We start from the raw sequence: 228019 nt of genomic DNA on the forward strand, positions 1-228019 counted from the left end.
GTCCTCACCGGGCACGACCTGCTCGACCGCAGGGTGCGGGGGGTCGCCACCACCGACCTGCCCGACCCCTCCCGCTTCGTCAAGCCGGGGGAGCTGGTGCTCACCGAGCTGACCTGGCACACCGGCGCCGACTCCGCCAAGGAGTTCGTGGACCGTCTCGGCGACGTGGCCGCGCTCGTCTGCGGCACCGCGCTGAAGGTGCCCCCGACCGACCTCATCGACGTGTGCGCCCACGCGGGGCTGCCGCTGCTGACACTGCCGGTGGACGTGCCGTTCAGCCGGCTGACCGAGCACGTGCTGCGCGCGCTCATCGCCGAGCTGGGCTCCAACCCCCGCAGGCCGTACGGCGGGCGCAGGCGCCTGGCCAGCACCCTCGTGGACGGCGGCAGCCTCACCAAGCTCGTGGACACGGTCGCGGGCGAGCTCGACGTGCCCTGCTGGGTGATGTCGGCGACGGGCAGGGTGATCGTCGGCTCGCAGCCGCTCAACGAGGACTCCAGGGCGCGGCTGGCCCACACCTTCCTCACCGCCCGCTTCCTGCCCGGCATGGTCGACGGCCTGTCGGTCTTCCCGATCAGCAAGGGGGTGCCGCACAGGATCGCCAACTGGTTCCTCGCCTACAGGGGCGAGGACGTGCAGGGCGACAGCGAGGACGTCATCGTCGAGCTGGCCGCCCTCGTGGCGCTGGAGCGCTCGCGCATGGAGGCGGCCCATCGGATCGAGCGCCGCGTCCTGGACCAGCTGTTGCAGCTGCTGGAGTCGGGCGACGCGGATCTGCCCGGGCTGGTCTCGCGCCTGCACACGCTGCACGTCGAGACCGAGCACGGACTCCTCGTGGTGGCGCTGACGGCGGGCGGCTCCGAGGTGAGCGTCGCGGTCCTGGACGAACTTCTGCGCCCCCTGGCGCCGGGCATCGTGACGGCCTCGCACGCACCGGGCTCCTGGGGCTCTGCGGGCACGGGCGCTTCGGGCCCGGGCTCGCCGGGCACGCGCGGTCCGGGTACGTCCGGCTCCGGCGTGACCGGCTCGGGTGCGGCGGGCTCGGGTGTCGCGGCTTCCGGTTACGCGGGTTCGGCGGGGGAAGCGGTGGCGCTGGTTCCGCTGGCAGGAAACAGCGCGGCCGAACTGGCCGAGCACCTCGTGAGGGGCGCCCGCATCCTGGAGGCGGGGCTCGGCGAGGAACGTATCTCGCTCGGCGTCAGCAGCGTGACGACCGGTCCCGCAGGGCTGAACGGCCTGATCGAGGAGGCCAGGCACGCCCGCTCCCTCGCCTCGCTCGGCACCGGCAAGGTCAGCGTCGTGACCGGCGACGACGTCAGCTCCCACCGCACGCTGCTGGCGGCCATCCCCGACCCCCTGCGCCGCTCGTTCAGATCGAGGCTGCTGGGACGGCTGGAGGCGTACGACGCGACGAACCAGACCGAGCTGCTGGAGACGCTGGAGACGTTCCTGGAGGAGTCGGGGTCGTGGGCCGCGACGGCCGACCGGCTGCACGTGCACGTGAACACCCTGCGGTACCGGCTGAAGCGAATCGAGGAACTGACGGGACGGTCCCTGAACTCGTGGGACGAGCGAGTGGACTTCCTGCTGGCGCTCCGCATGCGCTGACCCGCATCTCTGAGGAGCGGACGGCTCAGAGCCGCTGATGTAGCTGGCGTCTACGAAGATGCCATCCACATGAAGGTGGGCGCTGGGCGGCCTCACCGGGAGACGCTCGGGGTGAGGCCGCAGGGGAGCGCAGCGAGCGGAGCCGCGGTACCGGAGGCGCGGCTCTCAGCTGATTACTGCTTGGCGTAGGTCTCGAGTTCGGCCAGGTAGGCGTCCTTGAGGTGGCGCGGCAGCCAGGTGATCTCGAAGGCGTTGCGCTGCACCTGCAGCAGCTCCTCCCTGGAGAGCTCCAGAGCCTCCAGGTTCTCCTGCACGTACCCCGGGAAGTACGCGGGGTCGTCGGAGTTGATCGTCACCCGCACCCCCAGATCGAGCAGCTTGCGGATGCCCTCGGCCTTCATCGAGTCCGTGACGTAGGAGTTGGAGATCGGGCAGCAGGTCAGCCCGATGCCCTTGTCGAGGATCTGCTGCACCAGCGAAGGGTCCTCCAGGATGTTCACCCCGTGGTCGATCCTGTTGACCTGGATGTCCTCGACGCACTGGCGGATGTGCTCGACGGAGTTCTCCTGGTCGACGTCGCAGTGCATGGTCAGCAGGTAGCCCTCCTGCCTGGCCCGCTCGTAGACGGCGGCGAACTTCGCGGGAGGGTTGCCCTTCTCGTCGGAGTCGAGGCCGACGCCGACGATCCACTCCTTGTACGGCAGCGACTCCAGCAGCGTCGCCATCGCGTACTCGGCCTGGAAGTCTCGCAGGAAGCACATGATGAGCTGCGCGCGCACGCCGAGCTGCGCGTGGGCGTCCATGAGCGCCCTGCGCAGGCCGCGGATCACCACGTCGAACGGCACGCCGCGGGAGGTGTGCGCCTGCGGGTCGAAGAAGATCTCGGCGTAGCGGACGTTCTGCGAGGCGGCCTTGCGCAGGTAGGCCATGGCCAGGTCGTAGAAGTCGGGCTCGGTGCGCAGCACCCGCATGCCCTCGTAGTAGACGCCGAGGAAGGACGGCAGGTCGTCGAAGGCGTAGGCGGCGCGCATCTCCTCGACTGTCGCGTACGGCAGCGCGATGCCGTTGCGCTGGGCCAGCTCGAACTTGAGCTCAGGCTCGAGGGTCCCCTCGATGTGCAGGTGGAGCTCGCACTTGGGCAGCCCTGCGATGAAGTCCTTCATGATCAGGCCTCCGTGAGGATCGGGTCGATGACCTCCAACCGCACGCAGTCGACCAGACCGAGGTCGGTGACGGCGTAGTCGGGGATCGCGGTGATGGACAGGAAGAACAGGTACATCAGCGGCGCGGGCAGCGTGCAGCCGAGCGAGCGGGCCACCTCGTCGAGCCGCTCCTCCAGAACGGCCATCTCTGCGGCGGGCAGGTCGGAGACGATGCCGGCGACGGGCAGCGGCAGCGACTCGACGACGGCGCCGTCCACCACGATGACCTGGCCGCCGCCCATGGCCGAGACGGCGTTGACCGCCAGCGCCATGTCGGAGCGGGAGGCGCCCACGCAGATGATGTTGTTGTCGTCGGGCGCGGCGCTGGTGGCGATGGCGCCCTTCCTCAGCCCCATCCCGCTGACCATGGCGACCGGCATGTTGCCCGTCTTGCCGTACCTCTCGACCACGGTGACCAGGAGCGCGTCGTCGGTGACGGACGGTTCGACGATCCCGTCGACGACGGGAAGGCGCACGTCGCGCCTCTTGCGGACGAAGACCTGCTCGGTGAAGTTCAGGGTGAGGACGGTGACCTCGTCGGCGTCCGAGCGGAGCGCGAGGTCGTCGGCGGTGATCTCCCGGACGGGGAAGGGGCGCACCTCACCCCTGGCGGGCGGTACGGCCGGCGTGACCATGGCGCCGTCGCGCGCCACCAGACGCCCTCCCGCGACGACCTCGCGAACGATGAAATCGTTCAACGAGTCAACGATCAGGACGTCGGCGAATCGGCCGGGCGCGATGCTGCCGACCAGGTCGTCGATGCGGTACATCTCGGCGCAGTTGACGGTGGCCATCTGGATGGCGGTGACGGGGTCGACGCCCGCCTTGATCGCCATCCGCACCAGCTTGTCCATGTGCCCGCCCGCCAGCACGTCGGCGGCGTGGACGTCGTCGGTGCAGAAGGCCACCCTGCGGGCGCCGACCTTGGCCACGACCTGGATGTTCTCCTGCAGGAAGTGCGCGACGGACGACTCGCGGATGATCGCGTAGATGCCCTGGCGCAGCTTCTCGAGCATCTCCTCGTGGGAGTAGGACTCGTGGTCGAGCCTGATGCCGGCGGCGGCCAGGCCGGCGATGCGGCGGGCGTCCGACAGGGGAGCGCAGCCGAAGATCGGCAGCCGCCTGCGGTGGGCCAGCTCCAGCGCCTCCATCACGGCGGGATCGCCGTGCTCGACCATCTCCTGGACGGTCTCCCAGATGCCCACGCACTCGGGCCACTCGTGGGCGACGCGGTGCTCGTCGGGGCCGAAGGTGTGGCCGACGGTCGACTGCGGCACGGTGTAGGGGGCCTTCGCGGGGGCGCCCCACCAGATGCGCATGCTGGTCGCCGCCGCCTCGTCCAGCGCCTGACGTACGCCGGGAAGGCCCTCGGCCACGAGGATCTGGTCCAGGCCGGAGACCACGCTGGTGGTGCCGAAGGGGACGGCCAGGTTGGCGAAGCTGGTGACGGACAGCTTGCTGCACTCGATGTGCAGGTGGCCGTCGATGAGGCCGGGCACGAGGTAGCCGCCGCGCGCGTCGATGATCCGCGTGGAGGGGCCACGCTCCAGGGAGGGGCCCACCGCCGCGATCCTGTCGCCGCTGATGCCGATCTCGGCCGGGTAGGTCTCGCCGGTCAGGACGTTGACCATTACCCCGTTCGCGATGATCGTGTCGGCGGGCCTGCGGCCGTAGGCCACATCGAGCAGGTCATGCATGGGCGAGCTCCTTGACGGGGACCGCGCGGCGGTCCAGGGCGGCGTAGACGACACCGGCGACGACGAAGCCGGCGAAGATGCTGAAGTCCGAGCCTCCGGTGGCGCTGGACAGCCAGCCGACGTAGACGCTGGAGTTGAGCCAGAGCCCCGCGGCGAGCATGCCGACCGCCTGGGCGATCAGGCCCGCCCAGCGGATCTGGCCAGGCCCGCTCTCGTCGAACAGCGAGGCGGCGTCGTAGACGCCCTTGCGGCGCAGCCAGTCGGTGACGTAGATGCCCGCCCAGGGGGCCAGCCAGACGACGACCAGCCCGAGGAAGGCGTTGAGCATCGTGTTGAACGAGTCGGAGGTGATGGCGACGAACGTGATGATCACGCAGAAGATCAGGTCGAGGACGACCGCGGCCCACCGCTTGATCCTGATGCCCGCGGCCTGCAGGTTCAGCCCCGAGGAGTACAGGTCGGTGGTGTTGGCGGCGAAGAGCGTGACCACCGTCAGCAGCAGGTACGGCACGACGAACCACGACGGCAGCGCCCCCGGCAGGCCGGAGATCGGGTCGCTGGCGTTGGTCACGACGGTGGCGACCGCCGCGCCGAGGATCATCAGCAGCAGGTACGGCACGAAGCCGCCCAGGAACGCGTAGCCGAACACGGCCTTCCTGGAGGAGTCGACGGGCAGGTAGCGCGAGTAGTCGCCGCCGAGGGGCGCCCACGACAGGCCGCCGCCCGACATCACCAGCATGACCGCCAGAGTGAACGTCGAGAAGTCCGCCGAGCCGCCCGCCGTGAGGTTCGCCTTGGGCGCGACCAGGATCGCCATGACGACGAACATCGCCACGAACACCCAGGTGAGGTACTTCTGCGCCTTCATCACCGCGGCGTGGCCGATCAGCGGCAGAATGAGCTGGATGACCGCGGCGATCAGCACGATCGCCACCTTCAGCCCGAGTCCCTCGCCCTCCACGCCCGCCTGCTTCAGCAGCGTGAGCCCGGCCAGGGTGATCATCACCATGCCGCCGGCCTCGAAGCCGACCATGTTCAGCCAGCCGAAGAAGCCGAGCACGCGGGCGCCCTTGTTGCCGTAGGCGGCGCGGGAGATCGCCATGGTCGAGGTGCCGTGCTGCATGCCCTGGATGCTGCTGAACCCGACCAGGGGGAAGGCCAGCAGGTTGCCGATCACGATGGCGGCCACGGCCCTGCCAGAAGCTCAGCCCCATGGCGACCACGATCGTGCCGTAGACCACCGTGAAGACCGTGGTGGTCGTTCCGGCCCAGAGGAAGAGCAGGTCGCGCGGGCGGCCGTACCGCTCGCTCGCAGGAACCAGCTCGATCCCGCGTTGCTCCATGGGGTCCCCTCACTGTCACGGAATATCCGGGTTCAGTGAACCAGAGGGGGCTGACCAGGACGTTTATTCGCGCATACGAGAGCGCGACGCCGGTTTGTATCCGCCTACAAGGTGATCGCCAAGCCGACGGCGAACAGCAGGCCGTAGGCCATCTGCAGCTTTCCCGTCGCCTGGAGCACGCCGATCAGCGCGGGGCCCGTGGCGCCCGCCAGCACGGTCCTGATCGGGCCGATCGCCAGCGGGGCGGCGAGCACGGTCAGCGCGGTGAACGGCGTGAGAGGGATCAGCAGCAGCGCGATCAGGAAGGGCAGGGTGAGGCAGGCGGTGTAGAGCGTGCGGGTGCGCGTCGCGCCGAGCACCACGGCCAGCGTGCGCTTGCCCGCGGGGCCGTCGGTGACGACGTCGCGCAGGTTGTTGACGACCAGCATGGAGCACGACAGCAGGCCGATCGGCACCGAGGCGGCCAGCGCCGTCCAGGACAGCTGCTCGGTCTGCACGTAGGCGGTGCCGACCACGGGGACGACGCCGAAGAAGACGAAGACCGCCAGCTCGCCGAGCGCGCGGTAGCCGTACGGGCTCTTGCCGCCGGTGTAGAACCAGGCGGCGGCGATGGCCGCCGCGCCGACCAGCAGGATCCACCAGGCCCTGGTGGCGATCACCAGGGTCAGGCCGAGGATCGCGGCGGCGGCGAAGCTGCCGAGCGCGGCGGCGAGCACCTCGCGCGGCGCGGCCGCCCCCGAGCCGACCAGGCGCATCGGGCCGACGCGCTGGTCGTCGGTGCCGCGGATGCCGTCGCTGTAGTCGTTGGCGTAGTTGACGCCGATCTGCAGCAGCAGCGCCACGAGCAGCGCCACCACGGCCCGCCACCAGATCGGGGAGCCCTCGCCGATGGCCAGCCCTGTGCCGACCATGACGGGCACGATCGCGTTGGGCAGCGTGCGCGGGCGCGCGCCTGCCACCCACTGGTTCAGTGAAGCCATCAGCTGATGTCCGTCGTCAGCCTGACCATCCGGATCGGACGGCCCATGTCGAGCACGCGTTCGGCCATGTCCTCGCCCCATCCGGCTGACTCGAGGAAGCCGAGCACGGCGTAGTTCTCGGCGAACACCCAGGTCACGATCTGGCGGAAGCCGTCTTCGCGCAGGTAGTCGACGGTGGCGTTGAGCAGGCGGCTGCCGTGCCCGCGCCGGACGAAGTCGGGGTCGACCAGCAGCGTCAGCATCTCGGCCGTCACCGTGGGGTCGAGGTCGGGATCCTCGGCGGGGGCGTGCGAGGCCAGCCCGACCACGCGCTCACCGCCGCGCGGCGTCGCCGTGACGTTGACGCCGCCCTGACCGAGCGCGGGGAAGCCCTCGGTGTCGAGGATGGTCTCCACCGCCACCAGCACCCGGTGCATGCGCGTGGGAGGCGCGACGATCGCCTCGTCCCACTGGCGCAGCCACATCTTCTCGGCCGCGGGGCCGGTCATCTGCTCAAGGGGCCCCTCGGGGAGGAACTCCCTGTAGCCGTAGCGCCAGGCGCGGACCTGAGTGTTCGCAACCTGGAGCACATCCTCGCGCCGGGCCGCCCGGACGCCTACGTCTGCCATCTCGGCCCGCTCCTTCGCCTGCCGTTGTGCCCGCGACCGGAGGATCTCGGGGGCACGTGTTACACCGTATCGGTGATTCGGGGCTCGCGATGACGCCTGGCTCGATAACGAAGGGTCTTCGTCCCGGTTTCCCGCGCGGGACGTGGGCCTGCTCAGGTGGCGGGCGCTTCGCTGAGACCAGCGTACGCCTCGGCCAGCCGCCGTACGCCCTCGGTCAGTTCGGCCAGATGCGTGGCGGCGCTGTGCGTGACGCGGACGCGCGGCCCCGGCGGCTCCGCGGGGTAGTAGATCCGTCCGGGGCTCACCTGGACGCCGTTCCTGCGCGCCCCTTCGACCAGCGCGGCCTCGTCGACGTGCGGCGGCAGCCGTACCCACAGGTGCAGGCCGCCGCGCGGGACCAGGTGCGGCTCGGCCTCCGGCAGCAGGGAGAGCATCGCGGCGGCCAGCGCGTCGCGCCGCGTGGTCAGCTCGGCGTGGACGGAGGACAGGTGGCGCGGCCACGACGGCGAGCCGACGAACTCCAGTGCGGTCTCCTGCAGAGGCCTGGCCACGAAGAACGACTCCACCAGCTGGCTGGCCCTCAGCCGGTGCGCGGCGGGGCCGCGGGCGATCACGGCGGCCAGGCGCAGGCTGGGGGCGAGGATCTTGGTGAGGGAGCTGATGTGGACGACCGTGCCGTACCGGTCGAGCGCCACCATCGACACGGGCGCGTGGGCGGTGAGGAAGCGGGCGTAGTCGTCCTCGACCACGAACGCGTTGTTGGCCCTGGCGACCTGGAGCACCTGCCGCCTGCGCTCGGTGGACAGGGTGGCGCCCGTGGGGTTGTGCAGCGTGGGCTGGCAGTAGAAGACCCGCGCGCCCGTCACGGCGAAGGCCTCGGCCAGCAGGTCGGGCAGCACGCCGTCGCGGTCCATCGGCACGGCTGTCGCGCGCAGGCCGGCCGCCTTGGCCGCCGCCAGCGCCCCCGGATAGGTCGGCGTCTCGACCAGCACATGTGTGCCCGGCGCGGCCAGCGCGCGGAAGGCGTGACTGAGCGCGGCCTGGCCACCGCTGACGATCAGCGCGTCGGCCGCCGTCACGTCGCCTCCCGCCTGCCTGGCGAACCATCCCCGAAGCTCCTTGAGGCCGGTCAGCGGCGGCAGCGCCCACGCGTCCGCCCGCTTGACGGCCCGCGAGGCCGCCGCGGACAGCTGCCTGTCGGGACGCATGGCCGGGTTGAGGTAGCCGCCGGTCAACGGGACGACGTCGTCGGGCGGCGCGGTGAGCAGCGCGGTCACGCCCGAGTCGTCGACCACGCGGTCGCCCAGCGCGACGGTCTGCCACGAGAGGTCGCTCATCTCGCCTACCGAGGGCGCCGCAGGGGCGACGAAGGCGCCGCTGCCCGGCCTGGTGACCACCCTGCCCTCGGCGGCGAGCTGCCCGATCGCCCTCGACACCGTGACGGGGCTGACCCCGTGGCGGCGCATGAGCTCCCTGCTGGAGGGCAACCGGTCGCCCGGTCGCTTCGCCGCTATCTCCTGACGCAGCGTCGCGGCAAGCTGGACGATACTGCTATCGTCTTTCATGAGAGACAAGAATAGCGCTATCGCAAACGGTGGAGTAGCGGTTCCCCTTATGGCCAGGAGCGACGAGCTGAAGGGCACCGCCCTCGCCTTCGCCGGCGTGCTGGCCTTCTCCGGCTCCTTTCCCGCCACCGTCTTCGCGATGCGCGGGTTCGACCCATGGCTGGTGGCCATCGGCCGCGCCCTGCTGGCCGGGATCGTGGCGCTGGTCTGCCTCCGTGCGGCGAGGGTGCCGCTCCTGCCGCCGCGGTCGCAGTGGGGCTCCTACGCGCTCATCTCTCTCGGCGTGGTCTTCGGCTTCCCCGTCTTCAGCGGCCTGGCCCTGCACCTGGGGGCGAGCACGGCCCATTCGGCGGTCGTGATCGGCCTGCTGCCCGCCGCCACGGCGGCCTTCGCCGTCCTGCGGGCGGGCGAGCGTCCGCGGCCGCTGTTCTGGGTCGCCTGTACGGCGGGAGCCGTCGCGATCACCGTCTTCACCGTCTCGCAGGGCGGCGGCGGCCTCTCCCTGGCCGACATGCTGCTGGTGGCCGCCCTGCTGTCGGCGGCGCTCGGCTACACCGAGGGCGGCCGGCTGGCGCGTTCGACGCCGGGCTGGCACGTCATCTCCTACGCCCTGGTGCTGTCGCTTCCCGTGACGCTTCCCGTCTCGGTGGCGCTGGCCGCCGTCACCCCCATCACGCTCACCGCGGCCTCGGTCGGCGGTTTCCTCTACGTCGGCCTCGTGTCGATGTTCCTCGGATTCATCCCCTGGTACGCGGGCCTCGCGCGGGGCGGCATCGCCCGCGCCGGACAGACCCAGCTCGTCCAGCCGCTGCTCACGCTGGTCTGGGCGTGGCTGTTGCTCGGCGAGAGGTACGGCCTGGCCACCGTGCTCGGCGCGCTCGCCGTCCTGGTCTGTGTGGCCGTGACGCAGCGGAGCCGTTCGTAGTCCTTGAAAGACGTGACACCTCAGCGCAGGATAGGGGCAGGAGGTGTCACAACCATGGCCGACCTCACGATCCCCGAAGGCGGATTCTGGCCAGCGCCCGAGATCCCCCAGCCGAACATCTATCCGATGGAATGGCGGGTCGAGACCGAGAAGCTGGCGGCGATCTACGAAAAGTCCAAGCGCATGGTCTGGAACCCGGCCGACCTGCCGTGGGACGGGCTCTCCCCCGACGACTTCACGGTCGAGCAGCGTCTGGGGATCATGTACTGGTTCGCCGTCCTGGCCAACTTCGACGCCTCAGGGCCCGCGGTGTTCGCTCGGGCGACCATCCAGGCCTTCGAGAAGCACGAGGAGGATCCCGTCCGCAAGTGCTTCTTCTCGATCACCAGGGACGAGATGAACCACGAGGAGTGCTGCCAGCGGACGATCGCCAAGCTGTGGCCCGGCGGTCCTCTCGACTGGACTCCCGTCACCGACCTGGAGAAGGCGGCGCACAACAACATCGGGTGGCTCTACCACAACGGCGGGCGCTACTGGACGGGCTACAGCTCGGCGGTCGGGAAGTACTCGCTGCCCGTGCTCTTCACCTCGTTCATGATGGGTGAGATGGCGGCGTCCACCCTGTTCAGGGGCATGTCGTCGGGCACCAGGCACCCGGTGTTCAGCGAGATGTTCCAGCGCATCGGCCGCGACGAGTCCCGGCATCTCCAGATCTGCATGACGATCCTGGAGAACGAGTGGCCCGGGCTCACCGACGACGTCCGCTCGCTCATCACCCGGCAGCTGCGGGCAGGGTTCGTGTTCCTGTCGATGATCCTCTGGGAGCCGCCCGAGGGCTTCTGGGAGCTTCCGCCGTACTTCCTGGACAACCACCGGGTCCTCATGGACCACGCCAGGGAGGCCGGGCTCGGGGTGCTGTCGTACGAGGAGCAGGCGGAGAACTGGCGGGTGGCGATGGCGAGGATCCGCGCGATCGTCGAGCGGTGGGGGATCGAGTTCCCCGCCATTCCCGAACTCGACATCGAGGGCGTCCACGTCGACTTCCTCGACCCCGAGGAGATCATCCCGGTCTTCTGACCCTTGCGGAGGTCCGCGGGCCGCCGCCTCCAGCAGGCCCCGGCTTGTGAGGGCGGCGGCGCCTGGCCGTAGCCTGCTGGTCATGTGGGGAAGGATCGACGGACTCAGGGTCCTGGGGCTCGGCACGCCTGGCGGGCTGCGCGCCGAGTTGAACGACCTCGTGCTGTCCGGCGCCAAGACCGGCACGGCGGGGCTGCTCGAGCACGACTACCGGGCGGAGGACGAGGAACTGGAGCGAGCCGGCGAACGGCTCGCCCTGGTAGACGACGACCAGCCGATCGCGGTGATCGAGGTGACGGCGGTCGAGGTGGTGCCGTTCGGCGAGGTGACGTGGGAGTTCGCGGACTCGGAGGGGGAGGGGTACCGCTCGGTGGAACACTGGGCGGACTCCCACCGCCGCTTCTGGAACAGCCTGGGACACACCGTCGACCCCGCCACAGAGATCGTCTGCGTGTCCTTCCGCCTGGTCGAACCTGAGGTCCTCTCGGACGCGGCCCAGGTGAGCAGGTCCTGAGCCGGTTGGGCCGCTCGGCACATCACCCCGCATCGAACGCCCACCGAAGCCGACCGCCGCCGAGCTCGCGCGCCGCCCTGGCGCCGGGGCGTCCCGAGCCGGCGGAGACGGTCAGCTGAACGCCTGGATCAGCTGCATGTGGGGGAAGGTGACCTGGACGGCGCGGGAGTTGGCGTCCTTCAGGAACGCGACGAACGCAGGGTCGTGGAAGGCCGTGCCTGCGGTCATGTCCTTGACCGCGTTCGTGCCGGGAGCGGTGATCCGGTGCCGGGCATACCAGGGGTCGATGACGTAGCACTGGGGACCCCATGAATCGACGTCATCGGGCGTTCCCGCGCGGTTGACCACGATGAAGGCGTGGCCGCCCTGATCGCCCTCGTACTTGAACAGCTCGACGACCGAGCCCGGATCAAGAAGGTTGTGGTTGCGAGCGAGGTGGCCGAGGGCCGCACAGGCGAACATCGTGCAGACGCCACTGGAGAAATTCTTGATCGACTCGTCGCCGCGCTTGAGATAGTCGATCTTCAGCTGAGTGCGGAGTTGCTCGAACACCTGGGCGGTCAGAGCGCTCCACTCCTGCTCTTTGTCGAGCAGACCGCTGTGTTTGGCCGCGGCGGCGAAAGCGATCTTCTCGTTGCGGCCGGCATTCGCGAACGTCTTGGCGTCCGCGATGACCTGCGGCACCTTCGGATCCAGATCCGGCCGGGCGCTGAAGGCGGCTGTCGGTCCCTCCGCGAGCGAGTGGAACGGGTTCCAGACTCTGGCACTTCTCAGAGAGGTGCTCTGTAACGACTGGTTGATGGCGGTCATCGCGGTGAGCTTGGACATCCATGTCTCCTCGTGTCGGGCCCCCGGATGGTCTCACCTCAGGAACGTTCCATCCACCCCTTTCGACCCTTCACATGGGGGCGTTCGGCTCACATGGGGGCGTTCGGCGACGAACACCGATACCGGCTGATCACGTCTGGTTGTGACCAGAGGGGCAAGCGCCGTCTCCAGGTCCTGGGCCAGATGTACTCCTGTCCCGGGTCTGGAGTACCGAAGACGCCGCGCTGCAGGAGTCCGGTACCAGCGAGAGATCGTTCCTGCCGTCGATGAACCGAAGCGTGGGTGTCAGCAGGCTGAGATACATGTCCGACATCCTCGATCGCCTGCACCGGATGTTCTTCCGAGTCGTGTCGCTGCTTCCCACCTCCGTTCAGGGTCGCTTCCTCCGCCACTACTTCGAGTGGGTTCATCACTTACCTGACCCGTGGCGGTATGACACCGAGCCATATGAGATCGACAAGTACGAGATGACGTTGCGGCACGTGCCCCACCGTGCCTACCGCAGAGTCCTGGACGTGGGATGCAGCGAAGGGGCATTCACTCGCCGGCTGGCCCGTGCATACCCGAGCGCGGAGTGCTGGGGCGTGGACGTCTCGGATCGGGCGGTCACCAGGGCGGCGGCGAAGGCGGCTGGGGCGGCGAGATTCATGGCGCTCGACTTCCTCAACGAGGACCCCGACGGCACCTTTGATCTGGTCATCTGTGCCGAGACGCTGTATTACGTGGGCCGCGACGAACGGCTGCGCCTGGCTTACGGGCGACTTCGCTCGTTCATGGTGCCGGGCGCGGTCCTGGTTCTCGTGCACGAATGGCCCGAGGCGCGCCGCCTCTACCGGCACCTCGACGACACACCGTTCTTCCGCCGAGTAAGCGAGCACCCGTACGAGCACCCGGTGCGCTCGTACGCCGTCACGGTGTACGAACGCGTGGAACCCGCCTCGCGTGATCGTGCCGCGCTTCTGCGGGCGCGCACCGATCCCATGACCCGCCTCGACACGGGGGCTCCGGCCCCTGGGCTCGAAGGACGGCATGGCCCCGCCTTCCCGGCGATGACGCAGGGCAGGAGACGGGATCACTCTCGCTCACGTATGCGGCCCTTTCGGACGCTGCTGCTGGCCGCCGTGCTCGCCACGGGAACGGCCGCCGCCGGCCGGCCAGTGGTGGATGAGCTGCCCCTTCCCTCTGCCTTCGATGCCGACGCACTCCAGGACCGCTACGAACTCCACGCGTGGTCGGGGCGACAGTTCCTGGCATGGAGCCGCAGGGGCGACGGCCAGGCGATCGAGGTCGTAGGGGATCTCGCCAACGCGCGGACAGTCATCGTCTATGTGCCGGGCTCGGGGCAGAGCCTGGCCTCCTTCGACGACTCCGCGGAAAGCCCCGGGCGAGCGGCCCGCGCGCTCTATGACGAGGCCGCCGGGCTGGGGCCGGGGACGGCGGTGATCGGCTGGCTGGGCTACGACCCGCCGGACCTCGTCAACCTTGAGATCGCCACCATCTGGCCGGCCGACAGAGGCGCCCGGAGGCTGAGGTCCTTCCTCTCCATGCTGCCGCGACACGTGCGGATCAGTCTGGTCTGCCACAGCTATGGCTCGGTGGTCTGCGCTCGTGCCGTCGCGGGATCGCCGGTCCACGATCTCATCGTCACCGGCAGCCCAGGCCTGGGTGTCCGAAGGGTATCGGACCTGCACACCTCGGCGCGGATCTGGGCGGCGCTCGGCGGCGGCGACGACGTGTTCCGCTCCGGCCTGCTGATCGGGCCGTTCGGGTTCGGCACCGATCCCGTGAGCGCCGAGTTCGGCGCGCGAGTCCTCGATGGCGGCGATGCCCGGCATCACACCTACCTCAGGCCCGGCACCCGGACCCTGACGGAGATCACTCACATCGCGGTGAGGGGGCGGGAGCGTGCGGCGTGAGCGGCGAATCGACGTGCTGCTCGCCACGTCCGTCACGGTCGGCATCCTCGGACAATGGCTAGCCACCTCGTACGTCGTCACGGACGATCTCCACGTGGCGAGCCTGCTCACGGCCGTGCCGGAGTTGGCGCCCGCCACCTGGCTGCTGCAGACCCTGCCCGTGTTCTTCTTCACGAGCGGATATGCCCATGGTGGAGAGGGGTCCTCGGCAGCGCTGCGGCTGCGCCCGATGCTGACCTTCCTGCTCGCCTGGGGAGCGGGCCTGGCGGTCCTGTCGGTCAACGGATTCTCCCTCGCCGCCATCCGCGAGATCCTCGGCCCCGTGCTCCAGCCGCTGTGGTTCCTGGTGCCCTACCTGCTGCTCACCGCGGTCGCTCCATGGCTACGTCGGGCGGTGCTTCGATACGGCTGGGGGACGGCCCTCGTCCCCGGAATCTCTGTGGCTCTTGTCGACCTTGCCCGTTTCGCCTGGCCCGAGCTGGGGTGGTTGGGCTCCGTCAACGCGATCTCGGCCTGGGCGGTGCCGTTCCTGCTTGGCCTGGCATGGAGGCAGGGCAGCATCAGCGGAGCGTGGTTGCTCAGCGGAGGCGGGATGCTCGCGGCGATGCTGATCGCCCTCGGCCACTACCCCGTCGACATGGTGGATGTGCCTGGCGCGCCGGTGTCGAACATCGCGCCACCGACCGCGGCTCTCCTCGCTTTCGGATGCGCGCAGTGCGGGCTCGCGGCACTGGCGGGCGATCGGCTCGGCCGCTGGGCCGAAGACCGCCGGATCGCGGTCCTGATCAGCGACGCGGCCTTCCCGCTCTACCTCTGGCATCCAACGGCGCTTGCTATCATCTCGCTGGCCACGGTCCAGTTCGGTCCGGTCGCAGGGCTCACCAGCCCGCCGACCAGCACGACCTGGCTGACGCTGCGGTTCGCCTGGATGCCCCTCTGCGTGACGACGCTGATCGGATTGCTGGCGCTGGCACGGCCGCGTGTGCCGAAGCCCCATGCGGGTCACAGCAGCCTGTAAGGCGTGGCCCTCGGATCAGTGCCCTGACTCCGCCACCGGCCAGGACCCAAGCTTGTCGGGGTTGCGTACCGCCCAGATGCGCATGATCCGGTCGCCTGCGACGTCGATCGCCGCCACCGTCATGGTGACGCCGTTGTGCTGGGCCACCAGACCGGGCCGGCCGTTGACCGTACGCTCCAGGAGCGTCAGGCCGGGTGCTCGCTCGGCAAGGGCGAGGATGTAGCGGGCCACCTGCTCGCCGCCTTCGACGGGGTGGAGCGCGGCGCTGACCAGACCGCCGCCATCGGCGATCATCGTGGCGTCGGGGTCGAGGAGGCCGACGAGGGCGGCGATGTCCTTGGCCTCCCACGCCTGCTTGAAGTCCCTGACGAGGCCGGCGTGCCGGGCTGCGGGAGCCGACGGAGTCTGCGACGCGCGAACGCGGCGGCGGGCCGTGAAGGCCAGCTGGCGACATGCCACCGGGGTACGTCCGACGATCTCGGCCACTTCGGCGAAGGAGTACCGGAAGACGTCGTGCAGGATGAACGCCACACGCTCGGCCGGGGTCATCGACTCGAGCACGACCAGGAACGCCATGTTGATCGACTCGTCGAGCGTGACCCGGTCGGCCGGGTCGACCGTGCCTGCGCCCTGCCCGTTGACCCACTCCGTGTGATCGGGCAGCGGCTCCGGGACCCATTCGCCCACGTAGCTCTCGCGCCGGGCCCGTGCCGAGCCGAGCAGGTCAAGGCAGATGCGGCCGGCGACCCTCGTCAGCCAGGCGCCGGGGGATTCGATGGCCTCCTGCTGCCGGCGGGACATGGCGTACCAGCGGGCGTAGGTCTCCTGGACGACATCCTCAGCCTCGGCCAGGGAGCCGAGGAGCCGGTAGGCGACATTGATCAGCTGACGCCGCTCGCTCATGATCACGCTCAGGCCCGGATCGAGCCGACCGTCTCCCGGTTCGGATGGGGTGGTCATCGTTTCGCCGATTCCCTAGGTCGCATCGGGTCCTCACCAGATCGACGAAAGGTGAGGTCGGCGCGTCGCCTAACATTTCCGGCACCTGTTTCGTCGGACTACTGAGACACCCGGATCACCAGGCCTCAGACACCGCTGACAGGGAGAAGGAAAACCCGCCATGCCCACGCACACGACGACGAAGCGAGGCCTCCTCATGGTCTTGCAGGTCGCCATCACCCTACAAACCGTGGCCGTCTTCGTCCAAGCGATCACCGCTGGGCTGCTGTTGTCCACCCCCGGCGGTGGGGCGCTGCACAGTGCCGGATCGTACACCGTGTTCATCGTGACCCTGCTACACCTGATCGTCGCGATCCTGGTGTGGCGGCCGGGCGGCGGCTCACCCAGGCCCATCCGGTACGCCGCCGGCTTCTTCGCGCTCACCTCGGCACAGGTGGCGCTGGGCCTCGCGCACATGACGGCCCTGCACGTCCCCGTGGGCGTCCTGATGTTCGGCCTGAGCGTTTCCCAACTCGTCCGGATCTGGACCGGCCGCCGCGCTCACGGGGCCGCCGCACCATCGACGGTCGGTCAAGGGGCCGACCGCGGCACTCTCGACGAGTCAACACCGGCAGGTCAGATCTGACCGCCAGGCACATGGCGGCCCGGGGAGCGCCCGGACGACGACCCGGCGCGCCCTGCGCGTGCTTCGCGAGGAGGGCCTGATCTCCACCGCTCCCCGGATCGGCGCCTTTGTCGGCGAGCCCGGCCAGGTGCCGCGCGGACCGGATGATCATCATTGATCTGCAGGTAGATGGGTGCCACCATCAAGGCCGAGCGTGGTCTACGCATGTGCGGGCGATGAGACTAGCGGGGAGGAGAAGGGGGCCACCTGTCCTTGGCGGAGACGTAGGTGCCGCGGTAGGGAACGGTGAACGCCCATCCCTGTTCCCTGAGGTGCGCCACCGCCTGGCGGGCTGTGACCTTGGCGACGCCGTACTCCTTCATCAGCGCCTTCTCGCTCGGGATGGGCCGGTTCGGGGCGATCTCGCCTCGGCGGATCCTGGCGGCGATCTCCTCGGCGATCTTCTGGTAGAGCGGGGTCTTACGCGGTGCGCGGGGAATTCCAGGCTCGCCGACGAAGGTGCCCTCGCCCTGGATCGTGTAGGCCACACCCTGCTCCCGCAGCTCCCTGGCGACCCGCCGTGCGGTGGTGCGGGCGATCTGGTATTCGGCCTGGAGTTCTGCCTCACTGGGCACGGGCTCGCCAGGCTTGAGCGCGCCGCTGAGGATGCGCTCGCGAAGGCGTTCCGTGATCTGCCGGTAGAGCGGTATAGGGCCGTCTCGGTCGAGCATGGACGTAGCCTAGGCGTCGCGATACAAGCAGTCGAGTGGCTTCAGGCCTGGGGCCACGACTCCTTGGGCGAGACGAAGCTGCCGCGAGCCGGCACGGTGTAGATCCAGCCTTGCTCCCGCAACAGCGCCATGGCCCGCCGTACGGTCTCCCTGGCCACCTCATACTCCTGGACAAGGGTGGACTCACCCGGAATCGGGCGGCGCGGCTGAAGCTGTCCCGTCCTGATCCGTTGCTCGATGTCGCCCGCGATCTGCCGGAACAGCGGGGTCTTGCGCGGGCTGCGCGGCGCTTCTCCGGGATTGCCGACGAAGGTGCCCTCGCCCTGGACCGTGTAGATCAGCCCCTCCTCGCGAAGGACGTGGATGGCCCGACGGGCCGTAGTCCTCGCGACGCCGAACTCCTTCTGGATGTCGGCCTCGCTCGGCACGGGATGGCCGGCCGTGAGGCCGTCGATCCGCTGCCTCATGATCTCGGCGATCTGTAGGTAGAGGTGGGTGTCTCCGTGGTAGTCGAGCACATACGAAAGCTAGGCGAACGGATACTAGGTACCGCATAACGCTTCGTCTATAAAGGCAGATCTTTGCGTCTCACTAGACGTGGAGATACGACCAGACGTATTGTCCGAGTGTGAATCGCAGCGATCGCGAGCTGACGCAGGACACGTGCATCAGCCAGCACGTCTCCCCATTGCTCGACACGTATGTGCCGATCGACTGGGCGATCGCGACCCCCAGGGCGGATCGAGTGCGAGTGCGGGCGCATACGTGCGAGCGCCTGCCGGTGGCGTACGAGTTGTGCCAGGCGGCCGGGCTCATGTTCATCCGGCGCACGAGTCGAGGGGAAGGGGCGACGGTGGTGCACGAGTCCCCGTGGCAGCGGGTGTGCGAGGTGGAGGAGCTGTGGCGGCGCCTCCTGGAAGGGATGGCGCGGTGATCGCGATACGAAGACTCGCGGGCTGGCGCGCCCTCCTTCGGTGGGGGCAGACGCGCTGGAAGGCGTCCACCGCCGCACGCGTGGCGCGGCACCGGTCGGGGGCGCAGACGTGGGGGTGGTGGGTGCCGTTGGTCGGGCAGTTTCACGAACGCGGCGCCCACCGCGAACCCTGATACGTGCCCTGGGCCCAGTGGCCTTTCGGGCGGGCGCTTGGCGGCCGCTCGGCTCAGGGCGCTTCGACCTCCGCAGGCATGCTCCATCCCGGCCTGCCCGCGGAGCCGTTCCTCCGGCGGGCAGGGCCCGGTCCGCCGGAGGAACGGGGAGATGTGGAGACTCCGCTCTGCGCAGCGCGGAAGGCTTCGCTGGATAGACGGGGTCACTCCTCCGGGTGGAGCTGAGACCCGTCTAGAAAATGGGCGCCTGGCGGGCCTCCGAGTGACTGGGGAAGGGAGTCGGAGGTTCGCCGGGCGTCCTCTCTGTGCACGTGGTGCCGGTCGTCTCTGGGCTTTTGAAGGCCCCCGCGGCCTCCAGCGGGGGGATCCCCTTTCCCCTGGGCTGGAGTGGCGGCCCCGCTCTTCCAACGCGGAGCGGGGTCGTCTGCTGTGCACCGAGTGGCTTCTCGGCGTCAGGGGCCTGCCGGATGTGACGGATCGGCTGAGGGGTGCGGGATGCGGCGCCAGGCGGTGTCGGTGACGATCACGTGGTCGAGGAAGCGCAGGCCGACCGTTTCGGCGGCCTCGGACAGGCGGTGGGTGGTGGCGAGGTCGGCTTCGCTCGGGTCGAGGGAGCCGCTGGGGTGGTTGTGCGCGACGCCGAACGCCGCGCCGCCCGAGGTGAGCACCGTGGTGATGATCTCGCGGATCGGGGCCGGGGTGTGGTCGGCGCCGCCCTCCGTCATCAGGGCCCGGCGCAGAACGGCGCCGCGAGGGTCGCAGACGATGACGACGAGGCGTTCGCGGGGGTGTCCGCGCAGGAACGGGGCGGCCTGGGCGGCCAGCTCGCTCGATGAGGTGATCCGCGCGCGGGCGGGGCCCTCCTGCGCCCGCCGTACGAGGTGGAAGGCGGCGGCGACGCGGGCGGCCTTCGCGGGACCGACGCCGCGGACGGCGAGCAGGCGGTGAGCGTCGGAGCGGGCCAGCTCGCCCAGGTCGCCGCAGTGCTCGATGAGCTGGGCGGCCAGGTCGACGGCGTCGCTCCCCCTGGTGCCCTGGCCCAGGAGGAGGGCGAGGAGCTCCCTGTCGGCCAGCGCTCCCGCACCGCTGGTGAGCAGGCGCTCGCGTGGGCGGTCGGCGGTGGGCAGGTCCTTGACTCGCAATCGACACCTCCGGATCGGCACCTTGCCGGTTGTATCAACGGGCACCGACAAATCCGGGGCGGACGGGGAGCCCGCGCGAGATGGCGAGGAGCCCATCCGCCGGGACGGCGAGGGCCGGTCCATGGCCAGGCGTGAGGCAAGGGGCGACGAGTCGCGCCGGAGCCCTGGAAGGGGCTGGAGCCGCTGGAGTGGAGAGTGGGTGGTGCGGCCGGGCGGCGCGAGGGTGGAGTGGGTGGTGCGGCCGGGCGGCGCGGGGGTGGGGCGCCGCCCGGGCGGAGTTCGGGGACGAGGTTCCAGACGAGCAGGCGGGCCGGTCAGAGATGGACGGCCATGCTGTAGACGATTTCGAAGCGGTCGCCTGGAACCACGATGTCGCTCGTCTCCACAGGACGTTCGCCTGCCCAGTGGGTTCGTTTGAGGTGCAGCACGTGCACCCCCGCCGGCAGATCGAGCGCGTCGATCTCGGAGGGGCGGGGCACGCGGGTGTGCACGCTCTCCACGATCTCGGTCACCTTGATCCCGTAGGAGGCCAGGCGCCCGATGAGGCTGCGGCGCTCCTCGTCGGAGTGCGGAGCGAACTCCAGCGGCTCGTAGGAGGTGGCGAGCTGGAGGGGCTTGCCGTCGGCGCGGAAGACGTAGTGGGTCCTGGTGAGGGTGGTCGACTCCTCCACGCGCAGGCGCTGGGCGATGTCGGCCGTGGCCTCCACGGGTTCGCTGTGCCAGTCCCAGGTCACGCGCCGGCCCTGGCTCTGCAGGTCGGCGGCGAAGGGGGCCTGGTGGTCGTGGAAGCGCCATCTGTGCAAAGGAGCGAGGTCGGGGCGCTCCCTGACGTAGTGTCCCGACCCCACCCGGCCGAAGATGAGCCCTTCGCCTGCCAGTACGCGCAGCGCGTGGCGGGCGGCGGTCTCGCCGACCTGGTACTTGCGGGTCAGCTGCGCCCGTGAGGGGATGGGCGCGCCGGGGGGAAGGGTGCCGTCGTTGATCTGCCGCCGAATGTCTTCGACGACGCGCAGGTAGACCGGATCGGAACTTGCCACTAGTCCATCCCTGGGGTTGCTGTGAGGCGTTGCCCCATGTTGCCGTATTCGGCAGGTAACCCACCGTCATCGACGGGAGATGGAGTTCCAACTTTGGATGGCCGTAAAAATATTCCGAGAACTCTGTAACGCGAGCGTAAGGGGCTGCGATTCTCCGGTAGAGGTCGTCGATGTGTGTACCCCCGAGCACATATCGGCGGCCTCTTCCATGTCTCGCGTCAGTCGTGACGCTCTGCGACCGAAGGCGCGCTCCAGGTGAGCGGCGCGCGTGCCCGCCGTACGGCAGGCGCACATAGCCGCGAAAGCGGCGTGATAAGGGCCTGGAAATGGCGTTATGGGGGTGGCGGGGTTCGGGAGGTGAGGGAATCCGGGTAGCGTTCGCACTATGGGATCGCCCACTCGAACCTCCGAAGCCCCCTTCGGGCGCATGCTGACCGCCATGGTCACGCCGTTCACCGACGACGGCGCCGTCGATTACGACAACGCGCGCAGGCTCGCCGCCTACCTGGTGGACGAGCAGCGCAATGACGGTCTGATCGTGAGCGGCACGACGGGGGAGTCCCCGACCACCAGTGACGCGGAGAAAGAGCGTCTGCTGCGGGTCGTGGTGGAGGCGGTCGGCGACAGGGCCACCGTCGTCGCGGGTGTGGGGACGAACGACACCCATCACAGCATCGAACTGGCCAGGCAGGCCGCGCGCGCGGGCGCGCACGGGCTGCTCGTGGTGACGCCGTACTACAACAAGCCCCCGCAGGAGGGCCTCTACCGGCACTTCGCGGCTGTGGCCGGCGTGACGGGGCTGCCCGTCATGCTCTATGACATTCCCGGCAGGAGCGGCGTGCCGATCCAGACCGAGACGCTGCTCAGGCTTGCCCAGCACGACACGATCGTGGCGGTGAAGGACGCCAAGGGCGACCTGTTCGCCGCCTCCCTGGTGATGACGGCGACCGACCTGGTCTTCTACTCGGGTGACGACGTGCTCAACCTGCCGTGGCTTTCGGTGGGCGCGGCGGGGTTCGTCAGCGTGGTCGGGCACGTGGTCGGCGCCGAGCTTGCCAGAATGATCGAGCTGCACAGGGCGGGCGACGTCGCGCAGGCGACCGCCCTGCACCGGCAGCTGCTGCCCGTGGTCGACGGGGTCATGAACCGCGCGGGTGGCGCGATCATGACGAAGGCGGCGCTGAAGCTGATGGGCCGGTCGGTCGGCCCGATGCGGCCCTCCGCTGGTGGAGGCCACCGAAGGACAGATCGCCGAGCTGCGGGCGTGCCTCGTGGCCGGTGGAGTGAAGTTGGCTGACTGAATGACAACGGGGAGGAACGGAGATATTGAGAACACGATCTGACCGGCATGGGGGCGCCGCATGAGCCATCCGCATCCGGAACTCGGCCCCCCGCCGCGCCTGCCCGACGGCGGGCTGCGCATCGTGGCGCTCGGCGGCCTGGGCGAGATCGGCAGGAACATGGCGGTCTTCGAGTACGAAGGCCGGCTGCTGATCGTCGACTGCGGGGTGCTGTTCCCCGACCCCGAGCAGCCCGGTGTCGACCTGATCCTGCCCGACTTCGAGTACATCAGGGGCAGGCTCGACGACGTCGAGGCGCTGATCCTGACGCACGGCCACGAGGACCACATCGGCGCCGTGCCGTACCTCCTGCGTGAGCGGCGCGACATCCCGCTCGTCGGGTCGAGACTGACGCTGGCCTTCATCGAGGCCAAGCTCACCGAGCACCGCATCCAGCCGGAGAAGCGGCACGTCGTCGAGGGGGAGCGGCACCACTTCGGGCCGTTCGAGTGCGAGTTCTTCGCGGTCAACCACTCGATCCCCGACGCGCTCGCGGTCGCGATCAGGACCCCTGCGGGCATCGTCCTGCACACCGGCGACTTCAAGATGGACCAGCTGCCCAGCGACGGCCGGCTGACCGACCTCGGCGGGTTCGCCAGGCTCGGCTCCGAGGGCGTCGACCTGCTGATGTCCGACTCGACCAACGCCGAGGTGGCGGGGTTCGTCACCTCCGAGCGGGAGATCGGTCCCGTCGTCGACGAGGTGATCCGCACCTCGTCCAAGCGCGTGATCGTGGCGAGCTTCGCCTCCCACGTGCACCGCGTGCAGCAGGTGATCGACGCCGCGGAGAAGCACGGCCGCAAGGTCGCGCTGGTCGGCAGGTCGATGGTGCGCAACATGGGGGTCGCTCGCGACCTCGGCTACCTGCGCATCCCGAACGGCCTGGTCGTCGACTCGCGTGACATCGAGGAGTGGCCGCCGGAGGACGTGGTGCTGATCTGCACCGGTTCGCAGGGCGAGCCGATGGCCGCGCTGTCGCGCATGGCCAACCGCGACCACGCGATCCGCATCGCGCCGGGCGACACGGTGCTGCTGGCCTCCTCGCTGGTGCCCGGCAACGAGACCGCGGTCAACAAGGTCATCAACGGGCTGACCAGGTGGGGCGCGCGCGTCATCCACAAGGGCAACGCGAAGGTGCACGTGTCGGGGCACGCGGCGGCCGGCGAGCTGCTGTACGTCCTGAACCTCACCAGGCCGTCGAACTTCATGCCGGTGCACGGCGAGTGGCGCCACCTGCGGGCGCACGCCAAGCTGGCCTCTATGACCGGCGTGCCCGACGACCACATCGTGATCGCCGAGGACGGCGTCGTGGTGGACCTGGTCGACGGCGTCGCGAAGATCACCGGTGCGGTGCAGGCCGGGTACGTCTACGTCGACGGCATCTCGGTCGGCGAGATCACCGACACCTCGCTGAAGGACCGGCGCATACTCGGTGACGAGGGGTTCGTCTCGGTCGTCGTGGTGGTCGACTCCAACACCGGCAAGCTCACCGCGGGGCCCGAGATCCACGCGCGCGGGTCGGGAATAGACCCCGAGCGCTTCGACGAGATCATCCCGGTGATCGAGAAGGCGATCGAGCAGAACGCCGCCGACGGCGTGGTGGACATGCAGCAGATCCGCCGCGTGGTCCGCAGGACGGTGGGGCGCTGGGTGAGCGACACCTACCGCCGCCGTCCGATGATCATCCCGGTGATCGTGGAGGTCTGACCCAGGCCTTGCGTAGACCCCAGCCCGCAGTCCGGGGCTGGGGTCTTTCCCGTCGGGACGGCGTGCCCCGCGTGCGTGGTCAGACGTCTCGTCCGCGGATGAGGAGGAGGCCGGAGCCCAGCGGCACCGCCGCGTACAGCACCAGCGCCACCGCCGCCGCGAACGGGGACAGCAGGGCGCCGTAGACCGAGGACGTGAGGTCCTCGCCGGTGATCTCGCGGGGCAGCGCGCCGAGCATCACCGAGCCGAGCCGCTCGCTCCACGGCTCCGGCAGGTTCCCGACGATCATCGGGATGACGTAGACCAGCCCGACCAGGATCGCGATGGCCCCCGCCGCCGAGCGCAGCACCGCGCCGAGGCCCAGGCCGAGCAGCGCGTACACCGCGACGGTGAGGCTGGAGGTGACGAGTGTCGGCAGCCTGTCGGCGAAGCCGGCCACGGGATAGCGGCTCTCCAGCATCCACCAGGAGACGGCGTACGTGGCGAACACCACGACGGGTCCGACGACCAGGCCCAGGCCGCCCACGACCACGGACTTGGCCGCCAGCACCGGCCGGCGCCCTGGCACCAGGGCGAAGCTCGTCCTGATGAGGCCGGTGGCGTACTCGGAGGTGATCGCCAGCACGCCCATGATCCCCATGGCCAGCTGGGGCACGATCAGCACCACCTCCTCCAGTTCGGCGATCCTGGCGCCGGCGCGCATCGAGGCGGGGGCGCTGTCGTACATGGCGATCGCCGACATGGCCACCGCCACCGCGAGCAGGATCGCGCCGAGGGAGATCGCCAGGATGAGATGGTTGGAGCGGATCGAGCGGATCTTCAGCCATTCGGCGGCCAGCACGTTCACGCGTCCCTCCTCTCGAAGACCAGGAAGGCCGCGACCAGCGCCACGAGCGCGTACCCGGCCAGGACGGCGACCGCGGCGGCAGGGGGCAGCAGGCCGTCCAGCCGGGTGGAGATCCGCTCGCCCGCGATCTGCGGCACCAGGTTCGGCAGCATCCAGGCGCCCACCCTCACGTTCCACGGCTGCGGCAGGTAGGGAGCGATGCCCGGCAGGACGAACAGCAGTCCCACGACCGAGCCGACGGCCGCGGCGGTCGAGCGGGTGACCACGCCGAGGCCCAGTCCGACCAGCGCGAGGACGGTCACAGACAGCACCGAGCCGAGCAGCAGCGGCAGGTCGTCGCCGAAGGAGCCCGCGTTGTAGCCGACCGCGCGGTCACCGGCGATGAGGTGGCTGACGGCGTGGGTGATGAAGATCACGGCGAGCGCGGGCAACGTCGTGGCGGCCGCCACGACCGTCGCCTTCGCCGCCAGCAGCGCCCTGCGGCGCGGCACGGCGGTGAGGCTCGGGCGGATGGTGCCCGTGCCGTACTCCGCGGTGACGGCCAGCACGCCGACCAGGGCCAGGCTGATCTGGACGAGCGGCAGAAACCCCTCCTCGGGCGCGGCGGCCCTGATGGAGCCGCGCGCGTCGGCCAGCGTGCCGACGTAGAAGCTCCAGACCGCGCCCAGGACGATCACGAGCGCGGCGGCACCGATCGCGTAGCGGGTGGAGGAGACCGAGCGCAGCTTCAGCCACTCCGAGGCGATCACCGGGCCGCTCCGTACTCGACGCTGCCCGCGGTCAGGGCGAGGTAGGCCGACTCCAGGGAGTCGTAGCGCTCGGTGAGGTCCTTCACCGAGGTCTCGACGATCAGCCGGCCTCTGCCGACGATGACGATCCTGTCGGCGGTCAGCGCCATCTCGCTCATCAGGTGGCTGGACAGCAGGACGGTCCTGCCCTCGGCGGCCAGCGACCGCATCAGGTCGCGGATCCACCGCACGCCGTCGGGGTCGAGCCCGTTGACGGGCTCGTCGAACAGCAGCACGCCGGGGTCGCCCAGCAGCGCGGCGGCGATGCCGAGACGCTGCTTCATGCCGAGGGAGAAGCCGCCCGCCTTCTTGCGCGCCACCCCGGCCAGCCCGACCTGCTCGAGCACCTCGGCGACGCGCACGGGGTCGATGCCGTTGCTGCGAGCCATCCAGAGCAGGTGGTTGTAGGCCGAGCGGGTGGGATGAAGGGCGTTGGCGTCGAGGAGCGCGCCCACCTCGTGCAGGGGCCTGCCGAGCGTCGCGTAGCGGCGGCCGTTCACCAGCGCCTCGCCCGAGGTCGGGGTGTCGAGGCCGAGGATCAGCCGCATCGTGGTGGACTTGCCCGCGCCGTTCGGGCCGAGGAAGCCGGTGACGTGACCCGGCTGCACGGTGAACGACAGGTCGTCCACGGCGCGGGCCCTCCCGTAGCGTTTGGTCAGCTGTTTCACTTCGATCACCCCTTCACGGTCGGGGAAGGCGGGCGCCCCGCACATCGGACCCCGGTATGACGTGGACTGTCGGCGCCGCCGGATAGCGTTCGGGTCGTGGACTTCACCAGGCGGCTCACCCGCGGCCAGCTCATCGGCCTCGACTGCCTGGCCGGATGGGCCATCGCCATGGTCGGCCTGACCTCCGCGGCCACCGCGCAGGCGCCGGTCTGGGCCAAGCTCGCCCTCGCCTTCGGCCTGGGCCCCCCGCTGGCGGTGCGCAGGCTGTGGCCGGTGAGCGTCTTCGGCCTCGTCCTGGCGGTGTCGATGGTCGCGAGCGTCTCCGGCGTGGTGAGCATGGCCTACCTGTCGCCCACCTACGCGCTCTACGTCGTGGCGCTGGAGCGGCCCGGCAGGGTGCCCACCAACATGGTCGCGATCGCGACCGTGGTCATGGCGGTGTCGCTGGCCGTGGCGGGAGCGCCGGCCGGCTGGGCGCGCGGCGTCGGCGACGTCCTGCTCGGGCTGGCCGCCATGGGCGGGGCGTGGACGGTCGGGCGGGCCGTCCGCGAGAGAAGGCTCTACGCGGCGCGCGCCGTCGAGCGGCTGGTCACCGAGGAGCGGCTGCGCATCGCCCGCGAGCTGCACGACGTCGTCGCGCACAGCATGGGGCTCATCGCGGTCAAGGCGGGCGTGGCCAACCACGTGATGCGCAGCAGGCCGGAGGAGGCGCACGACGCGCTGAAGGTGATCGAGAGCGCCAGCCGCGACGCGCTGACCGAGATGCGCCACCTGCTCGGCGTGCTGCGCACCGAGCCGCCCGACCTGCGTCCCGTGCCCGAGCTGGCGGAGCTGGCCGAGCGGACCAGGCTGGCGGGGGTGGCGGTCGAGCTGAGGGCCACCGGGGTGGACGACCTGCCCGAGGGCGTACGGCTGGCGGTGCACAGGATCGTGCAGGAGGCGCTCACGAACGTCGTCAAGCACGCCGCCCCCGCCCCCTGCAGGGTGACGGTGAAGGCCGACGGCGGGCAGGCGTTCGTCGAGGTGGTCGACGAAGGGCCTGGGCGGCGCACGCTGCCCGCCATGGTGGAAGGTCACGGGGTGATCGGGATGAGGGAGAGGGTCATGATGTACGGCGGCACGTTCTCGGCGGGGCCGGGCCCGTCGGGGGGCTTCAGGGTGGCGGCGACCCTGCCCTATCCATGATCCGCGTCCTCATCGCCGACGACCAGGTGCTACTGCGCGGCAGCTTCAGGGTGCTGGTCGACAGCGAGCCCGATCTGAGCGTGGTCGGCGAGGCGGGCACCGGCGCGCGGGCGGTGGAGCTCGCGCTCGCCACGCGCCCCGACGTGGTGCTGATGGACGTCAGGATGCCGGAGATGGACGGCATCGAGGCCACGCGCAGGATCGGCGACGTGGCCAGGGTCCTGATCGTGACCATGTTCGACCTCGACGCCTACGTCTACTCGGCGCTGCGGGCGGGCGCGTCGGGGTTCCTGCTCAAGGACACCCCTCCCGCCGACCTGCTGGCGGCGATCAGGCTCGTGGCCAGAGGGGAGGCGCTGCTCGCGCCCACGGTCACGCGCAGGCTGATCGAGGAGTTCGCGCGGCCTGCCGTACGGGGGTTGGAGGGCATCACCGACAGGGAGCGCGAGGTCCTCACGTTGATCGCGCGCGGCCTGTCGAACACCGAGATCACCGAGCGCCTGCACCTCAGCATGGCGACGGTCAAGACGCACATCGGCCGCCTGCTGACCAAGCTCGACGCCCGCGACAGGGCCCAGCTGGTGATCGCGGCGTACGAGAGCGGGCTCGTTGTACGGTCGGGGGCATGAAGGTCATTTTCCGGAAATATGGCGGTTCCCTCCACTGGCACCACCCCGCCAGACTGCTGGGCGAGGACGCGCACGGCGTGTGGGTGGGTTGCGAGGCGGGCACGACGGGCGCCAAGGGCGACGGGCCGCCGGTGGTGTGGGAGCGCGCGTTCGTGATGCTCTTCCCGCGCGACGAGTGGTGGGTGGCGCTGTTCAACGACGAGGGCCACAAGATCGACGTCTACGTCGACGTCACCACCGTGCCCGAGTGGCGGGACGGGGAGGTCACGATGGTCGACCTCGACCTCGACGTGGTGCGCACGAAGGAGGGGCGGGTCTTCGTCGACGACGAGGACGAGTTCGCCGAGCACCAGGTGCTGCTGGGCTATCCGCCCGAGGTGATCGCCCAGGCCGAGGCGGCGACGCGCGGGCTGGTCAAAGCGGTGACCGACCGCGTGCCGCCCTTCGACGGCACCCATCTGCCGTATCTCTCCCAGGTCCGCTGACACGCCGCCGTGACCTCGCCCCGAAGGGCTCTCAAGGGCGCGGCCTTCGGGGAAGTCGTCGGGATCTCAGGACCGGACGGCGCGCAACGCCCTGGCCAGCGTGTCCAGGCGGGCCGGTGAGGCGAGGCCGACGTGGTAGAGGTGCAGCTCGTCGGCTCCCGCCTTCGCGTAGGCGGTGAACGACTCGGCGAGCTGGGCCTCGTCGGCGGGCTTGGGCGGCAGGAACAGCACGTAGGCCCCCAGGCGCCCGCCTGGGGAGGAGAGCGCGGACAGCCTCGTGAGGTTCGAGGCGGCCTCCTCCTGGGTGCCCCAGCACATGCCCACCAGCCCGTCGAGCGAGGGGTCGGCGTCGGGCAGGGTGGCGAAGGGGCCGGCCGCCCACGGGTCGGGGCTGGCGTGCGTCCTGATCGGCAGGCCGGGGGACAGCGCCCTGGCGGCCGCGACCAGCCTCGCGCGCAGCGAGCTCGCCAGCCTGCCCCGATGCTCCCGCACGGCCCCTGCAGGCTCCCCGAGCGCCTCCTCCACCGAGCCGGCCTCCACAGGCCCCCGCCCCGCTCCCGGGCCCGGGGCCCCGATGGTGTCGGCGGGGCCGTCGACGGCGGTGCGGACTCTCGCGCGCAGCTCGTCGGCGTCGGGGTAGCCGGGCAGGCAGGCCGTACAGAAGCAGAGAGAGAGCAGGGCCGAGTGGACGGAGGTCCAGTCGGCGCCGCCCGTCTTCTCGTGGACGCTCTGGTGAGCGAACCCCATCGGCCCGCACGCCTCCAGGATCAGCCCGTCGGGCGCGCCCACCGAGACGATCTCCCTGACCAGCCGCTCGCAGTACTCGGCGACGTCCTCGTGGGAGGGGCACAGAGCGTACGGGTAGGCGTCGCCGAAGGCGTTGCGGACCACCACGTCGGGGTGGGCGGCGCCGAGGTGGCTGCTGTGGGTGAGGATCGTCCAGGCGTGGACGGGCAGGCCGACGGCGCGCAGGGCGTCGCGCGCCTGCAGGAACGCGTCGGGGGAGGTCCAGGTGGGGTTCGGGGGGACGAGCCTGCCCCATGCCGACGGCCGTACGGGCAGGTAGAAGGCGGAGTAGGGCACGTCGAGCACGCGGTGCGCGGGGTGGAGGGGGGTGGCGGCGCGGGTGGAGTGGTAGGAGGCGGCCAGCGCGACCGCGTCCACCCCGAGCGCGGCGATCCTGCCGGGCGCGGCCGGGTCGCCGACGACGTCCCAGGGGTAGACGTAAGCGATGTTCATGGAGGCCGATTCTCCAGGGATCGTGGGGCGCGCTCTCGACGAGCGACCCGCGGCGGACGGTGGGCGCCTCCGGTGGGGGAAGGCCGATCTCCGTGGAGCCGGTTCCGGAGCGGGGCGGAGGCGACTCCGGGGGTGCCACGGCGGGACGGCACCCCCTGGAGTCACCAGCGTGGCCGGGTGTTGGTGAAGGAGGGGTTGAACCTGCGCATGTACGAGGTGTCGTCACGCGCCGTGAACCCGCACGTGAGGTACTGCTCGTGCATCACCGCCAGCGCGTCGCGGTCCAGTTCGACGCCGAGCCCCGGTCCCTTCGGCACCGGCACCGCGCCGTCCACGAAGCGCAGCGCGCCGGGCGCGACCACGTCCTGACCGTCCTGCCAGGGGGTGTGGGTGTCGCAGGCGGTGGCGACGTTCGGCACGGCGGCGGCCAGGTGGGTCATGGCGGCCAGGCTGATGCCGAGGTGGGAGTTGGAGTGCATCGACAGCGAGATCCCGAACGTCTCGCACAACCGCGCCAGCTGCACCGAGCGCTCCAGCCCGCCCCAGTAGTGGTGGTCGGACAGCAGCACCCCGATCGCCCCCTGCCTGATGGCGGGCGGCAGGTGCTCGAAGGTCACCACGCACATGTTTGTGGCCAGCGGCATCGGCGCCCGAGCCGCGACCGCCGCCATGTCCTCGATGCCCGCCGTGGGGTCCTCGAGGTACTCCAGCGTTCCCTCCAGCGCCCGCGCCACCTCGAGCGAGGTCTCGACCGACCAGACGGCGTTGGGGTCCAGGCGCAGCGGGTGCGAGGGGAAGGCCTCGCGCAGCGCCAGGATGGCGTCGACCTCCTGCGAGGGTTCGAAGACACCGCCCTTGAGCTTGATGGAGCGGAAGCCGTACTCCTCGATGAGCAGGCGGGCCTGCGCCACGATCCCTTCGGGATCGAGCGCCGCGCCGAACCTGTCGTCGGCCTCGCCCGGGTGCCCCGCCCACTTGTAGAACAGATAGGCGCTGTACGGCACGGCCTCGCGCACCGCGCCGCCGAGCAGGTCGCTGACGGGACGGCCGAGCGCCTTGCCGCGGATGTCCAGGCAGGCCACCTCGAACGGGGAGTAGACCCGGTCGACGCTCTTCTCCTTGGTGGCCGCGCCCGTCAGGCCGTGCAGGTCGGACACCACGTCGCCGACCAGGGCCGCGACGCGGGAGTAGATCTCGTTCTGCGCGTGGACGTCGAGCCCGATCAGCGCCTTCGCCGCCGTGCGCACCTTCTCCAGGTGGGCCAGGTCGCCGTAGGTCTCGCCGAGCCCGGACAGGCCCTCGTCGGTGACGACCTCGACGATGGTGCGCAGCGCCCACGGTTCGTGGACTCCGGCGGCATTGAGCAGGGGAGGGTCGCGGAACGCGACGGGGGTGACAGTGATCTCTCTAATGTTCATATATGTGAACGACCGCCAGAATTGTGGACGACTGTCGGTAACTGTAAGAATCGGGCGCAGTGAGTGTCAATAGCAGGCTAAAGTGAAGTGTGATATTGCACAGGGGTGAAGCGATGATCCACGCATACGACCCGCGCACCGGCGAGAGCTTCGGCGAGCCGATCGCCGAGAGCACCGACGCGGAGGTCGACGCGGCCGTCGAGGCGGCCCACGCGGCGGCTCCCGCCTGGCGTGCGGCAGCCAGGCCCGAGGTGCTGGAGGCGATCGCCTCCGCGCTGGAGGCCAACGTCGAGGAGCTCTGGACGGTCGCCGACAGGGAGACCGCGCTCGGCGAGACCAGGCTGCGCGGCGAGGTGGCCCGCGCGGCCAGCCAGTTCAGGCTGTTCGCCGAGGTCCTCAGGGACGGCGGCCACCTGGAGGCGGTCATCTCCCGCCAGGCGGACGTGCGCCGCATGAACCATCCGCTGCCCGGCGTCGTAGGCGTCTTCTCGGCCTCGAACTTCCCCTTCGCCTTCTCCGTCGCGGGCGGCGACACCGCGTCGGCGCTGGCGGCCGGCTGTCCTGTCGTCGTCAAGGCGCACCCGGCCCACCCGCTGACCTCCGAGCTGTCGGCCGGCGTGATCAGGTCCGCGCTGCCCGACCCCGCGCTGCTCGGCCTGGTCCACGGGCTCGCCGCAGGCAAGCGCCTGGTGCAGCATCCCGACGTGGTCGCGGTGGGTTTCACCGGGTCGATCCCCGGTGGCAAGGCGATCCAGGCGCTCATCGACGAGCGTCCTGAGCCGATCCCGTTCTTCGGTGAGCTGGGCAGCGTGAACCCGGTCGTCGTGCTGCCCTCGGCGGCGCGCGAAGGGCTCGCCTCCGGCTTCGCCGCCTCGCTCACGCTCGGCACGGGCCAGTTCTGCACCAACCCCGGGCTGGTGTTCGTGCCGGACGACGCCGACCTGGTGGCCTCACTGGGTACGGCGGTGGCCGGCAGCAGCGGTTCGGCCATGCTCAGCGAGCGGATCAGGCAGGGCTACCTCGACGGCGTCGAGCGCCTGGCCAAGCTCACCCTGCTGGCCGAGGGCGCGCAGGGCGAGGCGGCGTGGGCCGTCGCGCCGCGCGTCTTCACGATCGACCTCGCGGCCTTCGCCGAGGGGCTGCCCGCGATCGCCGAGGAGTGCTTCGGGCCCTCGTCGATCGTGGTGACCTACGGGGACGCCGCAGAGCTCCCCTCGGTGCTGGAGCGCCTGGAGGGCTCGCTCACGGCCACCGTCCACGCCACCGACGTCGACGAGGCGCGTCCCGTCGCCGAGGCGCTGGCGCGCAGGGCGGGCCGGCTGATCTGGAACGGCTGGCCGACGGGGGTCGCGGTGTGCTGGGCGATGCACCACGGCGGACCGTGGCCGGCCAGCACGGCCCCCGCGCACACCTCGGTGGGCGCGATGGCGATCAGGCGCTGGGTGCGGCCGACGGCCTACCAGGGCTGGCCGTCGGAGCTGCTGCCGCCGGAACTGCGCGACGACAACCCCCTGGGCGTGCCGCAGCGCGTCGACGGCTGAACCGGCCGACAGAGCCGGCCGACAGAGCCGGCCGGCAGAACCGGCGACACGGACGAAGGGGCCCGCGCGGGAGAGCCACCAGGCCCTCCCGCGCGGGCCCCGCTGGTCCGGTGGGCCGGATCGCCGGCTACCCGGCCAGCTCCAGGCCTGTGGCGATGATGCGTTCCAACGCGGCCACGTGCTCGGGCGTCGCGTCCACCAGCGGGGCGCGCACGCTGCCCGCGTCGAGCCCGCGCAGCCGTACGCCCGCCTTCACCAGCGACACCGCGTAACCCGGCACGAGGTCGCGCAGCTCGACCAGCGGCAGGTAGAACGAGGTCAGCAGCCGCTGGACCAGCACCTCGTCCCCGCCCGTCACCGCCTTGTAGAAGGCGAGCGCGATCTCGGGGGCGAAGGCGAACACCGCGCTGGAGTACAGGGGCACGCCGAGTCCCCTGTAGGCGGGGACCGTCAGCTCGGCCGTGGGCAGGCCGTTGAAGAAGGTGAAGTCGCGATCGGTCGCCTCCCGTACGCGCAGGATGATCCGCTGGAGCAGGTCGAAGTCGCCGAGGCCGTCCTTGAAGCCGATGACGCTGGGCAGTTCGGTCAGCGCGACGGCGGCCGTCGGGGTGAACCTGGCCGTGCCCCGCTGGTAGACGATGATCGGCAGGTCGGTGACGGCGGCGACCTGCCGTACGTAGTCGACCAGGCCCGTCGCGGGGGCTGTCACCAGGTAGGGCGGCATCAGCAGCAGGCCGTCGGCGCCGGCCTCGGCGGCGGCCCTCGCGCACGACTGCGCGAACGGGAGCGACCCGCCCGCGCCCGACAGGACTGGCGCATGACCGGAGGCGGCTGCGACCGAGGTGGAGACCACGGTGGCGTACTCGTCCAGGCTCAGAGCGTTGAACTCACCGGTGCCGCAGGCGGCGAACACCCCTCCGGCCCCCGCGGCGACCCCCTTGGCGACATGCGCGGCCAACGCCTGGCCGTTCACGGACCCGTCAGTATCGAAGGGGGTCACCGGGAAGAAGAGAACACCATCAAGACGCATTTTTCCTCCAGAAATGCGCCGGATGATGATTTATCGGATGCCCTCCCGGCGCAGAGTGGCAGCGAACTTGCGGGTATGCCTGATGACGGCCTCGGCGATCCGCTCGATCTCTTCCTGAGGCAGCCCCGCGGGCATCGAGCAGCTGATGGCGTCGGTGGCGGGGATGCGGTAGTCCACGGCCACGGCCACGCAGGCGACGCCGGGGGTGCCCTGCTCGCGCTCGAGCGCGTAGCCTCGGGCGCGCACCTGGTCCAGCTCGTCGGTGAACTTGGTCAGGTCGGTGATCGACTGCTCGGTGAGCGCGGGCAGCGGATCCGGCAGCAGCGCCGCCACCTCGTCGTCGGTCAGCTGCGCCAGCAGCGCCTGGCCGAGCGCCGTGACACTGGCAGGAAGTCTGCGGCCCACCCTGGAGATCGCGTGCCTGTCGCGGGACTCCCTCGTCGCCAGGTAGAGCACGTGCCCGTCGTCGCGGCGGGCGAAGTGCACCGTGTGCCCGATCTCCTCGCGCAGGTCCTCCAGCGCGTCGTGCGCCAGCGGCAGCGCCGGGTCCTTGTCGAGGTAGGCGGTGCCCGTCAGCAGCGCGTGCGGCCCGATCCCGTAGGCCGAACTGCCCGTGTCGGCCTCGATCCACTTCAGCTCGACCAGCGTGCGCATCAGCGCGTGCAGGCTGCTGCGGGGGAAGCCGGTGCGCTTCTGAAGCTCCGACAGCGTCAGGCGTTCCGGTGAGGCGGCCAACGCCTCGAGGATCCGGACCGTCCGCTCCGCTGACTTGACCATCGAGGGCTCCATGGGTGCCAGAATAATGGATGCCATCCATATACATGGACATCTAACCCTTGATAGCGCCGCTGGTGAGACCCCGCATGAACTGCCGCTGGAAGGCCAGGAAGGCGATCACCGACGGCAGCAGCGCCAGGAGCGAGGCGGCCAGCAGGATGCCGATGCCCACCTCCTCGTCCGAACGCAGCGAGCGCAGCGCGATGGGAAGTGTCCAGTGGCTCGACTCGTTGGCCACGATCAACGGCAGAAGGTACTGGTCCCAGATCATGGTGAATCCGAAGACACCGATCACGCCGAGCGCGGGCTTGCACAGCGGCAGGATGATCGTGAAGAAGGTGCGCAGCTCGCCCGCGCCGTCGATGCGCGCCGCCTCCTCCAGCTCGACCGGCACCTCCTTCATGAACTCGGTCATGACGAGGATGGAGAAGCCCCACGCGCCGACCGGCAGGATCATGCCCGCGTAGCTGTTGATCAGATTGGCGTGGATGAGCGGCATGTCGGCGAGCACCAGGGAGAGCGGGATCGCGATGATCTCCTCGGGCAGCATCATCGTGGCCAGCATGATCAGCATGACGAACGTCATGCCCCTGAACTTCTTGCGGGCCAGCGAGTAGGCGGCGAAGACGCTCACGATCATCTGCAGCGCCAGACCGAACCCGACGACCACGAAGGAGTTGAACAGGTAGAGGTAGACGTTCTTGTCGGCGGCCTGGGTGAAGTTCTCCAGGGTGAACTCGTCGGGCCACAGCGAGAAGCTGGTCGGGTCGAGCGTCTTGCTGAACGCGCTGACCAGCAGCCCGACCAGCGGTCCCGTGAAGACCAGCACCATCACCGAATAGACGAGAACCTTCCCCGTCGTCGCCAGCGGACCCTTCTTCGCCTCCAGGCCGAGCGCGCTGTCGAATCTCATGACGCCTGCCTTCTGCGCATCAGCTGGACCGAGACCGTGAGCACGAGCGTGGCGACGAACAGCACGATGCCGCCCGCCGCCGCGATGCCCAGCTCGCTCCGCTGGAAGCCGAGCTTGTAGATGAGGGTCATGAGCACCTCGGACGAGCCGTTGGGCCCTCCGTTGGTGAGCACGTAGACCTCGACGAACACCCGAAGGCCCCTGATGGCCGCCAGCGTGAACAGGATCCAGAAGACCGGCCGCAGCGCGGGCAGCGTGATGTGCCGCAGCCTGGACCAGGTGCTCGCCCCGTCCACCGCCGCCGCCTCGTACAGGGTCCTGTCGATCCCGACCAGCCCCGCCAGGAAGATCATCATGTCGTACGGCGTGCCGCGCCAGATGCTCATCCCCATGATCGACCAGAGCGAGGTGTCCTCGCTGGCCAGGAAGGGCTGGGGCTCGATCGCCACCCAGCCGAGGATGGAGTTGAGCAGGCCGGTGTCGCCGGGGTGGTACATGATCCGCCACACCTCGGCCACCGCCGCCATGGTCGTGACCACGGGCAGGAAGGCGGCCGTCCTGACGAACCACAGGTAGCGGGCGGGGCCCTCGATCAGCAGGGCGAGCGCGAGGCCGAGAACGAGCGAGCCGACCGTCGTGCCCACCGCCAGCAGCACGCTGTGCCAGACGGCGCTGACGAACGCGTCGTCCGACATGATCGTGGCGTAGTTGTCCAGCCCCACCCACTCGTCGCCGAGGAACGGCTGGACCTTGAAGAAGCTCATCCTCAGGCCCTCGAACATGGGGATGAACTTGAAGTACAGGAAGAGGATCAGCGCGGGGGCCAGGAAGAGCCACGCGACGGCGGTGCCGCGCCACCGCCCCCTGCCGGGGCGGCGACGCGGTTCCGTCCGCTGAGACGGCCGCTCGAGGGTGGTGGTCACGATGCCTTCTGCGCCTGCAGTTCCGCGGTCAGCTTGGTGGCCAGGCCGTCCATGCCCGCCTTGACGTCGGCGCCGCAGTCGGCCCACACGGCGTTGATGGCGTCGGCCGTGGTCTGCCTGATGGGCGCCCAGTTCGGCACGGGCGAGCTGTAGACGGCGTCGGCGTAGGCCTCCTGGAAGACCTTCCACCGCGCGTCCGACCGCTCGGCCGCCATGTCCACGCCCTTGTGGACGGGCAGGCGCACGATCGCGCCCGGCGCGTCCTTGTTCATACCGATCCGCTGGCCCTCGGGGGAGACGGCGAACTCGGCGAACTTCTGCTGACCCTCCTCGTTGGCCGATCCGGCCATGAGGTAGACGTTCTCGCCCTCGCCGAGGGTGCCCGGACCGCCGGAGGGGCCCTTGGGCACCTTGACGACCTCGATCTTGTCGGTGCCGATGCTCTTGACGAACCTGGCCAGCACGTAGGGCCCGACCAGGTAGATGCCGCCCTGGCCCTTCTCGAAGACCTCGTGGGTGACGGTCGTGTCGTTGCTGACCGCGCCGGGGTTGACGGTCTTGGCGACGCAGAACTGGTCCTGCAGCCACTTGACCGCCTCGACGGTCTTGGGGTCGGAGACCGCGGGGGTGAACTTGCCGCCGCCCGCGTCGGTGAGGAAGTTGCCGCCGTTGGCGTAGATCAGCGAGGAGGCGTACCAGGACGCGTAGCCGCGCTTGGTGCCCGCAGGGGCGACGAAGCCGAAGGTGTCCTTCTGCCCGTTGCCGTCGGGGTCGTCCTCGGTGAAGGCCTTGGCCAGCTTGCCGAGATCGTCCCAGGTCTGCGGGGGCTCCAGGCCGACCTTCTCCCTCCAGTCCTTCCTGATGATCAGGGCGAAGGCCTGGGCGGAGAACGGCGCCGCGTAGTGCTTGCCGTCGCCGGCCGCCGCTGCCTGCCATGCGCGGTCGGCCAGCTGGTCGCCGCCCTTGAGCTTGGCCTTGTCGACCGGGCGCAGCCAGCCCTGCGACTGCATGTTGCCCAGCTGCGCGGTGTCGTTGATGACGATGTCAGGCAGGTTCTTCTGCGCCGCCTGCTGCTGCAGTTTGGTCTCGAAGTCGTCGAAGAGCGCGACGACCTTGGTCTTCACTCCGCTGGCCTTGGTGAAGGCGTCGGCCAGCTTCACGGCGGTCTTGGCCGAGTCGGAGTCGGGAGCCTGCCGGATCCAGATCTCCAGGGCGTCGTCGCCCGAACCCCCACCGGAGCCGCAGCCGGCCAGGGTGACGGCGAGCGCCGTGACAATCGCGGCCCCGAGCAGATGACGTGGCATCAGACCGCCTCCTGTTCACATATGTGGACATGTTTCGCGGATGTGTTTCGCGTTCATGTGAACGTAACGAGTGGCCTGGATCACGTCAATATTCCATGGATGTGAATTCACGTCATATGCGTGTACAACAGTCCCCATGCGAATCCTTGTCACCGGCGCCGCCGGCAAAGTCGGCACCCTGCTCCGCCCGCGGCTCGCCAGGGAGGGACGGATCGTCCGCCTGTCCGACGTGGTCCCGCTGGAGGCGGGCCCCGGCGAGGAGGTCGTGGTCGCCGACCTCGCCGACGCCGACGCCGTGGCCGCCGCCATGAAGGGCGTCGACGCCGTGATCCACCTGGGCGGGCAGAGCCGGGAGCACCCCTGGGCCGACATCGTGCGGGCCAACATGGACGGCACGTACGTGCTCATGGAGGCCGCCCGCCAGGAGGGTGTCGGCCACGTCGTCCTCATGGGCAGCCATCACGCGGCGGGCTTCCACACCCGCCCCGCCGACGGCTCGGAGCTGCCCGACTACGCCTTCCCCAGGCCCGACACCCTGTACGGCGTGAGCAAGGTCGTGATGGAGGCGCTGGGCAGCCTGTACCACGACAGGTTCGGCATGAACGTGACGGTGGTCAGGCTCGGCACCTGCAACGAGGGCTCGGCCGACACCAGGGGCCTGTCCACCTGGATCTCACCCGACGACTGCGCCCGCCTGATGGAGGCGGCGCTGACGGCGACCGGCTACCACGTGGTGTGGGGGGTGTCGGACAACACCCGGCGCTGGTGGTCGCTGGAGGAGGCCAAGGCGATCGGCTACGAGTCGCTGGACGACTCGGAGGCGCACGCGGGGCCGATCCTCGCCGAGCAGGGCGAGCCCGATCTGACCGAGCCGCTGCACCATCGGGCCGGCGGGGTGTTCACCCTGAACGAGCTCGGCGGCCGGTGGTGACGGCGAGGGGCCGGTGATCGCGACGATCACCGGCCCTTCGGCTTCAGCCGCCGTCAGCCCGGCGCGGGCAGATCCAGCGCGGCGGGGCCGGCGTGCTCCAGCACCGTGCGCTTGACCAGGTTGGCGTTGACCAGCGGGCGGTAGGCGTAGACCTCGGCGGGGGCCCAGCCCACGTCAGTGGTGAACTCCAGCGCGGTCCACGCGGGCGGGGCGCTCCCCGCCGCGGCGGCCTTGGCCAGCTCGGCCGCCTTGGCCGCCTCGAACTTGCGCCTGGCCACGGCGACCACGTCGACGGGGCGGCCGTTGAACCAGGAACGCCTGTCGAAGAACCGGTGCGCGTTCCAGTTCTGGACCACGATGTCCTGCGGCCCGTCGTACTCGAAGGCGTTGTGCTCGGAGTAGACCCTGGACTCGATGCCCAGGCCGAGGTAGTGGCTCGGACCGCCGAGGTCGTTGCTGACCAGGGGCTGCTCTCCGGTCATCGAGCCCCTGTAGTAGTTGTTGAAGACGTGCACGGCGCCGTAGCGGACGCGTGGCGAGCGCTGCGAGACGCCGTCGAAGAGGTTGCCGTAGTAGGTGACGCGCAGCTTGCCGCGATCCCTGTCGCCTCTGCCGTCGCCGGAGCCGACCAGCATGTTCTTGTCGTGGTTGACGAAGCGGTTGTAGGAGACGGTGATGAGGTCGGAGCCGTCCTCGATGTCGAGCAGGCCGTCGTGGCGGTTGACCGGCTTGCCGTTGGGGCCGGTAGGAGCGTCCCTGTCGAGGCGCTGCCCATCGGTGAAGGCGCAGTGGTCGATCCAGATCCTGGAGCCCGTGACGATCCCGAACGCCTTGAAGCGGGCGTTCCACGAGCCGCTCTCCCCGTCACCGGGGTCCCAGCTGGTGAAGTGATCGATGGGCGACTCCAGCTCGAGGCCGCGCACGATGATGTTCGAGCCGGTGTTGACCGAGAGGAAGACGCCCTCGAGGCGGGCGTCGGCGCCGATGCCGAGCAGCGTGGTGTCGCTCGGCACGGTGAGCTGGATCTGCCGCTTCTGGTTGTTCGAGCCGGTCTGCCTGAGCCTGCGCATCTGGCCGCACCACGCGTGGGCCTGGTCGCTCCACACCTTGCCGCCGACGAAGCATGCCAGGTACTTGCCGAGGTCGTAGCCCGGCGCGTAGTCCTGCTCGCCGAGCAGGACGCCGTCGTCGGTCTGGTTGCCGTAGATCGTCCCGCGTACGTGGATCGTCTTGGGCCCGCCGGTGGCCAGGGCGTCCTTGAGCTCCTTGCGGGTGGTGACGACGTGGACAGGGCCGCCCGCGCCGCCGGTGGCGTGCTCGCCCCACCCGATGGGGCGGTCCGGATCGGGCAGCGGCGGGACGGCGTGCGCGGGTGGCGCCACGGCCAGCGCGCAGGCGAGTGCGGTGATCAGAGTGAGGGTGCGGCGCACGGTACTCCTTGAGAGGTCGGTGAGCCCGTACGGCTCTGGCGTCGCGGTGCCGTACGGGGGAAGGAGGAGGGTCAGCCGCTCACGCGACCCCGCCCGCCAGCTCTGCGGCGGCCGCCCTGTCGAGCCGACCGTCCGCCACGACGGTGACCACGCGCCTGCTCAGCGTGTGCGCGACCTCAAGAGGTCGCTCCCATGCCAGCGCGGGGCCCACGCCGGGATACTCCGACACCCTGACGAACCACGGGTCGGGAGGGCCGCACTGAACGAAGACCAGGCTCCACGCGTCGGACGCCATGGCCAGCCACCGCGTCACGCTTCCGTGGACGTCGCTCTCGCCCTCGCCCTCGGCGGTGAACACCTCCAGGCGCGTGGAGGCCGCAGGCGCCCGCCAGAAGAACCCGCCGTATCCCGCGCCCGGCCTTCCCTTGCACGCCGAGCTCCTGATCTCCAACGGCTCGGCCACCGTGAGCGTGAAGGAGAAGTCCAGCGCCCACGCCTGCCCATGGGGGCGCGCCAGCACGGTTCTCTGCTCGCGCGCGACGGCCGCGCCGTCGGGCCCGAGCCAGGTCAGCGCCTCCCTGAACCCCTGCTCGAGCTCCTCGAAGACGTCGTGCCGCTGGTGGCCGTGGTCGTCGAGCCAGGTGGGCCCGCTGCCCTCGACGAAGGTCCTTCCGCCCCAGAAGTTCACGCCGCCGACGTCCGCGACGGCCAGGCTGACACCGAGGTGGTGGACGTGGTCGGCGGGGCGGAACTCGCTCACCTCCACGCCCCCGAGCGTCCGCACCGGATGCAGGTAGGGCCGGGGGGAGTCGGTGACGGGCAGCGCGGGCCTCCAGACGTACGAGGCCACGGGGGTCGTGCCGGCCCGCAGCTCCCGCCTGCCCGCCCACGGCGCGCCCAGCTCGGAGAACAGGGCCAGCCGCTCGGCGCTCAGGTCGGTCAGCTCCCTGACGCCTTCGACCTCGCGGCGGCCTGGGTGGATCCTCTGGTGCTCCTCCGCGATCGGCAGCGGGTCGGGCGCGAGCCGCACCGCCTCGAGGAACTCCATGAACGCCCCCGTCCTGGCCAGCGGAGCCAGGAGCTCGGCGCCGGTCGTGACGTGCTCGACCAGGTTCTCCAGCAGGTCCGCGCGCGGGTGGACGGCGCCGTCGAGCTCGTCGGTGGTGTAGACGAGCCGGGCCGTGCCGCCGGTGCCGTGCACGACCAGGTAGGGCTCGGTGCGCCCGGTGGCGCACAGCGTCACCGCCACCGTGATCACCCGGCCGTCGGCGAGCCTGATCCTGGCGGCTGAGGTGTCGTCCGCCTCGATCGGGTTGGCGTGGAAGAGCTCGAGCTCCACCGAGGCGACGGAGCCGAGCTCCTCGGCCCCCGCGGCCGCCAGCGCGGTGGCGGTCGCATGGGCGAAGGGGTTGGTGAGCGCGCCGTCCACCACGTCCTGGCCGTTCAGGCGGCGACGGCCGGACCACGGCGAGCGGGTGAAGTAGTCGGAGGGGCGCTCCCACGCCCCCGCCACCCCGATGCCGTGGATGTCGCCGAGCTCGCCGGAGGCGATGAGCTCGCGCAGCGCGGGCACGGCCGAGGAGCCGAGGCTCTGGAAGCCGACCTGGCAGCCGAGCCCGCTCTCCCGCTGGGCCGAGACGATCCGTTCGAAATCGGCGAGCGAGGCGGCGGGAGGCTTCTCCAGCAGGACGTGCGAGCCGGCCCGCAGGGCGGTGACGGCGAGGTCCGCGTGGGTGTTGATGGGCGTGCACAGGATCGTGATCTCGGCGCCCGTGCCCTTGACCAGCGCGGCGAGGTCGCCGGGGCCCGCCTGCTCCGGAGCGCCCAGACCGTGCAGCGTGGCGGCCTCCACGGGACGCACGTCGCAGATCCCCGCCAGCTCGACCAGGCCGCGCGCCGTGAGCCTGCGCAGGTTGTCCAGGTGCGAGCGGCCGTGGCCGTACGCGCCCGCGAGCACCACCCTCGTCACGCCGCCCATGTCAGCCCCAGCCCGGGGCGCCCTGCCGACCGCAGCGCGGCGCCCTCGATCACCACGGGGTACGGCTCGGCGAGCAGGCCGAGGTCGGCCAGCGACGCGTCCTCGACCAGCTCCACCATCGCGGGATGGTGCAACGTGAGGGCCAGCTGCCCCGACAGCTCCGTGAGCAGGTGCGGATGGACGGGGACGCCGAAGGTGCGGGCCAGCTCCGCGATCCGCAGGAACGGGGTGATTCCGCCGACCCTGACCACGTTGGGCTGGACCACGTCGCACGCGCCCGCGGTCAGCAGGTCGCGGAAGCCGTAGGTGGTGTAGACGTTCTCGCCCACCGCCACGGGGACATCGATGCGGCGGCGCAGCTCCACGTGGGCGGCGAGGTCGTCGGCCTGCAGCGGCTCCTCGATCCAGTGCAGGTCGTACGGCTCGAGCGCGGCGATCGCGCGCCTGGCCCTGTGCAGGTCCCAGCGCTGGTTGGCGTCGATCATCAGGAGCGTGCCAGGACCGACGATCTCGCGCACCGTCGCGACCCGCTCGACGTCCTCCGCCAGGTCGGGCCTGCCCACCTTGACCTTGACGGCGGGCAGGCCCGCCGCCGCCCAGCGCTTGGCCTGCCCGGCCAGCTCGTCGAGCGAGTAGTGCAGGTTGACGCCGCTGCCGTAGACGGGAACGCTCTCGCGGCGCGGTCCGAGCACGTTCACGAGAGAGTCCTGCCCGCAGCGCAGGTCCCAGAGCGCCAGGTCGATCCCCGCCAGAGCGATCGTGGTGATCCCTCCTGCCCCCGCCTCTCTCAGGTGCCGCCACAGCCGGTCCCAGACCAACTCGGGGTGGGCGGGCAGTCCGATCAGCGCCTCGCGGACGTCATGGTCGAGCAGGGCCCGCACGGCGTGCGCGCCGATCTGCGGCGTCCAGGAGAACCCGGTGCCCTTGCGCCCGTCGGCCAGCGTGATCTTGCAGACGATCACATGGTTGTGCCGCACGTCCTCGCCCCACGGACGGCGCAGCGGCACCGACCTGAGCGTGGTCCTCAGGTCGGTGATCATGCCGATACCAGCCTGAGGCCGGTGCCGATCAGCTCGTCGAGCTCGCGCACGTGCTGGGGGGTGAGGTCGGTCAGCGGCGCCCTGACCGGGCCGACGTCCAGGCCCCGCAGCCGAAGCCCCGCCTTGACCAGGGAGACCGCGTAGCCGGGAACCCTGCTGCGCAGCTCGACCAGCGGCGCGTAGAACTCCTCCAGCAGCCGGTCGTGGCCGTTGAAGTAGGCGACGGCGATCTCGGGGGCGAAGGCGAACACCGCCGAGGAGTAGAGCTCGATGCCGAGAGCGCGGTAGGCGGGCATGGTCAGCTCGGCGGTCGGCAGGCCGTTGAAGAAGGTGAAGCCGGGGCCGATCTCCCTGCGCACCGCCAGCACGGTGCGCTGCAGCCTGTCGACGTCGCCCAGGCCGTCCTTGAGCCCGATCACGCCGGGGACGCGGGCCAGCTCCACCACCGTCTCGGGGTCGAGCACCACCGAGCCGCGCTGGTAGATGATCACCGGCAGCTCGGCGGCCACCGCGCGCACGTAGGCGGTGAACCCCGCTCCGGTGCCCTGAGCCAGGTAGGGCGGCATGAGGAGCAGTCCGTCCGCGCCGGCCGCGCGCGCGGCGCGCGCCTGCTCCAGCGCCGCGCCGAGCGGCCCGCCCGCCCCTGCCAGCACCGGCACCCTGCCCTGGACGGTGTCGGTCGCCACCGCTACGGCACGGGCGTGCTCGTCCTGCGACAGGGCGGAGAACTCTCCCGTGCCGCAGGCCACGAAGACAGCGCCGGGGTCGTTGGCCAGGCCCTTGCCGATGTGCTCGGCGAGCACGTCCTCCGCCAGCGCGCCTTCGGCGTCGAAAGGCGTCACGGGGAAGAACAGGACGCCGCTGAGATCCATGTCAGATGCTCCCTTGAGAGAGTTCGGTGCGCCAGCTGCGCTTGGCCTGCCAGCCGAGGAGTCGTTCGGCCTTGGCGGAGGAGAAGGCGGGGGCGCAGCCGGTGAGAGCGGAGGCGAACTCCGCAGTGGAGGGGATGACCTTCGGCAGCAGCTCGGCCAGCGGCTCGCGGGCGAGGGCGTCCGCTGCGCCGGCGAAGAACACCTCGCCGTTGGGCAGGTCGGGCAGCCGGTCGAGGAGGGTGATCACCAGGTCGGCCGCGTCCCGCGCGTCGATGTAGTTGAACAGCGAGACGCCGGCGATGTCGGGCCTGTCCAGCCGCTCGGCCACGGTGTGGCCCGACTGGGTGGGTGCGCCTTCCCACTCCTCGGGGGCGATCACGAAACAGGGCCTGACGGCGGCCAGGCGCGTGGCGGCCGTGCGGGCGAAGGAGCGCATGGTCTCCTCGGCCACCAGTTTGGAGAGGCTGTAGGCGTTCCACGGCCTGGCCGGATGGGCCTCGTCGATGGGCAGGTAGTCGGGCGCCCAGCCGTTCGGCGAACCGTACCCGATGACGGTCGGGCTGCTGGCCACGATCACCTTGCCCACGCCGAGGGCCACCGCGGCGTCGCACACGTTGAAGGCCAGCTGCGTGTTGGTGCGGAAGGTCACCACGTCGCTCCGGCTGAACGGGGTGGCGATCGCGGCCAGGTGGACGACGGCGTCCGGGCGGAAGCGCGCGATCACCTCGTACGCCTCGCCCAGATCCGTCAGGTCGGCGGGTAGCTCGGCGGCGGCGTCGGCGGGGGTGCCCTGCGCCCTGTCCACGCCGATCACCTCGTGGCCTGCGGCGGCCAACGCGGACACGACGCTGCGCCCGAGGCGCCCCGCGCTCCCGGTGACAAGAGTTCTGCTCACGGGTTGTCTTTCCCTTCTGGCAGCCCCGAGCGCGCTCAGGACTGCAACCAGTTGCATGAAACACTGTCGGTGCCAGCCGGAAACGTCAAGAGCGCAATTTGATGCAGCCCGTTGACCTGGGTTCTTCGATGCCATTCGGGTCCCCGCCCGGCCGCAACCGGTCGCAGGATCGGAGGTATCTGGCCTGGTGAGGGTGCAACCGCTTGCGTTAGGGTGCGGCCGAGGGCTGGAGGCGTCATGGCGGTGACGATCAGGGATGTGGCGCGGGCGTCGGGGGTGCATGTCTCGACGGTGTCGCGGACGTTCTCGGCTCCGCATCTGGTGAACGCGGAGACGCGTACGCGGGTGTTGGCGGTGGCTGAGGGGTTGGGGTATCGGCCTAATCGTGCGGCGCGGGCGTTGACGACGGGGCGGACGCATAATTTGGGGTTGATTGTGGCGGATATCGCGAATCCGTTTTTTCCGCCGTTGATCAAGGCTGCTCAGGCTCAGGCGCGGGAGCGGGATTATCACGTGTTCGTGGCGGACACCGATGAGGATCCGTTGTTGGAGCAGGAGTTGATCGAGACGTTGTGCAAGCAGGTGGATGGGGTGTTGTTGTGTAGTCCGCGGTTGTCGAATCGGGTGATCGAGCGGTTGCGGGCGCAGGTGCCTTTTGTGGTGGTGAATCGTCGGTTGAAGGGTTTGACGACGGTGTTGATGGATGTGGGGCAGGGTGCGGGGGTGGCGGTGGAGCATGTGGCGGGGTTGGGTCATCGCAGGATGGCGCTGCTGACGGGGCCGGCGGGGTCGTGGACCAGCGGAGAGATACGCCAGGCGGCCACCGACAGGACCGCCGAGCTGGGCGTGGAACTGACGGTGATCGGGCCGAACGAGCCGACCGAGCACGGCGGACTGGCCGCCGCCCAGGCGGTGGCGGCCTCGGGTGTGACGGCGGTGCTGTGCTACAACGACCTGGTCGCGCTGGGCCTGATCGAGGGGTTGAGGGAGCGCGGGGTGGACGTCCCCGGTGACGTGAGCGTCATCGGCGTGGACGACAGCCTGCCAGGCAGGCTGAGCAGGCCGAAGCTGACCACGATCACGATGCCCACCGCCGCCGCGGGCCGCATGGCCGTCGACCTGCTGCTCGCCACCATCGCGGGCCCCGCCGCCGGCGCGCCTCCGCGCACCACCGTCAGGCTGGAGACCGGCCTGCTGATCAGAGAATCGACTCAGAGAGTGAGTTCATCGTGATATTTGGGACCACGCCCGCGGGCGACACCGTGGACCGGCACGTCCTGTCGAACGGCAGGATGCGCGCGGCGGTCCTGACCCTCGGCGCGATCGTCCAGTCGATCGAGCTGCCCGACGGCGGCGACGTCGTCCTCGGCCTGCCCACCGTGGCCGACTACCTCGAGCGCAGCCGTTACTTCGGCGCCGTGGTCGGCAGGTACGGCAACCGCATCGCCAACGGCCGCTTCACCCTCGACGGTGTCACGTACCAGCTGCCGCTCAACAACAACGGCCACAGCCTCCACGGCGGGGAGCGCGGCTTCGACAAGCGCCTCTGGCACGCCGACCCTGACGGCGAGCGGGCCGTCAGGCTGACCTACGTCAGCAAGGACGGCGAGGAGGGCTACCCGGGCACGCTCACCACCTCGGTCACCTACACGCTCACCGACGAGGACGAACTGCGCATCGACTACCACGCGACCACGGACGCGCCCACGGTGCTCAACCTGACCAACCACTCCTACTTCACCCTCGGCCGCCCCGCCGACGTGCGCGGGCACATCGTCACGATCGAGGCCGACCACTACCTCGACGTCGACGAGGGCAAGATCCCCCTCCCCGGCCCTCCCGCGCCCGTGCAGGGCACGCCGTACGACTTCACCGTCCCGACGCGCGTGGGCGACAGGCTGGACGGCTGCTACGACCACTGCTACGTCCTGCGGCCGGGAGGCGTGGTGCGCGTGGAGGAGCCGGTCAGCGGCAGGGCGATGGAGGTGACGACCACCGAACCTGGCGTGCAGTTCTACACCGGCCACATGCTGGACGGCGTCGCGACGCCGTACGACAGGTTCGCGGGTCTCTGCCTGGAGACGCAGCGCTTCCCCGACGCGCCCAACCGTCCCGACTTCCCCTCCGCGGTGCTGAGGCCGGGCGAGGAGCACCGCTCGACCACGGCCTACCGCTTCACCTGGTGAGCTAGCCCCGCTCGACCTCGGGAACCGTGACGCGCCCGACTCTCGCGTCACGGTTCCCTCCGTGCTGCTTCCACTGCAACCGCTTGTAGCAACCGGGTCATATTTTCAAGATTGTTGGACCGCCGACATCTGACGGAAACGCGCTGACCTGCCTCGATCGTCGTAGCGATATATCGGTAACAGTGGGGTAACGCCTGCAAAGGGTTGACGTAACTTTCCTCGGCGCTATAGGAAAGCGCCATCCATTCACGTCACATCGGGAGGTCCCGTGATGACGACTGAGTCAAAAAATGTCCGGGCTCGATCCATGCAGGGGCCCCGCCGTGGTTGATTCGCTGTCGTTGAAGTCCGCGGTCGCGACCGAGCCCCACGCTCCCAAGGGCAGGCGCAGGCGTACCGGCGTCAACCGCTCCCGTCGCGAGGCGCTGACGGCCTACGTCTTCCTGGCGCCGTGGTTCGTGGGCCTGTTCCTGATCACCATCGGTCCCATCGCCGCGTCGCTCTACCTGTCCTTCACCGACTACAGCCTCCTCGACGAGGCGAAATGGGTCGGGCTGGACAACTACACGACGATGTTCGAGCAGGACCCCAGGTTCTGGACGTCGCTGAAGGTGACCACGATCTACGTGGTCGTCTCGGTGCCCCTCCAGCTGGGCTTCGCCCTCGGGCTGGCGCTGCTGCTGGACCGCGGACTGCGGGGCCTGTCGTTCTACCGCTCGATCTACTACCTGCCCTCGCTGCTGGGCGGCAGCGTCGCGATCGCGATCCTGTGGCGGAAGATCTTCGGCGCCGACGGCCTGGTGAACTCGGTGCTCGGCCTCTTCGGCATCCAGGGCACCAGCTACGTCAACAACCCCGACACCGCACTGGGCACGCTGATCCTCCTGCACGTCTGGACGTTCGGCGCCCCGATGGTCATCTTCCTGGCCGGTCTGCGGCAGATCCCGCGCAGCTACTACGAGGCCGCGGCCGTGGACGGCGCGACCACGCTCAGGCAGTTCAAGACGATCACCCTGCCGTTGCTGACGCCGATCATCTTCTTCAACCTCGTGCTCGAGGTGATCAAGTCGTTCCAGTCGTTCACGCAGTCGTTCATCGTGAGCAACGGCTCGGGTGGTCCCAACGACTCGACGCTCTTCTACACGCTCTACCTCTACGTCAACGGGTTCAAGGAGTACGAGATGGGCTACGCCTCGGCGCTGGCCTGGGTGCTCGTCCTCATCATCGCCGGTCTGACCGGGGTCAACTTCCTCGCGTCCAAGTATTGGGTCTTCTATGGCGACAGCAAGTAGGCGGCTGCCGGTCCTCTACCGGCGCCGCGTCACCAGGGGTGCCAAGCACCTGCTGCTCATCGGCTTCGGCCTGATCATGCTCTACCCGCTGCTGTGGATGATCTCCAGCGCGCTCAAGCCGGAGGAGCTGATCTTCAGGGAGCCCGGACTGATCCCGAGCGAGATCACCCTCGAGAACTTCATCGAGGGCTGGACGGCGCTGGCCCACCCGTTCGGCTACTACATGTGGAACTCGGCCATCGTCACAGGGCTGTCGATCGTCGGCAACCTGGCCGCCTGCTCGATGGCCGCCTACGCCTTCGCCAGGCTGAACTTCCCGATGAAGAAGTTCTGGTTCGCGATCATGCTGGGCTCGATCATGCTGCCCCTGCACGTGGTGATCGTCCCGCAGTACATCATGTTCTCCAAGCTCGACATGATCAACACGGTGTGGCCGCTGATCCTGCCGAAGTTCCTGGCCCACGACTCCTTTTTCATCTTCCTGATGGTCCAGTTCATCAGGACGCTGCCGCGCGAGCTCGACGAGGCGGCCTCGATCGACGGAGCCGGATACTGGCGCACGTTCTTCCGCGTCATCCTGCCGCTCTGCACCCCCGCGCTCGCCACCACGGCGATCTTCACCTTCATCTGGACGTGGAACGACTTCCTGAGCCAGCTGCTCTATCTCAACAACCCCGACAACTTCACCGTTCCCGTGGCGCTGCGCACCTTCCTGGACTCCAGCGGTGAGTCGTCATGGGGGCCGATGTTCGCCATGTCGATCATCGCGCTCGGCCCGATCTTCGGCTTCTTCCTGGCCGGCCAGAAGTACCTGATCCGTGGTGTGGCCACCACGGGTCTCAAGTAGTCCTCTTCACCCCCTGCGAACGATCAAGAGGAAGGACGGAGAGATGCGCTCTCTCAAGACCACGGCTCTGCTCGCGGCGGCCGCGATGGCACTGGCGGCCTGCGGCGGAGGCGGCAGCGGCGGCGACGCCTCCGGCGACAAGGTCAAGCTGCGCTTCTCCTACTGGGGCAGCGACTCCAGGCAGAAGCTCACCGAGCAGGTCATCGCCGCGTTCGAGAAGAAGAACCCGACCATCGACGTGGTCGGGGAGTTCTCGGACTGGCCCAGCTACTACGAGTCGCTGGCCACCAAGGTGGCCGCCAACGACGCCCCCGACGTGATGACCATCGAGATCCGCGGCCTGGCCGAGTACGCGGGCCGCGGCGCGCTCTCCGATCTCACCGGCAAGGTCAACACCGCCGACCTCGACCCTCAGGTGCTGGCCTCGGGCAGCGTCGACGGCAAGCAGTACGCCATCCCCACCGGCGTCAACGTCTTCTCGATGCTGGCCAACAAGGCGACCATCGAGAAGGCGGGCCAGAAGCTCCCCGACGACAAGACCTGGACGTGGGACGAGTTCGTCAGCCTCTCCCAGAAGATCACCGCGGGGGGAGACGGCTCGGTCTACGGCGCCGAGTACAACTTCAACCCCGCCTACCTGACCATCTTCGCCGCGCAGCGCGGCGAGAAGTTCTACGACAACGGCAAGATCGGCATCACGCCCGACACGCTCAAGGCGTGGTGGGCGACCTTCACCAAGCTCATCGAGACCAAGGGGTCGCCCGACGCGGCGAAGATGGGTGAGATCGCCGCGGCGGGCCAGGAGCAGTCGCTGATCGCCACCAACAAGGGCGCCTTCGGCATGTGGTGGAGCAACCAGCTCGGCGCGATGGCCAAGTCGTCGGGGCAGGAGCTGACCCTGCTGCGCCTGCCGAAGCTGCCCGACGCGACGAACGCCGGCATGTTCCTGCAGCCCGCCATGCACTGGACCGCCTCCAGCAAGAGCGAGCACGCGGCCGAGGCGCACAAGTTCATCGACTTCCTGATCAACGACCCCGAGGCGGGCGGCCTGCTGCTGAGCGACCGCGGACTGCCGATCAACTCGAAGGTCCTCGAGGCGATCAAGAGCAAGCTGCCCCCCGCCGACCAGCAGACGCTGACCTTCCTCGACTCGGTCAAGAGCGAGCTGTCCCCTGTGGTCGTGCCGCCCAAGGGCGGCTCGAAGATGGAGGACATCCTGAAGCGCTACTCCGAGGCCGTGACGTCGGGCCAGCAGAGCCCCGACGAGGCCGCCACCAAGCTGCTCGAAGAGGCCAACGCGGCCCTGGCGGGCTGACGATCACCTTCACCGCCGTACGGCTCGCTCGAGCCGTACGGCACACCCATCGGGGAGACAGATGAGATACGGCATCGCAGGACTCGGGCACCGCGCCCAGATGTACGTCGGCGCGCTGACGGGAGACTGGAGCGACACCGGCGAGATCGTCGCCTTCTGCGACACCAACCAGACCAGGATGGACTACTACAACGAGCTCGTGGGACGGCCGGTGCCGTGCTTCGGGCCCGATGACTTCGCCGCGATGCTGGAGCTGTGCGACGCGGTGATCATCACCACCGTGGACGCCACGCACGCCGCCTACGTCTGCGCGGCGCTGGACGCCGGCAAGCACGTGATCGTGGAGAAGCCGCTCACCACCGACGCCGCAGGCTGCGCGGCGATCGCCGCCGCCGCCGAGCGGAGCACGGCCTCCCTGATCGTCACCTTCAACTACCGCTACTCGCCGCGCAACTCCGCGGTGCGGCGCCTGCTCATGGACGGCGCGATCGGCGAGGTCACCTCCGTCCACTTCGAGTGGGCGCTGGACACCATCCACGGCGCCGACTACTTCCGCCGCTGGCACCGCGACAAGGCCATCTCGGGCGGCCTGCTGGTGCACAAGTCCACCCACCACTTCGACCTGGTGAACTGGTGGCTGGCCGCCGCCGCGCGCAGCGTGTACGCCCAGGGCGAGCTGCGCTTCTACGGGGCGCAGAACGCCAAGGCCAGAGGCATGACGGCCAGGCCCGAGCGCGCTCATGGCGCGCCCGAGCTCGGCAGCGACCCCTTCCTGCTCGACCTGTCCGCCGACCCGAGGCTCAAGCGGCTCTACCTGGACGCCGAGCACGAGGACGGCTACCTGCGCGACAGGGACGTCTTCAGCGAGGGCATCACGATCGAGGACAACATGGCGGTCCTGGTGCGCTACGACAGCGGCGCGATGCTCACCTACTCGCTGAACGCCCACGCGCCGCACGAGGGCTACCGCGTCGTGTTCAACGGCACAGGAGGCAGGATCGAGCTGGAGGTGTGCGAGCGGTCGTGGACCTCCCCGCACGCCGCGATCGACCCGAGCGCCTCGTCGAAGGAGCACGCGGCGGACTCGTGGGAGCGGCTCACGCTGCACCGGCACTGGCAGCAGCCCGGCGAGATCCCGATCGAGCAGGGCGAGGGCGGGCACGGCGGCGGCGACAGGCTCCTGCTGAACGACCTCTTCCGAGGGGCGGGCGACGACCCCCTCGCCCGGCAGGCCGGCTACGTCGACGGGATCCGCAGCGTCCTGGTGGGCGCGGCGGCCAACGAGTCGATCCGCTCGGGCAGGGCGGTCCTGCTGGCCGAGGGCGGCACGCGCATGGCTGACAGCTGAGCCGTGCCCGGCCCTCTCGACTCGAGTCGCCTGCGACACCTCGGCGACTTCTCCGGGCTCGCCGAGATCGCCATGACGCAACGGCAGCTGTTCCCCCCACCGGCCCCTGACCTGCGCGACAGGGCGCGCGACGCGCTGGGCGTGCTCGCTCTGACCGCCGCGCACGTGCGCACCGAGCGAACCTGGACGGCGGGCGAGCTGTCGGGGGAGGAGGTCTCGTGGGAGGTCGGATTCGGTCCGAGGACACACGCCTACGTGCTGCGCCCGAGGCGCGCCGCGGACGGCGTGCTGCCCGGCGTCGTCGCGCTGCACTGCCACGCGGGGATGAAGTGGGCGGGCAAGGAGAAGATCGCCGACGGCCCCGAGGGTCCCTCACCCGAGGTCGCCAGGCTGAGAGCCACGCTCTACGACGGCAGGGCATGGGCGGCGGAGCTGGCCCTGCGCGGGTTCACGGTGCTGGTGCCCGACGTGCTCGGCTGGGGCAGCCGCAGGTTCCCCGCCGCCGACATGCCGGACGGCGTGCCGGACGACCTGGACGCGCCGCTCAGCGAGGCCGACCGTTACGACGTGGCGGCCGCCCGCCACGAGCACGTGCTGGCCAAGTACTGCACCGTGCTGGGCACCTCGTACGCGGGCGTCGTCGCGGGGGAGGACCTCGCCGCGGCGGCCTACCTGCGCTCGCGTCCCGACGTCGGTGCCGTCGGCTGCGCGGGCCTGTCGGGCGGCGGGCTGCGGGCCGCGCTGCTCGGAGCCTTCGACCCCGACGTCGAGGCGGTGGCGGTGGTGGCCATGATCTCCTCCTACCGCGACCTGCTCGACGGCTTCGTGGCCCGCCACACCTGGATGTTGTACCCGCCGGGGCTGTCCCGGCTGTGCGATCTTCCTGACCTGGTCGCGAGCGGCGCTCCGAGGCCGTTGCTCGTCTGGTACGGCGAGCGCGACGAGATCCTGCCGCTGAGCGGGATGCGGCGGGCACATGCGATGATCGCGGCACACTATCGGCGGGCTCCGGCCGGCTACACAGGGGTCTTCGCCGACGCGGGGCACAGCTTCGGCCTCGTCGCGCAGGAGCGGGTCTTCGGCTGGCTCGCCCGCCATTTGAAAGCAGACGGAGGTACGGCGTGGCGGTGACGATCAGGGATGTGGCGCGGGCGTCGGGGGTGCATGTCTCGACGGTGTCGCGGACGTTCTCGGCTCCGCATCTGGTGAACGCGGAGACGCGTACGCGGGTGTTGGCGGTGGCTGAGGGGTTGGGGTATCGGCCTAATCGTGCGGCGCGGGCGTTGACGACGGGGCGGACGCATAATTTGGGGTTGATTGTGGCGGATATCGCGAATCCGTTTTTTCCGCCGTTGATCAAGGCTGCTCAGGCTCAGGCGCGGGAGCGGGATTATCACGTGTTCGTGGCGGACACCGATGAGGATCCGTTGTTGGAGCAGGAGTTGATCGAGACGTTGTGCAAGCAGGTGGATGGGGTGTTGTTGTGTAGTCCGCGGTTGTCGAATCGGGTGATCGAGCGGTTGCGGGCGCAGGTGCCTTTTGTGGTGGTGAATCGTCGGTTGAAGGGTTTGACGACGGTGTTGATGGATGTGGGGCAGGGTGCTGGGGTGGCGGTGGAGCATGTGGCGGGGTTGGGTCATCGCAGGATGGCGCTGCTGACAGGCCCGCAGTCCTCCTGGACCAGCGAGGAGATGCTGGCCGCCGCCACGCTCGCCGCCCGCGAGCGCGACATCGAGCTGGTGGTGATGGGGCCGAACGAGCCGACCGAGCAGGGCGGCCTGGCCGCCGCGCGGGCGGTGGCGGCCTCGGGTGTGACGGCGGTGCTGTGCTACAACGACCTGGTCGCGCTGGGCCTGATCGAGGGGTTGAGGGAGCGCGGGGTGGACGTCCCCGGTGACGTGAGCGTCATCGGCGTGGACGACAGCCTGCCCGGCAGGCTCAACAGGCCGAAGCTCACGACGATCACGATGCCCACCGCCGCCGCGGGCCGCATGGCCGTCGATCTGCTCCTGGCCGCTGTCAACGCGGGTGACGCGGGCACGCCCACGCTCGCCAGGCTGGAGACCCACCTGGTCGTACGCGAGTCGACCGCAGCGCCCGCCCGTGACGGAGGACGCTCCATCCTGACCCCGACATAAGGGATATCGGCGAGCCTCCACGCCATCGCCCCCGTCTCCGACGTACCTTTGGCATCATGGCCACCCGTACGCCGAAAAGCGCATCGAAGGGGCCGGCGAAGCGGTCGACCTCGTCACGCTCGACTCCGGCCAAGCGGACGACCGCCCAGTCCTCCGCGAGACCCAAGGCGAAGACGACGGCGTCGGCCCGCAGACCCCCCGCCACCCACCAGGACCCGATCAGCTGGGTCTTCACCATGATCGGCAAGCTGATCGTGGGGCTGTGGATGCTGGTGGCCAACGGCATAGGAGGAGCCGCCAGAGCCCTGGGCAACCAGGCGCGCGAACTCGACCCCGTGCACAGACGCGACGGCGTGGGGCTGGCGGTGCTGGCCGGCGCCATCGTGCTGGCCGCCATGACCTGGCGACAGTCCAGGGGCGCGGTCTCCGAAGTCGTCAACGCCGTCGCGCACGGCGTGTTCGGCTCGCTGGCGTGGGCGATCCCGCTGCTGCTCGGCCTGCTGGCCTGGCGCTTCCTGCGCCATCCCGACCAGAACGCCGACACCGGCCGCATGGTGATCGGCTGGGGCGCGCTGCTGACCGGCGTGCTCGGGGTCATCCACGTGGTCAACGACGTGCCGTACCCGGCGGGTGACTCCACTGACGGCATGGACAAGGTGTCGGCCGCCGGTGGCATGGTCGGCTTCATCGTCTCGGCCCCGCCCGCCAGCATCCTGCCCGCGTGGGTGACGATCCCGCTGCTGCTGCTCCTGTCGGGATTCGGCGTGCTCGTGATCACCGCGACGCCCGTGCACAGGATTCCCGAGCGGCTGGGCGAGCTGCGGCACATGCTGTTCGAGAAGAGCGGCACGCCCAAGCAGGGCGAGCAGGTCAGGAAGCGGGTCAGGAGCAAGAAGCCCGACCTGCCCGACGGCGTGAAGCCGTACGACACACCGGTGATCGCCGAGAAGGACAAGCACTCTCCCGAGATCGTGCCCGGCCTGGTGGACGACGAGCCGCAGGAGGCCCCCGAGCCGCCGAAGCCGGTCGTGGCCGCGGCGCCCGAGCCGACTCCCGCGCCGCGCAAGGTCGAGCAGCTGGTGCTGTCGCCGCAGGCGGGGCCGTACATCCTGCCCGACCTGCAGTCGCTGAGCGCCGGCAGCGCGCCCAAGCAGGAGACCAAGGCGAACAAGACGGTGGTCAACGCGCTGACCAGCGTGCTGGAGCAGTTCACCATCGACGCGCAGGTGATCGGCTTCACCAGAGGGCCGACCGTCACGCGCTACGAGATCGAGCTCGGCCCCGCCGTGAAGGTGGAGAAGGTCACCGCGCTCACCAAGAACATCGCCTACGCGGTCAAGTCGGCCGACGTGCGCATCCTCTCCCCGATCCCCGGCAAGTCGGCGATCGGGGTCGAGATCCCGAACGCGGACAAGGACCTGGTGGCGCTCGGCGACGTGCTGCGCTCGCAGGTCGCGCAGGCCGACCACCACCCGATGATCGTCGGGCTCGGCAAGGACGTCGAGGGCCGCACCATCGTGGCGAACCTGGCCAAGATGCCGCACCTGCTCATCGCGGGCGCGACGGGCGCGGGCAAGTCCGTCTGCGTCAACGGCCTGATCACCTCGATCCTGCTGCGCGCCACGCCCGACGAGGTGCGCATGGTGCTGGTCGACCCCAAGCGCGTGGAGCTGTCGGTCTACGAGGGCATCCCCCACCTGATCACCCCGATCATCACCAACCCGAAGAAGGCCGCCGAGGCCCTCGAGTGGGTGGTGGGGGAGATGGACCGCCGCTACGACGACCTGGCCGCCAGCGGCTTCAGGCACGTGGACGAGTTCAACAAGGCGGTGCGCGCGGGCAAGCTGGTGCCGCCGCCCGGCAGCGAGCGGGTCTACCAGCCCTACCCCTACCTGCTGGTGATCGTCGACGAGCTGTCCGACCTCATGATGGTCGCCCCCCGCGACGTGGAGGACTCCATCGTCCGCATCACCCAGCTGGCCCGCGCGGCCGGCATCCACCTGGTGATCGCCACCCAGCGGCCCTCGGTGGACGTGGTCACCGGTCTGATCAAGGCCAACGTCCCCTCCCGCCTGGCCTTCGCCGTCTCCAGCCTCACCGACTCGCGGGTCATCCTCGACCAGCCCGGCGCCGACAAGCTGATCGGCCAGGGCGACGCGCTGTTCCTGCCGATGGGCGCCAGCAAGCCGATCCGCCTGCAGAACGCCTTCGTCTCCGAGAAGGAGATCGCCGGGATCGTCGCGCACTGCAAGCAGCAGATGCAGGCCGAGTACCGCGACGACGTGGCGGCGGTCGCGGTCAAGAAGGAGATCGACGAGGAGATCGGCGACGACCTCGACGTGCTCATCCAGGCCGCCGAGCTGATCGTCACCACCCAGTTCGGCTCCACCTCGATGCTGCAGCGCAAGCTCAGGGTCGGCTTCGCCAAGGCGGGCAGGCTGATGGACCTGCTGGAGTCGCGTGGCGTGGTCGGGCCGAGCGAGGGATCCAAGGCTCGCGAGGTGCTGCTGAAGCCCGACGATCTGCCCGGACTGCTGGCCGACTTGCGCGGGGAGTGACCCCTGCGCACCCTTGCCCCCGGTTACTGATTGAATATGGGTAACTACGCAACGTCGGGGGCGGGGAGGCGTTCGTCGTGAACGAACAGACCATCGGAACGGTGCTGGCCGAGGCCAGGCACACGGCAGGGCTGACTGTCGCGCAGCTGAGCGGCGTCACGAAGATTCGAGAGGCGCTGCTGTACGCCATCGAGCGGGACGACTTCTCACTGTGCGGGGGCGATTTCTACATCAGGGGCCACATCAAGGCCATCTCCAAGGCGGTCGGGCTCGACCCCGAGGCCATGGTCCATCTCTACAACGAACAGCACGGCGGGCTGCCGAGGCCGGTGAAGGCCGCGACCGTCTTCCAGAGCAGCAAGGGCGTCAAGCTGCGCGAGCGCGGCTCACCCAACTGGACCATGGCGCTGGGCGTCGCGCTGGCCATCGTGGTCGTCTTCGGGGTCGTCAAGGTCATGGGCGGCACGGGGCAGATCCCCACGGCCGAGATCACACCCGTGTCCTCCTCGGGGCCGACCGTGCCGCCGAACGCGCCCATCCGGCCTGCTCCGGCGCGCCGTACGGCGGCGCAGTCGACGCAGAACGACAGCGACCTCGTCGTGGTGAAGGTGAAGGCGAACCGCTCGTCCTACATCAACGTGCGCGACTCGGAGGGCAAGCGCCTCTTCGCCGGCACGCTGAGGGCGGGCAGCAGCGACACCTGGACGGCCAAGACGGGGCTCAATCTGGTGCTGCGTGACGCGGGGGCGGTCTCGCTGCAGGTCAACGGAAGGAACCTGGGCACACCGGGAGCCAGCGGCGAGTTGGTCAGGCGCTCCTACGGTCCGGCGACGCCTCGTCCGAGGTGACTAGTGCGGGGGAGGTGCGACGGTAGTGGCCAAGTGCCGATACCGTAGTGTCCACCATGTCATCCCGCCGAACCGTATCGCTGATCACTCTGGGCTGCGCGCGCAACGAGGTCGACTCCGAGGAGCTCGCCGCGCGACTCGACGCTGCCGGTTGGCAGCTGGGTGACGACGACCCAGACGTCGTCGTCGTCAACACCTGCGGCTTCATCGACTCGGCGAAGAAGGACTCCATCGACACGCTGCTGGCCGCGGCGGACTCGGGCGCCAAGGTGGTCGCCGCGGGCTGCATGGCCGAGCGCTATGGCAACGAGCTGGCCGAGGCGTTGCCCGAGGCCAGCGCGGTCATCTCCTTCGACGACTACACCGAGATCGGCGAGCGCCTCGACGACGTGCTCGCCGGCAAGGCGCTCAAGCCGCACACGCCGCGCGACCGCCGCACGCTGCTGCCCATCTCGCCCGTCGAGCGCGCCTCAGCCGCCAAGACCAACATCCCGGGCCATGGCGACCTGCCGGCGGGCCTGGCGCCGGCCAGCGGTCCTCGCGTGCTGCGCAAGCGGCTCGACGAGAGCCCTGTGGCCTCGCTGAAGCTGGCCTCGGGCTGCGACCGCCGCTGCTCGTTCTGCGCCATCCCCGCCTTCCGCGGCGCCTACGTCTCGCGTGCGCCCGAGGAACTGCTCGCCGAGGCCGACTGGCTGGCCCACCGCGGGGTCAGGGAGCTGGTCCTCGTGAGCGAGAACTCCACCTCCTACGGCAAGGACCTGGGCGACCTGCGCGCCCTGGAGAAGCTGCTGCCGCAGCTGGCCGCCGTCGAGGGCATCGAACGGGTGCGCGCCAGCTACCTGCAGCCCGCCGAGCTGCGCCCTGGGCTGCTCGACGTCATCGCCGCCAGTGAGGGCATCGCGCCCTACTTCGACCTGTCCTTCCAGCACGCCAGCGGCACCGTGCTGCGCAGGATGCGGCGCTTCGGCGACCCCGAGCGCTTCCTCGGCCTGCTGGAGCAGATCAGGGCCAAGGCTCCAGAGGCGGGCGTGCGCTCCAACTTCATCGTGGGCTTCCCCGGCGAGACCGACGAGGAGTTCGGCGAGCTGGTCGGCTTCCTCGAGGAGGCCAGGCTCGACGTCATCGGCGTCTTCGGCTACTCCGACGAGGACGGCACCGAGGCGGCGACGTTCGAGTCGAAGGTGGCGCAGGAGGTCGTCGACGAGCGGGTGCGCATCCTGACCGAGCTGGCCGAGGAGCTGACCTCCCAGCGCGCGGAGGAGCGCATCGGCACCGAGGTCGACGTGCTGATCGACGAGGACCTCGGCGACGGCGGCTACGAGGGCAGGGCCGCCCACCAGGGCCCCGAGGTCGACGGCTCCGTCACCGTGCAGGGCATCGGTCTGGTTCCCGGCCAGATCGTCAGGGCGGTCGTGATGGACGCCGAGGGGGTCGATCTGATCGCCCGGATCAAGGCCGGTCCATGACCCCTGACGAGCGCCGCGTGGTAAGTCCGTGGAACATCGCCAACGTCCTCACGGTCCTACGGTTGGCGCTCGTCCCCTTCTTCGTGATCTGCCTGTTCCTGCCGGGCGACGGGTGGCGGGTGGCCGCCCTTGTCGTGTTCGGCGTGGCCTCGCTCACCGACCATCTGGACGGCGAGCTGGCCAGGCGTTACCACCTGATCACCGACTTCGGGAAGATCGCCGACCCGATCGCCGACAAGGCGCTCACCGGCGCGGCGCTGGTGAGCCTGTCGGTACTCCAGGAGCTGCCCTGGTGGGTCACGCTCGTGATCCTCGCCCGCGAGCTCGGCATCACGGCGCTGCGGTTCGTGGTGATCAGGCACGGGGTCATACCGGCCAGCTACGGCGGCAAGGTCAAGACCGCCCTGCAGATCGCCGCGATCGTGCTCTACCTCCTGCCCGGGGTGCCGGACGTGCTGCGCTGGGTGGTCATGGGGGCCGCGCTGGTCGTGACGGTCGTCACGGGAGCCGACTACGTCGTCCGCGCGATCAGGCTGAGGCAGGTGGCCAAGCGGGCCAGAGCGGAGTGAGCCGATGAGAACCGACGTGCTCGGCGCCGAAGGCGTCATCCGCCTCCTGATCGGCCAGGGCGCGACGCTCGCGGTGGCCGAGTCGCTCACCGGCGGTCTGCTCGGGGCGACCTTCACCGCGATGGGCGGCGCCTCCGCGGCCTTCAGGGGCGGCGTCATCTCCTACGCCACCGATCTGAAGCGCGAGCTGCTGGCCGTACCGGGAGAGCTGCTCGAGAGGGAGGGGGCGGTGCACCCCGAGGTGGCCGCGGCGATGGCGCGGGGGGTGGCCAGGCTCTGCGGCGCCACGTACGGCCTGGCGGTCACCGGGGTGGCAGGACCCGACCCGCAGGACGGGAAGCCGGTCGGCACCGTTCACGTGGCGCTGAGCGGCCCTGAGGGCCAGATCTGGCACCGCGAACTGGCTCGCGGAGGGTCGCGAGGACGCATCAGGGAGAGGACCGTGGACGAGGCTGTAGATCTCCTCGCAGGTGTGCTGAAGGCGAACATGGGGGAACATTCCGGGTGATTACCGTGTTACGTCCCGAGCGAACATGCGAACCACGGTCTGACGCGGTGTCGGTGGATACAGGTACGGTGGAGCTGTGAGTGAGGTCCGTGAGCCATCTGCAAGCCCCGCGAGCCAGGCTGGCGGGCCCAACGATCCGCGCAGGCGCCCGATGATGACGGCGAGGAGTATGTACGAAGCGAAGAAGAAAAACGGGCGGCACGATCCGATCGCGCATGGCACGGTGAAGACCACCGCGCCGGGGAGGGAGCGACAGATGATTCTGCTGCGTCAGCTTCTTGGAGACGTTCTGAGGCGGCTGCGGGTGCGGCAGGGACGCACCCTTCGCGAGGTGTCGACGCTGGCGCGCGTGTCTTTGGGCTACCTGTCCGAGGTGGAGCGTGGTCAGAAGGAGGCATCCTCCGAGCTGCTTGCCTCGATCTGTGGTGCTTTGGGTGTCCCCCTGTCGCAGGTGTTGCGTGAGGTTTCCGACCAGTTCGCGCTGGCGGAGCTCCAGGCCGCTCCTGTGCTCGCGGACGTTCCCGAGCGCGAGCGCCTGCCGCTGTCGGAGACAGTGCCAGGGTCGATCTCCGACTCGGTCTTCCCCGAAGTCAAGGACATGGTCGCGGCCTGAGCGCCGGTGGGGCTCAGTCCCGCTGGCAGTGGTCACACCACAGGATGAGGCGTTCCTGCGGTCGTGATCCCATTTCTCCTCGCCTGATGCGAGATCCGCATCGGCGGCAGGGTCTGCCTGCCCTGCCATAAACCCACGTCTCGTAGCCACGGCGGCGATCACCCGTGGTGACCGTGCTCGCGTGGTGCTTGTTGGCCTCCAGCAGCCGCCGCGCCAGCGAGACCAGGCCGTCGAGGTCATCGATGCCCCCGACGGGACGCCAGGGCGACACCCCCCTAAGAAACAGTGTCTCGGCGCGGTAGATCGTGCCTATCCCTGCGAGATTGCGCTGGTCGAGCAGCGCCTCCCCGATCGTCGTGTCCTGATGCTCCCGCAGCCGCCGCACCGCCTCCGCCTGATCCCAGCCAGGGCCGAGCAGATCGGGGCCGAGGTGGCCGATCACCGTGTCCTCCCTCTCGGTCCTGAGCAGATCCACCATGCCCAGCCTGACACCCACGGCCTGCCACTCGGCGTTGGCGAGCACGAGCCTGACCAGGTCACCGCCCGGCATGCGGCGGCCCTCCGGCATGACCACCCAGCGGCCGTCCATGCGCAGGTGCGTGTGGATCGTCAGGCCGCCCTCGACCCTGGTGAGCAGGTGCTTGCCGTACGAGGTGGTCTCCAGGACCGTACGGCCGGTCAGATCGGCGGTGGCGTGGCGCGGCACCCGGAAATCGGACCTGGTCAGCGCGCGGCCGTCGAGCGCCTCCCGCAGCCGTCGCGCGGTCCTGTAGACGGCGTCACCCTCGGGCATGCGCGCTCACCCACGTGTCCACGAGCGCGGTGAGTTCGTCGAGGGCTGCCTCCACCCTCGGACGGTCCCCGGTCGTGAGGAAGTCGTTCATCAGCCCCGCGTAGGCGGCGTTGACCAGCGTGGAGATGCGCAGCGCGTCGGCCGAGGGGACACCGCGCTCACACAGCAGCTCTGCCACGAACGCCGACCGGTCGGCCAGCAGTCCTGGCACGTGTCCCGCGAGACGGCCCCCCGCAGCCAGTCCCTCGATCTCGCGGATGAGCCTGGCGACGGGGAGGTTGTCCTCCTGGAGCTGCCAGTCCCATGTGCGCCTGACGATCGTGCCGACGCTGTCGTCGCCCTGCCATCCTGGGAGCTCGCGCAGCCAGGCGCGGTGGCGGGCGTCGAGGCGCTCCATGGTCGCCGACAGGAGCTCCTCCTTGTCGGCGAAGTGGTGGGTGAGAACCCTGGTGCTCTTGCCCAGGTGCTCGGCCAGCGGACGCATGGACAGCGTCGACAGGCCATGATCGGCCAGGTAGTCGACGATGGAGTCGAGCAACTCGGCCCGCCGCCGTGGATCCGCCGTCCTCGCCACACCCTCCCCCTTCACCGCACGCCTCCTCGGGCCTTGTGAGCTTCCAGTCTCTCGCGCCCCTGGGAAACGCGCGCCCCTGGGAAGTGCGCACCCGAGACAGCCGCGCCTCCAGGAATGCGCTTGTGAAATCCGCTCCTTCAGGAAATCCGCTCCTTCAGGAAGGCCGCTTCTCCGGTAAGCCCGCCCCTCCAGTAAGCCCGCTCCCCTAGGAAGTCCGGGCCCCGGGAAGCGAGCCCCCGCGGGAGTGGGGGGCCTCGGCAGGGCCTCTCGTTCGCGGAGCAGTATGAGGGTGACGAGTGTTACCTTATAGGGAAACGCTCGTTACCCTTATGGAGGCATCATGAGCCGCGCCTGGCCGGCGGCGCTGGTTTTCACCACGTTCACCTTCGCCACCGACGACTACGTGGTGGCCGGGGTGCTGCCTGAGATCGCCGCCGCCCTCAGGGTGAGCGAGGCGGCGGCCGGTCAGCTGGTCACCGCCTTCTCCCTGGCCTTCGCGCTGGCCGCGCCCGTCGCCTCGGTCGTGACCGCCACCTGGCCGCGCAGGAGGCTGATGTTCTGGGCGCTGCTGGTGTTCACGGGGGCCAACGGCGCGGCCGCCCTGGCGACGTCGTACGCCGCCCTGATGGGGCTCAGGGTCCTGGCGGCGCTGGCGGCGGCCGCCGTCGTGCCCGCGGCGTACGCGATCGCCACCTCCCTGGCTCCTGAGGGCAGGCAGGGCCGCTATCTGGCGCTGGTGATGGGCGGGCTCACCGGTTCACTCGTGCTCGGCGTGCCGATCGGGACCTGGGTCGGCGGCGCGTACGGCTGGCAGGCCACCTTCGCACTCGGCGCGCTGATGGGTCTGATCTCGCTGGTGGCGGTGATGGCGACGCTGCCCGACGCGCCCGCTCAGCCCGCCATGCCGATCAGGGCCCGCCTCGCGCCGCTCGGCAGGGCGCCCGTGCTCGCGGGGCTGTTCGGCGTGACGGCCATCGTCCTCGGCAGCATGATGGTCATGACCTACCTCGCGCCCTTCCTCCGCGACCTGGCGGGCACCGGCCCCGCCGAGCTCGGCGTGGTGTTCGCGGTCGCGGGCGTGGCGGGACTCGCCGGTGGGCAGCTCGGCGGCAGGGCCGCCGACAGGTGGGGCGCCGACAGGGCGCTCCTTGTCGGGGTCACGGCGTTCACCGTCGTGATGGCCGCGTTCGTCGCCTGCTGGCTGCTGCGCCCGCTGCCGCTGCTCGGGCTGCTGCCGCTGCTGCTGGTGTGGGCCGTCGCCTCGTGGTGGATCCCGCCGCCCGCGCAGGCGCGCCTGCTGGCGCTGGCGGGAGAGGCGGGACCGCAGGCGCTCGCGCTCAACAGCAGCGCCGTGTACGTGGGGGTGTCGGCGGGCGGCGCCCTGGGCGGCCTGCTGATCGAGGGGTACGGCCCCGGCGCGCTGCCGGTCGGCGCCGCCGCCGCGGAGCTCGTGGCGTTGCTGTCGTTCTGGTGGGCGAGCCGTCAGTCCCAGGCGGCGGGGTCGGCGGCGAGCGAGCGGACCCGCTCGGGCAGCGCGCCGGTGGCGACCTGATCGAGCGTGACCTCCTCCAGGATGGCCCGCTCGGTGGCGCGCAGGGCGATCCATACCTGCTGCAGCGACTCGGCGGGCCCCCGGTAGCCCACGTGCTCGGGACGCTCGCCCCTGACGTTGGCCAGCGGGCCGTCGACCGCGCGGATCACGTCGGCCAGCGAGATCTCCGCGGCGGGACGCGCGAGCACGTAGCCGCCCTCAGGCCCTCGCTGCCCGCGCACGAGCCCCGCGCGGCGCATCTGGAGCAGGATGTTCTCCAGGTACTTGGGCGGCATGTCCTGCTCTTTCGCCAGCTCGCCCACGGTGGTCGGGCCGGCGCCTGCTGCGGCGAGTTCAGCGGCGGCACGGAGGGCGTAGTCGACACGAGCGGAAAGGCGCATGTTGTCGATTATCCCTCCTGGTCAACACTGGTTATGCGCAGGGCGGCCATCACGGGCAGATGATCCGAGCACGGCAGGCGCGGCACGTCCGCCGATTCCACCCGCACCCCGCCGGTGACCAGCACATGATCGATGCGCTCCACCGGAGCGTCGGCGGGCGAGGTGGCGGGATTTCCGAGCGCGATCAGTGGGTCCGACAGCCCTGCCGACTCCAGCACCCGCATCTCCGGATCCCCCGGACGGGTGTTGAGATCGCCCGCCAGCACCACGGGACGCCGTCCGCCCGCGGACAGGTCGCGCACGAGCGCGGCCACCTCGGGAGCCTGCCCCGGAGGAGACTGCAGGTGGGTGTTGACGATGCCCACCTCGTTTCCGCCGACCTCGATCACCGCCGTCTGGGCCTGGGCGCCCGTCGGGTAGCCGTGCTTGCCCAGCGGGTGCGAGACGACCTGCCTGACCGGCAGGTTCGTCAGCAGCGCGTCGCCCCACACCTGGTCGGCGGCCGGGGCGAAGTAGGCCCGCAGGCCCAGGCCGCGCGCGATCCTGTCAAGGTCGTCGTGGCCGCCGTTGAGCAGCCAGCCCCTGTCGACCTCGCTGAGCAGCACCACGTCGGGGCGCTTGGCCGCGGCCCACGCGGTGATGTCGTCCAGCGAGAGCCTGCCGTCAAGGCCGAAGCCCATCCTGATGTTGTAGGCGAGGAGCGTGAACGACGAACCCTCCTTGGGCTGGACGGCGGGTGCGCTCCGCCATCCGGCCGCCAACGAGAGCCCGGTGAGCACCACGGCCGCGACCACCGGCCGCCACAGACCGGCGAGCCGCCACAGACCGGCGAGCCGCCACAGACCGGCGATCCGCCGCAGACCGGAGAACTGTGCGGCCGCCCTGCGGGCTGGAACGCCGGGCCGCACTCCGCCTGCGCCGCCCACGCCCTCGGCGCCGCCGCGGAGGGTCTCGCCGGTGCCGGTGCCGGCGGCGGCGTCCGCGGTGGAGGCGTCGGTGTCGGTGTCGGCGGAGGTGTTGGTGTCCGCGGCGGTCGCGGTGGCGGTGGGGGCGGTCACTTCGGCGACCTCAGGGGCGCGGGTGGCGTCGGTGGTGTCGAGGGTCTTCGGGGTGCGCAGGGCGGAGGTGACGCCTACGAGGGCCGCGGCGACGGCCACGGCGGTGGCGACGAGGCCGTTGGGGAAGCCGAGGTCCAGGTCGTAGGCCGCGTAGTAGCCGAACACACCGACCAGGAACACCAGCCCGCCGCCCAGCACCCCCGCCCCCGGCCGTACGGCGGGCGGGCCTGGCCGGGCGGCCACGGCCAGCAGGCCGCCGACGCTCAGGGGGACGAGCTGGCCGTGTCCGGTGGCGAGCATGAGGACCGTGCCCGCGACGAGGAGGGCGGCCAGGAGCAGGGCGGCTCGCTTCGAGGACACGGGACGGGCCGCGAGCCACACCATGAGCGCCACGCTCAGCCCGAACGACCCGAGCCCCAGCGCAGCCTCGCCCAGGGGCAGGCCGTGCCATGCGGCTGTCGACAGGCCCGCGCTCATGCCGACGAGCAGCAGCGAGGGGCCGAGCAGGAACCACGCGGCCCCTGGGGCGAGCTCCCCTGACCCTGGGGCGACCTGCGAGAACGATGAAGGCTCCCGACCGGGGGCGTGACCGCCGGGCGCCGCTTGTCCGCCCGCGCCAGACGGGCTCTGCGCCCGAGCGCCGGTTGAAGGAGCCAGCGGGCCGGGGAAGGCGGGAGGGCGGAGGAGGGCGGCGAAGGCCGGAGAGCGGAGGAGGGCGGCGAAGGCCGGAGAGCGGAGGAGGGCGGCGAAGGCCGGAGAGCGGAGGAGGGCGGCGAAGGCCGGAGAGCGGAAGAGCGCCGCGAAGGCGGGAGGGTGGAGAAGGGCCGCGAAGGCGGCGCTCAGGGTCAAGGTGGCGAGCCAGGGGAGGGGGCCGTCGCGCCAGACGAGGTCCACGCCGTCAAGCAGCAGGTGGACCGTAACGGCGAACGCCAGCCCTGCCGCGATGCCCGTCGGGACGGCCGCGCGGGGAAGGGTACGGCTGCAGCCGTACAGGAAGAAGAGAGCGGCGCTGACACCCGCCGAGGCGAGCGCGAGCTGGGGTGTGCCGCCGTCGAAGGCCTGCAGGCCGAGTCGGGCGGCGACGAGGACGGCCGCGCCGCCCATCAGCGACCAGCGGGGGCGCAGCAGGGGCGCGAGGCAGGGCAGCACGAACCACAGGGCGGCGTAGAGGCCCATGAGTTCGGCGGGGGTCTCGCCCGCGCGGCCGAAGAGCGTGATCAGGGAGGGAAGGAAGACGCGCAGCACGTCGATCAGCAGCGCCAGGCCTAAGGCGAGCAGGAGCATGAGCCATCCTCACGTCCTGCGGGTCATCAGGCAAGAGGGCTAAGCTTTGCCCGTGGAGCGACGTCCTGGTGTGCCCAGGTTGCTGAGGGAGATCAACGACCGGGCCGCGCTGGAGCTGCTGCTCGACACCGGGCCGATGACGCGCGGGCAGATCGGTGATCTGACGGGCCTGTCCAAGGTGACCGCCTCCCAGACGCTCGCCAGGCTGGAGGAGCGCGGGCTGGTCGAGGTGGTCGGCGAGCAGGCCGGTGGAAGGGGCCCCAACGCCGCTCTCTACTCGGTGGTGCCCTCCAGCGCCTACGTCGCGGGGCTCGACGTCGGTCCCGAGCTGGTCTCGACCGCGATCGCCGACATCCATGGCCGCACGATCGCCGAGGTGACCGTCGCGCCCAACGGTCACGACGACCCCGTCTCCGTGGTGCACAGCGCGGTCGTCAAGGCCTGCCGCAGCGGCAAGGTGAGCCTGGCCAAGCTGCGCGGCGTGGTGATCGGCACGCCTGGCGTGGTCGACCCCCGCAGCGGCGACGTGCGCTTCTCCTTCGACCTGCCGGGCTGGCACGAAGGCATCCACGAGGCGCTGGCGGGAGACCTCAAGCGCGAGGTCACGATCGAGAACGACGTCAACCTGGCCGCCCTGGCCGAGCGCGCCGCGGGCGCCGCCAAGGGCGTCGACGACTTCGTGCTGCTCTGGGCGGGGCGAGGGCTCGGTCTCGCGGTGATGCTCGGCGGCAAGCTGCACAGGGGGCGGTCGGGCAGCGCGGGTGAGATCGGCTACCTGCCGGTTCCTGGGGTGCCGCTGGCCGAGGACATCAGGGCGGTGCCAGGGCGGCTGCCGTCGCTGGCGGGCGGTCTGCAGTCGCTGGTCAGCGCCGAGGCGGTGGCCGAGCTCGCCAGGGGGTACGGCTACGACGGCGTCGCCCAGGCCGTCGCCGACGGTGCGAGGGGCGAGCCGCTGCTCGACGAGATCGCGCACCGGCTCGCGCTGGGGGTGGCGTCGGTGTGCGTGGTGCTCGACCCCGGGCTCGTCGTCCTGGCCGGTGACGTGGGGAAGGCCGGGGGAGCGGCGCTCACGTCCCGCGTGGAGGAGGCCGTGGTCAGGATCTGCCCGATCAGGCCCGAGGTGGTCACCACCGCGGTGGAGGACAACCCGGTGCTGCGCGGCGCGGTCCTCGCCGCCCTCGACCAGGCCCGCGAGGAGATCTTCGCCTCCTGACCCCGGAGACCGAACCGCGAGAACCGGTCCCCGAGAGCCCGATCTCCGAGAGCCCGGGAGCCCGGCCTCCGAGAAGCCTGGAATCCGGCCCCCCCAGATGCGGGCCCCGAGCGTCCGGCCCCCGAGAATGCGGAGAATCCCAGGTCAGGCGGTCAGGAGTTCGACGGCGGCCTGGGCGTTGGCGCGGGCGGCGCCGTACGTCGCGATGTAGGCGGCGCTCTCGGGACGCCAGATCGGCAGCCCCATCTCGATCACCGTGGTGTCGGCTCTCGCCGCGACCAGGCGAGAGACCAGCGTCCTGCTCTCCTCGTAGCGGTGGGCGTCCTTGACGACCACCACCAGCGACCGTCCGGCGGCGCGCTCGAGCAGCTCCTCGGCGTCGGCGTCGGACGGCTTGACGCGCACGGTCTCGGCCGAGGGCAGGGCCAGCCCCCAAGGGACGTCGCCGACGGCGATCGTGGGCGGGGTGTCGATCTCGATCACCAGCGGGTTCAGCAGGGTGGCGGTGGCGCCCGTGACGGTGACCGCCCTGCGGGCCGCGTCCAGGCCGACGACGCTCGCCTCGGCGGCGCCCGCCGTGCCGGAGCCGAACCAGGCGCGCAGGTCGGCGACCCTGGCGGCGGCCTCCTCCAGCCGGGACAGCGGCAGCCGTCCTTCGCCCACGGCGGCGACGATCTCCGCGATGATCTGCCTGACGTCGTCGTAGGTCGGCAGCGGGCCCAGGCACAGCAGGTCGGAGCCCGCGGCCAGCGTGCGCACGGCGCCGCCGGCGAGACCGACGCTCTTGGTGATCGCGTGCATGTCGAGCGCGTCGGTGACGACCACGCCGTCGTATCCGAGCTCACCTCTGAGGAGCTCGGTCAGCGCGGCGGCCGAGAGGGTGGCGGGCTGGTCGCCGGTGATCACGGGAACCGCGACGTGCGCGGTCATGACGGACTTGGCGCCCGCCTTGATCGCGGCATGGAACGGCACCAGCTCGCGCTCGCGCAGCACGTCGAGCGGCACGTCGACCACCGGCACCGCCAGGTGGGAGTCCACGCGGGTGGCGCCGTGGCCGGGGAAGTGCTTGACACAGGCGGCGACGTTCACCGACTGCAGGCCCTGGAGGGCGGCGACGGTGTGCCTGGCGACGAGGGCGGCGTCGTTGCCGAACGAACGGGTGCCGATCACCGGGTTGTCGTCGGCGGTGTTGACGTCGGCGTCGGGCGCCATGTCGAGGTTCACGCCGCAGGCGGCCAGCTCGGAGCCGATCGCCCGGTAGACGCGGTAAGTCAGCTCGACGTCGTCCACGGCGCCGAGGGCGGCGTTGCCCGGGTAGGGGCTGCCGATGTGGTAGGCGAGGCGGGTGACGTCGCCGCCCTCCTCGTCCAGCGAGATGACGGGCTCTCCCGCGGCCTTCAGCGCGGTGGTGAGAGCGCTCAGCTGGGCGGGGTCGGCGACGTTGAACCCGAAGAGCGTGACGCCGCCGAGGCCGGCCTCCAGCTCGCGCAGGACCCAGTCCGGGGCCGTGGTGCCCTGGAAGGCGACGAGCAGCGTGCCGGCCGCGAGACGGCGCAGCCCCCGATCACTCTGGCTCATCTTGGAACTCCCCTTTTGGCGGTCAACCCCTCCCGTCTCCCTTGATGGGGCTCTTGCGGGGAGTGGGTGCGAATGGACGATGGTCTGTGGCAGGGAGCCGGTACGGCCCGCGAGCCCGCGGTCCGGGACGCGGGCCGTACCTCCCTGCAGGTGGGCAGGGCCGGGTACGGCCGCCGCGCGGGTGGTGCGGCGGCCGTACGAGCACCTGTGGGTCGGTCAGCCCTTCACGGCGCCGGCCACCAGGCCGGAGACCATGCGGCGCTGGACCAGAAGGAAGAAGATGACGACCGGGATGGTCATCAGCGTCGAGCCGGCCATGATGGCACCCCAGTCGACGCCCTTCTGCCCGAAGAAGTACTGGAGCGCGACCGGCATCGTGTAGCCCTCTGAGCTGGACATCAGGTAGAGCGCGAAGACCAGGTCGTTCCATGCGGTGATGAAGGAGAAGATGCTGGTGGCCACCAGACCGGGGGCGACGAGCGGGAAGAGCACCTTCCAGAAGGTGGTCATCCGGCTGGCGCCGTCGATCCAGGCCGCCTCCTCCAGCGTCTTGGGCACCGCGGCCACGAAGGTCCTCAGCATCCAGATCCCGAAGGGGAGGGTCACCGCCACCTGGGCGACGATGATGCCGAGCAGCTGGTCGCCGAGGCCGACGCGCCTGATCATCACCGAGAGCGGGATGAGCATGGCCTCGGCGGGCAGCATCTGCACCACCAGCAGGGTGATGAGGAAGCTCCCACGGCCCCTGAACCTGAACCTGGCGATGGCCGTCGCCGACAGCAGCGCGAACAGCGAGCCGATCAGCACCGTGCCGAGCGCCACGATCGCGCTGTTGCGCAGGTAGAGCCAGATCGAGTTGTTGGCCACGCCCTCGGTCAGCACCCGCGAGAAGTGCTCGAGGGTGAAGCTGGTCGGGAACGGGATGAACTCGGTGGTGAAGATCTGGTCGTTGGTCTTGAACCCGGTCGAGACCATCCAGTACACCGGGAAGATCGCGTAGAGGAAGACGAGGACTCCGGCGGTGTTCAGCAGGATCCTGCCGAGCCTCTTGCGCTGTGCCGGACTCACATCTCCTCCTGCTTCACGATCTGCCTGACGTAGAACACCGTGATGATCAGCAGGATGATCGTCAGCACGATGGAGATGGCCGCGCCCGTGCCCATCTTGGGCGGCGGCTTGAAGGCCTCGGCCACGGCGTACATCGACAGGTTGAACGCCTCGCGGTTGGTCGGGCCGTTCAGGAGGATGTGCAGCTGCGTGTAGACCTTGAAGTCCCAGATGATGGACAGGACGGTCAGCACGGCGAAGACGGGCTTCAGCAGCGGCAGCGTGATCTTCCTGAAAGTGCGCCAGGCGCCCGACCCGTCGACCCTGGCGGCCTCGTAGAGCTCGTTGGGAATGCCCTTGAGCCCGGCGAGCACGGACACCGCGATGAACGGGAAGCCCGCCCACACCACGCAGAAGACCAGGACGACGTAGACGGTGAACGCGTCGTTCAGCCACGGCTCGCCGGTCCAGTCGGCGCGCCCGAAGACCGCCTGCGACAGCCAGTCGGGCAGCAGGTTCAGCGCCCAGTTGATGATGCCGGAGTCGGCGTCGAACAACGACCGCCAGATGGCGGCCTGGGCGACCGGCGGGATGGCCCAGGCGAACATGCAGCCGATGACCACGAACAGCGACATCTTCTTGCCCAGCTTGTGCAGCAGGACGCCGACCGCGGTGCCGACCACCAGGGTGAGGGTGACGGCGATCGAGGCGAACACCACGGTGTTGCGCAGCGAGGTCCAGAAGATCTCGGTGGCGAGGACCTTCTCGAAGTTGGCCCATCCGACCCACTCGGCGGCCTTGCCGCGGATCTGGGCGATGCCGAACTTCTGGAAGGAGATGATGACCAGCTGCACCATCGGGTACAGCAGGAGCCCGGCGATCACCAGCAGGCCGGGCACGAGCAGGACGTACGGGATGGCCCAGTTGGGAAGCCCGCTGGCCCTCGGGGGCCCGCCCGGCCGCTTTCGGCGGCGCCCCGGGGCGGAGGAGCCTCCGCCCCGTGCGACCGTGGTCGTGTTCGCCATGACTACTGGTTCAGGATCTCTTCGATTTCCTTGTTGGCGTCAGCGAGAGCCGTGGCTGTGTCCTTCTTGCCCTCGATGACCGCCCTTGCCGCGTTCTGGAGCACGGCCTTGGTCTCGTTGGCCTCGGTCCAGTTCGGGTCGGCGGGGAACGCCTTGGCCTTGGCGAAGGCGCGGGCGAAGGGGCCCTGCACCGGGTCCTCGGCGAGCGCGGCCAGCGTGTCGGGGTAGATGGGCAGCAGGCCGCCTTCCTTGGCGTACCTGTCGGCCCAGGTCTTGCTGGTGGCCAGCTTCAGGTACTCCTTGCCCAGGTCGGCCTGCTGGGTGCTGCCCCAGAGCGCGATGTCATTGCCGCCGAAGAAGGACGGGGCCTCGCCGCCGGCCTTGGCGGGAAGCGGGAAGAAGGCGAGCTTGTCGCCCTTCAGCTTGCCCTTGGAGTCGACCTCGATGCCGGGCAGGTCCCAGCCGGCGGTGAGGTACATGCCGACCTTGTTGTTGGCGAAGCGCTTGCGGATGTCGACCGTGTTCTGCGTCAGGCGCGACTTGCCTGACAGGCCTTCGGTGACCAGGCTGGTGTAGGTCTCGAAGCCCTTGGCGAAGGTGGGGTCGCTCACCTTGCCGACCCACTTGTCGCCCTCCTTGACGGCGTACTCGCCGCCCTCGGCCCATGCGAAGGCGCCGAGCAGGTGGTTGGCGTCGGAACCGCCGTTGAAGGCGAAGCCGTCGACGTCGGCGCCCTTCTTGGCCTGGATCTTCTTGGCCGCGGCGACGAGCTCGTCCCAGGTCTTCGGGACCTCGATCTTGAGCTCCTTGAACCAGTCGGCGCGGTAGAGGACCGCGCGCGCACCGGCGCCCCAGGGCAGGCCGTACACCTCGTTGTCAATGGTCTCGAGGCCGAACAGGTTCTTCGGGATCGCGGCCTGGTCGCCCGCGTGCGCGATGTCGGTGATCGGCGCGAGCGCGTCCTGGCTCTGCCACAGCGGCACCTGGTCGTTGCCGATCTCGGTGACGTCGGGGCCCGTGCCGGTCGCGGCGGCGGCGAACTTGTCGTTCACCTGCGGCCAGGGGATCCACTCCAGCTTGACGTCAGCGCCGGTCTGCTTCTTGAACTCGGCGTTCAGCTCTTCCATGTACTTGGCGGCGGCGGGGTTGCTGTCGCCGAGGCGCCACACGGTGAGGGTCTTGCCGGCGTACTTGGGGCCTGCCTCGGAAGCGGCGGCCGAGCCGGAGGCGGCAGGCTCGGCGGTCTTCGTGGGCTCACTCGAGCCACAGGCGGCCAGACCCAGGGCCAGAGCGGCGGTGGTCGCCGTGGCGGCCGTGATCTTCGCGATCTTCACTAGGGTTCTCCCTTCCCGGCTAACGCGTCGGGGGTTGCGCTCATTCGATGCCGTAGAGACCACCGAAGCCTTGATCGCCGGCCTCGGTTGACTGCTGCTAAACTAACAAGAAACTTTCTTAAAAGAAACGGGCGTTAGCGGATCGTGACGAGAGGAGGGGCGTCCATGGCGCGGAACCCGGGAACCCCGCAGTTGTTGCGCAGACTGAACGACCGCACGGCGCTGGAACTCCTTCTTTCCGAGGGGCCACTCACCCGTGCTGAGCTGGGGGAACGCACAGGGCTCTCCAAGGTAACCGCAGGCCAGCTGTTGTCCCGACTGGAGGACAGGGGCCTGGTCGAGGTGGCGGGGCAGCGCGCGGGAGGCAGGGGTCCTCACGCCGCGCTCTACGGCGTCGTTCCCTCCAGCGCGTACGTCGCGGGCCTGGAGGTGCTGCCCGAGAGCATCACCGTGGGTGTGGCCGACATCACAGGAAGAATCGTGGTCGAGGTCACTGTCGATCCCTCCGACGGGCGCGACCCGGTCAGGACGGTGCGCAACGCCGTCCAGAGGGCCTGCGACACCGCCCATATCGGCATGTCCCAGCTGCGCGCCTTCGTCATCGGGACCAGGGGCGTGGTCGATCCGCGCACCGGCGACGTGCGTTTCTCCTATGACCTGCCCTCCTGGCACGTCGGCGTGCTGGCCAGCCTTCGCGAGCGGCTCGGCGCCTCGGTCACGATCGAGAACGACGTCAACCTCGTCGCGCTGGCCGAGTACCGCCACGGCGCCGCCGTGGGCCACGACGACTTCGCCGTCGTCTGGGCGGGTGTCGGGCAGGGCCTGGGCGTCATGCTCGGCGGACGCCTGCACAGGGGCATCACCGGCGGCGCGGGCGAGATCGGCTGGCTGCCCGTGCCGGGCGAGCCGCTGCCCGTCGACGTCTCCCACCCGCAGTCGGGCTCCTTCCAGCGCCTGGTCGGCCAGGAGGCGCTGGCCGGCCTGGCCGACCTCTACGGCGTCGCGGGCGCCACCGCCGCCGACCAGGTCCGTACGGCCACCGCCACCGGCAACGACGCCTACCTGAAGGAGGTGGCGGGACGGCTGGCCGTCGGGGTGGCCGCCATCGCCGTGGTGCTCGACCCCGGGCTGATCGTGCTCAGCGGCGACCTCGGCCGCGCGGGAGGCCCCGCCCTGGCCGAGCGGGTGGAGCAGGCCGTCGCCAAGGTGTGCCCGAGCCAGCCGCGCGTGGCCGCCACGGCGGTGGCGGGCAACCCGGTGCTGAGAGGCGCGCTGGTCGCCGCGCTGGAGCAGGCCCGTGAACAGGTTTTCTCTGACACTGTGTGAGAATTTTCGACTATGCGCGACATCGTGTTGATCTCTGATCCCAGGGTGGCTGCCATCCCCGTGCGCGAGTGCGGGGAGCCGCTCGTGGACGTCCGGGGCAGGCTGCGGGTCGACTCGCGGCTGGCCGACGTGGACGGCGCCTACGCGCACCTGCGCTCGGGGCTGCTGGAGCGTCTGGAGAAGGTGGCGCTGCCCGAGGGCTACGAACTGCTGATCGTCGAGGGCTACCGGCCGATCACGACGCAGCGCACGTACTTCGAGGAGTACAAGACGCGGCTGCTCATCGACTTCCCCGACCTGTCGGCCGACGAGGCGCACGCGGCGGCCAGCAGGTACGTCTCGCCCGTCGAGGTCGCCCCGCACACGGCGGGGGCCGCCGTCGACCTGACGCTGTGCTCGCCCGACGGGGTGGAGCACGACATGGGCACGGCGGTCAACGACAACCCCGAGGAGAGCGAGGGCGCGTGCTACACGGCCGCGGCCACCATCTCCGCGCAGGCCAGGGCGAACCGCGAGATCCTCGTGGCGGCGCTGGAGTCGGTGGGGCTGGTCAACTACCCGACCGAGTGGTGGCACTGGTCCTACGGCGACCGTTACTGGGCGATGTCCACGGGAGCCCCGCACGCCCTCTACGGGCCGACGAGCTTTCCTCCCGCCTCCTGAGCCTCGGGCGGGTGCGCGGGGCCGATCCGGTGCAGGCGCAGCGGGTCACCGGGTCCCGCCGTGACGAGGAGCCCCGCGTGGGCGGTGAGCGCGCGGCCGGGCGCCGTGCCGTACGCCTCCCACGCTCTTCCCGGGACACGGGTGTGGAGCGCGCCCGCGTCGTCGAGGGAGAAGAGCCTGCCGTTCATGCCGGCCAGTGACACCGCGCCCGCCGAGAGGCCGTCGGGCTCCCATTCCGCCGCCCCGAAGGGCAGCCGCCACAGCGCGCCGTCCCCTGTCGCGACGTAGAACGCGCAGTCCGCGACCGCGAGGCCGACCGCGTGCGCGGGAGCGGGGCCGACGCGGCGCCAGCAGTCGTCCTCCCTGGCGACCAGGGCGCCTGAGGACGTCACGCCGTACAGGCCGACGCCCATCCCGCCGGCCGCCTCCCGGGGCACGGCCAGGGCCCTGACCTCCGAGGGGCCCGACAGCGGCTGCCAGGACAGGTTCTGCCCGCACAGCTCACGGCACAGCAGCGCACCCGAGCCGTCCACGGCGTGGAGGACGCGTCCGAGCACCGCGAGACCCCGCACGTCCGCGACGGGGCCGATCACCTCCCACGAAGGTCGGCGCTCGCCCGACAGCCGGTCGAGGACGTTGCGGGTGACACGCTCCACGACGGGGTCGTGCAGGGTGTTGCCCCAGTTGACGGTGGCCGAGGTGAAGACGGTGCCGAGGCCGCTGGTGAACACGCCCATGGTGGCCGCGCCGCCCTGGCCGTAGGCGCTCCAGTGCCGCAGGTCGGCGGTGGCGAGCACGACGAAGCTGGACGGCGTGCCGTCCAGGGAGGTCGCCCTGGGCACGCCGCGCACCTCCTCGTACTCGGCGGCGTCGGTCTCGTAGCCCAGGCAGCCCTGGCCGAACTTGTCGCCGTCGGTCAGCCCCGTGCCCTCGAAGGCCCAGTGGCCCGCGAAGCGGGCGGTGTAGGACTCCTCGAGCATGCGCGGCATGTGCTCGCCCCACGCCCCCGCGCCCGCCCTGAAGCTGACGCCGGTCAGCGTGTTCTCGGGGCGGCCGGCCGCCGACCACTCGACCGTGGCCAGGCGCGGGTCGGCGACGGGGTCGGACAGCGGGTCGCGGTGGCAGACCATGGTGCGGCCGCCGTCCTCCAGCCGGATCTGCCACCAGGCGGTGTTGCCGGAGAAGAAGGCCACGTTGCCGCCTCGCCGCACGAACTCCTCGACGGCGTCGCGCATGCCCGCCGACCAGTACTCGTCGTGCCCGTTGACCACCAGCAGCCGGTGGCGGGACAGCAGGCCGAGGCCGTCGTGCAGGTCGAGGTTGGAGCAGTAGGCCACCTCGTAGCCCGCAGGACGCAGCCAGCGCGTCAGGCCCTCCTCCCAGCGTTCGGGCGGCGGGCCGCCGCCCGGCCGGTCGAAGCTGACCGTGGAGGCGCGGGTGGGCGACTCGGTCCAGTAGACGCTCTGGTCGGGCTCGCCCGCCCTGTTGTAGGCCTGCCAGGTGGTGAAAGGCACGCTGACCAGGATCGGCGCGGTCGGCTCCGCCTCCCGTACGACGAAGTGGACCTCGTTGTCGGGACAGGGCGCCCCGCCCGGCAGCGAGCGGGGCCACGGCTCGGCGGGGCCGAAGCGGGCCACGTAGAGCGAGCTCGGCCACTCGCGGGGGATCTCCAGCGACCAGCGGGCGCCGGCCGGCCCCGTGTGGACGACGCGGTCGTCGGTGGCGTCGCTCACGACCACGGGCGAGGGACGGTCGAGCACGAACTCCAGCGTCTCGCCCTGGGCGAGGGAGGTCGCGAGAGCGTAGGCGCGCACGGTCATGCGGTAGCCGTCTCCACCAGCAGGGACTCCAGGTCGAGCAGGTAGCGCTCGATGTCCGGCCTGGACAGGTAGCGGGTGTCGGCGGTCAGGGAGACGCCCTCCGTCGTGACGTGCACGCAGAAGCGGCAGTCGAGGTTGTCCTGGCTCAGCGGCCAGGTCAGCGTGGTCTGCGCCCGCGCCTTCTCGATCTCGTCGGGCTCGCACGCGGCGGGCCCGGGATCGGCGAAGCGCAGGTCGTTGAAGCAGCAGTGCGGGTGCACCCGCTCGCCGCGCCGCGCGCTCTCCGCCCGGACGATCATGGCCCGGTCGGCGGGATCGTGATAGGCGCTGCGGTAGGCGCGCAGAGCGGCCGGACCCGCAGCCCTCAGCGCCTCGGCGAAGGGCAGGCCCACCTCCAGCGTGAACAGGCCCTCCATGGCCAGCGTGCTGACGACGGCCATGGTGTCGCGCCTGAACCTGTTGCTCACGATCGGCAGCACCGCGCTGATCTCCTGGCCCGTGTGGCGCCCCGCCAGCTCGGCCACCGCCGCGAGCAGGACCGTCGAGGTGGAGGCGCCGTGGGCGGCGGCGATCGAGCGTACGGCCAGGTCGAGCGCGGGCGAGTGGAGCAGGGCGCGCCAGATCGGCGGGTCGGAGCCCTTCGCGGGCGTGGGGAACATGGTGGCCGCGATCCGCCGGTGCTCGCGCTCCCAGTGCGCGGCGGCGGCCGTGGCGACCCGCCGTCCCTGCTCGCCCTGCTGCCAGAGGGCCAGGTCGAGCGCTCGCGGCGCGGGCGCGGACGGCGGCCTGCCCAGCAGCAGCATGCGCAGGTCGCGCACCGCGACCTCGGCTCCTGCCCCGTCGGCGGCCAGGTGGCAGAACAGCAGCGTGACGTGGGTGACCCTGTCGCCGTCGGTCGTCAGGCCCACCCGCAGCGGCCACTCGCGCTCGTAGTCGAACCTGGTGGCCGCCGGCGCGCCGAACGTGACGGGCAGCCGCCCCGTCCTCTCCAGCCTCTGGTACGGCTCCCGCCGCGCCCCCAGTCTGGTCCTCAGCGAGCCGTGCCGCTCGACCAGCGCCCTCACGGCGGCGAGCACCTCGGGCACGCTCCTGTCGCCTGGGACCTTCACCACCCTGTCGAAGTTGAAGTAGTGATCGTCGGGCTCGGTGTGCAGGATCGCCTCCCAGATCGCCCGCTGGCCCCACGTCAGCGGCGCGGTTCCCTCGTCGGGACCGGCGAACTCGACGATCATCGGCTGGACAGGCGTCCGGCCAGGAGGTCCAGGTCGTCGAGTAACTCCAGCCCGTCCTCCGTGAGATCGACCTCGACGCCGAACTCGCTCTCGATCGCGTCGATGAGGCGCATCTGCCCCACGGAGGTCAGACCGAGCGCCGTCAGCGGCACGGTCGCCCGCAGGGCCTCCTGCGCGGTCAGCGCGCCGTCGGAGGACTCTTCGACCAGCTCGGCGAGTCTTTCCTTGATCATGTCAGCTCCCTGGCGAGGCGTTCGGCCTCCTCGTCGGACATCTGGTCCAGCTCCGCCACCAGCAGGTCCTCGACCGTCCCGGCCAGGCCCTCGACCGTCGGGCTCGCGAACAGCGCTCTGATCGGGACGTCCAGGTCGATCGCGGCCCTGATCCTGGCCACCACGCGGACGGCCAGCAGGCTGTGCCCGCCGAGCGCGAAGAAGTCGTCGTGCGCCCCCACCTTCTCCAGGTCGAGGACCTCGGCGAAGACGGCCGCCACCAGGTGCTCGGCGTCGCCGTCCGGCGCCCTGTACTCCGCCCTCGCCGCCTCGGGCTCGGGCAGCGCGGCCCTGTCCACCTTGCCGTTGGGGGTCAGCGGAAGCGCGTCGAGGCGCACCCACCGCGTGGGCACCAGGTACGGCGGCAGCGTCGCGGCCGCGTGGTCGCGCAACTCGCCGAGGTCGGCCTCGCCCACGACGTAGCCGACCAGCGTCTCGCCCTTCGCCGTCACCGCGGCGGCGCCGACGTCGGGGTGGGTCATGAGCGTGGCCTCGACCTCGCCGGGCTCGACCCGCTGACCCCTGATCTTCAGCTGGTCGTCGAGGCGGCCGAGGAACTCCAGCTGCCCGTCGGGCCGCCATCTGACCCTGTCGCCCGTCCGGTAGACCCGCTCGTGGGCGCTGTCCTGTGGGGCGTCGGTCTCGGTAAGGAGGATCCTGTCGCCGGTGAAGGGCACGAAGCGGTCCGCGGTGAGGTCGGGGCGGCCGAGATAGCCGCGGGCCACGCCCTGCCCTCCGACGCACAGCTCGCCAGGAGCGCCGGACGGGACCAGGCGCCCTACGGCGTCGACCACGTAGGCGGTGGTGGCGGCGATCGGGCGGCCGATGGGCGGCACGCCCCTCGAGGCGTCGAGCGTGGTGGCCGTGGCGATGACGGTGGTCTCCGTCGGGCCGTAGGTGTTGACCAGCCTGACGCTCAGGCCGAAGCGCTCGTGCCAGCGGGCCACCGCGGAGGCGTGCGCCTGCTCGCCGCCGAGGATCACCAGGCGCAGCGTCGAGGGCCAGGCGACCGCGTCGATCTGGTCGACGAGGTGGTGCCAGTAGGCCGTGGGCAGGTCGAGGACCGTCACGCCCTCGAGGTGGTCGGGCAGGCTGAGCCCGCCGTCGGGCAGGACGACGACGTGGGCGCCGCTGGACAGCGCGGGATAGATCTCCTCGGCGTGGGTGTCGAAGCCGAGCGAGGCGAACTGCACCACCCTGTCGCCCGGACGCAGGCCGTACTCCTCCGCCATCCAGTCGACGCGGGCGGCCAGGTTGCGGTGGTCGACGACGACGCCCTTGGGCTCGCCCGTCGAGCCAGAGGTGTACAGCACGTAGGCGATCTCGGCGGGCGGCACGGGGGTGAGGGGCGCGGTGGGCTCGCAGGTGTGGGCCAGCGGGGTGCCCTGCGGCAGCCGGTCGGCCAGGTCGGGCGAGGTGAGCACGAGCGTCGCGCCGCTGTCGGTCAGCAGGTGCGCCAGGCGGGCGGTCGGGTGGGCGGGGTCGAGCGGCAGGTAGGCGCCGCCCGCTCGCCACACCGCGAGCAGCGCGGCGACGGCGTCGACGCCCCGGCCGAGGCAGACGCCCACCAGGTCGCCCCGCCGTACCCCCTTGCTCTGGAGGAGCCCGGCCAGCTCGGTGACCCGCAGGTCGAACGAGGCGTAGTCGAGATCGCCCACCGCGGGCAGCCCCGCGTGCCCGAGGACGGCCCGCGCCACCCTGTCGGGCACGGTCGGCGCGTCGAAGGATCCCGGGGGTGGGACCGGTTCCTCCCGCGTGACCGGTGAGGGCCGGTCGGAGAGGGAAGCGGGAGGAACCGGCCGGCTCGGTGCGGGACCCCGCCCCCACGCGCGCAGCAGGGCGAGGTCGTCGGGGGACAGCAGCTGGGGCGGCAGACCTGGGTCCTGGCACAGGAGGCGTTCCAGCCTGCGGGCCAGCGCCTGCACCGTGTCCGCGTCGAACAGGGCGGCGTCGTAGGACAGGACGAGCAGCAGCTCGTCGGGGTCCTGCCAGGCCTCCAGCATGAGGTCGAACTTGACCTGCGCGAACCCGTGGGGGAACGGCGCGGCCTCCAGCCCGGCGAAGGCGGCGGGCGTGCGGCCCGCGTCCTGGGTGTGCAGGATGGCCATCGTCTCGAACGAGGGCGCGCGCTCCAGCGGCGCTCCCTGGTGGGCGAAGGCGTCCACGACCGTGGCGCGGGTCCGCTCCACGAGCTCGCCGAAGGTGGGCGAGCCTGTCAGGTCGCCGCGGATCACGAGCGTGTCGGCGAAGTAGCCGACCACGCCCTCCAGGAGGGCGTCGTCGCGGCCCGAGGTGACGGTGGCCACGCAGACGTCCGTCAGGCCGCTCTGCGCGGCGAGCACGGCCTGGTAGGCGGCCATCAGCGTCATGAACATCGTCACGCCCGGCGTCCTGCTGACCGCTTCGACCGGCAGCGTGAACGTGTGGAAGGCGGCCTGGCGCGGCGCGCCGGTGCGCGGCCTGTCGGTGGGCAGGTTCAGCGGCGGCTGACCCGCGAGCCGCTCCCTCCAGTAGTCGTCCATGGAGTCCTGGCCGAGCTGCCAGCGGGCGACGTCGCCGAACTGCAGGGGCGGCTCGGGCGGCCGCTCGCCGGAGTAGAGGAGGGCCAGCTCGTCGATCAGGATGTTGAGCGACCAGCCGTCGCCGAGGATGTGGTGCAGCACGACGCACAGCACGTGGTCCTCGGGACCGACGGGGACGAGCGTCACCCTGAACGGCGGGGCGCAGGCCAGGTCGAAGGGGGCGTTGACGCGCTCGGCCACCAGCCGCTCGGGCTCGCCCGCGACGATCTCGAAGGGCACCGGGCCAGGGGGCTCGACGACGATCACGGGCACGCCGTCCACCTCGGGGAAGCGCGTGCGCAGGCTCTCGTGCCTGGCGGCCAGCGCGTCCACGGCCAGGCGCAGCGCCGCCACGTCGAGCGGGCCGCGCAGGCGGCGCACGATCCACATGTTGTAGGCGGCGTCGCCGGGGTCGAGCCGGTGCAGGAACCACAGCCGCTCCTGGGAGCGGGAGAGCGGGACGGCCGCGCCCTGGGGACGCCGGCGAGGCCGGTCATCGGCGGGGCCGGGGGAGTCCTGCGCGGCGTCGAGAAGGGCGGCCATCGCCTCGACGGTCGGGCGCAGGAACAGCTCGCGGACAGGCACCCGTCCTGGCAGGCGGGAGGTGACGACGGTGGCCAGCAGGGAGTGCCCGCCGAGCGCGAAGAAGTCGTCCTCCGCGCCGACGTCCGCGACGCCGAGCACGTCGGCGAAGACCCGCGCGACCAGGAGTTCGTGCGGCGTCCTCGGCGGAGTGGAGGCCGGGACCGCCGACGCCTCGGGCGAGGGGAGGGCCTTGCGGTCCACCTTGCCGTTGGGCGTGAGGGGCAGGGCGTCGAGCTCCACCACCACCGAGGGCACCATGTAGCCGGGCAGCTGGGCGGCGGCGTGCTCCCGAAGCCCCTCCGCCTCGCCGACGACGTAGGCCACGAGCAGGTCGTCGCGGACGGCGGTGACGGCCTGCCGCACGCCGGGCCGCGACTCCAGTACCGTCTCGATCTCGCCCAGCTCGACCCGGTGGCCGCGCAGCTTCACCTGGTTGTCGGTCCTGCCGAGGAACTCCAGCGTGCCGTCGGGCAGCCAGCGGACCAGGTCACCCGTGCGGTAGACGCGCTCGCCCGCGTGCTCGGTGAACCGCTCGGCGGTCAGGTCGGGCCTGCCCAGGTAGCCGGTGGCCAGGCCCGCGCCGCCGATCAGCAGCTCGCCTGGGACGCCGAGGGGCGCGTCGACGTGGACGGTCGTGTTGGCGATCGGGCGGCCGATCGTCACCCTGGCGGGATCGGAGGGCACCTCCCACGCGGTGGACCAGATGGTCGTCTCGGTCGGGCCGTACATGTTGACGAGCCTGCCGACGCGCGAGCGCAGCTCGGCGGCCAGCTTCGGCGGCAGCGGCTCGCCGCCCGCCAGCGCGGTCACCGGGGGCAGCTCCCCTGTGAGCAGCACCCGCCAGCCCGAGGGCGTGGCCTGGACGTGCGTGACGCCCGTCGTCGTGATCAGCCGCGACAGCGCGGCGCCGTCGCGGGCGGTGTCGGCGTCGGCGATGACCACCGTGCCCCCCGTGACGAGCGGCAGGTACAGCTCCAGCGCGGAGATGTCGAAGGAGAGCGAGGTGAGCGCCAGCCAGACGTCGGAGGGCGCGGACCCCACGAGCGAACGCATCGCGAGCAGGAAGTTCGTCAGCGCCCTGTGCGGGACGACCACGCCCTTGGGGCGGCCCGTGGAGCCCGAGGTGTAGAGCACGTAGGCGGTGTCGCCGGGGAGCGGCCTGACGACGTGCGGCGCTCCCGAGGGGAGCTCGTCGGTGAGGACGAGCGCCGCACCCGAGTCCTCCAGCACGTAGGAGACGCGGGCCTGCGGGTAGTCGGGGTCCACCGGCAGGTAGGCGGCGCCCGCCATGGCCACGCCGAGCAGCGCGACCAGCATGTCAGGACCGCGCGAGAGCCGTACCGCCACCAGGGAGCCCGTGCCGACGCCCCGCTCGGCGAGCGCGCCCGCCAGGACCGCCGCCCTCTCTGTCAGCTCGCGGTAGGTCAGCGTGGTGTCGCCGCAGACCACCGCGACCGCGTCAGGACGGGCGTCAGCGCGCTCCAGCACCATGTCGACGAGGGTGAGGGGCGGCAGCTCCGCGGCTGTGTCGTTCCACGAGGCCAGCAGGGCGCGCTCGGAGGCAGGGGTCAGCTCCAGCTCGGCGACCGGCGACGACGGATCGGCGACGATCGACGAGACCAGGACGGCGAAGCGCTCCATCATGCGCTCGGCGGTCGCGCGCTCGAACAGCTCCTCGCTGTAGATGGCCACTCCGAGCAGGCCGCCGTCGTCCTCGGCGTACAGGTCGAGCGACAGGTCGAAGCGCGCGGGATGCCAGCCCAGCGGGAACGGCTCGGCCTCCAGACCCGGCAGCGGATCGGCGATCTCGCCGTGCGTGTGGAGCGCGAACATGGTCTGGAACAGCGGGGTCCTGCTGAGGTCGCGCTGGAGGCCGAGCGCGCTGACCAGCCGCTCGAACGGCACCTCCTGGTGCGCCAGCGCCTGCAGCACGGTCTTCCTCGTCCGGCGGAGCAGCTCGGCGAAGCTCGGCTCGCCCGACAGGTCGCACCTCAGCACCAGCATCGTCGACAGGTAGCCGACCACCCGCTCCAGCTCGGTGCTCGTCCGCCCCGCCGAGGGCGTGCCCACGCAGAAGTCGTCCTGTCCGCTGTGCCGCGCCAGCAGCACCTGGTAGGCGGCCAGCAGCACCATGTACGGCGTGCACCGCGCGCTCCTGGCCAGCTCGGCCACCCCGGCGACAAGCTCGGGAGCCAGCCTGAACAGCACCTCGCCGCCCGCCGTGCCGCGCTGCGGAGGGCGCGGCCTGTCGGTTGCCAGCTCCAGCACCGGCGCCCCCGCCAGCCGCTCGGCCCACCACTCCTCCTCGGCCGCGAAGTCACGAGGGGCGGGGTTGAACGGGGGAGGGGCGGCGGGCAGCGGCCTGCCCGCGTAGCAGGCGGCGACCTCCTCGCGCAGCACGTTGAACGACCAGCCGTCGCCGTTGATGTGGTGCAGCACCACGCACAGGACGTGCTCGCGCGGCCCGAGCGGGATGACGCTCACCCTGAAGGGAGGTCGCCCTGCCAGGTCGAAGGGGGCGTTGGTGCGCTCGGACACCAGCTTGTCCGGATCGCCCTCGACCACCTCGAAGGCGATGCGGCCTGGAGGCTCGACGACCGCCACGGGGCGCCCGTCCACTTCGGGAAAGCGGGTGCGCAGCGCGTCGTGCCTGGCGGCGACGGCGGTGAAGGCCGCCTCCAGCCTGGTGAGGTCGAGCTCTCCGCGCAGCCTGTAGGCGTAGGCGGTGTTGTACGAGGGGTCGTCAGGATCGAGTCGATGGAGGAACCACAGGCGCTCCTGGGCGGACGAAAGCGTCACTAGCCCTTCCCCCGAATCTGGAAAGGTTCTTAACTGTTCGGGAGTCAACCACGGATCTTGACCTGCCCGCAAGGCCCGATAAACACGGGGTTTGCGCTCTTGTCACCTCTCCGTGACCGTGTAAGACTGTCGGCCGTCCGGTGGGTAAGGAAAGTTTCTTATCAGTATTTTCGGGGGTCTGTCGTGAGCGTGACCCTTCCTGATCTGCTGCGGGAGCGGGCCAAGGCCGACCCCGAGCGGGTGGCGATGACCGTCCACGGTGCCGGGTCGCTGACCTTCGGCGAGTGGGAACGCCGCTCCGCAGGCGTCGCGGCGGGGCTCGGCGTCGAGCCCGGCGACCGGGTGGGCCTGGTGTTCGGCAACGGCGACTGGCTGGAGTACGCGGTCGCCTTCCTCGGCGTCGTCAGGGCGGGGGCCGTGGCCGTCCCTCTGTCGGACCTGCTGGCCGGCGCCGACGTGGAGGCGATGCTGGCGCACTGCGGCGCGTCCAGGACGCTTCGCCCAGGGGCGTTACCCTTCGCGGAGGGCTCGGCACCCGACCCTCCGCGCCCGCGCGACCTCGCCCAGATCCTCTACACCTCCGGCACCACGGGCAGGCCCAAGGGCGTCGCGGCCAGCCATGCCAACCTGGGCTACGGCTGCGGCGGCAGGCGCAGGCCCTTCACGCACAGCGCGCACCTGGCGCACGCCTTCCCGATCGGCACGAACGCGGGCCAGTGGATGCTCGTCAACGCTCTGGACGCCCATCCGCAGGTCGTGACGTTACCCAGATTCACCCCCGGCAGGTTCGCCGGGCTGATCGAGCACTACAGGGCGGGCACGGTCTTCCTCGTGCCGGCCATGGCCATCGAGATGCTCTCCGCCCGCGTCCACCACAAGCACGACCTGTCGAGCGTGCTGCTGCTCGGCTCGGCCGCCGCGCCGCTGCCCTCGCAGGTCGCCGTCGACCTCGGCACCGCCTTCGGCAACGCCACGATCGCCAACTACTACACCTCGACAGAGGCCGCGCCCGCCCAGACCGTGATGCTCTTCGACCCCGACAGGCCCGCGAGCGTCGGGCGGCCCGCCTCGGGCGGCGCCGTCAAGATCGCGACGGCCAAGGGCGACCCGCTGCCGCCCCGCGTGACCGGCGAGGTGTGGATGCGCTCGCCTGCCGTCACCCGCACCTACTACGGCGACGCGCAGGCCAGCGGCGAGGTGTTCAGAGGCGGCTGGGTCCGGATGGGCGACCTCGGCTACCTCGACGACGACGGCTACCTCTACCTGGTCGACAGGGAGAGCGACGTGATCAAGTCGGGCGCCTACAAGGTGTCGACGATCCACGTGGAGGACGTCGTCCACCAGCATCCGGACGTGGTCGAGGCGGCCGCGTACGGCGTGCCGCACCCCACGCTCGGCAAGGCCGTCGAGGTGGCGGTGGTCGGCCCCGTGGCCCACGAGGAGCTGCGGATCTTCCTGAAGGGGCGGCTGGCCCCGCACGAGCTGCCCGCCAGGCTCGTCACCCTCGACGCCCTGCCGCGCAACCAAGGCGGCAAGGTCGACAAGCGGAGGTTGAGGCATGACTGAGGTGTCACCCGCCCAGCACGGGATCTGGATCAACGAGCGGGCGGGCGCCTGGTCGGCGTACCACATGCCGCTGGTGATCAGGTTCGGGGCGCCCGTCGACGAGGGGGCGCTGGCCAAGGCGGTCGCCGCACTGGTCGAACGGCATGCGCTGCTGGGCGCGGCCTTCGAGGAGCGCGACGGCCTGCCGTCGCTGGTGCCCGCCGCCGAACCGCCCTACCTCGCGCGTGAGGAGGTGAAGGGCCCCTTCGACCTGGCCAAGGGACCGCTCGTCAGGTTCGCGCTGCAGGGCGACGAGCTGAGAGTCGAGGCGCACCACGCGGTCTTCGACGGTCAGTCCAAGGAGGTGCTCGTCGCCGACCTGCTGGCGCTCTACAGGGGCGAGGTCCTGCCCCCGCTACCCCCTCTCGCGCCGAGCGAAGCGCCCGCTGAGGAGGCTCGCGCCTCCTGGGCCTCCAGATGGCGCGCGCCCGAGGAGGTGGTGGTGCCAGGGGGAGTGCTGCGCTCGCGGCGCGCGAGCCCGGGGCGCGTGCTGGAGTTCTCGCTCGACGTGCCGGAGGCCGAGGGGCTGACCAGGTTCGAGGTGGTGCTCGCCGCGGTGCACGCCGTCCTCGCCTCGTACGGCAACGCCGCCCCCGTCACGGCGATCGACCTGTCCACCCGCGCCCCCGGCCAGGAGGGCCACATCGGGCCCTTCGTCACCGAGCTGCCCGTCTTCTCCGCCCCCGAGCACGGGACCCCCTTCGGGCGGTTCGCCCTGGCGCTGCGGGCCGAACTGCGCGAGGTCTACCGGCACCGGCAGGTCCCCCTCGCCAGAGCGATCCCCGGGCTGAGGCCGCACGCCGCGCTCGCACCCGTGTCGGTCAGCTACCGGCGCGGAGGGTACGACGATCGCGTGGAGTGGCTGGCCTTCAACCAGGCCGTGCGGGGCGCCCTGCAGCTCCAGCTCCTCGACAGGCCCTCCGGGCTCGTCGCCAGCCTGCGCCACGACCCCGACGAGCTGCCCGATCCCGAGCGGGTCGTGGCCGACCTGCGCTCCTGGCTGTCAGGAGACCTCTCCCGCCCGCTGAGCACGACGCAGGCCCCTCAGCCCGCCCCCGCGCCCGTGGCCGCCGACTCGGGGCAGGAACGGCGGGTCGAGGGCGATCCGCTCCTCGCCGGCATCACCGCGATCTGGGAGGAGGTGCTCCAGATGTCGCCGATCGAGCCGTACGACGACATCTTCGACCTGGGCGGGCACTCCCTCACGATCACGCAGATCATCGCCCGCATGCGCAAGCGCCTGGACGTCGAGGTCGAGCTGGACGACTTCTTCGACAACCCGACCATCGCGGGCGTCATCGGAGTGATCAGGCAGTGATCGACGCCGACCTCTCCCGCATGCTCGTGATCCGCGCCTTCGAGCGCACCCTCCTCGACCTGTACGGCAGGGGCCTGGTCAACGGCACCACCCACACCTGCCTCGGGCAGGAGTACGTCCCCGTCGCCATGGAGGGGCTGCTCGACCCGGCCGACCACGTCTTCAGCAACCACCGGGGACACGGCCACTACCTGGCCCGCTTCGACGACCCCGAGGGCCTGCTGGCCGAGATCATGGGCCGCGAGGGCGCGGTGTGCGCAGGGGTGGGCGGCAGCCAGCACATCCGCCGCGACCGCTACCTGTCCACCGGCGTCCAGGGGGAGAGTCTGCCGGTGGCGGCGGGCGTCGCGCTCCATCTCAAGCGCGCCGAGCCCGGCCGCCTGGCCTGCGCCTACATCGGTGACGGCACGTTCGGCGAGGGCGCGGTGTACGAGGCGCTGAACCTGGCCGCGCTCTGGGCGCTGCCCCTGCTGGTGGTGGTCGAGAACAACGGCATCGCCCAGTCCACGCCCACCGACAAGCACCTGGCGGGCACGATCGCGGGGCGCGCCGCGGCCTTCGGCCTCCCGCACGAGCTGGTCGAGGGCGCCGACGTGGACGACATCAGGGCCAGGCTCGCGCCGCTCGTCTCCGGTGTGCGGGCGGGCAGGCCCGCCGTGGTGGAGTTCGTCACCCACAGGCTCGGTCCGCACAGCAAGGGCGACGACACCAGGCCCGCGCACGCCGTCGGCGTCGACTGGCGGGACAAGTACGCCTCCCCGCGGCTCGACCGGCTCGAAGCGGCCGCCGTGTCGAGGATCGAGGCGGTCGCCGCCGACGTGATCGCCCGTCCGCTGTCACGGTGGGAGGCGCGATGAGGGTCGCGGAGAACCTCAACGCGGCGCTCCACGAGCTGATGGCGGCCGAGCGGAACCTCTACCTGCTCGGCGAGGACGTGGCCGACCCCTACGGCGGCGCCTTCAAGATCACCCGAGGGCTGTCCACCCGCTTCCCCGGCAGAGTGATGTCCACGCCGATCAGCGAGAGCGCCATCACCGGCGTCGCCGCGGGCCTGGCGCTGTCGGGCGACGCGGCGATCGTCGAGATCATGTTCGGCGACTTCGCCACGCTCGCCTTCGACCAGCTCCTGAACTTCGCCGCCAAGTCCGTCTCCATGTACGGCTCCCGCGTCCCCATGCGCATGGTCGTGCGCTGCCCCGTCGGCGGCGGCAGGGGCTACGGCCCTACGCACAGCCAGAGCCTGCAGAAGCACTTCGTCGGCATCCCCGGCCTGGCGCTGTACGAGATGTCGCCCTTCCACGACAACCTCGCGGTCCTCACCGAGATGCTGGCGCGCGAGGAGCCCTGCGTCCTGTTCGAGGACAAGGTCCTCTACACCAGGCCCATGCACGCCGTGCCCGAGCCGTTCTCCCTCGCGGTCGAGAACGGCGTGGCGAGGGCCTTCCTCGACGAGCGTCCCGACTGCGTGGTCGTCGCGCCAGGGGGCAGCGCTCCCATGGTGCTGGCGGCGATGCGCTCGCTGCTGCTCGAGGAGGAGATCGTCTGCACGCTGGTGGTGCCCTCCCGCCTGTACCCGTTCGACGTGGAGCTCCCCGACGCGCGGCGCGTCTTCGTCGTGGAGGAGAGCACCGCGGGCGGGACCTGGGGCGCCGAGGTCGCCCACCAGATCCACCAGCGGCACTGGGGACGGCTGGCAGGCCCCGTCACCCTCGTCCACTCCGCCGACTCCGTCATCCCCACCGCCGCCCACCTGGAGGAGTCGGTGCTGGTCTCGGAGCGGACGGTCCATCGCGTGATCATGGAGACGCTCCGTGGCTGAGCTGCGCGTGCCGAAGCTGAACACCAACGACAGCGAGTACCTGCTGGTGGAGTGGCTGGTCCAGGACGGGGACTCGGTCCACGAGGACGACCTGGTCGCCCTGGTCGAGACCTCCAAGGCGGCGGAGGAGCTGCCCGCCGACGCCACGGGCGTGCTGCGCCACCGGGTGGCCGCGGGCGCCTGGTGCCGTCCCGACCAGGTGATCGCCACGATCGGCGGAGATGCGGCGGTCGCGCGCCCCGAGCCTGCCTCGCCGCCCGCCGCAGCCGGGCGGCCCGAGCCCTCGGCCGCGCGGGACGGCCTGCCTCTGGTCACCGCCCCCGCCCAGGCGTTCGCCGACGAGCACGGCGTCACCGGCGAGCAGCTCAGGGAGCTCGGGCTCAAGGTCGTCAGGAAGGCCGACCTCGAACGGCTCCTCGGCCACGTGCGCGACCTGCCGAAGGCGCAGCGGGCCGTCGCCAGGGCCGTGGAGCTGTCCCACAGCACCATCCCCGCCGCCTACCTGGCCGTCCGCATGGACCTGGCGGGGGCGATCGAGCACGCCAAGGCCGAGACCAGGACCGTCAGACGCCCTATCGGGCTGGCGGAGATCTTCGTCCAGGCCGTGGCGGGGCTGCACGAGCGCTTCCCGCTCTTCTTCGCCACCCTCGAGGGCGACCGGATCCGCCTGTCCAGGACCGCCGACATCGGCGTCACGCTCGACCTCGGCGAGGGCCTCTACGTGCCCGTGCTGCACGACGCGGGCGGCCGTACCACCAAGGAGCTGGCCAGCGCACTGATGCGTCACCGCCTGGCCGCCACCACCGGCGACTTCAGGCCCTCCGACCTCAGCGGCGCCAACTTCGTCGTCACCCTGCACACCGAGGGGGGCGTGGTCATGGCGATCCCGTTCGTCTTCCCCGGCACCGCCTGCGCGCTGGCCGTCACCGCCCCGGGGCAGGACGGCGGCGCCGACATCGGCCTGGCCTACGACCACCGGCTGATCAACGGCCGGGAGGCCGCACTCTTCATGCACGCACTCAAGGCCGCCGTCGAAGGGCTGAGCTGATGTCCGCCGTGGATCTGTCCGGAGCCAAGAGGGAGCTGCTGCGACGCAGGCTGCAAGGCGCGAAGGCGGCCGAGAGCATCCCCCGCCGCCCCGAGGGCAGTCAGCCTCCCCTGGCCCCCGCCCAGGAGCCGCTGTGGTTCATGGAGCACCTCACGCCAGGCACCGCCACCTACACCCTCACCACCGCGGTACGGCTGCGCGGCCCGCTCGACGAGGAGCGCCTGCGCGCAGCGCTCGACGAGCTGCCGAGAAGGCACGAGAGCCTGCGGCACCGCTTTCCCACCAGCGAGGACGGCCTGCCCGCCGTCCACGTGGCCGAGGAGAGCGAGGCGCCGCTCGCGCTCGCCACGGCGGCCGACGACGAGGAGGCGCTGGCCCTGATCGACGCGGCCGCCGCGGTGCCGCTCGACCTGGCGGAGGGACCGCTGCTCAGGGCGCTCGCGGTGTCCATCGGGGGCGCCGAGCACGTGCTCGCGCTGCTGGTGCACCACATCGTGGCCGACGGGCAGTCGGCGCAGCTGCTCATGCGGGACCTCCTGGCGCTCTACAGGGGCGAGAGCCGGGAGGCGCCGACCGTCAGGTACGGCGACGTCGCGCTGTGGCAGAGCGAGCGCTCCTTCGAGCGCGAGCTGGCCTACTGGCGCGGACGGCTCGACGGGCTGCCGCGCGTCGAGCTGCCCCTCGACAGGCCGAGGCCCGCCGCGCAGTGCCTCGAAGGGGCCACCCACGTGCACGAGCTCGACCCCGAGCTGGTCGAGCGCGTGACCGTTCTCGGCAGGAGTCACGGCGCGACGCCGTTCATGACCCTGCTGGCCGCCTTCCACGTGCTGCTGGCCAGGCTCTCGGCCCAGGACGACGTGGCCGTGGGCACCCCCGTGGCAGGCAGGACCCGCCCCGAGCTGGACGACGTGGTCGGCATGTTCGTCAACACGCTCGTGCTGCGCGCCGACCTGGAGGACGACCCGAGCTTCGCCGACCTGCTCGGCAGGACGAGAGAGCTGGTCGTCGACGCCCTCGACCACCAGGAGCTGCCCTTCGCCAAGCTGGTCGAGGCGCTCGGCGTGCCGCGCGACCCGAGCAGGCAGCCGCTGGTCGACGCGCTGTTCTCGCTGCACGACCTGGCGGCGGGCGAGGACGACTTCCCGCTGCGCCCCGGCTCGGCCCGCCACGACCTCGAGCTCTACGTCGTCCCCAGCGGCGAGGGGCTGGCCTGCGCGTTCACCTACAAGACCACGCTGTTCTCCGCCCCCACGATCGCCAGGACGGCACGCCACTTCGAGGCGCTGCTCAGGGCGGCCGTCACCGACCCCTCCACGCCGGTGAGCCGCCTCTCCCTCGGCGACGTCTCCGAGATCGAGGCGTGGAACGCGACGGCGGCCGACTTCCCAGGCCTGACCCTGCACGCCCTGGTCGAGGAGCAGGTGGCGCGGACCCCCGACGCGGTGGCCGTCACCTTCGAGGGCCAGTCGCTGACCTACAGGCAGCTCGACGAGCGCGCCAACCAGATCGCGCACAGGCTCGCGGGGCTCGGCGCGGGCGGGCTGGTCGCCATCTGCGCCGAGCGCTCGCTCGAACTCGTCGCGGGCCTGCTCGGCATCCTCAAGGCGGGCGCCGCCTACGTGCCGCTCGACCCGTCGTACCCGCAGGACAGGCTGACGTTCATGCTGGCCGACGCCGCCGCGCCCGTCGTGCTCACCCAGAGCGCGCTGATCCCGCTGCTGGCCTCGGGCGGCGCGACCATCCTGCCGCTCGACAACCCCCAGGTCTGGGACGGCCTGCCCACCGCGCCACCCGACGTCGCCCAGGGCGAGGCGGCGTACATGATCTACACCTCGGGCTCGACGGGCAAGCCGAAGGGCGTGCCCAACGGCCACCGCGGCATCGTCAACCGTCTCGACTGGATGCAGAAGCGCTACCGGCTCACCGCCGACGACGTGGTGCTGCAGAAGACCCCCGCGGGCTTCGACGTCTCGGTGTGGGAGTTCTTCTGGCCGCTGATCTCCGGCGCCCGTCTGGTCCTGGCCGCGCCCGACGGCCACCGCGACCCCGCCTACCTGCGTGACCTGATCAACGCCGAGCGCGTCACCACGCTGCACTTCGTGCCGTCCATGCTGGCGATGTTCCTGGCCGAGGAGGACGTGGACACCTGCGCCTCGCTGCGCACGATCATCTGCAGCGGCGAGGAGCTGCCCGTCGACCTGGCCGTCCGCTGCCTGCGGACGCTGCCGGCCGAGCTGCACAACCTGTACGGCCCGACAGAGGCGGCCATCGACGTCTCGTCATGGCAGTGCACCCTCGAACGGCTCGAGGGGCGGGCCACCGTGCCCATCGGCTCGCCCATCCAGAACATCACCCTGCACGTCCTGGACAGGCACGGCGCGCAGGTCCCCGTCGGCGTGCCGGGCGAGCTGCACATCGGCGGCGTCGGCGTCGCGCTCGGCTACCACGACCGCCCCGCGCTGACCGCCGAGAGGTTCTCCGGCGGGCGCTACCGCACCGGCGACGCCGCCCGCTGGCTGCCCGACGGCACCATCGAGTTCCTCGGCCGCCTCGACGACCAGGTCAAGCTGCGCGGCCTGCGAATCGAGCTCGGCGAGATCGAGACGGCGCTGCGCGAGAAGGCGGGGGCCACCGAGGCCGTCGTCGTCGTGCGCGCCGACCAGCTGGTCGCCTACCTGGTGGGAGGGCCGTCCGAACCCGCCCAGGTCAGGGCCGCGATCAGGGGATTCCTGCCGGAGTACATGCTGCCCTCGCTGTTCGTCCGGATGGAGGCGCTGCCCCTCACCCCGAACGGCAAGCTCGACCGCAAGGCGCTGCCCGAGCCCGTCCTGTCGGCCGACGCGGTCTACGCCCCTCCCTCGACGGAGGCCGAGAGGGCCGTCGCCGAGGTCTGGGCCGAGGTGCTCGGCGCTCCACGAGTGGGCATCGACGACGACTTCTTCGACCTCGGAGGCCACTCGCTGCTGGCCATCCAGGTCGTGGCGAAGCTGCGCAAGGCGGGGATCGGCCCCGTCGGCCTGGTCGACGTGTTCACCTACAGGACGGTGCGGGAGCTGGCCGCCTTCGCCGCCTCCGCCGAGCAGGGCGCGAGGCCGTTGCTCCAGCGGCTGACCCCGCCGAGAAGCGCGACGGTCAGCTACGTCTGCGTGCCGTACGGGTCGGGCAGCGCCATCGTCTACCAGCCGCTGGCCGACGCCCTCCCCGCCGACCAGGCGCTCTACGCGCTGGCCATCCCCGGCCACGACATCGGCCTGGACGAGGAGCCGATGGACTTCGACGAGCTGGCGGCCAGGACGACCGAGGAGATCCTGCGCATCGAGGGCCCCCTGGTGATCTACGGGCACTGCGGGGTCGGCGCGGCGCTCGCCGTCGAGCTGGCCAGAAGGGTCGAGGAGGCGGGGCGTGAGGTCGAGGCGCTCTACATCGGGGCGATCTTCCCCTTCGCCAGGCCGCGGGGCTGGCTGCGGTTCGGACTGATGGACCGGCTGCGCTCCAGCCAGACCGACATCAACAGGCTGAAGGCCCGCGGCGTCGACCTGGAGGAGCTCGAACCCGGCGTCGCCGACCGCATCATCGCGACCATGCGGCACGACTCCAAGGCCGCGGAGAAGTACTTCACCTCGCTCTTCCACGCCGACGACAGGCCCAGGCTGCGCGCCCCGATCATCTCGGTGATCGGCGAGCGCGACCCCGCCACCGACTACTACGAGGAGCGCTACACCGAGTGGGGCTTCCTCAGCGACACCACCGCGCTGGTCGTCCTGGACGAGGGCGGCCACTACTTCCTGCGCTACAGGGCCGACGAGCTGGCCGCTGTGCTGCGCACCCACCGGCGCCTCGAGGCGGGTGACCGTACGGGGAGCTGGTGGGTGCACGCCGTCTCCACCGCGGCGGACGCGGCCGCGGCGCCCTCGCGCGACGAGGTCGCGCCCAGCATGCGGCGCTTCCTCACCATCGCCTCGGGCCAGCAGCTGTCGATGATCGGGTCGGCGCTCACCGGATGGGCGCTGCCGATCACGATCCTGGTCGACTCGGGCTCGGTCACGCAGTTCTCCATCCTGGCCGTGCTCAACCTGGCAGGGCTGCTCATCTCACCGCTGGCGGGCGCGATCGTCGACAGGGGTGACAGACGCAGGGTGCTGGTCGTCGCCGACCTCTGCGCGGCGGGCATCCAGGCGGTGCTCGCAGGGCTGATCTTCTTCGGCGACCTCCAGCTCTGGCAGATCTACACCCTGATCGTCGCCCTCTCCGTCGCCACCAGCTTCCAGCGCCTGGCCTACACCTCGGCCGTGCCGCAGCTGGTGCCCAAGCGCTACCTCGGACACGCCGTCGGCGTCACCCAGATGACCAACGGCGTCGCCCAGCTGATCGTGCCGCTCATCGCGGCGGGGCTGCTGGCCTGGATCGGGCTCGGCGGCATCGTGGTCATCGACGTGATCAGCTACGCCTTCGCCCTCGCCGTGGTCCTGCTCGTCCGCTTCCCCGACACACTGCCGTGGCGGCCGCGCGAGCCGCTGGCCACCGAGATCCGCCAGGGCTTCGCCTACACCTGGCACTCGGGCGGCCTGCGGGCGATGCTCGGCTGGTTCGCCGTGCTCAACATCTTCCTGTCGCCACTCCTGCTGCTGGTCTCGCCGCTGGTGCTGTCCTTCGCCACCCTGCGTGACGTCAGCGTGGTCTCGGTGGTGACAGGGCTCGGGGCGCTGCTCGGCGGGCTGACCATGGCGCTGTGGGGCGGCCCCGCCAGGCGCAGGTTCAGAGGGGTGCTGCTGGCCACCGTGGCGATCGCGGCGGGCAGCGTGCTCACCGGGCTCGCGCCCTCGCTGGTGTTGATCGGCGCGGGGGCGTTCGCGATCACGTACTTCCTGACCCTCATGAACGGCATCTACTCGCTGATCGTGCAGATCAAGGTGCCCTACCGCTACCACGGCAGGGTCTTCGCGCTGAACACCCTCGTCGCGTGGTCGACGCTGCCGATCGGGATGGGACTGGTCGCGCCGCTCGGCGCCGCGCTGTTCGACCCGCTGATGGCCGAGGGCGGCGCGCTCGCCTCCACGGTGGGCGCGGTGATCGGCGTCGGACCCGGGCGGGGGATCGCCCTGCTGTACCTGGTCTGCGCGGTCGGCATGCTGGCGGTGGTCGCGGGGGCGCTGCGGGTGGGGCGGCTGGCCCGCTTCGACACCGACGTGCCCGACGCGCTGCCGGACGACCAGGTGGGCGTGGAGACGATCACGGCGAGAACGGCGGAGCGAGCCGCTACGTCAGGCGTTTGACCAGGTCGGGAAGGATCGCGGCGAGCAGGCTCAGCCGTGCGTGGGTCTGCTCGCGCTCGTCGGTGCCGGCGCGCCGCATGAAGTCCAGGTAGCCGCGGACCCAGCCGCCGAACACCCACGGCTCGGAGGGGATCACCCCGCCGCCCGACCGGTAGCCCTCGACGACGGCGTCGAAGCGGTCGAGGTCGACGTCGCCGCCCAGCCGCGCCGACCAGTCGAGGGCGACCCCCGCGGCCTCCTGCTCGGCGACGTACGCGCCGGCGGTGTCCCAGTCGATGAGCGCCAGGCTGCCGTCGGCGCGCAGGAGGGCGTTCTTCGGGTGCAGGTCGCCGTGGGAGCCGACCATGGTGCCCAGACCCTCGGGGCGCTCGGTGTCGGCCCGCAGCCGCGCGAAATCCTCACCCTCCCCGGAACCGCCGTCGAGCAGACCGTCTGCGCCTGCGCCGGTGTCGGGCGCGTCGCCTGCGCCTGCGCCGGGGTCGAGCGCGCCACCTGCGCCTGCATCTGGGTCGACCAGGGCGCCGGAGCCTGCGCCTGGGGCGGGTGGGCCGTGCGAGCCTGCACCGGGGCCAAGCGGGCCGCTGGAGCCTGTGCGGTGGACGGTGGCCAGCAGGGCGCCCATGCGGCGGCACAGTGCGGGGGTGAGGTCGTCGATGCCGGGCGCGCGGCCGTCCAGCCAGCGGTGCACGCGCACCACCGCCCCGCCCAGCTCGACCGTGTGGCGGCCGGTGGCCGTCTCGGGCACGGGCGGGGGGAGCGGTACCCCCGCGGCCAGCGCCCTGCGCTCGATCTCGATCGCCTCGGCGGAGGGCGCCCAGGTCAGCCGCTTCACCGCGTAGGCGCCGGTGATCGTGTCGAGCCGCCAGACCTGGTTGTGGTAGTAGCCGGCGACCCGCAACCCCGGCGTCACCGCCAGCCCGAGCCCGAACCTGTCGCAGACCGACGCAACGTCAAGATCGCTCACATGGGAAGTCTGCCTTAGTCCGCGAACGAATAGCTGACATTCGTCAGCTGTTCCGAAATTTCCCACAATCGGGCTGCGGCCGCCTCGTCCTTCGACGCGGGCGAGGAGTTGACGATCGTGGGATAGCCCCACACCTCGAAGGGCCCGTCCGGACCCACGTAGCTCCCGCCGGGCAGGCCGGGCACGGTCGCCGCGAACAGCAGCGGCAGCGCCCCTCGCTCGGCGCTCTGCGCGAAGAGCGCGTTGAACGCCGTCTGTCCCAGCTCCGCGAGCTTGTTGCCGGCCATGCGCGGGCCTGCCTTCTGCAGGTTGGTCGAGGAGTAGCCGGGGTGGGCCGCCACGCTGGTCAGCCGCCCGCCCGCCCGGTGCTCCAGCTCGTAGGCGAACAGCAGGTTGGCCAGCTTCGACTGCGAGTAGGCCGACCACCTCTGGTAGCCGCGCTCGGCGTTCAGATCGTCGAACCGCATCCTGCCGCCGACGTGCATGAGGCTGCTCACCGTCACGACCCTGCCGCGCAGCCGCGGCAGCAGCAGCCCGGTCAGCGCGAAGTGCCCGAGGTGGTTGGTGCCGAACTGCATCTCGAACCCGTCGACCGTCTTCCTGTACGGCAGCGCCATCACCCCGGCGTTGTTGAGCAGGATGTCGACGTCGCTCTCCACGGTCGCGGCGAACTCCCGCACCGAGGACAGGTCGGCGAGGTCCAGCCGTCTGACCTCGATCGAGCCCTTGGGCCCCGCCGCGAGCATGCGGGACCTGGCCGCCTCTCCCTTGGCCGTGTCCCTGCAGGCCAGCACCGTGGTGGCGCCCCGCCTGGCCAGCTCGCCCGCCGCGATCATGCCGATGCCGCTGTTGGCGCCCGTCACGATCGCCGTCTTCCCCGACAGGTCGGGAATCTCCGCCGCAGTCCACACCATGAACCCCACGCTAACAAGGCGAAGATCGGGGCTCCGCGCGGGGCTCGGAGCCCGAGAGAGCGGGTGCGGCGAGGCTTCGGGCTGTTCGCGTGAGGGGTGGAAGGTCGTCGAAGGGGTCAGGCGCGTAGGCGCAGGCCTCGGGGGGTGGGGTGGAAGCCCGCCTCCTCCAGCGCCGCCGCCAGCGGTGAGTCGGTGATCGAGCCGCCGTCGGCCCGCTCGACCGTCAGCTTTCCGAGCGCCCCGTCGCGTACGGCCAGGGCCAGCGCGTCCACCGCCGGCCGCAGCCGTCCGTCGTCGGCGAACGACAGCAACGTCTTGCCGCCCCGCTCGACGTACAGCACGAGGTGCCCGTCCACCAGCACGACGAGCGCTCCCGCCTTGCGGCCCGGCTTGTGCCCCACCTCGCCTGGGCGAGTGGGCCAGGGGAGCGCCGCGCCGTACGGGTTGGCGGGGTCGGCTGAGGCCAGCACCACCGCGCTCTGCCCCGACGCCGTGTCGGCGAAGGAGCCCGAGGCGTTGGGGGAGAGCGCCCGCATGCGGTCGACGGCGCCGGGCAGGGCGAACTGGGCACCGCCGAGCCCTTCGACGAAGTAGCCGCGACGGCAGCGTCCGCTCTCCTCGAAGGCCCTGAGCACCTGGTACACCGCGGCGAACCCGCCCGGCAGCCGCTCGGCCATCACCGCGCCCCTGGTCACCACGCCGTGCCGTTCGAGCAGGACCTCGGCCTGGGCGTGCGCGCGCTGGGTGGTGTCGGGCGAGGGGGAGGGCAGCAGCCACCACCGGCCGCCTACCAGCGGAGAGCCGCTCCTGCTCGGCAGCACCGCCCGCCGCCGCCTGGTGGTGGCGGGCCGGTGGGCGGGACGGCCCGAGCCGAGCGTCGCCCTGAGCGGCGCGAGCGTGTCACCCGAGACCCTGCCGGACCACACGAGGTCCCAGAGGGCGGTGGTCAGCGTCAGGTCGTCCATCGAGCCGACCCGGTCGGACAGGCCGCGGAAGAACAGCGCGCCACCGCCGCCGAGCGCGTCGAGCACCTGCTCGTGCAGCGGCGTCATCGTGATCTCGGCAGGGGTGGGAAGCAGGAGAGGGGCGGTGTCGGCGAAGAAGAGCGAGACCCAGCCGTCGCCGCCTGGCAGCGATCCCTGACCCGCCCAGATCACCTCGCCGGAGGAGGTCAGTTCGTCGAGCAGCGCGGGATGGTAGCCGGGCACCCTGGAGGGCAGCACCAGCGTCTCGAGCGAGGAGGCGGGCACCGCGGCGCCCTGCATCTGCTCGATGGCGTTGACCAGCGCGTCCATCGACCTGGCCGAGCTGATCGCCCCGCCTGGCATGGACCTCGGCGCCTGACCGCCGCGGCCTGTGATGCCGTGCCACGTCGGCGCGAACAGGGCGAGCGTCTCGTGCGGGACCGGCTCGACCTCCTTGCGCAGCCGGGCCAGTGACCTGCGCCGCAGCAGCCTGAGAACCCCGGCGTCGCACCACTCCTCGCCGCGCCCTCCCGGCCTGAACTCGCCGTTCACCACCCGGCCCGAGGCGGCGAGCCTGCGCAGCGCGTCGGTGATCACGGCGACGCCGAGCCCGAACCTGGCGGCGGCCGTGCTCGCGTGGAAGGGGCCACGCGTACGGGCGTGCCTGGCGACGAGGTCGCCGAGCGGGTCGGCCACCGGCTCGAGGAAGGCGTGCGGGATGCCGACAGGCAGCGGCGCGCCGAGGGCGTCGCGCAGTCTGGCGGAGTCCTCGATCGCGGCCCACTGCTCCTCGCCGGCGACGCGCACGCTGATCGCCCTGCGCGCCCGCTCGAGGCCGGACAGCCAGCCTGGGTCGCCGCCTCGCACGCTCACGTCGGCCGCCAGCAGGGGGCCGTGCGAGCGCAGCAGGTCGGCGAGGTCCTCGGCGTCACGCAGCGGCCTGTCGAGCCTGGCCAGCTCGCGCTCGGCGTCGGCGATCACGTCGGGGTCGAGCAGCTCGCGCAGGTCCGCCTGGCCGAGCAGCTCGGCCAGCAGCGTCGTGTCGAGCGCGAGCGCCTGCGCCCGCCGCTCGGCCAGCGGCGCGTCGCCCTCGTACATGAACGCGCCGATGTAGTGGAACAGCAGAGACGCCGCGAACGGCGAGGCCTGCGAGGTCTCCACCTCCACCACCCGCACGCGCCGCGCCGCGATGTCGCGCATGAGGCGCACCAGGCCGGGCACGTCGAAGACGTCCTGAAGGCACTCGCGCATCGTCTCCAGCACCACGGGGAAGCTCGCGTACTTCGAGGCCACCCCCAACAGGTGCGCGGCCCGCTGGCGCTGCTGCCACAGCGGGGTCCGCTTGCCCGGCGTACGACGGGGCAGCAGCAGCGACCGCCCCGCGCACTCCCTGAAGCGCGAGGCGAACAGCGCCGAGCCGCCCAGCTCCTCGGTGACGATCTGCTCGATCTCGTCGGCGTCGAAGGCGGCCACGTCGCTGGGGGGCTCGGCCAGCGTGTCGGGGATGCGCAGCACGATGCCGTCGTCGGAGTGCACGGCCTGCACGTCGACGCCGTAGCGCTCACGCAGCCGCCGGTTGATGGCCAGCGCCCAGGGGGCGTGCACACGCGCGCCGTAGGGGGAGTGGATCACCACCCGCCAGTCGCCCAGCTCGTCGTGGAAACGCTCGACGAGCAGCGTTCGGTCGTCGGGCACGTAACCGGTCGCCTCGCGCTGCTCGTGCAGGTAGGACAGCAGGTTGCCGGCCGCCCACTCGTCGAGCCCCGCCGCCCGCATCCGCTCGATCGCCCCACCGGCCTTTCGCCCCGCGGTCTCCGACGAACCGTTCCCGGCCTCTCCTCCAGCGGTCGCCGGCGGGGCAGCCCCACCCCTTCGCCCGGAGACGGCCTCGTCCTTCGCGACCTGCGCGGCCCCCGCCGAGCCGGTCCCCGCCTGCCGTTCGGCCTCCACCGTCTCCGTCGAGCGGGCCTCCGCCGTCCGCTCGACGGAGACGGCCTCCGACGCATGGGCATCGACCCTGCTCGAAGACTCCGCCGCCTTGGCACGCGACCTGGTCGACGTGCCCGAGGACCCGGCTCCCGCCTTGCCGGAGGACCCGGCTCCCGCCTTGCCGGAGGACCCGGACCCCGGAGAGCTCTTGCTGGAGGGTTCGGCGCCCTTCGCGCCGACAGGAGCCGCCTCGGCTGACAGCTCCCTCAGGAACGCGCCGATCGCCCTGCCCAGCTCGGCGGGGCGTCCTGGCGCGTCGCCGTGCCAGAACGGCAGCTTGCCCGGCTGACCGGGAGCGGGGGAGACCAGCACCCTGTCGGAGGTGATGTCCTCGATCCGCCAGGACGTGGCGCCGAGGACGAACACGTCGCCCGCCCTCGACTCGTAGACCATCTCCTCGTCGAGCTCTCCGACCCTCGACCCCTTCTCGCCGACCAGGAACACCCCGAACAGCCCGCGGTCGGGGATCGTGCCGCCGTTGGTCACCGCCAGCCGTTGCGCTCCTGGACGGCCCTGCAGCACGCCCGTCACCCTGTCCCAGACCAGGCGCGGACGCAGCTCGGCGAACTCCTCACTCGGATAGCGCCCCGCCAGCATGTCGAGCGTGGCCTCCAGGGCGCTCCTCGGCAGCGTGGCGTACGGCGCGGCCCGCTTCACGACCTCCTCGAGCTCGTCGACCGTCCAGTCCTCGAGCGCGGTCATGGCGACGATCTGCTGAGCGAGCACGTCGAGCGGGTTGCGCGGGTAGCGCATCTCCTCGATCTCTCCGCTCTGCATGCGCTCGGCGACGACGGCGGTCTGGATCAGGTCGCCGCGGTACTTGGGGAAGATCACGCCCTTGGAGACCGCGCCCACCTGGTGGCCTGCCCTGCCGATGCGCTGCAGGCCGCTGGCCACGCTGGGTGGCGCCTCCACACAGGCGACCAGGTCGACGGCGCCCATGTCGATGCCCAGCTCGAGGCTGGAGGTGGCCACCACGGCGGGCAGCCGTCCCGACTTCAGCGCCTCCTCGATCTGCGCCCGCTCCTCCTTGGAGACCGACCCGTGGTGGGCGCGCACGATCTCGGGGACCGTGCCCTTGCTCGCCCCGGCCTGCGCCATCATCTCCGCAGGCGCCCGTCGCGCCCCCGCCGCCGCGGTCGCCTCCCCACCAGGGCGCCGAGCCGCCGGTCCCTCCGCCGCCTCCGAACCACCCGCCTCCGAACCACCCGCCTCCGAACCACCCGCCTCCGAACCGTCCTGACCGCCCGCCGTCGAACCGGTTGAACCGTCAGCCCACGAACCGGACGGGCGGCGCGCCTCCGAACCGGGCCGAGGAGTCTCGGGATCTGTCGTCAGGCGGGGATCGTCGGGCCCCAGGTCCTCGTGGTCTTCGGGAACGGTCTCCCAGATCGACAGGTCGATCGCCTCCACGCCCTGCTGCCGCTCGTAGGCGAGCTCGTTCAGCCGCGTGCACAGCCGTTCGGCCAGCCGTCGCGAGTTGGCGAACACGATCGTCGAGCTGTGCGCCTCGATCAGGTCGAAGAGCCGCTCCTCCACGTGCGGCCAGATCGAGCGGCGCGCGGGTTCGGGCGCGAACGCCTCGGGATCGGGGACGGCCGGAGCCTCCAGCTCGGTCATGTCCTCGATCGGGACGACGACCTGCACCTCGATGCGCTTGTCGGAAGGCGGCTGCACCACGGCGGCGGGCCTGGCTCCGCCCAGGAAGGCGGCCACCTCGCTCACGGGGCGCACGGTCGCCGACAGCCCGATGCGCTGGGCGGGCCGTTCGAGGAGGGCGTCGAGCCGCTCCAGGCTGAGCGCGAGGTGCGCGCCCCGCTTGGTGGCGGCCACCGCGTGCACCTCGTCGACGATCACCGTCTCGACGCCGCGCAGCGCCTCTCGCGCCTGGCTGGTGAGCAGCAGGAACAGCGACTCGGGCGTGGTGATGAGGATGTCGGACGGCTTGGTGGCGAACCGCCTGCGATCCTCGGCAGGGGTGTCGCCCGAGCGGATCGCCACCGAGATCTCGGGGACGGCGAGGCCGAGCCTGCGCGCCGTCTGCTTGAGCCCTGCCAGCGGAGCTCGCAGGTTGCGCTCCACGTCGACGGCCAGCGCCTTGAGCGGCGAGACGTAGAGCACCCTGCACCTGCGAGCGCCTGCGGGGTCGGCCTCACCGGCTCGTTCGGCCGCCAGCCGGTCGAGCGACCACAGGAAGGCGGCCAGCGTCTTGCCCGACCCGGTGGGCGCGACGACCAGCGTGTTGTCGCCGCGCGCGATCGACTCCCACGCGCCCTCCTGGGCCTGCGTGGGAGCCAGGAAGGCCCCGGCGAACCAGTCACGGGTCATCCTGCTGAAGTGGTCGAGCGCGCTCATCCCACCATGGTGCCTCGCCGTACCGACAAAACCTCGACGGGCCGTCCCGGACGGGCAGTTAGGAAGATCGCTGCCCGTTATTTACCCCTTTTTCGGTTTTATCCGCATAATGCACGCGTGCATAGCTATGACGAGCGCCTCACCAACCTGGTCTTCGACTACATGAGGCAGCGCCTCGCCCTCGATCCCGTTCCCCTCGACCACCCGGGCGAGAAGGACAAGCTGGACGCGGCGCTCGCCGGGCTCATGACGGCCAAGGGCAACGACCCCGCCAGGGTCCTGGACATCTACGACCAGCAGCTCTCGCGCGCGGTCATCTCCGCCGACAGCAACCGCTTCCTGTCCTTCATCCCCGCCGCCCCCACCAAGGCCGCGCTGCTGTTCGACATGGTCGTCTCGTGCGCATCCCTGCAGGGCATCAGCTGGCTGGAGGCCTCGGGCGCCATCGCGGCGGAGAACCAGGTCCTGAGGCTCATCGCCGACCGCGCGGGCATGCCGGGCACCGCAGGCGGCTGCTTCGTCTCGGGCGGCAGCGCGGCCAACCTGTCCGCCCTGGTCGTCGCCCGCGACACGGCCGGCCTGCCGAACGCCAAGATCGCCGTCAGCGACCAGGCGCACTCGTCGATCTCCAACACCCTGCGCATCATCGGCGTCGAGGCGCTGGTCGTGCCGTCGGAGGACCACCGCCTCACGGGTGAGGCCCTCCGATGCGCGCTCGAAGGCCAGGAGAACGTCATCGGCGTCGTCGCCACCTCGGGCACCACCAACGCGGGCATCATCGACGACCTCAAGGGCGTCGCGGAGGTCGCCCGCGAGCGCGACCTGTGGTTCCACGTCGACGGCGCGTACGGCGGCGCGGGCCTGTTCGCCCCCTCCGTGCGCCACCGCTACGAGGGCATCGAGCACGCCGACTCCTTCGTCGTGGACCCGCACAAGTGGCTGTTCGCCCCGTTCGACTGCGCCGCGCTGATCTATCGCGACCCGCGCCTGGCGCGTGCCGTGCACACGCAGGACGCCTCGTATCTGGACGTCCTGCACACCGACGGCGGCGAGTGGAACCCCACCGACTACGCCTACCACCTGACCAGGCGAGCACGCGGCCTGCCGCTGTGGTTCTCCCTGGCGGTCAACGGCACCGACGCCTACACCGAGGCCGTCGAGCGAGGGCTCACGCTGGCGAGGGAGAGCGCCGAGCTGATCAGGCAGAGCGACCACCTGGAGCTCATCCGCGATCCCGAGCTGTCCGCCGTGCTCTTCCGCCGCCGCGGATGGACCTCTCACGACTACTACGCCTGGTCGGAACGGCTGCTCGCGGGACAGGTCGGATTCGTCACCCCGACCGGCTGGGAGGGTGAGACCGTCGCCAGGTTCGCCTTCCTGCACCCGGGCACCACGATCGAGATCGTCGAGGAGATTGTCGCCACCATGCGCGATTGAGGCGGGAATTGCGGGGACATAGAGCGGGAGAGGTGAGCGACGTGACCATCGACCATTCGGCCATCGAGGCTGATCGCGAGCGCATCAGGCGGCAGTACCTCCTCCCGCACCGTCCCTCGAGCAGTGCGCGCGGCCTGCACCACTTCGCGCTGCTCTCCTCCGACGTGGAACAGACCATCCGCTTCTACCAGGACCTCCTGGAGTTCCCGCTCACGGAGATCTTCGAGAACCGCGACTACAAGGGGTCCAACCACTTCTTCTTCGACATCGGCAACGGCAACCTGCTGGCCTTCTTCGACTTCCCCGGCCTCGATCTCGCGCCCTACCAGGAGGTCCTCGGCGGGCTGCACCACATCGCGATCTCCGTGGACCCCGCCACGTGGGAACGGCTGAAGGGCAAGCTGGAGATGGCCGGCGTGCCGCACCAGATCGAGAGCGGCGCCTCCATCTATTTCAGGGACCCCGACGGCGCCAGACTGGAGTTGCTCGCCGACCATCTTGGAGAGATGTACGGCTCGCGCGTGCTGTAGACGTCTATCTCCTCGACGCCCTGCGATCGCGCGGCCTGCCCTGCCGTGGTTGCCGCTTCAGGCCCGCGTGCCGTTCGGCGCGGTCGGCCTTGTCCTTCTGTACGGCGAGGCGCAGCTGGAGGAGCAGGCTGCGGCGACGCTCCCGATGTGTCCTGGCGGTGGCTGACGGCTTGGGAGCCGATTTGGGGGTTTTCGCCATGAGGCTTGTCCTACCCATTCGGCGGCGGGTTCCATACTTGGTGGCATGCGCCTGACCGAGTTCTGGAGACGGATGCGCGCCCACTTCGGCGATCCCTACGCTGAGTCGTGGGCCCGCGACTACGTGATCGCGCCCCTGGGGGGACGAACGGTCGAGCAGGCGCTCGCGCAGGGCGTGAGCGCGAAGGAGGTCTGGCGGGCGGTGTGCCAGGTGGAGGACGTGTCGAGCCGCCTGCGCTGAGCCGGCCGTGCAAGGGGAGGGAGCACGGCCGATGACGTTCGTCGTGGTCACGGGCGGGCCGGGAGCGGGCAAGAGCACATTCATCTACGGGCTGGAGGCGGCGGGCTTCCGCCGTACGGAGGAGGCCGGCCGCGCGATCATCCAGGACCAGGTCGCGATCGGCGGCCCCGCCCTGCCCTGGCTCGACCCCGTCCTGTTCGCCGAGATGATGCTCCAGTGGGAGCTGCGCTCGCACCGCGCCGCACAGGACGAGGAGGGGCCCGTCTTCTTCGACAGGGGAGTGCCCGACGTCGTGGGCTACCTGCGTCTGGAGGGGCGGCCGGTCCCCGCGCACGTCGACGCCGCCGCGAAGAGCTTCCGCTACCACCACGAGGTCTTCGTCGCGCCCCCGTGGCCGGAGATCTTCGAGAACGACGCCGAGCGCAGGCAGACGCTCGAGGAGGCCTCCCTGACCTACGACCGGGTCACGGAGGCGTACCTCGACTACGGCTACTCGCTGGTCGAGCTGCCCCGCCTCACCGTACGGGAGCGGGTCGGATTCGTGCTCAGACACCTGCGGAGAGCTTGAGCAGCACGATCCCGCCGATGATCGCGGCGAAGGACACCAGCTTGGCGGCGGTGATCCGCTCCTTGTAGATCAGCGCGCCGAGGAGCACGGTGCCGATGGAGCCGACGCCGGTCCAGATGGTGTAGCCGACACCCACGTCGAGTGTCCTGAGCGCCAGGCTGAGGGTGAAGATCCCGCCGGCCGCCGCCATCAGTGTGAAGACGGACGGCCACAGCCGGGTGAAGCCCTGCGTGGCGTTGGTGCCGAGCGCGAAGGCGATCTCGAAGACGATCGCGATGGAGAGATAGATCCAGGCCATGACGGTCACTCCTCAGACTGTGGTGGAGGGGGAGAGGCGGTCGGCCAGCTTGAGGCCGAGGACCCCGCCGATGATCAGAAGGAAGGCCAGCACCTTCCACGCGCTCAGCGACTCACCGAAGATCACCGTGCCGAACACGACGGTGCCGACCGAGCCGATGCCCGTCCAGACGGTGTAGCCGACACCCACGTCGAGTGTCCTGAGCGCCAGGCTGAGGAAGAAGATGCCGCCCGCCGCGGCGGCCACGGTGAGCAGGGAGGGGCCGAGCCGGGTGAAGCCCTCGGTGGCGTTGGTGCCCAGGGCGAAGACCACCTCGAAGACGGCGGCGATGAGAAGGTAGGCCCATGCTTGAGTTCTTGTATGCACATACATATTCTGTGCATACACATAGAATGGATGTCAACACGGGAGGAGAGACAGATGGCGACGCTCGACGACGACATGTGGGTCGGAGTGGTACGGCTGCACGCCAGAGTGGAGCACGAACTGGCCGCAGCCCTGCAGCGGCACGGCCTCGGCCTGTCGGAGTATCGCGCGCTGTGCCACCTGTCGACGGCCAGGAGCGGCGAGCTGCGCATGCAGGAGCTGGCCGACCTGCTCGGGCTCAATCAGAGCTCCGTCACCCGCCTGGTCGGACGGCTGGAGGCCGCCGGGCTCACCCGCCGTGACCTGTGCGCCAACGACCGCCGGGGCGTCTACACCGTCATCACCGAAGCGGGGAGGGAGCGGAAGGACGGGGCGAGCGACCTCTACGAGCAGACGCTCACCGCGGCCCTCGACCGCGCCGCCTCCGACGGCCTCACGGCCACGGTGTCCGCGCTGCGGGAGTCATTCGCCGTCGGCTAGGACCGCCGCGACCGCGCGTACCGTCCCTTCGAGGTCGTCGGACGTGCCGTGGCCGCCGGGCGACCACAGGAAGACCCACGCCGACGTCGACGGCGTCGCGAAAATGATCGTCTGCCGGCCCGTGCGCGGATGCCAGACCCACAGCACGGGATCGTCTCCACCGACCATGCGCCCGACGAGCGCGTGGGCGGGGAGCAGCTCGGCGAGCGCCTCCAGTTGGGTACGCCGCTGCCCGGTGTAGGTGCTCGTCACGTCGCCGCCTCTCGACCCTTTTCCCAAGGATCTCCCCAGCTCAGCGGCCATGGCAACACGCCCGGCGTAATGTCAGGGAATGTCTGGCGACTCGGCGTGTTCGGGGCGCCATCGAACAGCCGTTCGGCTACTATGAAACTCGCCGAACCGCTTCCTGCAGGCTCGGCGGAAAATTGTCGGTCCCACCGCGTAGCTTTCACTCGACCGACCAGACACGACCCTCCAGGGGAGTTCCCATGGCTATCAACGACCGCGAGAAGGCCCTTGAGACTGCCCTCGCACAGATCGAGCGGCAGTTCGGCAAGGGCTCCGTCATGCGCCTCGGCGATGACGTCAGGGCTCCCATCGAGGTGACGCCGACCGGTTCGATCGCACTCGATGTCGCGCTCGGCATCGGCGGCTTCCCCAGGGGCCGCATCATCGAGGTCTACGGTCCCGAGTCCAGTGGTAAGACCACGGTCGCGCTGCACGCGGTGGCCAACGCGCAGCGGGCGGGCGGCATCGCGGCGTTCATCGACGCCGAGCACGCCCTCGACCCCGAATACGCCAAGAAGCTCGGCGTCGACACCGACGCCCTGCTCGTCTCCCAGCCCGACACCGGTGAGCAGGCGCTCGAGATCGCCGACATGCTGATCCGCTCGGGCGCCGTCGACATCATCGTCATCGACTCGGTCGCGGCCCTGGTGCCCAAGGCCGAGATCGAGGGCGAGATGGGCGACAGCCACGTCGGTCTCCAGGCCCGTCTGATGTCCCAGGCGCTGCGCAAGGTCGCCGGTGCGCTCAACAACACCGGCACCACGGCCATCTTCATCAACCAGCTGCGCGAGAAGATCGGCGTCATGTTCGGCTCGCCCGAGACCACGACCGGTGGCAAGGCGCTGAAGTTCTACGCCTCGGTCCGCCTCGACATCCGCCGCATCGAGACGCTGAAGGACGGCACGGAGGCGGTCGGCAACCGCACCCGCGTCAAGGTCGTCAAGAACAAGATGGCGCCGCCCTTCCGCGTCGCCGACTTCGACATCCTCTACGGCGTGGGCATCTCCCGCGAGGGCGGCCTCATCGACATGGGTGTGGAGCACGGCTTCGTCCGCAAGTCCGGCGCCTGGTACACCTACGAGGGCGACCAGCTCGGCCAGGGCAAGGAGAACGCGCGCAACTTCCTGCGCAACCACCCCGACGTGGCCAACGAGATCGAGAAGAAGATCAAGGAGAAGCTGGGTGTGGGGCCGCGCGTCGACGCCCCCGCCGAGGCACCCGCGGCCCCGGCTGCTCCTCCGGTCGCCGCCGCGCCCTCCGGCCGTGGTTCCAAGGCCGCCGCCACGCCCAAGCCCGGTGACGTCTGATCCGGTCTGAGGCATGAGCATGTCGCCGGCCCCCGTCCCACGCCCGAACCCCGTCGCCCCCCAGAGGGAGGGCGGGCCCACCGCCAACGACCACGAGCAGGCCGAGCACCCGACCTCGGAACGGCACGGTGTCTGACGTGAGAGCGGAAGCGAACGACGAGGGCAGGGGCACGGCCGACATGACGCCCGGGCCCGACGTCAGCGGGGCATCGACCGGCACGACGAGCGATGGCCAGGCTGCTGGCCGCCCGGCGCCGGGCGGCCGTGCGGAAGCGGCCCGTGCGGAGGCGGCCGGTGCGGCCAGTGGTAGGGCCGAGAGCTCGGACGGCACATCGGGTCGGCCCGGTGGCGGAGCGGACGGCCCGTCGGCTCACACCGGTCTGGGCGAGGGTGCGGCCCCCGTATGGGGTGAAGAAGGCGCAGCGGCCACCCGAAGCTGGGGACAGGACGTCACAGAGGCCGACGCCGGCTGGTCCGCCAACGCCCCGTCGACCGCAGAGGGCTGGACCACCGACAACCCGGTGACTCGGGACGGTTGGACCACCAACGACTCGGCGCCCCAGAGCGGCTGGGGCTCGAACGCGCCCCCCGGTGGCTGGGGGTCGCACGACGCGACGCCTCAGAACGGTTGGGGTTCGCAGGACGCGTCGGCCCGGGAGAGCTGGGGCCTGGGCGGCGGGCCGGCCGATGACGGCGGCGGCTCGGCAGACAGCACCTGGGGCGGGGAGCGCTCGGCTGCTGGCGTGTGGAGCTCGGGTGGATGGGGCCCTGGCGACGAGGCGGGCCAGGGCGCTTGGTCCCGCGTCCCCGACGGCGTCGCCGACCTCGCCCGCCCAACCCGTGCCCGCAAGAGCCGCAGGGCGTCACGGGACACGGAGGACGACGGCCCGATCTGGCGCTTCGAACCGACCAGCCGTTCCCCATGGTCGTCAACGGCCACGACAAGCGACCACGCCCCTGAACCTCGGGCAACCACTGGACCTCGGCAGGTAACCGAGCCTCGGGAAGCCACCGAGCCTCGGCAGGTCACCGAGCCTCGGGCAGCCGCCCAGCCGTGGGGGGACACCTCCGACCCTCGGGCCGCAGTCGCCGAACCTCGGGCAGCCATCCCTCCCTCGGAGGACGCCTCCGAGTCTCGGACGGACAGCATCGAGCCTGCCGCCGCAGCAACCTCTCGGCCGAGCGCCTCATCCGTAGGACACGCTGCTGGCACAGGTACCTCGTCGAAGACGCAGCCCCGTGAGGCGGACCCGTCGCCGAGAGAGCAGTCCGCGTTGGGACAGTCGCCTGCTACGGGAGAGCGGCCGACGCCGGAACGTGTCTCCGGGGGTGATTCGCCGACTTCGGAAGGTGTCTCTCAGGGAGGGCGGCTGGCTCCGGGAGGCGTCTCTGCGGGAGGATGGCCGACTTCGGAGGGCGTCTCTGCGGGAGGGCGGCCGACTTCGGAGGGCGTCTTCGCGGGATCCTCTGAGCATTCGTCGTCCCCCAACACATCCGACGAGGGCGACGACAGACCGCAGGCAGACAGCGGTCATCCGCAGACACCCGATGCCCTCCCGACTGCCTCCGAGGGCCGGCTTCCCGATGACGCCCGGCCTCGAACCGATCACCGAGAGAGCCAGGCCGCCGAACCCGGGCGTGATGCCGAGCTTCGGGGTCGTGAGACCGAAGGCGCTGGACGCGGAATCGACCGTCGGGGGAACGAGGCCGGCGGGCATGGACGCGACGCCGACCATCCTGGGGCGTCCCGCGACTGGGGCGCGTGGCCGGACGTCGCCCGGCGCACGACCCGTCCGAGGCGCAAGGTGCGTGAGCGCGCTTCGGGGGTGGAGGGCGAGTGGGCCATCCCTGAGGGAGGTCTCGGCTCGGGCGACGACGGCGGTCGGTCACACGGCTGGCTGGACTCCGGTGACGATGGCGGCGGGCCGTACTCGGGGCTCGCTTCCGGCGATGACGGCGACCGCCCGCAGCGCGGCCTGGCCTCCGGTGACGACGGGTCGACCACCCGCCGTCGCCCGCGCAGAGCCACTCGCCGCGCCAACACCTCCCCTCGGGACGTCGGCGACCCCTTCGACTCGACTGGAGAGCCCCCCGAATGGGCGCGTGATCAGGCTGCCCCGACCAGCCGGCCAGCCGATCACCTGGGGAGCTCGTGGGCTGCTCCGAGCGGTCAGCCAGCTGACCAAGCCCAGGGCTACGCGGGCGCTCCCACCGGCCAGCTGTCCGATCATTCCCAGGGCTACTTGGCGGATCCGAGTGGTCAGCCAGCGGACCAAGCCCAGGGCTACGCGGGCGCTCCGACCGGCCAGCTGTCCGATCACTCCCAGGGCTATTCGGCGGCTCCGAGCGGTCAGTGGGCTGATCGGGCCCAGGGTTATGTGGGCGCTTCGACCGGTCAGCCGTTCGATCACTCTCAGGACGATCGGGCCGCTTCGACCGATCCGCCGGGTGACGGCTTCGAGGGTCATCCGGGTGCTGCGGACGGTCCGCAGGGTGATCGGTTCCAGGGCTATTCGGCGGCCTCGAAGCGTCAGCCCGAGGACGACTCACGGCGCTATGAGGACTCCGCTCCCACCACGGGGCTGTTCAGTGACGGCTCGGGAGGCTACGGGAGTCGGGAGGGCGATGAGGGTTCGGAGGGTGAGGGGTCTCGTGAACGGCGACGCTCGGGTGGGCGGCGCGGTGGCGGTGGCGCGCGCCGGGGCTCGTCGAGGAGGCGTTCCGGAGGGCCGGATGGGCCCGACGAGGGTTCAGGGGGTGCCTCGGGTCCTCCGGCGAATCCCGAATCGGTTGCGAGGGCGATCTGTCTGAGGCTGCTCACCATGGGGCCCAAGACCAGGGCGCAGCTCGCCGAGGCGTTGCGGAAGCGCGAGGTGCCCGACGAGGCCGCCGACGCCGTACTCGATCGGTTCACGGAGTTGGGTCTGATCAACGACGAGGCGTTCGCCGAGGCGTGGGTGGACTCACGGCACCACGGGCGAGGGCTGGCCCGGCGAGCGCTGGCGGCCGAGCTGCGGCACAGGGGGGTCGACAGCGACACGGTCAACGAGGCCGTGGAGCGGGTCGACTCCGACCAGGAGGCGGACACCGCCCGCAGGCTGGTGGAACGCAAGCTGGCCTCGACGCGTGGGCTCGACGCGCAGGTCCGCACCCGACGGCTGGCGGGGATGCTGGCGCGCAAGGGGTATGGCGCGGGGCTGGCCTATCGGGTGGTTCGCGAGGCGCTGGAGAACGAAGGCGTCGAAATCGAGGACGACTTCCCGTAAAGACGGGATGACCTTGTCGGGCTCCTCTCCCTGCACGTGTCCGAGCGGCGTCTCTTAGGATCTCTCCATGCCTGCCGTGCGGTCGGCAGGCCTGCCGTGCGGGTCGTCTCGTCTGCGTTGCGGGTAGGCAGGCCTGCTCTGCGGTTGGTGCGCCTGCTTCCCGGTGGTCCCGACTGTGGTGCGGTTGGCATGTCTCTGCGGTCGCTACCTCCGTGCTGCGGTTGGTGCGCCTGCCAGGTGGTCCCATCTGCGCTGCGGTTGGCGCGCCTGCCCTGCCGGTCGCCTCTGTGTGCTGTGGTTGGGATGCCTGCGTTGCGGTCGGCATGTCTGCTCTGTGGTGGTGCGCTTTGGCTTGCCGGTTGTCCCGTGTGTGCTGCGGTTGGCATGCGTGTTCCACGGTGGAGCGTCTGCCTTGCGGTGGGGATGCCTGCGTTGCGGGTGGGCATGCGCGCTCTGTGGTGGTGCGCCTGCCTTGCCGGTTGTTCCGTGTGTGCTGCGGTTGGCATGCGTGCTCTGCGGTGGGGCGTCTGCGTTGCGGTGGGGATGCCTGCGTTGCGGCGGACGCGTTGGAGATGGTGAAGCCTCTCGCCCGGAAGGGTCGGCATGGCTGCATTGCGGTCGGCGGGGCTGGGCTGCCGGGCGGGGACCGGCTGTGCCTCCGGTAGCCGGAAGCCGCTGCCCGCCGAAGCGGGGCGCGCGTGGGGCCTCGAGAACTCTTCGGGCGGTCGCGGGAATGGGGCGTCAGGATCGAGTTAGCTGGGTAAATGAGGGCGTGTCGGCTATATCCGGCAAGATCGTACGGTTTGTGTTCGATTCGACGGTAGGGCGCGCTTGACAGCACGTCTTTGCTTGCCCGTTACCTCTTCGACGCATAACCTCGACGGCAGTGAGGAGTTACTCCGCGCAGTGCGGATTGCCATACCGGTGAACTACGGACGAGCGAGCTCGATTGACCCAGGGAAGGCAAGGCGTCGGCTGTTCAGTCGGTGCCGCGTCTGCCTTGGCTTGATATTTGTCCTGGTGGCGACACCGTTGGGGCGATCTGTGCTGCGCGCGTGACCCCTCCTGGAGCGTTTGGGCACATCTATGACGCGAGGAGGGCGGGGCGCACATGGAGACGCCTGTCGTGGTGCTGGCGGTGGCAGTGCTCCTGCTGGCATGCGTGATGATCGTCGCGTTTGTCATACTCCTGCGCCGAACCGCCGCGCTGGCTCCGCCACCCGTCTCCCAACCGTCGCCCGATCAGTTGGCCGAGGTGCACAGCGAGCTGGAGGAGGCGCGGCGCGAAGCCGTACTGATCAGGGACAAGGCGCAGTCCGACGCCGGTGAGATCGTGCGCAGGTCGGAGATGGCCGCTGAGAGTGCCGCGCAGATGCGTAAGGAGGTCGAAGAGGAGAGCCGCATCCTCAAGAACGAGCTCAAGGAGTTGCGCTCCGACCTCGAACGCAGGGAGAGCCGTCTGGCCGAGCGGGAGCAGCGCCTCGACGAGGAGGCGCGCAGGCAGGTCGAACGCGCCAGGAAGCTGGCCGAGACCGAGACGGAGCTGGCAGACAGGCGCGAGGAGTTGCTGCAGGTCGAGGGTGAGCGCAGGGCGATCCTCGAAAGGGTGGCAGGGCTGACCTCCGAGCAGGCCAAGAGCGAGCTGGTCAGGGAGATCGAGAACCAGGCCAAGCGTGAGGCGGCGCTGATCGTCAGGGAGATCGAGGGCGAGGCCCGCAAGGAGGGCGAGAAGCGGGCCACCAAGATCGTGACGCTGGCCGTGCAGCGCATCGCGGCGGAGCAGACGGCCGAGTCCGTGGTGAGCGTCCTGCACCTGCCGGGTGACGAGATGAAGGGCCGGATCATCGGCCGTGAGGGGCGCAACATCAGGGCGTTCGAGTCGACGACCGGGGTCAACCTGATCATCGATGACACGCCCGAGGCGGTGCTGCTGTCGTGTTTCGATCCGGTGCGGAGGGAGACGGCGCGGCTCACGCTGGAGAAGCTCGTGCTGGACGGACGCATCCACCCGCAGCGCATCGAGGAGGCCTACGACCGCAGCCGCGCCGAGGTGCAGGACCTGTGCGCGAGGGCGGGCGAGGACGCGCTGGTGGAACTCGGCATCACGGACATGCACCCGGAGCTGACGCTGCTGCTCGGACAGTTGAGGTATCGCACCTCCTACGGGCAGAACGTGCTGAAGCACCTCATCGAGTCCGCGCACATCGCCGGGATCATGGCGGCGGAGCTGCGCATGAGCCAGTCGCTGATGAAGCGATGCGCGCTGCTGCACGACATCGGCAAGGCGCTGACGCACGAGGTCGAGGGCAGCCACGCGCTGATCGGCGCGGAGATCGCCAGGCGGTACGGCGAGCACGAGGACGTCGTGCACGCGATCGAGGCGCACCACAACGAGGTCGAGGTGCGCACGGTGGAGGCCGTGCTCACCCAGGCCGCCGATGCGATCAGCGGCTCCAGACCGGGCGCCCGCCGCGAGTCACTCGAGGCGTACGTGAAGAGGCTGGAGCGGCTGGAGGAGATCGCCACCTCCTACGAGGGCGTGGAGAAGGTGTTCGCCATGCAGGCGGGGCGCGAGATCCGCGTCATGGTGAAGCCTGACGCCATCGACGACATCCAGGCGCAGGTGATCGCCCGCGACGTGGCCAAGCAGGTGGAGGAGGAGCTCACCTACCCCGGCCAGATCCGCATCACCGTCGTCCGCGAGTCGCGCGCGACAGAGTTCGCCCGCTAGATCCCCTTCTCATCCTGTACGGCACAGCCCAGAAGAGGCCACCGGGGTCACCGGTGACCGCCCGTCGCGCCACGCGTCCTCCAGCGGGACTCCGCTTCCCGCCGCTACGTCGCAACCCTCAGGGAGGGCAGCGGCTCAGTACATGCCGAAGACCTGCTGGTAGAAGGCCAGCTCGGCGGCGAGGGCGGCGGTGCGCGTCTCCATGCGGCGAAAGCCGTGCGACTCGCCCTCGAACGACAGGTACGTGCACGCCACCCCGCGCTCCGACAGCGCGTCGGCGAACGCCGACGACTGCGAGGGCGGCACCACGGGGTCGTCCAGCCCCTGGAGCAGCAGCATCGGGCAGGTCACGCCGTCGGCCAGCGCGAGGGGCTCGCGGCTGGCGTACAGGGCGGGATCCTCGGGGCCGACCAGCCACTCGGTGTAGCGCGACTCGAAGTCGTGGGTGGCGGCGTTGAGCGCGGCGAGCGCGCTGACCCCGTAGTAGGACACCCCTCCGGCGAACACGGAGGACCTGCAGCAGGCGGCCATCACCGTCCAGCCGCCCGCGCTGCCGCCCCTGACCGCGATGCGCGCCGGGTCGGCCAGGCCTTCGGCGGCCAGCCATTCGGCGGCGGCGACAGTGTCCTCGACGTCGACGACGCCCCACTGGCCGCGCAGCCTGTCGCGGTAGGCCCTGCCGTAGCCGGTGGAGCCTCCGTAGTTGACGTCGATCACCCCGATGCCGCGCGAGGTGAAGAACGCCTTCTCCAGGTCGAGCGCGGAGTTGCTGTGCCCGGTGGGCCCGCCGTGCACGAACACCACGTAGGGGGCGGGCCCCTCTGCCGTGGCCTCGGGGTTGGCGGGCCGGTAGAGGAACGCGTGGACGTGCCGTCCGAACTCGCTGAGGAACTCCACGGGCTCGGCGGAGGGCAGGTAGGCCACGTCGGGCAGTTCACCGATGTCGCGCCGCAGCCCCTCCACCCTGCCGGTCACCGTGTCGAGCCTGGCGATCGAGCGGGGGATCGCCGCGCCGTACGCCACTCCGACCAGGGTGGCGCCGTCGGCGGACAGGGCCGGGTCCCACCCTGAGTACGGCACGTCGAGGTCGCGCAGCTCGCCCGTCTCGGGGTCGAGGATGCCCAGCCGCAGGTCGCCCTGGCCGTGCAGGACCGCGAGCCGCCCGTCGGCCAGCACGAGGTACGGCCTGCCGCCCAGCTGCCACAGCGGCCAGGCGAACTCCTCCTCGGCGGGGTGCAGCGCCTGGGAGGAGGTGCCGTAGAGGCCGATCTGGTAGAGGTTCCACCAGCCCGACCAGTCGGAGACCACGTAGAGGTGGCTGTCGTCCTTCCACTGCGGCGCGAGGACCGACTCGGTGGAGCCTCCCTTGACGGTCCAGGAGTTGCCGTCGGCCAGGCGGGTGACGCGCAGCTCGGTGCCGTTCCACGGCATGCGTGGGTGGTTCCAGCAGATGTAGGCCAGGTGCAGGCCGTCGGGGGAGAGGGTGGGGAAGGCGTAGAAGTCGCTGCCGGTCACCAATTCGCGTGGTTCGCCCCCTTCGAGGGGGACCGAGACGATGGAGCGGGTGACCTTGCCGTCGTGCCGTTCGCGCACGCACCACAGGTGGCCTTCACCCAGGTGCAGGTCGGCGTAGCGGGAGCCGTCGTCGGGGGTGAGCGGTGTGGGCTCACCCGAGGTGGCGAGATAGAGGCGCTGGTCGTCGAAGTTGACGAAGACCACGCCACGCGGAGTGACGAGGTAGGGCTGCCCGCCGTACTCGTGGACCCTGGAGCGGGCGTTCCACGGGGCGGGCAGCAGCGAGGTGCGGGTGCCGTCGGCGGCCCTGTGCACGATGGTGGTGCGGCCGCCCTCGTCGGGCCGGTCCTCGGTCCACCAGACCTCGTCACCCACGACGGACGGCCAGGCCAGACGCAGGCCCGAGCTCGCGACATCGGTGGTGGAGATGGGAGAAGGCCAGAGAGGCATAGCGGCATCCTGCCCGAAAACCATGCCTCCCGTGGCCCTTACTCCATCGTCGCCACGGCTTCGGCCCCCGCGCCGCTGCCCGCGCCCGGGCCGACGCCGAGAACCGACGCGCCCGGCGGGGCCACGGGCGGAGCCGCGGTCTTGCGGCTGCGCCTGCTGCGCTTCTCCAGCCAGTTGGCCAGTGCGCTCAGCGCCATGTTGAGACCGATGTAGATGATGCCGATGACGATCGCGGCCGGGATCAGCGAGCCGAAGAAGGCCGCGGGCAGGATCTTGAACCCGGTGTTGAGCAGGTCGACGTAGGCGATGATGTAGCCGAGCGCGGTGTCCTTGAGCAGCACCACCAGCTGGCTGACGATCGCCGGCATCATGGCCGTCACCGCCTGCGGGAGCAGAACCAGGCGCATCACCTGGTTCTTGCGCATGCCGACGGAGTAGGCCGCCTCGGACTGCCCCTTCGGCACGGCGCGCACGCCCGCCCTGACCACCTCGGCCAGCACCGAGCCGTTGTAGAGCATCAGGGCGGTGACCAGGGCGATGAAGGCGTAGTCGCCGCCACCGAAGAGCGAGGGCGCCAGGTAGAAGATGAAGAAGATCAGCAGCAGCAGCGGGATGCTGCGGAAGATCTCGACGACCGCTCCTGCCGGGATCCTGATCCACCGGTGGTCGGAGAGCCTGGCCAGGCCGAACACCGCGCCGAAGATCAGCGCGAGGACGGCCGCGACCGCCGCGGCCCTCAACGTGCCGATCAGGCCGGGGATGATGTAGAACTCCCAGGTCTCGGCCTGGAGGAAGGGCTCCCAGATGCGGCCGTCCCACTGGTTCTTGGCGTCGAAGCCCGCGTAGATGAGATACAGGACGGTCCCGACCAGCACGACGCCGAGGACGGTCAGCAGGGCGTTGCGGACTTTCGCGCGCGGGCCAGGGGTGTCGTACAGGACCGAGGTGCTCATCGGACCACCGCCAGGCGCTGGGAGAGCCAGCCGGTGAAGAAGCCGATGGGCATGGTCAGGATCATGAAGCCCGCCACGATGCCCAGGAAGATCGGGATCGAGGCACCGGTGGTGTCAAAGATCTCCTTCATGTTCGCCGCGGACTCGGTGAGGAGCCCGCCCGCCGTGGCGACCGTCGTGTTCTTGATCATCGCGATGAACACGCTGCCCAGCGGGGCCACCACCGCGCGGAAGGCCTGCGGCAGGATGATCAGCGTGAGCGTCTGGAAGAACGTCAGGCCGATCGCCCTGGCCGCCTCGGCCTGCCCGGTGGGGACGGTGTTGATACCGGACCGCAGCGCCTCGCAGACGAAGGCCGCGGTGTAGGCCCCCAGGCCCAGCGACACGATCCAGAACGAGTTGGTGCGCGGCACACCCGAGAAGACCAGTCCGAGCGTGTCGCTCAGGCCCAGCGCGGAAAAGGCCAGCACCAGCGTCAGCGGCGTGTTCCGTACGACGTTGACGTAGACCGTGCCCGCCGCGCGCAGCACGGGGGTCGGCGAGACGCGCATCGCCACCAGCAGCGTGCCGACGATGAGTGCGAACACCCCGGCCACGAGGGAGAGCTTGATGTTCTCCAGGAAACCCTCGAGCAGCTGAGGGCCATATGTAATTAGTTCGTCCATCGTGCTCCACCGTCGATATGACAGCGGCGGCCGGGTCACCGGCCGCCGCGTCGTGTCTTCCTAGGCGCAACCCTCGGCAGGCGGCGCGCTGTCGGCCAGCTTGAGCCCCTGAATGCCGCCGAACCACTTCTCGAACAGCTGCTTCATGGTGCCGTTCTGCCACAGCTTCGCCACGGCCGCGTTGGCCGCCTCGCAGGTCTTGGTGTCGCCCTTCTTCAGGCCGATGCCGTACTTCTCGTCGGTGAAGCCCTGGCCCAGGACCTTGAACTTGCCGCCGGAGGCCGCCGCCTGCTTGGCGAAGCCCGCCAGGATCAGGTCGTCGGTGGTCACCGCGTCAAGGTTGCTGCCCTGCAGCTTCTGGATGCACTCGGAGTAGTTGGCCGCGTCGACGGGCGTGGCGTCGATGTCGAGCTTGCCGTCCGGCGGCGGGTCGGTGATCCGCTTGTAGGAGTTGGAGCCGGACGCCTTGCAGATCTTCTTGCCCTTCAGATCCGTCGGGGCGTTGATCGAGGTGTCGTCACCGCGCGTCATCACGTCCTGGTGGGCGACGACGTAGGGCCCGCCGAAGGTCACCTTCTGCTTGCGCTCGTCAGTGATGGAGTAGGTGGCGAAGATGATGTCGACCGTGCCGTTGGCCAGGAAGGGCTCACGGTTGGAAGAGGCGGACTCCTTCCATTCGATCTTGACATCCTTGCCGCCGGCCATCTCCTTGAGCACGGCCTTGGCGACGTCAACATCGAAGCCCTCGGGCTCCGCGCCCTTCTTCAGACCCAGACTGGGCTGGTCCCACTTGGTGCCGACCACGACGGTGCCGCCACCCTGCGCCTTCTCGACCACGCTGCCGTAGGTCTGCTCACTGCCGCCGCCGCCGCAGGCCGCCAGGCTGCCTACCAGGACGCCAGCGGCCGCGAGAGCGGCTCCCGCACGTTGGATTCGCATGTGTGACACCTCTTCTAATGCGTAAGAATCTTGGAGAGGAAATCCTTGGCCCGTTCGGTGCGGGCGTTGGTGAAGAACTCGTCAGGGGTGCTCTCCTCGACGATCTGGCCCTCGGCCATGAACACCACCCGGTTGGCCGCCTTCCGGGCGAAGCCCATCTCGTGCGTGACGACCACCATGGTCATCCCGTCACGAGCGAGGGCCACCATGACGTCGAGCACCTCCTGAACCATCTCAGGGTCGAGCGCGGAGGTGGGCTCGTCAAAAAGGATCATCTTGGGGTCCATCGCGAGCGCCCTGGCGATCGCGACGCGCTGCTGCTGTCCGCCGGACAGCTGGGCGGGGTACTTGTCCGCCTGCGCGGCGATGCCCACGCGTTCGAGCAGCTCCATGGCCCGCGCGTTGGCCTTGTCCCTGGCGATGCCTCGCACCTTGACCGGGCCCAGCGTCACGTTCTCGCGGATGGTCTTGTGCGCGAAGAGGTTGAAGGACTGGAAGACCATGCCGACCTCGGAGCGCAGCGCGGCCAGCGCCTTGCCCTCGGCGGGCAGGGGTCTGCCGTCGAAGACGATCTGGCCGCCGTCGATGGTCTCCAGTCTGTTGATCGCCCTGCACAGCGTGGACTTGCCACCGCCTGAAGGACCGATCACGACCAGGACCTCGCCGCGGGAGACGGTCAGGTTGATGTCCTTCAGAACGTGCAACGCCCCGAAGTGCTTATTGACGTTCTCCAGCTTGACCAGCGGAGTCGAGTGGTCCGTCATGGATGACAACGTAGAGGGGTGAGATGCACCGGTCACTAACCGGGCGGTACCGATCCGATCACGGCAGCCTCATTTTACCCTCGGGCGCAAGTGTTGCACGGGAACGCCTACCCTTGAGAGTGCCATGAGGACCTATCAGGTGCGCACCTACGGGTGCCAGATGAACGTGCACGACTCCGAGCGCCTCTCGGGCCTGCTGGAGGACGCCGGCTACGTGCCCGCTCCCGACGGCGAGACCGCTGACGTGGTCGTGTTCAACACGTGCGCCGTCCGCGAGAACGCCGACAACCGCCTCTACGGCAACCTCGGCCATCTGCGGCCCGCCAAGGTGAAGAACCCCGACATGCAGATCGCCGTCGGCGGCTGCCTCGCCCAGAAGGACCAGGGCGAGATCGTCCGCAAGGCGCCGTGGGTCGACGTGGTCTTCGGCACCCACAACATCGGCTCGCTGCCGGTGCTCCTGGAGCGGGCCCGCATCGCCGGCGAGGCGCAGGTCGAGCTCAAGGAGTCGCTCGAGGTCTTCCCCTCGACGCTGCCCACCAAGCGCGAGTCGCCGTACGCGGCGTGGGTGTCGGTCTCGGTCGGCTGCAACAACACCTGCACCTTCTGCATCGTGCCCGCGCTGCGCGGCAAGGAGAAGGACAGGCGCCCAGGCGACGTGCTGGCCGAGGTCCAGGCGCTGGTCCAGCAGGGCGTCCTCGAGGTCACCCTCCTCGGGCAGAACGTCAACACCTACGGCGTCGAGTTCGGCGACCGGCTGGCCTTCGGCAAGCTGCTGCGCGCGTGCGGCGACATCGAGGGCCTCGAGCGCGTCCGCTTCACCTCGCCGCACCCCGCGGCCTTCACCGACGACGTCATCGCCGCCATGGCCGAGACGCCCAACGTGATGCACCAGCTCCACATGCCGCTCCAGTCGGGCTCCGACCGGGTGCTGAAGGCCATGCGCCGCTCGTACAGGGCAGAGCGCTACCTCGGCATCATCGAGCGGGTCCGCGCGGCCATGCCCGACGCGGCCATCTCCACCGACATCATCGTCGGCTTCCCCGGCGAGACCGAGGAGGACTTCCAGGCCACCCTCGACGTGGTGCGCCAGAGCCGCTTCGCCAACGCCTTCACCTTCCAGTACTCCATCCGCCCAGGCACCCCCGCCGCCACCATGGCCGACCAGGTGCCGAAGGGGGTCGTCCAGGAGCGCTACGAGCGGCTGGTCGCGCTCCAGGAGGAGATCTCGTGGGAGGAGAACAAGAAGCAGGTGGGCCGCACTCTCGAGGTGCTGGTCGCCGAGGGTGAGGGCCGCAAGGACGAGGCCACGCGACGCCTGTCCGGACGGGCCGCCGACAACAGGCTCGTGCACTTCGCGGTGGGCGACGAGACGCCCAGGCCGGGCGACATGGTGACCGTCGAGGTCACCTACGCGGCCCCGCACCACCTGGTCGCCGACCGCGCCCTCGGCCTGCGCCGCACCCGCGCGGGCGACGCGTGGCAGGCCCGCCAGGGCGCTCCCGCCCAGGCCAAGGGCGTCTCGCTCGGCATGCCCTCCATCGGCCGCCCCGCGCCCCTGCCCGTCGAGCCCTCCGGCTGCGCCGTCACCTCGTAGGGGACGCCCATCACCTTCGCGTGGACGCCCGTCACCCTCGCGTGGACGCGCGGCCGCTTGGTGAGGGGCGCGCGTCATCTCCGCGAGGAGATGCGGGTCACTTCGTGAGGACGCGTCGTGGGCTTGCGAGGATGTCCCCGTCGTCTCGCGAGGGTGTCCTGGTGTCTCGTGAAGGCTGCCGCGGGTTTCCCGGGAGGCTGCGCCGTCATCTCGTGAGGTCGTCGAGGACCTCGTAGCAGTAGTCGCGCCGTAGGTCCTTGAAGGTCGCGCACGGGTCGGGCAGCGGGCGCTGCGCCCGTGGCTCGACCGGACGCGCGCTCGTGCTGCCCGGAGTGCGCGCCGTCGAGGGTCTGCGCGCCGTCGGAGCCGTGGCCTGCCCGTGGTCGCCCGCCGTCCTGCGCGGCGAGGGCGCCGTCCGGTACGGCGGAGCGGGCACCGGTCTGACCCACCCGCTGCCCCGGGCCTGAGGCGGCACGAGCCTCGCCGCCTCCACGGAAGTTGATATTTCCGGACCAGGGGTAAGCGCCCTTATCTGCGCAGTCTCCGAAATCCTCGGACGATCATCGAAAATCCCGGAAAACGCCAGGAAAACGCCTAGTCCGGCGGTGCCCAGAACCCCGGCCACGCCCGCCACAGGAACCGCCCTGGTCCGCCAACCTGGGCGTATGGGTCCAAGAGTAGACAAGTCGTGATTCCTTCGTGATTGGTGTGCGGGCATTCCACTCCTGCGGTTAGTGTGGTCCATCGCCCGCGGAAGCCATCGCGTTTCCCCCCGATACGACCGCAGGGAGTTCTCTCATGCACGGGCACGTCCCCTCACCGACGGGCCAGCCTGATCAGGATCGCCTGGAGATCCTTTCCGGGCCTGGTCAGGATCGCCGACCGCGAAGGAACAGCAAGCCCCTCGTCATCGCCGCCTCGGCGCTCGTCGCCCTGCTGGTGGCAGGCGGCGTCGGCTTCACGCTCCTGGGCGACGACAGGGCTCAGGGCGGCCCTGCCTCCCGGACCAGTGAGCAGGCCCAGCAGCCAGGGTCCGGATCGGAGTCCGGATCCGAGAACGAGGACGACTCGGGCCCCGGCGAGGACCTCGGCGACTCGGGAGAGTCCGCGGAGGGCGAAGCGCTGCCTGTCGAGAGCGGTGAATCGGCCGAGGGCGACGCCGTCCAAGCCGATCCTCCCGCCGACTCCGACCCTGACTCTGACTCTGACAGAGGGGCCGCGGGCCAGGCCACCGGCAGTGACGGCTCCTCCTCGAAGAACACGTCCAAGGACACATCGAAGGACACCTCCAAGGAGCAGCAGAGCGCGGGGGGCGGTCCGGCCGACGGTCCCGCGGGCGAGGTCGCGGGCCAGTGCGCGGCTGACGGCTGCTGAGGCCGTAAGGGCGGCGGCTCAGGTTCGCCCCGCGGAGGTCGCGCTCGGGTATCGGGTGACTCCCGGGCCGTGGGCGGCTCCCGAGCGGTGGGTGGCTCCCGGGTATGCGAGCCGATTGGACCTTCAGCGCCCGGCGGTCGCGCCGTAGGGTCCCCGCATGACCACCGAGACAGCCACCCGCCTGCGCGACCTCCACACCAGGACGAGCCCGCTCATCCTGCCCAACGTCTGGGACGCCGCCTCCGCCAGAGCCGTGGAGGCGGCGGGCTTCCCCGTCGTGGCCACCGGCAGCTCGGCGATGGCGGCCGTGCTCGGCTACGAGGACGGCGAGCACACCCCGCCGGCAGAGATGCTCGCGGCGGTGGCCAGGATCGTGCGGGCGGTCGGCGTCCCCGTGACCGCCGACATGGAGCGCGGCTACGGTCTCAAGCCCGCCGAGCTGGTCGAGCGCCTGCTGGAGGCGGGCGCCTCCGGCTGCAACCTCGAGGACTCGGGCCGCGACGGCCTCATCGACAGGGAGGAGCAGGCCGACTTCCTCGCCGCCGTCAGGGCGGCGGCAGGTGCCGACCTGGTCGTCAACGCCCGTGTCGACACCTACGTCGCCGGAGACCGCACCACCGCGGACGCGCTGATCAGAGGCCGCCGCTACCTCGAGGCGGGCGCCGACTGCGTCTACCCGATCGGCCTGGCCGACGCCGAGGAGATCGGGGCGCTGGCCGCCCAACTGCCGATCAACGTGCTGTTCCGGCCCGGCGCCCCTTCGCTGGAGGAGCTGGCCGCGCTCGGCGTCGTCAGGGTCAGCTACGGCCACGGCCTGCATAAGGCGGCCCACACCTACGCCGAGGGCCTGTTCGCCGCGGTCCGCGAGGGCCGCAACCCCTACCAGTAGGAAGCCACCCGCCGTGGGGCCGTGCGCCTTGGCGGCAGGAGGGCGCTCGCTCGGGAGGCCGTGCGCCTTGGCGGCAGGAGGGCGCTCGCTCGGGAGGTCGTGCGCCTTGTAGGTGGCCGCTTCCGGTGATGGAGGTCGCCCGCCGAGGGGCTGGGAGACCTGCCGGTAGGGGCGGCCGGGAGCGGTGGCCTCAGCCCGTGCTGGTGTGGGCGCTCGCGGTTGGGGGAGGTGGCGGCTCGGTTAGCCTGGGCGGATGCTTGTCGCCGCGGCCGTGTGCCCGCATCCCCCGCTGATCGTGCCCGAGCTCGCGGGGGCCGCCGCGCCCGAGCTCGACGGCCTGCGCGCCGCCTGCGCCGCCGCGATCGGGGCGGTGCTCGCCGTGGATCACGACCTGCTCGTCGTCGTCGGCTCCGACGAGCGGACCCGGGCGTACGGCGGGCAGGCCGCGGGCACGCTCGGCCCGTGGGGCGTCGATGTCAGGGTGGGCGAGGGCGAGCCCGTCCTGCCACTGTCGCTGACGATCGGCCGCTGGCTCCTGGCCAGGCAACCGAACACGGAAGCGGCTGGCGACCCGATCAGCCAACCGATGACCGGAGCGCCCGGCGAACCGACCAGCGAAGCGGCCGGCGAACCGAACGCCGGAGCGCCGGGCGAACCGGTCAGCCAACCGACGACCGGAGCGCCGGGCGAACCGATCAGCCAACCGACGACCGGAGCGCCCGGCGAACCGACCAGCGAACCGACCAGCGAACCGACTGGCGGAACGGCCGGCGGAAGGGGTGGTACAGCAGCGGCCGGGCGGGGTCTGATGTTCCAGGGTGTGGCGTCGGACGCGAGCGTCGCCGAGTGCCTGGCTCTGGGCGCGGAGCTGGTCCAGGGGCGAAGGACCGCGCTGCTGGTCATGGGTGACGGCTCGGCCTGCCTCACCGAGAAGTCGCCCGGCTACCTCCATCCGGCCGCCGTCCCGTACAACGAAGAGATCGTGAGGGCGCTGGCCGAGGCCGACACGGGGGCGCTGGCCGCGATGGACCCCGCCGAGGCAGCCGCGCTCTGGGTGGCGGGCAGGGCCGCGTTGCAGGTGCTGGCGGGCGCGGCCGAGGGCGCCGCGCTGCGGCCCGCCCTGCTGGACGAGTCCTCTCCTTACGGAGTGGGATACTTCGTGGCCACCTGGCTCGAAGGCCGGGCTCCCTGACGGCGGGCGCGGAGTGGGATACTTCGTGGCGACCTGGCTCGAAGGCCGGGCTCCCTGACGGTGGGCGAGGAGTGGGGTGCTTCGTGGCTACCTGGCTCGATAGCCGGGCTCCCTGACGGCGGGCGCTCAGCGCCGTCTGGGCACGGGGACCGTCGTGAAGTCTCGGGCCAGCACCACCTCGCCCTCGTAGCTGCGCCGCACCTCCTCCAGGAAGGCGGGCTCCTCGGCCAGGCCGTACCGTTCGGAGAAATGGGTCAGCACCAGCCTGCGCACTCCCGCGCGGGCGGCGACCAGCCCCGCGTCGTAGGCGGTCAGGTGACCGTACTCCTTGGCCAGCGCGGCCTCCGACGACAGGAACGTCGACTCGATCACGAGCAGGTCCGCGCCGTCGGCCAGTTCGAACACCGGGTCGCAGAGCCTGGTGTCCATGACGAAGGCGGCCGACTGACCGGGGCGGGGCACGCTGCACTGCTCGAGGGTGACGCCGCGTACCGAGCCCTTCCGCTGGAGCTCGGTGATCTCGGGGCCCTTGATGCCGTGGGCCTTGAGCCTGTCGGGCAGCATCCTGCGGCCGTCGGGCTCCTGGAGGCGGTAGCCGTACGACTCGACGGGGTGTGACAGGCGGCGGGCGGTCAGCGGCGCGAGCTCGGCGACGGGGCCGGCGACGGGATGCTCGGTGATCTTGTCGGTGTCGGCGAAGACGGCCGCGTGCCTCAGCCTGCGCCAGTAGAGCTGGCCTGAGGCGGGGAAGACCGCGCGCACGGGATGGGTGACGCGGTCGCGGGCGATGCGCTGCACCACGCCTGGCACGCCCAGGCAGTGGTCGCCGTGGAAGTGGGTGACGCAGATCCAGTGGATGTCGTGCGCGCTGAGACCCGCGTGCAGCATCTGCCGCTGCGTGCCCTCGCCCGGGTCGAACAGCACGCCCTGTCCGTCCCAGCGCAGGAAGTACCCGTTGTGGTTGCGGTGCCGGGTGGGGACCGCGCTGGACGTGCCGAGGACGACGAGTTCGCGAAGGGACACGCAGACGATGCTAGATCGCCTCGCGCGGCGCGGAGAAGCCGGAGTCCTCCGCCCATGCGCCGATCGGCCGCCGAACCGTGCTGCTCACCGCTGTGCTCGCCTCGACGATCTCGTCTGGCCGCGGATCCGCCGCTCGCCCGGCGCCGTGGTTCCAGTAGGGAGCCATGAGGGAGAACCTCCTGGACGACCCTCGTAGGATGTGATTCCTGGCAGTTCTACCTGTTGTGGTGAGGACATGATGACCACCGTTGGCGGCACTGTTGTCGGCACCGTCGCGTTCGCCGAGCTGCCGACGCCGGTCGGTCGCTTCGTGCTGGCCGTCACAGAGGAGGGCCTCGTCGCCTCCGGCTGGGGTTCCAGACCGCGGCTGAAGGACCTGGTCGAAGTCGATGATCCCAGCCGTACGGCCGGCGCCGTGGCGGAGCTGACCGACTACTTCGCCGGTCGGCTTCGCGCCTTCGAGACGCCCATCGACTGGCGGTTCGTCTCGCCCACCCCGCGCCAGGTGCTCCAGGCGCTGCACCGGGTGCCCTTCGGCACGGTCGTGACCTACGGCGAGCTGGCGCGGCGGGCGCATTCGAGCGTCCCCGCCCGCGGCATCGGCTCGATCATGGGCGCCAACCCCATCCCTATCGTGGTGCCCTGCCACCGCGTGGTGGCGGGCAACGGGCTCGGCGGGTTCAGCGGCGGCGAGGGCGTGGAGACCAAGCGCTGGCTGCTCACCCACGAGGGCTACCTGCAGCCGACGCTGCTCGACCTCTGACGGTCACCGGGACCGCCGGGCGCGGCGGCCCCGGGCCCCGTCATCAGTCCTGCTGGCCGTCGATCCGGTCGGCGGCGTCCCTCGCCTTGTCGGCGCCGGTGTCGATGTGATCGGTGTACTTGCCCCCCGTGGCCGAGTCCGCAGCTCCTGCGGCCTTGTCGATGTGGCTGTTCGCCGCGTCCTCGGCCGTGTTCTTCAGGCCGTCGAGCGGGTCGCCAGAGGAGTCCTTCCCCTGCGCGGGTGTTCCTTCGGCGTTCGTCGCCTGCTCAGGAACGTTGCGCGACTTCTCCTCGCCGCCCAGCATCTCCTTGACCTTGTCAAAGATCGACATGACAATCCCCCGATTTGTGTCGATGCACTGGGACGAGTCATACCCCGCGGGTTGACACACTTATCCGTGTGGGCAAGCAGCCAGTCATCGCCGTCGTCGGGCCGACCGCGGCCGGAAAGTCCGATCTCGCCGTGGATCTGGCACTCCGGCTGGGTGGGGAATGCATCAATACCGACTCCATGCAGCTTTACCGAGGAATGGACATCGGTACCGCCAAACTCTCCCAGGAAGAGCGCAGAGGGGTCCCGCACCACCTCCTGGACATCTGGGACGTGACGGTCACGGCGAGCGTGGCGGAGTACCAGCGTCTGGTCAGGCCGCTCATGGACGCCATCGAGGTGCCGATCCTCGTCGGCGGCTCCGGCCTCTACGTCCGCGCGGCGCTCGACGACCTCGACTTTCCCGGCACCGATCCTTCGATCAGGGCCAGGCTGGAGGACGAGTTGGCCGGGGTGGGCTCGGGGGCGCTGTACGAGCGGTTGAGAGCGCTCGATCCCAAGGCCGCGGAGGCGATCCTGCCCAGCAACGGGCGCAGGATCGTGCGCGCCCTCGAGGTCATCGAGCTGACGGGGCGGCCCTTCTCGGCGAGCATGCCCTCCTACGACGCCCTGTATCCCAGTGTCCAGATCGGCGTGGAGGTGCCGAGGCCGGTCCTCGACGAGCGCATCGAGCTGCGCGTCCGGCGCATGTGGGAGGCGGGCCTGGTCGACGAGGTGCGCGGCCTGCTCCCGCTCGGCCTGGCGCACGGCCGTACGGCAGGCAGGGCCCTCGGCTACGCGCAGGTGCTGCGCTTCCTCCAGGGGGAGTGGAGCGAGGAACAGGCCTTCGAGGAGACCGTCAGGGCCACGCGCAGGTTCGCCAGGCGGCAGGAGTCGTGGTTCCGCCGCGACCCCAGGGTGGTCTGGCTGCCCTTCGACGCGGGGGACCTGCTCCAGCAGGCCCTCGATAGGGTTGTGGCATGAGATTTCTCAAAGGGCATGGCACCGAGAACGACTTCGTCATCCTTCCCGACCCTGACGGAGCGCTCGACCTGCCCCCCGCCACGGTGGCCGCGATCTGCGACCGCAGGGCCGGCATCGGCGCCGACGGCGTGCTCCACGTGGTGCGCACCAAGGCCAGCGACGAAGTGGCCGACCAGGCCGACAGCGCCGAGTGGTTCATGGACTACCGCAACGCCGACGGCAGCGTCGTCGAGATGTGCGGCAACGGCGTGCGGGTCTTCGCCCGCTACCTGGTCTCCGCCGGCCTGGCCTCGCCGGGCGAGTTCGCCGTCGCCACCAGGGGAGGGCTCAAGCTGGTCCGCATCGAGGCCGACGGTGACGTGCGCGTCGACATGGGCAAGCCCGTCGTGCTCGGTGAGAGCGTCACCACCGTCAGCGGCCACGAGTTCACCGGGCTGCATATCGACATGGGAAACCCGCACCTGGCCTGCGCCATCGGCGAGCCGGTCGTCCAGCTCGACCTCGGCCACCAGCCAGGCTTCGATCCGGGCGTCTTCCCCACGGGGGTGAACATCGAGCTGTTCAACCCGGTCGGGCAGCGCAGGGCCGTGATGCGCGTGTTCGAGCGCGGCTCGGGCGAGACCCGCTCGTGCGGCACGGGAGCCGTCGCCACCGCCGTGGCCGCCGCGCACCTGGCGGGTGAGAGCACCGGCACATGGAACATCGACGTGCCGGGCGGCCACCTGACGGTCACGCTGGAGGAGGAGACGAGCTACCTCGCGGGACCCGCGGTGATCATCGCCTCGGGCGAACTGAGCCTCTGACGACTCTTGCAGAATGATGTTCTGCTGAGCGATGCTGGCCGCATGGTCGACTCCAAGCACACGGCGGCGGCGGTCAAGGGCACGATCGGCAGGCTGGGCGGCGGCTTCATGGTCTCCAGGGAGGCCAAGGAGCTCTGCGCGCGAACCGGGCTCGGTCCGCGGGAGCTGTACTTCCGCGGCAGGTGCGGCGTCCTCGGCGAGGTGGACGCCGACGTCGTCACCTCGGTCGCCGTCTTCTTCCCCGCCGCCCACGTGCGCGAGAGCTGGGAGGGCGGCAGGAAGCTGCCCGTCGAGGAGGCGGTCGCGCTCTACGCCGAGGCGTGTCACGCATGGGGCAGGCGCAGGCTGAGCGACGCCGAGGCCTGCGGACGCCTGGCCGAGCTGCTGGAGAGGGTGGCCGGCGCCGCATCGGTGCTGGGAGCGCCGCTGTTCGCGGGCTGGAGGGCGGTGCCGCTGCCGGACGAGCCCATCGCCAGGGCCACCCAGCTCATGCACGTCGTGAGGGAGTTGCGCGGCGGCCTGCACGCCGTTGCCGTCCTCGCCAAGGGGCTCGACCCTCTGATGGCGACCCTGGCCGCCGACCACGAGGGCACGCCGCTCGGCATCTCCTCCGGCGAGAGCATGGCGCGCTTCTTCACCTGGCCCGAGCCCTACCCCGCGCTCGACGAGGAGACGATCGCGCGCAGGCGGGAGGCCGAGGATCTGACCGACGAGCTGATGGCGCCCGCCTTCTCCGTCCTGACCGAGGCGGAACGCGACGAGGTCATCACCTTGATGCGTTTGGGGCATGTCCATTGACCTGGCAGACTGACTGCCCATGGACGTGGACATCTGGGCCTGGGTCGGCGAAACCCAGCAGCAGCTTTCTGAGGCAGGTAACGCCGGGTTCGCCATGGCGCTGGGTGATCTGCCCGCACAGGCTTACGAGGGGCGATACCCGCAGCTCGACGTGATGGCCCCGGCGATCGCGCAGCAGGCCGAGAGCGTCGACCTGCCCTGGCTGGAGTTCTACGCCCGCTACTGGCATCTCATCGGCCGTGTCGGCGACAGGGCGCAGGGCGCCGTCGCCATCGGCGACGCCGAGAGCCTCGTGGCGTTCGCCCAGCGCGAAGACGTGCGCGAGTGCCCCTCGGTCCCCGCGGCCGTCGAGGCGCTCGCCATCGCGCAGGCCAACGCCGACGGTCCCGGCTACGCCGCCGACCGCCTGGCTCTGCTCGGCCCCGCCATCGAGGCGCTCGAGCCGACCGACGCCGCCTACGCGGGCCTGGTGACCCAGTACGTCTCCGCGCTCACCGACGCGGGCCGCGCGGACGAGGCGGTCTCCTACGCCGAGACCGCGATCCAGCGCCTGGGCGCGGTCGGCCGCGCGGCGAGCTGGGAGCTGGGCGCCGAGAGCTCGCGCGCGCTGCTGGCTCTCGGCCGCGCCGACGACGCGCTGGCCGCCATCCAGGCCGCCGCCGACTTCAAGCCTGACGACCCGGTCGCCAAGCCCCACCGCGAGGGCGTGCGCCGCTCGCTCATCCTCGCCACCCTGGGACGCACGGCCGAGGCCGTCGACGCGCTGCCCGACCTCGACGTCGTCGGCGACCACCCGCGCGACTTCGTGGAGTGGGCCCAGGCCGTCAACAAGCTGGCGGGCTCGGCGCAGATCACCAACACCTGGCAACTGGGCAGGGTCCTGCGCCAGTGGATCGACTACTTCGGCATGATGGGCGGCTACCGCGCCCGTGTCGAGCTCGCGCTGATCGCCGGCGAGCTCGCGGTCGCGCGCCAGGGTGTGTGGCAGGCCGAGCTCCTCGCCGACCTGGCCGAGCAGGGCGCCGCCGAGCTGCGTTCGGCCGAGGGCGTGACCGAGCGGGTCGCGGCCCTGCGCGCGGCCGCCGCGTCGACCACGGCTCCCGAGGCCACCAGCCCGCTGGAGGAGCGCGTCGCCTACTTCGACGCCGCCGACGGCATCAACGCCAACCCCGAGGAGTGGGTCGGCTGGCTGGCCCCGCTGTCGGGCAAGGACATCGAGGCCACCCGCCGCCACACCACCACGCTCGGCTTCCTCGGCTACCCGGTCACCGGCGCCGACATCTACTGGAAGATGCTCGTCGACACCGGCCAGATCGCCACCGCCGACGCCCAGGACCTCGACTTCCTGACCAACCTGCTCGTCGAGGCGCGCCAGGACGAGCGCCTCGAGCAGATGGCCGAGCTGCTGCCCGCCGCGGGCAAGCACCTCGCGCTGGCCAGGCTCCACATCGCCCGCGAGCGGTGGGAGCAGGCGGCCTCCGAGGCCGAGCAGGCCATGGAGGCGGGCGCCGGCATCGAGGCCAGGCGCGCGTTCGCGAGCGCCTCCCAGCAGCTCGACCAGGACGCCAAGGGCGCTCTGGCGCTGCGCGAGGCCCTCGACAGCGACGACATGACCGACGAGGACGTCTGGCGCATGATCGTCATGGCGACCTCCGCCGAGGACTGGGAGACCGTCCGTATCGGCGCCAAGCGGGTCGGCATGCCGATCAAGTCGTCCGAGGGGCCGATCGAGGAGGAGCTGGGCCTGGTCAGGATCATCCTGCCCGCGCCCGACGGCGGCCAGCGCCAGGTGCTGTCCATCCGCACGGGCCCGGCCACGGCCAGGCTGGCGCTGCCGCAGCCGCGCGGCATGGAGTACAACGCGGGCGACCTCGTCGTCTTCGACCCGCAGCTGCTCGAGCCCGTCCCCGACGACCCCGAGGAGCAGCAGAACTTCGTGCCGCCGTTCGCGGCCGTGCGCATGCTGCGTCCAGGCGGCTACACCAGCTACTTCTTCGACGGCGCCGCTCCGAGCGAGGCCGACTGGGCCGAGTTCACCGAGGTCATGGCCGAGCGCGGCTGGCCGATGTGGGTCTACAGCGACGAGAACTACCGCGTCACCCACCCGACCACCGGCGAGCAGCTGCCCGGCGTGTTCGGCTGGGTCGCGGTCCCGTCGAACGTGGCGGCGGTCGAGGTCGACGCGCTGCTCGACGACGCCACCGAGCGCTGGGTGCACCCGCTGGCCTGGCTCGACCTGGCAAGAGAGGTCGACGTCGAGGTCGAGCGGCACGAGCGGATCACCAAGGAGTACGGTCTCTAGATGCTCGAACGGTTCAGCCTTCAGGGGAAGGTCGCCATCGTCACCGGAGCCTCCTCGGGGCTCGGGGTGGCCTTCGCGCGAGGGCTGGCCGAGGCGGGCGCCGACATCGTGATCGGCGCCCGTCGCAAGGACCGGCTCGAGTCGACGCGGCAGCTGGTGGAGGCGACGGGACGGCGCTGCGTGGCCGTCCCCACGGACGTGAGCGTCGTCGCCGACTGCGACGCGCTGGTCCAGGCCGCGCTGTCGGCCTTCGGGGCCGTCGACGTGCTGGTCAACAACGCGGGGGTGGGCACCGCGGTGCCCGCCACGCGGGAGACGCCCGAGCAGTTCAGGCAGGTCGTCGACGTCAACCTGCACGGCACCTACTGGATGGCCCAGGCCTGCGGGCGGGTCATGCGGCCTGGGTCGTCGATCATCAACGTGGGCAGCGTGCTCGGCGAGACGACGGCGGGGCTGCCGCAGGCGGCCTACAGCGCCTCGAAGGCGGCCGTGATCGGGCTGACCAGAGACCTGGCGCAGCAGTGGACGGGCCGCAAGGGCATCAGGGTCAACTGCCTGGAGCCCGGCTTCTTCCACTCGGAGATGACCGAGACCTACCAGCCGGGATACCTGGAGGCGACGCTGGAGGCGCGCGTGCCGATGCGCCGCGCGGGCGATCCCGCTGAGCTGGTGGCCGCCGCGATCTTCCTGGCCAGTGACGCCTCGTCCTACATCACCGGTGTCACCCTCCCCGTCGACGGCGGCCTTCTCACCACCTGACCGCCGCCGTCCGCCACTTCGGGCTACGAGGGCGGGCGTCGAGGCGCTGTCAGGGCAGGTCACCACCGGGGACGGCGGCCGACCACGGGCCAGGACTCATTCCGGATCTACGTGCGCACGCGATTCGCTTTGTCTTCGGCTGAATGGGTGCTTGGTGCCATTGCCTAGACTTTAACCGTGAATAGGAAACTCTTGGTGGGTTTGGCCTCTCTGGCGCTGGTGACCGGATGCGGGCCCACCCAGGCCGCCGACCACGAGTCCGACGTCGGCAAGCCGCCGTCAGCCGACATCGGCAAGGCGCGCGACGACCTGAAGAAGCTGGCCGTCAAGGGCCGTGCCCCGAAGACCGGCTTCGAGCGCGAGAAGTTCGGCCCCGCCTGGGCCGACGTCGACCGCAACGGGTGCGACACGCGCAACGACATACTCAAGCGGGACCTGCGCGAGGAGACGTTCAAGAAGGGAACGCACGACTGCATCGTGCTGACCGGGATCCTCGACGACCCGTACTCGGGCAAGACCATCAAGTTCACGCGCGGCCAGGACACCAGCATGGCCGTGCAGATCGACCACCTCATCCCGCTGTCGGACGCCTGGCAGAAGGGCGCCCAGCAGTGGAGCAAGGACAAGCGCAAGGAGTTCGCCAACGACCCGCTGAACCTGCTGGCCGTGGACGGCCCGCTCAACAACCAGAAGAGCGACGCCGACGCGGCGACATGGCTGCCGCCGCGCAAGGCGTACAGGTGCGCCTACATCGCCAGGCAGGTCAAGGTGAAGACGAAGTACGCGCTGTGGGTCACCGCCGCGGAGAAGGCGGCGATGGACGGGATCCTGTCCTCCTGCTGACTCAGTCGTCGGCCCCGTCACTGTCGTCGGCCTCGTCACTGGCGTCGTCACGGGCGTCGGCCTCGTCACGGGCGTCGTCACGGGCGTCGGCCTCGTCACGGGCGTCGGCCTCGTCACCGGCGTCGGCCTGGTCGGTGTCCTGCTTGACGATCTTGCCGGTCTGCTCCGACACGTGGATCTCGTGCTCCCGCCCGCCCTTGGTCAGCTCGACCTCCCAGGTGCGCTCGCCGTGCTCGTCGTCGCGCTCCACGTCCCCGACCGTCGCGCCGGGCACACGGGCCTTGGCGATCTCGACCGCCTGAGCCTCGGTGACGGGCGCGGCCGTGGCGGGCGCGCTGGTGGCAGGGACGGAAACGGTCGGGGCAGGAGTGCCGGGGACGGGAGTGGCGAACAGAAGCGCTGCGGCGATCAGTGTTGTCGTCATGGACACAGACTCGCCCCGCCGGAGATAGCGCCGCGCTAGGAGAGCGCTAAGGCCGGGCTAAGGGTGACGGTGACGGTCGCGCCGGGGCCGGGCGAGAGCTCGAGGGCGCCGCCCGCCGACTCGGCCGTCCTGCGGGCGATGTCGAGCCCGAGCCCGGTGGAGCCCGCGCCACTGCGTCCGCGCTCCAGGGCCTGAGGGGGAAAGCCAGGGCCCTCGTCGGCGACGACGAGCCGCACCCCTGGCGTCAGCCGTACGGCGAGGGCCACGCCCTCGGGGGTGTGCGCGAAGACGTTGCCGAGCAGCGCGTCCACGCACGCGCCCAGCTCGGCCGCGCCCACCCGCACGGGCAGCGGGCCCTTCGCCAGGTCCAGGCGCATCTCGCGCCCCTGGTCCTCGGCCAGCACCGACCAGAACGCGGCCCGCTCGGCCACCACCTCCGCCGCGTCGCAGGACTGCTCGTTCGAGCGCTGCCTGGCCTCGGTGATGACCCTGGTGACCGCCCGCTGCAACTCGTCGATCCGCGCCGCGATCCTGGCCGCCTCGGCGGGGTCGGCGAGCGACTCCGCGTCCAGGCGCAGCCCCGTGAGCGGGGTGCGCAGGCGGTGGGACAGGTCGGCGACCGACTCCCGCTCGGCGGCCAGCAGGTCGTCGATGCGTCCGGCCAGGTGGTTGAGCGCGAGCGCCACCGACCGCACCTCCGGAGGGCCGTCCAGCGCGGCCCTCGCCGTCAGGTCGCCGCCGGCCAGACGGTGCGAGACCTGCGCCATCGCGCCGATCGGACGGGTGATCGCCAGCGCCAGACGGTCGGCCAGCACGATGCCGAGCGCGACCAGCAGCAGGCCGAGCGCGGCCAGGCCCAGCCAGGCCTCGCGCACACCCCTGGTCAGCTCAGCGTCGCTCACGAACACCCTGACCACGACCGTGCCCTCGGGGGTGAGCGCGGAGGAGAGCACCGTCCTGCCGCCGGGCGCGTGGGCGGTGACGCTGCGGCCCGTGGCGGCCAGCCGTACGGCGTCGTCGCGGGCGGCCGTGGCGCCCAGCACGCCGCCGCCCGGCAGGAAGACGGTGACGGGGAACGGTCCGCCGCGCGCCTGCTCGACGGTCAGCTCCAGCGCGGGCGAGCCCGCGGCGACCGCGACGGACTCGGCGGTGGCCGTGGCGCGGGACATGGCGCCGTTCTCGGCCACCGAGCGGATCAGCAGCGCCATCGGGACCAGCAGCGCGATCAGCACGAGCGAGGTGATCGCGGCGGCGAGCAGCGCCAGCCATCTCCTCACGAGGGGTCCACGAGCTTGACGCCGACGCCGCGCACCGTGTGCAGGTAGCGCGGGCTCGCGGCGCTCTCTCCGAGCTTGCGCCGCAGCCACGACAGGTGGACGTCCACGGTCTTGTCGGCCCCGCCGTACGGCACCTGCCACACCTCGGTCAGCAGTTCGCGCTTGGTCACCACCTCGCCCGGCCGCTCGGCCAGGTAGTGCAGCACGTCGAACTCGCGCGGGGTGAGGTCGAGCGTGACGCCGCCGAGCGCCGCCGTCCTGGCCTTGGCGTCGAGGACCAGGGCGCCCACGGCGAGCTCCTGCCGCTCCCTCACCTGCCCCCCACGCCTGAGCACCGCCCGGATGCGGGCGTCGAGCTGGGCGGAGCTGTACGGCTTGACGACGTAGTCGTCGGCGCCCGCGTCGAGCACGGGCACCATCTCGGCGTCGCCGTCGCGGGCGGTGGCCACGATGACGGGGACCTTGCTGACGGCCCGCAGCATGCGCAGGAGGTCGACGCCGTCGAGGTCGGGCAGGCCGAGGTCCAGCACGATCAGGTCGGGGCGGTCCTGTACGGCCAGCCGCAGCCCGTCGAGGGCGGTGGGGGAGGAGGAGACGGCGTGGCCCAGCTCGCGCAGCCCACGGCTGAGGGCGGTGCGGATGGTCACGTCGTCCTCGATGAGCAGGATGTCGGCCATATCCGTCAACCGTAGACGGTGCCCGACCGCTCCGACATCAGGCTTATCCCGGCGTTAACCTCGCCTTATCCCGAGATGGGGGAGGGTGAGCGGGTGAGACGACTCGTACTGGCCTGGGCGGCCGCCGCGCTGACCGCGACCGTGGCGGGGGTGGCGGTGCTGGGGCTGCTCGGCGGCTCCCTGGCGGGGACGGAGAGCCGTACGATGTCGGACGCCGACGTCCGCGCCGCCCTCTCCGCCGCCACCTCCGCCCCGCCCACCGGTCCGGCTCCCGAGAGTCCCGGCCCCGCGCCCACCGGTTCGCCTACCGGCTCGATCCCGGCCAGCCCGGGCCCCTCGCCTGCGGGCCCGGGTCAGGAGAGCCCTGGAGCAGGGCAGGTCAGGGCGTTCAGGACCTCCGGTGGCACCGTGGTCGCCGCGTGCGACCGCGGGCTGGTGCGGCTGCGGTCGTGGAGCCCCGCCCAGGGCTACACCACCGACGACGTGGACACCGAGCCCGACGACCACGTCACGGTCGAGTTCGAGTCGGAGACCTCCGAGGTCGAGGTCGTGCTCCGCTGCGACGCCGAGGGCCGTCCCCTCATGACGTCTCGGCGCTGAGCGCCCTCTTGGTCAGCTCCGCCTGCTGCCTGATCCGCCCCAGCACGATGTCGTTGATCCCCTTCGCCGCGAACGTCGACACCATGTCGTCCAGCACCCCGTGGGCCAGATCGAGATCGCCCCTCCTCGCCACGGCCCTGGCCAGCCTGCGCATGACCATGTTCAGCGTGATGTTGTCGACGGTCGCCTGCCTGGCCACCGCGCCGAGCTGCTCGATGCTCTCGCCGGTGTCGGGCGGGCGCACGTGCAGCTTCTTGTCCGCGCCCAGGTCCTTGAACTCGCGCTCGGCGTTCAGCCCCTTCACCATCCGCGCGTAGACGGCCAGCGGGTGCTCGCCGTAGCGCTCGATGACCTCCTCCAGCGCCTCGTTGCCCGAGCGCAGCGCGGGAGAGTCGGAGCCGAGCAGGGAGAACAGCTTGCCCTGCTCCTCGCCCAGCATCAGCTCGCCGACCCGCGCGTCGGTGGCGGTGATCGGGTGACGGACCCGCACCAGGCAGGGCGCGGAGACGATGCGCGAGCCGTCGGCGCCGATGTACTGCCCGCGCACCTGGTAGTCGCCGGGCTGCTGGAAGTAGTGCCCGTCGCGCCCGTGCCCGATGTACGCGCTGCGGTACATCGCGGGGTTGCCGGAGTCGAGCCTGATCTCGGGGGAGTCGTCCACGCAGTGCCGCATCATCGGCCGGTACAGGACGGTCCTGCCCGACGGCTGGGTGATGGAGACCTGCGTGAACTCGGTGTCGGGGTGCAGATGGCCGTGGGTGGTCCTGGGCTCGCCCGCGTACGACAGTTTGAGCTCGACCACGACGGGCTCGCCGTACTCGAAGAAGTCCTTGGCCCGCACCTCGAGCAGCAGACCCGACTGGTCGGAGACCGGCTGCTCGAAGGGGTCGATCTCGGCCGCCCCCGTGCCGAAGGCGTTGGCGCCCATGACGACGTCGCGGAAGAAGCCGTGACGCAGGTGGACCAGCTCGGGGTCGGTGAACTGGAAGGGGAAGGCCTGCCAGTAGGCGCGCTCCCCGCCCGGCTGGTAGTTCTGGACGTAGTTCATCCACGACAGGTCGCCGAAGCCGCCGTGCGGGCCGAGGGGCTGCGGCGGGCGCGACAGGTTCTTCTGCCACGAGTGCAGCAGGTTGAAGGCGTGGCCGAGCTCGTGCACGTAGGTGCGCAGCTGGGCGCGCTGGGCCTGCGGCGACTCGCCCTTGATCGCGTCGTGGAAGACGGCGGCGCCCTGCCGCTGGCAGGCGTCGTTGTAGTCGAACATGATGCCCCTGAAGCCGCCGACGTGCTTGCTGGCCACCAGCAGCCACACCCGCCAGGCCGCCTGGTCGCCGAACGAGGCGAACTGCTGCGTCATCGCGTTGTGCAGCTCGGAGTCGTCCCACGCGAGGTCCTGGCCGGCGCCGTCCACCGGGATCACGCCGGGCTCGGCGATCCGCAGCTCCACTCCGGCCTCGGCGTACGCCTCGGCCACCGTCAGCGTCCGCCGTCCCGGCGGGCCCTGGAGCGCTCCCGTGTCGTAGGAGACGAAGGGCACCGCGCCCGCCACCGAGTCCTGCTCCAGCAGCACGCTCCTGAAGTACGGCGAGGCGCGGTGCAGCCCGTAGGTGCGTCCCGCGACCGTGGCGGTGGCGCTGTCCTCGGTGATCGTGACGGTCACGTGCCGGTCGGGCGCGGCGAAGGTGAAGGCGCCCTGGCCCTCGACCCGATCACCCTGCCTGGTGGTGGAGTGGACGACGAACGAGCCGTGGTAGGCGGTGGTCGAGCCCGTCGTGGTGAACAGGTCGCCGCTGAGCCGTCCTGTGGGCCTCTTTCCGTCGACATCGACCCTCAGGTCGAGCTGGGATTCACCGTCCTGGCCGCGGTACAGGCCGCTGATGGGGGGCATATCAGGACCATTCCCCCGCTCTTGAGGGCTGTCAATGGGCTCCGCGGACTTGCAGCGAGGCGAGCAGCTCCTCCGAGGCCATGGTGATGGCCTCCACGGCCCTGTCGAACGCCTCCGCGTTGTGGGCGGCGGGGGCGCGGAACCCGGAGATCTTCCTGACGTACTGCAGGGCCGCGGCGCGCACGTCCTCCTCGGTGACGTCCTCGGTGTACGGCGGGCGCAGCGTCTTGATGCTTCTACACATGGTTGGCACGCTACCCGCGCGAGGCCCGGCGGTAGAAGCCGGTGCGCGGGGAGATCTCCCGAGCGCCCCGATCACCTGATCGGACCGAGCCGCCGCCGATGGCGCGACTATGATCTCGGCGCGTGAGAAGAGGACTCTTAATAGCGGCGGCGGTGGCGGTCCTCGTCGGCCTGATCACCGTGCTGACCAGTTTCTCCCGGGTCAGCACCGAGCCCGACGAGGTGGTGCTCCACTACGCGGGCGGCACATTCGAAGCGATCAAGTTCGAGCGATGCATCAACCCCTCCAGCGGCGCCACCTGGCTCGGGCCGGGCGACACCGACTACCATTACCCGTTCGGCCAGCGGACCTTCGACTTCTCGGGCGGTGACAGCGCGGAGTCGGGCGGCATCAGCATCGTCTCGAGGGACAACGTCGAGATGAAGGTGTCGGGGTCGGCGACCTTCACGCTCAACACCGACTGCAAGGTGCTGACGCAGTTCCACGAGAAGATCGGGCGCAAGTTCGGCGCCTACTTCGAGGACGGGGACTCCCGCGGCTGGACCAAGATGCTCAACTTCTACTTCAAGCAGCCGCTCGACCGGGCGATGGACGCCGCCTCCCAGGAGTTCGAGTGGAAGAAGTTGTTCAACGACCCCACGGTCAAACAGCAGTGGGAGCAGCGGGTCGGCCAGCTGGCCAGGCAGTTCATCAAGGAGACGGCGGGCGCGGACTACTTCTGCCAGCCCAACTACGCGGGGGTCGGCGACTGCGGTGACGTGGTGCTGACCATCCAGAAGCCGCAGCCGCCCGAGAGCCTGATCAACGCGCTGGCCGCCGAGCAGGCCGCCAAGCAGCAGAACCTGGCCCAGCAGCAGATCAACGCCAAGGTGAAGACCGAGCTGGAATCCATCCAGGACCTGGTGCGGGTGCTCGGCCCGAACGGCGCGATCCTCTGGAAGGCGATCCAGGACGGCAAGGTCGACGTGGTCCCCGTCCCCCAGAACGGCACCATCAACATCACCCCGAGGCGCTGAGCCGCCGCCTCGGGGGTCAGAGGGCCTCGTCCGAGCCGAGTTCGCGGCCGAAGTCGAGGGCGATCTTGCGCATCCCCTCCGCCAGCTCGTCCCTGTCGAGCGCGTCGATGCGCTCGGCGGGGCCCGAGACCGACATGGCGGCCACCACCCTCGCCCCGTCGCGCACGGGCACGGCGAGGCAGTGCACGCCCAGCTCCTCCTCGCCCAGGTCCATGGCGTACCCCCTCGACCTGACCGTGGCCAGCTCCTGCCGCATGGCCTCGTGGGAGGTGATCGTGTTGGCCGTACGGCGGGGCATGCCGGTCCGCTCGAACAGCGCCATCGACTCGCCGTCGGCCCTGTCGGCGAGCAGCACCTTGCCCACGGCCGTGCTGTGGGGCAGCACCCGCCTGCCCACCTCGGCGAACATCCGCAACCTGCGCGGCGAGGGCACCTGGGCGACGTAGACGATGAAGTCGCCCTCCAGCACCGCGAGGTTGGCCGTCTCACCCGACAGCTCGACCATCCTGGTGAGGTACGGCCGCGCCCACACCCCGACCATCCGCTCCGCGACCCCGCCCAGCCTCACGAGCGCACCGCCGAGCGCGTAGCGGCGGTCCGACTCCTGCCGGACGTAGCCGCGCGACAGGAGCGTCTGGAGCAGGCGGTGAATCGTCCCGTACGGCAGGCCGGTGCGGGCCGCGATCTCCGACAGGCCGGCCTCGCCGCCGTGCGCCGCGAGCGCCTCCAGCACGTCCAGCGCCCTGTCGACCGACTGCACGCTCACGCCACCCTCCCCGCCCCCACAACGAACCCCGCCTCTGCCTTGGATGTGGCCTCTGCCTCGAATCCGGCTTCTGCCTCGGCCTCGGTCCCAGCTGCGAACCCGGTCCAGCTGCGAACCCGGTCCCAGCTGCGAGCCAGGCCCCAGCCTCGAACCCGGCGCCGGCCCCGACTCTCGTCAGGGGCTCGGCGTCCCCCTTCTGTGGGTTCACGAGCGGGGCTTTCCGCCGGCGGCGTCCAGGAACGAAGGGCTGACCCCGCGCAGGGAGGCGTCCAGGATCTCGGCCGTGTGCGCCACCCTGATCTCCCCACCCGCCCGCCGCATCGCCGCCGCGATCTGCATTGTGCAGCCGGGGTTGGCCGACACCAGCAGCTGCGCGCCCGTCGAGCGCACCCGCTCCGCCTTGCGGTCTCCCAGATCGCGGGCGGCCGAAGGCTCGAAGATGTTGTAGGTGCCCGCCGACCCGCAGCACAGGTCCGACTCGGGGATGTCCCGCAGCGACAGCCCGGGAACGCCGCGCAACAGCTCACGGGGTTGTGCCCTGATCCCCTGGGCGTGCGCGAGGTGGCAGGCGTCGTGATAGGCGACCGTGACCGGCAGCGGATGCCGCTCGGCCACCGGGCCCAGCTCGGCCAGCCACTCGGCCAGGTCCACGGTCCTGAGCGCGCGGGCCCTTCCCGCCCACTCGGGCGAGTCGGCGAGCAGCTCTGCGTACTCCTTCATCGAGGAGCCGCACCCGGCCGCGTTCACCACGACCGTGTCGACCCCCGCGCGCTCGAATGTCCTGATCGTCCGCTTGGCGAACCTTCTGGCCTGGTCGTCCCGTCCCGAGTGCACGCTCAGCGCCCCGCAGCACCCCTGGTGCGGCGGGATGACGACCTCGCAGCCCTCCATCGCCAGCACCCGCGCCGTGGCCGCGTTGACCTGGGGGAAGAACTCGTTCTGCACGCATCCGGTGAGCATCCCGACCACCGCTCTGCGCTCACCGACCGCCCGGACCCGGCCCGGCAGCCGCTGCCGCCTGCCCGGGACAGGGGCGAGCGCGATCATCGCCCCCAGGCTCGGGTGCGCCCGTTCGAGCAGCGGCTGGAGCCTCCTGGCCAGCCCGAGCGTCGGCCGCAGCGCGCGCAGCCTGCGCGGGTAGGGGAAGAGCCCGAACACCAGCCCGCGCACCGCCCGCTCCCTCGGCTCGCGGACGTGCTCCCGCTCCACCTCGGCACGGGTCTGCTCGATCAACCTGTCGTACTGCACGCCCGAGGGGCAGGCGGTCACGCACGCCATGCAGCCGAGGCACGCGTCGAAGTGGCCGGCCATCTCCGGGGTGATCGGGGTGCCCTCGACGTGCTGGCTCATCAGGTGGATGCGGCCGCGCGGCGAGTCCATCTCCTCGCCCCACAGGACGTAGGTCGGGCACGAGGGCAGGCAGAACCCGCAGTGCACGCAGTCCTTGATCAGCTCGGGGTCCATCGCGTCAGATCCCTCCCACATACCTGCCGGGGGACATCCTGCGCCCGGGATCGAAGCGTTCCTTCACGCGCCGCATCAGCGGCAGCGCGCTGATCTCGCCCCACCTGTCGAGACCCTCCGCGTACGGCGAGGCCAGCACGCTCACGCGCCCGCCCACCTCCGCCAACCGCGCTCGAAGCCCCGCCACGAGCCCGGCGAGCCCTTGGGAACCGAGCCCTTCGGAACCGAGCTCTTCGCGACCGAGCTCTTCGCGACCGAGCTCTTCGGAACCGAGCTTCTCGGAACCCAGCTTCTCGGAAGACTCGGAAGACCTCCCAGAAGACTCGGAAGACCTCTCGGGAGAGCTCTCCGAAGGGGAGAGGGCGAGCCAGAGGACGCCCGAGGCGAGGGAGCCCCTGACCGTCGCGCCCAGCCCGTGGACCGCCTCCAGCACAACCTCACCCCGCGACGGAGGGAAGCGCAGCTCCATGAGCACGTCGCCGTCGGGAAGCGCGCCCCACCACGAGGGTGGCTCGGCGCCGACCGTCGCGCCCGGCATCAGGGCGGCGACGGCCTCGGCGCGGGACTCGGCGGCCGACCCCTCCACCAGGACGGCCAGCTCGCAGGCCGCGTCGTCGCCCCCGCGGTTGACCTCGACGGCGGTGGGCTCGGCCTGGGAGGTGGCCAGGACGGTGGCGAGGGTGGCCTTCCGTTGGGGTGGCCCGCCCCGCGCGCTCGGTGAGGCGTATCCCTGGACGGGGCCCGGCCCCGTGCCGGGGGTGGTGCTCTCGTCGGCGTGCCGTACGGGCAGGTGGGCTTGGATCCAGCGGCGCTCGGAGGCGAGCGGGTGCAGCCGGAAGGTGGCCTCGGCGATCACGCCGAGCGTGCCGTACGAGCCGGTGAAGAGTTTGCCGAGGTCGTAGCCCGCCACGTTCTTGACCACCTTGCCGCCCGAGTGGGCGACGGTGCCGTCGGCGAGGACGACCGTGATGCCGATGAGCAGGTCGCGGGCGCCGCCGTAGCGGAACGAGCGCGGGCCGGGGAGCGCGGTGGCGAGGGTGCCGCCGACGGTCGCGCCCTCCACCGGGACGTCGAGCGCCAGCTCCTGCCCTCGCGCGGCGAGCGTCCGCGCGAGGGCCTCCATGGTGACGCCCGCCTGCGCGCGCACCACCAGGTCGCCCTCCGCGTGCTCGAGGACCTGGTTGAGGCAGCAGGTGTCGAGCAGCACGTCGCACCGCTCGGGCGGCGATCCCCAGTGCAGCTTGGAGCCCCCGCCGACCGGGACGACGGCGAGGTCGTGCTCGGCCGCCGCCGTCATGATCGCGGCGACCTCCTCGGTGGTCTCGGGCAGCGCCACCCACCGGGGACGCACGCCCGCCACCTCGTCCTCGGGCCCCGCCTGCCTGACGGTGACCCCGGAAGGCATCAAAACTGCTCCGCCTTTCCGGACTCGACCAGCGGATGAACGCCCTTGCGCACGCCCGGCACCTCCCCGCACAGCCGCGGCGTCGGGAAGATCTTGCCGGGGTTGGACAGCCCGCGAGGGTCGAAGGCGCACCTGACGAGCTGCATGGTGTCGAGATCGGCGTCGGTGAACATCCTGGGCATGTAGCGGGCCTTGTCGACGCCCACGCCGTGCTCGCCGGTGATCGAGCCGCCGTGCTCGATGCACAGGTCGAGGATCCTGCCCGAGACGATCTCGGCCCGCTCGCCCGCGCCCGGCTCGGTGTCGTCGAAGAGCACCAGCGGATGCAGGTTCCCGTCGCCCGCGTGGAAGACGTTGGCGACCTTGATGCCGTGCTCGCGCGACAGGCTGTCGATCCCCGCCAGTACCTCCGGGAGCGAGGTGCGCGGCACCACGCCGTCCTGCACGATGTAGGCGGGGCTGATGCGGCCGACCGCCGCGAACGCCGACTTGCGTCCTCTCCAGATCGCCGCCCGCTCGGCGGGATCCTCGGCCACCCGCAGCTCGAACGCCTTCGAGCAGATCTGGCTCAGCAGCGCGAACTGCCTTTCGACCTCGGCCGAAGGCCCGTCGAGCTCGACGATCAGCACGGCGCCCGCGTTCTCCGGATAGCGGCAGGCCACGGCCGCCTCGGCGGCCGCGATCGCCAGCGCGTCCATCATCTCGATCGCGGCGGGCAGGATGCCGGCCGCGATGATCGCCGACACCGCCTCGCCGCCCTGCTCGATGTTCTCGAAGGCCGCCAGGACGGTGGTCACGGCCTCGGGAGTGCGGCTGAGCCGTACGGTGACCTTGGTCGTGACGCCGAGTGTCCCCTCCGAGCCGATGAAGGCGCCGAGCAGGTCGTAGCCGGGATCGGCGCGGTCGAGGGTGACGATGTCGCCGTCGGGCGTGACGATCTCGCACGCCTCGACGTGGTTGACGGTGAAGCCGTACTTCAGGCAGTGCGCGCCGCCGGAGTTCTCCGCCACGTTGCCGCCGATCGAGCAGACCTGCTGGCTGGAGGGGTCGGGCGCATAGTAGTAGCCCTGGTCGCGGACCGCCTCGGTGATCGCCAGGTTCGTCACGCCCGGCTCGACGACGGCCCTGCGGTTGGGCAGGTCGATCTCCACGATCGCGCGCATCTTCGAGGTCACGATCAGCACGCCGTCGGTGCGGGGCAGCGCGCCGCCCGAGAGGCCGGTGCCCGAGCCCCTGGCCACGAACGGCACGCCGTACTCGTTGCACAGCCTGATCACGCCCGCGACCTGCTCGGCGTTCTCCGGCAGGACGGCGACGCCCGGCGTGGCGCGATGGTAGGTGAGGCCGTCGCACTCGTAGGTGCGCAGCCGTACGGGATCGGTGATGACCGCCTCCGGCTCCAGCACCTCGCCGAGCCTGCCGATCAGCTCTGCCAGCACCGCGCCACCTCCTCGGAAATTCGCAGACTACGGCATACGGGCGTAGGCGGGCAGGGTGAGGAACTCGGCGAAGTCGTCGTCGAGCGCGACCTCCTTGAACAGCGCCTCGGCCTGGGCGTACAGGGCCTCGTCGTAGCCGGGCTCGGCGGCGATCTTGGCCAGCTCCTCCGCGATGATCTGCTCGACCAGCTCCTTGGTCACCACCGCGCCGGTGTCGGCGAGCTCGATGCCGTTGTGGATCCACTGCCAGATCTGGGAGCGGGAGATCTCGGCGGTGGCCGCGTCCTCCATGAGGTTGTGGATGGCGACCGCGCCGAGCCCGCCCATCCAGGCGGCGAGGTAGCGCAGCGCGACGTCGACGTTGTTGCGCAGGCCGTTCTCGGTGATGTCGCCAGGGGTGGCGGAGACGGCGAGCAGGTCGGCGGCCGAGACGTCGACGTCCTCGCGCAGGCGGTCGAGCTGGTTGGGGCGCTGGCCGAGCACGGAGGTGAAGACCTCGCCGCAGATCGGCACCAGGTCGGGATGGGCGACCCAGGAGCCGTCGAAGCCGTCGCCCGACTCGCGGGTCTTGTCCGCGCGGACCTTCTCCAGCGCCACCGCGTTGACCTCGGGGTCCCTGCGCGAGGGGATGAAGGCGGCCATGCCGCCGATCGCGTGGGCGCCGCGCTTGTGGCAGCTGCGCACGAGCAGTTCGGTGTAGGCGCGCATGAAGGGAGCGGTCATCGTCACCGCGTTGCGCTCGGGCAGCAGGAACTCCCTGCCCCGCGTGCGGAACTTCTTGATGACGCTGAAGAGGTAGTCCCAGCGTCCCGCGTTGAGACCGGCCGAGTGGTCGCGCAGCTCGTAGAGGATCTCCTCCATCTCGAAGGCCGCGGGGTAGGTCTCGATCAGGACGGTGGCCCTGATCGTGCCGTGGTCGATGCCGAGCTCCTCCTGGGCGTGGACGAAGACGTCGTTCCAGAGGCGGGCCTCCAGGTGCGACTCCATCTTCGGCAGGTAGAAGTAGGGGCCCTTGCCCTTGGCGATCTGCCTGGCCGCGCAGTGGAAGAAGTAGAGGCCGAAGTCGAACAGCGAGGCCGACACCTGCCGGCCGTCGACCAGCGCGTGCTTCTCGTTCAGGTGCCAGCCACGCGGCCTGACCACGATGGTGGCCAGTTCGGCGTCGGGCTTCAGGGTGTAGCTCTTGCCACCGGTCTCGAAGTCGATCGCGCGGTCCAGGGCCTCGCGCAGGTTGAGCTGGCCGCTGACGCAGTTCTCCCAGAGTGGTGAGTTGGCGTCCTCGAAGTCGGCCAGCCACACCTTGGCGCCGGAGTTGAGCGCGTTGATCGTCATCTTGCGGTCGACCGGCCCGGTGATCTCGACCCTGCGGTCCTCCAGCCCCGGCGCGGGCGGCGCCACCCGCCACTCGCCCTCGCGGACCGCCTTCGTCTCGGGCAGGAAGTCGAGCGTGCCGCCCGCCGAAAGCTCGGCCTGCCTCGCCTGCCTGGCCTCCAGCAGCTCCAGCCTTCGGGCGTCGAACTTCCTGTGGAGTCCTGCCACGAAGGCGAGCGCCTCCGGCGTGAGGATCTCCTCGAACCGCTCGAGCATCGGGCCGGTGATCTCCATCGGAGCCTCTTTCCGCATAGTGGAAAACTTCTTCTGAATTATGGAAGTGACGCTACTTCACAGGGTTGGTCGGGGACAAGGTAGGGGTGATCCCCGATGCCCTCCTGCCCAGCGCAGGGGAGGATTGGCCCCATGAACAAGAAGGGCGTGATCGCCGCAGCGGGACTCCTGGCCTCCGCGACGTTGCTGACCGGATGCGGACTGGCGGGCATCGGCGGGCCCACGGAGGAGAAGACGGTCTCCTACGAGGTGAAGGACGACGTCGTCAGGCTGACCGTCAAGGGCGACGCGGGCGCCATCGTGGTGAACGGCTCCGACAGGACCGGCATCAAGGTCACCGAGAACATGCACTGGCGCAACGAGCAGCCGAAGCCCGTCCACGAGGTGAACGGCGACGCCCTCGAGCTGTCCTACGACTGCAAGAAGGGCTGGAACTCCTGCTGGATCGACTACACGATCGAGGTGCCCAAGGGCATGATCGTGAAGACCGACAACGGGGCGGGCGACATCACGCTGCGCGCGCTGTCGGGTGAGATCGAGGTGACCACGGGCGCGGGCGACATCGACGCCAACGGGCTGACGGGCAAGCGCCTGTTCGCCGAGACCGGCGCGGGCGACATCAAGCTGAAGTACGCGAGCTCACCCGACAAGGTCGAGCTCGAGACCGGCGCGGGCACCTCGACCCTCTATCTCCCGCAGGGCACCTACGACGTCACGACCAACACCGGCGCGGGCAGCGCCGACGTGAAGGTCACCGACGACGCCGCCTCGCCGCGAAAGGTCGTGGTTTCCTCGGGCGCGGGCGACGTGAAGGTACTGCCTGTTTAACCAGGTGACTGAATGGGCGCAGTTCGGGGATGATTCTGGTACGTCCAGACGTTGCCCATTAGAGATGACACGAATGCAAAACGACTTCGAAGTAGGCGAGTTCGACCTTGAAGAGCGCCAGGCGCTCCGGCGCGTGGCTGGGCTCTCCACCGAGCTCCAGGATGTCACCGAGGTCGAATACCGCCAGCTGAGGCTGGAGCGGGTCGTCCTGGTCGGTGTCTGGACCTCCGGCACGGCCGACGACGCCGACAACTCCCTTCTAGAACTCAAGTTGCTGGCCGAAACGGCCGGTTCCCAGGTGCTCGACGGCCTGATCCAGCGGCGGCAGAAGCCCGACCCCGGCACCTACATCGGCTCGGGCAAGGCGCTCGAGCTGCGTGACGTGGTCGAGTCGACCGGCGCCGACACCGTGATCTGCGACGGAGAGCTGAGCCCCGGCCAGCTGCGGCAGCTCGAGGAGATCGTCAAGGTCAAGGTCATTGACCGTACGGCGCTGATCCTCGACATCTTCGCCCAGCACGCCAAGAGCCGCGAAGGCAAGGCCCAGGTCGAGCTGGCGCAGCTGCAGTACCTGCTGCCGCGCCTGCGAGGCTGGGGTGGCAACCTGTCCAGGCAGGTCGGTGGTCGTGCCGCCGGCGGCGTGGGCATCGGCGGCCGCGGCCCCGGTGAGACCAAGATCGAGCTGGACCGGCGCCGCATCCGCGAGCGCATGGCCAAGCTCCGCCGTCAGATCTCCGGCATGTCGACCTCGCGTGAGACCATGCGGGCACACCGCCAGGGCCGTGAGGTTCCTGCGGTCGCGATCGCCGGCTACACCAACGCGGGCAAGTCCTCGCTGCTCAACCGCATCACCGGTGCGGGCGTGCTGGTCGAGGACGCGCTGTTCGCCACCCTCGACCCGACTGTGCGCAAGGCGCGCACGCCCGAAGGCAGGCTCTTCACGATCGCCGACACCGTCGGCTTCGTCAGGCACCTGCCGACCCAGCTGGTCGAGGCGTTCCGCTCCACGCTGGAGGAGGTGGCCGACGCCGACCTGATCCTGCACGTGGTCGACGGCTCCCACCCCGACCCCGAGGGCCAGCTCGCGGCGGTCCGCGAGGTGTTCGCCGACATCGAGGGCGCGCTCGACGTGCCCGAGATCGTGGTGATCAACAAGGCCGACGCGGCCGAGCAGGAGGTCCTCGACAGGATCGCCAGGCGAGAGCGCAACAGCATCGTCGTCTCCGCCCGTACGGGCGCGGGCATCGACGAGCTGCTCGAGCTCGTCGAGCGGGAACTGCCCAGGCTCGACCACGAGGTGCTCATGCTGGTGCCGTACGACAGGGGTGACCTGATCTCCCGCGCCCACAAGGAGGGTGAGGTGATCTCGGTCGAGCACGGCGGCGACGGCACCGTGCTGCACGCCCGCGTGCTTCCCAGCCTCTTCCACGAGCTGGAGCGGGTGGGCAAGCCGGTCGAACGGGTCGGCTGACGACACTGGTGAACGTACGGCTCGCGCCCATGGCGCGGGCCGTACTTCGCGTTAGGGGATAAACGCGACAGTGGTCGATCTCCGCTGGGATTGCTACGATAAGGCAAGCCTTACGACACTAATGGCGCGGGTATCGAGATGGCTGCTGCGAGTGATGTCGCATGCGGGGGCCAGAGCGGAAATGCGAGGCCGACCTGCCTCAAGGGGCGCATGAGTCGTTCTGATGCGAGGGCTTTCTTCCGAATAACCCTGTACAGCGAGCCGACCTGTGAAATAACGTAACTGAACTGAAATCGCCGGATCATGAGCCCGGCGATCGGTCACCGCAGGATCGTTGCGGATGAGAGCAGGAGACCCCCGATGTCGGCCGGACCCGGAGCGGACTCAGTGGGCGCGGTAACCCCCGCCCGCTTGCCGCTGCCTGCGTGCGGGGTGGTGCGATGACTGTTCGGCTGCTCACCAACATCGGCCGCATGTGGACCGGAAACGACGTCATCAGCAACGCGGCCCTTCTCGTGCACAACGACCGCATCGCCTGGGTGGGCCGCGCGGCCGACCTCCCGCAGAGCGTCCCCGGCGTCGTCGACGACATCGTCGACGTCGACCAGGTCGAGAACCTCAGCGGCGCGCTCGTCACCCCCGGCCTGATCGACGCGCACACCCATCCCGTCTACGCGGGCAACCGCTACGCCGAGATGGCCATGCGCTCCAGCGGCTCCTCCTCCTCGGCGATCAACGCGGCGGGCGGCGGCATCGGCTCCACCGTCACCGTGACCCGTGGCACCGACCCGTGGACTCTCTGCAACGGCGTGCGCGAGCGGCTGCGCTCCTGGCTGCTCAGCGGCACCACCACGGTCGAGGCCAAGACCGGCTACCACCTCACCCGCGACGGCGAGCTGGCCGACGTGCGGCTGCTGCGCGAGCTGGAGAAGGAGCCGATGATGCCGCGCGTGCACGTCACGTTCCTCGCGGCTCACGTCGTGCCTCCCGAGTACTTCGGCCGTCAGCGCGACTACGTCGAGGCCGTGGGCGCCTGGTGCGCCGACGCGGCCGCCGCGGGGGCCGACAGCGTCGACGTCTACTGCGACGAGGGCCACTTCACCACCGAGGAGTCCCGCTGGGTGCTGGCCTCTGGGCGCAACGTCGGCCTGCTGCCGCGCGTCCACGCGGGCGCCTTCAGCCGCCGCGGCGCCGTCCAGCTGGCGGCCGAGCTCGGTTGCGCCTCCGCCGACCTGCTCCACCACACCTCCGACGAGGACATCGCGGTCCTTTCCCGCTACGGCGTGCCCGCCGTGCTCTGCCCCGCCACCGCGATGCAGCGCGGCAGCCTTCCTCCCGTCCGTCGCATGATCTCCCAGGGCGTCACCATCGCCCTCGGCAGCGACCACAACCCCGGCCACTGCGGCATCACCTCCATGTCGCTGGTCATCAGCCTGGCGGTGGCGGCGTTCGGCATGAGCGTGGGCGACGCCCTGAGGGCCGCCACGCTCGGCGGCGCGACCGTGCTGGGCGCGCCCGACCGCGGCGTCCTCGCTCCAGGACGGCTGGCCGACATCGTCCAGTGGGACGCCGACCACGAGGGCGCGTTCGCCTGGTCCTTCGGGCTGAAGCCGCGCAGGGTCTGGCGAGGCGGCATCCCCGTCCAGTAGCTACTCTCGGGGTCATGTCACCTCCGGTCGCGATCGTCACCGATTCCACCGCTTACCTGCCTTCCGTCCCTCCCGGGGTGACCGTGGTGCCTTTGCAGGTGATCGTGGGTGGCCGGCCGTACGACGAGGGCGTTTCTCCGGCGGTCGGAGAATGGACGCCGGTAACGACGTCCCGCCCCTCTCCCGCCCGCTTTTCTGACGTTTATGATTCCTTGTCTGGTATTTCAGGAATTGTCGCTATTCATCTCTCGGGTGATTTGTCGGGCACGGCGGAGGCGGCCCGCCTCGCGGCCGAGACGGCCTCCGTCCCCGTCGAGGTGGTCGACAGCAGATCGATCGCCATGGGCCTCGGCTTCCCCGTCCTGGCGGCGGCACGGGCCGCCGCCTCGGGGTCATCGATGCACGAGGTGGCCTCGATCGCCAGGGCCGTCGCGGCTCGCACGCAGACCTACTTCTACGTCGACACCCTGGAGTACCTGCGCAAGGGCGGGCGCATCGGAGCCGCGGCGTCGCTGGTCGGCTCCGCGCTGCTGATCAAGCCGCTGCTCCACCTCGAGGGCGGGCGCATTGTGCCGCTGGAGAAGGTGCGGACGGCCACGCGCGCCCTGTCGCGCCTGGAGGACCTCGCGGTGGCGGCGGCGGGCACGACGCCGGTGGAGGTGGCGGTCCAGCACCTGTCGGCGCAGAGCAGGGCGGAGGCGCTGGCCGAACGTCTCACCCGCAGACTGCCCGAGTTAGTACGGCTGAGCGTGGTCGAGGTGGGGGCGGTGATCGGCGTGCACGTGGGGCCTGGGGCGCTCGGCATCACAGTGTCGCCGACCGGCTGACACCGGTTGTCCCCAGGGCGTTCCGCCTGTCCACAGAACCCGATTCGGCGGCTGCGCCCCTTGAGGGGGCGGCCTACGGTCTCGGGCTGTGCGGAACGCTGAGGAGAACGTGGAGCGCGCGGTGGCGGAGAGACGGCTGTGGCGCGCTGTGAGCTCCCCTCTCCGGCGTCCGGGCCCGCAGGGGTCCCCTGGGGAGCCATCCGGGGTGGAAGCGGACCCAGGCCTGCCTGGGGGCTCCGCACCGTCCAACCGCCCCGCTTCGGGCCGGTCGTCGTCATCGGGTCGACCTGACTTCCATGCGGGGGCGGCTTCGGGCGGTTCGCGGTCATCGGGTCGACCTGGCTTTGGCGCGGGGACGGCTTCGGATGGCTCGCTGTCATCGGGTCGACATGACATTCGCGCGGAAACCGTTTCCGGGCGCTCGGCATCTTCGGATCGGGTGGTCTTCGACCCCGCGACGGCTTCGGATCACCTGTCGTCGTCGGGCCGTCCTGCGGTTGTCGCGGAGAACGTCTCGGGTTACTCCAGGTTCGACTCGGAGGCGATCTCTCTTCCGCACGGGGTCAGGTCGGCGTACGGCTCGTCGTGGTCGGAGGACGCCTCAGAATCGGCGCTGAGGCGGCCTCATGTGGACGTCTCCTCAGGCCACCCGTCGGGACGCTCGGAGCTCGGCGCGATGGCGATCTCCCGGGCGGCCGGTTCCGCCTCGGACAGCTTCCCCGGCCGCGCTGACTTCGGCTTTGAGCCGTCGCCCCACCGATCGCCTGCCGAGGACGTGCCGCACGACGGACCCTCCGGCCTTTCCCCGCCCATCCCCACATCCTTCGCCGCCTTTCGCGCCGCCGTCTCCTCCCAAGCGCCCAACCTGGACCCAGGACGCCCTGGCCTGCGCGTGCTGCTGGTGCTGGGTGTGGTGGCGGCCCTCGTCGGAGGCGTCTACGTCTGGCGCTCCAGCCCCACCCCGGAGCCTCTGGCCGCGCCCCGCCCGATCAGCGGCTCGGCGGCGCCGCCGACCGTCACGTCCGTCTCCACCCCCACCTCACCCGAGGTGATGGTGCACGTGGCGGGCAAGGTGCGCAGGCCGGGCGTCTACACCCTCCCCGGGGGCTCCAGGGTCACCGACGCGGTGAAGGCCGCGGGTGGGGTGCGATCAGGCGCTCCCATGGGCTCCGTCAACCTCGCCAGACGCCTGGTCGACGGCGAACAGATCGTCGTCGGCACACCCGCCGCCCCCGGTGCCGCAGGTGGCGTCGAGGGTGGTGTGGTCGCCGCCGCTCCGGCCGTCCTCGACCTCAACACCGCCACGCCTGAGCAGCTGGAGGAATTACCAGGGGTCGGCGAGGTGCTGGCGGCCCGCATCGCCGAGTTCCGCACCACGCACGGCGGCTTCCGAAGCGTCGAGCAGCTGCGCGAGGTCTCGGGAATCGGTGATCGCAAGTACGCCGAGCTGAAGGACAAGGTCCGAGTCTGACCGGCTTGCTTGGGAGCGAAGTGCTTGCCTGCGAACGAAGTGCCACCCCGTCCCCCCACCCGACATCCCAGCCCCTCTCCGAAGTCCGGCCGGGCGCGTCCCCCAGACCGCTGGGGCGCTCGCATCCGCGAACCGTCCTCAGCGGGACACCTCCGTCCGTCGTCCTGGTCCGAGCGGGTGTGATGGCCGGTCCGCCAGGAGGCCCGTTGCTCTGCGCAGCCCGCGGCCAGGCCGTTTCGTCTGCGGTCCTGGCCCGATTGGGCGTGCCGGAGGACCCGGATGGAGGCCTGGGCGGATTGGGCGTGCCGGAGGACCCGGATGGAGGCCTGGGCGGATTGGGCGTGCCGGAGGACCCGGATGGAGGCCTGGCCCGATTGGGCGTGCCGGAGGACCCGGATGGAGGCCTGGGCGGATTGGGCGTGCCGGAGGACCCGGATGGAGGCCTGGGCGGATTGGGCGTGGCAGAGGGGCCGGGTGGAAGCCTGGGTCAATTGCGGGCGCCGGAGGGGCCACCAGGTGGCTGCGCAGCCCGCGGCCAGGCCGTCTCGTTTGCGGTCCTGGTCCGATTGAGCGTGGGGGAGGGGCCGGGTGGAGGTCTGGTTCGATTGCGGGCGCCGGAGGGGCCGCCGGGTGGCGCGTTTCCGGACACCGCCTGCGGCCGGGTCGTCTCGTCTGTGGTCCAGGTTCGAGTGGGCGTGGCGGAGGGGCCGGGTGGAGGCCTGGGTCGATGGGGTGCACCGGAGGGGCCGGGTGGAGGTCTGTTGTCGCGCAGCTTCACCGACCGGGTCCTTTCGTCCTCTGCCGGGGGTCGGTGGGGTGGGTTCGCCGGGTCGACGGGTGGCTTGTGGTCGCAAGACGTTACTGGCGGGTCGCGTTGACCAAGGCGCATAGAGAGGAGGCGGGCCGAGGCCCGGGCGCGCCCGCATCGCCGGGTGATGCAGAGGACCGGTGGTCGGCGTACACGCTGGTCCTGGTGCTGCCGGCCCTCGCGTCATGGGCCACAGCGCTCGTCCTTCTCGGCTGCTCTGCCCCGATCGGCGCTGCGTGCGCGGCGGTGTCGGCACTTGGCGCGGCCGGGGTTCCTTTCGCGGCGCGTCATCGTCGTGCCGGTCGGTTCGGACGGACATCGGTGCCTGTGGGAGCGAAGCTCCCACTCGTCGTCTTCCGCAAGCAGACACCAGGCCCGTCGCGCGAGGCGATCCGGCCCTTGGCACCGTCCGGCGAGACGTTGGGGTGTGCGGCATCGTCTGGTGGGGCGATCGGGCGCGGGGCGCTGTTCGGAGGGGCGGTCCGGTGCGGGGGGCTGGCCGGCGAGACGTTCGGGTGTGCGGCACCGCCCGGCGAGACGTGGTGTGCGGCACCGCCCGGCGAGACGTTCGGGTGTGCGGCACCGCCCGGCGAGACGTTCGGGTGTGCGGCGTCGTCTGGTGGGGTGATCGCTCGCGGGGCGCTGTTCGGCGGGGCGGTCCGGTGCGGGGGGCTGGCCGGCGGGGCGATCCGGCGTGGGGAAGCGGCCGGTGAGGTGGACGGGCCGGCTGGCTCGCGTTCGTCCGTCCGGAGAGCCGGTGTGTGGGTGAATGTCGCCGTCGCGGTGCTCGGGTGCATGGCGGCCACCTCGGCCGGTGTCGCCTTCCGCGTGCACGCCGTCACCACGGGCCCCGTCGCCGAGCTGGCCGCCAGAGGGGCGGTCGTGCACGCGGAGATCGTCCTCACGGGCGACCCCAAGGTACGGCAGGCCCAGGCGGCCTTCAGGGGCGAGAGCGTGGTCGTCGAGGCCACGTTGGAGTCGCTGGACACCCCCACGGGACGGCTCGCCGTACACACCCCTGTCGTGGTCTTCGGATCGGGCAGCAGGTGGCGTCCGCTCCTGCCCAGCCAGCGCCTGCGAGTGGCGGGGAGGCTGGGCGGCGCGGAGCCCGGCGAGCTGGTCGGCGCCGTGCTGCTCGTGCGCGGCCCGCCGACGGTGCTGTCGGAGCCGTCAGGGCTGCAGAGCATGGCGGGCCTGCTGCGGGCCGGGCTGCGCGCGGCGACGGACGGGTTGCCTCCCGACCAGCGTGGGCTGCTGCCGGGGCTCGTGGTGGGCGACGTCTCCCGCATGGATCCCGAGGTCAGCGCCGACTTCAAGGAGGCGGGACTCAGCCACCTGACGGCCGTCAGCGGGGCCAACCTCGCGATCGTGGCCGGGGCGGTGGTGGCGCTGTCGCGATTGGCCGGGCTGCCGCTTGCCGTACGGGCCGGGTTGGCGGCGCTCGCCATGCTGGCCTTCGCGGTGGTGGCGCGGCCGTCGCCGAGTGTGCTGCGGGCCCTTCTCATGGGGCTGGTCGGGGCGATCGCGCTGGGCACGGGGCGTCCGAGGGACGGGGTCGCGGCGCTGTCGGCGACGGTGCTGCTGCTCATGCTGTTCGATCCGGGGCTGGCCCGCGAGTACGGCTTCGCGCTGTCGGTCTGCGCCACCGGCGGCATCCTGCTGCTGGCGCCTGGCTGGCGCGACAGGATGGCGGTCAGGATGCCGAGATGGGCCGCGGAGGCGATAGCCGTACCGGCTGCCGCGCAGGCGGCGGTGACGCCTGTGCTCGTGCTCATGGCGGGACAGCTGCAACTGGTCGCGGTGCCCGCGAACCTGCTGGCTGGGCCCGCCGTCGCTCCGGCCACGGTGCTCGGGTGCGCGGCAGCGCTGGTGGCGCCGTTGTCCATGGAGGTGGCCAGGCTCCTCGTGCTGCCCGCGGGCTACGCGGTCGGCTGGATCATCACCGTGGCCGAGCACGCCGCCCGCGTGCCGCTGGCCGGGCTCCCCTGGCCCGGAGGGCTCACCGGGCTGCTCCTGCTCGCGGCGGCCGTCGCGGTGGCGGTGCCGCTGCTGCGCCGCGCGGGCGCCCGCATGATCGTCCTGACCGTCGGTACGGCAGGCCTCGCGGCCGTCCTGGTCGCAGGGCCCGTGATCGCCCCCTGGCCTCCCGCGCGCTGGCTCCTCGTCGCATGCGATGTGGGGCAGGGCGACGCCCTCGCGATCGCGGCGGGCCCTGGGCGGGCGGTCGTCGTGGACACCGGGCCCGATCCCACGCTGGCCGACCGTTGCCTGCGCGACCTCGGCGTCCACGAGGTCCCGCTCGTCATCCTCACCCACCCGCACCGCGATCACGTGGGCGGGCTGGACGGGATCTTCCGATCAGGGCGCCGCGTCGGCGCGGTGATCGTCAGCCCGGGGAGGGCTCCTGCGCACGAGTCCGCCCGCATCTCGGCCGCGCTGGGCCGGAAGGGGATCGCCGAGTGGGTGGCGTCCCCTGGCGCGCGCTGGCGCTTCGGCCCGTCCGAACTGATCGTGGTGGGGCCCGCGGCCGGTGCCGTGCCGGGCGGGTCAGGGGAGGGAAGCGTGATCAACAACGAGAGCGTGGTCATGCTGGTGCGCTGGGCGGCGGGCTCGATCCTGCTCAGCGGCGATGTCGAGACGGAGGCGCAGGCCGAGCTCCTCCGTGCGGGGCTGCCTCCCGCCGATCTGCTGAAGGTTCCCCATCACGGCTCGGCTCGGCAGGACGCGCGCTTCCTGGCGGCGACGGGAGCGAGGGCGGCGTTGATCAGCGTGGGGGCGGACAACGGATACGGGCATCCCGCGCCGCCGACGCTGGGGATGCTGCACCGGCTGGGGATGCGCGTCTACCGCACGGACCAGTCGGGCGCGCTGGCGGTGATCGACCAGTCGGGACGGCTGGCGGTGGTCTCGAGGGGACGGTCCGACGAGTGAGCCTCGCTCCCTGCCTGGTTCGGGCGTTCGGACACCAGGTCGGCCGGACGGTGGGGCGTCGAAAGACCAGCCTGCGCAGAGGCGGGGGGATGCGGAGGGATGGCTGAGCGAGTGTGCGACGGGCGAGGACCGCTTGAGAGGCGGGCAGTCGCGCGGTGGGCTGCGGCCGCCTTCGTGCAGGAGCCGGAGGTCGGCTCACTGGCTCAGGCGGGTGGCTGCTCCGATGACAACCTGGTCCAGGTTTCGTGGAGGTGGGTCCAGCGCAGGCCGTGGGGGGCGGTGGCGTCCCTGACGAGGACCACTGTGGCCCGCCGGACGCTGGGATTCTGGCCTCCGTGGTGTTCCTCGTAGGTGGCGACGACGAACGACTCCGCCGAAGCGACGACCTTCACGTCGCGGATGGCGATCGCGAGGGTGGGGACGGCGCCGTACGCGGTCTCGATCACGGCCAGCACGCTCGGCAACGGCAGCGCTTCGCCGTCCGGGGTGATGAGGGTGAAGGCGGGCGTGTGCGCGTCGGCGAAGGTGGGGAGGTCGGAGCGGGCGCCGCGTCCGGTGAGCCAGTCTTCGATGACCCGGTGATGCCGGACGATCTCCGCCCGGCAGGCGTCCGCGTCATCGTCGGCGAGCGCGAGGTCGGGTGGGGACTCCGGCGGCGTGGACACCGGGGTGGGGTGGGACGCGGGGGCGGAGGTCGGCGCGTGGTTCGGTGTGGAGGCGGGTGTCGGTGGGGAGGCGGGGGCGCGATTGGGTGTGGGTCCGGGTGTGGGGTCGGGCGTGGTGGCGGAGGTCGGCGTGGAGGCGGGGGTGGGGCTGGGTGTGTATCGGGGTGTGGGGTCCGGCGTGGGGGTGGTCATCGGGCGAGCTCCGTCCAGGGCTGGGCGGCGATCCATGCGCTGAGGGGGGTCAGGCTGATCGCGAGGGCCTTCTCGAGGGCGGCCGGGTCGAGGTCGTACAGGTCGTGGCCGTGCTCGGCGATCCAGCGGTACGTCGAGACGACCTCCCCGGCGGTGGTGGCGCCGAGGGCGTGGGTCAGGCCTGCCTCGAACTCGTCGAGGTCCTGGGCGACGTACCGGATCGGGCGGCCGAGGGTGACGGAGAAGGCGGCGGCGAGCTCGGAGCCCGTCACCACCTCGGCCCCGCCCAGATCGAGCGCGAGTCCTTCAGGCGTGAGCGCGCCGACGAGGCCGTCCGGCGAGAGCGGCGCCGCGACGGCGGCCGTGGTGGGAGGGGCCACGGCGAGGTCGGCGGTGGACCTGGTGAGGGCGGCGATGGTGGCTGTGGCGAGATCGGCGTGGCTGAGCCAGGACACCGGCAGGTCGGCAGGCAGCGGATACCGCAGCACCCCCTCGTGCGCCAGCGGCCCCGCCACCCAGGGCGCGCACAGGTTGTCGAGATAGACGGGCGGCCTGACCACCACGGTCTCCACCCCGCTCTCCACCAGGACCGACGTCGCGAAGCGGCGCGTTTCGAAGGCGGCCACCGAGGTCGGGACCGACGGCATGCGGTTGGCGGTGTTGTAGACCAGGCGCCGCACCCCCACCGCGACCGCCGCCTCGGCGATGTTGCGGATGTAGGTCTCGACGACGGAGGGTTCGAAGACCATGGGCAGCACGACGCACGCGTGCGTCACCCCGTCGAAGGCGGCCCGCACCGCGGAGGCGTCGGCCAGGTCCCCGGTGACCGGGGTGACGCCGGGCGGAAGTCCCGCGCCCGAGCGGGTGAGGCCGCGCACCGTGTGTCCCGAATCGACCAGGCGCCTGGCCACGGCGCCGCCCTGTGCGCCGGTGGCGCCGATGACGAGGATGTTCATGGCAACCGAGCCTGCCCCACCCACCGGCTACGATCCATAAAGCCGAGTCTTCTGAAGTTTAAGGATCGTCCGTGGGAGATCTGCTGAGCGAGCTGCTTGCCCCGCTGCGCCTGCAGGGCGTCTTTCACAGCCGATGGTCGGCGCGGGCGCCGTGGGGGGTGGCGGGGGAGCGGGAGCACTGCGCGCTGATCCACTACGTGCAGGAAGGCACGTGCACGGTCGAGCTGCCCGAACTGCCCGAGCCCGTACGGCTGAACGCGGGCGACCTGGTCGTCTTCCCGCATGGCACCGCGCACCGCCTGGCCGACAGCCCGGGCAGGACCACCGTGCCGCTGTCCTCGCTGCTGCCGGACCGGTCCCCGGGGGCGGTGCGCACGGTCGAGATCGACGGCCCAGGCCCCGCCACGACGATGCTCTGCGGAGGGCTGCACTACGACGACTCGGCCGCGGCCCCGCTCTACAGGGCGCTGCCGCCGGTGCTGGTGTTCGACAGAGAGATGCTGGAGCGCCAGCCGTTGCTGTCGGGCACGCTCGACAGGCTGGCGGGGGAGTGGGCGGGCGGTGAGCCCGGCGCGGTGCTGGTGGCGTTGAGGGCTTTCGAGCTGGTCTTCGTGCTGGCCCTGCGGGTGGCGCTCGCCGATCTCGACACCCCTGTGCTGCAGGCTCTACGCCATCCCGGCATCAGCAGGGCGCTGCTGGCCGTCCACACGCGGTTCGGTGAGCAGTGGACGCTGGAGTCGCTGGCGGAGGAGGCGGGGCTGTCGCGGTCGGCCTTCGCGGCCAGCTTCAGGGAGCTGGTCGGGGAGGCGCCGATGCGGCACCTGACCGCGCGCAGGATGCAGGAGGCGGCGCGGCTGCTGAAGGAGTCGACGCTGGCGCACGGGCGCATCGCCGAGCGCGTCGGCTACCGCTCCGGCGTGGGATTCCACCTGGCCTTCCGCCAGTGGTGCGGGATGACGCCCGGGGAGTACAGGCGGCTGGGTCCGCGGCGGGGCGGACCCGCAGTAGCGTGATGCGGCGGCGGTACGAGAGAGCCAGGAGAATGTGAAGCATGGTGACGTTGGTCGTCGGGGACGAAGAGCTGCTCGCCGAGCGCGCGGTCGGCGCGGTGGTGGCCGCCGCGAAGGCGCGCGACGCCGGGGCGGAGGTGCACGACCTGGTCGGTTCCAAGGTCGAGACCGGCGAGCTGACCAGGCTGACCTCGCCTTCGTTGTTCGGCGACACGTCCGTGATGGTGATCAGGTCCGCGCAGGACCTGTCGAAGGACGTCATCGCCGAGGTCGTCGGCTACGCGAAGGACCCCGCTGACGACACCGTGCTCGTGCTGGTGCATCCGGGCGGCGTCAAGGGCAAGGCGCTGGTCGACGGCATCAAGAAGACCAGGGCCGACGTGGTCACCGTCACCAAGCTCACCAAGCCCGCCGAGCGCCTCGAGTTCATCAGGGGCGAGATCAGGCGGGCGGGCCGCACCATCACGGGCGACGCGGCGCAGGCGCTTCTCGACGCCGTGGGCAACGACCTGCGCGAGCTGGCGGCGGCCTGCGGGCAGCTAGCTTTCGACACCGAGGGCAAGAGCATCGACCTCGACGCCGTCTCCCGCTATCACAAGGGCAGGGCCGAGGTCAGCGGGTTCACGGTGGCCGACGCCGCGGTCGAGGGGCGTCTGGCCGACGCGCTGGAGCAGCTGCGCTGGGCGCTGAGCACGGGGGTGGCGTCGGTGCTGCTGGTCAGCGCGCTGGCCCGTTCGCTGCGGTCGCTGGCCAAGGTCGGCGGCGCAGGGCGCAACGTCCAGCCCGCACAGCTCGGCATGGCGCCCTGGCAGATCAACAACGCCAAGCGGCAGCTCCGAGGGTGGGGGCCTGAGGGCCTGTCCGCGGCCCTGCGCGCGGTCGCGATCGCCGACGAGCAGGTCAAGGGGGGCGGCGCCGACCCCGCCTACGCCCTCGAGCATGCCGTCCAGACGATCGTCGCCAGCAGGAACGGCAGGTAGGGTGTCAGGCTCTGGACTCGACGCTGATCAGCATCCGCTTGAGCAGCTCGTCGAGCGTCTCCCGCTCCTCAGGGGCCAGGGCCCTCAGCATCTCCGCCTCGGCGGTGGCCCTGACTGCCATCGCCGCCGCCCACAGCTCGTGGCCCTTGTCCGTGAGCTCCACGTCGACCCTGCGCCTGTCCTCCTCGCTGCGGACGCGGCGCACCAGCCCTGCCTTCTCCAGGGTGTCGATGCGGCCCGTCATCCCCGCGGGCGAGATCATCAGCTCGCTCGCCAGCTCCGAGGGGGTGGCCTGGCGAGAGGATCGCGAGACGAGCCTGTGCAGGGTCTCGAACTCGAAGTCCTGTATCCCGACCTCGGCGAGGGCCGCCTCCTTGGCCTGACGGACATGCTTCACCAGCAGCTGCATGCGCGTGATGATCGCCTCCACCCGCTCGTCGTAGGGCGCCTTGCCGCGCCAGCGCGCCAGGTGCGTGTCGACGGAATCGTACGTTGACGAAACATTAGCTGGCGAATTATTGTCCGGAGCCATGTTGATCAGACTAGTGATCGGCCGCGCTCTGTCGGCGCTGGCGACGGCCCTCATCCCCACCACGCTGACGCTCGTCGTGCTCATGGGCAGCGGCGACGCCGCCGACCTCGGCATCGTGCTGGCCTGCGAGCTGGTGCCGATGCTGGTGCTGCTGCCGTTCGGCGGGGTGGTGGCCGACCGCTTCCCTCCCGAACGCGTGGTGCTGTTCGCCGACCTGACCAGGTGTGCGGCACAGGCGGCGATCGGCGTGGAGCTGCTGCTCGGGGTGGAGCGGATCGCCGACCTGGCCGTGCTGGCGGCGGTCACGGGCGCGGCGGCCGCGTTCGGGACGCCTGCCGTACCGAGGCTGGTGGCCGCGACCGTCGAGGGAGCGGCCAGGCTGCGCGCCAACGCGCGGATCGGCCTGGCCACCAGCCTGTCCGCCGTGGGCGCGCCCGCCATCGCGGGCGCGCTGGTCCTCGGGGTCGGGCCGGGCTGGGCGTCGCTGTTCACCGCGGTCCTCTTCGCGGCCTCCGCGTTCACTCTCGGCGGTGTTCGTACGGCGAGAGCCGCCGCCCCCACGGGCGCGCACTCGCTGCTCAGCGGCTGGCGGGAGATCAGGCAGCGCCCCTGGTTCCTGGTCAGCGTCATGGGTCACGGCGTCTGGCACTTCTGCGCCGGTCTGTTCCTCACCCTCGGCCCGCTGCTCACCGTCAGGAGCGGGGAGGCGATGTGGGTGATCATCGTGCAGTGCGGCACGGTCGGCATGCTCGCCGGAGTCTTCGCCGCCCCTCGCCTGCCCATCCGCCGCCCTTTGGCCGGGTGCGCGGTGGGCGCCTCCCTCTACGCCGCGCCGCTGGCGGCGCTGGCCGTACCGCTGAACGGGTGGGCGGTGGCCGTGGCGTACGCCGTGGCGATGTTCGGTCTCGGCCTGCTCGTCCCGCTGTGGGAGACCGTCGTCGCCGACCGGATCCCCGTGGAGGCGCTGGGCAGGGTGCGCTCGTTCGACTCGCTGATCTCCTTCGCCACCAGGCCGCTCGGCCTGGCCGTCGCCGCCCCGCTGGCCGGGTGGGCGGGTACGGCGCCGCCGCTGTGGATCGCCGCGGTCGCGGTGGCCGCGGCGAGTCTCAGCGTGCTGGGTGTGCGGGAGGTCAGGACTCCTGCAGCGCCGCCTCTCGCAGCACCCCGTCGCTGATCTCCAGGACCCTGTCGGCCAGCGAGATCAGGCTCTGGTCGTGGGTGGCCACCAGCGCGGTGACGCCCTCGCTGCGCACCAGCGCCCTGATCAGCTGCATGATCTGGCGGCCGGTCTGCGAGTCGAGCTGGCCCGTCGGCTCGTCGGCGACCAGCAGGCGCGGCCTGTTGGCCAGCGACCTGGCGATCGCCACGCGCTGGCGCTGACCGCCGGACAGCTCGTAGGGGCGCTGGTTGAGGTGCTGCTCCAGACCGACCAGCGACAACAGCATGCGCACCCGCTTCTCGCGCTCCTCCACGGGCGTGCGGGCCAGGCGCATCGGCACGCCGACGTTCTCGGCCGCCGACAGGACGGGGATCAGGCCGAAGGACTGGAAGACGAAGCCCACCACGTCGCGGCGCAGCGCCAGCAGCGCCTCCTCCGGCAGCGAGGTGACCTCCTGGCCCGCCACCACCACCCGGCCGGCGTCCGGCCTGTCCAGCCCGCCGATCTGGTTGAGCAGCGTGGTCTTGCCCGACCCTGAGCGGCCGCGGATCGCGACCAGCTCGCCCGGGTAGGCCTCGAAGGAGACCTCGCGCAGCGCGACGACCTCCTTGGGCCCGCTCCTGTAGACCTTGCGCAGGCCCTCCACGACGACCAGGGGCTCACTGCTCATCAGGGGACTCCTCACGGGACGGCCACACGCCGATGTGGTCGGACTCGAGCTCGAGGCGCACCCTGCGCTCCATGTCGAGGGCGTTCATGAAGTCGCGCGGCAGCTGCAGGCGGCCGACGCGATCGAGCACGGCGTACTCCTCGGCGATGATCTCGCCCTCGGCGCCCTCCCTGCGCAGCGTCTCGCTGCTGGTACGGCCGTCACGGATGCCGACGGTACGGTCGACCTGCTCGGAGACCAGCGCGTCGTGCGTCACGATGACCACGGTGACGCCCAGCTCGCGGTTGGCCCTGCGCAGCGCCTCGAAAACCTCCTCGGAGGTGTCGCTGTCGAGCTCACCCGTCGGCTCGTCGGCCAGGATGAGCTGGGGGGAGTTGGCCAGCGCCACGGCGATCGCCACACGCTGCTGCTCACCGCCCGACATCTCCGACGGCTTCCTGTCCGCGCAGTAGTCGACGCCGAGCAGCGTCAGCAGCTCCATCGCGCGGTTCCTGCGGTTCCTGCCCGCCAGCCTCATGGGCAGCTCGACGTTCTCCCTGGCGGTCAGGTAGGAGAGCAGGTTGCGCGCGGTCTGCTGCCAGATGAAGCCGACCACCTCGCGGCGGTAGCGCAGCCGGTCCTTGGCCGTCATCGACAGCAGGTCCATGCCCGCCACCCTGGCCAGGCCCGCGGTCGGGACGTCGAGGCCGGACAGCACGTTGAGGAGAGTGGACTTGCCCGAGCCTGAGGCGCCGACGACGGCGATCAGCTCGCCCTTCTGGATGAGCAGGTCGAGTCCCTGTAGCGCGACGACCTCGACCCCCTCGGTCTTGTAGATACGGACGAGGTTGTCGCAGACGATGTGCGCGTCACCGCCGAAGGCGGCCCGTTCGCGCGTGGCCTGCGCCTCCAGGTCGGACATGGTGGGGGTGTTCGTCACTGGTCACCTACTCGAAGGACGGAGCCGAGGCTGCGCCGACGGCCGATGGCGGTGTGCGCGTAGGCGCCGAGCAGGGGGACCGCGGTACGGCCGGGCGTACGCGGGAACGCCAGGGCGCCCGTCCGCCCGAACACGGTGATCGTCAGCGGCGCGCTCGGCGGCCGGGTGCTCGATGACCGGCGGAACGCGCCCCGCATATCGCCCCCGCTCCTTCCGCGCTCCCCATTGAAGTGAACCTTTGGGGATGAAGCGGGCGCCGGGCAAGCCGATCTTCTCAAGAGTGACACAGCCGATACGCTGGAGTGATGTCGAAACTGTGACAGTTTCGCGATGCGATCCGGATATCTGACTGAGCGCACACGAAAACGCCGCACTCCGTTATGGAGTGCGGCGCTTCTTGCGTACTACTTGGCTACCTGCAGCGCGGCGGCGCGCGCGGCGATCGCCGACTTGCGGTTGGCGGCCTGGTTCTTGTGGATGACGCCCTTGCTCGCGGCCTTGTCGAGCTGGCGGGCGGCGACACGCTGCAGCGCCACGGCCTCGTCGACGTTGCCCTGGTCGGCGGCCTCGCGGAACTTGCGGATCGCCGTCTTCAGGGAAGACTTGACAGCCTTGTTGCGCAGACGAGCCTTCTCGTTCTGCTTGTTGCGCTTGATCTGGGACTTGATGTTCGCCACGAAGAAGCCTCGGTGAAGGTCAGAAATCGGATGGGGCGCGCGGGCTCGATGAGAGGGCGCGCCACACGCAGTTGAACAGGTTACCAATAATCGAGGTCACCTCTCAAATCGGCGACCTCGCTGCACCAGCATACGGGGTGTCGCGCCGGATCGGACCGTGTCGCCGCGTTCAGTTCACCATCCAGTGATCGGTGTACTCCTTCCAGTCCTCCTCCGTCGCGGCGAAGTCGACGTAGAGCGCCAGGCCGAAGCGGTCGCGCGCCCCGTGCGAGGACAGGCCGAGCCTGGCCCCCTCCGCGGCCTTGGCGACGCTCTCGGAGTCGTCGAGGAAGGGCACGGCGTGGTCGTGGTAGGCGGGAGCGCCCATGAAGATCGCCGTCTTGGCGGGCGCGAGGTCGAGGGCGAGGCTCGCCTGCCGCGCGACATGGCCGCCGTAGAGCGACTCCATCAGCAGGAAGGAGTCGTAGGTCATGACCGCCACCTGGTCGGTACGCTGCGCGACCTGCCGGAAGAAGCCGTGCGACCAGTACTTGTCGTGGCCGAGCGTGGCGCGGGCGGCCAGGCGCATGAGCGGGTAGGGCTCGATCTGCGGGGTCGACACCGACAGCAGCCTGGTCAGCGGGCGGGTGCGGTCGAGCAGTTCGAGGAAGTCGGCGTCGCCGTCGCCGATGGGCTCGAAGTTGTAGTGGATGCCGTCGAAGCCGAGAGCCATGATGTGCTTCGCGCCCGCGAGCACCCGGTCGCGGGCGGCGGGATCGTCGAGGTCGAGACCGTTCTTGACGGCCTGCCCGAGCCAGGCGGAGACGCGGACCCCTGGAAGGTGCTCCCTCCACCATCTCAGGAAGTTTCCGGCGTTGGGGTGCTTCGCGGGGTCGAGAGCGCCGTCCCATTCGAAGGGGCCGGCGTGGACGAAGACGTCCTTGACACCGGTGGCGCGCAGCCGTACGGCCATCTTCTCGACGTCCTGCTCGGTGCGGCGGCCGTCGACCCACGCGTGGCCCAGCCACAGGGCGTCGTTACCCGTGCTCTTCGCCCAAGCCTCCGGCGCCCCGGTAAACTGGATACGGAACGCGACTGCCACCACGACGGCGAGCGCGACCAGGACGGCTAAAGCCAGCGCGAGAACGCGCAGGCAGCGGCGGATGACGGTTCGGGCAATCACCCGGGCATGTCACCATGAAAGACGCTTGACCTCAACCCTGTCGAAACGGACTTCGGTGCGCACTCAGCCTGGCCAGACCGACCCCGCGTTGATCCGCAACTTCTGCATCATCGCGCACATCGACCACGGCAAGTCCACGCTTGCCGACCGGATGCTGCAGATCACCGGCGTGGTCGACGATCGCTCCATGCGTGCGCAGTACCTCGACAGGATGGACATCGAGCGCGAACGCGGCATCACCATCAAGTCGCAGGCCGTACGCCTGCCGTGGGACGGTCATGTCCTCAACATGATCGACACGCCGGGGCACGTCGACTTCACCTACGAGGTCTCGCGCTCCCTCCAGGCGTGCGAGGGCGCGATCCTGCTGGTCGACGCCGCCCAGGGCATCGAGGCGCAGACGCTGGCCAACCTCTATCTGGCCATGAACAACGACCTGCACATCATCCCGGTGCTCAACAAGATCGACCTGCCCGCCGCCCAGCCGGAGAAGTTCGCCGAAGAGCTCGCAGGGCTCATCGGCTGCGACCCCTCCGACGTGCTTCGCGTCTCGGGCAAGACGGGCGTCGGGGTGAAGGAGCTGCTCGACCACGTCGTGCAGACCGTGCCCGCCCCCGTGGGCGACGCCGACGCGGCGGCCCGCGCGCTGATCTTCGACTCGGTCTACGACACCTACAGGGGCGTCGTCACCTACGTCAGGGTCGTCGACGGCCACCTCGGCAAGCGTGAGCGCATCACCATGATGTCCACGCAGGCCACCCACGAGACGCTCGAGATCGGCGTGATCTCGCCCGAGCCGAAGGTCGCCGACAAGGGCCTGGGCGTCGGCGAGGTCGGCTACCTCATCACCGGCGTGAAGGACGTGCGCCAGTCGCGCGTCGGCGACACCGTCACCTCGGCCGCGCACGGCGCCACCGAGATGCTCGCCGGCTACGACCATCCCAGGCCGATGGTGTTCTCCGGGCTCTACCCGATCGACGGCGACGAGTATCCCGAGCTGCGCGAGGCGCTCGACAAGCTGCAGCTCAACGACGCCTCCCTGGTCTACGAGCCCGAGACCTCCGCCGCGCTCGGCTTCGGCTTCCGCGTGGGCTTCCTCGGCCTGCTGCACATGGAGATCATCCGCGAGCGGCTGGAGCGCGAGTTCGGCCTGTCGCTGATCTCCACAGCGCCGAACGTGGTCTACCGGGTCGTCATGGAGGACGGCAAGGAGCTGACCGTCACCAACCCGTCGGAGTTCCCGACCGGCGGCAAGATCGCGCAGGTCTTCGAGCCCGTCACCAAGTCCACGATCCTGGCGCCCTCCGAGTTCATCGGCGCGATCATGGAGATCTGCCAGGGCAGGCGCGGCCAGCTCCAGGGCATGGACTACCTGTCGGAGGACCGCGTCGAGATCCGCTACACGCTGCCGCTCGGCGAGATCATCTTCGACTTCTTCGACCAGCTGAAGTCGCGCACGCGCGGCTACGCCTCCCTCGACTACGAGCCCGCGGGCGAGCTGGAGTCCGACCTGGTCAAGGTCGACATCCTGCTGCAGGGCGAGCCCGTCGACGCCTTCAGTGCGATCGTCCACAAGGACAAGGCCTACGGCTACGGCGTCGAGATGGCCAAGAAGCTGCGCGAGCTGATCCCGAGGCAGCAGTTCGAGGTGCCGATCCAGGCGGCGATCGGCGCGCGGGTGATCGCCCGCGAGAACATCAGGGCCATCCGCAAGGACGTGCTCGCCAAGTGCTACGGCGGTGACATCTCCCGTAAGCGCAAGCTGCTGGAGAAGCAGAAGGAAGGCAAGAAGCGGATGAAGATGGTCGGGCGCGTGGAGGTGCCGCAGGAGGCCTTCGTCGCCGCGCTGTCGACCGAGTCCGGCACCGACAAGCCGAAGAAGTAACACCGGCCGCCCCAAGGTCCGGCGCTCGGGTCGAGCGCCGGACCTTCCGTGTCAGGAGCAGGTGACCTCGGGCAGCTTGCCGAGCTTCATCTCGGGCGTCGAAGGCCGCTCGGGTGGCGTCGGACGGGTGGGGAGCGCGGTCCCCTTCGGCAGGAGGTGCTCGCAGGACTTCACCGCCGTCCTGAGCCTGTCGGAGAACGGGTCGACGCCATGGCCGAGCTGGAGCGTCCCGCCGTTGATCGTGACGTCGGGGAAGTCCTGGACCCCGTTCGCGCGCACGCAGGCGCTGAAGTCCTTCGCCGGATCGGCGTAGGTGTAGGCGGCGGTGTGGCCGGTCGAGGCCTGGGCCGCCGTGGGAACGCAGGCCGCCACGAGGGCGGCGGCGCAGAGCGCCAGTCGTCTTCTCATGCCGCCCACTCAAGCGCCGGGCCGGTTACCGCGAGGGAACGGCCGGCGTTACGCCGCTGTAATCCCTGCGCGGCCACGCTGGGGCGATGCGGGTGTTGGTGGTCGAGGACCACAGGGAGCTGGCCGCGACGGTGGCCGAGGGACTGCGCCGCGAGGGCATGGCCGTCGATCTGGCGTGGGACGGCGCGGGCGCGCTCGAACGCACGTCGGTCAACCGCTACGAGGTGGTGGTCCTCGACCGCGACCTGCCGGGGGTCCATGGCGACGAGGTGTGCAGGGCGCTGGTGGCCGAGAGGTACCCGGCCAGGGTGCTCATGCTGACCGCCGCCGCGACGATCGAAGACAGGGTGGACGGCCTCAGCACCGGCGCCGACGACTATCTGCCGAAGCCGTTCGCCTTCGCCGAACTCGTCGCCAGGATCAGGGCGCTGGGCAGGCGGGCGCAGCCTGCCGTACCGCCTGTGCTGGTCCACGGTGACCTGCGCCTCGACCCGAACAGCAGGGTGGCGACCAGGGGAGGGCGCAGGCTCGACCTGAGCCCGAAGGAGTTCGCGGTGCTCGAGCTCCTGCTGGGCGCCGCGGGCAGGGCGGTGCCCGCCGAGGAGCTGCTCGAACGGGCATGGGACGAGGCCGCCGACCCCTTCACCCACACCGTGAAGGTGACGATCAGCCGGCTGCGCCGCAAGCTGGGCGACCCGCCGCTGGTGGAGACCGTCCCCCAGGCCGGGTACCGGATATGACGATCAGGGTCAGGCTCGCCCTGCTGTACGGCGCGCTCTTCCTGGCGGCCGGCGCGGTGCTGCTGGCCGGCACCTACGTCCTCGCCACCCGCCTGACCTGGCCCGTCCTGCCCGAGATCAGCTTCGGTCAGCTGCCCCTCGATCCCGTACGGCAGCGCGCGGCCGAGGCGAGGGGGTTCGTGACGGCCGCCGCGGTGGGGCTCGGGGCGATGACGGTCGCCTCGGTCGGGCTGGGATGGGTGATGGCGGGGCGGGCGCTGAGGCCGCTCAGGGCGATGACGGCGGCGGCGCGTGAGATCTCCGCCCGCAACCTGCACCAGCGGCTCGGGGCGCAGGGCCCCGCGGACGAGATCAAGGACCTGGCGGACACGTTCGACGCGCTGCTGGAGAGGGTGGAGGCCGCGTTCGAGGCGCAGCGCCGCTTCGTCGCGAACGCGTCACACGAGCTGCGGACGCCGCTGACCTTCGAGCGGACGCTGCTGGAGGTGGCGCTGGCCGATCGCGGGGCGGATGCTGAGCGGCTGCGGGGGGTGTGCGGGCGGGCCCTGGAGGTCAACCGGCAGCAGGAGCGGCTGATCGAGGCCCTGCTCACCCTGGCGAGAAGCCAGCGCGGCCTGGACCATCGGGAACCGCTGGACCTGGCGTCGATCACGGCCGGAATCCTGAACGCCGCCGAGTGGGCCGCACAGGACACCTCCGCCGAAGGCTTCCTCCTGGAGGGACACGGGGGCGGGCAGCCGGGGCTCGACCTCTCCTCATCTCCCGGCGGAGGGTCGCCACGCGGGTTCTCCACGTCTCCTGGCAGACGGTCGCTGTTCGGCCTCTCTTCGCCTTCCGGCGGGCGGCCGGAGTTCGGCCTCTCATCTCCCTGCGCAAGGCCGACGCTCGCCCGTTCGCGGCTCCCGGAGCCGGCCGTGCCGGAGCCCGGGGAGGAGGCGCCGGGCTATGGGACCGACGAGCCGGTCGAGATCCGGGTGGAGGCCGAGCTCCGGCGTGCTCCCGCGTTCGGCGACCCACGGCTGGTCGAGCGGTTGGTGGCCAATCTGGTGGACAACGCCGGACGGCACAACGTCCCGGGCGGCTGGATACGTGTCTGGACCGGCCTCCACGACGGACGCCCCACCGTGCGGGTGACCAACTCGGGCCCCGTGGTCCCGCCGGCGCGGGTGGACTCCCTCTTCCAGCCGTTCCTCCGCATGGAGGCGACCAGGACGAGCGACGACGGCGGCCTCGGGCTGGGCCTGTCCATCGTCGCCGCCATCGCCACCGCCCACGACGCGGACCTCCACGCCACGGCCCTTCCCCTCGGCGGTCTGGACGTCCGGGTGGCCTTCTGGGCGGTCCCCGATTTTGTCGGTGCCGTGCCGTAGCTTTTCGGATCGAACAGGTGTCCGATTGTGGAGGTGGCATGGACGGCGACAGCGCCGAATCCGAGCGGTTCGTCAAGGCCGCCCTGCTGGGAGTGGCGGTGGCGGAGGAGACCCGTCGGCTGCTGCGGCTGCACTTCTCCCCGGCCGAGGTGGGGGCCGACGGCAGGGTGCACGTCGAGGTGCCGTATCCGGACTCAGCGGTGGTGGAGACGGTGCTGGAGGTGGCGGCCGAATGCTTCGGACAGACCCACCAGGACGCGCTCGACAGCTTGTTACAACTGGCGGGTTTCGACGACGACTCCCTCCTGAACCGCCCAGCCTGCTGAGCGGCTTGACCGGTTGACCGCAGCCCGAGGCGGTGTGGAGCATCTGGCGTGCTGAGCGGCTTCACCGGTTGACCGCAGCCCGAGGCGGTGTGGAGCATCTGGTCTGCTGAGCGGCTTCACCGGTTGACCGGAGACCAAAGGAGGCTGTGCGGAGCGTCTGGTCCGGAACGGAGATCTCCGCCAGCGGAGGGGCAGGGCAGGGCGCCCTTCTGGAACTCGGTCCAGACGGTAGCCCTCCCGACTGGCTGCTCTCCGCGCTGTGGTGACTTCGCCGACGAGGGACGGCTCCACGCGACAGTCAGCTGAGAGCCAGTCCTTCGAACAGGAAAGCGAGGGCACTCGGTTTCTGTGCCACGGCGCTGTGGCTGGCGCCACCGGCGCCGATCCCACAGCCGGGATCGGCGCGCAGCGCGGGCGGAGGGGCAGCAGTTCACGCCGGCTGCCCGCGCTGCCCTGTCCCCGGCGCTCGCGTCAGCGGTTCTGCAGCCACCAGATGACCGCTCCCACCAGCGCGGATCCCGCCGCGGCGGAGATGGCGCGCACGGCACTGAACAGCGCGGCGTCGCGCAGGCGGCGGATCGTACGATTCTTGTTGTCGTTCATGTCGCCCCTTCGTAGAGTGAACCGCCGGTGGCGGGTGGTGAAGAGACTGCGGCAGGCCCGTGGTGCCCGTCCCCGATCGCGGGCGATGCGGGCACATCGGCCTCTCGGCGCAGGTCATGGCCGTGCCCGTCGCGACTTGGGAGGGCAGGAGTGTCGCGGGAGCTGTACGAGGCGTTGCGCGCGCTCGAGCACTGCGCCAAGGCCGCCAGGAAGCAGGCCAAGCAGGTGTACTCCCGGCGCGAGACGGCCAAAGCCCTCGCCGCTCCTCCGTACGAGGTGGATGTGGACGGCCAGCGCATCAGCAGCTGGATCCCGGAGGACCCGGCGAGGGCCCAGACGCCGAGGCTCGCCGACAGTGACAAGGTGCTGGCCTTGGTGCGGCTGTGGAGCGCCTGGGCGGGCGCCCCGGAGCCGAATCCGCGCTACTGGAACAACCTGATCGAGAACGCCCAGCCTCAGCGCCTCCCTCGCTCTTCCAGCGAGGTCGGCTGGCCGATCGGCGCGCTGACCGACCCGTATGCCCTGGAAGTCCACCCCGCGATCGAGGTGGCCGGGCAGGCGACGGGGCTGCCGGCGTACGTCCGGCGCGACCACGACGCCCGGCTGGACGAGGCGGTACGACGCGCCGAGGGCGGACAGAGCACGCTCGCGGTGCTGGTCGGCGGGTCGTCAACCGGCAAGACCCGCGCCTGCTGGGAGGCCCTCCACAAGCTGCGCGACAGCCGGAAGCGATGGCGACTGTGGCACCCCATCGACCCGGGCAGACCGGAAGCCGCCGCCGAGACCCTCTCACAGATCGGGCCGCGCACCGTGGTGTGGCTGAACGAGACCCAGTTCTACCTGAGCCCCGAAGGGCTGGGAGAGCGGGTCGCGGCCGGGCTGCGTGAGCTGCTGCGCGACCCGAGCCGGGGCCCGGTGCTGGTGCTGGGCACCCTCTGGCCGGAGTACTGGGCCGCGCTCACCACCGCACCCCCTGCGGGGTCACCGGATCCGCACGCGCAGGTCCGGGCGCTGCTGACCGGCGTCGGGATCCACGTACCGGAGTCGTTCTCGGACCGGGAGGTCGACGCGGTGCGCAGGTCCGCGAGCGGCGACGCCCGTCTGGCGCTGGCCGGGCAGCAGGCCGCCGATGGACGGATCACCCAGTTCTTGGCCGGTGTTCCCGCTCTTCTGGAGCGGTACCACAACGCGCCGCCCGTCGCCAAGGCGCTGATCCATGTGGCGATGGACGTCCGGCGGCTGGGTCTGAGCTTCGCCCTGCCGTACGAACTGCTGCATGACGCGGCCCCGGGCTACCTCACCGACCAGCAGTGGGATGAGGCGGGTGACGACTGGTTGGAGCGGGCGCTGGCCTATGTCGCCGCTCCGTGCCGCGGGGTCCGAGGACCTGTCACACGGGTCCGGCCCCGGCCTGGTCGACCTGCGCCCGCCACACCCTGCTATCGGCTGGCCGACTATCTCGAACAGCACGGCCGTGAGAGCCGCCGAGGTCTGGTCATCCCCGGCGCGCTGTGGGAGGCGCTGGCCCACCGAGCGCCTGCGGAGGCCCGGCCGCAGATCGCGAAAGCCGCACAGGAACGCGGCGTGCTGGGCCATGCGCAGGCCCTGTACGAAGCAGACCTGGATGATCCGGAGTCCCTGGTGGGCATGGCGGATCTTCTGGCGGAGTCGGAGCGGTTGGAAGAGGCGATCTCCTACTACGAGCGTGCCGCTGAGGCCGGACACCCACACGCCCTGTGGAGGGCAGGGTATTTCCTGGAGGAGACCGGTCAGGCGCAGCGGGCGATCCTCTTCTACGTACGAGCCGCCGAGGCGGGGGAGTCCTTCGGCTGGACCTCCGCCGGCCTGCTGCTCGCCGACAACGCGCAGAGCGACGAAGACCGCGAGCAGGCGCTCACCTACTGTCGTCGCGCCGTGGAGGCAGGCGACGAAACCTCTCTGACTGCCATGGGGACGGTGTTGCAGTCGATAGGACGGAGCCAGGAAGCGCTGGACCGCTACCGAGCCGCCGTCGAGGCCGGCGACGACGACGCCGTGGCACTCGTCGGAGAGCTCCTGCGGGAGATGGGCCTCTTGGAAGAGGCCTTGGACTGGTGCCGGTCTCACGCGGACAGTCTCCTCCTGGAGACAGGAACGGTGTTGCAGCAGATGGGACGTACGCAGGAGGCGCTGGACTGGTATCGAGCCGCTGCCGAGAACGGTACGGCTCTCGCCTCCCAGTACGGCGGAGACCTGCTGTGCGCTGAGGGACGGAGGGACGAGGCGCTGGACTCGTATCGGCGCGCATGCACTCCCTATGCCTGGGGGCAGGCGGGCCTTCTGCTCAAGGACAAGTTCCCGGAGGCGGAGACTCGCACGCGCGAGGCGCTCACCTGGTACCGGGATGCCGAGGACACCGGCACCGCCGCGGCCCTGGAACGCACCGCCCGGCTACTGGCCCAGGCGGAGCTCACCGACGAAGCACTCGGCTGGTACGAACGCGCCGCGGACGCTGGTTCGTTCTTCGCCCTGATCGATGGAGGGGATCTCCTGGGGAAGGCCGGACGGACCGACGAGGCGCTGAGGTGGTTCTGGCGGTCCGCGAACAGCGGCTACAGCGACGCTCGGAGCCGTGCCGTCCATGTGCTCTGGGAAGCGGGCAGGGCCGGGGAAGCCGACCGCCTGGCGCTCCATGGCTGGGACGCAGACGGCCAGATCCGCCGCTAGACGAGTAACCGGGTCAGTGACGGTGGGCGAGCAGCGAGGCGGCGTCGAGACGGCGCTCGGCGTGGGCAGGCCCGGGTGGTGTCGCGGGGACGGGGCGAACCCTGCCACCGTCCCCGCGAGTCGAGGGTCCCTCTCCGAAGCCGGGAAGCCCGACCGTCGAGCGACGGAAGTCGGATTCCGGCAGGCTCGGCGTATGACTTTCGAGTGACGGGGGGCTCCGGCTCGCGGTCCCGGCCTCGGTCCCGGCTCCGGCTCGCGGTCCCGGTCCCGGCTCGCGGTCCCGGCCTCGGTCCCGGCTCCGGCTCGCGGTCCCGGTCCCGGCTCGCGGTCCCGGTCCCGGCCTCGGGGAGGGGCCGAGGGGAAGGTGGTTGCGGGTCGTCGGGGAGACGGAAGCTGGGGCGTTCCAGGGAGGCCGAGTCGCGAGGTCCCGGAGGGGCTCTCCGACGGAGCTCGGGCGGCTCGGCCTTCCGAGGTCAGCGGAGGATGCGGTACAGGGCGGAGGTGAGGGAGGCCTTGGCGTCGTCCTGGTCGATGGACCACATCATGGAGCCGCCCAGCCCCTTGAGCCTGATGTAGGCCGCCTTCTGCGCCATCACAGCCGGATCGTCGTAGGACCAGAACTCGTTGCCGTCATACAGCCACATCGTCCCGGTCCGCAGGTCGCGATAACGCTTGCCCGGCTTGTTCACCAGGGCCTTGTAGTCCTCCGAGCCCGCCGCCCACCTGCCCGGCGCCGGTCCCGTGGCCGGTTGGTAGAGACCGTCGCCGCCTGCCGTCACGCCGGTCCAGCCCTGGCCGTACGCGGGAACGCCGACCACGATCTTGCGGGCGGGGGCGCCGCGGGTCAGGTAGTCGCGCACGGTCTGGTCGACGCTGTAGCGCACCGGGTTGGGGTCGCGCCTGTCGGTGAGCAGGTTGCCGTTGTGCCCGGTCCGCAGCTCCCACGAGCCGTGCAGGTCGTAGCCCTGGACGGTGGCGAAGTCGAGCTGCCTGAAGACCTGTCGCACGTCGAAGCCCGCGTCGATCTTCGCGGCGGCGGCGGGGAGGAAGGCGGTCAGCTCGGCCGTACGGGAGTGGGCCCTCATCCGGGAGCGCAGCTCCGACAGGAAAAGGGTGAAGTTCTGCCTGTCCTCGGGCCTGATGACGTTGCCGGGGGCGCCCTCGGAGCCCGGCCACTCCCAGTCGAGGTCGAGGCCGTCGAAGACGCCCTCGCCCGCGCCTGCCTCCAGGCCCGGCAGGTTGCCCTTCAGCCACATGTCGACGCACGAGGTGGCCAGCTTGGCGCGCGCCTCGGGGGTGAGCACGGCGTCGGAGAAGTGGCGGGAGCCCGTCCAGCCGCCGAGCGAGAGGAGCACGCGCAGTCCCGGGTGCTTCTCCTTGAGCTTGCGGAGCTGGTTGAGGTTGCCGTTGAGCGCCTGGCCCGGCGCGTCGGCGACGCCGTCCACGCTCTGCTCGGCAGGGACGGGACGCTGCCAGTCGGCCCACGGGTCGGCCGAGACGCAGGTGCCGTCGGCGCCGACGAAGCCGAAGGCGTAGTTGATGTGGGTCAGCTTGGCGGCGGCGCCGCTGGTGTCCATGTCCTTGACATGGAAGTTCCTGCCGTAGATCCCCCACTGGATGAAGTAGGCGACCCGCTTGAAAGCGCCGCCGGCCTCGGCGGGCAGGGCGGTTGCGGTGAGTGTCAGGACCAAGACCGAGAGGGCGATGAGGGCTTTCTTCACGGGCGTCTCCCGAGGCGCACTTATAGGAAACTTTCCTGTAAGTTCACCGGATCGTAGGCCCGGTCGATCGGCGCGTCAATGGTGGTCCGTGGCACAGGGCAGACTGGAAGCGTGCCATCCACCCTTCCCGACGGCGATCCCGCGCCCGCCTCAGGTGAGCTGCCCGCGAGCGCGCTGAGCGGCCTGGGCGAGCGGCCCTTCGGCTTCTACGTCCACGTCCCGTTCTGCGTGACCCGCTGCGGCTACTGCGACTTCAACACCTACACCGCCGCCGAGCTGGGCCCAGGGGCGTCGCATCGCGACTACGCCGACACCGCCATCGACGAGGTACGGCTGGCCCGCCGCGTGCTCGGCGACGCCGAGCTCCCCGTCGAGACGGTGTTCTTCGGTGGAGGCACCCCCACGCTGCTGCCCGCCGACGACCTGGCCAGGATCCTGCGCGCGATCGACGAGGAGTTCGGCCTGGCGAGAGGCGCCGAGGTCACCACCGAGGCCAACCCCGAGTCGGTCGACCCCGCCTACCTGGAGAGGCTGCGCGAAGGCGGGTTCAACCGGGTCAGCTTCGGCATGCAGAGCGCGCGCGAGCACGTCCTGAAGGTGCTCGACAGGCAGCACACCCCCGGCCGGGCGGGGCAGGCCGTACAGGAGGCCAGGAAGGCCGGTTTCGACCACGTCAACCTCGACCTCATCTACAGCACCCCCGGAGAGAGCGACGACGACTGGCGGGCGTCGCTGGAGAAGGCCATCGAGGCCGAGCCCGACCACGTCTCGGCCTACTCTCTGATCGTCGAGGACGGCACCAGGCTGGCCGCCAGGATCAGGCGCGGCGAGCTGCCGATGCCCGACGACGACGTGGCCGCCGACCGCTACCTGATCGCCGACGAGATGCTCTCGGGGGCCGGGTTCGAGTGGTACGAGGTGTCGAACTGGGCCACCTCCGAGTCCGGGCGCTGCCGTCACAACCTGCTCTACTGGACCGGCGGCGACTGGTGGGCCGTCGGCCCCGGCGCGCACAGCCACGTGGGCGGCACCCGCTGGTGGAACGTCAAGCACCCGGCCGCCTACGCCCAGCGCCTGGCGGCGGGCACCTCGCCCGCCCACGCGCGCGAGGTGCTCACCGACGACGACCGCGAGGTGGAGCGGCTCATGCTGGAGCTCCGGCTGGTCTCCGGCTATCCGGTGGCCGAGGTGAAGGGCGAGGCCCGCACCGCGGTCGCCAGGGCGCTGGGCGACGGTCTGCTGCAGACCGAGCCGTTCAAGGCCGGACGCATGGTCCTCACCCAGCGCGGACGGCTGCTAGCCGATGCCCTCATCCGCGACCTGACCGTGTAGCGCGGCCGCCCCGCGGGCGTCGAGTTCGCGCTGCACGCGCTCCACGTCGGAGGCGCAGGTGCGGTACAGCAGGCTCAGGCGGCGCCGTTGACCAACATGAGCGCGGCCTGCGCAGGGTGATCAGGGGCGGCTCCTACCTGTGCCACGACTCCTACTGCCACCGCTACCGCGTGGCGGCCCGCTCGGCGAACACGCCGGACTCGGTCAGCGGTAACTGCGGCTTCAGGACGGTCAGCTCACGAACGTGATGTTGATCGGATAGCGATGGTTCTCGCCCCTGTTGGCGGCCATCGCGGCGATGACCTCGAAGATCAGCGCCGCGATCCACAGCACGGGGATCAGCAGGAAGCCGATCAGCACGAAGGCCAGGACGGTGCAGATCATGTAGCCGATGAAGACCGTGATCTGGAAGTTGAGCGCCTGCGCCGCCTGGTCGCGGACGTAGGGGGACTCGTCCTTCTTGACCAAGTAGAGGATGAGCGGGCCGACGAAACCGGTGAGGATGCCGAGCAGGTGGGCGAGCATCGCCAGGTTGGTGTCGTCGCTGCCGGGCCTGGGGCCGTACTGGCCGGGCACGTGCGGTGGACGCTGGTAGCCGGGCGGCCCGTAGCCGGGCTGCGCGCCGTATCCGGGCTGCGCGCCGTATCCGGGCTGCGCGCCGTATCCGGGCTGCGCGCCGTATCCGGGCGGCGGCCCGTATCCGGGCGGCGGCCCGTAACCCGGCTGGGACCCGTAACCCGGCTGGGACCCATATCCCGGCTCGGAGCCGTAGCCGGGCTGGGAGCCGTAGCCGGGGCTCGAGGGAGGCGCCTGGCCGTAGCCCGGGTTCGAGGGAGGCGCCTGGCCGTAGCCGGGGCCCGACGGAGGCGTCTGGCCGTAGCCGGGCGGCGGGGGAGTTCCCTCGGGGGGTTGGTTCGTCATCCGTCCTCCTCAGGACTGGTCACGAAGTCGATCAGCTCCTCGACCCTGCCGAGCAGCGAGGGTTCGAGGTCGGAATAGGTGGACACCGCGCCGAGGATCCTGCGCCACGCCTCGGCCGGTTCGAGCCGCCACCCCAGCGCCGCGATCACCCCCTCCTTCCACGGCACCCCGCGAGGCACGTCGGGCCAGGCGGGGATGCGAAGGACGGAAGGCTTGACCGCCTGCCAGATGTCGATGAAGGGGTGCCCGACCACCAGCACGTGCGGCGAGGTCACCCTGGCGGCGATGCGGCTCTCCTTGGAGCCCTCCACGAGGTGGTCGACCAGCACACCGAGCCTGCGGCCAGGGGCGGGCCCGAACTCCTCGACGATCGCGGGCAGGTCGTCGACGCCCTCCAGGTACTCCACGACGACGCCTTCCACGCGAAGGTCGTGGCCCCAGATCTTCTCCACCAGGGCGGCGTCGTGCACGCCCTCGACGTAGATGCGGCTCTCCCTGGCGACGCGGGCGCGCAGTCCCTCGACCGCAACCGAGCCGGAGGCGCTGCGGCGGGGAGCCCTCGCCGTGGCGGGGGCCGGCCGTACCAGCGTCACGGGCTTGCCCTCCAGCAGGAAGGCGGCGGGGGCCAGGGGGAACAGCCTGCGCCTGCCGAAGCGGTCCTCCAAGGTGACCGCCTCCTTGTCACAGGCCACCACCGCGCCGCAGAAGCCGCTGTCGGCGTCCTCCACGACCAGATCGCGCTCGGCGGGCACGGAAGGGATCGTCCCCTTGCCCGGGCGCCGCCAGTTCCCCGCAAGCACGTCACGCTCGTACATGGGGGGACCGTAGCAAATCACTCCTCGCTCGCGGGTGCCGCGCGCACGGGAGGGATCGTCGGTCATGGGCAGTATTGTCGGCGTGCGGCTTGCAACCGGCTTGATTCCGCGCGTTATCGCACCCTGTGGGCGAGGGCCGTACACTTGGCACTCGGGAACACAGAGTGCTAGACCTGTCGTTTCCTCAAGAGGCAGGGAGGTGAGCACATGCTCGATGATCGGAAGCTGGCGGTGCTCCGCGCCATTGTCGAGGACTACGTCTCCACCAACGAACCGGTGGGCTCCAAGGCGCTGGCCGATCGCCACAACCTCAACGTCTCCCCGGCCACGGTCAGGAACGACATGGCCGCGCTGGAGGAACAGGGCTACATCACCCAGCCTCACACGAGTGCGGGCAGGGTGCCGACCGACAAGGGCTACCGGCTCTTCGTCGACAAGCTCTCACAGATCAAGCCCCTGTCAGGAGCCGAGCGCAGGGCCATCGAGACCTTCCTCGCAGGCGCGGTCGACCTCGACGACGTGGTCACCCGCACGGTCAGGCTGCTCGCCCAGCTGACCAGGCAGGTAGCGGTGGTGCAGTACCCGGCGCTGTCGCAGTCGACCGTGCGCCATCTCGAGCTCGTGCCGCTGACCGACAGGCGGGTGATGTTCGTGCTGATCACGAACACCGGCCGGGTCGAGCAGCGCGTCATCGAGCTGCCCGAGCGCATCGAGGAGTCGAGGATCGCGCATCTGCGCGCGATGCTCAACGCCTGCCTCGACGGCTGCGGGCTCAGCCAGGTCCCCGATCAGGTCTCCGACCTGCCCCAACGGTTGCCCGTCGAAGACCGGCCCGCCGCGGCGACGATTCTGTCGGTGCTGCTGGAGACCCTCGTCGAGCGCCATGATGAGAAGATCGTCTTCGCGGGGGCCGCCAACCTGGCGGGCGCCGATTTCACCACGGGCCTGCGAGACGTTCTCGAGGCGCTCGAAGAACAGGTGGTGTTGATGCGCCTGCTCGGCGAGACCTCCGACATGCCGACCACCCTCACCGTCAGGATCGGCTCGGAAAACCCCTACACAGGACTGCGTGGCACGTCCCTCGTCGCGACCGGTTACGGTTCGGGAGCCCGCCTCGGCGTGCTCGGCCCCACCCGGATGGACTACCCCGTGACGATGGGCGCTGTGCGCGCCGTGGCACGCTACGTCAGCCAGATCCTGGCTGCTTCATAAGAGGTCGATAAGTGGCAAACGACTACTACGGCACCCTCGGGGTGCGCCGTGACGCCAGTCAGGACGAGATCAAGAAGGCCTATCGTCGGCTGGCCCGCGAGCTGCACCCCGACGTGAATCCCGATCCTGAGACCCAGGAGCGCTTCAAGGAGATCACGCAGGCCTACGAGGTCCTGTCCGATCCCAACAAGCGCCAGATGTACGACCTCGGAGCCGACCCCTTCGCCGGCGCCGGTGCGGGAGCGGGTGCTGGCGGCTTCGGCGCGGGCTTCCCCTTCAGCGACATCATGGACGCCTTCTTCGGCTCGGCGGGCGGCGCCCGCGGGCCGCGCAGCAGGGCCAGGCGGGGCCGCAACGCCACGATCAGGGTCGAGCTCGACCTGCGCGAGTCGGCGTTCGGCACCACACGTGAGCTGAACGTCGACACCGCGGTGCTGTGCGAGGTCTGCGCGGGCTCGGGCGCGGCGCCGGGCACCCACCCCGACACCTGCGACATGTGTCAGGGCCGCGGTGAGATCTCCCAGGTCACCAGGTCCTTCCTGGGCCAGGTCATGACCTCGAGGCCGTGCCCCCAGTGTGGCGGGTTCGGCTCGATCATCAGGCACCCCTGCCAGGAGTGCTCGGGCGACGGCAGGGTCCGCACCCGCCGTACGATCAAGGTCCGCATCCCCGCGGGCGTCGAGGACGGCACCCACATCCAGCTGGCCGGCGAGGGCGAGGTCGGCCCTGGCGGCGGCCCGCCCGGAGACCTGTTCCTCGAGATCGTCGAGAAGCCGCACGACATATTCGAACGGCGAGGAGACGACCTGCACTGCACGGTGCAGATCCCGATGACGGCGGCCGCGCTCGGCACGTCGCTGACCGTCGAGACCCTCGACGGGGCCGAGGAGATCGACGTGCGGCCCGGCACCCAGTCGGGGCAGGTCATCACGATGTACGGCCGCGGCGTGCAGCGGCTCAACGAGACCGGCAGGGGCGACCTGCTGATCCACGTCAACGTCGAGACCCCGATGCGCCTCGACCAGGCGCAGGAGGACCTGCTCAGAGAGCTGTCCAAGCTTCGCGGGGAAGAGCGTCCCCCTGGCAAGTTCGCCCCCGGACAACAGGGTTTTTTCTCTCGGCTCCGTGATGCTTTCAACGGCCGATAACCGATAGTCGTTTCTGTACGGCCAGCCGGTCTGGCGCCAGTGCGGTCACGGGGCTGGCGCCCTTCCATCACGCTTCTCCAGCGCGAGCCGGCTGGCCGCCGTTACATCGCCCGTGCAGGGGGAGATGCGTGTGACTGTTCCCGTGTTTCTCGCGGACGCCGCCGACCTCGGCCTCGGGCAGTTCGTGCTCGGCGGCCCCGAGGGACGGCACGCGGCGGCGGTGCGCCGCCTGCGTGAGGGAGAGCGGCTCGACCTGACCGACGGGGCCGGGCTGGTCGCCGAGTGCGTGGCCCGCGAGGTGTTCAAGGACTCCTTGCGCGTGGAGGTACTGCGCCGCTACGAGGTGCCCGCGCCCGCGCCCCGGCTGGTCGTCGTGCAGGGGCTGCCCAAGGGCGACAGGGGCGAGCTGGCCGTGGAGATGATGACCGAGGCGGGCGTCGACGTCATCGTCCCGTGGTCGGCTTCGCGGAGCATCACCCAGTGGAAGGGCGACAAGGTCGCCAAGGCGCTGGGCAGGTGGCGCTCCACCGCGCGTGAGGCGGGCAAGCAGGCCCGCAGGTTCCACGCGGCCGAGGTGGCGGAGCTCCACTCCACCGCGCAGGTCGCCGAGCTGCTGTCGGGCGCGGCGCTCGCGCTGGTGCTGCACGAGGAGGCCGAGGCGAGCCTCGCGTCGGTCGAGCTGCCGGTGAGCGGCGACATCGTGCTGGTGGTGGGGCCTGAGGGCGGTATCGCGACGGACGAGCTCGACAGGTTCACCGCGGCGAAGGCGGTGCCCGCGCTGCTCGGCCCTACCGTGCTGCGGACCTCCACGGCGGGGGTGGCGGCGGCCGCCGTCGTACAGGCGCGCACCGGACGCTGGTGACCGCGCGTCAGGGGCTCGACAGCGGGCTGGCGACGTCGGTGGGTGAGGGCGCAGGGTCCTCCGGCGGGCACTGATCGGGGACGCAGTCGGGGTTGCCTGGACTGTCGGCGCTCTCCGAGGGTGCGGCCGAGGGCGTGGGGGTCGGGGTCGCGGTGCCGTCGGCGCATTCCTCCGGAGGCTGCGTGCTCTCCGACGCGCACGGCGTCGGAGAGGGCGTCGGCGTCGCCTTCCTGCTCGGCGCGTGCGTCTGTGAGGTCTGCTTGCTCGGGGAGATGTTCGGGATCGGCGGCGGGACGGCGGGCCTGGACCGCTCGGCGGGCGGCGGCGACGTGGGAGGCCTGGAGGTGGCGGACTTGTCGGGCGGCAGCTTGGTGGTGTGTTCCACGGGGTCGATGAACTGGACGTCCATCACCCTCTGGCGAAGTTCAGGGACGACCATCACGATCGTCCCCGCTACGAGGATGGCGCCGCCCGCGGCCGCGCCCGCGCGCAGCCAGAAGAGTCCTCGTAGCCCACGCCTTTCGATGCGGGCGCGGATGATCTCCAAACCCTCGGGAGACGGCACGACGGCGTCGGCCTCCGCGCGCAGCACTCGGCGCAGGATGTCGCCGTGCTCGTCCGGGGGCAGGGTCATGACATCTTCTCCAGAACGGAACGCAGGGCGGCCATGCCACGTGCCGTGTGGCTCTTGACGGCGCCCTTGCTGATGCCCATGGCATGGGCGATCTCGGCCTCGGACAGGTCCCCGTAGTAGCGAAGAACCAACGCCTCTCTCTGCCTGGCTGGCAGGGCCCGCAACGCCTCGATGACGGCGGAGCGCTCGAGCTCCCCGATGGCGCCGTTCTCGGCGCTCGGAGCGTCGGGCAGACCCTTGGGAGCGTACTTCTCGACGACCGCGCGGTGACGCAGCACGGAACGGGACCGGTTGACGACAGACTGACGCAGGTAGGCGAGTGCTTTGTCGGGGTCGCGAAGTCTGCGCCATGCGCCATGGATGGCGACGAACGCATCCTGCACGACTTCCTCCGCTGTTGCTATGTCGCGCACAAGCAACACAGCGAGACGCACTAATGACCGAAAGTGCGCGCTGTAGAGCGCAGTCACGGCCATGTCAGCATCCCACCCGACCGGCACCGCCCCCAACGACCTGTCGGCCAGAAGGGTTTCGGTGGTCACATCAGTGGGACGCTCAGCCTTCCCGGAGGGTTTACGCTCTTGCGGTTCCTTAGGGGGCATGACCCAGTCGTGTCCTCGCCAGGTGGCCTCGCCCGACCCTGAATCGTCTTAGTTTCCGGTGGATTGTCGCACACACACCCTAACCGCGCGGATCTTTGCGCGCACGGTATGAGGGATTACCGATTGGCAACGGACCGCCGGCACGTTTCTCACCAGTCACTCGTTCTGCTGGTGAGAGCCGAGCGCGGTTCATAGAATGCGCGGACTACTCTGACGGGCGATCTGCGGGCGAGGTCATGGCAGAGGAGAACCCACGAGCACCTTCTGGCACCAGTAGTGGTCAGGCGAACAAGCCGTATGGCCGCATTCCGGAGATAACCGCCCTTATAACCGCACTAGTGGCATTGGCCACCTTTGTCGCCGACCGGCCTCTCTGGGGTGCCGCACTCCTTGCGTGCGCTCTCTTGACGGCTTTATGGATGGTCAGGAAAAAGGCGATGCGGGCGCTCAAAAAGCCCCGTGAGGCCGCGCGAGAGCTCCTCGCGTGGGTGGGCGGTGTGGCCGTCAGCGGCGCCGCGTGCCTTGCGGGCCTCCTGGCCAGTGTGCTGGTGCTGTCGGCCGCCTCCGTGCCGCTGGTCGCCGACGGCTCCCTGCGGGGAACGGGCCGCATCTGCCCGCCCGTGCTGCAGATCAGGGTCGTCACCGCGCCCGAGGGCGTCGAACTGTTCGACAGGGCGGGCAGGGAGTTCGCCCGCGACGTCGCCGACGAGTCGGGCTGCTCGCCCATCAGGATCAGCACCGACGCGATGCCGCCGCTGAAGGACTTCTACGCGGGGTTCGCCAGGGAGTGGGCCGTGCCCCACGCCCCCGGCTACCTGGAGCTGATGGGGCCGCGACCCGACGCCTGGATCGCCGCCACCTCCGCCTCGGTGCGGCTGGCCGAGGAGCGGGTGGCGAACGTCGCCTCGAAGGTGGTGCTCGACGACCTCGGGGCCTTCGCCACCTCAGGGCTGGTGATCGCCGTCCCGCCGCAGGCGATGACCGCCTTGCCTGACGGGGAGACGCGCGTCTCGGCGGAGGTCGCCAAGGCCGCGCAGCTGCTGCGCCCGAGGGCCGACCTGTCGGAGAGCGCTCTTGCCGGGAGCCTCGCGCTCTACCAGGAGGACGCCACGGCCGCGGACGTGACCACCGAGCGGCGGCTCACGCTGCCCGAGCCCGCGGGGCGCGACGCGGCGTCGCTGCTGTGCAGGCTCGGCGCGCGGCTGGAGATCGAGACGCGTCCCGTGCTGGTCCCCGAGTACCTCTTCGCCGCCTTCAGCAGGGGCGGGCGTTTCGGCGGCTGCGCCGGCCAGCCGGGCGGGCAGGCGGCCGTGCCGTACGGGCTGGAAGGCGCCCCGCGCCTGGAGTACAGCGTGATCTCGGTCAAGTGGCCCGACCACAGCGCCGATCGGAGCGCCTGGGTGGCCAGGTACAAGGACTGGCTGGAACAGGAGTGGGCGCCCGACAACGGGTTCAGGGACACCGAGGGCAAGGGCGCCTTCCCCGGGCTGTCGCTGGCCGACACCAACGCCGACGTGGCGCCCGCGGGGCGAGCCACGTACGCCGCCATGCTCGACAGGCTGCTCATGGCCCACCCACAGACGGGCGCGGTCGTGGCCGTCGACACCTCGCTGACCATGGACAACGCCCTGCTGGACGGCGTCAGCCCACTGCGCAGGGCCCAGCAGTTCGGCACGGCGCTGCTCGGCCGCCTGCACGGCGACACCGACGCGGTGCGGCTCAGGCTCTTCTCGCAGGGGGCTGTGCGGGCGCCCCCGACGCCGCAGACGGCCGACACCCCCGAGGCGGCGGCGCTGTCGCTGCGGAACCTGCCGCTGTCGCGCGGCGACGTGCCGCTCGATCGGGTGGCGCGCGAGGCGGCCGAGGCGGCGGGCATCTGGCGCAACAAGGTCGTGGTGATCCTCACCGACGGAACCAGACTGCCCGCGGGGAAGATCGACCTGCCGGACATGCGGGTCGAGATCGTCCTGGTCGGGGCGGACGACTGCGCGCTGCCCGCCCTCGCGCCGCTGCTCGAGGGCGGGCGGACCGGCTGCGTCTGGGTGAACGAGGACCCGGTCATGGCCGCGGACAGGTTCCTCGACGAACTCTGGAGGGCGTGACATGGCGAGCGTGGCGGGGCGGCTGGGCGGCATGCTGCGGCGGCACAGGACGGCGTTGTGCGTGGGGGCGATCCTCGTTCTCGCCGCGCCTCTGGCGACGCTGCCGCAGCAGGGCAAGGCCCCGCCCGAGTGCAGGCGAAGGGACAGGATCCAGGTCGCCACGGGTAGCGACGTCTCCGTCAACGGCTACCGCCGCAGGCTGTTCACCAGCTGGAACACCACCAACGCGCCCACCGACGAGGACGTCGACGTCGTCGAGCTGTCCCCTGTCGCCGACGTCAAGCGCAACGAGATGCTCGCCGCGCTCCAGGGCGACGGCTGCCCTCGTTACGACGTGGTGATCCTCGACTCCGCCTGGACCGCCGAGTTCGCCGCCGCGGGGCTGCTGGAACCCGTCGATGACGTGCCGCGCGACCGGTTCGTCCCCGCGGCCCTGGCGACGGGGCAGTGGAGGGGCAGGCAGTACGCGCTGCCGTTCGCCACCGACGTCGGCCTGCTCTTCAGGCGCGAGGGCGCGCCCGCGCCCCTCACCTGGCGCGATCTGTACGACAGCGCGGGCCTGCAGGGCTTCGTCACCCAGAACGACGACTACGAGGGCGGCACGGTGAGCCTGCTGGAGGTGACGGGCGGAATGATGGAGGGCGAGCGCGTGGTCATGGGCGCTCGGGCCAAGGAGGGGCTGGCGGCCTGGTGGCACGCCCGCGAGACCCAGAAGATCGCCGAGGGCCCTTTCAGGGAGCGCGAGAGCCTGACCGAGTTCGTCACGGGACGGGCCCGCTACCTGCGCCACTGGCCCTACGCCTACCTGCGCCTCGTCGAGGCGGGGGTGAAGGCCGAGGTGTCACCGCTGCCAGGCGGGGGCGTGCTCGGCGGCTCCAACCTGGCGATCGCCTCCAGGTCGGGGCTGGCCGCCGAGTCGAGGGCGTTCGTCGACTACCTCACGCGCGCCGACAACCAGCGGCAGCTGTTCTCCTGCGGCGGCTACGCCCCTGTGGTCGAGGCCGCCTACGAGCGCGTCGACCCGTGCCAGATGCAGCGCGAGGACGGCCCCGCGCCCCCGTCGGCGACGCGGACGCAGCTCGCGCGCCTGCTCGGCGCCGTCCACCTGGCGCTCGGCTCGGCGAAGCGGCCCTCGCTGGTCCACTACGCGCAGTTCAGCGAGACGTTGAGGGAGTGCGTGCGGGCCGTCATGGACGACGACCACACCAGCGGGGCCGACTTCGCGGACGCGGTCGAGAGGGCGCTGGCCGGCGCGCTGCCCGACGCGGTCGGCGGCAGACCTGGCGCGGAGGACGGGTGCCGGTAGGGTGCTGACGTGACCGACTGTCTCTTTTGCAAGATCGTCGCCAAGGAGATCCCCGCCGAGGTCGTCTACGAGACCGGCAGGGTGCTGGCCTTCCGCGACATCGACCCGCAGGCTCCCACGCACGTGCTGGTGATCCCGAAGGAGCACCACGCCGACGCGGCCGCGCTCGCCGAGGCCGACGACGGCCTCGCCGACGACGTGCTCAAGGCCGCCCACGCGGTGGCCCTGCAGGAGGGCGTGACCGACTCCGGCTACCGCGTGGTCTTCAACACGGGGCCCGGCGCGGGACAGACCGTCTTCCATGTTCACGCGCATGTTCTCGGTGGGCGCAACCTCACCTGGCCGCCCGGCTGATATTGACGCGAGTCAGGCGGGTGTGCCCGGCTACCATGAAGTGAGAACACCCGACCGAGACCGGGAGGCATCAGGCCGTCAGGCCTGCCCATGTCCGAGCTAAACGAATCCCGCAGAACGGCACCGCCCACGCGCACTCAGGCGAAGGTGCTGATTCCGGACGAATACCCGATGGTCAGCCTCCTGGGCTCTCGCGACGAGCTTCTGCGCGTCATCGAGGGTGCCTTCCGTGCCGACATCCACGTCCGTGGCAACGAGATCACCGTCACCGGCAGCCCAGACGAGAGCAGCGCCGTCGTGCGCCTGTTCGAGGAGCTGGTGGAGGTGTTGCGCAACGGCGGCGAGCTGACCGCCGACGCCGTCGAGCGCAGCATCGCCATGCTGAAGATGACCTCCGAGCGCCCCGCAGAGGTGTTGTCCCTCGACATCCTCTCCTCGCGCGGGCGCACCATCCGGCCCAAGACCGTCAACCAGAAGCGCTACGTCGACGCGATCGACAAGCACACGATCGTGTTCGGCATCGGCCCCGCCGGCACCGGCAAGACCTATCTCGCGATGGCCAAGGCCGTGCGGGCGCTTCAGGAGAAGAAGGTCAACCGGATCATCCTGACCAGGCCCGCCGTCGAGGCGGGAGAGCGGCTCGGCTTCCTGCCCGGCACGCTCTACGAGAAGATCGACCCCTACCTGCGCCCGCTCTACGACGCGCTGCACGACATGATCGACCCCGAGTCCATCCCCAAGCTGATGGCCGCGGGCACGATCGAGGTCGCGCCGCTGGCGTACATGCGCGGACGCACGCTCAACGACGCGTTCATCATCCTCGACGAGGCGCAGAACTCCTCGGCCGAGCAGATGAAGATGTTCCTCACGCGCCTGGGCTTCAACTCCAAGATCGTCGTGACCGGCGACGTCACCCAGGTCGACCTGCCCAGCGGCACGGTCAGCGGCCTGCGGGTGGTGCAGGAGATCCTCGAAGGCATCTCCGACATCCATTTCGCGCGTCTCAGCAGCGCCGACGTGGTGCGCCACAAGCTGGTCAGCGACATCGTCGACGCCTACGGGCGCTACGACGCCCTCCAGGAGCCGAAGCAGATCCACCAGCAGCGACGAGGGAAGCGGCCATGAGCGGGCAACCCAGCCGTCCGATGCTCGTGCGGCCGGCGAAGGAGGTCGCATGAGCATCGAGGTGAACAACGAGTCAGGGGTGGAGGTCGACGAGCGGTCGTTCGCCGGCCTCGCGGGCCACGTCCTCGGCGAGATGGGCATCAACCCGCTCGCCGAGCTGTCGATCCTCGTGGTCGACGAGACGGTCATGGCCGACCTCCACGAGAAGTGGATGGGCGAGCCAGGGCCGACCGACGTGCTGTCCTTCCCCATGGACGAGCTGCGTCCAGGCGGCGGCGCGCGGGGCGACGGCGACGGCGCCACCGACCCCGCGCTCCTCGGCGACGTGGTGCTGTGCCCGCAGGTGGCGGCCAAGCAGGCCGAGACCGCGGGTCACAGCACCGAGGACGAGCTCGACTTGCTTCTCACCCACGGCATACTCCACCTGCTCGGCTACGACCACGCCGAGCCGGAGGAGCACAAGGAGATGTTCGGCCTGCAGGCCAAGCTCCTGGAGTCGTGGCAGGAGGTGCGCACCCAGCGGTGAACGCGTGGCTGCCTTCGGCCGTCGTGCTCGTGGTGATCGGTGGAGTGATCGCCAGTGCGGAGACGGCCCTGTCCCGCATATCCCGGGTGCGCGCCGAGGAATTCGTCCGTGAGGGGCGCAGGGGAGCCGAGCGGCTCCAGGCCATCGTGGCCGACCCGCCCCGCTACCTCAATCTGCTGTTGCTGCTCAGGCTGAGCTGCGAGCTGGTCGCCACAGTGATCGCCACGCTGCTCTTCATCGACCTGCTCGGCGACCAGGGCTGGGCCTACGCCGCGGCGGCGGCCGTCATGATCGTGGTCAGCTACGTGATCGTCGGCGTCTCTCCACGCACCCTCGGCCGCCAGCACGCCGAGCCCATCGCGCTGGCCAGCGCCCCCATCGTCTACGGCCTGACCAGGATCTTCGGGCCGCTCCCCAAGCTGCTCATCCTGCTCGGCAACGCGCTGACCCCCGGCAAGGGCTTCCGCGACGGCCCCTTCACCTCCGAGGCCGAGCTGCGTGACCTGGTCGACCTGGCCGAGGAGCGCAGGGTGATCGAGCCTGACGAGCGCGAGATGATCCACTCGGTCTTCGAGCTGGGCGACACGCTGGTGCGCGAGGTCATGGTCCCTCGTACGGACATGGTCTTCATCGAGCGCGGCAAGACGCTCAACCAGGCGATGTCCCTGGCGCTGCGCAGCGGTTTCTCGCGGGTGCCCGTGGTCGGCGAGAACGAGGACGACGTCATCGGCATCGCCTATCTCAAGGACATCGCGCGCAGGGTGCAGGAGTCGTCCGACGACGCGGAGGCGAAGATCGAGTCGATCATGCGCCCGGCCACCTACGTGCCGGAGAGCAAGCCGATCGACCAGCTGCTTCGCGAGATGCAGGCGCGCCAGATCCACCTGGCGATAGTGATCGACGAGTACGGCGGCACGGCGGGCCTGGTGACCATCGAGGACATCCTCGAGGAGATCGTCGGCGAGATCACCGACGAGTACGACCAGGAGGCTCCCAGGGTCGAGGCCCAGCCCGACGGGGCGATGCGGGTGACGGCCAGGATGCCGGTGGACGAGCTGGCCGAGCTGTTCGACGCCGAGATCGAGGTCGACGACGTCGAGACGGTGGGCGGCCTGCTGGCCCACGCGCTGGGCAGGGTGCCGATAGCGGGGTCGCAGGCGGTGGTCGCGGGGCTGCGGCTGACGGCCGAGAGCCTGGCCGGCCGGCGCAACCGCATCAGCACGGTGGTAGTGCGCAGGGTGGCTCCCCCCGAGGAGGAGAGCGTCTCCGCGGCGGCGGAGCAGGAATGACCCGCTCGCGGCAAAACATCCCAGGTCATCCTAGGTGCCGACAGTCTCCGCGAAAGGCGCAAGCGTTCTACAAGTGACTTGCAAGGCCGTCGATCCACCATGTTTCTCGACACCCTGTGCGGTGGGTGTCGGAGGGAGCGACCGTAGCGCCGGAAGGGGTTCGCGGCGTGAGGGAGCTCCGGGGGGAACGCGACGCCCGGCCTGCTAGCCGCGGCCAGGCGTTGCATTTCGTGAAGGGTGCTCTCGCCCGGTTCGACCGGGTGAGAGCACCCTTAACTGATGAATGGGGCATTAAGCCCCTTGGGCCGCCTGATGAGCACCTTTTTGGTGACTCCGGTGGATTGCCGTTTTCGTGGACGGGGCAGGAATGCCGTCGGCGTGAGCGATCATCGGGGGAGATCATGGCGCTGACCGGTAGAGCGGGGATCATCGGCATGGCCGTGGCCTGCGGGCTGCTCGCGGCGGGGCTGACGGGATGCGGTGTCCAGGGGGCGGTCTCCGACGCGGAGGCGCGCCGGCAGAGTCTCGAGCTGAAGGCGCTCCTGAGCCAGGAGCGCCTCCTGCCCGACGGCTTCTCGGGGCCCGCCCGCGAGGCGTGGCAGTCGCCGTTGGCGAAGGCGAGCAGTGACTGCAGGGCGGTGCTCGACGCCGCCACGGGCCATCCGCCTCTGCGGGCGCTGGAGGGCAACGCGGCGGTGAGCTTCCAGGGCGACGTGCTCGGCGAGCTGGCCGCGGTGGGCATGGCCGTCTACGCCGGAGGCGAGGCGGAGGAGCACCTCGAGGACATGGGCAGGGCCATGGACGGCTGCCCCGTGCTGCGCGGGGCCGATCCCACGGGGGGAACGCGGCTCAGGCTCTCCGAGCTCACGCTGCCCGCGCTGGGGGACGAGGCGGTGAGCAGGCAGCTGCGCGGACGGCTGCACGGCTATCCCTACGCGCTCGACCTCGTGCTGGTCCGCCAGGGCGACAGGCTGCTCTCGCTGGTGCACACGGGTCTCGGCACGGTCGACGTCAGGCGCACGGTGGAGCTCGCCAGGGCCTTCGCCGGCATGGCTCGCTAACCTTGGGTCGTGACTCTCGATCCCGAAGACTCCAAGATCATTACGCTGGCACGCGCGGCCAGGGCCCGTAACGGCGCGCGGGAGGGCGCGGCGGTGCGCGACGAGACGGGCCGCACCTACTCCGCGACCAGCGTCGAGCTCTCCTCGCTGCGCCTGTCCGCCGTGCAGGTGGCGGTGGCCATGGCGGTCTCCAGCGGCGCGCAGTCGCTCGAGGCGGCGGCGCTGGTCACCGAGGGCGAGCACGCGGGCGAGGCCGACGAGGCGGTGGTGCGCGAACTGGGCGCCAAGGCGCTGTTCGTGGCGGGTCCTGACGGCACCCTGAGGGGCTGACGTGCCCATGTCGCCGTTCCTGGCCGACCTGCGCAGCCGGGTCGGCAACGCGCTGCTGATGCTCCCGGCGGCCACCGGCTGCGTCTTCGACGACGAGGGCAGGCTGCTGGTGGCCCGCCACGCGGGGGAGAAGGGGCTGTGGGCGCCGCCAGGCGGCGGCATCGACCCCGACGAGCGTCCCGAGCACACGGTGGTGCGTGAGCTGCACGAGGAGCTCGGCGTCGACATCGAGGTACGCGGCCTGATCGGGGTCTTCGGCGGCCCGGAGTTCCGCACCACCTACCCCAACGGCCACCAGGTCGCCTACGTCAACGCCGTCTACGGCTGCGCGCTGGCCGGCGGGGTGCTCACCCCCGACGGCGAGGAGATCACCGACGCCCGTTTCGCCACCGAGGAGGAGCTGGCCGGCCTGCCGATGCCGGCCTGGAGTCCCCGCGTTCTGCCACAGGCGTTCGCCTGGTGGCGAGAGCGCTGGTCGGCATAGGCGAGAATTCTAAGGTGACCAGTAACCATCGCGCCGGATTCGCCTGCTTCGTCGGCCGCCCCAACGTCGGCAAGTCCACGCTGATGAACGCCCTGGTCGGCACCAAAGTGGCGATCACCTCCTCCAAGCCGCAGACCACCAGGCGCGTCATCAGGGGCATCGTGCACCGCCCCGACGCGCAGCTGATCATCGTCGACACCCCTGGCCTGCACCGGCCCCGCACGCTGCTGGGCGAGCGGCTCGACAGCCTGGTGCTGTCCACGCTGACCGAGGTCGACGTCATCGGGTTCTGCGTCCCCGCCAACGAGAAGATCGGCAAGGGTGACCGCTTCATCGCCGACAAGCTCGGCGCGGTGAAGAAGACGCCCGTCGTGGCGGTGGTCACCAAGTGCGACCTGGCCTCCAAGGAGCAGATCGCCGAGCAGTTGCTCGCACTCTCGCAGCTGGCCGAGTTCGCCCACATCGTGCCCGTCTCCTCCGAGTCGGGCGACAACCTCGGCCCGCTGGCCGACGTGCTGATCTCGGAGCTGCCCGAGTCGCCGCCGCTCTACGAGGGCGGTCAGCTGACCGACGAGCCCGAACAGGTGCTGGTGGGCGAGCTGATCAGGGAGGCGGCGCTCGAAGGGGTGCGCGACGAGCTGCCCCACTCGATCGCGGTGGTGGTCGACGAGATGCTGCCCCGCGAGGGGCGCGACGACCTGCTCGACATCTACGCGCACATGTTCGTCGAGCGTCCCTCGCAGAAGGCGATCGTCATCGGGCACAAGGGCGAGCGGCTGCGCGACGTGGGCACCAGGGCCCGCAAGCAGATCGAGGCGCTGCTCGGCACCCGCGTCTACCTCGACCTGCGCATCAGCGTGGCCAAGGACTGGCAGCGCGACCCGAAGCAGCTGCGCAGGCTGGGCTTCTACGACTGAGTTCCCTCTCCTGCCCGTACGGCAGGCGCGGCCGGCGCCTCCGCCCGGCGCGGCGTGCCGTCCGTCGCGGGTGCCCGCCCCAGCAGGACTCCGGTGGCCGTCGCCACCGCGCGTCGTCGGCCGCCTGGGTGGCGAACCCCCGCCGGAGGGCGCTGCCGTGTCCTCGCGACCCACATGTCACGCGCCGCATCCTGGCGGCGGGTCCTCGTGGCAGGCGGCCGGCTCTCTGCCCGTGACGTAGTGATGCAGGCTGGAGGCCCCCTCCAGCATGGCCGTCGAGCGCCAGGTCAGCTCCGCCTGCCGTCGCGCGATGGCGGCGCGAAGCGCCTCGCTGCTGCCCGTCCTGCGCAGGCCGTCGAGGATGGGCCGGATCTGGCTCATGGGATAGCGGCCCTGCCGCAGCATGTTGATCATTCGTGCGTCGCGGACGTCGGCCGAGCTGAAGGTGCGATATCCGGTGCCGGGCGCGCGCCGAGGCGTCAGCAGCCCCGCTGACTCCCACACCCTCAACGCCGAGGTGCGCACCCCGAGGTGGGCGGCCACCTCCCCGATGCGCATGCCTGACGACCGCGCCACGGAGCCGTCGACATCCTGCTGAGCCACCGCTTCGAGCGCTTCGCCGGCCGCGCGCAGGGAGAGCCGTTCGTCATGGAGCGCGGCATGAGCGGCATCCACCAGGCTGAGCGCGAGGCCCACGTCCCCCGCGTGGACGGCCTGCATGACGGAGCGCGCGGCCTCCCACCCGTATCCCCTCGAGAGGACGCGGTAGGTGAACAGCGCGCGGCGGTGCGCGCCGTCGAACCTGCGATAGCCGGCAGGTGTGCGCGGCGCGGGAGGCAGGATGCCGCAGTCGGCGTAGTTGCGGATCTGCTGGGTGGAGATGCCCGCCATACGGGCCAGGTCGACGGGGCGAAGCGCGCGGTCCACGCACGTGCTCCCTTCTCCGGCGGGTTCATGGCCTAGTTGAAGGTTAGCGCTCTCCTCCGCAGGAGACTGCCGTCGTCCTTGGCGCAAAGTCTCAACAGAACGCTTCAATGAGAAAATTGAAGGTGTGGATGACGGCAACAGACCTGGCGCATCCGTGCGCCAGATGTCACGAGGAGAAGAGAGTCATCGGGCGGTAGAGCCTGTCACCGCCCAACACACTCAGGGAAAGGGATCCGTGGTCTCCATCGACCAGACCAGCGAAGTCCTGCATCGCGCCGCCGACGGCCACGACGTGATCGAGGTGCGAGGCGCGAGGGAGAACAATCTGACAGGGGTCTCCCTCGACATCCCCAAGCGGCGGCTCACCGTCTTCACGGGGGTGTCGGGTTCGGGCAAGTCCTCACTCGTCTTCGACACGATCGCCGCCGAGTCACGGCGGCTCATCAACGAGACCTACACGGCGTTCATCCAGGGCTTCATGCCGAGCCTCAGCCGTCCCGACGTCGACGCGCTGCGCAACCTGAGCGCGGCGATCATCGTCGACCAGGAGCGGATGGGCGTCAACGCGCGCTCCACCGTGGGCACCGCCACCGACGCCCACACCATGCTGCGGATCATGTTCAGCCGGATCGGCAGCCCCTACGTCGGCCCGCCCTTCGCCTTCAGCTTCAACAGGGCGGAGGGCATGTGCCCCGAGTGCGAGGGGCTCGGCAAGGTCTCCGACATCGACGTCGACCAGCTGGTCGACAGGGAGCTCTCGCTGAACGACGGGGCGATCAAGGTGCCGGGGTTCGCGGTCGACACCTGGTACTGGCAGCTGATGGCGCACTCGGGCCTGTTCGATCCCGCCGTGAAGCTGAAGGACTACACCGCCGAGCAGTGGGAGGACTTCCTCCACAAGCCCGCCACCAAGATCAAGGTCGGTTCGAACAACCTCACCTACGAGGGGCTCGTCACCAAGGTCAGGCGGCTCTACCTCGCCAAGGACCGCGAGTCGATGCAGGCGCAGGCCCGGGCGTTCGCCGACCGGGCGGTCATGCTCACCGGCTGCCCCTCCTGCGGCGGCTCCAGGCTCAACGAGGCCGCCAGATCCTGCCTGATCGGCGGCCTCAGCATCACGCAGTGCTCCGCCATGCAGATCAACGATCTGGCCGCGTTCGTCAAGGGCATCGACAACCCGTCCGTCGGGCCGATGCTGGAGACGTTGGGCGACACCCTCGACTCCCTTGTCGAGATCGGACTCGGCTACCTGAGCCTGGACAGGGAGTCCTCCACGCTGTCGGGCGGCGAGGCCCAGCGGGTGAGGATGGTCAGGCACCTCGGCTCCAGCCTGACCGACGTCACCTACGTCTTCGACGAGCCCACCGCGGGGCTGCACCCGCACGACATCCAGCGGATGAACGACCTGCTGCTGCGCCTGCGCGACAAGGGCAACACCGTGCTCGTCGTCGAGCACAAGCCGGAGACGATCTCGATCGCCGACCATGTGGTCGACCTCGGCCCAGGAGCCGGTACGGCAGGCGGCAGCATCTGCTACAGCGGCGACCTCGACGGCCTGCGCGCCTCGGACACGCTGACGGGCCGCTACCTCGACCACCGCGTGACGCTGCGCGACAAGGTGCGCAAGCCCAGCGGGTACCTGCCGATCACCGGCGCTACCCTGCACAACCTGCGGAACGTGAGCGTCGACATCCCCCTCGGCGTGCTCACCGTCGTCACGGGTGTGGCGGGTTCGGGAAAGAGCTCCCTGATCCACGGCTACGTCGCGGGCAGGGAAGGCGTGGTCGTCGCCGACCAGTCGGCGATCCGCGGCTCCCGCCGGAGCAACCCCGCCACCTACACCGGCGTGCTCGACCCGATCCGCGCGGCGTTCGCCAAGGCGAACGGCGTGAAGCCGGGCCTGTTCAGCGCCAACTCCGAGGGCGCGTGCCCGACCTGCAAGGGCATCGGCCTTATCTACACCGACCTCGCCATGATGGCCGAGGTGGCGTCGGTGTGCGAGAAGTGCGAGGGCAAGCGGTTCACGCCCGAGGTGCTGACGTACCTGCTGCGCGGGAAGAACATCAGCGAGGTGCTCGGCATGCCGGTGGCCGAGGCGCGCGAGTTCTTCCCCAGCGGTCAGGCCAGGACGATCCTCGACAGGCTCGCGGCGGTCGGGCTCGGCTACCTGTCCCTCGGCCAGCCGCTCACCACGCTCTCGGGCGGCGAGCGGCAACGGCTCAAGCTCGCCATCCACATGGCGAGGAACGGCACGACCTACGTCCTGGACGAGCCGACCACCGGGCTGCACCTGGCCGACGTCGACCAGCTGCTGGCCCTGCTCGACCGCCTGGTCGACGACGGCAACACGGTCATCGTCATCGAGCACCACCAGGCCGTGATGGCCCACGCCGACTGGATCATCGACCTCGGGCCGGGAGCGGGACACGACGGTGGCCAGGTGGTCTTCTCGGGCTCGCCCGAGGAGCTCGTCGAGAGCGGCGACTCCCTGACCGCCAGGCATCTGCGCGCCTACGTCGGCAGGGCGTAGGGCTCCGGCCGTCTCCTGCCCCCGCTGACGGCGCGTGTCACGGCGGCGCGCCGGAGTCGTGCTGGAGCGGCGTGATGGACGGGCGGTCGGCGGTGACCGCGGTGGCCTCTCGCCGGCTTGCCGTACGGGATCTCAGGACTCGGGCGAGCCGGCGCGAGGAGGGCGGGGGAGGCACAGGAGGGCGAGCACGGTCACCGCGAGCGCGGCGGCGAGGGCGGCGAACCAGCCGGCGCGCAGGCCAGGCTCGATCGACAGCATGCCGAGATCGACCGACACCCTGTCGGCGATGCCGCGAGGGTCAGCGACGTAGACCACCAGCAGCACGCACGCCGCCGCGCCCGGCAGGGCGGCGAGCGCGGTCAGCAGGCGGCCGCGCAGCGCTCCTGCCGCGCCGAGCGCGGCGGCGGCCAGCCCCGCGACGAGCGTGTAGACCCCGAACGGGTCGTCGACGCCGCGGACGTCCTGGCTGAGGCCCGCGCCCAGCAGGTCGAGCCTGGCGTCGACGCCGGCCCACGGCAGCAGCGCGGTGAAGGACAGCAGCAGTCCCGCGAGGACGACGGCGACGGCGAGGCCCCTCCGGCTGGGGCGAGGATGGGTGTCGGCCACGCCCTCACGATACGCCCGCCTCTCGCGAGATCCCGATCACCATCTCGCGGCGGCGGTCTCCGCACAGCAGACCTCCCGCTCGCGGTGATCGGTCAGTGCGAGCGGGAGGTCGTGAAGAGTGGTCAGACGGCTTCGGCCGGGACGGTGGCCGGTGCGCTGACGGGGCGGTGCGCCTGCCTGCGCTCCAGCAGGCCGGAGATCACGGCCAGCACGAACGCGGAGCCCGCCAGCAGCGCGCCCACCCAGTTCGGGGCGGTGATGCCGAGTCCGGCCGAGATGACGACCCCGCCGAGCCACGCGGCCAGCGCGTTGCCGAGGTTGAAGGCGCCCACGTTGACGGCCGAGGCGAGCGTCGGCGCGCCCGAGGCCAGGTCGAGCACCCTCTTCTGCAGCGGCGGGACGGTCGCGAAGCCGAGGGTGCCGATCAGCAGGACGGCCACGGCCGAGGCGAGCTGCGAGTAGGCGGCGAAGGTGAACAGGCCGAGCACCACGGCCAGCGCCGCCAGCGAGACGTACAGCAGGGGCATCAGCGCGCGGTCCGCGAGCCGTCCGCCGACGAGGTTGCCGATCACCATGCCGACGCCGAGCAGGACGAGCATCCACGTGAGGCCGGCCTCCCCGAACCCCGCGGCCTCGGTCATCATCGGCGCGATGTAGGTGATGGCGGCGAAGACGCCGCCGAAGCCGAGCACGGTCATGGCCATGGCGAGCAGGACCTGGACGTTGCCGAGGGCGGCCACCTCGCGGCGGACGAGTCCTGCCCTCGCCGCGTTCAGGTCGCGGGAGCCCTGGTCGGCGGGGACGAGCAGCGCGACGCCGATCACCGCGACCACGCCGAGCGCGGCGACGACGGCGAAGGTGAGGCGCCATCCGGCCTGCTGGCCGAGCGCGGTGCCGAGCGGCACGCCGACGAGGTTGGCCACGGTGAGCCCGGTGAACATCAGCGCGATCGCGCTGGCCCGCTTGTGCGGTGCGACCAGGTTGGCCGCCACGACCGAGCCGATGCCGAAGAAGGCGCCGTGGGCCAGTGAGGCCACGACGCGGCCGCCGAGCATGACGCCGAAGGCGGGGGCGACGGCCGAGAGCAGGTTGCCCACGACGAAGATGCCCATCAGCGCCATCAGCATGTGCTTGCGGGAGACGCGGGTGCCGAGGATGGTCATGAAGGGAGCGCCGACGAGGACGCCCACGGCGTATCCGGTGACCAGGTACCCGGCCGTCGGGATGGAGACGCCGAACTCCGCGGCGACCTGGGGCAGCAGCCCCATGATGACGAATTCGGTCGTCCCGATCCCGAAAGCGCCGATGGCCAGGGCCAGAAGTGCGATGGGCATGTCAGATCCCCCGAGTAGAAGAGTGGAACGCGCTCACAATAATTGCAGGCGCGGGCTAAATGCAAACGCATGTTTTTGCGCGATGGAGGTACCCTGGAGGCATGTCGAACCTTCTCGCCCAGAGCTGGTGCACGCTGTCGGCGCTCCACAACCGGATCGACGGCCACGTCGAGCGCGCGCTGCAGGCGGCCCACGAGCTCAGCGTCCGCGAGTTCTCGGCGATGCTGCTGCTCAGCGGGCAGCACTCGGGCGAGGGCGGGCACCTGAGGATGAACCAGCTCGCCGACGCGCTGGGGCTCAGCCAGAGCGCGACGACCAGGCTGGTGACGCGGCTGGAGGACAGAGGACTGCTGTCGAGGTACCTGTGCGCCACCGACCGGCGGGGCATCTACACCGAGGTCACGGCCGCGGGGCGGGAACTGCTCGACCAGGCGCGCCCGACCAACGACGCGGCCCTGAAGGAGGCGCTGGACGAGGCGGAGCAGCACCCCGAGCTGGTCCCGCTGGTGGCGGCGGTCCGTGCCCTCGACTCCACCTGGCCCCAGGTCCCCACTCCGGCGTAGCTCTCGCGCCCGCGCCAGGCCGCATCAACCTCTCGCTGGTCGGCCGGGGTCCGGGCCGGTCACCAGGCGATCTGGGCCTCGCCCAGGCCGAGGCGACGGCGCAGCTCGACGGCGTCGGCGGCGAGGGCGGAGACGAGCACGCCGGGCCCCGCCAGCGGCAACACGGCCACACCCTCCGCGACGACACCGCCTCCGCGAACACCCGTCGCGCCCTGGCCTGGCGCGTTCGCGCCGATCGGGCCCTCCGCGGCCGAAGCGCCGGCCTGCCCGGCGGTGAGCCCAGGGGAACCGCTCTTCGGGGTGGCCGGGTGCGGGGGCGCGGCCAGGAGCGTGGTGCCGACGCAGCGGGCTGAGCCGTAGATCGCGGACGAGCCGTCGAGCGAGGGGTCGCCGACGGTGAGTTCCTGGCGAAGCAGCGGACGCCCCTCCACCATGGCGTCGAACCCCGCGACGCAGCGGCCGGGCGCCTCGCCGTACCGGCCGAAGATGATCTCCTCACGCCAGCGCGCCCGCGCGCCCTCGGCCAGGGTGAGCCGTACCACCATGCGGTGCGCGCAACCGGCGGCCAGCACGGTCGGCTCGGGCGCGAACGACAGGACGGCGCCCTCTCCGACCCTCGCGGTGATCACCGAGAGCGACTCGCCGTCGCCGGGCAGCACCAGCGTGCTCGCGATCGAGCCGATCTCGAGCCGGGTTCCCGGCGCGACGTCCAGATCGAGAGAGAGGTGGTCGCCGCCGAGGGGGCCCGCGGCCGTGGAGACCAGATGGACGGTGTGCGGGCCCGTCTGGCGCAGCGTGAGCGGCGGGTCGGAGCGCAGCAGGGGCAGGATGGTCCGTCCACCTGACAACGCGGTGGACACGGCCGCGCTCGCCCGCATCCTGCGCCGCCCCGCCACCTCACCCGCCCCCGGGGTGCGGTGGGACAGGGCGACCGGCGCTGGATACCTCCGGGGTGGTAGGGGGAGGGACATCAGGCGACGGGAGCGTGCGCGTGAGACCAGCCGTGGACCCGCTCGGCGACCCACGCCGCCACCTCGCCCGCGCCGCCCTGCCTGATCGAGGTGAAGAGCACCGGCCTGCCCTCTCGTACGGCTCCGGCGTCGCGCTCCATCACGCCGAGGTCCGCGCCCACCAGCGGCGCGAGATCGGTCTTGTTGACCACGAGCAGATCCGCGGTCGTCACGCCGGGGCCGCCCTTGCGCGGGACCTTGTCGCCGCCCGAGACGTCCAGCACGAAGATCTGCGCGTCGGCCAGCCCCCTGCTGAACGTCGCGGTCAGGTTGTCCCCGCCGCTCTCCACGATCACCAGGTCGAGCGGGCCGAACCGCTCCTCCAGCGTCTCCACCGCGTCGAGGTTGGCGGCGATGTCGTCGCGGATCGCGGTGTGCGGGCAGCAGCCGGTCTCCACGGCCAGGATGCGCTCGGGGTCGAGCACGCCGGCCCTGCGCAGGAAGTCGGCGTCCTCGGTGGTGTAGATGTCGTTGGTCACCACGCCGAGGCGCAGCTCGGGGCCGAGCGCGCGGCACAGCGCCGCCACCAGGGCCGTCTTGCCGCTGCCGACGGGCCCGCCGATGCCCAGGCGCAGGGCGCGGCCGTGACCGTCGGGTGCGTGGTGGTGGTCCTCGTGGTTGGCGCCCATGGTGGTCCTTTCCTAGGAGACGAAGAGTCTGAGGCCGGCCCGTGCGTGCCGTTCGGCCAGCAGGTCGAGCGCGGGAGCGGAGGTCGCGGGCAGCACCTCGGCCGCCGCCGCCCGCTCCGCCACGGCGTCGAGGTCGGGGGCGAGGCCGGCGAGCAGGCGGTGCACCTCGACGGGGTCCAGGCCGAGCAGGCGCACCGCGGCCGTGGCCGCTCCCGCCACCGCGTGGTAGGCGGCCGCCATGGCGGCCTCGTCCGGCGGCACTCCCGCCGCGTGCGCCACCGCGCCGAGCGCGACGGGGTGATGGGGGTTCGGTACGGCGAGGGCCAGCTCCTCCAGCACCGGCGAGGGCCACACCCGCCTGGCGACCCTGAGCAGGAGCCTGCCCTGCTGCCGGTTGGCCTCGCGCTGGGCGGGAGAGGCGGTGCGCGCGTCGGCCTCGGCGTCCAGCTCCGCCCAGGTCATCGGGGCGGGCGGCGTGGGGGAGCGGCCGGCGCTGCGGCAGGCGGCGGCGGTCAGTCCTGCGGCGACCAGGCCCGCGGTGTGCAGGCGCCCCGCGAGGAAGCCGCGCAAGGAGGCGAGGTCGTGCACCGCCCCCGTCTTGACGGCCTGTTCCGCGCCGCCCGAGTGGGCGTGGCCACCGGCGGGCAGGCGCGAGTCGGCCAGCAGGAGCAGGGCGGCGCTCATCAGAACAGGAAGTAACGCTGGGCCATGGGCAGTTCCACGGCCGGCGCGGGCTCGATCAGCTCCCCGTCCACCCGCACCTCGAAGGTGTCGGGCGCGATCTCGATCCGGGGCAGCGCGTCGTTGAGCGGCATGGCCTCCTTGCCGCGCCGCCGTACGTCGGCGACGGGAGCCAGGCGGCGACGCACGTCGAGCCGGTCGGCGAGGCCCGACTCCAGCGCGAGGGGGGAGACGAAGTGGAGCGAGGTGGCGGCGGCGGTGAGCGGCGACGCGCCGAACATCGGCCTGGGCATGACCGGTTGCGGCGTGGGGATGGAGGCGTTGGCGTCGCCCATCTGCGCCCAGGCGACGACGCCGCCCTTCAGCACCAGTGTGGGCTTCACGCCGAAGAAGGCGGGGTCCCACAGCACGAGGTCGGCCAGCTTGCCCACCTCGACCGAGCCCACCTCGGCGTCGAGGCCGTGCGCGATCGCCGGGCAGATCGTGTACTTGGCGATGTAGCGGCGGGCGCGCAGGTTGTCGTCGAGGCCGCCTCTGCGCGCCTTCATGACGTGCGCGGTCTGCCACGTACGGATGATCGTCTCGCCGACGCGCCCCATCGCCTGGGAGTCCGAGCCGATCATGGAGATCGCGCCCATGTCGTGCAGGACGTCCTCGGCCGCCATGGTGGACGGCCTGATCCGCGACTCGGCGAAGGCCAGGTCCTCGGGGATCGACGGGCTCAGGTGGTGGCAGACCATGAGCATGTCGAGGTGCTCGTCGAGGGTGTTGACCGTGTGCGGCCTGGTCGGGTTCGTGGAGGAGGGCAGGATGTTGTGGTGGGCGGCCACCTTGATGATGTCGGGCGCGTGCCCGCCGCCCGCGCCCTCGGTGTGGTAGGCGTGGATCATCCGGTCGCCGATCGCCTTGAGCGTCGACTCGACGAAGCCCGCCTCGTTGAGCGTGTCGGTGTGGATCGTCACCTGCACGCCTGTCGCGTCCGCCACCGTCAGGCAGGCGTCGATCGCGGCGGGCGTGGTGCCCCAGTCCTCGTGGAGCTTGAAGCCGGAGGCCCCGGCCCGCAGCTGTTCGAGCAGGCCCTCGGTGCTGACCGTGTTGCCCTTGCCGAGCAGCGCGACGTTGACGGGAAAGGAGTCGAGCGACTCCAGCATGTGGCGCAGGTACCAGGCGCCGGTGACCGTGGTCGCCTTGGTGCCCTCGACGGGCCCGGTGCCGCCGCCGACGATCGTGGTGACGCCCGAGCCGATGGCCTCGGTGAGGACCTGCGGGCAGATCAGGTGGACGTGGGAGTCGACGGCCCCCGCCGTGAGGATCTTGCCGTTGCCCGCGAGGATCTCGGTGGAGGGGCCGATGACGATGTCGACGCCGTCCATGGTGTCGGGGTTGCCCGCCTTGCCGACGGCGGTGATCCTGCCGTCCCTGACGGCGACGTCGGCCTTGACCACCCCCCAGTGGTCGAGGATGACGGCGCCGGTGATGACCAGGTCGGCCGCGCCCTCGGCGCGGGTCGTGCGGGCCTGGCCCATGGACTCGCGGATCACCTTGCCGCCGCCGAACACCGCCTCGTCGCCCGCCCCCGACGGCCCCATGGACAGGTCCTCGGTGACCTCGATGAACAGGTCGGTGTCGGCGAGTCTGATGCGGTCGCCCGTGGTCGGGCCGTAGAGGGCGGCGTAGCGGGCGCGGGAGATCTCAGACATCGAGCGGCCCCGCCCACTCGGGGCGCAGCCCCGGCACGATCCGCCGTCCCGCCAGGGGGACGAGCGTCACGTCCCGCTCGACCCCCGGTTCGAACCTGACCGCGGTGCCGGCGGGAACGTCGAGCCGCATGCCCCATGCCGCCTTCCTGTCGAAGTCGAGGCCGGGGTTGGCCGCCGAGAAGTGGTAGTGCGAGCCGACCTGGATCGGCCGGTCGGCGGTGTTGACCACGCGCACCGTGAGGCGCGGCCGTCCCGGGTTCAGCGGGACGGCGCCCGCGGGGTGCTCGTACTCGCCGGGGATCACGGGATCGGCCTGTGCACGGTGACGAGCTTGGTGCCGTCGGGGAAGGTCGCCTCGACCTGCACCGACTCCAGCATCTCGGGCACGCCGTCCATGACGTCGGCGCGGGCCAGCACCTGCCGGCCCGCCTGCATCAGGTCGGCGACGGTGCGTCCGTCCCTGGCCCCCTCCATCAGGAACGACGCGATGAGCGCGGTGGCCTCGGGGTGGTTGAGCCGCAGGCCTCTGGCCCGGCGGTCGCGCGCGACCCCGGCGGCGACGTGGATGAGCAGGCGTTCCTGCTCGTGTGGGGTAAGCCGCATGGCCGGACATTAGAAATGCGCGGTTACCTGGGCGTTGCGCGGCCGTGTCGGAGAGGTTTCGGGCTCAGCGCCCGCTCAGCGCCCGCTCAGCGGTCGCTCAGCGGGAGAGGGTGAACACCGTCAGCACCGCCGCGTGGTCGGAGGTCCAGGCGTTGTCCTTGTGGTTCGGGATCGCGGTCGGCGCGCCCTCGACCACCGCCGCCGAGCTCGCCACCTCGAGCGCGCCCTTGTAGTGGATGAAGTCGATGCGGTCCTGCGGCTCGGGCTCGCCCTTGTGGGAGTCGTGCCCGTAGCCCCCCGTGAAGGTGGGGTAGACCGGCGACCAGGTGACGCCCGGCTCGGCGACGGGGTCGGGGTGGGCGACGCGGAAGGAGTCGCGCAGCCCCGCCTGCTCGGGGACGACGGAGGTCGGCCAGGCGACCGAGTCGTAGCCGCACCTCCTGGCGGCGGGGGTCCAGTCGAGGTGGGACGGGGCGTTGAAGTCGCCCATGAGGAGCACGGGGGTGCGCTCGGCTGACTCCAGGTCGACGGCCATCGCCCTGACGACGTCCTGGATCTGCGGGGTGCGGCCCGACTGGGCCTCCCTTGCCATCAGCCTGTCGACGGAGTACCTGCCGAAGCAGGCGTCGTAGGGGCCGTACGGCGTGTAGCCAAGGTGGACGTTCCACAGCGCCACCTCGCTGCCGCGCCGGTCGTCGATCCTGATCCGCACGTTCGAGGCGGGCAGTCCCGACTCCGAGGGCAGCGGGCCGCGCGAGGTGATCGGGTAGCGGCTGATGACGCCGAGGTCGGCTCCCGCCTGGTAGTAGTCCCAGCCGAGCGCCTCGCCCAGCTCCTTGGCGGAGGTGCCGCTGCTCTCCTGCAGGCCGACGACGTCGATGTCGCGCTCGAGCAGGAACGTCAGCTGCTTCTCCCTGCCGCCGCGCACCTGGCTGCCGCCGTGCCAGAGGTTCCAGCTCAGCGTCTTCAGCTCGGGCACCAGCGGCGCTCCCGGAGGCCTGACCTCGACGCTGACCTGCGCGGTCGCGCTCTCGCCCGCGGCGCCCCTAGCCTCGACCGTGGCGGTGGCCGTCTTGGACGAGGCCGAGGCGGGCGGCGTGCCGGTGATCGTGCCGTCCTGGCCGACGGTCAGCCAGCCTGGGCCGCTGACCTTGCGGAAGCCGGAGACCTCGCCCCTGACCAGGCCCCGGACGGTGGCGGCGTAGGGGCTCCCTGCGCGGGCGTTGCGCAGCGGGATGGACGAGGTCACGAAGCGGAGGGGCTCGCTGCTCACGATCCTCAGCTTGGCGGGCTGGGCGAGCCAGGCGTAGCCGTCCTCGGCCAGGGCGTAGGCGACGTAGTCACCGGGCTCGAGGCCGTCCGTGTCGAGCCGGGCCGTGCCGCTGCCGCTCGGGATGTAGGCCCACTTCAGCGAGGGGCCGACGTACTTCTGGTCGACGGGGCCGTTGCCGGGGTCGGTGTAGAGGCCGATCCAGTTCTTCGGGTGAGGCGCGGGGGTGGAGTAGGTGAACGTGATCGCGTCGCCTGCCTTCACGGAGGCGGAGGCGGGGGTCAGCGTGCCGTCGGGGGCGGCCCACGCCGCTGCGGGCGTCGCGGTGAGGGCCAGGGCCGCGAGGACGGCGATGGCGAGGCGCATGGAGGCTCCTTGTCCGTGGATGAGCGGGAGAAGCGTCTCGCGGGCAAGTAAAGACCAGATGTACACAGTCTGGCTAGCCCATTGCGATCTCCAACTGGACAAGCGTGCTCAGCTTGTCTGAACAAGTGTGCGCAGGGCTGTGGTGACCAGGCTCCGCACTGAGCGGATACCTTGGAGGGCATGCCCACCACCCGCCGCGCCTTCCTCGCCATGGCCGCGGGCGTCGTCGCGGGGTGCGCCGGCTGTTCGGCGGGAGAGGTGGAGCCCGCCGCGCTGCGCTTCGCGACCGGGCCGACCGGAGGTCCCTACGAGGTGCTCGGCGACAGGCTCGCCACCGAGCTGAGGCGGCGCGGCCTCACCGTGCGCGTGGTCAAGACGGCCGCGAGCATCGAGAACCTCGCCATGATCGCCGACGGCAGGGCCGACCTCGGCCTGTCGCTGGCCGACAGCGCCGACGAGGCGGTGCGGGTGCGCCGCGCCCCCGTCTCGGCGCTGGCCAGGATGTACATGAACTACGTCCACCTCGTCGTGCGCAAGGACTCCGGCATCCTGCGGATCGAGGACCTCGCCGGCCGCGCGGTCTCCATCGGCGCGCAGGGCTCGGGCACCGCCTTCACCGCCGAACGGGTGCTGGCCAAGGCGCCGTTCAAGGAGCCCGCCCGCACCTTCCGCCTCGGCCTCGACGAGTCGCTCGGCACGCTGGCGGCAGGCGGCGTCGACGCCTTCTTCTGGTCGGGCGGCGTGCCCACGCCCGCGCTGGCGCGGGCCAGGCGCTCCATCAGGCTGCTCCCGCTCGACACGCTGGTCCCCGAGCTGCGCAGGGCGTACGGCCCGCTGTACGAGAGCGCCATCGTGCCCGCCGAGGAGTACGAGCTGCCGGGCCCCTTGCCCACCATCGGCACGCCCAGCTACCTCGTGTGCGCGACGAGCCTGCCCGGCGAGGTCGCCTTCTCCGTCACCGAGACCATGTTCGCCAGCCGCGACAGGCTGGAGGCCCCCGACGCGCCGGGCGGCAGGCTCGACAGGCGCTACGCGATCGGCACGGGAGCCGTCCCGCTGCACGAGGGCGCCGCCCGCTACTACCGCTCGGTGTACGGCTGAGCCGGCACCACCACCCCGTGTACGGCTGAGCCGGCACCACCACCCCGTGTCCGGCTGCGCCGGCATCACCACCGGTGTCCGGCTGCGCCGGCATCACCACCGGTGTCCGGCTGCGCCGGCACCACCACCGGTGTCCGGCTGCGCCGGCGCTACCACCCCGGGTCCGGCTGCGCCGGCCTCAGCTCCACCACCAGCCCGTGCGGCTCGTTCCGCCCGAGCGCGAGCGTCGCCCCGCACGCCTTGGCCAGCTCGGCGGCGATCGCCAGGCCGAGCCCGCTGCCAGGCACGTTCGCGTGCGCGCCCGCCCGCCAGAACCTGCCGATCGCCTGGGAGCGCTCCTCCTCGGGCAGCCCGGGGCCGTCGTCGGCGATGCGCAGCACGCCCTCGCGCAGGGTCACGGTGACCGTGCCGCCGGGAGGGACGAACTTCTGGGCGTTGTCGAGCGCGATGTCGGCGATCCTGGCCACCGCCTCGGGCGCGACCAGCGACGCGGGCAGCTCCAGCGTGAGCTGCTTGGCCGCGTAGACCTCCCGCCACCCGGCAAGACGCGGCGCCAGCTCGGCCACCCTGTCGAGCTCGCCCGTGACCGCGCCCGCCTCGACCCTGGCCAGCGCGAGCAGGTCCTCCACGAGCCCGGCCAGACGGTCGACCTCGGCCAGCGCCTCCTCGAACTCGGCCGTGCCCTCGCTGCGCAGGTGCGGCTCCAGGTTCTCCAGCCGCAGCGACAGCATGGTCAGCGGCGTGCGCAGCTCGTGCGAGGCGTCGGCCACGAAGGCCCGCTGCCTGTCGAGCGTGGAGGAGACCGCGTCGGCCATCGCGTTGAAGCGCTCCTCGAGCCGCCGCAGCTCCGAGGGGCCGACACCGTGGTGGGCGCGGGCGTCGAGGTGGCCTTCGGCGATGGCCTGCGTGGTGCGGTCGAGCTCGGTGACCGGACGCAGGATCCACCTGGCCAGACCCCTGGCCGCCAGCACCGAGTAGCCGAGCGCCACCAGCGCCCCGAGCGCCAGGCCCGCCCAGACCAGGGACACGTCCGCGCGGGCCTGGGTGGTGGGGGCCAGCAGCAGCACCACGCCCGACAGCTGCGCGTCGCGGCCGGCCGGCTCGGCGACGAGCACGTGGGAAGGGCCGAACGGGCTGATCGTCGGCAGGTCCTCGGTGGTCTGACCCCCCAGCGCCAGGCGGACGGCGGCCGAGGTGTCCACGCTCATGTCGCCGGCGTCGACGAGGTTCTCGCCCTCGCGGTTCTTGACCACGACGGCGGCGCCGTACAGGTCGCTGTAGCGGGTGACCTCCGCCGTGAGCGCCGTACGGTCGCCCTCGCGGGCGGCCTGGTCGGCCAGCTCGGCGAAGCGGGTGGCGTCGGCGCGCCGGTCGAGCAGGAGCCTGTTGGTGCGGTGCGAGGCGTAGGCCAGCCCGAGCGGGACGGCCAGCGCCGCGATCATCAACACGATCAGCGTGGTGAAGGTGACGACGAGCCTGGCGTTCACTGCCCGCCCAGCCGGTAGCCCGTGCCGCGCAGCGTCTCGACCAGACCGGGGCGGCCGGTCTTGGCGCGCAGCCCCGCCACGTGCACGTCGAGCGAGCGGGAGGCCGACAGCAGCGGGTCGCCCCACACCTCGTCGAGGATCTCCTCGCGGCTGCGGACCACACCGGGCTGCCTGGCCAGCAGCGCGAGCACGTCGAACTCTCGCCTGGTCAGCGTCACGGCCTCGCCGTCGACGCTGACCTGCCGCGTCTCGAGGTCGATGCGGACGTCGCCGACGGTCACCACGTGGTCGCGGGCCGGCATGGGGCGGGTGCCTCTGCGCACGACCGCCTCCATGCGAGCCATCAGCTCCGCCGTACGGAACGGCTTGACGAGGTAGTCGTCGGCGCCCGAGCGCAGCCCCCGCAGGACCTCGCGCTCCTCGGTGCGCGCGGTCACCACGATGATCGGCACCGCGGAGACCCGCCGGACGCGGCGCAGCGCCTCGAGCCCGTCCATGTCGGGCAGACCGAGGTCGAGCAGGACGAAGTCGACGCCCCCCGCCAGGCGGAGGGCGTCGACGGCCAGCCCCGCGCGCACGATCTGGTGACCGTGCCGCGACAGGGCTGTTGTCAGGGCGGCCGCGAGCCGGTCGTCATCCTCGACCAGGAGCACTCGCATGTCGTTCAGGGTATTAGGCGCGAACGAGCTCCGGTCCCGTCTGCTCGCTGGACGACAGCGCGGCGTCGCGGGTCTCGCGCATCGTGAAGTACACGACCAGGGAGACGGCCGCGCAGCCCGCGACGTACCAGTAGAAGCCGGACTCGATGCCCGCGTCCTTGAACCACAGCGCCACGTAGGGGGCCGTGCCGCCGAACAGCGCGTTGGCGATCGCATACGGCAGCGCCACACCCAGCGCCCGCACGTTCGTCGGGAACAGCTCGGCCTTCACCACCGCGTTGATCGAGGTGTAGCCGGTGATGATGATCAACCCGACCAGAGACAGCACCAGCGCGCCCCCGAAGCCGCTGACGCCGGACAGCGCGTACATGAGCGGCACCGTGCCGAGCATGGAGCCGAAGCCGAAGGTGATCAGCAGTGGACGGCGGCCGATCCTGTCGGACAGCGCTCCGGCCAGCGGCTGGATGCACATGAAGATGAACAGCGCGCAGAAGCTGACCAGCGTCGCCGTGGACTTCGGCAGGCCCGCGGTGTTCGACAGGTAGGTCGTGAGATAGGTCGTGTAGGTGTAGTACGCGACCGTGCCGCCCATGGTGAGGGCGATGACCAGGAAGAACTCACGCTTGTGCGTGAACAGCTGGCGCAGGGTGCCGCGCTCGGGCTGCGCGCCCTTGTTGTCCTCGTCGAAGACCTCGGTCTCCATGAGGCTGCGGCGCAGGTAGAACACCACGGCCGCGGCGAGGGCGCCGATGATGAACGGGATGCGCCAGCCCCATGAGGTCAGCGCCTCCTCCGACATCGTGTTCTGCAGGATGATCTGCAGGCCGAGACCGACCAGCTGACCGGCGGTCATGGAGACGTACTGGAAGCTGGAGGCGAAGCCGCGCTTGCCCGCGGGAGTGGCCTCGGTGAGGTAGGTGGCGCTCGCGGCGTACTCACCGCCGACCGAGACGCCCTGCAGGAGGCGGGCCACCAGCAGGACCACGGCGCCGAAGTAGCCGACCGACTCGTACGTCGGGGCGATGGCGATCAGGAGCGCGCTGGCCGACATCAGCGTCACGGTCATCGTGAGCGCCGCCTTGCGGCCCTTCCTGTCGGCGTAACGGCCGAGCAGCCAGCCGCCCACAGGTCGCATGAGGAAGCCGACCGCGAAGATGCCGAGGGTGTTGAGGAGCTGGGCAGTGGTGTTGCCCTTGGGGAAGAACGCGCTCGCGAAGTAGACGGCGAAGCTGCTGTAGACGAACCAGTCGTACCACTCGACCAGGTTGCCGATCGAACCGCCGAGCACCGCCTTCCAGGGCGTGCGCGCGGCTGCGTGAGTCGTCAAGGGGGACCTCCAGCGAGAGTCGTTGCAGGTCGTAGGCTCTCCGCGGAAGGTTGTTCCGTCCAGGGGGATGGCTGGTTATCTAACGTCCGCTTAACACAGGGGAAATCAGCGCAGGGAAGGATTCGCCCTTTTGATCCTTCCGTGCGCGAGATCGGGCCACCACGTGCCGCCGGGCGGATCCTCGTAAGGGCCCACGCGGCGCGGTTCACTCCCGGTCAAGGAGAACATATCCGGCTGGATTAGACCTCCAGCTGCCACGCGTTCCATTCGTCGATCAGCTCGAATCCCATCGCCTCGTTGATCGCCAGCATGTGCGCGTTGGAGGTGGCGTTCCAGGTGATGATGCGCTCCACGTCCGGCTCCATCTCCCTGAACCACAGCAGGTTCGACACCTTCAGCACCATCCCGAGCCTGTGTCCCCTGTGCTCGCGCAGGACGACGGTGTCGGCCTGGCGCCCCCAGCCGTCGGGCTGGGCGAGGTCGACGTAGACGCGCGTGTAGCCGGCGGGCGCTCCGTCGGAGTCGCGTCTGGCGAGCATGCTGTAGGTGAGCTGCGCGAACTCGGAGTCGAGCGCCTCCGAGGCGGCGATGCGCGAGGTGTCCCACTTCATGTCGTCCACGTCGTCGCTCTGGGGCGCGTCGTTCATGCCCTCCATCATCAGCACCAGGTCGTCGTGGAGCTCAGGAGGCGCTGCGCCGATCCAGCGTTCGAGCCGGTAGCCGCCGGCCCGCGCCTCCGCCTCCCCGAGCATGCGCTCGAGCCGGTGCCAGTCGGCCGTGCGAAGGTCGAGCATCCTGCGCGCCTCGCCGAGCGAGGCGGTGAAACCTCTCGCGCGGGCGAAACCGGCGGCGGGGTCCTTCGCCTCGCCTTCGGCGACCAGCAGGCGGCGGCCGGCCGTACGGAGCCTGTCGGCGGCGTGGGCGAGCAGCGCGGTGCCGAGGCCCCTGCGGCGACGCCCGGGCCTGACCAGCAGCGGGCGCAGCCTCCCCAGATGGGTGTTGTCGGACATCGGCAGCTCAAGGCCGTACCCGGCCACAACCACGCCGTCCTCGACGACCGCCCACGCCTCCATAAGATCGCCGGGCAGGCCGCGCGAGACCATCCTGGTGAAGTCGGGCAGCGACATCCGGGGGCCCTGGAGATGGGCGAAGGCCGCCAGGTGCGCGTCGTGCAGTCCTGCCAGCAGGTCACCGGGACGGTCGAGGTCGATGCGCTGGATGTCCATCTGCCCAGGCAACCCCACGCCCACCCGCTCCCGCCACTGGTTTACCCGCGGTCGGCCGCGGGGTCCTACTGCTGGTAGTTCTCCACCTCGCCGGCCGGACGGGGCGCGGCGTTGTCGGGGTCCTCGCCGACGCCGCGGCGGGCTCTGCGCTGGCGGAGCAGGTCCCAGCACTGGTCCAGCGCCACCTCCAGCTCCTTGACCCTCGCGTTCTCCTCGTCGGTCGTGACCTCGCCCGCCGCCAGCCTGCCGCGCAACTCGTGCTCCTCGCTGACGAGGTCGTTGATCCTGCTGAGAATCTCGTTGTCCCGCATGGATCAGACTCTAGCCACCACGTGGTAGAAAGCCTCCTATGTCTGGTATTGCGCTGGTCAGAACGCCAGGACCCCGGGTGGCGGAGGGAATCGTCACCAACATCGAGCGGGAACCCGTGGACGCCGAGCTGGCCGCTCGCCAGCACGCCGCCTACGTGCGCGCGCTGGAGGAGAACGGCTGGCGCGCCGAGCACGTCGAGCGCGCCGACGAGCTGCCCGACGGGCCCTTCGTCGAGGACACGGTCGTGGTGTGCGCGGGCAGGGCCGTGCTCACCAGGCCGGGAGCGCCCGAGCGGCGGCCCGAGGTGGAGAGCGTGGCGGCGGCCGTGAGGAAGCTGGATCTGGAGATCAGGCGCATCGAGGGGGAGGGCACTCTCGACGGAGGCGACGTGCTCCAGGTCGGCTCGCGCGTCTACGTCGGCAGGTCGGCCAGGACCAACGACGAGGGCATCGCGCAGCTGGCCGCGCACCTGCCCGAGCGGGAGATCGTCCCCGTGGAGCTGCGCGGCGTGCTGCACCTGAAGTCGGCGGTGACCGCGCTGCCCGACGGCACGCTCATCGGCGACCCGGCCTGCGTGGACCTGCAGGACCTGCTCGTGCCCGAGGAGGAGTCCGGCTCCCACGTGGTGCTGCTCGGCGGCGAGCGCGTGCTGATGGCCGCCTCGGCGCCGGCGACCGCGGCCACGCTGGAGAGGCGGGGCCTGGAGGTGGTCAGGGTGGACATCTCGGAGTTCGAGAAGCTCGAAGGATGCGTGACGTGCCTGTCCGTGCTCGTCCGATCTCGCGATGTGAGATCTTGACGCTCGCATTCCGCACGGTCTGGTAGCGTGCTTGACATGCTGCATGGACTGCTTCTTAGCTGCCGCGGCGAGGGCCTCTAAAGGCCGGCTCCCTCGTCGCGGAGCGAGTCATGCGCGTCGGCCGCTTCGATCCGACCGACGAGGGATATCCGAGATGACCGCTCAGCAGCCCAGTTCCATGCCCATCCAGCGCTACCAGCCGTTCGAGCCCATCAGGCTGACCGATCGCACCTGGCCCGACCGGGTCATCACCAAGGCCCCGCGCTGGTGCGCGGTCGACCTGCGTGACGGCAACCAGGCGCTGATCGACCCGATGGACTCCCACCGCAAGCTCAAGATGTTCGAGCTGCTGGTCTCCATGGGCTACAAGGAGATCGAGGTAGGCTTCCCCGCCGCCTCGCAGACCGACTTCGACTTCGTCAGGCAGATCATCGACGAGGGCCGTATCCCCGACGACGTCGTCATCCAGGTGCTGACCCAGGCCAGGCCCGAGCTGATCGAGCGGACCTTCGAGTCCATCCAGGGCGCCAAGCAGGCCATCGTGCACCTGTACAACTCCACCTCCACGCTGCAGCGGCGCGTGGTGTTCGGCCAGGACCGCGACGGCATCACCGCGATCGCCGTCGAGGGCGCCAAGCTGGTGCGCAAGCTGGCCGAGGCCAGTGACGTGGACGTCCACTACCAGTACTCACCCGAGTCGTTCACCGGCACCGAGCTCGAGTACGCGGTCGAGGTGTGCAACGCGGTCAACGACGTCTGGCAGCCCACCCCCGACCGCAAGGTCATCGTCAACCTGCCCGCGACCGTCGAGATGGCCACGCCCAACGTCTACGCCGACCAGATCGAGTGGATGCACAGGAACCTGGCCTACCGCGACTCCGTCATCCTGTCGCTGCACCCGCACAACGACCGCGGCAGCGCCGTGGCCGCCGCCGAGCTGGGCTACATGGCGGGCGCCGACCGCATCGAGGGCTGCCTGTTCGGCAACGGCGAGCGCACGGGCAACGTGTGCCTGGTGACCCTGGGCATGAACCTGTTCTCGCAGGGCGTCGACCCCGAGATCGACTTCAGTGACATCGACGAGATCCGCCGCGTCACCGAGTACTGCAACCAGCTGCCCGTGCACCCGCGCCACCCGTGGGGCGGCGAGCTGGTCTACACCGCCTTCTCCGGCTCCCACCAGGACGCCATCAAGAAGGGCTTCGAGCACATGGAGGCCGACGCGGCCGCCGCGGGCGTGCCCGTCGACTCCTTCACCTGGGCCGTGCCGTACCTGCCGATCGACCCCAAGGACATCGGCCGCACCTACGAGGCGGTCATCAGGGTCAACAGCCAGTCGGGCAAGGGCGGGGTCGCCTACATCATGAAGGCCGACCACCAGCTCGACCTGCCGCGCAGGCTGCAGATCGAGTTCTCCAAGGTCGTGCAGGCGCGCACCGACGCCGAGGGCGGGGAGATCTCCCCTTCGGCGATGTACGACATCTTCACCGACGAGTACCTGCCCAACCCGGCCAACAGGTGGGGCCGGCTCGGCCTCATGGCACACCGGCACGAGTCCACGGTCGACGACAAGGACCGCATCAGCGCCGACGTGCGCATCGACGGCGAGATCCGCGAGGTCGCGGGCACGGGCAACGGCCCCATCTCGGCCTTCATCGACGCGATCTCGTCGATCGGCTTCCAGGTGCGCGTCCTCGACTACGTGGAGCACGCGATGAGCGCCGGCAGCGACGCCAAGGCGGCCTCCTACCTGGAGTGCGACGTCAACGGCGAGGTGCTGTGGGGCGTCGGCGTCGACGGCAACACCACGACGGCCTCGCTCAAGGCGATCATCTCGGCGGTCAACCGCGCCACCCGCTGACCGCGGTTCTTTCGAGGGCGCGCGTCCCGCGCGCCTTCGGCCCTGTCCGCCTTCGGCCCTGTGCCGCCCTCGCTGAGCGAGGGCGGTGTTTCGGTCAGGTGAGGCCGATGTAGTGGGCCAGCGAGAGGGCGCCGTGCTCGAAGGTGGCCGCCCTCTCGCTGATCACGTTGTTGTACATCCCGAACAGCTCGAAGCTGACCGCCCCGTACATCCAGGTCCAGGCGTGCAGCCCGCGCAGGATGACCTCGTCGGGCACCCCCACGAAGATCGCCTCGCGCAGGGCCTCGGCGTCGTCGTGGAAGCCCACCGGCGCCCGCGTGTCCTGCGGCAGCGTGATCGCGCCAGCCGCGTGAGCGTCCGCGATCAACCGGCCGAACATCACCCCGTCACGTGACGCCGGGTCGACGGTGTCGGCCGGCGCCTGGTAGCCGGGAACAGGGGTGCCGTGGATCAGCGCGTACTCGTGCGGGTGGGCCAGCGCCCACTGCCTGATCGACCTGGCCATCGCCAGCCAGCGCCCGGTGAAGTCGTCCCTGGCGCAGCCCGCGTCCGCCTGCTCGACCGCGTCGCCGATCGCGTTGTAGGCGTCGATGATCAACGCCGTCAGCAGGTCGTCCTTGGTCGGGAAGTAGCGGTAGATGGCGGACGAGACCATGCCCATCTCCCGCGCCACGGCCCGCAGCGACAGGCCCGCGGCGCCCTCGGTCGACAGGTGCCGCCTGGCGATGTCGGTGATCTCCTTGATCAACTCCGCGCGGACACGTTCTCTGGCTGTACGGCTAGCGGTGGTCATGCGTTCACGCTACCAGAGCGCTGCCAAAAAACGAGAGCACTGCTCTTGACGACATGTGCTCTCATGAGAGAGCATTGCTCTCGCAAGGGAACGGCAATCACAAAGGGGTGCACATGCTCGCCATGGCCAAGGGCGCCAACATGCTCCTGATGTTCCTGCTGGAGATCGGTGTGCTGATCTCCGTTGGATACTGGGGGTTCACGCTCAGCCCAGGCTGGGCGGTGAGGCTGCTGGCGGGGATCGGCGCCCCTGTGCTGTTCGCGGTGCTGTGGGGGCTGTTCGCCGCCGGTGGAGGAACCAACGCCACCTACCCGCTGACCGGGATCGCGAGAGGACTGTTCGAGATCGCCTGGTTCGGCGGTGGAGCGCTGGCCCTCCACCTGGCCGGCGCCGCGGCCCCTGCCGCGGTCCTGGCCGCCGCCTTCGTCGTCAACGCGGTCCTCCGGCTGGTCTGGCAGCAGTCCTGAGCCTGTCCGTTCGAGTGGTTTTCGTCAGCTGAAGTTCTTCGGAAAGAGAGTTGATCATGGGTAAGCACATCGTCGTCGGAGCAGGGCAGGTCGGACCGCACGTGGCGCGCAGGCTGATCGCGCAGGGTCACGAGGTCGTCGTCGTCACCCGTTCGGGCAGTGGGCCGGAGGAGGCCACGAGAATCGCGGCGGACGTCGCCGACCACGACAGGATGATCGAGATCTCCAAGGGTGCCGACGCGATCTACAACTGCGTCAACCCGCAGTACCACCGTTGGCTCACCGACTGGCCGCCGATGGCCGCCTCCTTCATGGCCGCGGCCGAGGCGAGCGGGGCGGTGCTGGTGGCGCTGGGCAACCTCTACCCCTACGGTCCTGTGCGCGGTCCGATGACCGAGGACCTGCCGCTGGCGTCCACCAACCCGAAGTCGCAGGTCAGAGCCAAGATGTGGAACGACATGCGGGCCGCGCACGACGCCGGCAGGATCAGGGCGGTCGAGATCAGGGGCGCGGACTACTTCGGCCCCGGCACCACCGACCAGTCCTACCTGGGCGACAGGTTCATCGTGCCGCTCAAGGCCGGCAAGACCGTGCCGCTCATCTGGCCCGCCGACATCCCGCACAGCTGGACCTACCTGCCCGACGTGGCCGAGGCGCTGGTCGTCGCGGCGGGCGACGAGCGGGCGTGGGGCAGGCCGTGGCACGTGCCGACCACCGAGCCGCAGACGTTCAGGCAGATGGGCGAGCGGATGGCGGCCATCCTCGGCAGGCCCGCGCCGAAGCTGATGCAGCTGCCGTGGCCGCTGATGCGCGCGGTCGGCCTGTTCAATCCGATGATCGGCGAGCTGCGGCACATCCGCTACCAGTTCGTCGCGCCGTTCGAGGTCGACTCCTCGGCCTTCACCGCCACCTTCGGCGTCAAGCCCACGCCTCTCGACCAGGCGCTCCGCACTACGCTCGGGGCATGAAGATTGCCATGATCGGGCTCGGCGACATCGCGGAGAAGGCCTACCTCCCCGTGCTGTCCACCCAGCCCGACCTCGACCTGCACCTGTGCACGCGAAACGAGCGGACGCTGCGCCGCCTCGGCGACGCCCACCGCGTCGCCGAGCGGTCCACGTCGATCGAGGAGGTGATCAAGGCGGGCGTCGACGCGGCCTTCGTCCACGCGGCCACCGAGGCCCACAGCGAGATCGTGGAGCCGCTGATCATGGCGGGGGTGCAGGTCTACGTGGACAAGCCCATCGCCTACACCCTGGAGGAGACCCGCCACCTCGTACGGCTGGCCGCCGACGAGGGCGTCTCGCTCATGGTCGGCTTCAACAGGCGTCACGCGCCCGGCTACACCGCCCTGATGGAGCTCTCCCGGCACCTGGTGCTCATGCAGAAGAACCGTCCCTCCCTGCCCGACACGCCCAGGCGAGCCGTCTTCGACGACTTCATCCACGTGGTCGACACGCTCCGCTTCCTCGCACCCGGCCCTGTCACGGAGCGGCGGATCAGGACCAGGACGCGCGAGGGGCTGGTGGAGCACCTCGTGCTGGAGCTGTCGGGCGAGGGGTTCACCGCCCACGGCGTCATGAACAGGATCGGCGCCGCCTCGGAGGAGAGCGTCGAGGTGCTGGGCGACGGGGTGAAGCGGCGGGTGGTCAACCTCGGTGACGTGGTCGACTACGCCCCCGAGGGGGAGCGGCTCGTACGGCGGCCCGACTGGGTGCCCGTCTCGCGCCAACGAGGGATCGAGCAGGTGTGCCTGGCGTTCCTGTCGGCGGTGCGCGAGGGAGAGGTCATCAGCGCGGAGGACGCGCTGGTCACCCACGAGATCTGCGAGGACATCGTCGCCGCCTGCAACCCCTGAGAGCCGCCTGCGCTCCCGGAGGCGGCGAAAGGCGCCCCGGAGGTGGCGAAAGCCGCCTGCCCCCCGAGGCAGCGAAACCCCTGAGGGCGCCGAGCCGCGAAGGACGCGTCCTCAGTGGCGCATCACGTGGTCGGCTCGCGCGAGAAGGCGGCCGAAGGGCCTGGGCGTCAGCCGCGTCAGCACGGTGAACCCCGCGGGCTCGCGCAGCGGGCTGGAGGACGAGACCACCCCCGCCACCACGCCCGCGCGCACCGCGGGCCCGCCGCTGGTCCCGTTGGCCGCCTGGCAGTTGTGCGTGACCAGCACGCCGGGCCCCGCCGCGCCGCCGTCGACCGCGTCGCCCAGGCACCGGTACATGTCGGTGCCAGGGTAGGAGCGCCCGACCGGGTAACCGAGCAGCTCGAGTCCTCTCACCGCGCTCCTCCTGGGGGTCAGGAGCGGCCGCAGCCCTGGGCCCGTGACCTCCTCCAGAAGCTTGTCGCCTCTCATCACCCCTGCCACGCCGAAGTCGTAGGGCAGCTGCTCGGGCGAGTAGGGCCGCTCCCTCCAGCGCCTCGGCACCCACACGCGCACCGCGGGCCAGACTCCTCGCGAGGACCTGCCGGCGTCCAGGGAGTTGTAGGCGGGCAGGAAGGCCACGTGGGAAAGGGGGCGGCCACCGGCGTACAGGCAGTGGGCGGCCGTCAGCACCAGGCTGCGGCTGCGCGACCTGATGACCGCCGCCCCGCAGGCGATGTCCGTGCCGGCCACGGGATCGTGGCTCAGCAGGATCCCCGCCAGCCGGTGCGCCCCCGTGTAGGGCCTGGCCACGAGCGAGTAGCCCAGACGGTCGCCGCCCGGCGTGAGCACCTTCCTGCCCGGCACGGTACGGCGCGCCCCGTAACCGAGCGGCACCTCCGGAGGCGCGGAATCCGGCGGTGCCACGTCGAGGCGGGGGAAGGGGAGCAGATCGGCGGGCCTGGCGTTGACGATCCGTTCGCGGCTCCAGTAGCCGACGGTGTCCCGCGAGTCCCGTGTGGGAGCGGGGCCGCCGTGCAGGAGCAGACACACCGCGAGAACCAGCCTGAGCACCCATCCCCCTTGAGTTGATCATTCAACCCTAGAGGATCACATGCTCCTTGCCGTGTAACGTTCGGCCAGGTCACGCAGCATGGCGTGGGCAGAGCCCACACCTCGGGATGCTTGAGCACCGCCTTGGGCAGCTTCGCCACCATCGTGTGGTTAATGTCGCGGACGTTGCCTACGGGGCGCTTCGCCCGCCTGGCTGCCTGACCCATTGCCAGGACGGCTGGTCGGTGGTGCGCTGGAGTCATGGCTGTCGACCTGAACCACACCATCGTGCCGAGCAGGAACAAGCGGGCCTCGGCGGAGTTCCTCGCCGAGATCCTGGGTCTGAAGGCGGGGCCGCAGTGGGGGCCGTTCGTCCCCGTCGAGACCGCCAACGGCGTCACGCTCGACTACATGGACGCGGAGGAGTTCCGCGCCCTGCACTTCTGCTTCATCGTCAGCGAGCCCGAGTTCGACGAGATCTTCGGGCGCATCAGGGAGCGGGGCCTGGCCTACTACGCCGATCCAGGACATCGCGAGGCGGGTGAGATCAACCACCTCTACGGCGGGCGCGGCGTCTACTTCGACGATCCCGACGGCCACAACATGGAGGTCATCACCGCGCCCTACGCGTAGAGGGTCAGAGCCAGTAGTTGTCGTGGCGCAGGTAGAACTCCGCCTTCTCCTCGTCGCTCATGCCGGCGATGTCGAGCAGGCCCTCGAAGTAGCCCTCGCGCGGCGCGCCGGGTGAGAAGTGCAGCAGCATGGAGGCGGGCTCGCCCGACTCGTTGCGGAAGCCGTGCGTGCCGCCCGCGGGCACGTGCACCCAGTCGCCGGGCTTGGTGTCGATCCAGCGGTCGCCGTTGTAGATCTTGACGGTCCCCTCGAGGATGAAGAACGACTCGGTGATCGTCTTGTGGAAGTGCGGGCCTGGCCCGGTGGGCGTCGGGCCCATGTTCCAGCGGTAGAGGCCGAACAGGCCGCCGGTGGAGGCGCCGGTGGCCAGGTAGTCCACGGTGTTGCCGGTGGGGTAGACGAGGTCAGGCTCGGAGCCCGCCGGCCGGTAGACGGCGCTGGACTTGCCCTTGTCGTCGAAGTAGATCGGATCGGGATATGTCATGCGCTGATCCTATGGAGGGCCGCGCAGGCGCGGCCCCTCTCCCGCGTACGGGACGAGAGGGCCGCGCCTGCCGGGCGAGAGATCAGGGGTAGAGACCGCGCATCTGGTGGGCCTCGGCGACGCGGCCGACGCCGATGACGTGGGCGGCCTGGCGCAGAGTCAGCCCGCGCGCCGCGGCGACCGATTTCACCTCCGAGAAGGCGCCTTCCATCAGGTCGCGCAGCCTCACCTCGACCTCGCTGGCGCTCCAGGAGTAGGCCTGCATGTTCTGCACCCATTCCAGGTACGACACGATCACCCCGCCCGCGTTGGCCAGGATGTCGGGGACGATCGTGGTGCCCTGCGCTGCGAGGATCTCGTCGGCCTCGGGCGTCGTCGGCCCGTTGGCGCCCTCGACGATGAGCCTGGCCCTGACGTGAGGCGCGTTCGAGGCGGTGATGGCTCCTTCGAGCGCGGCGGGGACCAGCACGTCGACGTCCAGCTCCAGCAGCTCGTCGTGGGCGAGCGCGTCCGCGTGGCGGTAGCCGGCGACGCTGCCGGTCTCCGTCACCCAGGCGCGCAGGTCGGCCACGTCGAGGCCCGAGGAGTTGTGGACGGCGCCGCTGACGTCCGACACCGCCACGACCCGCGCGCCCGCGTCGGCGAGGTACTGCGCGGCCAGCGCGCCGACCTTGCCGAAGCCCTGGACGGCGACGGTGACGCCCTCGGGGGAGCGGCCGAGCGCGGTCAGCGTCGCGATCTGCACGCCGCGCGAGGTCGCCCCCGTACGGCCCAACGACCCGCCCAACGTCATCGGCTTGCCGGTGACGACACCGGGCACCGAGTACCCGGCGTTGACGCTGTAGGTGTCCATGATCCACGCCATGGTCTGCTCGTCGGTGCCGACGTCGGGCGCGGGGATGTCCTTCTCGGGGCCGATGAGCGGCAGGATCTCGTTGACGTAGCGGCGGGTCAGCCGCTCGAGCTCGCGCGTGCTGAGCACGGTGGGGTCGACGGAGACGCCGCCCTTGGCACCGCCGTACGGAATGCCCACCAGCGCGCACTTCCACGTCATCCACATGGCCAGCGCGGTGACCTCGTGGATGTCGGTGGAGGGGTGGAAGCGGATGCCGCCCTTGGCGGGTCCGCGCGAGACGTTGTGCTGGACCCGGAAGCCCTGCACCACGTCGAGGCTGCCGTCCTCCCGGCGGACGGGAACCGAGACGGTCAGCGAGCGGCGCGGCGTGGCGAGCATCGTGCGCAGCCCGTCGTCGAGACCGAGCTCCTCGGCGGCCTGGCCGAGCTGGTGGAGAGCGGAGTCGAGGGCCTGTTGTCCAGGGGTGATCAGGGCCGGCGTCCTTGACGGCACCATGACGCTCATGGAAGGAGTTCCTCCTGTTATGTACGCCCAAATGAGGGAAAAGCGCCATTGCTCAACCCGTGGGCGGTTCTGTAGGCGATCAGCCTAGCCAGAATCCAAGCCGGACATGAGCACTATGGGAACGTGCCACTCTGGCAGTCTTGAGAGTGAAACCGCGCCGAATTGTCACAACGAAGGACTCGGATGTCATCTTTGGTCGTCGGTCCGATGCTGCGTTACGTCGACTCCACCCGCGCCTCCATCTGGGTGGAGACGTCCGAGCCCTGCGTGGTCACGGTGTGCGGGCGGTGGGGGACCCCGACGTTCGCCGTGCACGGACACCACTACGCGATCGTCGATCTGGAGGGGTTCGAGGGGGAGTACACCGTCGAGCTGAACGGCGAGCAGGTGTGGCCCGAGAGCGACAGGCCCAGCCGTATCAGGCTGCTGCCGCCCGAGGGGCCGGAGAGGGTGATGTTCGGCTCGTGCCGCACCAGCGTGCCCCATGACGCGGCGCACACCGCCACGCACGGGGTGGACGTGCTGCGCGCCTACGCCCGCAGCGGGGAGCCGCTGCCCGACCTGCTGCTGATGCTCGGCGACCAGGTCTACGCCGACAAACCCTCGCCAAGGATGCTGGAGTTCATCGCGGGGCGCAGGAAGCCGGGTGAGGAGCCCGCCAAGGAGATCGCCGACTTCGAGGAGTACGCCGAGCTCTACAGGACCGCCTGGAGCGACCCCGACATCAGGTGGCTGCTGTCGACCGTGCCGACGGCGATGATCTTCGACGACCACGACCTGCGCGACGACTGGAACACCTCCAAGGACTGGCGCATCAAGATGGCCAGGACGAGCTGGTGGCGCAGGCGGGTCGTGGCGGGGCTCGGGGCCTACTGGGTCTACCAGCACCTGGGCAACCTCTCACCGGAGGAGCGCGCGGACGACCCGCTGCTGGCGGCGCTGCGCGCGGGCGAGGGCGCCACGGCACTGGACGAGTTCGCCTACCAGGCCGACGCCGAGCCGACCAGCAACAGGTGGAGCTACGCCCGCGACCTCGGCCACTCCAGGCTCATCATCATCGACACCCGGTGCGCCAGGCAGCTGACCCCCCGCGACCGCAGGATGCTCGACGCGGGGGAGTGGGCCTGGCTGGAGGAGCAGATCGAGGGGGCGAGCGGGCGGTTGATCATCGGCTCGTCGATCCCGTTCCTGCTGCCCGAGGGCGTCCACTTCGTGCAGAACTGGAACGAGGCGCTGTGCGACGGGAAGTGGGGCAGGCTGGTCGCGCGGGCGTCCGAGATCTTCAGGCAGGCCTTCGACCTGGAGCACTGGGGCGCCTTCCGTCGTTCCTTCGACGACCTGTCCAGGCTCCTGATCAAGATCGACAAGCCGGTCTTCATCCTCTCGGGCGATGTGCACTACTCCTACCTGGCGCAGGCTCCGGGGCGGATCTACCAGGTCGTGTGCTCCCCGATCCGCAACCCGCTGAGCATGGCGCTGCGCCTGGCCAACATCTTCACCCAGTTCGGCGTCGCCACGCTCATCGGCGGCACGCTCGCCAGGCTCGCCCGCATCCCCCGCCCGCCGTTCCGGTGGAAGGTGACCAAGGGGCCGATGTTCCAGAACGCGCTCGCGTCGCTGGACTTCTCCGACAAGGTCACCGTTACCTGGTACGGCGAGACGCTGGATCCGCTAGAAACTGTGCATGACCTCTGACCAATATGCCGTGGCTGTCCCTTTCTATGACTTGTGGCATGAGGACGGGCACGTGCCCGAGATCCGGGAGAAGCTGCCTGCGCTGGTGAAGGGCTCGGTGCTGGAGATCGGCGCGGGTACCGGCCTCATCACCGAGGTCATCGCCGACGCGACCGACGGCGAGATCTTCGCCCTAGAGCCCTCGCTCGGCATGCGCTCGGTGCTGCTGTCCAGGCTCGCGGGCCGGCGCGAGCTGCTGGAGCGGGTGACCGTCCTGCCGTACGGCGCGCTCGACGTCGAGCTCGACGAGCCGGTTGACATGATCGTGATGATCTCCGTCCTCTACTCGATCGAGGACCGCGCGAGCCTCTGGGCGACCCTCGCCAGGCAGCTCGTCCCCGGAGGGCGGCTGGTGTTCAACTTCAGGGAGCGAGAGGCCCCGACGCCCGGCGACGACGCGGAGATGGCCTCCTACCGTGTCGGCAGGCACACCTACGAACTGTGGGGCAGGACGCTCGAGGTCGAGGGCGAGCGCATCTCGGCCCGCTTCCGCTACGTGATCAGGCACGGCGGCGAGGTCATCAGCGAGGACGTCGTCGACAGCGTCACCCGCAGGCCCTCGCTCGCCACCCTGGTCGCCGAGCTGACCGAGGCGGGCTTCACGCGGGAGGACGCGCCCGAGGGGCTGCTCGTGTGGGGGCTCGAAAAGTAGGTGGAACCGGACTCCGGCCTGCGGCCAAGTACTGATTGACCGCAGAAAGGACTCCCTCCCGTGGTGATGGCGCAGGCGTTGGACGACGCGACGCTGGTCGGACAGTCGATGAGCGAACCCGAGATGTTCGCGACGCTGTTCGACCGGCACGCCGATGAGATCTTCAGGTACGCCGCACGGCGGCTCGGCCCCGAACTGGCCGAGGACGCCGTGGGCGAGGTGTTCCTCGCCGCCTTCCGCGGCAGGGCGCGCTACGACCGCACGCGACCGGACGCCAGGCCATGGCTGTACGGCATCGCGACCAACGTCGTGGCGCAGCACCGCAGGGCAGAGCGCCGCCGTACCCAGGCCATGGCACGGCTGGCGCCCGACAGGCCCGGATCCTTCGACGAGCGAAGCGCCGACCGTGTCACCGCCGAGCAGCTTCAGCCCAGGCTCGCCAAGGCGCTCACGCGGCTCTCGGCGGCCGAACGGGATCTGTTGCTGCTGGTGGCGTGGGCGGACCTGACCTACGAGGACGTGGCGCTCGCGCTGGACATCCCCGTCGGCACGGTCCGCTCCCGGCTGCACCGGCTCAGGACCAAGGTGCGCAGGGCCCTCGGCGGCATCGACCCTTTCCGAGAGGAGCCCGAGCATGGATGACGAGATCAGGATGTTCGCCGAGGGACGCCCGGACGTCCCGCCGTACCCGCGGGAGGCGCGCGAGGCCGCGCGCAGGCGGCTGCTGGAGGAGACCAGGGCCAGGCGCGGATTCAGACTTCCGCGCCTGGGCTGGCAGGCCGCGGGGGCCTTCGGGCTGACCGTGGCGCTGGTCGGCGGCGTGGCGTTCACGCTGTCGTCCACCCAGCGGGACGGCACGGCGGCCCGTCCCGCGGGGGCGGTCACGGTGGCACCTCCCACGGAAGCGGTCACGGTGGAGGCGGGCGGCGAGCTCGACCCGAAGCCGGGGCAGTTCGTCCTGGTGGAGTCGGAGACGATGTACCCCTCCTACTCCTTCGGGGAGCAGGAGTCGCGCCACCTCTACAGGACCAAGCGGCAGCTGTGGCGCTCGGTGGACGCCAGCGCCGACGGGCTGATGTCGATCGAGGGCATGGAGCCCAGGCAGTTCCCCGGCTGGCCGCTGCCGGAGCATGCACAGAAGTGGAAGGGGACCGACTGGCACAGCCTGGCCTCGTGCCCCGACACTCTGGGCGCCTTCCGCAACGACTACGCCTTCCTGTCCACCCTGCCGGACGATCCCGAGCGCATGAAGGACTTCCTCGCCCAGCGGGCCAAGAACACCAACGACGACGCCTTCCGCGCCGCGGCCGACCTGATCAGGGAGACCTACGTGCCGAAGGCGCAGCGCGCCGCGCTGTTCGCCGCGATGAAGGGGCTGCCGGGGGTGGAGGTCGCCGAAGGCGTGGAGGACGCGGCGGGTCGCAAGGGGACCGCTCTCGGCAGGGCGGCGCCCGAGCAGGGAACGGTGGAGCAGCTCATCTTCGACCCTGAGACGTTCGCGTTCATGGGCGAGCGGGGCACGGTCGTCGACGAGAAGGCCGCGGGGGCTCCGGTAGGCACGCTGCTGTCTCTCACGGCCCAGACGGCGGTCTCGGTCGTGGACACCCTGCCCGACGCTCCGACGGCGGGGCACGACAGCGCGTGCGATCCGAAGCCGACCCCGACAGGGACGGCGCCCGGCGTCGAGCCCACGCCCATCCCCTCGCCTCCGGCGAAGTCGGGTCGCTCGGCCGACCCCTCGGCGCCGGAGTCGGTCGAGCCCACCCCCGTTCCGACCGAGACGCCGAGCGATCCCGCGACGGCCACTGTCGTGCCCACCAGGACGGGCTGACCCCAGAAGGTACGGCTCCCGCCCTCGCGGCGCGAGCCGTACCCCCCTTGGGCGCTACCTGAACGAGGCGATCGCGTCGGCCAGCTGGTCCACGGCCCACAGGAGATCCTCCTGCGAGATCACGATCGGCGGAGCGAGCCTGATCGTGGAGCCGTGGGTGTCCTTGGCCAGCACGCCGCGCGCCATCAGCGCCTTGGACACCTCACGCCCCGTGGCCAGCGAGGGGTCGATGTCGACGCCGGCCCACAGTCCCCGCCCGCGTACGGTGACCACGCCGTGGCCGATCATCTCGCGCAGCCTGGCGTGCAGCACCTCGCCGAGCTGGGCGGCGCGCTCCTGGAACTCGCCGGTGTTAAGGATCTCGATCACGGCGTTGCCCACCGCGCACGCCAGCGGGTTGCCGCCGAAGGTGGAGCCGTGCTGGCCAGGCTTGATCACGCCGAGCACGTCCTCGTCGGCCGCGATGGCGCTGACCGGCACCACCCCGCCGCCCAGAGCCTTGCCCAGGATGTACATGTCGGGCACGACGCCCTCGTGGTCGCAGGCGAAGGTCTTGCCGGTGCGGCCGAGCCCGGACTGGATCTCATCGGCGATCATCAGGATGCCCTGCGAGGTGCACAGCTCACGCACCTGGCGCAGGTAGCCGTCCGGCGGCACCAGCACGCCCGCCTCGCCCTGGATCGGCTCCAGCAGCACCGCCACCGTGTTGGCGTCGATCGCGTCGCGGATCGCCTCGACCGAGCCGTACTTCACGACCGTGAACCCGGGCGTGTAGGGCCCGAAGTCGTCGTGCGCGTCGGGATCGGTGGAGAAGCTGATGATCGTGGTGGTGCGGCCGTGGAAGTTGTCCTCCATCACGATGATGTTGGCCTGCTCGGGGGCGACGCCCTTGACCTGGTAGCCCCACTTACGGGCGACCTTGATCGCGGTCTCGACGGCCTCGGCGCCGGTGTTCATCGGCAGGATCATGTCCTTGCCGGTCAGGTCGCCCAGCCCGGCGCAGAAGGCGGCGAACTGGTCGTGGTAGAACGCTCTGCTGGTCAGGGTGAGGTTGTCGAGCTGCTCGTGCGCCGTCTGGAGGATCTTCGGGTTGCCGTGGCCGAAGTTGAGGCTGGAATAACCGGACAGGAAGTCCAGGTAACGCCTGCCCTCCACGTCGGTCACCCAGGCGCCGTGCGCCTCGTGGATGACGATGGGCAGCGGGTGATAGTTGTGGGCGCTGCGGCGCTCGCTCACGCCGATGTGTTCTGCGCTCGTGGTCATGTCAGTTTTCCCCCCTGATTTCCAGTGTGCAGCACTTGGGACCCCCGCCTGCCTTGCGCAACTCGGAGAGCTCGACGGGGATCACCTCGTATCCGCGCCGCTTGAGGTCCAGCTGGAGGTCGTGGGCCTCCGAGTTGATCACGATGTGCTCGCCGTCGCTGACCGCGTTGAGGCCGAGCACCTCGGCGTCGTCGGCGCCCGCGATCACGGCGTCGGGGAACATCCTGCGCAGGACGCGGAGGCTCCCCTCGGAGAACGCTCCAGGGTAGTAGGCGATATTCCGCCCGTGCAGGGGGAACAGCGCGGTGTCGAGGTGGTAGAAGCGCGGGTCCACCAGCGTCAGCGAGACGACGGGGCGGCCGAGGAACTCCTGCGCCTCGCCGTGCGCCTCCCGCGAGGTGCGGAAGCCGGTGCCCGCCAGGATCACCTCGTCCATCGCGAGGAAGTCGCCCTCGCCCTCGTTCACGTGGACCGCCTCGTGCGTCGGGAAGCCGCGCTCGGCGAACCAGTTCAGGTAGGCGGGGCCCTCGGCGGCCCGCTCGGGGAAGGCGAAGCGCGCGCCGTAGACCCTGCCGCCCGCCACGAGCGCGCCGTTGGCCGCGAACACCATGTCGGGCAGGCCCTCGATCGGGTCGATCAGGCTGACCGTGTGACCGAGAGCCTCGTAGGCGGCTTTCAACCCCTCCCACTGCCTGACGGCCACGTCGCGGTCGGCGCCCGCCTCCGGGTCCATCCACGGATTGATCGCGTACTCCACCGTGAAGAAGTCAGGGCGGCACATCAGGTAGTGCTTGGGCATGCTGCGGCTCCAACGTCGAAGGGGACGCCGCAAGCCTAGGAACAGCGTTTACGCAGGCCAAGCTGCTGGTATTGCGTGTCCGCGCGGGTCCGTTGCGTCTTGCCGCCGCGTCGCGCCGATTCGTTGCGCGTCGTCCACCAGGCGGGAGAGCACGATCGAGCTCTTGGTCCTGACGACGAACGGCTCGGCCGCGATCCGCTCGATGACCCGCTCGACATGGCGCACGTCGGTGGCCCTGATGTGCAGCAGCGCGTCGGCCTCGCCGGTGATCGTGCACGCCGAGACGACCTCGGGATGCTGGGCGACGGCGATGCCGATCGCCGAGGGTGAGGTCTTGCCCTGGCAGAACAGCTCGACGTACGCCTCGGTGGTCCAGCCCAGCGCCTGGGGCGAGATGCGGGCGCTGAAGCCGGTGATCGCGCCGGTCTCCCTCAGCCGGTCCACCCTGCGCTTCACCGCTGACGCCGACAGCCCGATCCTGTGCCCGATTTCCGCATATGTCGCCCGGGCATCCTCGACGAGGGCCCCGATAATGTCCCGATCCAACCGATCCAGTTCCACGTCCCCCTGTATACAGGCTTGCCCGTACGACAGGCCGCGCCGGTCACCTCCAGCCCTCATCGAGTCGGCGGAGGGGCCCTCGGCAGGGCCCGGCGAGGTTCCCCGATACCCGACACCGACAAATCCGTCACGGCTCCGAAGTCAGCGTTTAGCATCAAACTACGCGGACCGCGTTGGAGGCCTGATGCGCTTCAAGGACCACCCTGCCGAGCAAGGAGAGGTCACGCGCATCGCGCCCGCCGTGGCCTATGACGGCGACCTCTACCACCTGCCCGACTGGATCACGCGCCGCGGTGAGGAACGGGAGCTGGGCCGCGCCCACGCCGAGGGCGGCCACCTCGACACCCTCACGCTGGAGACCGGCAGCGTCCCCCGCTTCCACGAACTGGAGGACGAGCGGCTGGCCGAGCTGAGCAGGATCGAGGACGCCACCGAGCGCGAGATCCAGCAGGACCGCGCCGCGTTCGAGTCCCAGAAGATCAAGCTGGCCGAGTCGCAGCGCCACTTCGCCGAGGCCCGCCGTACGCTCGACGAGACCCAGCGCCGCGTCACCGAGCTGGAGCAGCCGAGCAGGCGGCCTGGCGACGGCAGGCCGAGCTCCATCGCGCTGTCGGGCAGCCGCTGGCCCGCGGTCAGACGCTGGCTGCCCGCCGCGCTGCTGCTCCTGCTCCTGGTGATCGTCGAGGTTCCGATCCTCTACCAGGTCATCCTGTCCTGGGGCGACAGCGTGGAGATGACCGCGCTGATCGCCACGGGCGCCGCCCTCATCATGCTCGTCGCCCCCCACATGTACGGCAGGGCCTACCGCACGTGGCAGGAGAACGGCAGCCCCGCCAGGGGCCGATGGCTGCTGATCGCGGTCGCGCTCGTCTGGGTGGGCCTGATCGTCGCCGTGGCGGTGCTGCGCAGGGACGCCCTGGTCAAGCCGCTGGTCGTGGACGGACAGAACATCGGGCCCACCGCCGAGGGCGTCAGCCAGCTGCCCACCATGATCCTGCTGCTCGCCCTGCTCGTGGCCACCGCGCTGATCGCCGCCGACCTGGGCCGCCGGATGCACAACCCCAACGACAGGCGGCTGCGCGAGCTGCGCGCCAAGCGCGACCAGGAGCGGCGCGCCTTCGTGGAGGCCCAGAGCGAGTACCAGCGCGACGCCGGATTCGCCGAGAGCATCGGCCAGCACCTCCAGGCCGCCGACCGCCGAAGGGCCAGCAGGGTGCGCCAGGTGGACAACGGCTTCGAGAGCCTGGCCACGGCCTACCTTGGTGGCGTGGTCGAGGGCCTGGGCGACCCGGAGGCGGCCAGCTGGGCCGAGCGCATTCTGGTGCGGCGCAGGGCGGCTAGGTCGCGAACGTGAACCAGTTGACGTTGACGAAGTCGGCGGGCTGACCGCTGGTGAAGGTCAGGTAGACCGTGTGGGTGCCGCTCGTCGGCGCGATGGTGCCGGGCACGGTCCTCCAGCTCTGCCAGCCCCCGGTGCCGGCGATCGCGAAGTCGCCGATCGGCGGCGCGGTCGGGCTGCCGAGCCGTACCTGGACCAGGCCGCTCACGCCGCCCGCCGCGCCCGAGGCGACCCTCGCGCTGAACTGCCGCGCGGCCGTGGCGCCGAAGTTGACGCCGTCGAAGCGGAGCCAGTCGCCGTTGGCGATCCCGCCGACGTTCTGACCGCCGCCGGTGTCGGTCGTGGTCTCGACCATGGTGCCGGACTGAGCCTGGTAGCGCTCGGCCTGGATCGTGGAGCGGGCGTCCACACCGCCTGGCGGGTTCGTGGGCGGGTCGGTGGGCTGGGTGCCGCCGCCGCTCTGCCAGACCGCCACGTAGTCGACCACCATGGGCCTGCCCGACACGGTCGCCGCGGTCGGTGTCGGACCGGCGAGCGCGTTGGGGAAGGCGCCGCCCATCGCCACGTTGAGCAGGAGGAAGTAGCCCGCGTGGCCGGTCATGTTGGTCCAGGTGCCCGCGTCGAGCTGGGACTGGCTGACGCTGTGGAACTGCTGGCCGTCGACGTACCAGCGCAGCTGGTTGGGCGAGAGGCTGCGGTCCCACTCGAAGCGGTAGGTGTGGAAGGCCGACTGGCACGTCGAGCCGGGACACGCCCTGCTGGCGCCCAGTCCAGAGGTCTCGTTGCACGGTCCGCCGGGGTTCACGCCGCAGTGCAGGACGGCCCAGACGGCGTTGACGCCGTTGACGTTCTCCATGATGTCGAACTCGCCGATGCCGGGCCAGTTCCAGTAGTTGCCCCTGTACGGCGAGCCCAGCGCCCAGAACGCGGGCCAGTAGCCGAGCGCCGCGTCGCCTGTGACGTTCGGCATCTGGATCCTGCCCTCGATGCGCAGGATGCGCCCATCGGCGGGCTTGAAGTCGGCGCGGCGGGTCTCGATGCGGGCCGAGGTCCAGTTCTGCCCGCTGCCCCGAGGCGTGATGCGCAGGTTGCCCGAGCCGTCCAGGCTCAGGTTGGCGGGGTCGGCGGTGTAGTTCTGGATCTCTCCGGTGCCCCAGTTGCCGGGGCCGCCCGGATAGCCGTGGCCGGTGTCGACGATCCAGTTGGCGGAGGACGGCAGCGCGCCCGAGGGGCCGTTGAAGTCGTCGG

General features: G+C 70.8%; 204 protein-coding genes and 3 pseudogenes (2 of these 207 running past the window's edge). 105 read left to right on the forward strand and 102 right to left on the reverse strand.

Annotation, left to right across the window (positions count from 1 at the left end):
• Nucleotides 1-1608 carry the 3' portion of a PucR family transcriptional regulator gene (locus FHR33_RS35650; protein WP_183657387.1) on the forward strand. 45 nt of this gene lie to the left of the window's left edge, so only the last 1608 of its 1653 coding nucleotides appear in the window; its start codon lies off the left edge, out of view; it ends in the stop codon at nt 1606-1608.
• 173 nt (nt 1609-1781) lie between these two features.
• Here FHR33_RS35650 and FHR33_RS35655 read toward each other — a convergent pair whose 3' ends face one another.
• The 6 genes from FHR33_RS35655 to FHR33_RS35680 all read right to left on the reverse strand — a co-directional run bounded on the left by FHR33_RS35655 (nt 1782) and on the right by FHR33_RS35680 (nt 9003).
• Entirely contained in the window at nt 1782-2771 is a 990-nt protein-coding gene (locus FHR33_RS35655; protein ID WP_183657390.1) for an adenosine deaminase, read from the reverse strand.
• 2 nt (nt 2772-2773) lie between these two features.
• Nucleotides 2774-4507 (reverse strand): adenine deaminase C-terminal domain-containing protein, encoded by a 1734-nt coding sequence (locus FHR33_RS35660; protein ID WP_183657393.1) that lies wholly within the window; start codon nt 4505-4507, stop codon nt 2774-2776.
• On the reverse strand, nt 4500-5696 hold the full coding sequence (locus FHR33_RS35665; RefSeq protein WP_221241380.1) for a purine-cytosine permease family protein: 1197 nt from the start codon (nt 5694-5696) through the stop codon (nt 4500-4502). Before FHR33_RS35665 ends, FHR33_RS35660 begins: the two co-directional genes overlap by 8 nt.
• A 258-nt stretch (nt 5697-5954) precedes the next feature.
• A complete protein-coding gene (locus FHR33_RS35670; RefSeq protein ID WP_183657396.1) occupies nt 5955-6830 on the reverse strand; it encodes a 1,4-dihydroxy-2-naphthoate polyprenyltransferase in 876 nt (291 codons plus the stop codon).
• Entirely contained in the window at nt 6830-7438 is a 609-nt protein-coding gene (locus tag FHR33_RS35675) for a GNAT family N-acetyltransferase (RefSeq protein WP_183657399.1), read from the reverse strand. The genes FHR33_RS35670 and FHR33_RS35675 overlap by 1 nt, the downstream gene beginning before the upstream one ends.
• Nucleotides 7439-7590: 152 nt before the next feature.
• The gene (locus tag FHR33_RS35680) at nt 7591-9003 is read right to left on the reverse strand and encodes an aminotransferase-like domain-containing protein (RefSeq protein WP_183657402.1); all 1413 of its coding nucleotides are present in this window, start codon (nt 9001-9003) and stop codon (nt 7591-7593) included.
• Nucleotides 9004-9052: 49 nt separating this feature from the next.
• On the opposite strand from FHR33_RS35680, the gene FHR33_RS35685 reads away from it, so the two are divergent.
• The 3 genes from FHR33_RS35685 (at nt 9053) to FHR33_RS35695 (ending at nt 11519) form a co-directional block, all read left to right on the forward strand.
• Nucleotides 9053-9928, forward strand: a complete 876-nt coding sequence (locus FHR33_RS35685) for a DMT family transporter (protein ID WP_246452287.1) — start codon at nt 9053-9055, stop codon at nt 9926-9928.
• Between the two features lie 54 nt (nt 9929-9982).
• Nucleotides 9983-11005: a hypothetical protein gene (locus FHR33_RS35690; RefSeq protein ID WP_183657408.1), complete on the forward strand. Its 1023-nt coding sequence runs from the start codon at nt 9983-9985 to the stop codon at nt 11003-11005.
• A gap of 82 nt (nt 11006-11087) precedes the next feature.
• A complete protein-coding gene (locus FHR33_RS35695; protein WP_183657411.1) occupies nt 11088-11519 on the forward strand; it encodes an ASCH domain-containing protein in 432 nt (143 codons plus the stop codon).
• Nucleotides 11520-11630: 111 nt separating this feature from the next.
• Here FHR33_RS35695 and FHR33_RS35700 read toward each other — a convergent pair whose 3' ends face one another.
• Entirely contained in the window at nt 11631-12347 is a 717-nt protein-coding gene (locus tag FHR33_RS35700; RefSeq protein ID WP_183657414.1) for a hypothetical protein, read from the reverse strand.
• Nucleotides 12348-12679: 332 nt separating this feature from the next.
• Here FHR33_RS35700 and FHR33_RS35705 point away from each other — a divergent pair, with 332 nt between their 5' ends.
• Nucleotides 12680-14263, forward strand: a complete 1584-nt coding sequence (locus FHR33_RS35705; RefSeq protein ID WP_281388493.1) for an alpha/beta hydrolase — start codon at nt 12680-12682, stop codon at nt 14261-14263.
• Nucleotides 14253-15281, forward strand: a complete 1029-nt coding sequence (locus FHR33_RS35710; protein ID WP_183657419.1) for an acyltransferase family protein — start codon at nt 14253-14255, stop codon at nt 15279-15281. Before FHR33_RS35705 ends, FHR33_RS35710 begins: the two co-directional genes overlap by 11 nt.
• A gap of 15 nt (nt 15282-15296) precedes the next feature.
• On the opposite strand, the gene sigJ is transcribed toward FHR33_RS35710, so the two are convergent.
• On the reverse strand, nt 15297-16241 hold the full coding sequence (sigJ, locus tag FHR33_RS35715; protein WP_183657422.1) for an RNA polymerase sigma factor SigJ: 945 nt from the start codon (nt 16239-16241) through the stop codon (nt 15297-15299).
• Nucleotides 16242-16470: 229 nt separating this feature from the next.
• Between sigJ and FHR33_RS35720 the strand changes: the two genes are divergently transcribed.
• On the forward strand, nt 16471-16866 hold the full coding sequence (locus FHR33_RS35720; RefSeq protein WP_221241381.1) for a hypothetical protein: 396 nt from the start codon (nt 16471-16473) through the stop codon (nt 16864-16866).
• 221 nt (nt 16867-17087) lie between these two features.
• Here FHR33_RS35720 and FHR33_RS35725 read toward each other — a convergent pair whose 3' ends face one another.
• Together FHR33_RS35725 and FHR33_RS52920 are read right to left on the reverse strand one after the other, a co-directional pair.
• Nucleotides 17088-17576: a winged helix-turn-helix domain-containing protein gene (locus tag FHR33_RS35725; protein WP_183657424.1), complete on the reverse strand. Its 489-nt coding sequence runs from the start codon at nt 17574-17576 to the stop codon at nt 17088-17090.
• Between the two features lie 41 nt (nt 17577-17617).
• On the reverse strand, nt 17618-18094 hold the full coding sequence (locus tag FHR33_RS52920) for a GntR family transcriptional regulator (protein WP_312895868.1): 477 nt from the start codon (nt 18092-18094) through the stop codon (nt 17618-17620).
• A gap of 110 nt (nt 18095-18204) precedes the next feature.
• Between FHR33_RS52920 and FHR33_RS35735 the strand changes: the two genes are divergently transcribed.
• Nucleotides 18205-18510, forward strand: a complete 306-nt coding sequence (locus tag FHR33_RS35735) for a hypothetical protein (protein WP_183657427.1) — start codon at nt 18205-18207, stop codon at nt 18508-18510.
• Nucleotides 18511-19135: 625 nt separating this feature from the next.
• On the opposite strand, the gene FHR33_RS35740 is transcribed toward FHR33_RS35735, so the two are convergent.
• Nucleotides 19136-19825, reverse strand: coding sequence for a JAB domain-containing protein (locus tag FHR33_RS35740; RefSeq protein ID WP_183657429.1), 690 nt, complete (start codon nt 19823-19825; stop codon nt 19136-19138).
• A 314-nt stretch (nt 19826-20139) separates the two neighbouring features.
• Nucleotides 20140-20862 (reverse strand): GntR family transcriptional regulator, encoded by a 723-nt coding sequence (locus FHR33_RS35745; protein WP_183657432.1) that lies wholly within the window; start codon nt 20860-20862, stop codon nt 20140-20142.
• Nucleotides 20863-21247: 385 nt separating this feature from the next.
• Here FHR33_RS35745 and dapA point away from each other — a divergent pair.
• Together dapA and FHR33_RS35755 are read left to right on the forward strand one after the other, a co-directional pair.
• Nucleotides 21248-22163, forward strand: a pseudogene (gene dapA, locus FHR33_RS35750) (4-hydroxy-tetrahydrodipicolinate synthase).
• 60 nt (nt 22164-22223) lie between these two features.
• A complete protein-coding gene (locus FHR33_RS35755; protein ID WP_183657435.1) occupies nt 22224-23909 on the forward strand; it encodes a ribonuclease J in 1686 nt (561 codons plus the stop codon).
• Nucleotides 23910-23988: 79 nt separating this feature from the next.
• On the opposite strand, the gene FHR33_RS35760 is transcribed toward FHR33_RS35755, so the two are convergent.
• From FHR33_RS35760 to FHR33_RS35770, 3 genes and pseudogenes are all read right to left on the reverse strand, one after another.
• Entirely contained in the window at nt 23989-24756 is a 768-nt protein-coding gene (locus FHR33_RS35760; protein ID WP_183657437.1) for an ABC transporter permease, read from the reverse strand.
• Nucleotides 24753-25505, reverse strand: a complete 753-nt coding sequence (locus FHR33_RS35765; protein WP_183657439.1) for a DUF2705 family protein — start codon at nt 25503-25505, stop codon at nt 24753-24755. Before FHR33_RS35765 ends, FHR33_RS35760 begins: the two co-directional genes overlap by 4 nt.
• A gap of 74 nt (nt 25506-25579) precedes the next feature.
• A pseudogene (locus FHR33_RS35770) lies at nt 25580-26221 on the reverse strand (ABC transporter ATP-binding protein); the annotation flags it as partial.
• Between the two features lie 87 nt (nt 26222-26308).
• On the opposite strand from FHR33_RS35770, the gene FHR33_RS52925 reads away from it, so the two are divergent.
• From FHR33_RS52925 to FHR33_RS35785, 3 genes are read left to right on the forward strand one after another with little or no spacing between them, the layout of a single operon-like run.
• Nucleotides 26309-27397 (forward strand): sensor histidine kinase, encoded by a 1089-nt coding sequence (locus tag FHR33_RS52925; protein ID WP_221241382.1) that lies wholly within the window; start codon nt 26309-26311, stop codon nt 27395-27397.
• Nucleotides 27394-28026 (forward strand): response regulator, encoded by a 633-nt coding sequence (locus FHR33_RS35780; protein ID WP_183657446.1) that lies wholly within the window; start codon nt 27394-27396, stop codon nt 28024-28026. The genes FHR33_RS52925 and FHR33_RS35780 overlap by 4 nt, the downstream gene beginning before the upstream one ends.
• On the forward strand, nt 28023-28511 hold the full coding sequence (locus tag FHR33_RS35785) for a ribonuclease FAU-1 family protein (RefSeq protein ID WP_183657450.1): 489 nt from the start codon (nt 28023-28025) through the stop codon (nt 28509-28511). The genes FHR33_RS35780 and FHR33_RS35785 overlap by 4 nt, the downstream gene beginning before the upstream one ends.
• Nucleotides 28512-28577: 66 nt before the next feature.
• On the opposite strand, the gene FHR33_RS35790 is transcribed toward FHR33_RS35785, so the two are convergent.
• The gene (locus FHR33_RS35790) at nt 28578-29750 is read right to left on the reverse strand and encodes a hypothetical protein (RefSeq protein WP_183657453.1); all 1173 of its coding nucleotides are present in this window, start codon (nt 29748-29750) and stop codon (nt 28578-28580) included.
• 161 nt (nt 29751-29911) lie between these two features.
• On the reverse strand, nt 29912-31168 hold the full coding sequence (locus tag FHR33_RS35795; protein ID WP_183657456.1) for a glucarate dehydratase family protein: 1257 nt from the start codon (nt 31166-31168) through the stop codon (nt 29912-29914).
• Nucleotides 31169-31281: 113 nt separating this feature from the next.
• On the opposite strand from FHR33_RS35795, the gene FHR33_RS35800 reads away from it, so the two are divergent.
• On the forward strand, nt 31282-32709 hold the full coding sequence (locus FHR33_RS35800; RefSeq protein ID WP_183657459.1) for an aldehyde dehydrogenase (NADP(+)): 1428 nt from the start codon (nt 31282-31284) through the stop codon (nt 32707-32709).
• A 127-nt stretch (nt 32710-32836) separates the two neighbouring features.
• Here FHR33_RS35800 and FHR33_RS35805 read toward each other — a convergent pair whose 3' ends face one another.
• From FHR33_RS35805 to FHR33_RS35825, 5 genes are read right to left on the reverse strand one after another with little or no spacing between them, the layout of a single operon-like run.
• On the reverse strand, nt 32837-33739 hold the full coding sequence (locus tag FHR33_RS35805) for a 5-dehydro-4-deoxyglucarate dehydratase (protein WP_183657462.1): 903 nt from the start codon (nt 33737-33739) through the stop codon (nt 32837-32839).
• Nucleotides 33740-33769: 30 nt separating this feature from the next.
• Nucleotides 33770-34516, reverse strand: a complete 747-nt coding sequence (locus FHR33_RS35810) for an IclR family transcriptional regulator (protein WP_246452288.1) — start codon at nt 34514-34516, stop codon at nt 33770-33772.
• 52 nt (nt 34517-34568) lie between these two features.
• Nucleotides 34569-35429 carry a carbohydrate ABC transporter permease gene (locus FHR33_RS35815; protein WP_183657466.1) on the reverse strand — a complete coding sequence of 287 codons (861 nt, stop codon included), beginning with the start codon at nt 35427-35429 and terminating at the stop codon, nt 34569-34571.
• A complete protein-coding gene (locus tag FHR33_RS50875) occupies nt 35426-36352 on the reverse strand; it encodes a carbohydrate ABC transporter permease (RefSeq protein WP_312895869.1) in 927 nt (308 codons plus the stop codon). The genes FHR33_RS35815 and FHR33_RS50875 overlap by 4 nt, the downstream gene beginning before the upstream one ends.
• Nucleotides 36349-37656, reverse strand: coding sequence for an ABC transporter substrate-binding protein (locus FHR33_RS35825; RefSeq protein WP_183657468.1), 1308 nt, complete (start codon nt 37654-37656; stop codon nt 36349-36351). The genes FHR33_RS50875 and FHR33_RS35825 overlap by 4 nt, the downstream gene beginning before the upstream one ends.
• Before the next feature lie 136 nt (nt 37657-37792).
• Between FHR33_RS35825 and FHR33_RS35830 the strand changes: the two genes are divergently transcribed.
• Nucleotides 37793-38587: an NAD-dependent epimerase/dehydratase family protein gene (locus FHR33_RS35830; RefSeq protein WP_183657470.1), complete on the forward strand. Its 795-nt coding sequence runs from the start codon at nt 37793-37795 to the stop codon at nt 38585-38587.
• 53 nt (nt 38588-38640) lie between these two features.
• Here the strand turns inward: FHR33_RS35830 and FHR33_RS35835 are convergent, their stop codons facing one another.
• The 5 genes from FHR33_RS35835 to FHR33_RS35855 form a co-directional block, all read right to left on the reverse strand.
• Nucleotides 38641-40017: a pectate lyase family protein gene (locus FHR33_RS35835; protein WP_221241383.1), complete on the reverse strand. Its 1377-nt coding sequence runs from the start codon at nt 40015-40017 to the stop codon at nt 38641-38643.
• A gap of 79 nt (nt 40018-40096) precedes the next feature.
• Entirely contained in the window at nt 40097-41995 is a 1899-nt protein-coding gene (locus tag FHR33_RS52930) for a DUF6807 family protein (RefSeq protein WP_221241384.1), read from the reverse strand.
• A complete protein-coding gene (locus tag FHR33_RS35845) occupies nt 41983-43035 on the reverse strand; it encodes a mandelate racemase/muconate lactonizing enzyme family protein (RefSeq protein ID WP_183657474.1) in 1053 nt (350 codons plus the stop codon). Before FHR33_RS35845 ends, FHR33_RS52930 begins: the two co-directional genes overlap by 13 nt.
• Nucleotides 43032-43907 (reverse strand): 5-dehydro-4-deoxyglucarate dehydratase, encoded by an 876-nt coding sequence (locus FHR33_RS35850; RefSeq protein ID WP_183657477.1) that lies wholly within the window; start codon nt 43905-43907, stop codon nt 43032-43034. Before FHR33_RS35850 ends, FHR33_RS35845 begins: the two co-directional genes overlap by 4 nt.
• A gap of 1 nt (nt 43908) precedes the next feature.
• Nucleotides 43909-44802, reverse strand: a complete 894-nt coding sequence (locus FHR33_RS35855) for an NAD-dependent epimerase/dehydratase family protein (protein WP_183657480.1) — start codon at nt 44800-44802, stop codon at nt 43909-43911.
• Between the two features lie 237 nt (nt 44803-45039).
• Between FHR33_RS35855 and FHR33_RS35860 the strand changes: the two genes are divergently transcribed.
• The 14 genes from FHR33_RS35860 to FHR33_RS35925 all read left to right on the forward strand — a co-directional run bounded on the left by FHR33_RS35860 (nt 45040) and on the right by FHR33_RS35925 (nt 60490).
• The gene (locus FHR33_RS35860) at nt 45040-46035 is read left to right on the forward strand and encodes a LacI family DNA-binding transcriptional regulator (RefSeq protein WP_183657482.1); all 996 of its coding nucleotides are present in this window, start codon (nt 45040-45042) and stop codon (nt 46033-46035) included.
• On the forward strand, nt 46032-46988 hold the full coding sequence (locus FHR33_RS35865) for an aldose epimerase family protein (RefSeq protein WP_183657484.1): 957 nt from the start codon (nt 46032-46034) through the stop codon (nt 46986-46988). The genes FHR33_RS35860 and FHR33_RS35865 overlap by 4 nt, the downstream gene beginning before the upstream one ends.
• Before the next feature lie 290 nt (nt 46989-47278).
• Nucleotides 47279-48280: a carbohydrate ABC transporter permease gene (locus FHR33_RS35870; RefSeq protein WP_183657485.1), complete on the forward strand. Its 1002-nt coding sequence runs from the start codon at nt 47279-47281 to the stop codon at nt 48278-48280.
• Between the two features lie 76 nt (nt 48281-48356).
• Entirely contained in the window at nt 48357-49127 is a 771-nt protein-coding gene (locus tag FHR33_RS35875; RefSeq protein ID WP_246453378.1) for a carbohydrate ABC transporter permease, read from the forward strand.
• 43 nt (nt 49128-49170) lie between these two features.
• Nucleotides 49171-50442: an extracellular solute-binding protein gene (locus FHR33_RS35880; protein ID WP_183657489.1), complete on the forward strand. Its 1272-nt coding sequence runs from the start codon at nt 49171-49173 to the stop codon at nt 50440-50442.
• Between the two features lie 61 nt (nt 50443-50503).
• A complete protein-coding gene (locus tag FHR33_RS35885) occupies nt 50504-51790 on the forward strand; it encodes a Gfo/Idh/MocA family protein (protein ID WP_183657492.1) in 1287 nt (428 codons plus the stop codon).
• Between the two features lie 3 nt (nt 51791-51793).
• Complete coding sequence (locus FHR33_RS35890) at nt 51794-52921, forward strand: alpha/beta hydrolase family protein (RefSeq protein WP_183657494.1); 1128 nt, start codon at nt 51794-51796, stop codon at nt 52919-52921.
• Entirely contained in the window at nt 52912-53928 is a 1017-nt protein-coding gene (locus tag FHR33_RS35895; protein ID WP_183657496.1) for a LacI family DNA-binding transcriptional regulator, read from the forward strand. Before FHR33_RS35890 ends, FHR33_RS35895 begins: the two co-directional genes overlap by 10 nt.
• A gap of 56 nt (nt 53929-53984) precedes the next feature.
• Nucleotides 53985-56486 carry an FtsK/SpoIIIE family DNA translocase gene (locus FHR33_RS35900; protein ID WP_183657498.1) on the forward strand — a complete coding sequence of 834 codons (2502 nt, stop codon included), beginning with the start codon at nt 53985-53987 and terminating at the stop codon, nt 56484-56486.
• A gap of 77 nt (nt 56487-56563) precedes the next feature.
• The gene (locus FHR33_RS35905; RefSeq protein ID WP_183657500.1) at nt 56564-57334 is read left to right on the forward strand and encodes a helix-turn-helix domain-containing protein; all 771 of its coding nucleotides are present in this window, start codon (nt 56564-56566) and stop codon (nt 57332-57334) included.
• 56 nt (nt 57335-57390) lie between these two features.
• Nucleotides 57391-58800 (forward strand): 30S ribosomal protein S12 methylthiotransferase RimO, encoded by a 1410-nt coding sequence (gene rimO, locus FHR33_RS35910; RefSeq protein WP_183657502.1) that lies wholly within the window; start codon nt 57391-57393, stop codon nt 58798-58800.
• Nucleotides 58797-59369, forward strand: a complete 573-nt coding sequence (pgsA, locus tag FHR33_RS35915) for a CDP-diacylglycerol--glycerol-3-phosphate 3-phosphatidyltransferase (RefSeq protein ID WP_183657505.1) — start codon at nt 58797-58799, stop codon at nt 59367-59369. Before rimO ends, pgsA begins: the two co-directional genes overlap by 4 nt.
• A 4-nt stretch (nt 59370-59373) precedes the next feature.
• Entirely contained in the window at nt 59374-59877 is a 504-nt protein-coding gene (locus FHR33_RS35920; RefSeq protein WP_183657508.1) for a CinA family protein, read from the forward strand.
• A 256-nt stretch (nt 59878-60133) separates the two neighbouring features.
• Nucleotides 60134-60490: a helix-turn-helix domain-containing protein gene (locus tag FHR33_RS35925; RefSeq protein WP_183660494.1), complete on the forward strand. Its 357-nt coding sequence runs from the start codon at nt 60134-60136 to the stop codon at nt 60488-60490.
• A 13-nt stretch (nt 60491-60503) separates the two neighbouring features.
• Here FHR33_RS35925 and FHR33_RS35930 read toward each other — a convergent pair whose 3' ends face one another.
• A complete protein-coding gene (locus FHR33_RS35930) occupies nt 60504-61283 on the reverse strand; it encodes a DNA-formamidopyrimidine glycosylase family protein (protein WP_183657511.1) in 780 nt (259 codons plus the stop codon).
• On the reverse strand, nt 61270-61872 hold the full coding sequence (locus FHR33_RS35935; RefSeq protein ID WP_312895872.1) for a TetR/AcrR family transcriptional regulator: 603 nt from the start codon (nt 61870-61872) through the stop codon (nt 61270-61272). The genes FHR33_RS35930 and FHR33_RS35935 overlap by 14 nt, the downstream gene beginning before the upstream one ends.
• A 325-nt stretch (nt 61873-62197) precedes the next feature.
• On the opposite strand from FHR33_RS35935, the gene FHR33_RS35940 reads away from it, so the two are divergent.
• On the forward strand, nt 62198-63409 hold the full coding sequence (locus FHR33_RS35940) for an MFS transporter (RefSeq protein ID WP_183657514.1): 1212 nt from the start codon (nt 62198-62200) through the stop codon (nt 63407-63409).
• Here the strand turns inward: FHR33_RS35940 and FHR33_RS35945 are convergent.
• Nucleotides 63340-63789, reverse strand: a complete 450-nt coding sequence (locus FHR33_RS35945) for an RrF2 family transcriptional regulator (protein ID WP_183657517.1) — start codon at nt 63787-63789, stop codon at nt 63340-63342. The genes FHR33_RS35940 and FHR33_RS35945 overlap by 70 nt on opposite strands.
• Nucleotides 63790-63797: 8 nt before the next feature.
• Nucleotides 63798-66131 (reverse strand): endonuclease/exonuclease/phosphatase family protein, encoded by a 2334-nt coding sequence (locus FHR33_RS35950; RefSeq protein ID WP_183657520.1) that lies wholly within the window; start codon nt 66129-66131, stop codon nt 63798-63800.
• Nucleotides 66132-66183: 52 nt separating this feature from the next.
• Here FHR33_RS35950 and FHR33_RS35955 point away from each other — a divergent pair, with 52 nt between their 5' ends.
• Complete coding sequence (locus FHR33_RS35955; protein ID WP_183657523.1) at nt 66184-67344, forward strand: ROK family transcriptional regulator; 1161 nt, start codon at nt 66184-66186, stop codon at nt 67342-67344.
• Nucleotides 67345-67488: 144 nt separating this feature from the next.
• On the opposite strand, the gene FHR33_RS35960 is transcribed toward FHR33_RS35955, so the two are convergent.
• From FHR33_RS35960 to FHR33_RS35975, 4 genes are all read right to left on the reverse strand, one after another.
• Nucleotides 67489-68922 (reverse strand): glycoside hydrolase family 3 protein, encoded by a 1434-nt coding sequence (locus FHR33_RS35960; RefSeq protein ID WP_183657526.1) that lies wholly within the window; start codon nt 68920-68922, stop codon nt 67489-67491.
• A 216-nt stretch (nt 68923-69138) separates the two neighbouring features.
• Nucleotides 69139-69990, reverse strand: coding sequence for a carbohydrate ABC transporter permease (locus tag FHR33_RS35965; protein WP_183657530.1), 852 nt, complete (start codon nt 69988-69990; stop codon nt 69139-69141).
• Nucleotides 69987-70994, reverse strand: coding sequence for a carbohydrate ABC transporter permease (locus tag FHR33_RS35970; protein WP_183657533.1), 1008 nt, complete (start codon nt 70992-70994; stop codon nt 69987-69989). The genes FHR33_RS35965 and FHR33_RS35970 overlap by 4 nt, the downstream gene beginning before the upstream one ends.
• Nucleotides 70995-70996: 2 nt before the next feature.
• Entirely contained in the window at nt 70997-72328 is a 1332-nt protein-coding gene (locus FHR33_RS35975) for an extracellular solute-binding protein (RefSeq protein ID WP_183657536.1), read from the reverse strand.
• Nucleotides 72329-72493: 165 nt separating this feature from the next.
• On the opposite strand from FHR33_RS35975, the gene FHR33_RS35980 reads away from it, so the two are divergent.
• Nucleotides 72494-73654: an ROK family transcriptional regulator gene (locus FHR33_RS35980; RefSeq protein WP_183657539.1), complete on the forward strand. Its 1161-nt coding sequence runs from the start codon at nt 72494-72496 to the stop codon at nt 73652-73654.
• Nucleotides 73655-73666: 12 nt separating this feature from the next.
• Nucleotides 73667-74317 (forward strand): M15 family metallopeptidase, encoded by a 651-nt coding sequence (locus tag FHR33_RS35985; protein WP_183657542.1) that lies wholly within the window; start codon nt 73667-73669, stop codon nt 74315-74317.
• Here FHR33_RS35985 and FHR33_RS35990 read toward each other — a convergent pair.
• From FHR33_RS35990 to FHR33_RS36005, 4 genes are read right to left on the reverse strand one after another with little or no spacing between them, the layout of a single operon-like run.
• Nucleotides 74284-76137, reverse strand: a complete 1854-nt coding sequence (locus tag FHR33_RS35990; RefSeq protein ID WP_183657545.1) for a N,N-dimethylformamidase beta subunit family domain-containing protein — start codon at nt 76135-76137, stop codon at nt 74284-74286. The genes FHR33_RS35985 and FHR33_RS35990 overlap by 34 nt on opposite strands.
• The gene (locus FHR33_RS35995) at nt 76134-77369 is read right to left on the reverse strand and encodes a condensation domain-containing protein (RefSeq protein WP_183657548.1); all 1236 of its coding nucleotides are present in this window, start codon (nt 77367-77369) and stop codon (nt 76134-76136) included. Before FHR33_RS35995 ends, FHR33_RS35990 begins: the two co-directional genes overlap by 4 nt.
• Entirely contained in the window at nt 77366-77602 is a 237-nt protein-coding gene (locus tag FHR33_RS36000; RefSeq protein ID WP_183657552.1) for an acyl carrier protein, read from the reverse strand. The genes FHR33_RS35995 and FHR33_RS36000 overlap by 4 nt, the downstream gene beginning before the upstream one ends.
• Nucleotides 77599-83586, reverse strand: a complete 5988-nt coding sequence (locus FHR33_RS36005) for a non-ribosomal peptide synthetase (protein ID WP_183657555.1) — start codon at nt 83584-83586, stop codon at nt 77599-77601. Before FHR33_RS36005 ends, FHR33_RS36000 begins: the two co-directional genes overlap by 4 nt.
• Before the next feature lie 183 nt (nt 83587-83769).
• Here FHR33_RS36005 and FHR33_RS36010 point away from each other — a divergent pair, with 183 nt between their 5' ends.
• The 6 genes from FHR33_RS36010 to FHR33_RS36035 are packed head-to-tail and all read left to right on the forward strand — an operon-like array spanning nt 83770 to nt 94649.
• A complete protein-coding gene (locus FHR33_RS36010) occupies nt 83770-85152 on the forward strand; it encodes a class I adenylate-forming enzyme family protein (RefSeq protein ID WP_312895873.1) in 1383 nt (460 codons plus the stop codon).
• On the forward strand, nt 85145-86509 hold the full coding sequence (locus FHR33_RS36015) for a condensation domain-containing protein (RefSeq protein WP_183657557.1): 1365 nt from the start codon (nt 85145-85147) through the stop codon (nt 86507-86509). The genes FHR33_RS36010 and FHR33_RS36015 overlap by 8 nt, the downstream gene beginning before the upstream one ends.
• Entirely contained in the window at nt 86506-87366 is an 861-nt protein-coding gene (locus FHR33_RS36020; protein ID WP_312895874.1) for a thiamine pyrophosphate-dependent dehydrogenase E1 component subunit alpha, read from the forward strand. The genes FHR33_RS36015 and FHR33_RS36020 overlap by 4 nt, the downstream gene beginning before the upstream one ends.
• Complete coding sequence (locus FHR33_RS36025) at nt 87363-88328, forward strand: alpha-ketoacid dehydrogenase subunit beta (protein ID WP_183657559.1); 966 nt, start codon at nt 87363-87365, stop codon at nt 88326-88328. The genes FHR33_RS36020 and FHR33_RS36025 overlap by 4 nt, the downstream gene beginning before the upstream one ends.
• Entirely contained in the window at nt 88321-89376 is a 1056-nt protein-coding gene (locus FHR33_RS36030) for a 2-oxo acid dehydrogenase subunit E2 (protein ID WP_183657561.1), read from the forward strand. Before FHR33_RS36025 ends, FHR33_RS36030 begins: the two co-directional genes overlap by 8 nt.
• On the forward strand, nt 89376-94649 hold the full coding sequence (locus FHR33_RS36035; RefSeq protein ID WP_183657563.1) for a non-ribosomal peptide synthetase/MFS transporter: 5274 nt from the start codon (nt 89376-89378) through the stop codon (nt 94647-94649). Before FHR33_RS36030 ends, FHR33_RS36035 begins: the two co-directional genes overlap by 1 nt.
• Here the strand turns inward: FHR33_RS36035 and FHR33_RS36040 are convergent.
• The 3 genes from FHR33_RS36040 to FHR33_RS50890 all read right to left on the reverse strand — a co-directional run bounded on the left by FHR33_RS36040 (nt 94633) and on the right by FHR33_RS50890 (nt 101836).
• Nucleotides 94633-95613: a phosphotransferase enzyme family protein gene (locus tag FHR33_RS36040; RefSeq protein ID WP_183657565.1), complete on the reverse strand. Its 981-nt coding sequence runs from the start codon at nt 95611-95613 to the stop codon at nt 94633-94635. The genes FHR33_RS36035 and FHR33_RS36040 overlap by 17 nt on opposite strands.
• A 14-nt stretch (nt 95614-95627) precedes the next feature.
• Complete coding sequence (locus tag FHR33_RS36045; RefSeq protein ID WP_183657567.1) at nt 95628-96527, reverse strand: oxidoreductase; 900 nt, start codon at nt 96525-96527, stop codon at nt 95628-95630.
• A gap of 116 nt (nt 96528-96643) precedes the next feature.
• A complete protein-coding gene (locus tag FHR33_RS50890) occupies nt 96644-101836 on the reverse strand; it encodes an Lhr family helicase (protein WP_246452290.1) in 5193 nt (1730 codons plus the stop codon).
• A gap of 117 nt (nt 101837-101953) precedes the next feature.
• Here FHR33_RS50890 and FHR33_RS36065 point away from each other — a divergent pair, with 117 nt between their 5' ends.
• Both FHR33_RS36065 and FHR33_RS36070 read left to right on the forward strand, forming a co-directional pair.
• Nucleotides 101954-103273 carry a pyridoxal phosphate-dependent decarboxylase family protein gene (locus FHR33_RS36065; protein WP_221241386.1) on the forward strand — a complete coding sequence of 440 codons (1320 nt, stop codon included), beginning with the start codon at nt 101954-101956 and terminating at the stop codon, nt 103271-103273.
• Nucleotides 103274-103314: 41 nt separating this feature from the next.
• Nucleotides 103315-103803, forward strand: a complete 489-nt coding sequence (locus tag FHR33_RS36070; RefSeq protein ID WP_183657570.1) for a VOC family protein — start codon at nt 103315-103317, stop codon at nt 103801-103803.
• A 4-nt stretch (nt 103804-103807) separates the two neighbouring features.
• Here FHR33_RS36070 and FHR33_RS36075 read toward each other — a convergent pair whose 3' ends face one another.
• The gene (locus FHR33_RS36075) at nt 103808-104002 is read right to left on the reverse strand and encodes a hypothetical protein (RefSeq protein WP_183657573.1); all 195 of its coding nucleotides are present in this window, start codon (nt 104000-104002) and stop codon (nt 103808-103810) included.
• A gap of 45 nt (nt 104003-104047) precedes the next feature.
• Between FHR33_RS36075 and FHR33_RS36080 the strand changes: the two genes are divergently transcribed.
• Nucleotides 104048-104242: a DUF3046 domain-containing protein gene (locus tag FHR33_RS36080; RefSeq protein ID WP_183657576.1), complete on the forward strand. Its 195-nt coding sequence runs from the start codon at nt 104048-104050 to the stop codon at nt 104240-104242.
• Nucleotides 104243-104273: 31 nt separating this feature from the next.
• Nucleotides 104274-104810, forward strand: a complete 537-nt coding sequence (locus FHR33_RS36085; RefSeq protein WP_183657579.1) for an AAA family ATPase — start codon at nt 104274-104276, stop codon at nt 104808-104810.
• On the opposite strand, the gene FHR33_RS36090 is transcribed toward FHR33_RS36085, so the two are convergent.
• Nucleotides 104788-105108, reverse strand: coding sequence for a DMT family transporter (locus FHR33_RS36090; protein WP_183657581.1), 321 nt, complete (start codon nt 105106-105108; stop codon nt 104788-104790). The two genes, FHR33_RS36085 and FHR33_RS36090, sit on opposite strands and share 23 nt — an antisense overlap.
• Nucleotides 105109-105120: 12 nt before the next feature.
• On the reverse strand, nt 105121-105474 hold the full coding sequence (locus FHR33_RS36095) for a DMT family transporter (RefSeq protein ID WP_312895876.1): 354 nt from the start codon (nt 105472-105474) through the stop codon (nt 105121-105123).
• Nucleotides 105475-105528: 54 nt separating this feature from the next.
• On the opposite strand from FHR33_RS36095, the gene FHR33_RS36100 reads away from it, so the two are divergent.
• Entirely contained in the window at nt 105529-105954 is a 426-nt protein-coding gene (locus FHR33_RS36100) for a MarR family winged helix-turn-helix transcriptional regulator (protein ID WP_183657585.1), read from the forward strand.
• Here the strand turns inward: FHR33_RS36100 and FHR33_RS36105 are convergent.
• Complete coding sequence (locus FHR33_RS36105; protein ID WP_183657587.1) at nt 105937-106206, reverse strand: hypothetical protein; 270 nt, start codon at nt 106204-106206, stop codon at nt 105937-105939. The two genes, FHR33_RS36100 and FHR33_RS36105, sit on opposite strands and share 18 nt — an antisense overlap.
• Before the next feature lie 236 nt (nt 106207-106442).
• Between FHR33_RS36105 and recA the strand changes: the two genes are divergently transcribed.
• From recA to rny, 4 genes are all read left to right on the forward strand, one after another.
• On the forward strand, nt 106443-107549 hold the full coding sequence (recA, locus tag FHR33_RS36110) for a recombinase RecA (protein WP_183657590.1): 1107 nt from the start codon (nt 106443-106445) through the stop codon (nt 107547-107549).
• A 13-nt stretch (nt 107550-107562) separates the two neighbouring features.
• Nucleotides 107563-107685: a hypothetical protein gene (locus FHR33_RS52095; RefSeq protein ID WP_281388204.1), complete on the forward strand. Its 123-nt coding sequence runs from the start codon at nt 107563-107565 to the stop codon at nt 107683-107685.
• A gap of 2446 nt (nt 107686-110131) precedes the next feature.
• Nucleotides 110132-110815, forward strand: coding sequence for a recombination regulator RecX (gene recX / locus FHR33_RS53450; protein ID WP_246453384.1), 684 nt, complete (start codon nt 110132-110134; stop codon nt 110813-110815).
• Nucleotides 110816-111926: 1111 nt separating this feature from the next.
• Nucleotides 111927-113546 carry a ribonuclease Y gene (rny, locus tag FHR33_RS36120; RefSeq protein WP_183657592.1) on the forward strand — a complete coding sequence of 540 codons (1620 nt, stop codon included), beginning with the start codon at nt 111927-111929 and terminating at the stop codon, nt 113544-113546.
• Between the two features lie 135 nt (nt 113547-113681).
• Here rny and FHR33_RS36125 read toward each other — a convergent pair whose 3' ends face one another.
• The 5 genes from FHR33_RS36125 to FHR33_RS36145 are packed head-to-tail and all read right to left on the reverse strand — an operon-like array spanning nt 113682 to nt 118832.
• Entirely contained in the window at nt 113682-115511 is a 1830-nt protein-coding gene (locus FHR33_RS36125; protein ID WP_246452291.1) for a S9 family peptidase, read from the reverse strand.
• A gap of 38 nt (nt 115512-115549) precedes the next feature.
• Nucleotides 115550-116464, reverse strand: a complete 915-nt coding sequence (locus FHR33_RS36130) for an amino acid ABC transporter permease (protein ID WP_183657596.1) — start codon at nt 116462-116464, stop codon at nt 115550-115552.
• Nucleotides 116461-117129: an amino acid ABC transporter permease gene (locus tag FHR33_RS36135; protein WP_183657598.1), complete on the reverse strand. Its 669-nt coding sequence runs from the start codon at nt 117127-117129 to the stop codon at nt 116461-116463. The genes FHR33_RS36130 and FHR33_RS36135 overlap by 4 nt, the downstream gene beginning before the upstream one ends.
• A 60-nt stretch (nt 117130-117189) precedes the next feature.
• Entirely contained in the window at nt 117190-118068 is an 879-nt protein-coding gene (locus tag FHR33_RS36140) for a glutamate ABC transporter substrate-binding protein (RefSeq protein ID WP_183657600.1), read from the reverse strand.
• Nucleotides 118069-118082: 14 nt separating this feature from the next.
• A complete protein-coding gene (locus FHR33_RS36145) occupies nt 118083-118832 on the reverse strand; it encodes an ATP-binding cassette domain-containing protein (RefSeq protein WP_183657602.1) in 750 nt (249 codons plus the stop codon).
• Nucleotides 118833-118956: 124 nt separating this feature from the next.
• On the opposite strand from FHR33_RS36145, the gene miaB reads away from it, so the two are divergent.
• From miaB to FHR33_RS50900, 5 genes are all read left to right on the forward strand, one after another.
• Complete coding sequence (gene miaB, locus FHR33_RS36150) at nt 118957-120429, forward strand: tRNA (N6-isopentenyl adenosine(37)-C2)-methylthiotransferase MiaB (protein ID WP_183657605.1); 1473 nt, start codon at nt 118957-118959, stop codon at nt 120427-120429.
• A 257-nt stretch (nt 120430-120686) separates the two neighbouring features.
• Nucleotides 120687-120896: a hypothetical protein gene (locus FHR33_RS36155; protein WP_183657608.1), complete on the forward strand. Its 210-nt coding sequence runs from the start codon at nt 120687-120689 to the stop codon at nt 120894-120896.
• 331 nt (nt 120897-121227) lie between these two features.
• Nucleotides 121228-121803, forward strand: a complete 576-nt coding sequence (locus FHR33_RS36160) for a hypothetical protein (RefSeq protein ID WP_183657611.1) — start codon at nt 121228-121230, stop codon at nt 121801-121803.
• A gap of 157 nt (nt 121804-121960) precedes the next feature.
• Nucleotides 121961-122692: an isocitrate lyase/PEP mutase family protein gene (locus FHR33_RS36165; protein ID WP_183657614.1), complete on the forward strand. Its 732-nt coding sequence runs from the start codon at nt 121961-121963 to the stop codon at nt 122690-122692.
• A 253-nt stretch (nt 122693-122945) separates the two neighbouring features.
• Complete coding sequence (locus tag FHR33_RS50900) at nt 122946-123884, forward strand: class III extradiol ring-cleavage dioxygenase family protein (protein ID WP_183657616.1); 939 nt, start codon at nt 122946-122948, stop codon at nt 123882-123884.
• 126 nt (nt 123885-124010) lie between these two features.
• Here FHR33_RS50900 and FHR33_RS36175 read toward each other — a convergent pair whose 3' ends face one another.
• Nucleotides 124011-124907 carry a ribonuclease Z gene (locus tag FHR33_RS36175; protein WP_183657618.1) on the reverse strand — a complete coding sequence of 299 codons (897 nt, stop codon included), beginning with the start codon at nt 124905-124907 and terminating at the stop codon, nt 124011-124013.
• A 10-nt stretch (nt 124908-124917) separates the two neighbouring features.
• Nucleotides 124918-125073, reverse strand: a complete 156-nt coding sequence (locus FHR33_RS36180; protein WP_183657620.1) for a hypothetical protein — start codon at nt 125071-125073, stop codon at nt 124918-124920.
• Between the two features lie 69 nt (nt 125074-125142).
• On the opposite strand from FHR33_RS36180, the gene FHR33_RS36185 reads away from it, so the two are divergent.
• Entirely contained in the window at nt 125143-125670 is a 528-nt protein-coding gene (locus FHR33_RS36185) for a methylated-DNA--[protein]-cysteine S-methyltransferase (RefSeq protein WP_221241389.1), read from the forward strand.
• Between the two features lie 43 nt (nt 125671-125713).
• Here FHR33_RS36185 and FHR33_RS36190 read toward each other — a convergent pair whose 3' ends face one another.
• On the reverse strand, nt 125714-126001 hold the full coding sequence (locus tag FHR33_RS36190) for an antitoxin (protein ID WP_183657622.1): 288 nt from the start codon (nt 125999-126001) through the stop codon (nt 125714-125716).
• Nucleotides 126002-126069: 68 nt separating this feature from the next.
• On the opposite strand from FHR33_RS36190, the gene miaA reads away from it, so the two are divergent.
• The 6 genes from miaA to FHR33_RS36220 all read left to right on the forward strand — a co-directional run bounded on the left by miaA (nt 126070) and on the right by FHR33_RS36220 (nt 132468).
• The gene (gene miaA, locus FHR33_RS36195; protein ID WP_183657624.1) at nt 126070-126963 is read left to right on the forward strand and encodes a tRNA (adenosine(37)-N6)-dimethylallyltransferase MiaA; all 894 of its coding nucleotides are present in this window, start codon (nt 126070-126072) and stop codon (nt 126961-126963) included.
• Nucleotides 126960-127766, forward strand: a complete 807-nt coding sequence (dapF, locus tag FHR33_RS36200; protein WP_183657626.1) for a diaminopimelate epimerase — start codon at nt 126960-126962, stop codon at nt 127764-127766. The genes miaA and dapF overlap by 4 nt, the downstream gene beginning before the upstream one ends.
• A 42-nt stretch (nt 127767-127808) precedes the next feature.
• Complete coding sequence (locus tag FHR33_RS36205; RefSeq protein ID WP_246452292.1) at nt 127809-128564, forward strand: SCO6745 family protein; 756 nt, start codon at nt 127809-127811, stop codon at nt 128562-128564.
• Nucleotides 128565-128583: 19 nt separating this feature from the next.
• On the forward strand, nt 128584-130866 hold the full coding sequence (locus FHR33_RS36210; RefSeq protein WP_183657628.1) for a tetratricopeptide repeat protein: 2283 nt from the start codon (nt 128584-128586) through the stop codon (nt 130864-130866).
• Nucleotides 130867-131625 carry an SDR family NAD(P)-dependent oxidoreductase gene (locus tag FHR33_RS36215; RefSeq protein ID WP_183657630.1) on the forward strand — a complete coding sequence of 253 codons (759 nt, stop codon included), beginning with the start codon at nt 130867-130869 and terminating at the stop codon, nt 131623-131625.
• Between the two features lie 177 nt (nt 131626-131802).
• The gene (locus FHR33_RS36220) at nt 131803-132468 is read left to right on the forward strand and encodes an HNH endonuclease family protein (protein ID WP_183657633.1); all 666 of its coding nucleotides are present in this window, start codon (nt 131803-131805) and stop codon (nt 132466-132468) included.
• 1 nt (nt 132469) lies between these two features.
• Here FHR33_RS36220 and FHR33_RS36225 read toward each other — a convergent pair whose 3' ends face one another.
• From FHR33_RS36225 to FHR33_RS36235, 3 genes are read right to left on the reverse strand one after another with little or no spacing between them, the layout of a single operon-like run.
• Complete coding sequence (locus FHR33_RS36225) at nt 132470-132892, reverse strand: PepSY domain-containing protein (RefSeq protein ID WP_183657636.1); 423 nt, start codon at nt 132890-132892, stop codon at nt 132470-132472.
• Nucleotides 132893-132927: 35 nt separating this feature from the next.
• Nucleotides 132928-134169 (reverse strand): sensor histidine kinase, encoded by a 1242-nt coding sequence (locus FHR33_RS36230; protein ID WP_183657638.1) that lies wholly within the window; start codon nt 134167-134169, stop codon nt 132928-132930.
• Complete coding sequence (locus FHR33_RS36235; protein ID WP_183657641.1) at nt 134166-134846, reverse strand: response regulator transcription factor; 681 nt, start codon at nt 134844-134846, stop codon at nt 134166-134168. The genes FHR33_RS36230 and FHR33_RS36235 overlap by 4 nt, the downstream gene beginning before the upstream one ends.
• Nucleotides 134847-134939: 93 nt before the next feature.
• On the opposite strand from FHR33_RS36235, the gene FHR33_RS36240 reads away from it, so the two are divergent.
• Nucleotides 134940-135446, forward strand: a complete 507-nt coding sequence (locus FHR33_RS36240; RefSeq protein WP_183657644.1) for a septum formation initiator — start codon at nt 134940-134942, stop codon at nt 135444-135446.
• On the opposite strand, the gene FHR33_RS36245 is transcribed toward FHR33_RS36240, so the two are convergent.
• Together FHR33_RS36245 and FHR33_RS36250 are read right to left on the reverse strand one after the other, a co-directional pair.
• Nucleotides 135427-137331 carry a hypothetical protein gene (locus FHR33_RS36245; protein WP_183657647.1) on the reverse strand — a complete coding sequence of 635 codons (1905 nt, stop codon included), beginning with the start codon at nt 137329-137331 and terminating at the stop codon, nt 135427-135429. The two genes, FHR33_RS36240 and FHR33_RS36245, sit on opposite strands and share 20 nt — an antisense overlap.
• Before the next feature lie 31 nt (nt 137332-137362).
• Nucleotides 137363-137575: a DUF2277 domain-containing protein gene (locus tag FHR33_RS36250; RefSeq protein ID WP_183657650.1), complete on the reverse strand. Its 213-nt coding sequence runs from the start codon at nt 137573-137575 to the stop codon at nt 137363-137365.
• 122 nt (nt 137576-137697) lie between these two features.
• On the opposite strand from FHR33_RS36250, the gene FHR33_RS36255 reads away from it, so the two are divergent.
• Nucleotides 137698-138591 carry an SPFH domain-containing protein gene (locus FHR33_RS36255; protein ID WP_183657654.1) on the forward strand — a complete coding sequence of 298 codons (894 nt, stop codon included), beginning with the start codon at nt 137698-137700 and terminating at the stop codon, nt 138589-138591.
• Nucleotides 138592-138607: 16 nt separating this feature from the next.
• On the opposite strand, the gene FHR33_RS36260 is transcribed toward FHR33_RS36255, so the two are convergent.
• From FHR33_RS36260 to aceB, 5 genes are all read right to left on the reverse strand, one after another.
• Nucleotides 138608-139351, reverse strand: a complete 744-nt coding sequence (locus FHR33_RS36260; protein WP_376773304.1) for an IclR family transcriptional regulator — start codon at nt 139349-139351, stop codon at nt 138608-138610.
• Nucleotides 139352-139561: 210 nt separating this feature from the next.
• Nucleotides 139562-140821, reverse strand: a complete 1260-nt coding sequence (locus tag FHR33_RS36265) for a (Fe-S)-binding protein (protein ID WP_183657657.1) — start codon at nt 140819-140821, stop codon at nt 139562-139564.
• A gap of 4 nt (nt 140822-140825) precedes the next feature.
• Nucleotides 140826-142226, reverse strand: a complete 1401-nt coding sequence (locus tag FHR33_RS36270; RefSeq protein WP_246452293.1) for an FAD-binding oxidoreductase — start codon at nt 142224-142226, stop codon at nt 140826-140828.
• Complete coding sequence (locus tag FHR33_RS36275) at nt 142226-143665, reverse strand: FAD-binding oxidoreductase (protein ID WP_312895879.1); 1440 nt, start codon at nt 143663-143665, stop codon at nt 142226-142228. Before FHR33_RS36275 ends, FHR33_RS36270 begins: the two co-directional genes overlap by 1 nt.
• A gap of 27 nt (nt 143666-143692) precedes the next feature.
• Entirely contained in the window at nt 143693-145270 is a 1578-nt protein-coding gene (aceB, locus tag FHR33_RS36280) for a malate synthase A (RefSeq protein ID WP_183657661.1), read from the reverse strand.
• A 132-nt stretch (nt 145271-145402) separates the two neighbouring features.
• Here aceB and FHR33_RS36285 point away from each other — a divergent pair, with 132 nt between their 5' ends.
• The 6 genes from FHR33_RS36285 to FHR33_RS36310 all read left to right on the forward strand — a co-directional run bounded on the left by FHR33_RS36285 (nt 145403) and on the right by FHR33_RS36310 (nt 155255).
• Nucleotides 145403-146098 carry a DUF4097 family beta strand repeat-containing protein gene (locus tag FHR33_RS36285; protein WP_183657664.1) on the forward strand — a complete coding sequence of 232 codons (696 nt, stop codon included), beginning with the start codon at nt 145403-145405 and terminating at the stop codon, nt 146096-146098.
• Nucleotides 146099-146162: 64 nt separating this feature from the next.
• The gene (hflX, locus tag FHR33_RS36290) at nt 146163-147569 is read left to right on the forward strand and encodes a GTPase HflX (protein WP_183657666.1); all 1407 of its coding nucleotides are present in this window, start codon (nt 146163-146165) and stop codon (nt 147567-147569) included.
• Between the two features lie 440 nt (nt 147570-148009).
• Nucleotides 148010-149218 carry an imidazolonepropionase gene (gene hutI, locus FHR33_RS36295; RefSeq protein WP_183657668.1) on the forward strand — a complete coding sequence of 403 codons (1209 nt, stop codon included), beginning with the start codon at nt 148010-148012 and terminating at the stop codon, nt 149216-149218.
• Between the two features lie 14 nt (nt 149219-149232).
• On the forward strand, nt 149233-150045 hold the full coding sequence (locus FHR33_RS36300; RefSeq protein WP_183657670.1) for a DegV family protein: 813 nt from the start codon (nt 149233-149235) through the stop codon (nt 150043-150045).
• Between the two features lie 439 nt (nt 150046-150484).
• Nucleotides 150485-151516, forward strand: a complete 1032-nt coding sequence (locus FHR33_RS52940; protein ID WP_312895880.1) for a ComEA family DNA-binding protein — start codon at nt 150485-150487, stop codon at nt 151514-151516.
• 1573 nt (nt 151517-153089) lie between these two features.
• Entirely contained in the window at nt 153090-155255 is a 2166-nt protein-coding gene (locus FHR33_RS36310; protein ID WP_312895881.1) for a ComEC/Rec2 family competence protein, read from the forward strand.
• 203 nt (nt 155256-155458) lie between these two features.
• Here FHR33_RS36310 and FHR33_RS36315 read toward each other — a convergent pair whose 3' ends face one another.
• Both FHR33_RS36315 and FHR33_RS36320 read right to left on the reverse strand, forming a co-directional pair.
• Nucleotides 155459-156112: a hypothetical protein gene (locus FHR33_RS36315; protein ID WP_183657672.1), complete on the reverse strand. Its 654-nt coding sequence runs from the start codon at nt 156110-156112 to the stop codon at nt 155459-155461.
• Nucleotides 156109-157068 carry an SDR family oxidoreductase gene (locus FHR33_RS36320; RefSeq protein WP_183657674.1) on the reverse strand — a complete coding sequence of 320 codons (960 nt, stop codon included), beginning with the start codon at nt 157066-157068 and terminating at the stop codon, nt 156109-156111. The genes FHR33_RS36315 and FHR33_RS36320 overlap by 4 nt, the downstream gene beginning before the upstream one ends.
• A gap of 71 nt (nt 157069-157139) precedes the next feature.
• On the opposite strand from FHR33_RS36320, the gene FHR33_RS36325 reads away from it, so the two are divergent.
• Complete coding sequence (locus FHR33_RS36325; RefSeq protein WP_183657676.1) at nt 157140-158081, forward strand: AraC family transcriptional regulator; 942 nt, start codon at nt 157140-157142, stop codon at nt 158079-158081.
• 38 nt (nt 158082-158119) lie between these two features.
• Nucleotides 158120-159058, forward strand: coding sequence for a DNA polymerase III subunit delta (holA, locus tag FHR33_RS36330; protein WP_183657679.1), 939 nt, complete (start codon nt 158120-158122; stop codon nt 159056-159058).
• A gap of 4 nt (nt 159059-159062) precedes the next feature.
• Here the strand turns inward: holA and FHR33_RS36335 are convergent, their stop codons facing one another.
• On the reverse strand, nt 159063-159590 hold the full coding sequence (locus FHR33_RS36335; protein ID WP_183657682.1) for a MarR family winged helix-turn-helix transcriptional regulator: 528 nt from the start codon (nt 159588-159590) through the stop codon (nt 159063-159065).
• On the opposite strand from FHR33_RS36335, the gene FHR33_RS36340 reads away from it, so the two are divergent.
• Nucleotides 159589-160764, forward strand: coding sequence for an MFS transporter (locus FHR33_RS36340; RefSeq protein ID WP_183657685.1), 1176 nt, complete (start codon nt 159589-159591; stop codon nt 160762-160764). The genes FHR33_RS36335 and FHR33_RS36340 overlap by 2 nt on opposite strands.
• Here FHR33_RS36340 and FHR33_RS36345 read toward each other — a convergent pair.
• The 5 genes from FHR33_RS36345 to FHR33_RS36365 all read right to left on the reverse strand — a co-directional run bounded on the left by FHR33_RS36345 (nt 160721) and on the right by FHR33_RS36365 (nt 164177).
• Nucleotides 160721-161419 (reverse strand): ABC transporter ATP-binding protein, encoded by a 699-nt coding sequence (locus tag FHR33_RS36345; protein WP_183657688.1) that lies wholly within the window; start codon nt 161417-161419, stop codon nt 160721-160723. The two genes, FHR33_RS36340 and FHR33_RS36345, sit on opposite strands and share 44 nt — an antisense overlap.
• The gene (locus FHR33_RS36350) at nt 161409-162338 is read right to left on the reverse strand and encodes an ABC transporter ATP-binding protein (RefSeq protein WP_312895882.1); all 930 of its coding nucleotides are present in this window, start codon (nt 162336-162338) and stop codon (nt 161409-161411) included. Before FHR33_RS36350 ends, FHR33_RS36345 begins: the two co-directional genes overlap by 11 nt.
• Nucleotides 162335-162535: a hypothetical protein gene (locus FHR33_RS36355; protein ID WP_183657691.1), complete on the reverse strand. Its 201-nt coding sequence runs from the start codon at nt 162533-162535 to the stop codon at nt 162335-162337. The genes FHR33_RS36350 and FHR33_RS36355 overlap by 4 nt, the downstream gene beginning before the upstream one ends.
• A gap of 207 nt (nt 162536-162742) precedes the next feature.
• Nucleotides 162743-163015: a 30S ribosomal protein S20 gene (rpsT, locus tag FHR33_RS36360; protein ID WP_183657694.1), complete on the reverse strand. Its 273-nt coding sequence runs from the start codon at nt 163013-163015 to the stop codon at nt 162743-162745.
• A 169-nt stretch (nt 163016-163184) separates the two neighbouring features.
• A complete protein-coding gene (locus FHR33_RS36365) occupies nt 163185-164177 on the reverse strand; it encodes a glycoside hydrolase family 18 protein (RefSeq protein WP_183657697.1) in 993 nt (330 codons plus the stop codon).
• Between the two features lie 55 nt (nt 164178-164232).
• On the opposite strand from FHR33_RS36365, the gene lepA reads away from it, so the two are divergent.
• Complete coding sequence (gene lepA / locus FHR33_RS36370; protein WP_183657700.1) at nt 164233-166062, forward strand: translation elongation factor 4; 1830 nt, start codon at nt 164233-164235, stop codon at nt 166060-166062.
• A gap of 51 nt (nt 166063-166113) precedes the next feature.
• Here lepA and FHR33_RS36375 read toward each other — a convergent pair whose 3' ends face one another.
• Nucleotides 166114-166470, reverse strand: a complete 357-nt coding sequence (locus FHR33_RS36375; RefSeq protein ID WP_183657703.1) for a hypothetical protein — start codon at nt 166468-166470, stop codon at nt 166114-166116.
• A gap of 86 nt (nt 166471-166556) precedes the next feature.
• Here FHR33_RS36375 and FHR33_RS36380 point away from each other — a divergent pair, with 86 nt between their 5' ends.
• Genes FHR33_RS36380 through FHR33_RS36390 form a run of 3 tightly spaced genes read left to right on the forward strand, consistent with a single transcriptional unit; the run spans nt 166557 to nt 168906 of the window.
• Nucleotides 166557-167210 carry a response regulator transcription factor gene (locus FHR33_RS36380; protein WP_183657706.1) on the forward strand — a complete coding sequence of 218 codons (654 nt, stop codon included), beginning with the start codon at nt 166557-166559 and terminating at the stop codon, nt 167208-167210.
• On the forward strand, nt 167207-168580 hold the full coding sequence (locus FHR33_RS49340) for a sensor histidine kinase (RefSeq protein ID WP_221241392.1): 1374 nt from the start codon (nt 167207-167209) through the stop codon (nt 168578-168580). Before FHR33_RS36380 ends, FHR33_RS49340 begins: the two co-directional genes overlap by 4 nt.
• Before the next feature lie 38 nt (nt 168581-168618).
• Nucleotides 168619-168906 carry a hypothetical protein gene (locus tag FHR33_RS36390; RefSeq protein ID WP_183657709.1) on the forward strand — a complete coding sequence of 96 codons (288 nt, stop codon included), beginning with the start codon at nt 168619-168621 and terminating at the stop codon, nt 168904-168906.
• 471 nt (nt 168907-169377) lie between these two features.
• Here the strand turns inward: FHR33_RS36390 and FHR33_RS52100 are convergent, their stop codons facing one another.
• Nucleotides 169378-169509, reverse strand: a complete 132-nt coding sequence (locus FHR33_RS52100; RefSeq protein WP_281388205.1) for a hypothetical protein — start codon at nt 169507-169509, stop codon at nt 169378-169380.
• A 174-nt stretch (nt 169510-169683) separates the two neighbouring features.
• Here FHR33_RS52100 and FHR33_RS36395 point away from each other — a divergent pair, with 174 nt between their 5' ends.
• Nucleotides 169684-172215: a tetratricopeptide repeat protein gene (locus tag FHR33_RS36395; RefSeq protein WP_183657712.1), complete on the forward strand. Its 2532-nt coding sequence runs from the start codon at nt 169684-169686 to the stop codon at nt 172213-172215.
• A 473-nt stretch (nt 172216-172688) separates the two neighbouring features.
• Here the strand turns inward: FHR33_RS36395 and FHR33_RS36400 are convergent, their stop codons facing one another.
• Entirely contained in the window at nt 172689-173936 is a 1248-nt protein-coding gene (locus FHR33_RS36400; RefSeq protein WP_183657715.1) for a glycoside hydrolase family 18 protein, read from the reverse strand.
• A gap of 111 nt (nt 173937-174047) precedes the next feature.
• Here FHR33_RS36400 and hemW point away from each other — a divergent pair, with 111 nt between their 5' ends.
• On the forward strand, nt 174048-175268 hold the full coding sequence (gene hemW / locus FHR33_RS36405) for a radical SAM family heme chaperone HemW (RefSeq protein ID WP_312895883.1): 1221 nt from the start codon (nt 174048-174050) through the stop codon (nt 175266-175268).
• A 104-nt stretch (nt 175269-175372) separates the two neighbouring features.
• Nucleotides 175373-175516 (forward strand): annotated as a pseudogene (locus tag FHR33_RS36410) (SUMF1/EgtB/PvdO family nonheme iron enzyme); the annotation flags it as partial.
• Here FHR33_RS36410 and FHR33_RS52105 read toward each other — a convergent pair.
• Both FHR33_RS52105 and FHR33_RS36420 read right to left on the reverse strand, forming a co-directional pair.
• Nucleotides 175500-176189, reverse strand: a complete 690-nt coding sequence (locus FHR33_RS52105) for a DUF4870 domain-containing protein (RefSeq protein ID WP_183657721.1) — start codon at nt 176187-176189, stop codon at nt 175500-175502. The pseudogene FHR33_RS36410 and the gene FHR33_RS52105 overlap by 17 nt on opposite strands.
• Nucleotides 176186-177004 (reverse strand): DUF3097 domain-containing protein, encoded by an 819-nt coding sequence (locus FHR33_RS36420; RefSeq protein WP_183657725.1) that lies wholly within the window; start codon nt 177002-177004, stop codon nt 176186-176188. Before FHR33_RS36420 ends, FHR33_RS52105 begins: the two co-directional genes overlap by 4 nt.
• 207 nt (nt 177005-177211) lie before the next feature.
• Between FHR33_RS36420 and hrcA the strand changes: the two genes are divergently transcribed.
• The 3 genes from hrcA (at nt 177212) to FHR33_RS36435 (ending at nt 180226) form a co-directional block, all read left to right on the forward strand.
• Nucleotides 177212-178216 (forward strand): heat-inducible transcriptional repressor HrcA, encoded by a 1005-nt coding sequence (gene hrcA / locus FHR33_RS36425; RefSeq protein WP_183657729.1) that lies wholly within the window; start codon nt 177212-177214, stop codon nt 178214-178216.
• An 11-nt stretch (nt 178217-178227) separates the two neighbouring features.
• A complete protein-coding gene (gene dnaJ / locus FHR33_RS36430; protein ID WP_183657731.1) occupies nt 178228-179364 on the forward strand; it encodes a molecular chaperone DnaJ in 1137 nt (378 codons plus the stop codon).
• A gap of 130 nt (nt 179365-179494) precedes the next feature.
• A complete protein-coding gene (locus FHR33_RS36435; protein WP_183657734.1) occupies nt 179495-180226 on the forward strand; it encodes a 16S rRNA (uracil(1498)-N(3))-methyltransferase in 732 nt (243 codons plus the stop codon).
• A 7-nt stretch (nt 180227-180233) separates the two neighbouring features.
• On the opposite strand, the gene FHR33_RS36440 is transcribed toward FHR33_RS36435, so the two are convergent.
• Together FHR33_RS36440 and FHR33_RS36445 are read right to left on the reverse strand one after the other, a co-directional pair.
• Nucleotides 180234-180860 (reverse strand): hypothetical protein, encoded by a 627-nt coding sequence (locus tag FHR33_RS36440; RefSeq protein ID WP_183657737.1) that lies wholly within the window; start codon nt 180858-180860, stop codon nt 180234-180236.
• Nucleotides 180857-181336 (reverse strand): SigE family RNA polymerase sigma factor, encoded by a 480-nt coding sequence (locus FHR33_RS36445; RefSeq protein WP_183660508.1) that lies wholly within the window; start codon nt 181334-181336, stop codon nt 180857-180859. Before FHR33_RS36445 ends, FHR33_RS36440 begins: the two co-directional genes overlap by 4 nt.
• Nucleotides 181337-181899: 563 nt before the next feature.
• On the opposite strand from FHR33_RS36445, the gene FHR33_RS36450 reads away from it, so the two are divergent.
• From FHR33_RS36450 to era, 10 genes are all read left to right on the forward strand, one after another.
• Nucleotides 181900-183564, forward strand: a complete 1665-nt coding sequence (locus FHR33_RS36450) for a hypothetical protein (protein ID WP_183657740.1) — start codon at nt 181900-181902, stop codon at nt 183562-183564.
• 1 nt (nt 183565) lies between these two features.
• On the forward strand, nt 183566-184870 hold the full coding sequence (locus tag FHR33_RS36455; protein WP_183657743.1) for an extracellular solute-binding protein: 1305 nt from the start codon (nt 183566-183568) through the stop codon (nt 184868-184870).
• Between the two features lie 9 nt (nt 184871-184879).
• Nucleotides 184880-185224 (forward strand): histidine triad nucleotide-binding protein, encoded by a 345-nt coding sequence (locus FHR33_RS36460; RefSeq protein ID WP_183657746.1) that lies wholly within the window; start codon nt 184880-184882, stop codon nt 185222-185224.
• Between the two features lie 90 nt (nt 185225-185314).
• Nucleotides 185315-186349: a PhoH family protein gene (locus FHR33_RS36465; RefSeq protein WP_183657748.1), complete on the forward strand. Its 1035-nt coding sequence runs from the start codon at nt 185315-185317 to the stop codon at nt 186347-186349.
• Nucleotides 186350-186398: 49 nt separating this feature from the next.
• Nucleotides 186399-186875 (forward strand): rRNA maturation RNase YbeY, encoded by a 477-nt coding sequence (ybeY, locus tag FHR33_RS36470; protein WP_183657751.1) that lies wholly within the window; start codon nt 186399-186401, stop codon nt 186873-186875.
• Nucleotides 186872-188164: a hemolysin family protein gene (locus FHR33_RS36475; RefSeq protein ID WP_183657754.1), complete on the forward strand. Its 1293-nt coding sequence runs from the start codon at nt 186872-186874 to the stop codon at nt 188162-188164. Before ybeY ends, FHR33_RS36475 begins: the two co-directional genes overlap by 4 nt.
• Nucleotides 188165-188565: 401 nt before the next feature.
• A complete protein-coding gene (locus tag FHR33_RS36480; protein WP_183657757.1) occupies nt 188566-189225 on the forward strand; it encodes a hypothetical protein in 660 nt (219 codons plus the stop codon).
• Between the two features lie 9 nt (nt 189226-189234).
• Nucleotides 189235-189555, forward strand: a complete 321-nt coding sequence (locus FHR33_RS36485) for a cytidine deaminase-like protein (protein ID WP_183657760.1) — start codon at nt 189235-189237, stop codon at nt 189553-189555.
• 7 nt (nt 189556-189562) lie between these two features.
• Nucleotides 189563-190039: an NUDIX domain-containing protein gene (locus tag FHR33_RS36490; protein ID WP_246453397.1), complete on the forward strand. Its 477-nt coding sequence runs from the start codon at nt 189563-189565 to the stop codon at nt 190037-190039.
• 14 nt (nt 190040-190053) lie between these two features.
• Nucleotides 190054-190956: a GTPase Era gene (gene era / locus FHR33_RS36495; protein WP_183657766.1), complete on the forward strand. Its 903-nt coding sequence runs from the start codon at nt 190054-190056 to the stop codon at nt 190954-190956.
• A gap of 177 nt (nt 190957-191133) precedes the next feature.
• Here the strand turns inward: era and FHR33_RS36500 are convergent, their stop codons facing one another.
• Entirely contained in the window at nt 191134-191883 is a 750-nt protein-coding gene (locus FHR33_RS36500; protein WP_312895884.1) for a MerR family transcriptional regulator, read from the reverse strand.
• 163 nt (nt 191884-192046) lie between these two features.
• Here FHR33_RS36500 and FHR33_RS36505 point away from each other — a divergent pair, with 163 nt between their 5' ends.
• A complete protein-coding gene (locus FHR33_RS36505; RefSeq protein WP_183657768.1) occupies nt 192047-194413 on the forward strand; it encodes an ATP-binding cassette domain-containing protein in 2367 nt (788 codons plus the stop codon).
• Between the two features lie 132 nt (nt 194414-194545).
• On the opposite strand, the gene FHR33_RS36510 is transcribed toward FHR33_RS36505, so the two are convergent.
• The gene (locus FHR33_RS36510) at nt 194546-195019 is read right to left on the reverse strand and encodes a hypothetical protein (RefSeq protein ID WP_183657770.1); all 474 of its coding nucleotides are present in this window, start codon (nt 195017-195019) and stop codon (nt 194546-194548) included.
• 122 nt (nt 195020-195141) lie between these two features.
• Nucleotides 195142-196353: an MFS transporter gene (locus tag FHR33_RS36515; protein WP_183657772.1), complete on the reverse strand. Its 1212-nt coding sequence runs from the start codon at nt 196351-196353 to the stop codon at nt 195142-195144.
• Between the two features lie 101 nt (nt 196354-196454).
• Here FHR33_RS36515 and FHR33_RS36520 point away from each other — a divergent pair, with 101 nt between their 5' ends.
• Nucleotides 196455-196916, forward strand: coding sequence for a MarR family winged helix-turn-helix transcriptional regulator (locus FHR33_RS36520; RefSeq protein WP_183657774.1), 462 nt, complete (start codon nt 196455-196457; stop codon nt 196914-196916).
• Between the two features lie 59 nt (nt 196917-196975).
• Here FHR33_RS36520 and FHR33_RS36525 read toward each other — a convergent pair whose 3' ends face one another.
• From FHR33_RS36525 to FHR33_RS36555, 7 genes are all read right to left on the reverse strand, one after another.
• The gene (locus FHR33_RS36525; RefSeq protein ID WP_246452294.1) at nt 196976-197887 is read right to left on the reverse strand and encodes an urease accessory protein UreD; all 912 of its coding nucleotides are present in this window, start codon (nt 197885-197887) and stop codon (nt 196976-196978) included.
• Nucleotides 197887-198555 (reverse strand): urease accessory protein UreG, encoded by a 669-nt coding sequence (gene ureG, locus FHR33_RS36530; protein ID WP_183657777.1) that lies wholly within the window; start codon nt 198553-198555, stop codon nt 197887-197889. The genes FHR33_RS36525 and ureG overlap by 1 nt, the downstream gene beginning before the upstream one ends.
• Before the next feature lie 12 nt (nt 198556-198567).
• Nucleotides 198568-199239, reverse strand: a complete 672-nt coding sequence (locus FHR33_RS36535) for an urease accessory protein UreF (RefSeq protein WP_183657779.1) — start codon at nt 199237-199239, stop codon at nt 198568-198570.
• Nucleotides 199239-200936, reverse strand: coding sequence for an urease subunit alpha (locus tag FHR33_RS36540; protein WP_183657781.1), 1698 nt, complete (start codon nt 200934-200936; stop codon nt 199239-199241). The genes FHR33_RS36535 and FHR33_RS36540 overlap by 1 nt, the downstream gene beginning before the upstream one ends.
• Nucleotides 200929-201240 (reverse strand): urease subunit beta, encoded by a 312-nt coding sequence (locus FHR33_RS36545; RefSeq protein WP_183657783.1) that lies wholly within the window; start codon nt 201238-201240, stop codon nt 200929-200931. The genes FHR33_RS36540 and FHR33_RS36545 overlap by 8 nt, the downstream gene beginning before the upstream one ends.
• Complete coding sequence (locus FHR33_RS36550; RefSeq protein ID WP_183657785.1) at nt 201237-201539, reverse strand: urease subunit gamma; 303 nt, start codon at nt 201537-201539, stop codon at nt 201237-201239. The genes FHR33_RS36545 and FHR33_RS36550 overlap by 4 nt, the downstream gene beginning before the upstream one ends.
• A gap of 97 nt (nt 201540-201636) precedes the next feature.
• Nucleotides 201637-203175: an endonuclease/exonuclease/phosphatase family protein gene (locus FHR33_RS36555; RefSeq protein WP_183657787.1), complete on the reverse strand. Its 1539-nt coding sequence runs from the start codon at nt 203173-203175 to the stop codon at nt 201637-201639.
• 180 nt (nt 203176-203355) lie between these two features.
• Between FHR33_RS36555 and FHR33_RS36560 the strand changes: the two genes are divergently transcribed.
• Complete coding sequence (locus tag FHR33_RS36560) at nt 203356-204276, forward strand: TAXI family TRAP transporter solute-binding subunit (protein ID WP_183657788.1); 921 nt, start codon at nt 203356-203358, stop codon at nt 204274-204276.
• A 149-nt stretch (nt 204277-204425) separates the two neighbouring features.
• Here FHR33_RS36560 and FHR33_RS36565 read toward each other — a convergent pair whose 3' ends face one another.
• From FHR33_RS36565 to FHR33_RS36585, 5 genes are all read right to left on the reverse strand, one after another.
• The gene (locus tag FHR33_RS36565; protein WP_183657791.1) at nt 204426-205763 is read right to left on the reverse strand and encodes a sensor histidine kinase; all 1338 of its coding nucleotides are present in this window, start codon (nt 205761-205763) and stop codon (nt 204426-204428) included.
• The gene (locus FHR33_RS36570) at nt 205760-206422 is read right to left on the reverse strand and encodes a response regulator transcription factor (RefSeq protein ID WP_183657794.1); all 663 of its coding nucleotides are present in this window, start codon (nt 206420-206422) and stop codon (nt 205760-205762) included. The genes FHR33_RS36565 and FHR33_RS36570 overlap by 4 nt, the downstream gene beginning before the upstream one ends.
• Before the next feature lie 13 nt (nt 206423-206435).
• Complete coding sequence (locus FHR33_RS36575; protein ID WP_221241394.1) at nt 206436-207749, reverse strand: MFS transporter; 1314 nt, start codon at nt 207747-207749, stop codon at nt 206436-206438.
• A gap of 239 nt (nt 207750-207988) precedes the next feature.
• Entirely contained in the window at nt 207989-208975 is a 987-nt protein-coding gene (locus FHR33_RS36580; RefSeq protein ID WP_183657796.1) for a GNAT family N-acetyltransferase, read from the reverse strand.
• Between the two features lie 65 nt (nt 208976-209040).
• On the reverse strand, nt 209041-209286 hold the full coding sequence (locus tag FHR33_RS36585; protein ID WP_183657798.1) for a DUF2630 family protein: 246 nt from the start codon (nt 209284-209286) through the stop codon (nt 209041-209043).
• Nucleotides 209287-209324: 38 nt separating this feature from the next.
• On the opposite strand from FHR33_RS36585, the gene ddaH (FHR33_RS36590) reads away from it, so the two are divergent.
• Both ddaH (FHR33_RS36590) and leuA read left to right on the forward strand, forming a co-directional pair.
• Nucleotides 209325-210086 carry a dimethylargininase gene (gene ddaH / locus FHR33_RS36590; protein WP_183657800.1) on the forward strand — a complete coding sequence of 254 codons (762 nt, stop codon included), beginning with the start codon at nt 209325-209327 and terminating at the stop codon, nt 210084-210086.
• A 154-nt stretch (nt 210087-210240) separates the two neighbouring features.
• A complete protein-coding gene (leuA, locus tag FHR33_RS36595) occupies nt 210241-211947 on the forward strand; it encodes a 2-isopropylmalate synthase (RefSeq protein WP_183657802.1) in 1707 nt (568 codons plus the stop codon).
• A gap of 94 nt (nt 211948-212041) precedes the next feature.
• Here the strand turns inward: leuA and FHR33_RS36600 are convergent, their stop codons facing one another.
• Nucleotides 212042-212740, reverse strand: a complete 699-nt coding sequence (locus tag FHR33_RS36600) for a TetR/AcrR family transcriptional regulator (RefSeq protein WP_183657805.1) — start codon at nt 212738-212740, stop codon at nt 212042-212044.
• Nucleotides 212741-212853: 113 nt separating this feature from the next.
• Between FHR33_RS36600 and FHR33_RS36605 the strand changes: the two genes are divergently transcribed.
• Genes FHR33_RS36605 through FHR33_RS36615 form a run of 3 tightly spaced genes read left to right on the forward strand, consistent with a single transcriptional unit; the run spans nt 212854 to nt 215065 of the window.
• Entirely contained in the window at nt 212854-213207 is a 354-nt protein-coding gene (locus tag FHR33_RS36605; protein ID WP_183657808.1) for a YrdB family protein, read from the forward strand.
• A 56-nt stretch (nt 213208-213263) separates the two neighbouring features.
• Nucleotides 213264-214175 carry an NAD-dependent epimerase/dehydratase family protein gene (locus FHR33_RS36610; RefSeq protein WP_183657810.1) on the forward strand — a complete coding sequence of 304 codons (912 nt, stop codon included), beginning with the start codon at nt 213264-213266 and terminating at the stop codon, nt 214173-214175.
• Nucleotides 214172-215065 (forward strand): Gfo/Idh/MocA family protein, encoded by an 894-nt coding sequence (locus FHR33_RS36615; protein ID WP_183657813.1) that lies wholly within the window; start codon nt 214172-214174, stop codon nt 215063-215065. The genes FHR33_RS36610 and FHR33_RS36615 overlap by 4 nt, the downstream gene beginning before the upstream one ends.
• A 111-nt stretch (nt 215066-215176) precedes the next feature.
• Here the strand turns inward: FHR33_RS36615 and FHR33_RS36620 are convergent, their stop codons facing one another.
• Nucleotides 215177-216136 (reverse strand): trypsin-like serine peptidase, encoded by a 960-nt coding sequence (locus tag FHR33_RS36620; protein ID WP_183657816.1) that lies wholly within the window; start codon nt 216134-216136, stop codon nt 215177-215179.
• A 240-nt stretch (nt 216137-216376) separates the two neighbouring features.
• Here FHR33_RS36620 and FHR33_RS36625 point away from each other — a divergent pair, with 240 nt between their 5' ends.
• Complete coding sequence (locus FHR33_RS36625) at nt 216377-216748, forward strand: VOC family protein (protein WP_183657820.1); 372 nt, start codon at nt 216377-216379, stop codon at nt 216746-216748.
• Nucleotides 216749-216752: 4 nt separating this feature from the next.
• Here the strand turns inward: FHR33_RS36625 and FHR33_RS36630 are convergent, their stop codons facing one another.
• Nucleotides 216753-217232 carry a cupin domain-containing protein gene (locus FHR33_RS36630; protein ID WP_183657823.1) on the reverse strand — a complete coding sequence of 160 codons (480 nt, stop codon included), beginning with the start codon at nt 217230-217232 and terminating at the stop codon, nt 216753-216755.
• An 82-nt stretch (nt 217233-217314) separates the two neighbouring features.
• A complete protein-coding gene (locus FHR33_RS36635; protein WP_183657826.1) occupies nt 217315-218592 on the reverse strand; it encodes a Glu/Leu/Phe/Val family dehydrogenase in 1278 nt (425 codons plus the stop codon).
• Between the two features lie 183 nt (nt 218593-218775).
• Here FHR33_RS36635 and FHR33_RS36640 point away from each other — a divergent pair, with 183 nt between their 5' ends.
• From FHR33_RS36640 to FHR33_RS36655, 4 genes are all read left to right on the forward strand, one after another.
• Nucleotides 218776-220287 (forward strand): alkaline phosphatase D family protein, encoded by a 1512-nt coding sequence (locus FHR33_RS36640; protein ID WP_183657828.1) that lies wholly within the window; start codon nt 218776-218778, stop codon nt 220285-220287.
• A gap of 52 nt (nt 220288-220339) precedes the next feature.
• Entirely contained in the window at nt 220340-220978 is a 639-nt protein-coding gene (locus FHR33_RS36645; RefSeq protein WP_312895887.1) for a class I SAM-dependent methyltransferase, read from the forward strand.
• A 66-nt stretch (nt 220979-221044) separates the two neighbouring features.
• Entirely contained in the window at nt 221045-221620 is a 576-nt protein-coding gene (locus tag FHR33_RS36650) for an RNA polymerase sigma factor (RefSeq protein WP_183660512.1), read from the forward strand.
• Nucleotides 221613-222809 (forward strand): CU044_5270 family protein, encoded by a 1197-nt coding sequence (locus tag FHR33_RS36655; protein ID WP_183657834.1) that lies wholly within the window; start codon nt 221613-221615, stop codon nt 222807-222809. Before FHR33_RS36650 ends, FHR33_RS36655 begins: the two co-directional genes overlap by 8 nt.
• Before the next feature lie 54 nt (nt 222810-222863).
• Here FHR33_RS36655 and rocD read toward each other — a convergent pair whose 3' ends face one another.
• From rocD to FHR33_RS36670, 3 genes are read right to left on the reverse strand one after another with little or no spacing between them, the layout of a single operon-like run.
• On the reverse strand, nt 222864-224072 hold the full coding sequence (gene rocD / locus FHR33_RS36660) for an ornithine--oxo-acid transaminase (RefSeq protein WP_183657839.1): 1209 nt from the start codon (nt 224070-224072) through the stop codon (nt 222864-222866).
• A gap of 1 nt (nt 224073) precedes the next feature.
• Nucleotides 224074-224871, reverse strand: coding sequence for a dimethylargininase (gene ddaH, locus FHR33_RS36665; protein WP_183657842.1), 798 nt, complete (start codon nt 224869-224871; stop codon nt 224074-224076).
• A gap of 48 nt (nt 224872-224919) precedes the next feature.
• On the reverse strand, nt 224920-225432 hold the full coding sequence (locus tag FHR33_RS36670) for an Lrp/AsnC family transcriptional regulator (protein ID WP_183657844.1): 513 nt from the start codon (nt 225430-225432) through the stop codon (nt 224920-224922).
• A gap of 184 nt (nt 225433-225616) precedes the next feature.
• Here FHR33_RS36670 and FHR33_RS36675 point away from each other — a divergent pair, with 184 nt between their 5' ends.
• Nucleotides 225617-226786 carry a hypothetical protein gene (locus FHR33_RS36675; RefSeq protein WP_183657847.1) on the forward strand — a complete coding sequence of 390 codons (1170 nt, stop codon included), beginning with the start codon at nt 225617-225619 and terminating at the stop codon, nt 226784-226786.
• On the opposite strand, the gene FHR33_RS36680 is transcribed toward FHR33_RS36675, so the two are convergent.
• Nucleotides 226770-228019, reverse strand: partial view of a glycoside hydrolase family 16 protein gene (locus tag FHR33_RS36680; protein ID WP_183657851.1) — the 3' portion only. It continues 112 nt past the right edge of the window; 1250 of the gene's 1362 nt are visible here — the last part of the coding sequence; its start codon lies beyond the right edge, outside the window; the stop codon is at nt 226770-226772. The two genes, FHR33_RS36675 and FHR33_RS36680, sit on opposite strands and share 17 nt — an antisense overlap.

The organism is Nonomuraea dietziae (genome assembly GCF_014195505.1).
Classification (GTDB): Bacteria; Actinomycetota; Actinomycetes; order Streptosporangiales; family Streptosporangiaceae; genus Nonomuraea; species Nonomuraea roseola.

Coding starts and splice junctions, on each gene's coding strand:
- FHR33_RS35655 (WP_183657390.1), bottom strand. CDS start 2,771: ATGAAGGACTTCATCGCAGGGCTGCCCAAGTGCGAGCTCCACCTGCAC.
- FHR33_RS35660 (WP_183657393.1), bottom strand. CDS start 4,507: ATGCATGACCTGCTCGATGTGGCCTACGGCCGCAGGCCCGCCGACACG.
- FHR33_RS35670 (WP_183657396.1), bottom strand. CDS start 6,830: ATGGCTTCACTGAACCAGTGGGTGGCAGGCGCGCGCCCGCGCACGCTG.
- FHR33_RS35675 (WP_183657399.1), bottom strand. CDS start 7,438: ATGGCAGACGTAGGCGTCCGGGCGGCCCGGCGCGAGGATGTGCTCCAG.
- FHR33_RS35680 (WP_183657402.1), bottom strand. CDS start 9,003: ATGAAAGACGATAGCAGTATCGTCCAGCTTGCCGCGACGCTGCGTCAG.
- FHR33_RS35685 (WP_246452287.1), top strand. CDS start 9,053: ATGGCCAGGAGCGACGAGCTGAAGGGCACCGCCCTCGCCTTCGCCGGC.
- FHR33_RS35690 (WP_183657408.1), top strand. CDS start 9,983: ATGGCCGACCTCACGATCCCCGAAGGCGGATTCTGGCCAGCGCCCGAG.
- FHR33_RS35695 (WP_183657411.1), top strand. CDS start 11,088: ATGTGGGGAAGGATCGACGGACTCAGGGTCCTGGGGCTCGGCACGCCT.
- FHR33_RS35700 (WP_183657414.1), bottom strand. CDS start 12,347: ATGTCCAAGCTCACCGCGATGACCGCCATCAACCAGTCGTTACAGAGC.
- FHR33_RS35705 (WP_281388493.1), top strand. CDS start 12,680: ATGTTCTTCCGAGTCGTGTCGCTGCTTCCCACCTCCGTTCAGGGTCGC.
- sigJ (WP_183657422.1), bottom strand. CDS start 16,241: ATGACCACCCCATCCGAACCGGGAGACGGTCGGCTCGATCCGGGCCTG.
- FHR33_RS35725 (WP_183657424.1), bottom strand. CDS start 17,576: ATGCTCGACCGAGACGGCCCTATACCGCTCTACCGGCAGATCACGGAA.
- FHR33_RS35755 (WP_183657435.1), top strand. CDS start 22,224: ATGAGCCATCCGCATCCGGAACTCGGCCCCCCGCCGCGCCTGCCCGAC.
- FHR33_RS35780 (WP_183657446.1), top strand. CDS start 27,394: ATGATCCGCGTCCTCATCGCCGACGACCAGGTGCTACTGCGCGGCAGC.
- FHR33_RS35785 (WP_183657450.1), top strand. CDS start 28,023: ATGAAGGTCATTTTCCGGAAATATGGCGGTTCCCTCCACTGGCACCAC.
- FHR33_RS35790 (WP_183657453.1), bottom strand. CDS start 29,750: ATGAACATCGCTTACGTCTACCCCTGGGACGTCGTCGGCGACCCGGCC.
- FHR33_RS35795 (WP_183657456.1), bottom strand. CDS start 31,168: ATGAACATTAGAGAGATCACTGTCACCCCCGTCGCGTTCCGCGACCCT.
- FHR33_RS35800 (WP_183657459.1), top strand. CDS start 31,282: ATGATCCACGCATACGACCCGCGCACCGGCGAGAGCTTCGGCGAGCCG.
- FHR33_RS35805 (WP_183657462.1), bottom strand. CDS start 33,739: ATGCGTCTTGATGGTGTTCTCTTCTTCCCGGTGACCCCCTTCGATACT.
- FHR33_RS35810 (WP_246452288.1), bottom strand. CDS start 34,516: ATGGTCAAGTCAGCGGAGCGGACGGTCCGGATCCTCGAGGCGTTGGCC.
- FHR33_RS35815 (WP_183657466.1), bottom strand. CDS start 35,429: ATGAGATTCGACAGCGCGCTCGGCCTGGAGGCGAAGAAGGGTCCGCTG.
- FHR33_RS35825 (WP_183657468.1), bottom strand. CDS start 37,656: ATGCCACGTCATCTGCTCGGGGCCGCGATTGTCACGGCGCTCGCCGTC.
- FHR33_RS35830 (WP_183657470.1), top strand. CDS start 37,793: ATGCGAATCCTTGTCACCGGCGCCGCCGGCAAAGTCGGCACCCTGCTC.
- FHR33_RS52930 (WP_221241384.1), bottom strand. CDS start 41,995: ATGGGCGGCGTGACGAGGGTGGTGCTCGCGGGCGCGTACGGCCACGGC.
- FHR33_RS35845 (WP_183657474.1), bottom strand. CDS start 43,035: ATGATCACCGACCTGAGGACCACGCTCAGGTCGGTGCCGCTGCGCCGT.
- FHR33_RS35850 (WP_183657477.1), bottom strand. CDS start 43,907: ATGGATCTCAGCGGCGTCCTGTTCTTCCCCGTGACGCCTTTCGACGCC.
- FHR33_RS35860 (WP_183657482.1), top strand. CDS start 45,040: ATGGCGGTGACGATCAGGGATGTGGCGCGGGCGTCGGGGGTGCATGTC.
- FHR33_RS35870 (WP_183657485.1), top strand. CDS start 47,279: ATGTCCGGGCTCGATCCATGCAGGGGCCCCGCCGTGGTTGATTCGCTG.
- FHR33_RS35875 (WP_246453378.1), top strand. CDS start 48,357: ATGCTCTACCCGCTGCTGTGGATGATCTCCAGCGCGCTCAAGCCGGAG.
- FHR33_RS35880 (WP_183657489.1), top strand. CDS start 49,171: ATGCGCTCTCTCAAGACCACGGCTCTGCTCGCGGCGGCCGCGATGGCA.
- FHR33_RS35885 (WP_183657492.1), top strand. CDS start 50,504: ATGAGATACGGCATCGCAGGACTCGGGCACCGCGCCCAGATGTACGTC.
- FHR33_RS35900 (WP_183657498.1), top strand. CDS start 53,985: ATGGCCACCCGTACGCCGAAAAGCGCATCGAAGGGGCCGGCGAAGCGG.
- rimO (WP_183657502.1), top strand. CDS start 57,391: ATGTCATCCCGCCGAACCGTATCGCTGATCACTCTGGGCTGCGCGCGC.
- pgsA (WP_183657505.1), top strand. CDS start 58,797: ATGACCCCTGACGAGCGCCGCGTGGTAAGTCCGTGGAACATCGCCAAC.
- FHR33_RS35920 (WP_183657508.1), top strand. CDS start 59,374: ATGAGAACCGACGTGCTCGGCGCCGAAGGCGTCATCCGCCTCCTGATC.
- FHR33_RS35925 (WP_183660494.1), top strand. CDS start 60,134: ATGATTCTGCTGCGTCAGCTTCTTGGAGACGTTCTGAGGCGGCTGCGG.
- FHR33_RS35930 (WP_183657511.1), bottom strand. CDS start 61,283: ATGCCCGAGGGTGACGCCGTCTACAGGACCGCGCGACGGCTGCGGGAG.
- FHR33_RS35940 (WP_183657514.1), top strand. CDS start 62,198: ATGAGCCGCGCCTGGCCGGCGGCGCTGGTTTTCACCACGTTCACCTTC.
- FHR33_RS35945 (WP_183657517.1), bottom strand. CDS start 63,789: ATGCGCCTTTCCGCTCGTGTCGACTACGCCCTCCGTGCCGCCGCTGAA.
- FHR33_RS35950 (WP_183657520.1), bottom strand. CDS start 66,131: ATGCTCCTGCTCGCCTTAGGCCTGGCGCTGCTGATCGACGTGCTGCGC.
- FHR33_RS35960 (WP_183657526.1), bottom strand. CDS start 68,922: ATGAGCCAGAGTGATCGGGGGCTGCGCCGTCTCGCGGCCGGCACGCTG.
- FHR33_RS35970 (WP_183657533.1), bottom strand. CDS start 70,994: ATGGCGAACACGACCACGGTCGCACGGGGCGGAGGCTCCTCCGCCCCG.
- FHR33_RS35980 (WP_183657539.1), top strand. CDS start 72,494: ATGGCGCGGAACCCGGGAACCCCGCAGTTGTTGCGCAGACTGAACGAC.
- FHR33_RS35985 (WP_183657542.1), top strand. CDS start 73,667: ATGCGCGACATCGTGTTGATCTCTGATCCCAGGGTGGCTGCCATCCCC.
- FHR33_RS35990 (WP_183657545.1), bottom strand. CDS start 76,137: ATGACCGTGCGCGCCTACGCTCTCGCGACCTCCCTCGCCCAGGGCGAG.
- FHR33_RS35995 (WP_183657548.1), bottom strand. CDS start 77,369: ATGATCGTCGAGTTCGCCGGTCCCGACGAGGGAACCGCGCCGCTGACG.
- FHR33_RS36000 (WP_183657552.1), bottom strand. CDS start 77,602: ATGATCAAGGAAAGACTCGCCGAGCTGGTCGAAGAGTCCTCCGACGGC.
- FHR33_RS36015 (WP_183657557.1), top strand. CDS start 85,145: ATGACTGAGGTGTCACCCGCCCAGCACGGGATCTGGATCAACGAGCGG.
- FHR33_RS36025 (WP_183657559.1), top strand. CDS start 87,363: ATGAGGGTCGCGGAGAACCTCAACGCGGCGCTCCACGAGCTGATGGCG.
- FHR33_RS36035 (WP_183657563.1), top strand. CDS start 89,376: ATGTCCGCCGTGGATCTGTCCGGAGCCAAGAGGGAGCTGCTGCGACGC.
- FHR33_RS36045 (WP_183657567.1), bottom strand. CDS start 96,527: ATGGTGTGGACTGCGGCGGAGATTCCCGACCTGTCGGGGAAGACGGCG.
- FHR33_RS50890 (WP_246452290.1), bottom strand. CDS start 101,836: ATGAGCGCGCTCGACCACTTCAGCAGGATGACCCGTGACTGGTTCGCC.
- FHR33_RS36075 (WP_183657573.1), bottom strand. CDS start 104,002: ATGGCGAAAACCCCCAAATCGGCTCCCAAGCCGTCAGCCACCGCCAGG.
- FHR33_RS36080 (WP_183657576.1), top strand. CDS start 104,048: ATGCGCCTGACCGAGTTCTGGAGACGGATGCGCGCCCACTTCGGCGAT.
- FHR33_RS36085 (WP_183657579.1), top strand. CDS start 104,274: ATGACGTTCGTCGTGGTCACGGGCGGGCCGGGAGCGGGCAAGAGCACA.
- FHR33_RS36090 (WP_183657581.1), bottom strand. CDS start 105,108: ATGGCCTGGATCTATCTCTCCATCGCGATCGTCTTCGAGATCGCCTTC.
- FHR33_RS36100 (WP_183657585.1), top strand. CDS start 105,529: ATGGCGACGCTCGACGACGACATGTGGGTCGGAGTGGTACGGCTGCAC.
- recA (WP_183657590.1), top strand. CDS start 106,443: ATGGCTATCAACGACCGCGAGAAGGCCCTTGAGACTGCCCTCGCACAG.
- FHR33_RS52095 (WP_281388204.1), top strand. CDS start 107,563: ATGAGCATGTCGCCGGCCCCCGTCCCACGCCCGAACCCCGTCGCCCCC.
- rny (WP_183657592.1), top strand. CDS start 111,927: ATGGAGACGCCTGTCGTGGTGCTGGCGGTGGCAGTGCTCCTGCTGGCA.
- FHR33_RS36125 (WP_246452291.1), bottom strand. CDS start 115,511: ATGCCTCTCTGGCCTTCTCCCATCTCCACCACCGATGTCGCGAGCTCG.
- FHR33_RS36130 (WP_183657596.1), bottom strand. CDS start 116,464: ATGAGCACCTCGGTCCTGTACGACACCCCTGGCCCGCGCGCGAAAGTC.
- FHR33_RS36135 (WP_183657598.1), bottom strand. CDS start 117,129: ATGGACGAACTAATTACATATGGCCCTCAGCTGCTCGAGGGTTTCCTG.
- FHR33_RS36140 (WP_183657600.1), bottom strand. CDS start 118,068: ATGCGAATCCAACGTGCGGGAGCCGCTCTCGCGGCCGCTGGCGTCCTG.
- FHR33_RS36145 (WP_183657602.1), bottom strand. CDS start 118,832: ATGACGGACCACTCGACTCCGCTGGTCAAGCTGGAGAACGTCAATAAG.
- miaB (WP_183657605.1), top strand. CDS start 118,957: ATGAGGACCTATCAGGTGCGCACCTACGGGTGCCAGATGAACGTGCAC.
- FHR33_RS36160 (WP_183657611.1), top strand. CDS start 121,228: ATGCACGGGCACGTCCCCTCACCGACGGGCCAGCCTGATCAGGATCGC.
- FHR33_RS36165 (WP_183657614.1), top strand. CDS start 121,961: ATGACCACCGAGACAGCCACCCGCCTGCGCGACCTCCACACCAGGACG.
- FHR33_RS50900 (WP_183657616.1), top strand. CDS start 122,946: ATGCTTGTCGCCGCGGCCGTGTGCCCGCATCCCCCGCTGATCGTGCCC.
- FHR33_RS36180 (WP_183657620.1), bottom strand. CDS start 125,073: ATGGCTCCCTACTGGAACCACGGCGCCGGGCGAGCGGCGGATCCGCGG.
- FHR33_RS36185 (WP_221241389.1), top strand. CDS start 125,143: ATGATGACCACCGTTGGCGGCACTGTTGTCGGCACCGTCGCGTTCGCC.
- FHR33_RS36190 (WP_183657622.1), bottom strand. CDS start 126,001: ATGTCGATCTTTGACAAGGTCAAGGAGATGCTGGGCGGCGAGGAGAAG.
- dapF (WP_183657626.1), top strand. CDS start 126,960: ATGAGATTTCTCAAAGGGCATGGCACCGAGAACGACTTCGTCATCCTT.
- FHR33_RS36205 (WP_246452292.1), top strand. CDS start 127,809: ATGGTCGACTCCAAGCACACGGCGGCGGCGGTCAAGGGCACGATCGGC.
- FHR33_RS36210 (WP_183657628.1), top strand. CDS start 128,584: ATGGACGTGGACATCTGGGCCTGGGTCGGCGAAACCCAGCAGCAGCTT.
- FHR33_RS36215 (WP_183657630.1), top strand. CDS start 130,867: ATGCTCGAACGGTTCAGCCTTCAGGGGAAGGTCGCCATCGTCACCGGA.
- FHR33_RS36225 (WP_183657636.1), bottom strand. CDS start 132,892: ATGACGACAACACTGATCGCCGCAGCGCTTCTGTTCGCCACTCCCGTC.
- FHR33_RS36235 (WP_183657641.1), bottom strand. CDS start 134,846: ATGGCCGACATCCTGCTCATCGAGGACGACGTGACCATCCGCACCGCC.
- FHR33_RS36245 (WP_183657647.1), bottom strand. CDS start 137,331: ATGCCCCCCATCAGCGGCCTGTACCGCGGCCAGGACGGTGAATCCCAG.
- FHR33_RS36250 (WP_183657650.1), bottom strand. CDS start 137,575: ATGTGTAGAAGCATCAAGACGCTGCGCCCGCCGTACACCGAGGACGTC.
- FHR33_RS36265 (WP_183657657.1), bottom strand. CDS start 140,821: ATGGACCCCGAGCTGATCAAGGACTGCGTGCACTGCGGGTTCTGCCTG.
- FHR33_RS36270 (WP_246452293.1), bottom strand. CDS start 142,226: ATGCCTTCCGGGGTCACCGTCAGGCAGGCGGGGCCCGAGGACGAGGTG.
- aceB (WP_183657661.1), bottom strand. CDS start 145,270: ATGGAGATCACCGGCCCGATGCTCGAGCGGTTCGAGGAGATCCTCACG.
- FHR33_RS36285 (WP_183657664.1), top strand. CDS start 145,403: ATGAACAAGAAGGGCGTGATCGCCGCAGCGGGACTCCTGGCCTCCGCG.
- hflX (WP_183657666.1), top strand. CDS start 146,163: ATGACACGAATGCAAAACGACTTCGAAGTAGGCGAGTTCGACCTTGAA.
- hutI (WP_183657668.1), top strand. CDS start 148,010: ATGACTGTTCGGCTGCTCACCAACATCGGCCGCATGTGGACCGGAAAC.
- FHR33_RS36300 (WP_183657670.1), top strand. CDS start 149,233: ATGTCACCTCCGGTCGCGATCGTCACCGATTCCACCGCTTACCTGCCT.
- FHR33_RS36315 (WP_183657672.1), bottom strand. CDS start 156,112: ATGACCACCCCCACGCCGGACCCCACACCCCGATACACACCCAGCCCC.
- FHR33_RS36320 (WP_183657674.1), bottom strand. CDS start 157,068: ATGAACATCCTCGTCATCGGCGCCACCGGCGCACAGGGCGGCGCCGTG.
- holA (WP_183657679.1), top strand. CDS start 158,120: ATGGTGACGTTGGTCGTCGGGGACGAAGAGCTGCTCGCCGAGCGCGCG.
- FHR33_RS36340 (WP_183657685.1), top strand. CDS start 159,589: ATGTTGATCAGACTAGTGATCGGCCGCGCTCTGTCGGCGCTGGCGACG.
- FHR33_RS36335 (WP_183657682.1), bottom strand. CDS start 159,590: ATGGCTCCGGACAATAATTCGCCAGCTAATGTTTCGTCAACGTACGAT.
- FHR33_RS36345 (WP_183657688.1), bottom strand. CDS start 161,419: ATGAGCAGTGAGCCCCTGGTCGTCGTGGAGGGCCTGCGCAAGGTCTAC.
- FHR33_RS36355 (WP_183657691.1), bottom strand. CDS start 162,535: ATGCGGGGCGCGTTCCGCCGGTCATCGAGCACCCGGCCGCCGAGCGCG.
- FHR33_RS36375 (WP_183657703.1), bottom strand. CDS start 166,470: ATGAGAAGACGACTGGCGCTCTGCGCCGCCGCCCTCGTGGCGGCCTGC.
- FHR33_RS36380 (WP_183657706.1), top strand. CDS start 166,557: ATGCGGGTGTTGGTGGTCGAGGACCACAGGGAGCTGGCCGCGACGGTG.
- FHR33_RS49340 (WP_221241392.1), top strand. CDS start 167,207: ATGACGATCAGGGTCAGGCTCGCCCTGCTGTACGGCGCGCTCTTCCTG.
- FHR33_RS36390 (WP_183657709.1), top strand. CDS start 168,619: ATGGACGGCGACAGCGCCGAATCCGAGCGGTTCGTCAAGGCCGCCCTG.
- FHR33_RS52100 (WP_281388205.1), bottom strand. CDS start 169,509: ATGAACGACAACAAGAATCGTACGATCCGCCGCCTGCGCGACGCCGCG.
- FHR33_RS52105 (WP_183657721.1), bottom strand. CDS start 176,189: ATGACGAACCAACCCCCCGAGGGAACTCCCCCGCCGCCCGGCTACGGC.
- FHR33_RS36420 (WP_183657725.1), bottom strand. CDS start 177,004: ATGTACGAGCGTGACGTGCTTGCGGGGAACTGGCGGCGCCCGGGCAAG.
- hrcA (WP_183657729.1), top strand. CDS start 177,212: ATGCTCGATGATCGGAAGCTGGCGGTGCTCCGCGCCATTGTCGAGGAC.
- FHR33_RS36440 (WP_183657737.1), bottom strand. CDS start 180,860: ATGACCCTGCCCCCGGACGAGCACGGCGACATCCTGCGCCGAGTGCTG.
- FHR33_RS36445 (WP_183660508.1), bottom strand. CDS start 181,336: ATGGCCGTGACTGCGCTCTACAGCGCGCACTTTCGGTCATTAGTGCGT.
- FHR33_RS36450 (WP_183657740.1), top strand. CDS start 181,900: ATGCGGGCGCTCAAAAAGCCCCGTGAGGCCGCGCGAGAGCTCCTCGCG.
- FHR33_RS36455 (WP_183657743.1), top strand. CDS start 183,566: ATGGCGAGCGTGGCGGGGCGGCTGGGCGGCATGCTGCGGCGGCACAGG.
- FHR33_RS36465 (WP_183657748.1), top strand. CDS start 185,315: ATGTCCGAGCTAAACGAATCCCGCAGAACGGCACCGCCCACGCGCACT.
- ybeY (WP_183657751.1), top strand. CDS start 186,399: ATGAGCATCGAGGTGAACAACGAGTCAGGGGTGGAGGTCGACGAGCGG.
- FHR33_RS36480 (WP_183657757.1), top strand. CDS start 188,566: ATGGCGCTGACCGGTAGAGCGGGGATCATCGGCATGGCCGTGGCCTGC.
- FHR33_RS36490 (WP_246453397.1), top strand. CDS start 189,563: ATGTCGCCGTTCCTGGCCGACCTGCGCAGCCGGGTCGGCAACGCGCTG.
- FHR33_RS36505 (WP_183657768.1), top strand. CDS start 192,047: ATGTCACGAGGAGAAGAGAGTCATCGGGCGGTAGAGCCTGTCACCGCC.
- FHR33_RS36515 (WP_183657772.1), bottom strand. CDS start 196,353: ATGCCCATCGCACTTCTGGCCCTGGCCATCGGCGCTTTCGGGATCGGG.
- FHR33_RS36520 (WP_183657774.1), top strand. CDS start 196,455: ATGTCGAACCTTCTCGCCCAGAGCTGGTGCACGCTGTCGGCGCTCCAC.
- FHR33_RS36525 (WP_246452294.1), bottom strand. CDS start 197,887: ATGTCCCTCCCCCTACCACCCCGGAGGTATCCAGCGCCGGTCGCCCTG.
- ureG (WP_183657777.1), bottom strand. CDS start 198,555: ATGGGCGCCAACCACGAGGACCACCACCACGCACCCGACGGTCACGGC.
- FHR33_RS36535 (WP_183657779.1), bottom strand. CDS start 199,239: ATGAGCGCCGCCCTGCTCCTGCTGGCCGACTCGCGCCTGCCCGCCGGT.
- FHR33_RS36540 (WP_183657781.1), bottom strand. CDS start 200,936: ATGTCTGAGATCTCCCGCGCCCGCTACGCCGCCCTCTACGGCCCGACC.
- FHR33_RS36550 (WP_183657785.1), bottom strand. CDS start 201,539: ATGCGGCTTACCCCACACGAGCAGGAACGCCTGCTCATCCACGTCGCC.
- FHR33_RS36555 (WP_183657787.1), bottom strand. CDS start 203,175: ATGCGCCTCGCCATCGCCGTCCTCGCGGCCCTGGCCCTCACCGCGACG.
- FHR33_RS36560 (WP_183657788.1), top strand. CDS start 203,356: ATGCCCACCACCCGCCGCGCCTTCCTCGCCATGGCCGCGGGCGTCGTC.
- FHR33_RS36570 (WP_183657794.1), bottom strand. CDS start 206,422: ATGCGAGTGCTCCTGGTCGAGGATGACGACCGGCTCGCGGCCGCCCTG.
- FHR33_RS36580 (WP_183657796.1), bottom strand. CDS start 208,975: ATGGACATCCAGCGCATCGACCTCGACCGTCCCGGTGACCTGCTGGCA.
- FHR33_RS36585 (WP_183657798.1), bottom strand. CDS start 209,286: ATGCGGGACAACGAGATTCTCAGCAGGATCAACGACCTCGTCAGCGAG.
- ddaH (WP_183657800.1), top strand. CDS start 209,325: ATGTCTGGTATTGCGCTGGTCAGAACGCCAGGACCCCGGGTGGCGGAG.
- leuA (WP_183657802.1), top strand. CDS start 210,241: ATGACCGCTCAGCAGCCCAGTTCCATGCCCATCCAGCGCTACCAGCCG.
- FHR33_RS36600 (WP_183657805.1), bottom strand. CDS start 212,740: ATGACCACCGCTAGCCGTACAGCCAGAGAACGTGTCCGCGCGGAGTTG.
- FHR33_RS36605 (WP_183657808.1), top strand. CDS start 212,854: ATGCTCGCCATGGCCAAGGGCGCCAACATGCTCCTGATGTTCCTGCTG.
- FHR33_RS36610 (WP_183657810.1), top strand. CDS start 213,264: ATGGGTAAGCACATCGTCGTCGGAGCAGGGCAGGTCGGACCGCACGTG.
- FHR33_RS36615 (WP_183657813.1), top strand. CDS start 214,172: ATGAAGATTGCCATGATCGGGCTCGGCGACATCGCGGAGAAGGCCTAC.
- FHR33_RS36625 (WP_183657820.1), top strand. CDS start 216,377: ATGGCTGTCGACCTGAACCACACCATCGTGCCGAGCAGGAACAAGCGG.
- FHR33_RS36630 (WP_183657823.1), bottom strand. CDS start 217,232: ATGACATATCCCGATCCGATCTACTTCGACGACAAGGGCAAGTCCAGC.
- FHR33_RS36635 (WP_183657826.1), bottom strand. CDS start 218,592: ATGAGCGTCATGGTGCCGTCAAGGACGCCGGCCCTGATCACCCCTGGA.
- FHR33_RS36640 (WP_183657828.1), top strand. CDS start 218,776: ATGTCATCTTTGGTCGTCGGTCCGATGCTGCGTTACGTCGACTCCACC.
- FHR33_RS36650 (WP_183660512.1), top strand. CDS start 221,045: ATGGCGCAGGCGTTGGACGACGCGACGCTGGTCGGACAGTCGATGAGC.
- FHR33_RS36655 (WP_183657834.1), top strand. CDS start 221,613: ATGGATGACGAGATCAGGATGTTCGCCGAGGGACGCCCGGACGTCCCG.
- rocD (WP_183657839.1), bottom strand. CDS start 224,072: ATGACCACGAGCGCAGAACACATCGGCGTGAGCGAGCGCCGCAGCGCC.
- ddaH (WP_183657842.1), bottom strand. CDS start 224,871: ATGCCCAAGCACTACCTGATGTGCCGCCCTGACTTCTTCACGGTGGAG.
- FHR33_RS36675 (WP_183657847.1), top strand. CDS start 225,617: ATGCGCTTCAAGGACCACCCTGCCGAGCAAGGAGAGGTCACGCGCATC.